We start from the raw sequence: 229,321 nt of genomic DNA on the forward strand, positions 1-229,321 counted from the left end.
ATCAAAATACATCACTCCTGACATACCGGCACGTGCTTCCCACAGTGCAGAAGCCTCCAGTTGGAGCCGCACCATGCCAAAACACTCCGGCGGCACTTTAAAGCGGATCTCAAAACCTTGCCATTGCCGCTGTGTATCCTTGAGAGGCTCGGACTGCGCCCAGCGGTCTCCTCCCGCCGCGCAGCGCAGCACCCACGAAAGGCCTTCTTTGGAGCGCATGCGATCGCTCATATAGCGGCCTTCTAGTTTGAAGTTTTCACCCAGCACCAACATCGTTTGCCCAATCAATGACACCGGAAGCGATCCCCGAGCTGTCAACTCCAGTTCCAACATGGAACCCGCCCGTGGAGAAGCAGGAACCTGTGTTATTCGCATGCCCTGCTTGTTGGCAGCCTGCTGAGGCCATTCCCAATCGAAACCCCTTCGTAGAGACCGCTGGTCAAAGCCCGGGTTGTGCAACCCGCTGTCAACCTGCTGGCGCAAAGCCACCCAAAGCGTGTACGCGTCCATCCAGTCACCACTCGCTTTGAGCTTATCTACCATGTTCAGCACAGTTTGCGTTTTGACGACGCCCAACGCATGCCCTTCGCTTACAAACTGCTGTAGTAACACCGGCGGAGTTTTGGGGGGAGCAGTCGCCAGCATGGCGTCTAGCCAATAGGCGTTGTGATCGAGTTGACCCAGGACGGCCCCCTGCGTAGCAGGATTGAGCATAAGCTCCAAAAGATATTTGCGTGCGTCTGGGTTTCCACGCTCCACCAAACGAATCAAAGCCCTGGATGCAAGCGGCCAATCTTCTTTTGCCAAGCCGTCGGCAGCAAGAATGATCAACACCCGCGAGTCGTTGGGCGCAAGCGTCATCGCGTGCCGCAACATATCCTGTGCCAAGGGGTCTTGCTTCTTCCACAGTGCATACAGCAGGCGTGCGTAGGCCATCGCATCGCCTGGGTTTGCCTGAAGATGCTGCTGAAATATCTCAGGATGATTCACTCTATCCACCGGAGCAAGCAGGGTAGGGCAGCTTTCGTCCAAAGGCCACTCCTCAAGCCAGCAACCGCGCTCAATCTGCTGTGGCCAGGCCACCCAGCAGAGCACTCCGGCGACGCCCAGCCACAAACCCAACCAAAGCACCATCAAAACCGGTGATCGCTTGGTTGCAACAGTCATTCGCTTTCCCGGACGTCCAAAGTGGCAAGCATCGTTCCCTCTGCGGTGCCTTGGAATTCTGCCGTCACTCTGAATTTGAAAACTCTCTGATCAGCAGCGGACGATTTAGGCTGCACCACCACCGTGGTTTGCACATTCAGCACACCAGGTCTGGCGCTTTCAGTCCAATGTGATTGGCGCACCTGCAAGTCTGGGCTTTCATTCAGCAATTTCAGAGCGGGGGCAAGCAACGCGCCCTTTACCTTCATGCTCTTGAGGTGAGCATTCACACGACGCGCCTCTGAGGGGTTTTCCAGCCGGGTGACCAGTTCTGACAAATACATGCGCGCGCCCTCTGCATCCACGGTCCAGGCCGTGGTGGCAGGCTGTGTTGCTGGTGCCGGACTGACCGCAGCAGGTGCTGGTGCTGGTGCTGGTGCTGGTGCTGGTGCTGGTGCTGGTGCTGGTGCTGGTGCTGGTGCTGGTGCTGGTGCTGGTGCTGGTGCTGGTGCTGGTGCTGGTGCTGGTGCTGGTGCTGGTGCTGGTGCAGGTGCAGGTGCAGGTGCAGGTGCAGGTGCAGGTGCAGGTGCAGGTGCAGGTGCAGGTGCAGGTGCAGGTGCAGGTGCAGGTGCAGGTGCAGGTGCAGGTGCAGGTGCAGGTGCAGGTGCAGGTGCAGGTGCAGGTGCAGGTGCAGGTGCAGGCGCATTCATTGCAACACGCTGTGCCACAAAGTCTTCCGTGCGAGCTTGGCTCAGAGAGTGTTTTCTGTCTGGCGCTGAAGCTACGGCAGGTGCAGACGACACGGCGCCGCTGGAATTTGCTCTCATTGACTTCGAAGCTGTGCCCACACCATCACGCACAGCACGAGTGTCGTCCGAGGGCTGGGCCACACTCAGGTTATGGCTCATCGCAAGCTGGTGCCTATCCGAAGGCGACGCTCCTGCAGGGCGTGCCTGTACGGGCAGCGATCCTGGGGCACGGGCCACAATCAGCATGCGACTGGAATCGTTGGTTTCCTGTGCTGCCCACAGAAGCACGCCTGCCACCACAACCCCAACACTGCCCAAGGCCAGTGCCGCCCGCAGCGCCTTGGGGTGCTGTGCTTTGAGCATGTGCATTTGCTCTTGCCAGCCGTGCTGGTGCTCCACCACTCTGGAAACGGGGCGCGCCGCCGTTGGAGGCACCACAGTGGCTCCGCCCATTTGACCGCTCAATAATTGTTCGTCATACCTTTCGCGCAACGCAGGCGTGGTCAACACCTCATGGGCCCGGTTCACCAAGCTGGCGGCATTGGTGGGAAGGCCCTTTACACCCATGTCTGGGTGCGCCAAACGAATCATGGTGCGGTACCTGGCTCGGACCTCCTCAGCTGGGTAGTCGCGCTGCTGCAAACCAAGCACTTGGTAATGAGTGCAGTCCGGCACAAAGCAAGCCCGCTGAATGAACAACACTGCTGCCGCACGCAAGTCTTCAGCTTGCAATTGCAGGTTTGGAGGAATGCGGTTGAGAGCCCATTGGGCCACCACGTCAAACTCGTCAAAAAGTTCTCGCGGCTCCCGCAGGCGCAATAGGTAGTTGCCGGGTGCGCGTCCAAAGTCCAGCAGCAAGCCCGCCAGTCGATCCATATTCACCTTTACAACCTTCGTACTGTTGCCGTTCAGCTCTCGTACGCCATGGGCTGGGTTTTAGGCCCCTTGGCGTCAGCCTTATCGGCCGTACCAGCGCCATAGCCGTAGTAGTTGTCGTAGGTGTAATAGGCCGTGTTCTGAGCCGTTGTCTTGGTCAGAACCACGCCGCGCGGCACAATCCCCGCCATGCGCAGACGGCGGAAGGCGTCCTTGATGTGGCTCTTGCGCGTCTGGCTGGCCTGTGCCACGTACAGCACATCGGGTACCTGGTTGCCCAGCACCACCGCATCGGCCAAACCCAGCACGGGCGGGCCGTCCAGAATAATGAACTGTGCACCTCCGGCCTGCAGCAAATCCATCAATTCGCCCAGTTTCGGGCCCGTGAGCAAGTCCACCGGGCTGGGTGGAATTGGGCCTGCAGTGATGATGTCCAGGTTCGGAATCTCCGTCACCTGCATCAACTCCCCAGCAGCGCAATGGCCCGACAGAAAGCTCGACAACCCCCTGTTATTGCCCAGCGCCATGTACTTGTGTACCGTGGGGTTGCGCATATCAGCATCAATCAACACCGTTTTCAGGCCCAACTGCGCAAAATTGATGGCCAATGCCAAAGAAGTGGTGGACTTGCCCTCGTTCTTGGCCGTACTGGTCACCACCAGCCTGCGTGGTGCACCTTCAGAGGTAGAAAACTGCAGCGCCGTGCGAACCGATCGGTAAGCCTCCGCAAAATGCCCGCGTGGGTCGTGTTGGGCCAGCATCGCCATGCTCGTCGTCAGGTCGCCCTTCTGCTTGATTTTGGGAATCACGCCTAGTAGCGGCACCATCAGCGTTTTTTCCACCTCATCGGCAAACTTTATCGAATCGTCCAGCGACTCCATCAAGAACACCAGGCCCAGCCCCAACACCAAGCCAGCCAGCAGACCAATAGCGGTGTTCAGCGCAATTTTTGGCTTGTACGGGAACAGGGGTACCTCTGCCTTGTCCACCACCTGGATGTTGTTGGTCTCTACCCCGCCAGCCACGCCCACCTCTTTAACCTGCTGCAGCAGCCCGTTGTAAAGCTCGCGGTTGGTATCCACCTCGCGCTTGAGCAGGTTGTAATCCACACTCTGGTCTTGCCCTTGCACAATTTGGCGGCGGGTTTCTTCCAGGCGCGAGCGCAGCAGAGCCTCTTGGCGCTTGGTCATCTGCAGGTAGTTGCCTACCGAGGCCAGAATGCTGCTCACCTCTGTCTGAATTTTTGCGTCCAGGTCATTGATCTGGGCACGCAATTGCTGCATCTTCGGAAAGTCGTCCTTGTAGATTTTGGCGCTTTGCTCGTACTCGGCATCCAGCTTGCTCCGCTGCGCCTTGTAGTCTTGAATGGTCTTGCTCTCCAGCACCTGGCGGGCAGTATCTGGTGTCTTGCGCACCGCCTCGTACTCAGAATCTGCCTTGATCCGTTCTTGCTCCACTTTGGCCAAAGCGGCAGAAAACTCAGTAAAGGTCTGGTTGATGACGTTGGTCTTTTCGTCCAAGGTCAAGATGTTGCGCTCGCGCGCAAACTGGTTCAACTTGCGCTCAGACTCTTCAAGCCGCGCCTTGGTCAGGGACAACTGGGTTTCCAAAAAAGTCTTGGCATAGGACGAAGACTCCAATCGCCGCTCCAAATTGAGCGCGATAAACGCCTGCGTGATCGAATTGGCAATGCGCGCTGCCAACTGGGGGTTGGGGTTTTCGACGTTCACCTTGATCATGCGCGTGTTGCGCACCAGCTCCATCGATACCGATCGGGTGAACGCTTTGTAAACCTCTTCGCGGCTCAGGCGCTCATTGCTGCTGGTGGCGGGTTGGCTGATCTTTTCCCAGCTCTGCCTGATTTTGTCCAGCATGCCTGTGCCGGTTTCGGCTGCCTCGGCGTCAGAAGCAGCATCTTCCTGCGCAACTGTGGCTGGCACAGTTTGGGGCAGGCTGCCCACACGGTCGAGGCGCAACTCGTCTATCACACGCTCAGCCAACACGCGGCTTTTCAGCAACTCCAACTGCGTGCCCAGGCCGGTGCGGTCGTCCAAGTCTGCGCTGGGGTCCGCCTCCTGGTTGAACTTGACCACCTTGGCCGCACGCTTGTCCACCTGCACTGTGGTCGTAGCCAGGTACAAGGGTGTACGAATAAAGCTCAACAGCAACGCTGCGAGCAACCCCGCCACGGCCATGGATACCAGCAACCACTTGTGCTTGACAATCAGGCGCCAAATGGCGCGCAGGTCAATCACATCACTGTCGTCATCCTCGGGCTCGGGGGCGCGGCGCTCCTGGGGCATGCCCAGGCCATAGTTGCCGCGCAAGGTCAACGCCTGCTGTGCAGGCTGGCCAGGGTGGGGGGCAGGCAGGTGCGGGTTGGGGGGCTGGCGGTTGTCGGGCATCAGGGCTCAGTCCAGAAAAAAGGCTTTATTGGGGGGGCAGTGGCCAGGCCATGGGGCTACTATGCAGGCATCGGCATGCCACTGCCGGGCGGGCAAGGGCGGTACCATCAGCGCGCAATGTTGTTCACGCTGTTGGAAAACGGGTTGAGTATGTCCACCAAGTCGCGGAATACCGAGTCGCGCAGCGCAGCCCGCTGGGTATCGCGGTTGACTACCACAACATCGTCGCTTTGCAGCAAAGGGTCGGGCGCCTCGCCCAGGCGAATTTTGAGCACATCGTGCTTCTCCACCAAGCTCTGGCCCTGGGGGGTAATGCGAAACAGCATCACCTGCTCCAGGTTGGCCAGTTGTGAGCCACCGCCCGCCAGCGCCAGCGCGCGCAGCAGCGTAATTTGCCCGGTCAGCGGGTAAATGCCGGGCTTGACCACCGCGCCATCCAGCGTAATGCGCTGCGTGGTGAACTCTTTGATAAAAATGGAAATTTGCGGATCTTGCAGGTACTTGCTGCCGTACTGCAGCGCAATCAGCGCCTCGGCGTCTGACGGGGTGAGCCCTGCCACCTGCACCATCCCCACCAAGGGCAGCGACACATGGCCCGTGGAGTTGACACGCACCGTGCGCTTGAGCTCGGTCACCCCAAACACCTCTACCTCCAGCAGGTCGTTAGGAGTGATTTTGTAGTCTGCACCTATGGCTGCAGGCTTGGCATCGGCCACACCCGCCGCCCCCAGCGGGGCCACTTGCTCGGCCGCAATGGGCTTGATGGGTATGGCCTGCGAGGGCTCCATGCCCTGGGCGCTGGCGGGCGGCGTGTTGGCCTGCGCCCAGGCGGCAGCGCCGCTCAGCGCCAGGCACAGCAGGGCACCAACCCATTGGCCAGCCTGTAGAGGCGCGCTTAAAAAGTGTGTTCGCATTCCGGTTCCAGTCAAACTCTACCAAGGTGCCAAGGCAACCAGGGCCTGCAAGCGGTCCATTCTATCGCCGATGCAGCCGCACAAAGCATACGGCATGCCAACTTGCTGCAACGCACAAAACCAGCCTTGCTCGGCGGCCATTGCACATATTGCTGCCCGGTGTGGTGGCTGATTGAAGTTGCCTATATGTCATGCCGCCGCATGGCGCAGCCAGTATGATGCATTTGCGGTGCATCAGTGCGTGCGGGCTGCCTTGTACGCCATACTGCTGCACCGATCGGCACCGAACAAGCGCTTTATCCACGCCATAGCCCATGGTGCATTGCCACTGAAACCAATAACCAACCGTTACGCATGAACTTGAAGGACAAAACCATTGCCATCATTGGCCTGGGTTACGTGGGCCTGCCACTTGCCGTGGAATTTGGCAAACATCGGCCCGTGTTGGGTTTTGACATCAACGCGGCGCGCATTTCCGAGCTGCAGTCGGGCCAAGACCACACGCTTGAATGCAGCCCCGCCGAACTGCAGGCCGCCACACAACTGCGTTACAGCAGCAGGCCAGAAGACCTCAAAGGGTGCCAAATTTTCATTGTGACGGTGCCCACCCCGGTAGACCAAGCCAACCGCCCCGACATGACGCCCCTGCGCAAGGCCAGCGAAACCGTGGGCAAGGCGCTCAAGCCTGGCGATGTGGTGATTTATGAATCCACCGTGTATCCCGGAGCCACTGAAGAAGTGTGCGTGCCTGTGCTTGAACGCGTGAGCGGGCTTCGCTTTAACCACGACTTTTTTTGCGGTTATAGCCCGGAGCGCATTGTCCCGGGTGACAAGGTCAACACTCTGACCACCATCAAAAAAATTACTAGTGGCAGCACGCCAGAGGTCGCCGACGCGGTCGATGCGCTTTACAGCAGCATCATTGCTGCTGGCACCCACAAAGCCAGTAGCCTGAAAGTGGCTGAGGCTGCCAAGGTGATTGAAAACACCCAGCGCGACCTGAACATTGCCTTGGTCAACGAGCTGGCAGTGATTTTTGACCGCCTGGGCATTGACACGCTGGATGTGCTGGAGGCCGCAGGCAGCAAGTGGAACTTTCTGCCCTTCCGCCCAGGCATGGTGGGTGGGCACTGTATTGGCGTAGATCCTTACTACCTCACCCACAAGGCTGAAGAGGTGGGCTACCACCCCCAAGTCATTCTGGCTGGTCGGCGCATCAACGACAACATGGCCCGCTATGTGGCGCGCAACACCATCAAACGCATGCTCAAGAATGGCCTGGACGTGCCGCGCTGCCGCATTGGCGTGCTGGGCATTACCTTTAAAGAAAACTGCCCCGACATCCGCAACAGCAAGGTGGTGGACATGGTGCGCGAGTTTGAAGCCTGGGGCGCCCAGGTGGTAGTGGCCGACCCCTGGGCCAACGCCGCCGAAGTGGTACACGAGTATGGTGTGCAACTAGGCCAGATTGATGCCGACCACCCTGTAGATGCGCTGGTGGTGGCAGTGGGGCACCACGAGTACCGTCATGCCACCCCGGCCGATTTGCGCGCGCTTTGCCGTGGGCCAAAGCCTGTGCTGGCAGACGTCAAGAGCCTGTACAACCGCCACCAGGCGGCGGCTGCCGGGTTTACCGTCTTCCGCCTGTAGTCGGGCGTTTTAGCTTCTAGAATTTTGTGCTTTTCGGCGGCTACCGCTTGTCCCTATTGGTTTTATTGCTATGAAAAAATTCACCCTGATTGGCGTTGCGGGCTACATTGCACCCCGCCATATGCGCGCCATCAAAGACACAGGCAACCTCCTTGCCGTGGCCTATGACATCAACGACTCGGTGGGCATCATCGACAGCATCTTTCCGCAAAGCGAGTTTTTTACCGAATTTGAGCGGTTTTATGAGCATGCACACCAGCTCAAGCGCAACCCAGCCACCGCGCTGGACTATGCGGCCATTTGCACCCCTAACCACCTGCACCACCCGCATATTGCGGCGGGGCTGCGCCTGGGGTGTGACGTGATCTGCGAAAAGCCCCTGGTTCCCACGCCCGAGTTGCTGGAGGAACTGGAACTGGTGGAGCGCGAAACCGGCAAGCGCGTTTACAACATACTGCAGCTGCGCCACCACGAAGCCATCCTGAAGCTGCGTGACAAGGTCGCTGCGGCCCCCACCGACACCAAATTCGATGTCGAACTGACCTACATCACCAGCCGCGGCAAGTGGTACATGGAAAGCTGGAAGGGCGACCCGCGCAAGTCCTTTGGTGTGGCCACCAACATTGGGGTGCACTTCTACGACATGCTGCACTTCATCTTCGGCAAGCTGCAACGCAACGTGGTGCATTACAGCGCCGAATCCAAGGCCGCGGGTTACCTCGAATACGAACGCGCCCGCGTGCGCTGGTTCCTGTCGATCGATGCCAACGACCTGCCCGACGAAGTCAAAGGCAAAAAACCCACCTTCCGCAGCATCGACATCAGCGGCGAACAGCTCGAATTCTCTGAAGGCTTTACCGACCTGCACACCACCAGCTACCGCGAAATTTTGGCGGGCCGGGGCTACGGACTGGCAGACGCGCGCCACTGCATCGAAACCGTCAACGTCATCCGCACAGCCCAGCCCGTGGCGGGCGCTGCGGGCGAAGTCCACCCCTACGTGGCAAGGTTGGCGAAGTGATGGCAGATACGACTTCGCCGCCCGCCACCTACACCGTTCACCCCAGCGCCATCGTCGATGAAGGCGCCCAGATTGGCGAAGGCTCCCGCGTTTGGCATTTCGTGCACGTGTGCGGCGGCGCCCGCATAGGCAAAGGCGTTTCGCTGGGCCAAAACGTGTTTGTTGGCAATAAAGTCGTCATTGGTGACCACTGCAAAATCCAGAACAACGTCAGCGTTTACGACAACGTCACATTGGAAGAAGGCGTGTTCTGCGGCCCCAGCATGGTGTTCACCAACGTGTACAACCCCCGCTCTCTCATTGAGCGCAAAAGCGAATACCGCAGCACCCTCGTTAAAAAAGGCGCCACCCTGGGGGCCAACTGCACCATCGTATGCGGTGTCACCATTGGCGAATATGCATTTGTGGGCGCTGGCGCTGTCGTCAACAAAGACGTGCCCGCGTACGCCCTCATGGTGGGCGTACCCGCCCGCCAGATTGGCTGGATGAGCGAGTTTGGCGAACAGCTGGACCTGCCCCTGCAAGGCCCTGCTGAAACCACCTGCCCCCACACCGGTGCCCGTTACGTGCTGGACGGCTACACCCTCACCAAATTGCCCGCATAAATCCCATCAAGCCATGGACTTCATCGACCTCAAAAGCCAATACCAGCGCCTGAAGGCAGACATAGACGCAGGCATTCAACGCGTGCTGGATCATGGCCAATACATCCTGGGCCCTGAAGTCGCAGAACTGGAAGAAAAGCTGGCCCACTACACCGGCGCCAAACACTGCATTACCGTGGCCAACGGCACCGACGCCCTGCAGATTGCCCAAATGGCACTGGGCATAGGCCCGGGCGACGAAGTCATCATCCCCGGCTTCAACTACATTGCCACCGCCGAAACCGTGGCCCTGCTGGGTGCCAAACCCGTGTACGTGGACGTGTGCCCCCGCACCTACAACCTCGACCCGGCCCTGCTCGAAGCCGCCATCACCCCGCGCACAAAGGCCATCGTCCCCGTGAGCCTGTATGGCCAGTGCGCCGACTACGACGCCATCAACGCCATAGCGGCCCGGCACGGCATCACCGTGATCGAAGACGCCGCGCAAAGCTTTGGCGCCACGTACAAGGGCCGCAAAAGCTGCAACCTGACCACCATTGCCTGCACCAGCTTCTTCCCCAGCAAACCCCTGGGCTGCTACGGCGACGGCGGCGCCATCTTTACCAGCGACGATGAACTGGCCAAGGTGATGCGCCAAATAGCCAGGCACGGGCAAGACAGGCGCTACCACCACATCCGCGTGGGCGTGAACAGCCGCCTGGATACCCTGCAGGCCGCCATATTGCTGCCCAAGCTCGCCATCCTCGACGAAGAAATGCAGCAACGCCAGCAAGTGGCCGAACGCTACAACGCCCTGCTGAACCAGGCAGGCATTGCCACCACGCCCCACATCGAAGCCCACAACACCAGCGCCTGGGCCCAATACACCGTGCAAGTGTCCCACCGTGACCAAGTGCAACAGCACCTGAAGCAATCCGGCATCCCCACCGCCGTGCACTACCCCATCCCGCTCAACCAGCAACCCGCCGTGGCCGACCCTGCCGCCGAACTGCCCGTGGGCGATGCCGTGGCGCAGCGGGTGATGAGCCTGCCCATGTACCCCGGGCTGGATGCCGCCACGCAAGAACGCATCGTGCGCGCGCTGTTGGCGGCCACCGCGGCATAAAAGCACGCCCATGCACCCCACACACACCTCCCGCAGCCCCTGCGCGCCCAGCATGCACCGCGCGCAATGCGTGCGTGATGTGAAAAGGGGGCCCAGATGCTGACGGCAGAAGCCATCAGCGCCCTGCTGCGCGCCGAAGAGGGCGAAACCCTGGAGTTCCAGGAGCTCTTTGGCGCCGACGTGATTGAAGCCGCCGTGACCTTTGCCAGCATCGGCCAGAGCATGGACGCACCGATCGAACCCCGCAAAACCCGCGCTGACCTGGATCTGGATGCCGTGCGCCGCTACATGCGCAACGCCACACAACAAGGGCGGCGCCATTTTGCCGAGCATGACGACCCCTGGCAGGTGCTGCAAAAGCTGGAGCTGGTGCAGTCCGACACCACAATCACCCGCGCCGCCATCCCGCTGCCCAATCTGGCCGTGCTCGATGAGGAAATCGCTCAGCGTCAGCAAGTCGTCGCCCGCTACGCTGCCTTGCTCCCTCACCCCCCCTACCTAGAACAACCTCACTGCCCCCGCGCGAAACCCTGCAAGCCAACCTGCACCAATCTATTGCCCTGGCGCGCAACAAACCGAGCGGGAATGCGTCATGAGCCCGCAAGCCCTTGCCCGCCACCTCACTAGCAGTAATCCCAATCGCAATGAGGATGCCGTATGCCTTGCGCATCCCATGCCAAATTGGCGCCTAGCCCTTTTCTAGCAAGCGTTTAAAGCTATAAAAAAATAGCTCAATCGAGCAATATATGCCCTCTCACACCTGTCAAGCCATGCCCACCTGCCACTCTGGCTGGCCACGCGTATCATGAGGAAGGCGCTGGTCAGCGTTTGCGTCATGTCCTCCACCGTTTGCCATCGTCAAAGTTGATGCTCCAGTCATTACCCATTTTCTGGCGACGATTTTTTATCGTCTTGACCGGAACCGGCCTCGCCCAGGTCATCCCACTGGCGGCGATGCCCATACTCACACGGCTGGTACCCCCCGCCGAGTTGGGTCCCTACTTCATCTGGCTTGGGGTCGTGACGGTTTTGTCCGTCATATTTTCTTTGCGCCTGGATGTGGCTGTTTTTAATACCCGCACCCCGCAAGAATTATCAGAACTACTACAAACATCGGTTATTTGTGCAGTCACTCTTGCGGGCCTTGCATATGTAGGGTTGGAAATTCTCAGCTATTTTTTACCGGAAATTTTCTTCCGATGGAATCTGAATCAATGGCGAATAGAGGCCTTGATATTGGCGACCGTCTGGTCTGTGAACATGGTTGCGCAAAATGCATACATTTATGGCGCACATTTCAAGCGCCAGGCCGTCGTCAAAGTGGCCCAGGCGGCAAGCGTTGCCGCAGCGCAAATCACCGCCGCATGGTCAGACTGGGGTGTGCAGGGCATCATCTTGATGCAAACCATTGTCACAGGGGTGATTGTGCTTTGGAATGCCATTGACGTGAAAAGAAAACTTAGACTTGAATTCTCTCCTTTCAATAAGGAGTATTTGAAAAAAACCTTTAGGGAGCACTGGCGTTTTCCGATTATTTCCATGCCAGCGGACTTCATAAGTTCATTGTCCGGGCAATTGCCGGTATTTTTGCTTGGTAATCGCGTTGGCGCAGCACCTGCAGGACAGCTCTCATTGACCAACAAAGCATTGGCAGCCCCCATGAAATTGTTAGCGGGGTCTATCCTAGCCGTCTTCAAGGAAGAGGCGGCACGTCAGTACCGAGAAACTGGACAGTGTCGCGATATTTTTTTAAAAACCCTCAAAGCACTGATACTGATTGGTATTTTACCGTTTACTGGTTTATTTTTTTTCTCTGGCGTACTGTTTGAGTTTGTTTTTGGCGCACAGTGGCGAGATGCGGGGGAGTACGCATCGATATTGGCCCCCATGTTTTTCATGCAATTTGTGAGCAGCCCCCTAAGTTATGTTTTGTACCTGGCAAATAAACAATTTTCAGATTTGATTTGGCAAATCGCAATGATTGCAATGACGGCACTTATTTTTATTTCTACAGAAAATGTCATTTTTGCTATAAAATTATATTCCTTGGGCTGCAGCTTTCTCTATGGATTATATATATATATATCCTACAAGCATGCAATATCAAAAAATATTCAAATCTGATTATCTATGATGGAAGTCTTATTTTGGTTTGTTTATGTTTTGACCCCGGTTTCAATCGGTCTATTGATGCGAATTGCGAAAGAGCGCGTACTTAGAATAAGCATCATTAGTGTCACGGTTGTGGCACTCTATTTGTTTTCAGTGGTTGGTATTTTACCGCTTTTTTATCAATGGGATGCCACAAGGGTTAATTCTGGCGTGGTGGATCAAGGACTTGTGTTGAATGTACTCTTATTTTCTTTTTTGAATATTAATTTTTTCTTAGTTGGCGTAATATTTGAAAAAAAAACTAGCAAGAGAAAATTAACTATGACTGCAAATTTTCTGGCAGCTAAGCCGCCAACAAAAAGGCAGCTGGTTATTTTGTTGATTTTTTTCTTGGTGAGCTTTTTTGTTTTTTTGAGTTACATTTCAAAATTTAACGAGCTGGCGATTTTTACTGCGATAAATTCTGGTGCGACTGATGCTGGGGTTGTGCGTAGTGAAATGAGTAATGATTTTTCTGGAAAATATCATTGGTATAAATTTTTCATGTATAGCGTTAGTCAATTTGTGGCGTATATATTGTTTGCAAATTGGATATGGAAAAGTGGACGCTTGAATTTTGTTTTATTTTCCGTCGCTTTCTTTTATGCGGCATTTGTGGCAATTGCTGCGGTAGAGAAGGCTCCATTATTGTGGTTTTTTGTTGGCTTGTACATGACGCATGCGCTTGTTAAAAACAATGGAATTGTAAAATTTGGAAAAATAGCACCTCTTTTGATAGTATTGACGGTTAGCTTAGTGTTGATGTATCAATATTTCATGGGTGCAGGGGATATTGAGGATGCGTTGGGTAGAATTATTTCAAGGGCTTTTTCTGGAAGTATTTCGCCGGCTTATTTTTATCTTGAATATTTTCCAGATGTCGCGGGTTATCTGTATGGTGCAACCATTCCAAATCCTGGAGGTATTTTGCCTTATACGCCAGTAAGGTATACAGTTGATGTAATGAACTGGGTGTTCCCATCGCTTGCCAGCCGTGGGGTTGTAGGGTCGATGCCCACCGTGTTTTGGGGTGAGTCGTATGCGAATTTTGGACCATTTGGTATACCGGTCATTGCATTTTTTATGGGATTAATTGTCTCAAAAATCAACTCTTACATTCTTGGAATGAGATTAAACGGGGTTATTGTTGGGTTTTATGTTTGGATAATTTTGGAGATAAAGAATATTTCTGAATCAGGCTTTGGTGCTTATATATATAATATTCAAATAATTTCGATGCTGTTCTTGGTGTTTGTGTTGTTGAGATTTGGCAGAAAAAATTAAATCTGAGGAAATTAAATGTATTCCCTCCATATCACCCTCACCGAACTGCGAAACGAAAGTCGCCTTCTCAAAGAGGCCACCTCCCTGGTGCAGTCAAAAACCATGGATGCGGTGCTCATAGCTGCCTTGCATGCTGACGGGTTGTTAAAAGATGAAAACTTTGGCCCGCAGATTCAAGCGCATCGATTTGCCTTGACGACGCGAAATTTTGGCAAGAATTTTTTGGTGCAACTCGTAAAATATTTCGAGTTCTGCTTTCGTGTATATGCCAGCCATAGAAAGAAGGGCATCAATTGCATCAATATTCACTCCTTGGGTCTTTTGCCCTTGGGCGTGATGCTTAAAAAATGCTGGAAAGCAAAACTGGTTTATGACACCCACGAGCTGGAAACCGAGAAAAGCGGTGACGCAGGCATGCGAAAAAAACTCGGCAAATGGCTTGAGCGCTGGCTGATCAAGCAGGTAGATATGACCATTGTGGTCGGCGAAAACATTGCCGATTGGTATGCCAATGAGTACGGCATCGCCCGCCCACTGGTAGTTTTAAATGCACCAAAAAAGCGAAAATTAAAAAAAACCAACCATTTCCGTGAACAGTTGGGCATCCGCGACGATCAAATCATCTTGCTCTACCAAGGCGGATTGGCCGTTGGGCGGGGCGTGCATTTGATTTTGGATGCCTTCAAGGCTCGGCAAGATGACAAGGTGGTTACTGTTTTTATGGGATATGGCCCGTTGCAGAAAGACATTCAGGCAGCCGCTGCGCAGCAGCAGAACATATTCTTCTACCCTGCCGTAGCGCCCCAGGTAGTACTGGAATACACAGCCTCTGCAGATTTGGGAATTCATTTAATTCAAAATAGTTGTTTGAATCACGACTACTGTATGCCTAACAAATTGTTTGAGTACGCCATGGGTGGTTTGCCGGTGCTGGTGTCAAATATGAAGGATATGTCAGAGCTGGTCAGCGAAAATCAAATGGGCGCAGTCATCAGCGATTTCTCTGCAGCGGGTATTAACCGGGCGATTGATGATTTCTTGAAGCAAGACTTGACGGCCATGAAGACCAACGCCTACCGCGTGGCCTGTCAACATGCTTGGGAAGTGCAGGAGCAGAAAATGTTGGCGGCATATCAATCCATTGGGTTTGACAGTCGCAATGCACAAGGGGCCAATCAATGATTGCCATCATTGATTACGACATTGGCAACATCGCCGCCGTGGTGAATATGTTGCAGCGCCTGGGGCAGCCATGCAAGGTGACGGCTAATACCACCGAGGTGGAGCAGGCCGAGCGCATCATCTTGCCGGGGAATGGTGCGTTTGATGCCTGCATGCACAATTTGCGCGCCAGCGGTTTGTTGCCCGTACTAGAGCGGCAGGTGTTGCAGCGCGGTGTGCCGCTGCTGGGTATTTGTGTGGGGGCGCAAATGCTGGGCAGTGGCAGTGCTGAGGGCGTAGCGCTTGGGTTGGGTTGGCTGGATATGCGGGTGGAGCGTTTTCCTGCACTGCCCGATTTGCGTGTGCCACATATGGGCTGGAATCATGTTGCGGCAGCGCAGGCAAATCACCCGTTAACGCAGGATATGACGGCTGATACGCGGTTTTATTTTGTGCATAGTTATTACATGCAGCCAAAAAATTCAGCAAATATCTTGTTAAGTGCGCATTACGGTATCGAATTTGCGGCGGGGGTGGTGCAGGGCAATATCGCCGGAGTGCAGTTTCATCCTGAAAAAAGTCACCGTTTTGGTAAGCAATTATTAAGCGCTTTTGCAAGGTGGGTGCCATGATTCAAGCGCGTGTAATTCCTTGCCTGCTGCTGCGTGGTAATGGTTTGGTAAAAACCAAAAAATTCAAAGATGCCGTGTATGTGGGCGATCCGGTGAATGCGGTCCGTATCTTTAGTGATAAAGAAGCCGATGAAATCGTTATCTTGGATATCGATGCCTCCCGCGAGAGACGCGAGCCGAATTACGAACTGATTGCCGAGATGGCAGGCGAAGCCTTTATGCCCGTGGCCTATGGCGGCGGGGTACGTAGCCTTGAGCAAATACGGCGTTTGATACGCTCGGGCGTGGAAAAGGTGGTGATCAACACTTTGGCTACTGAATCGCTCGATACCATTCGCGCCGCCGTGGAGGTGTTTGGTAGCCAAGCGATTGTCGGTGCAGTCGATGTGCGGCGCAAACTATTGGGTGGCTACACGGTAGTTGCCAAGTCTGCCACCGAAACCACCAAACTGAATTTGCAAGAGCATATTCAAAGCCTGGTGCAAGCGGGCGTAGGTGAGTTGCTGATCAACGATGTAGAGCGCGACGGCTGCATGGCGGGTTATGACATGGCGCTGGTGCGCAGCGTGGCGCAGGCACCGGTGCCCGTGGTGGTATGTGGCGGTGCGGGTACGCTGGAGCATTTGCGCGCGGCGGTGCTGGATGGCGGTGCCTCGGCGGTAGCTGCGGGCAGTATGTTTGTGTTCCATGGCAAGCACCGCGCGGTTTTAATTAATTACCCCAAGGCGCTTGAATTGGGCAAACTTTTTATTCAAGGATAAGAATTATGAATTATCAATGTTGCACGCGGTGCGTGATGGATACGACGGATCCAACCATTACTTTTGATGTGCAAGGTGTTTGCAACCACTGTCATCAATTTGAAGAGGTTACTCGCAAGAGGTGGTTCCCCAATGCAGAAGGGAGCCGGTTGTGGGCCGCGCATCTTGAAAAAATCAAAGCCGCAGGCAAAGGGCAGGAGTACGATTGCATTATTGGCCTAAGTGGCGGTGTAGATAGCTCGTATTTGGCTATCAAAGCGCACGAGTGGGGCTTGCGCCCGCTGGTGATGCATGTGGATGCGGGCTGGAACAGCGAATTGGCTGTCGCCAATATCGAGGCCATTGTGAAACATTGCGGCTATGACTTGCATACCCATGTAGTGGATTGGGAGGACATGCGCGATTTGCACTTGGCTTATTTGCGTGCTGGGGTGTCGAATCAGGATGTAGCACAAGACCATGCGTTTTTTGCTGGCCTATACCATTTTGCGACTAAAAATGGTATCAAGCACATTTTATCAGGTGGCAATTTGGCGACGGAAAGCATCTTTCCTGCGTCATGGCATGGTAGTGCAATGGATGCCATTAATCTAAAAGCCATTCATAAAAAATATGGTGAACGCAAGTTAAAAAACTACCAAACCATTAGTTTTTTTGAATATTATTTTTGGTACCCGTTTGTCAAAAAAATGCGTGTGCTGCGTCCTTTGAATTTTATGCCCTACGATAAAGAGCAGGCGCTCAAGGAGCTGCAAGAAACCGTTGGCTATAAACCTTACCCACGCAAGCATGGGGAGTCGGTTTTTACCAAATGGTTTCAAAACCATTATCTGCCAGTAAAATTTAATATGGATAAAAGACGGCCGCATTTGTCCAGCTTGATTGTTTCTGGTCAGATGACGCGCGCAGAAGCACTGCACAAGCTGGACGAGCCTTTGTACGACGCGGCAGAGCTCGAAATTGATGTGAATTACTTGTGCAAAAAATTGCGTATTTCTCGCGCTGAATTCGATGGATTTATGAAAACCAAAGTTCATGATTACTCCGATTTTGCCAATTGGGATGGATATTATAATTTTGCAAGGAACACCAAGAGAGTCGTGGCAAAAATAATTGGGCGCGATATAAAAATATCTTATTAAAAATCTTTGTGCGCCGATATGTCAGAATTGTTCAATAAAAAAATCGCCCACCTCACCTCCGCTCACGCCCGTTTTGACATCCGCATTTTTTTCAAGCAATGCACCTCTTTGGCCCAGCACGGCTACAGTGCCAGCCTGGTAGTCGCCGACGGCAAGGGCGATGAGATCAAAAACGGCGTAGCTATCTACGATGCGGGTGCGTCCAGGGGGCGGTTGGATCGCATGCGCCACGCGCCGGGGCGGGTGTTGGCAAAGGCGCTGGCATTGGATGCCGATATTTACCACCTGCATGACCCGGAATTGATCCCCATCGGCCTGAAGCTGAAAAAGGCCGGCAAGAAGGTGATTCTTGACGCGCATGAGGATGTGCCCAAACAAATCCTGGGCAAGCCTTATTTGAATAAACCTGCCAAGCGCGTGGTGTCCAAGGTCTTTGCGGCATATGAGCGCTGGGCCTGCCGCAAGCTGGATGCCGTCATTGCAGCGACCCCCTTCATCCGCGACAAGTTTGCCGCCATGGGCGTGCGCACGGTGGACATCAACAACTTCCCGCTGCTGGGGGAACTGTCCAGCGGTGCGGTGGATTGGGCGGGCAAGAAAACCCAAGTGTGCTACGTGGGCGGCATCGGGCGCATGCGCGGCATTCTGGAGGTAGTGCAGGCCATGGGGCTAGCGAGCAGTGGGGCGCGGTTGCAACTGGTAGGGGCGTTCAATGAGCCTGTGGTTGAAGCTCAGGCGCATGCCAACGCAGGCTGGCAGCAGGTGAATGCGCTGGGCTTTCTGGGGCGCAAAGATGTGGCGCAGGTGCTGGCACGTGCGGTTGGTGGTTTGGTTACGTTTCTGCCGGCACCCAATCACATTGACGCCCAACCGAACAAGATGTTTGAGTACATGAGCGCAGGCGTGCCTGTCATCGCTTCGCACTTTCCCTTGTGGCGCGAAATCGTGGAGGGCAATGATTGCGGCCTGTGTGTCGATCCGCTGGATCCGGCAGCAATTGCACGCGCTATTGACTATTTGGTGACCCACCCCAAGGAGGCCGAGCGCATGGGGCGCAACGGCCAGCGTGCGGTGCAGGAAAAGTACAACTGGGGCATGGAGGAGGCCAAGTTGCTCCAGCTTTATGAAGATTTGAGGTAACGGTTGATTGGTAAAAAAAGCCTTTAGCGCTCATCCAGCAAGCGCTAACAGCTATCAATTTTGAATCAAAAAAATGAAATTCTTGTCCGTAGCGAAGGCGCTCCCTTGGCTGGTTGCCATGCTGTGCTTGACTGCTTGCGCATTGCCGCAACCACCTGAAGATGCTGCGCAGAGTGCCGTGGTGACCCCCGCACGCGCGGTGGGTGCGGCCCCTACGCCGTTTGCCTGCGGGGGCACCGTAGAGGCGCGCACATGGCAGCTTTGGGATGCGCAGGGGCGCACTTTCATGCGTGGGCAACTGATCGGCGCGCGTCTTAAAGCCCGAGGCGATACCTACGCGTTGTATGACATTCAAATCGAGTTCCACAACTTGATGATGATGGCCCAGCGCTGTGGCCGCGTGGACAGGCTGGTGCAACTGGCGGATGACTTGATGCCGGTGTTCGACACGTTAGAGCCGCTGGATGGCGACGCCACCAAGCTTGCCTGGATTTGCCGTGGCGGCGCGGTGTGCAATGCGCGCAACCGGCTGGTCAATACAGAGGTGATGCTGGTCAGTCTGCAAGGCCTGGGCTTGTTCACGGCGCTGGCCGATGTGCTGGCCCATGCGCCCGATGCAGCGGCACGCAGCCACCCCTTTGTGGCGCGCACGGCGCAGGTGGCGGCGGCACATTTGCTGCGCTGGGGCCACGCCAAGGAGCGCACCCGCTGGATGCAACTGGCAGGTGCCAGCCCGCAGGATGTGAAGGACGGCAACTCGGCCCTGTTTTATACCGACAAGCCCTTGTGGATGCTGGGTGTGCATGCGCACCTGGCGGGCATTGCCGCAGTGCAGCCTGAGGTGCTGCGCGCTGTGGCCGCGCCGGGCAGCGCAGCGCATACCGAGTTGGCTGAGGGCATGGCCGCGCTCTTGCGTTTTTTTGAGCGGCGCCTGAGTCTGCAAACCGTGCAGTCCGACCGGCTCGCCGGTGGCGTGCAAGTGGCTGACCTGGATGCCGGCTACTGGCGGCTGTATGCCGACAACCGCTTTGCCGGCTACACCGGCAGCCAGGGGCCTGCGGTGTGCGAACCCGTGCAGGGTGGCGGCATGCGCGCGCGGGTGCTGGTAGATGTCGCCAAGGTGCCGCCGGTCAAGAACCTGGGGTGGGACTTTAGCCATGCGCGTCGCCTGGTACAGGTGCTTGATGCGCTGCAGCGCAATCGCCACGCGCTGCAGGCGTGGTATGGGTTGGCTCCAGAGCGTTTGCCAGCGCCCGACCTTGCGCAGGCTTTTGCGGCGCAACTGGTGGCAGGTGTCTGGAATGGCGATGCGCAGCGGCCACTGTTTGCCAACTACTGGGGCGGTGCCAATGGCTGGTATCGCGTGGCCTACGACAACGGCACGGGCGCGTGTTATGCAGGTTATCCACCGTTTGGCTTGTCTAACTCCTTCCCTACGGGTGGTTACGCCATCTGGGGGGCGTATTACCCGGTGATTGATGATTTGGCCCGTTCCATTTACGCATTGGCAGACTCCGCTGATCCTGCGGCGGTGGCTTTTATCCGCAAGTATTACGGCGGGCTGTCACCCGCGGCTTCCGCCAGCAGCCGCATGGTGGAGCAGTTGATGTTTTGGCCAACGCTGGTGCGGTAGTTGTTTTCCTGCATTTTGAATTTCAGATCAAAAAGGGTTCAAGCCCCTATCTATCAATCGCAAGCAGCTATCAAAAAAGATGAAAAAACTCCTCACCATCATTGGCGCCCGTCCGCAGTTCATCAAGGCCAGCGTTGTCTCCAAAGCGATTGCAGAGACCGACGGCTTGCAAGAAGTCATCGTGCACACCGGCCAGCACTTTGACGCCAATATGAGCGATATCTTTTTTGACCAGCTGGCCATTCCGCGTCCGCACCACCAGCTTGATATTCACGGTGGCAGCCATGGCGACATGACCGGGCGCATGTTGATCGAGATTGAAAAGGTGCTGCTGCAAGAACGGCCCGACTGCGTGCTGGTGTATGGCGATACCAATTCCACCCTGGCCGGGGCTTTGGCCGCAGCTAAATTGCACATCCCGGTAGCGCACGTAGAGGCAGGTTTGCGCAGCTTCAACATGCAAATGCCCGAAGAGGTCAACCGCATCCTGACAGATCGGGTCAGCAATATCCTGTTTTGCCCCACCGATGCCGCCGTGGCTAATCTGGCGAAGGAAGGTTTTCCTTACGCTATGGCCAGCGGCCAGCCACAGTGCATTGCCCAGGTGGGCGACGTGATGCAAGACAGCGCGCAACTGTTTGCCACCCGTGCCAGCGCGCCTGAAGGCGTGGCGCTGCGCGATGGCTTTGTGCTGGCCACCATTCACCGGGCAGAAAACACCGACCACCCCCAGCGCTTAGGCGCGATTGTCGCGGCATTGGATGCAGCTGCCCAAAGCACCCCTGTCGTTCTGCCCGTGCACCCGCGCACCCGCAACATCCTGGCCCAGCAGCACATCACCCCGCGCCACATCACGCTGATTGAACCCGTGGGTTATCTGGAAATGCTGTGGCTGTTGCAGCACTGCGGTTTGGTGGTTACCGACAGTGGCGGCGTGCAAAAAGAGGCTTTTTTTATGGGCAAAGCCTGCGTCACCCTGCGTGACCAAACCGAATGGGTGGAATTGCTGCAGGTGGGGGCCAATGAGCTGGTGGGAGCCGATCAAGAAAAAATCCTTGACGCCATTGAACGCAATTTAGGCCGCATGGTACGCGACGAGAGGGCCTTGTACGGTGGTGGGCAGGCGGCTGGCCGGGTGGTTGCAGGTGTGAAGGAGTTTTTGGGGGAATGAAAAACGTCTGGATTCTCAACCACTACGCCCAAGAACCTGGTGGGGCTGGTGGTACGCGCCACTTTCATTTGGCTGAACATTTGCAGGCTTATGGCTGGCAAGCAACGGTCATCGCAGCCAGCGTAGAACATCAGAGCGGGCACCAGCGTTTGGCCCCGGATGAAAAACAGCGCTGTGATTATTTCAAAGGCGTGCCTTTTTTATGGGTGCGCACGCCGGAATATCAGGGCAATGGCGGCGGCCGCATGCGCAACATGCTTGCCTATACCTGGGCTGTATTGCAGCGGGGTACTACCGCCAAGTTGCCGCGCCCGGATGTGGTGATTGGTTCCAGCGTGCACCCTTTTGCTGCGGTGGCGGGGGCGCTGCTGGCACGTCGTTTCAAAGTGCCGTTCATTTTTGAAGTGCGCGACTTGTGGCCGCAAACCTTGGTGGATATGGGGCGCTTGCAAGAAGGCTCTTTCATGACATGGGCCTTGCGCAAGTTGGAGCTTTGGCTTTATCGGCGGGCAGCGCGCACCGTGGTACTGCTGCCACGGGCTTGGGAATACATCACGCCGCTGGGCATTCCGAAAGAGCGTGTGGTCTGGATTCCAAATGGCGTGGATTTGTCACTCTTTCCACGCAGTACAGCTGCCAACACAGCCAACACGGATAAGTTCACCTTGATGTATTTCGGCGCACACGGCCAAGCCAATGGTCTGGACAACGTGCTGCGCGCCATGAAGCATGTGCAGGAACAGCCTGATGGGAGGCACATTCGCTTGCGTATCATTGGTGATGGCCCCCTGAAAACATCATTGGTGACGCAAGCCTCGGAAATGAGATTGACCAACGTGAGCTTTGAGCCGCCTGTTCCTAAAAGTCAGATCCCTGCCTTGGCTGCTCACGCAGATGCGTTTGTTTTCAATCTGATTGATGCTCCAGTCTTCAAATATGGCATCAGCTCTAACAAACTCTTTGACTTCATGGCAGCTGAGAGGCCAGTAGTTTTCAGCTGTGACTCAACAAATAACCCCATTAACGATGCACAGGCAGGCTTGACAGTGAAGCCAGGCCAACCTAGAGCATTGGCTAATGCGATTTGTGAAATAGCAGCAACACCACTAGTCCAGCGCCAGCGCATGGGCCGCGCTGGGCGCGAATATGTAGAGCAAAACCACGGTTTCGAACAGTTGGGAGGTCGCCTGGCAGCGGTCTTGGACGAGGTGAGTGCTGGGCGTTGAGTCAATTGCGTGTTTGGGCATGCTGAACTTGTAATTAAATTTCAATTAAATGACCGCATAGCCCAATAAACACAAGCGCTAGTAGCTATCAAATTGATACCAAAATGTTCCTGAAAACCAGCGTTCAAACCCCGCAACCCGACATGCAGCGCGCAAGATCGGGGCAAGGCTACGCCCCTGGGCTCACAAAACACTAGACGCCTCTACAATATTTGCTAACTCAATCTAGTATTTCGTAGTGTGACCTACCAACGCCCTTTCGTGGCCCAGCTGGCTCAGCGCTTGCAAGGCCCAGCGCACTTCATCCAGGTGCTGGTGGGGCCGCGCCAGGTGGGCAAGACCACGGGGGTGCGCCAGCTGCTGGCGCAGGCGCTTTGGCCCGCGCATTACGCCAATGCCGACGATGTCTTGGTCAGCGACCGCAGTTGGCTGTTGCAGCAGTGGCAGCAGGCGCTGCTGCTGGGCGATGGGGCGCTGTTGGTGATCGACGAGATCCAGAAAATCCCCAACTGGCCCGAGACGATGAAGGCCTTGTGGGACGCGCAGCCGGGTCGCCTGCGTGTGCTGCTGCTGGGCTCCAGCGCCCTGCAGTTGCAAAGCGGCGTGACAGAGAGCCTGGCCGGACGCTTTGAGCTGCTGCGCGTGCACCACTGGGGCTTTGCCGAGCTGCAGGCGGCGTTTGGCTACGACTTGGAGCGCTATTTGGCGTATGGCGGCTACCCCGGTGCGGTGGCGCTAGAGGCAGAGCCTGACCGCTGGTACGCCTATATGAAGGATGCGATTGTCGAGGCCGTGATTGGCAAGGACATTTTGCAAAGCCGCCAGGTCGCCAGGCCGGCACTGTTTCGGCAGGCGTTCGAGATTTTGTGCGCCTACCCGGCGCAAGAGATCAGCTACACCAAGCTGCTGGGGCAGTTGCAGGACAAGGGCAACACCGATTTGGTCAAGAGCTATATCGCGCTGTACGGTGGGGCATTCTTACTGCACGCGCTGCAAAAATATTCGCCCAAGGCCCATTTGTCGCGCAATTCCAGTCCCAAGATGCTGCCGGCCTGCCCGGCGCTCTACAGCATGGCGGCTGGCGTGGCTGTGGGCAGCGATCCAGAGCAGCGCGGTCGTGCGTTTGAGCTGGCGGTGGGTTGTGAATTGCTGCAACAGCCTGGCCAGGTGTACTACTGGCGCGAACGCAACGACGAGGTGGATTTTGTGGTCCAGTACCGCGGCCGGCTGTATGCCATCGAGGTGAAGTCGGGCCGCAAAAAGTCACCCAAGGGCTTGGAGGCGTTTTGTGCGCAGGCACCAGGGGCGCTGCCAATCATTATCACGCCGGAGAATTTTTCACAGTTTTCGCAAGATCCCAGAGGGTTTTTGGAAAGGCTGTCGGGGTGATGTTTTTAGGCTAAATTGCAATCCAGCCCAATAAATACCAGCGGTACTAGCTATTAAATTGATACCAATATGTTCCTAAAATCCAGCATTCAAACCCCACACCTCGCAAGGACGTCCCCATGAAACGGCTGTTCGACATCGTCGTTTCCGCGTGCGCCCTGTTGGTGCTGGCCTTGCCCCTGTGGGTCTTGATGTGGCAGGTGCGCCGCAAGCTGGGCAGTCCGGTATTCTTCACCCAGGTGCGCCCGGGCCTGCATGGCAAGCCCTTCAAGATGGTCAAGTTCCGCAGCATGACCAGCGAGCGCGGCCCTGATGGCGAGCTGCTGCCCGACGCCGTGCGCCTGACGCCGTTTGGCCGCTTTTTGCGCTCCACCAGCCTAGACGAGCTGCCCGAGCTGTGGAACGTGCTCAAGGGCGACATGAGCCTGGTCGGGCCGCGCCCGCTGCTGGTGGAATACCTGCCGCTCTACAGCCCCGAGCAGGCCCGCCGCCACGAGGTGCGCCCAGGCATCACCGGTTGGGCCCAAGTCAATGGCCGCAACGCCATCGGTTGGGAAGACAAGTTCAAGCTGGACGTGTGGTACGTGGACCACAGCAGCCTGTGGCTGGACATCAAGATTTTGTGGCTCACCGTCAAAAAGGTGCTGGTGCGTGAGGGCATCAGCGCAGCGGGTGAGGCAACAATGGGCAAATTTACGGGGAGCAAGTCATGATGGCCGTGAAGCGCTACGCCATTTTTGGCGCCAGCGGCTGTGGCAGGGGCGTGATGCCGCTGGCCCGTCAGCAACTTGCCCACCTGACCGAACCCTACGAATTGGTGTTTGTCGATGACAACCCGCCAGCGCCCACCTGCAACGGCCATGCGGTGTGGACCTATGCCGAATGGCTGGCCCAGCCGGCCACCAGCCGCCATATCAATATCGCGATTGCCAACAGCCCCGTGCGCGAAAAGCTGGTGCAGCGTTGCGAGGCCGATGGTGTGCAGTTTTTGGAGCTGCGTGCCGCCAACGTGGTGCAGCTGGACGAGGTGCATCTGGGCGAAGGCGCCATCCTGTGCCCGTTTGTCACGCTGACGAGCAACATCCGCATTGGCCGCCATTTCCACGCCAACCTGTACAGCTATGTCGAACACGACTGCGTGATTGGCGATTTCGTCACCTTTGCCCCTGGCGTGATGTGCAACGGCAACATCGTGATTGAAGACCATGCCTACATTGGCACCGGTGCGGTTATCAAGCAGGGCAAGCCGGGCGAGCCCTTGGTGATTGGCCGGGGTGCCACGGTGGGCATGGGCGCGGTGGTGACCAAAAGCGTGCCCCCCGGGGCCACGGTGGTCGGTAACCCTGCTAAACCTATGCAAAAAGGATAGGTGTCTTGTACGTGGTGCAAAATAGGTTCCACACCTGCCTCGCCTCGCCATTAAAATCATCGGTTCATTGATCTCTATCGCATGCTGAACACACCGTTTTCACCTTGGCCCAGCTTCACCGTCGAAGAGGCCGATGCAGTGCGCGATGTGTTGTTGTCCAACAAGGTCAATTATTGGACCGGGGGCGAATGCCGCGCTTTTGAAAAGGAATTTGCCGCTTGGTGTGGCACCAGTCATGCGGTGGCCTTGGCCAACGGCACGCTGGCCCTGGATTTGGCCCTCAAGGCCCTGGGCATAGGCCCGGGGGATGAGGTAGTGGTTACGCCGCGCACCTTCATGGCGTCTATCTCTTGCGTTGTGACGGCAGGAGCCACGCCGGTATTTGCCGATGTGGGGCACGATAGCGGCAACCTCACGGCAGAGTCTATTGCGGCGGTGCTTACGCCGCGCACCCGTGCAGTGATTGTGGTGCATTTGGCGGGTTGGCCCTGTGATATGGATCCCATCATGGCCTTGGCCAATGATCATGGATTCAAGGTGATTGAAGACTGCGCACAGGCCCATGGTGCGCGCTACAAGGGCCGCAGTGTCGGCAGCATAGGCCATGTGGGTGCCTGGAGCTTTTGCCAGGACAAGATCATGACCACAGGCGGCGAGGGCGGTATGGTGACTACCAACGACGAGGCCCTGTGGCGCAGCATGTGGGCATACAAAGACCATGGGAAGAGCTACGCTGCTGTGTACGAGCGGCAGCACCCGCCGGGGTTTCGGTGGCTGTGCGATGGCTTTGGTACCAATTGGCGCATGTTGGAGATGCAGGCTGTCATTGGCCGTATCCAATTGCGCCGTATGGCCGCCTGGACTGCGCAGCGCAAGGCACATGCACGCACCATTGCGCAAACCATCAGCCCTTTTGCCGGGCCCAATGGGGTGGTGCGCTTGCCCAAGGTTCCTGCCCACAACGAGCACGCGTATTACAAGTTTTACTTTTACGTTTGCCCAGAGCATTTGGCCCCTGGCTGGAGCCGAGACAAAATCATAGAAGCCATTAATGCGCAAGGTGTTCCTTGCTACCAGGGGAGTTGTTCCGAAGTCTATTTGGAGCGTGCTTTTGACCTTACGCCTTGGCGACCTGCCCAGCGCTTGCCCATTGCGCGCGATTTGGGTGAGACCAGCATCATGCTGCTGGTGCACCCCACGCTGACGCCCGCTGAGTTGGACAAGACCTGCACCGTGGTGGCAGGGGTGCTTGCTGCGGCGTCGGTGCAAAGCCATTGAATGAATGAAACCCGCTAGCTTGCAAACCACGGATGCGTCTTATCGCTGGAAGGCGCTTTTTGCTGCCAGCGTGCTGCTGGCGCTGTGGTTATTGCTGTTGCCGGGCGATGTTTTGCTGGGGGCCAAGGTGTGGCTTGCGTCTTGGTTGCCCTATGCCCAGGATTTGGAGCAATCCAACATCACCGACCATACCGACAAATGGGTGCATCTGTCGCTGTTTACCCTGTTGGGCGGATTGGCTACGCGTATTTGGTGGGGCGGGGCGTTGTTTCGTCCCATGATGTGGGGCTTGTTTGCTATGGCGGTAGGCACAGAGTGTTTGCAGCACTTTATTCCTGGACGAGGCGCCAGTTGGGCCGATTTGATGGCTGACGCTGCTGGTTTGGTGGTGGGTGTGGTCTTTTGGCGTTCGTTGCTCCCTCAGTATGGGTTGTGGGTGCGTGGTAATGAATAGGGCAGGGTGCATCCCACATGTTGAGACGTAACCCGGTGATTCGATATTTGGTGCATATGCCCCGTACTGCCAAGCGGCTGGTGGCTGTGGGCGTGGATGCCAGCATGTGCGTGGCCACGGTGTGGTTGGCTTTGTGCTTGCGCATGGAGCAATGGGTCATCATGCAGCCTGTTCACTGGGTGGCGGTGGTGGTGGCCGTGGGTTTGACGGTGCCGGTGTTCACCCACTATGGACTTTACGCCAGCATTTTCCGATTTGCCGGTTGGCAGGCTACTTTGGCGCTGACCCGGGCAATGACGGTGTATGGGTTTGTGTATTTGTTGGTTTTTACGGTAGTGGGTGTAGCGGGTGTACCCCGCAGCGTTGGGGTTATTCAGCCGTTGCTTTTTTTCGTGGGGGTGGGGGTTAGTCGGGTTTTGGTGCGTTTGTTTTTGGGCGACTTGTACCGCAGCATCGTGAACAAGCGCAAAGCACCCGGTGTGCTTATTTATGGTGCGGGCTCGGCGGGGCGGCAGTTGGCTTCTGCATTGGTGCATTCAGCAGAGCATAGGCTAATTGGCTTTGTTGACGATAACCCGGCTGTGCAAGGGCGCCGTCTGGATACCATTCCTGTGTATGCGCCTTCAGACCTTGCGCATTTGTTCGACAAACAGGAGGTCACCGATGTGCTGTTGGCACTGCCTTCGGCAGATCGGAGGCGACGGTTGGAAATCGTTGATTTTTTGAGGCCGTTTCCGGTTCACGTTCGAACGCTGCCCGGTTTGGCCGACTTGGCTAATGGCCGTGTGTCTTTAAGTGACTTGCATGAGCTGGACATTGAAGATTTGTTGGGCCGTGACAGTGTCGAGCCTGATGCCAGCCTGATGCACCAGAACATTCAGGGCAAGGTGGTTTTGGTGACAGGGGCCGGAGGGTCCATTGGGCAGGAGTTGTGCCGGCAGATTGTGCAGTGTGGCCCCAGGTGCCTGTTGCTGTTGGAGCTGAGCGAGTTTTCGCTTTACCAGGTATTGCAAGACCTGAGCAACAGGATGCCCTCCCTGCCACAGGGCGCGGTTGAACTGGTGCCTTTGCTAGGGTCTGTAAAGGACGAAGAGCGCATTGCCGACATCATGGCCACCTGGCGGCCCCATACGGTCTATCACGCTGCGGCATACAAGCATGTGCCGCTGGTAGAGCACAACATGGCAGAGGGGCTGCGTAACAACATCTGGGGCACATGGGTGTGCGCGCGCATGGCTGCCGCACATGGTGTTCAGCGTTTTGTACTGATCAGCACCGACAAGGCGGTGCGCCCTACCAATGTGATGGGTGCAAGCAAAAGACTGGCAGAGATGGTGTTGCAAGCCTTGGCCGCAGAGCCTGCGTATGCACAGACCTGTTTCACCATGGTGCGGTTTGGCAACGTGCTGGGCTCTTCGGGTTCTGTGGTACCTCTGTTCAGGCAGCAAATCGCGCAAAAAGGGCCAGTTACGCTCACGCATGCCGATATCACCCGCTATTTCATGACCATCCCAGAAGCCGCTCAGTTGGTCATTCAGGCCGGCGCTATGGCAAATGGGGGGGATGTGTTTGTTTTGGATATGGGTGAGCCAGTACGCATCTACGATTTGGCCCGTCGAATGGTAGAGCTCTCTGGATTGCGAGTGCGGGATGCAGAGAATCCTACGGGTGATATCGAAATTCGGGTCACAGGCCTCAGGCCCGGGGAGAAACTATACGAAGAATTGCTGATTGGTGATGGTGCTGTATCAACTGATCATGCGCGGATCATGCGCGCCAATGAGTCGTATATGCCCTGGGACGTTTTGGAGGCAGAGCTTGAGTTACTGGCCCAGGCACTTTTAACGCGCCAAATGGTGCGGGTGCGTCTCATCTTGCAGAGGTTGGTTGCTGGATATAAACCGGCTAATGATGTGATGGACTGGTTGCATCTGCGGTCATTGCGTACGAACGGGGAATCCAAGCAGGCCGAAACGCCGAATGGATTTGGTGCGCAAGCATTGGGTATGCCTGCGATCGACGCAATCAAACAAAAGTACGCCAACTCTACCGAGCAATCCGCAGTTTAATGGTGGGCAGCTTTTGGAAGTGGCTTCAAGAACGTGCCTAACAAAAATGCGCCGCAAATCGCCAACGCCGGGATGCGCATGTTGAACTCCACCCAGCTGTGCAAAAGTAGTGCCAGAACACCCAAGCCTGCATAGCATCGCATACTCACTTCTGCTGACATTCGCTTTCCGCGGCGCAGGCGCATCGCTCTGGACAAGCTGTTGATTTGTTGGCCCACCAAAAACAATACACCGGCCGCAGCCAGAACGGCTCCAAGACCAGCCTCCATCAGAAGCTGGGCATAGTCGTTGTGGGCGTGGTTAATGTAGCCAGGAGTTTGCGCCGGCTGAAACCTGGGGAACACGGCCTCAAAGCTCCCGAGACCACTTCCCCAAGGCCAAAATGTACGCGCAGCCTCCAAGGTTGCTATCGCGTAGGCGTTGCGAATTTCTGCATCGGTCTTCAGCTGAGTGCTTTCAAGACGCTTGCTCAGGCCATCTAGCTCTACGGCTGCCAGAGAAAGGCTGCCAAAAATCACAAAAGCAAGAATGATGGCGAGTTTCTGTTTGGTATTGAGAGATTTTCCGGCATCAAGCAACAGCAAGACGATGCAGAGCAACAAGACGATAGAACTCGCTATCAGGCCGCCGCGCGATCGCGTGATCAGTACCATGACAAGCAAACCAAATCCAAAGAAAAGCCATAAAGGGATGCGAGCATCAGAGTTCGCAACCTTGAATGGACGGTGCTGTCCTTGGTGCCTACGAGATTGCGGTTTGACCAAAAAATAAAACCAAACTGGCAGCAACATCGCTATAAAGTCAGCCAGATGGTTTCTATTATTAAAACTGCCAATGACTCCCTGGTTGTATATAGACTGAAAGTATGCGGTGCTTTTAGGTCCTTGAACAAGCTGAAACAGGCTGAGTGCAACCTGCATCAAAGCGGCAATCATTAGCAGTGCAAGCAATTTTTCGGTGGTTTTTTGGCTCGAGAACAGAGCAGACAAAAATACGGCAATTACCGGAATCGTGGACCATAGCGCCGCCAGGGTTGCTGACGGATGCAAACTCAGCGTCAAACCAGTTGTAGCCCGGACTCCGGCTGCTTCCAGCGCCAAGAGGTAGGGCTCCCTACCAGCCAAACTAGACCAAAGTCCCGAAGTCAATGGGGCGAGTTGCAGAACGCCAATCCACACCGGGCTAAAGGCAACGCCTGTTACCAACCACCACCACCAAGTTGGGCGCGCTTCTAAGGTGCGGTCAAGGGGATTCTCGCCCTGCACGCCTTTTGCATTCAGCCATCTGAAGCTGATAGTCGCCATAAGCCCGGCAAGCGCCACCAACCCAAGTGGCAATAGTATGGCCAGAGCAATCTGACGATTCCCCCCACGTATCAGCGGTGCGAAAAATAGCGTGGCGCCAACGCACAAAAAAGCCAGCCAATGTATCCATTGGCTGGCTGTAGAGGAAGGTGCTACTCTAGTCGTGCTCAATCACTGACCTGACACAGGATTGTTGTTGTTCACCTGATCAATGATGCCCAGACCAATGACACCGCCAACAACAATCGGAGCTACGAGACCGGGAGTAAAACCAGAGAATAAACCAATTGGAGGATTCAACGGTGGGGGGGGAGGCAAACTTCCCAAGGGTGCCTGGGCAACTTTATAAGCAGGGAACAGGTGCTTAACGGATGCAGTCATCTGTTCACAGGGCATTTTTGCGCTGACGGTGAGGTGCTGATTGGCACCCAGGTTGACTGAGCAGCCCGTTTGCAATATCAGCGTTGCCTTGCCGCTGCTGGAGACAAGAATAGAAGCGCCATCAGCGATAGGTGTGCCATTTGCTGCGCGTGATACTACGCTCTTGCCGCTGACACTGACTGCGCCGCTCACATCTTGCAGCGTGCCGATGGGTTGTTGGGCTTGCGCAGCCAGTGCACTGGAAGCGAGTGCAACTAACAAAGCGGTTTTTCTCATGGCGCTCTCCTACGAAGATTTCGTCAGATCCTACCACAACGTTGCGTGTGCTGCGACAGGGACTGTGGCGTTTTTACAAGAAATTGATAAGGTAGCGCGAGTCCAGGATTATTTTGCCGTCACCTCCACCGATGCACTCCAGCGGTCGCCCCAGCCACCGCTGCGCTCGCGTTCCAGTTGGCGGCGGTCGCGTTTGGTAGGGCGGCCTTCGCTCAGGGCCAGGGCGGGTTCGGGGGCCAGGCGGCGCAGTTCCTGCAGGTGCTCGCGTGCCGCGATGCTGTCGGCCGTTTCTTCATAGAGCAGCTGGGCCACCGGCGCAGGTCCGCGCTGCGCGCTGAGGGCGCGTACCGTCACGGTGCGCTGCACCGGGCCCTGGCGCAGCACCACCGTGTCTCCCGGCCGCACCTCGCGCGAGGCCTTGGCGGTCTGGCCATTGACCATGACACGGCCCTTGCCGATTTCTTCGGCCGCGATGCTGCGTGTCTTGAAAAAGCGTGCGCACCACAGCCACTTGTCGATGCGCATGGAATCCTGGGTATTCATGGAGGCATTGTGCCGCGGCGCGTGGCGGCCTGCGCGCTACCATCGGGGCCCATGCCAGACACCTCCGACTCCATACCCGCGCTGCCGCTGGATGCCCAGGGCATTCTGGAGCTGGCAGCGCGGTCGATGTTTCAGCTTTTCTCCACCGTCAGCCAGGGCATGTTTCTGGTGGATTTGCGCGGTCGCATCGTTTGGGTGAATGAGGGCTACCAGCGTTTTTTCCCGGACCTGGGCATCACCTCGGTGGATCAGTTCGTGGGGCGCACGGTGGAGGAGGTGATCCCCAACACCGGTATGCGCCGTGTGCTGGAGACGGGTCAGGCCGTGCTCATCGACCTGCTCACCAACAAGGCCGGCACCTTTGTGGTCAGCCGCATCCCGTTGCGCGACGATGTGGGCAAGGTCATTGGCGCCATCGGCATTGTGCTGTTTGACCACCCCGAGACCACCTTGCAACCGCTCATCAGCAAATTCGCGCTGTTGCAGCGCGACCTGGACGAAGCGCGCCGTGAACTGGCGGCGCAGCGCAGCCAGCAGTTGCGCGGTGCGGGCTCGGGGGATCGCCGCACCAAATACACCTTCGCCAGTTTCGTCGGTTCCAGCCCTGCGGCCACCGAGGTCAAGCGCCAGGCACGGCGCGCGGCGCAATCGGCCAGCCCGGTGCTGTTGCTGGGCGAAACGGGCACCGGCAAGGAACTGCTGGCCCATGCCATCCACGCTGCGTCCCAGCGTGCCAGCGGGCCCTTTGTGGGCGTCAACATTGCCGCCGTGCCCGACACCTTGCTGGAGGCCGAGTTCTTTGGCGTGGCCCCTGGCGCCTACACTGGCGCCGACCGCAAGGGCCGCGACGGCAAGTTCAAGCTGGCCGACGGCGGCACGCTGTTTCTCGATGAAATCGGCGACATGCCCCCCAGCCTGCAGGCCAAGCTGCTGCGCGCGCTGCAGGAGGGGGAGATCGAGCCGCTGGGCTCCAACCAACTGGTGCCCTTCGACGTGCGCGTGATTGCCGCCACCTCGCGCGACTTGTCGGCGCTGGTGCGCGAGGGGCGTTTCCGCGAAGACCTGTTCTACCGCCTGCATGTGCTGCCCGTGCGCGTGCCGCCGCTGCGCGAGCGCCCGGGCGACATTCCGGCGCTGGTGGAGGTGCTGGGTGAGGAAATCGCCCTGCGCAACGGCATTGCCCCGCCAGAGCTGTTGCCCGATGCCATGGCCTTGCTCGCGGCCCAGCCCTGGCGCGGCAATATCCGCGAGTTGCGCAACGTGCTGGAGCAGGCCGCGATGCGCAGCGATGCGCAGTCCATCGACGCCGAGATGCTGCGCGCCCTGCTGCGCGAAGCCGGGGTGGAGCCGGCTGCCCCCGTCAACCAGTCCGCCATGGCGACAGGATCTGCCGCGCCCGACAGCCTGTTGCGCCCCCTGGCCGTGCAGGTGGCCGAACTGGAGCGGCGGGCCATTGCGGCCTCCCTGGCGGCCACTGGGGGCAACAAGCTGGCCACGGCACGGCAGTTGGGGATTTCGCGCGCCACGCTTTACCAAAGGCTGGAAAACCCTGATGAAAATTTGAACATCTGACTGAATTTCAGGCAAAACGATTGTCTGGAATCCAGCCAAATGTGGGTGGTTTGACGGTGCTGTGACAGGGAGGTGACGTTGCGCAAGGGCTGGCACGATTGCTGCAACATTTGGTCACAGATCATTTGCAGGAGACATTCCCATGCACCGCAGAACCCTGGTGGCCTTGGCCGCCCTGGCCACAGGCTTGCCCGCCGCCACCGTTTCCCTCGCGCAGACGGACGAAATCCGCATTGCGCACGTGTACAGCAAGACCGGCCCGCTGGAGGCGTACGGCAAGCAGACGCAGACCGGCCTGATGATGGGGCTGAGCTACGCCACAGGCGGCAGCATGACCATCAACGGCAAGAAGCTGGTGGTGATCGAGAAAGACGACCAGGGCAAGCCCGACCTGGGCAAGAGCCTGCTGGCAGCGGCCTACTCGGACGACAAGGCCGACATTGCTGTGGGCCCCACCAGCTCGGGCGTGGCTCTGGCGCTGCTGCCGGTGGCCGAGGAATACAAGAAAATCCTGCTGGTCGAACCCGCCGTGGCCGACGCCATCACGGGCGACAAGTGGAACAAATACATCTTCCGCACCGGCCGCAACAGCAGCCAGGACGCCATCAGCAACGCCGTGGCGATCGACAAGGCCGGCGTGACCGTGGCCACACTGGCGCAGGACTACGCCTTTGGCCGTGACGGCGTGAAAGCCTTCAAGGACGCGCTGAAGAACGCCAAGCTCGTGCACGAGGAATACCTGCCGACGAACACGACCGACTTCACCGCCGGTGCCCAGCGCCTGATCGACAAGCTCAAGGACCAGCCGGGGCGCAAGATCATCTTCATCATCTGGGCGGGCGCGGGCAACCCGTTCAAGATTGCCGACCTGGACTTGAAGCGCTACGGCATCGAGATCGCCACGGGTGGCAACATCCTGCCCGCCATGGTGGCCTACAACCAGTTTCCGGGCATGGAAGGGGCTACGTACTACTACTTTGGCTTCTCGCGCAACCCGGCCAACCTGTGGCTGGTGACCAACCACTACACCCAGTTCAAATCACCGCCCGACTTCTTTACCGCCGGGGGCTTCACCGCCGCCATGGCGCTGGTCAAGGCGCTCAAGACCACCGGTGGGGATACCGAGACCCAGCGCCTGATACGCACCATGGAGGGCATGAGCTTTGAGTCCCCCAAGGGCTGGATGACCTTCCGCAAGGAAGACCACCAAGCGTTGCAAAGCATGTACCACTTCCGCGTATCGGCTGGTGCGCGGCCCGGCACGCTGGCGGACCTGCGCCTGGTGCGCGAGATCCGTCAGGAGGAGATGGATCTGCCCATACGCAACGCCCGGCAAGACACCGTACAAACCCTGACAAAAACACAGACAATTGTTCAAAAATCAGACAATTGATATGTCTGAAAAATAGACAAATTGTTCTGGCTGCTTGTAAAAATCGTTACCAATCAACGATGTACATGCTGGCACGAAGTGTGCAATATGCAGTCATCACCACAGGAGGCAATCCCATGCAACGACGCACCATGATCTCTCTGGCCGCTCTGGCCGCCACGCTGTCCACCGCTGCCCTGGCGCAGACGGGCGAAATCCGCATTGCGCACGTGTACAGCAAGACGGGCCCGTTCGAAGCCTATGGCAAGCAGACCCAGACCGGCCTGCTGATGGGCCTGAACTACGCCACGGGCGGCAGCATGACGATCAACGGCAAGAAGCTGGTTGTGATCGAAAAAGACGACCAGGGAAAGCCTGACCTGGGCAAGAGCCTGCTGGCTGCCGCATATGCTGACGACAAAGCTGACATCGCCGTGGGACCGAGCTCCAGCGGTGTGGCCCTGGCCATGCTGCCCGTGGCGGAAGAGTACAAAAAGATCCTGCTGGTCGAACCCGCCGTGGCCGACGCCATCACGGGCGACAAGTGGAACAAATACATCTTCCGCACCGGCCGCAACAGCAGCCAGGACGCGATCAGCAACGCCGTGGCCATCGACAAGCCCGGCGTGACGGTGGCCACGCTGGCGCAGGACTATGCCTTTGGGCGCGACGGCGTGAAGGCCTTCAAGGACGCGCTGAAGAACGCCAAGCTGGTGCACGAGGAATACCTGCCGACGAACACCACGGACTTCACGGCCGGTGCGCAGCGCCTGATCGACAAGCTCAAGGACCAGCCGGGGCGCAAGATCATCTTCATCATCTGGGCAGGGGCGGGCAACCCGTTCAAGATCGCCGACCTGGACTTGAAGCGCTACGGCATCGAGATCGCCACGGGCGGCAACATCCTGCCTGCCATGGCCAGCTACAAGAACTTCCCCGGCATGGAGGGCGCGACGTACTACTACTTCGGCATCCCCAAGAATCCGGCGAACGAGGCGCTGGTGTCCATGCACTACAAGCAGTTCCAGACCCCGCCGGACTTCTTCACCGCGGGCGGCTTCTCGGCGGCCATGGCCCTGGTCACGGCCCTCAAGGCCACCAATGGCGACACCAACACCAACAAGCTCATCAAGACCATGGAAGGCATGAGCTTTGACACGCCCAAGGGCAAGATGACCTTCCGCAAGGAAGACCACCAGGCCATGCAGAGCATGTACCACTTCAAGATCAAGGTGGACCCGGCCTTTGCCTGGGGCGTGCCCGAGTTGGTGCGTGAGATCAAGCCCGAGGAAATGCAGATCCCGATCCGCAACAAGCGCTGATTCCGGTTGGCGAGGCCCGGCGCGCCAGCGCGTGCGCCGGGGTGCATCCCGCAGGGGCGGCCGCCCCTCTTTTTCCAGTGAACGCAAGAACCCCGGGCACACGGGGAGGGTGGGCTGTTGCCTGCCCCCACAACCCCACAGGAGACAGACAACATGACGATGAGAATCCTTCAGACGGCGGCCGCCGTGGCAGTGTGTGCGATGGCGGGCTCGGCCTGGGCGGCGGTGGAACTGCCCGCCCTGCAACTCGACAAAACCCAGACCACGGTATCGGGCCTGTCCTCTGGCGGGTACATGGCGGTGCAGTTGCACGTGGCGTTTTCCTCGGTGTTTGCCAAGGGGGCGGGCGTGGTGGCGGGCGGCCCGTTCTATTGCGCCGAGGGATCGGTGGTCAACGCCACGGGTCGGTGCATGGCCAGCCCTGCGGGCATTCCCACCAGTACGCTGGTAGGCACCACCAACACCTGGGCCAGCCAGGGGCATGTAGACCCGGTGTCCCACCTGCAGAACTCCAAGGTCTATCTGTTCTCGGGCTCGGTGGACAGCGTGGTCAAGACCGGCGTCATGGACGCCCTCAAGACCTACTACAACAGCTTTGTACCTGCCGCCAACGTGGTGTACAAAAAAGACATCGCCGCAGAGCATGCCCTGGTGACCGACGACTACGGCAGCGCCTGCTCGGTCAAGGGCTCGCCCTACATCAACGATTGCAACTTCGACCTGGCCGGTGCCATGCTGCAGCACCTGTACGGGCCGCTCAACGCGCGCAGCAGCACGGCCCTGCCCGAGAGCAGCTTTGTCGAGTTCAAGCAAAGCAGCTTCATCAGCGGCCACGGCATGGCCAGCAATGGCTGGGCCTACATCCCGCAGGCCTGCCAGAGCGGCGCCACCTGCCGCCTGCACGTCGCGCTGCACGGCTGCAAGCAGAACGTGAGCGACGTGCAGCAGCAGTACGTGCGCAACACCGGCTTCAACCGCTGGGCCGAGACCAACCACATCGTGGTGCTGTACCCGCAAACCAGCACCGCCGCCACCAACAGCTGCTGGGACTGGTGGGGCTACGACAGCGCCAACTACGCCAAGAAGACCGGCCCGCAGATGGCCGCCATCAAGGCCATGGTGGACCGCCTGGGCAGCGGTGGTGCAACGCCGCCCGACCCCGACCCGGTGCTGCTGCCCGCCCCCACGGGCGTGAGCGCCTCGGGCGCCACCGCCAGCAGCATGGCCCTGGGCTGGAACAGCGTGGCTGGAGCCGACGGCTACCACGTGTACCGCAACGGCAACAAGGTCAATGCGCTCACCGTGTATGGCACCAGCTATACCGACACTGGCTTGGCCGCCTCCACCACCTACCAATGGACGGTGCGTGCCGTGGACGCCCAGGGCGTGGAAGGCACGGCCTCGGCCCCCGTATCGGCCACCACCCTGGCGGCCAGCGGCGGCGAGACACCCACCTGTACCACTGCCAGCAACTACGCCCACACCCTGGCGGGCCGGGCCTATGCGCTGTACGGTTTCACCTATGCCAACGGTTCCGGCCAGGGCATGGGGTGGTGGAACATTTTCACGACCACCACACTGAAGAAGACCGGCCCCAACTACTACGTGATCGGCACCTGCCCCTGAGCCCACAGGGCCTGCCTGGTGGCGGGAACACCCAAGGAACGAGACAGTGAAAGCGAGCAAGAACCCATGAGTACCCTGGCCACCCGGGACTTGACCATCCGCTTTGGCGGCCACGTGGCGGTCAATGCCGTGACCTGTGCCTTCGAGCCAGGCACGCTGACCGCCATCGTGGGCCCCAACGGCGCGGGCAAGACCACCTACTTCAACCTGATCTCCGGCCAGCTCAAGGCCACCAGCGGCTCGGTGACGCTGGGCGGTCGTGAGCTGACGGGGCAATCCGTCTCGCAGCGCACGCGCGCCGGGCTGGGGCGGGCGTTCCAGCTCACCAACCTGTTCCCCAACCTCACGGTGCTGGAGAACGTGCGCCTGGCCGTGCAGGCCACGCAAGAGGGCAAGCACCGCCGGGGCCTGAATCTCTGGAGCATCTGGAGTGACCACCGCCAGCTCACCGAGCGGGCGCAGGCCATCTTGCACCAGGTGGCGATGTTTGAACGCCGCGATACCCCGGTGGCCAGCCTGCCGCACGGCGACCAGCGCAAGCTCGAAGTCGCGCTGCTCATGGCGCTGGAGCCGCAGGTGTACATGTTCGACGAGCCTACGGCGGGCATGAGCCACGACGAGGCACCCGTGATCCTGAACCTGATCCGCGAGCTGAAGAAGGACAAGACCAAGATCATCCTGCTGGTGGAGCACAAGATGGACGTGGTGCGCGAGCTGGCCGACCGCATCATCGTGCTGACCAACGGCACGCTGGTGGCCGACGGCCTGCCGGCCGAGGTGATCGCATCGCCCGTGGTGCAGGAAGCCTACCTGGGCGTGAGCAAGGACGCAGACAAGGAGGCCGCATGAGCACCCCCCACCTTCTGGAGCTCAAGGGCGTGCACACGCACATCGGGGCGTACCACATCCTGCATGGCGTGGAACTGGCCGTGCCGCGCGGCGAGCTGACCATGCTGCTGGGCCGCAATGGCGCGGGCAAGACGACCACCCTGCGCACCATCATGGGCCTGTGGCAGGCCTCGCAGGGCAGCATCCACTTTGGCGGGCAGGACATCACGCGCATGCACACGCCGCAGATTGCAGGCCTGAACATCGCCTATGTGCCCGAGAACATGGGCATCTTTGCCGACCTCACGGTGAAGGAAAACATGCTGCTGGCCGCGCGCAAGGCCAGCCATGCCGGGCAGATGGACCAGGCCCGGCTGGAATGGATTTTCAAGCTGTTCCCGGCCGTGGAGAAATTCTGGAACCACCCCGCCGGCAAGCTCAGCGGCGGGCAGAAACAGATGCTGGCTGTGAGCCGCGCCATCGTCGAGCCGCGCGAGCTGCTCATCGTGGACGAGCCCAGCAAGGGTCTGGCGCCGGCCATCATCAACAACATGATCGACGCCTTCGACCAGCTCAAGAAGAGCGGCGTGACCATCCTGCTGGTCGAGCAGAACATCCACTTCGCCAAGCGCCTGGGCGATGCCGTGGCCGTGATGGACAACGGCCGTGTGGTGCACGCCGGCCGTATGGCCGACCTGGCCGCCGACGAGGCGCTGCAGCAGTCCCTGCTGGGACTCGCACTCTGAGGGGGTTTATATGAGAAATATGCCTCTAACGCCCATGAATAAAGCGCAAGCAGCTATAAAAACAATAGCAAAACAAACCGCAGGAAAGGCCACGCCATGAACCGCCGCGACCTGGATTGGAAACCCCTGGCCCTGGTGCCGTTGCTGGCGCTCATCGTGCTGCCGCTCATCGGCTCGCCCAGCACCTGGCTCACGCTCACGGTGGCGGGGCTGGCCATGGGCATGATCATTTTCATCATCGCTTCGGGCCTCACGCTGGTGTTCGGCCTGATGGACGTGCTGAACTTCGGCCACGGCGTGTTCATCGCGTTGGGCGCCTTTGTGGCCACCAGCGTGCTCGGCGCCATGGGCGACTGGACGGGCAGCGCCGAGCTGTGGCGCAACCTGGTGGCCGTGCTGCCCGCCATGCTGGTGGCCATGGCCGTGGCGGGCGCGCTGGGCCTGGCGTTCGAGCGCTTCATCGTGCGCCCGGTGTACGGCCAGCACCTCAAGCAAATCCTCATCACCATGGGCGGCATGATCATTGGCGAGGAGCTCATCAAGGTCATCTGGGGGCCGCAGCAGATCCCGCTGCCCCTGCCCGAGGGCATGCGCGGCTCGCTGCTGGTGGGCGATGCAGCGATCGAGAAGTACCGCCTGGTCGCCGTGGCCGTGGGCTTGGTGGTGTTCGGCGTGCTGGCCTGGACGCTCTCGCGCACCAAGGTGGGCCTGCTCATCCGCGCGGGCGTGCAGGACCGCGAGATGGTCGAGTCGCTCGGCTACCGCATCCGGCGCCTGTTTGTGGGCGTGTTCGTGGCGGGCTCGGCGCTGGCAGGCCTGGGCGGCGTGATGTGGGGGCTGTACCAGCAGAACGTCGTTCCGCAGATGGGCGCGCAGGTCAATGTGCTGATCTTCATCGTCATCATCATCGGCGGCCTGGGCAGCACGGGCGGTGCGCTCATCGGCGCTTTGCTGGTGGGCCTGATGGCCAACTACACCGGCTTCCTGGTGCCCAAGGTGGCGCTGTTTTCCAACATCGCCCTGATGGTCGCCGTGCTGCTGTGGCGCCCGCAGGGTGTCTATCCCGTCACGAACCGTTGAAGAGGCGCCCGACATGTTGAACCGACTTCTCTCCGGTGACTACCCGCGCAGCAAGGTGCTGGCGGTCATTCTGCTGGCCGTTCTCCTGGGCCTGGCGTTTGCACCCTTCCTGTTTCCTGGTGTCAAGCCGCTGTCGGTGGCCGCCAAGGTGCTGGTGTTTGTGGTGCTGGTGGCCAGCTTCGATCTGTTGTTGGGCTACACCGGCATCGTGAGCTTTGCGCACACCATGTTCTTCGGCATTGGTGCGTACGGCATTGCCATTGCGACCACGCGCCTGGGCGCCACCTGGGGCGCACTGGCCGTGGGCGTGGGTGGGGCGCTGCTGCTGTCGCTGCTGCTGTCGCTGGCGGTGGGGCTGTTCTCGCTGCGCGTGCGCGCCATCTTCTTTGCCATGATCACGCTGGCCGTGGCGGCGGCGTTCCAGACGCTGGCCTCGCAGCTTTCGGACTTCACCGGCGGTGAGGACGGCCTGACTTTCAAGGTGCCCGAGCTGCTGTCGCCCAGCTTCGAACCCTTCGAGGAACCCTTTCTGGGCGTGACCATCGACGGGCGCCTGATCTGCTACTACCTGCTGTTTGTCACGGCGGTGGCGCTGGTGCTGGCGCTGCTGCGCATCGTCAACTCGCCCTTCGGCCGTGTGCTGCAGGCCATCCGCGAGAACGAGTTCCGCGCCGAGGCCATTGGCTACCGCGTGGTGGTGTACCGCACCACGTCCAGCGTGCTGTCGGCCCTGTTCGCCACGCTGGCGGGCTGCATGCTGGCGCTCTGGTTGCGCTACAACGGGCCGGACACCTCGCTCAGCTTCGAAATCATGATGGACTGCCTGCTCATCGTGGTCATCGGCGGCATGGGCACCATCTACGGCTCGGCCATCGGCGCCGTGCTGTTCCTGGTGGCGCAAAGCTACCTGCAAGACCTGCTGCGCCTGGGGCATGAAGCAGCTTCCAGCCTGCCCTGGCTGGCCGCGCTGCTCTCGCCCGACCGCTGGCTGCTGTGGCTGGGGGTGCTGTTCGTGCTCTCGGTCTATTACTTCCCCACGGGCGTCGTCGGCCGCCTGCGCGCCGCGGCAGCGCATTGAGACCACGCAACGCACCCCGCACCACAAGGTTGCCCACCATGTCACCCCAATCCCGCTACGCCACCTGCGCTGGCTATGAAATCCACTACACCGAATGGGGTGCAGGCGATGCCCCCGTGGTGATCGCCTGGCACGGCCTGGCGCGCACCGGACGCGACATGGACGACCTGGCTGCGCACCTGGCAGGGCGCTACCGCGTGATCTGCCCCGACACTTTGGGTCGGGGCCTGAGCCAGTGGAGCCGCAACCCGGTGCAGGAATACCGCTTGGCCTTTTATGCGCAATTGGCTGCCGATCTGTTCGACCAGTTGGGCATTGCCCAGGCGCACTGGATCGGCACCTCGATGGGGGGCGCCATCGGCACGGTCTGCGCTGCAGGCCTGTTCGAGCCGCGATTGCACGGGCGCATCCGCAGCCTGCTGCTCAATGACAACGCGCCGCGCCTGGCCGATGCGGCGCTGGAGCGTATCAAATCCTACGCGGGCCAGCCCCCCGCGTTCGATACCGTGGCCGAGCTGGAGGCCTTCTTCCGACAGGTGTACCAGCCCTATGGCTGGCTGAGCGATGCGCAGTGGCGCCGTTTGACGGAGACCTCCACCCGCCGCCTGCCAGACGGCCGCGTGACGCCGCACTACGACCCGGCCATGGTGCAGCAGTTCACCCACCACGAGAACGACTACCTGATCTGGGACCACTACGACCGGCTCGACATCCCCGTGCTGTGCCTGCGCGGGGCAGATTCGGACCTCGTGCTGCCCGAGACCGTCGCAGAAATGCTGACCCGAGGCCCTGGTGCACGCGGCCTGGCGCAGGTGATCGAGGTGCCAGGTTGCGGCCACGCACCCGCGCTCAACGTGCCCGCGCACTACGCGCTGGTGGACGCCTTCCTCGCGAGGGCAGAACAGGCAGTTTGAGCCCCTCCCGTGCTGCCGCCTGGTGGGCGCGCGGGAGGGCTTTCTTGGCGTTCGTTGCACCGCTTGCGGCGTATCCAACGGGCGCAGCCCAGTCCGGCAACCACTGCGCAAGGGCCGCCAGTGCTCCGAGTGTGGGCGCAGCCGCTCAGGGGGCTGTCCCCTTTACCTCCTGAACCGCTCGCCGTTGAAGTAGGTCAGCTCCACGAAGTCGGTTCCGTCGTGGTCGTTGGGGCCGTAGCGCACCTCGAAGCCGCCCAGGTCGTAGGGGCGCATGGAGTGCAGGGCCTCGATGAATTTCTCGCGCGAGGCGGCGCGTCCGGCGCGGCGCAGGGCCTCGATGAGGATGCGTGCATTCACATAGCCCTCGAACGAGGAATAGCCAATGTCCACATTCCCCAGCTTCTTGATGGCCTCCTGGTAGGCCTTGACCACCGGGATGGCGGGGTTCGTGGGGTTGGGCACCACTTGCGCCACGGTGATGCCGGCGGCCGCTTCGCCCAGCGCCGCCAGCAGCGGCCGCGAGCCCAGGAACGAGATCGAGAACGCAGGCGCCTTGATGCGCTGGCGCAGAGACTTGTAGAACGGAATGCCGCTGGCGCCGATGGCCAGCGACATCAGCGCATTGGGCTGGAACTGCACGATCTCCTGCACCGCTTTTTCAATGCCTTCAGGGGTTTCCTGCACCAGAAATGGCTTCCACTGTGTGTTGTTCGTGGCACGGGCGGCCGCCTCGAAGGCCGCCAGCGTGGCCTTGCCGAAAGGGTTGTCGAAGTAGCCCACGGCCATCTTGGTAAAGCCCGTGGAGCTGAGCTGGCGCGCAATCTTGGCCAGTTCCTGTGCGTAACTGGCCCGGGTGTGGAACACCAGTGGGTTGAAGGGGCGCAGCGCGTCCGAACCCGTGGCCGGAGCCAGCAGCGGTACCTTGGCTTCGGCCAGCACCTTGAGCGCACCCATCACGCTGGTGGTGCCGCCGCAGGCAAACATGGTGAACACCTGGTCCTTCTTGAGCAGCGTGGCCGTGTTTTCGGCGGCCTTCTCGGGGGCGCCGGCGTCGTCCAGGCTGAAGAACTCGACCGGGCGCCCGTCGATGCCGCCGCGGTCGTTCACCTCCTTGAAAGCGGCGGCAATGCCCTTGTTCATCTCCACAAACGGGAAGGCCAGCGGCCCGGTCAGCGCGGCTGTCTGGCCGATGCGCCATGCATCGCCCTGCGCATGGGCCCAGGCCGAAGGGCCCAGGGTGGCCAGGGCGGCGGTGCCCTGGAGCAGGCGGCGGCGGTCCAGAAGGGGGAGGGTGCTGGGCGTTGGTTGGTTCATGGTGGGGTTCCGGTGTGTGTTCCCAAGATCGGTCAAAACGTGTCCAGAAGTATCGATTTGTATGTTTCTGTGCGTTATTCAGGGTAACCCTTGCGCGCAGGCCCAATTCGTCACATCCGTGACACATTCTCCATTGGATACAAGGTGCGATGGCGGTGCATTGCCCTTGGTCAACCTGGCAGGTACAGCGCGCGAAAGTCGTTCACGTTGGTGAAGGTGGGGCCGGTCACCACCAGGTCGCCCAGGGCAGCGAAGAAGCTGTAGGCATCGTGCCGCGCCAAGTGGTCCGTGGCTGACAGGCCCAGTGCCTGGGCGCGGGCCAGGGTGTCGGGGGTGATCAGGGCACCTGCGTTGTCTTCCACGCCGTCGATGCCGTCGGTGTCGGCCGCCAGGGCGTACACCCCGGGCTCGCCCTGCAGGGCCAGGGCGCAGGACAGTAGAAATTCGCTGGCTCGGCCGCCCCGGCCCCGTGGGTGGGCGCCCGGGGTGCCCAGCGTGACCGTGGTCTCCCCGCCGGACAGCAGCACGCAGGGCCTCGTGACTGGCTGGCCCTGGCGTGCCACCTGCCGTGCCAGGGCGGCGTGCACCTTGCCCACGTCGCGGCTCTCGCCCTCGATGGCATCCGACAGGATGTGTGCCGCCACGCCTTGTGCACGTGCCAGTGCGGCGGCAGCCTCCAGGCTGTGCTGGGGCGTGGCGATGAGGTGCACAGCATGGCCTTGGAACCGCGCATCTCCGGGCTTGGGGGTCTCGAAGGCGCCGCTGGCGAGGCCGGCGTGCGCCGCGGCAGGCAGGGGTAGTTGGTAGCGCTGGCAAATGGCCAGTGCGTTCTGGCAGGTGCTGGGGTCGGGTACGGTGGGGCCGCTGGCGATGACGGCGGGGTCGTCGCCCGGCACGTCGCTGATGAGCAGCGACACCACGCGTGCCGGGGCGGCCAGCGCCGCCAGCCGCCCGCCCTTGAGGGCCGAGAGGTGCTTGCGCACGCAGTTCATCTCGTCAATGCTGGCGCCGCTGGCCAGCAGCGCCTGGTTCAGGGCCTGCTTGTCGGCCAGGGTGATGCCAGGCGCAGGCTGGGCCAGCAGGGCCGAGCCACCGCCGGAAATGAGTGCCAGCACCAGATCGTCCGGCCCCAGGCCTGCTACCTGCGCGGCGATGCGCGTGGCAGCCTGCTGCCCGGCGGCGTCGGGCACGGGGTGGGCCGCCTCCAGCACGGCAATGCGCGCCTGGGGCTGTGGCAGGCCGGGCGGGACATGGCCGTAGCGTGTGACCACCAGGCCTTGCAGTGGCGCATCGGCGGGCCACAGCGCATCGACCGCTGCGGCCATGCTGGCAGCGGCCTTGCCCGCGCCCACCACCACGGTGCGCCCACGCGGGGGCGGCGGCAGGTACGGAGCCAGCACCTGTGCGGGCTGGGCGCGGGCCACGGCGGTGTCGAACAGCGCGCGCAGAAAGGCGCGGGCGTCGGTGGGGGCGGTCATGGGGTGCCGGGCTCGCCGTGGATGGGCGCGCGCAGGCGTGTGGTGGCACGTGATCGGGGCCGCAGTGCCGCCTGGCAGGCGCGGCGGTAGGCACGCAGTTGGGCATCGGCCAGGGCCACCACGCTGCCTGGTTCTGCGGTCACGCCGCGTGGGTGCATGCCTGCGGCTTGGCCGGTAAGCAGTGCAATGCCCTCGCTCACATGCTGCACGGCCCACAGGTGAAAGCGCCCCTGCGCCACGGCCTGCACGATGCGTGGCTCCAGCATCAGGTGGCGCTGGTTGCGCGCCGGGATCAGCGCCCCCTGGCTGCCGTCAAGCCCCGCGGTTTCACAGGCGCGAAACCACCCTTCGATCTTTTCATTGATGCCGCCCACGGGCAGCACCTCGCCGTGCTGGTTGAGTGCGCCGGTCACCGCAATGCCCTGCGCCAGCGGCAGGCCCGAGAGCGAGGACAGCAACGCATACAGCTCGGCGCACGAGGCCGAGTCGCCCTCCACGCCGCTGTACTCCTGCTCGAACACCACCGAGGCATTGAGCGCCAGCGGCGCCAGGTGGCCGAACAGCGCGTTCAGGTAGCTGTGCAGGATGAGCACGCCCTTGTCGTGGATGGGGCCAGACATCTCGACCTCGCGCTCGATGTTGAGCAGCCCCTCCTGCCCGGCAAAGGTGCGTGCGGTGATGCGCACCGGAAAGCCGAAGCGGTAGTCGCCCAGGTCGATCTGCGTGAGCGCGTTGATCTGGCCCACCTGCCAGCCGTGCAGCGCGAGCAGGCGCTCGCCGTCGGTGATGCTCTCGTGCAGGCGCTGTTCGGGGTAGTTGTGGCGCAGGGTGCGGGCCTGCAGGGCGGCTTCCACGTCGTGCAGGGCCACCAGGCTGGCACCGCGCGCGCGGCACAGGGCGGCGGCCTCGATGGCCAGGGCCTCGGTGTAGGCGAACAGGGCGCTCTGGCGGGTCTGGTCGTCGGCCTCGCGGTGGCTGTGCTCCAGCATGCGGGCCACGGCGTCGGGGCCAAAGTGCGGCAGGCCGCGCTTCTTGCAGGTGTGTGCCACGAACACGGCGCTGGCCTGGTAGGTTTGCGCACTGGCGCTGAAGGACTCGGCAAAGTCCACCTTTACACGAAAGCGCCGGGCCACTTCGGGGTCGCCCTCCTGCAGGGCGTAGTACTCCTCGATCGAGCCGACCAGCACAAACTTGACCTGCACATCCACCGCCTCGGGTTGCAGCGCAGCGGTGGCCTGGATGCCGTGGCTGCTGCCCAGCTCCTCGATCTGCAGGCGGCTGCAGCGCAGAAAGCGGCGCAGGCGCTCCCACAGGCTTTCGTTGCCCAGCAGGTCGCGCAGATGCAGCAGCAAAAAGCCGCCATGCGCCTTGAGCAGGCTGCCCGCGTGGATGTGGGAGAAGTCGGCCTGCACGGCGTCGTCTTCGGCCTGTACCTCGATGCTGCCAAACAGGCTGCGCAGCTGCGGGTTGTCCTCGATCAGCACGGGCGCAGTTTGCAGCCCGGCGTTGTCCACGGCCAGGTTCACATGGCAGCGCGAGAGCAGGGTGTCCAGCTGCTCCTTGCGCTCGTCTTCTGCAGCCTCGTTGCCCTGCACGGACATGAAAAGGTCGAGCTGCTCCAGCACCTGCTGGCGCACCTGGTCCAGCCACTGTCCGAGCTTGACGGTGTCCTTGATCTGTTTGCGCAGGGGGTTGCGCACCTCTTGCAGCCCATGGTCCAGCAGGGGGCGCACCACCTGGCGCCGCAGTTGCGTCAGTGCGTCGTCGCGCTGGCGCTCCAGTGGGCGCATGTCGTCCAGAAAGCGGGCGATGGCGTTGCGCAGCTTCTGCTCGGCATCGTCAATTTCGGCGCGGCGTTCGCGCGTGAGGGCGCGGGCGTCGGCTTCGGTCAGCGGCTCGCCCTGGGGGCCGAGCAGGGTGAAGACCATGTGCCCCTCGTCGCGCGAGAGGCGAAAGCGCAGCGACTCGGCCAGCGCATCCAGTTCGGCAAAGGCTTGCGACTCGCGGGCCTGGTAGGCCTGTTCGATGCGCGCACTCTCGGCACGGAAGTCGGCACCGTCCAGGCGCTTGGGGATGTCGGCCTGCAGCGCACGGGTGAGCTGCTCCATGCCCTGGCGCAGTGCGCGCCCCTGGCCCGCGGGCAGGCGCAGCGCGCGTGGGCGCTCGGGGTTGTCAAAGTTGTGCAGGTAGCATAGGTCGGGGGGCACGGCGCGCTGGGCGGCGGCCTGCTTCATGGCCTGGTGCAGCAGCGACGCGCGGCCGCTGCCCACCTCGCCGAGCACGAACAGGTTGTAGTCCGGCTGCTCCAGCCCCAGGCCAAAGCGTGCGGCGGCCTCGGCGCGCTCCTGTCCGATCCAGGGCAGCGGTTGGTCCTGCAACTCGGCGGTGCTGGCGAAGCCCAGGCGGTCGGGGGCAATGTTCAGGCGCAGTTGTTCGGGGGCAAGGGCGGTGGCGGACATGGGGTATTCAATAGAAGCAAAAATCGGTTTTTGCGCAGTGGTGGCAAGCGCTGCGTGCTATCAAATTTCAAGTATTTGCCTGGGTGGCCATCTGCTTTTCCCGCAGGTGCACCAGGGTCTGCAGCATGCGATTGGCAGGCGTGGCGATGCCCAGCGCCTCGCCCTGGCGCACGATGTAGCCGTTGAGGTGGTCGATCTCCGTGGGCCGTCCGCGCGCCAGGTCCTGCGCGGTGGACGAAATCTGAGTGGACATGCTCGCAGCCAGCGGCAGCACTGCATCGGCCGTGCCCGCAGGCAGCGCGATGCCCTTGGCGTGGGCCACGGCCAGGCATTCCTGCACGATGTCGTCCATCATGCGAGGCACGTTCAGCCCCGGGCTGTCCACGATGGCGCCGTAGGCCAGCCCCGTGAGCGCCGAGAGCGGGTTGTACACACAGTTGAGCACCAGCTTGGCCCAGAGGGCGCCGGCCACGTTGTCCGACACCTGCACCGGAATTCCCGCTGCCGCAAAGGTCTGTGCAATGGCCTGGCTTTGCGGTGCGGGGGCAATCACCAGTTCGCCCCGGCCATGGTGGCGCACGTGGCCCGGCCCGGCCATTCCAGCGGCCACATACACCACGGCTGGCAGCACCGTGTGCGCCAGCATGGTTTGAAGGCGCTCGGCGTTGTCCACCCCATTCTGCAGGCTCAGCACCACGGCGTCCGGTGCCAGATAGGGCTTCATGGCCTGCCCGGCACTCTCGGTGTCGGTCGATTTGACGCAAAACAGCACGCACTGCGCGCCTTGCACGCCGCTGGGCTCGGTGTCGGCCTGCAGGCGTACCCGTTCCGAAAACGACAAGGTGTCCAGCAGCAATCCGTCTCGGCGCACGGCCTCGACATGGGCCGCGCGTGCCACCAGCACGACCTCGTGCCCTGCGCGTGCAAGCATGCCGCCGTAGTAGCAGCCCACGGCGCCAGCGCCCATCACGGCAATTCTCATGGCAACGTCCTTTCAACAGCTTGTGTGTGCCTGGGCATCGTGCGCAGGCAGACATGGGGCAGTGTAGGACAAGGGTGCAACGGGTGGCACACTGTGCAAATCCTTCGCTCACAGACTTCTGCCGTGTCCTCCAAACCCTTGCCCGAACCCATGACCTGGACGGTGGATGTGTCCTTGCTTGGCAGTCCCGTGGTGCTGCGTCAGACGGCGGGAGTGTTTCTGGTGACCTTTGCCGTCGTGTCGCTTTTTGCGTGTGGAATTTTCGCTGTCGAGGGCGATTGGGCAGGCATTCTTCCCACGCTGGGGGTGTTGGCGCTGGTGCATGTGGGACTGGTGTTGGGGGCGCTTGCTGTCATGGTGCTGTATTTCGGGAACCGCATTGCCATGGAATTCACGGTAGATGAGCGTGGCGTTTTTTCGCAGGTGCGCGATCGCAAGGCCCACAAGGCATCGCAGTTGGCCGTTGTTCTGGGTTTGGCAACGGGCAGATTCACGGTGGCAGGTGCGGGCATGCTGGCGCGCAGCGGCGCCAGCAGTTTTGTCCCCTGGAAGGCCGTGCAGCGGGTGCGCTGCGACGAGGCGCGCCACACCATTCATCTGGACGGTGGGTGGCGAACGCGCGCCGCCTTGTTCTGCACCCCGCAGAACTACCACCTGGCACGCACCTGGGCCTTGCGCATGTGCCCCAGCACATGAAGACACGCGTGTTTCTGCTTTTGTTGGGCGCTGTGCTTGTGCTCTGGGGTGCGGGGCTTCCCATGGTGCTGTGGCTGGGTGCCGAAGCGCAGGGCACGGTCACGCAGGTGCGGCGGCAGTTGGGTGACAGGGGCGAGGCCATTCCCAATCGCTACACCTACACCATCGCCTATGAGTTTCGACTCCCCAATGGACAGATGGCGCAGGGCCATACGCAGCGGGTGGGCGATTTTTTTGCCCCACGCGACATGGCGGTGGGCAAGCCAGTGCGCGTGCGCTATCTGCCTGGCGCACCCTGGCTGAACGAGATTCCGGCGGCTCATTGGGCGGCTGGCCTGGAGCGCGCCATCGTGACCGTGGTGGGTGCGGGACTGGTGGCGCTGGCTTTCCGGCAACCCAAGACCATGCCCGGCACAGGCCGTCGATCACGCCGTCCTGGATGAGCCTTGTCCGTTCAACGTCACGTTGACTTCTGGGGATATTGCCGGGAAGATACAAAAAGATACAAGGAGGTCGCATGCGTCTAGGGAAATATATCGTTCGTGCGCTGGCATGTGGTGTGCTGGTGATCGGGGGCCTGGGGACCGTGTTTGCCCAGACCCAGGGAGGGTTCTGGGGACGACTGGCCTTCGACACTGCGGTGGGTGAGGGGGACAACCGGTTTCGGTACGGAAACTGGTATGGCCCCGGTTGGTGGGGTGGCAGCGAGCTGTCTGACCGGGTGGGCGGATTGCCGCCGGTGGATGCGCTGGATGCCGTGGCGCAAAAGCATGACTTTGGCTACGAGCTGGCAGAGGAGCTGGGTGCCGGCAACCGGGCCCTGGAGGCCCACTACAAGGCCTTGGCCGATGTGATTGCGGTGCGGGATACGCTTGCTTTGCCCGAGGACCCCAGGCGATGGAGTCCACCTGCGAAAGACCCGGAACTGGCCCGCAAGTACCGTGAACGCATTGCGCTGGGTTTCCCGAACTACCAGCAACGATTGAATGAGCTGAAGGCGGTGGTTCCGTCGCGCATCGATCCCAGCCACCCAGAGGCCTTGGATTCTGTGTTGGAAGGAAAGAAACCCATCGACGCAGCCGAGCTGGAAAGGCGGATGAACCAGCGGGTGCGGGCGTGGAACAAAGCCTACATGGATCGCCAGGCGCAAAGCGGCAGAGCGAATGTGCTGGATATTCCGTCTGCAACCCCCCAGCAGCCCAGGCCAGACGCCACGGCTGTGATGCTTTGTACCTGCGAGGATTGGAACAGGGACGGTTTGTACGGTGTGGTTCTCAAAGGGGAAATACTCTCGGCCAATTACGGCCCGTACGCAAAATGCATGGACTATGCCCGCAGCCTGCGCCAATGCCGGTCTGTTCCGCAGGCAGAGCGGCCGCGCCAGCCGACTGCGTCCGGAAACAGCTGCACCTGCGAGGACTGGGACAAGGATGGGCGCTATGGAGTGGTGCTCAATGGAAAGACGGTGTTGGCGCCCAATGTGGGGTCGCACCACCAGTGCATGTCCCGCGCCCAGTCCATGCGGCAATGTCAATAGCACCCTGGAGCCTTGCTGGGGGTTGGCACTTGGAGCGGCCACTTTAGACTCGAAAACCCTAACCAGGGGGCACTTTTCCTGAGGGGATGTGCGCCGATAATCCCCCCATGGAGCCCACCGCCAACGATCCAGTCGATCCCAGCCAGTGGAATGAAGACACCATGGCCGGGGAGCCTCTGGCCGAGTTGCCCGCCGTGGTGGAACTGCTGCGGCGGCGCTGCGGGGTGGATTTTTCTGGTTACAAGACGACCACCCTGACACGCAGGGTGCGCCACCGCATGGCGCAGGAGCAGGTGGAAACGGGCGCACAGTACCTGCAGCGCCTGGAGGCAGATGAGGTGGAGCGCCAGGCTTTGTGCGGCGACCTGTTGATCCATGTGACCGAGTTCTTCCGCGACGCGTCAGCGTTTGCGTACCTGGCCGAGGTGGTGCTGCCCGACCTGCTGCGCGGTCGCCCGGCCAGCGAAGACCTGCGCATCTGGTCGGCCGGCTGCGCCACGGGGCAGGAGGCCTACACCTTGGCCATGCTGGCGCTGGATGTGGCCGGGCGCATGGGGTTCCATGGCAACGTCAAGGTGTTTGCCACCGACCTGGGCGCCCAGGCGCTGGAGGTGGCTTCGCGCGGGCAATACGACGATGACGCGCTGGCCGCCGTACCGGAGGCGCTGCAGGGACGCTACTTCGTGCGCGAGGGGCAGGGGGCCATGCGGGTGGACGGTTCGCTGCGTCGCCATGTGGTGTTTGCCCGGCACAACCTGCTGACTGACCCGCCCTTCACGCGCATCGACCTGGCCGTATGCCGCAACCTGCTGATCTACCTGCAGCCCGAAGCACAGGTCAAGGCCTTGTCGCAGCTGCATTTTGCGCTCAGGCCGCACGGCATTCTGATGCTGGGGGCCAGCGAGACCATCGACGCGCTCGACGCCCCGGCCTTCGCCCCGCTGGACCGCAGCGCCAAGCTGTTCCGCAAGCAGGGCGTGGCGCTGGCCCGGGTGATCGACGCGCCCACCCAAGGTGCGCAGGCCGTGCCCGGCGTACCCGACGACGCCTTGGCCGATGGCAAGGATGAGCCGCCTTCGCATCTGCTGCAGGCCGAGCTGCAGGCGACCCGTGAGCGTCTGCAAGAGATGGTGGTGGAGCTGCAGGCCAGCCACGAGCGCATCGACCTGAGCAACGAGGAGCTCACCGCCTCCAACGAGGAGCTGCAAAGCGCCAACGAGGAGCTCAAGTCCGTCAACGAAGACCTGTACGCCCTCAACCGCGAACTGCACGCCAAGAACGAGGAGCTCGCCGCGCTCACGCGCGACTACGACCACCTGCTCGACAGCACCGACATCGGCACGGTGTTCCTGGATGCGCAACTGTGCCTGCGTCGCATCAGCCCTGGGGTCGAGGACTACCTGGCCCTGCGGCCCACAGACATTGGGCGGCCCGTGGCCGATATCCACTATCGGCTGGGGCCGCAAGAGGTCTTTCTGGCCGATCTGCAGCGTTGTGCGCGCACAGGTGCACGCATCGAAACCGAGGTGCGCCTGCCCAATGGGCGCTGGGTGTTCCAACGCATGCTGCCCTTCAAGGAAGAGGGCAAGAGCGACGACGGCGTGGTGCTGACCTGGACCGACATCAGCGAGGTCAAACGCATACAGCACCTTGCAGACCAGTTGGCCAGCGACCGCTCGCGCCTGATGGCCATCATGGATGCATTGCCCGATGGGGTGTACATCACCAACCCGAGCTACGCCATTGAGTACATCAACCCTGCCATGCAGAAGGAGTTTGGCCCGGTGCAGGGGCGCAAGTGCTACGAGTACTTCCATGGCCGCCAGTCCCCTTGTGACTGGTGCAAGAACGCCGATGTGTACGCAGGCAAAACGGTGAATTGGGAATGGACCAATGCACAGGGCCAGTCCTACGAGCTGTTCGACATGCCGCTGCACAACGCCGACGGCAGCATCAGCAAGCTGGAGCTTATCCACAACGTTACGGCGCCCATGGAGCAGCGCCGCCGCATGGAGCAGGTGGCGCGGCTGGCCCACGTGGGGCATTGGGAATGGACCGTGGCCAGCGGCGAACTGCGTTGGAGCGATGAAACCTTTGCGTGCTTTGGTTATGCGCCGGGGGCGGTGACTCCCTCCTTCGACCTGTTTTTGCAGCATGTCGATCCGCTGGACCAGGCGCGGGTGCGTGCTGCCGTGCAAAAGTCGCTCGATGACTGCAAACCCTATGAAGTGGAGTTCCGCTTTCGGCGCGCCGATGGCCATGTGTGTGTGGGCCTGGCCATGGGGGAGGTCTCCTGCGATCCATCGGGCAAACCGGTGACCATGGCCGGTGCCATGCAGGACATCACGACGCTGCGCGACACCGAGAAGCGGTTTACAGTGGCTTTCTCGGCCAGCCCGCTGGCGGCCTCCATTGCGCGGGCCTCCGACGGCATGTTCCTGGAGGTCAACGACAAATACGAAGCTTTCTTCGGCTGGACCCGCGATGACCTGGTGGGCCACACCACGCTGGAGATCGGCCTGTGGGTCGATCTGGCTGCACGCGAGGCTTGGCTGGAAGAGCTGCGTCTGCACGGCTCGGTGCTGGATTACGAATGCCAGTGGCGCAGCAAGTCTGGCGGCATTCACCATGTCAGCATTTCGGCTGGGCTGGTGGATGTGGAAAACCAGCCCCTGGTGCTGGCCTTCATTCAGGACATCAACGAGCGCAAGGAGGCCCAGGCGCGCATCGATTTCCTGGCGCACCATGACCCACTTACCGGCCTGCCCAACCGCGTGCTGTTTCGGGATCGCTTTGAGTTGGCGATGGCATGGTCCGAGCACGCGGGCAACAAGGTGGCGTTGCTGTACCTGGATTTGGATCATTTCAAGACCATCAATGACACCCTGGGCCACCCCGTGGGTGATCAGATGCTGCAACAAGTCGCGCAGCGCCTGCGCAGCTGCGTGCGTGACACCGACACCATCAGCCGTCAGGGCGGGGACGAATTCCTCATTGCACTGACCGGTGTGCAGGACATGGACGCCGTCAACCGCATGGCCACCCAGGTGGTGCAGGCACTGGCGCAGCCTTTCCAGATCGAGGGCCATGAACTGGCCGCCAGCCTGTCGGTGGGCGTGGCGGTGTGGCCTGACGACGGAAACACCTTTGACGCCCTGCTGCAGCGAGCCGACACCGCGATGTACCAGGCCAAGGCGGCTGGGCGCAACACCTACCGCTTCTATACCGCGGCTATGAACACGCAGGCGCTGGAGCAACTCAAGCTGCGCACGGCCCTGCACTGGGCGCTGGATCAGCGCCAGTTCGTGCTGCACTACCAGCCGCAGATCGATCTGGCCAGCGGCCAGGTGGTGGGCGTGGAGGCCTTGGTGCGCTGGCAGCGCAGCCCCGAGGAGTTGCTGCCGCCGGGGCGCTTCATCGCCACGGCCGAAGAAAGCGGGCTCATCGTGCCCATGGGTGAATGGGTGCTGCGCGAGGCCTGCGCCCAGGCGGTGCGCTGGCAGCAGGCCGGGTTGCCCGAGCTGACCATGGCGGTCAATCTTTCGGCAGTGCAGTTCCGGCGTGGCGACCTGCTGAACAGTGTGACCCAGGCGCTGGCCGATTCGGGCCTGGAGCCCTCGCGCCTGGAGCTGGAGCTGACCGAGTCCCTGTTGATCGATGACGCCGAAGAGGTGCTGGAGAAGGTGCGCCGTTTCAAGGCGCTGGGCGTGTGCCTGTCGATCGACGACTTTGGCACGGGATACTCCAGCCTGGCCTACCTCAAGCGCTTTGCGGTGGACAAGCTCAAGATCGACCAGTCTTTTGTGCGCGACATCGTCAGCGACCCGGACGACGCCGCCATCGTGCGCGCCATCATCAGCATGGCGCGCAGCCTCAAGCTCAAGGTCATTGCCGAGGGCGTGGAAACCGCCGAGTTGGCCCGCTTTCTGCGCCTGTACCACTGCCACGAGGCGCAGGGCTTTCACTACGCCAAACCCATGCCGGCCGATGCCTTTGCGCAGTGGTTGCTCGACTACCAGGCGTCGGCGTGATGGCGCGCGCTGTTCTCTTCTTTTGATTGTTTCATGGCTACCAAGAACGCTTCGTCCGAATTTCGCATCCTCTCGCTCAGTGGCGGTGGCTACCTGGGGCTGTACACCGCCGTGGTGCTGGCCGACCTGGAAGCACGCGTCGGTGAACCCCTGGGGCGGCGCTTTGACCTGATTGCCGGCACTTCGGTGGGCGGCTTGCTGGGGCTGGCGCTGGCCTATGAAGTGCCCATGGCACAGATCGTCAAGCTGTTTGTGGAAAAGGGCGAAGACATCTTCTCGGCGCGCAAGCTGCCCAGCGGCGCCGTCACGCGCTTGCTGGATCTGACGCGTTCGGTGCTGGGCCCCAAGTACACCGGCGAGACCTTGCGCCAGGAGCTGACGCGCCACCTGGGTGAGCGCACGCTGGGCGATGCCCTGCACGCGGTGGTGATTCCTGCCGTCGATGTGTCACGCTGCGCCACCAAGGTCTTCAAGACCCCGCATGCCGATACCTCGCTGGGCGACGAGGACGTGCGCGCCGTCGATGTGGCCATGGCCACCAGCGCCGCACCGGCTTACTTTCCCAGCGTGCAGATCGGCCACACCCTGTACGCCGACGGCGGCCTGTTTGCCATGGCGCCCGACCAGGTGGCACTGCACGAAGCCGAGCTGTTCATGGGCGCCAAGCCCTCGCGCGTGCGCATGCTCTCGGTGGGAACGGCGGCCATGGGCTACCGCCCGGCCGACCAGATCGAGGCGGACGCAGGCGCTGTGGGCTGGCTCAATGACGGGCGCCTGATCCTGACCATGATCTCCGTGCAGCAGCAGCATGTGGTCGCAGTGATGGAAGACCGTCTGGAGGATCGCTACATGCGCATCGACGCCCCCTGGCCGGCCCGCGCCGGTTTGGGCATCGACATTGCCACCCGCTCGGCCGCACTCACCCTGACGGCCCTGGGCCGCGAGACGGTGGCACAACTCGATGCCCAGCGCATTCGTGCGTTTCTATGAGCCTTTTTGGCGGTTGGCGCTTAATTCATAAGCGTGAGTAGCTATAAAAATAATAGCGCAAAGCGCCAATGTGGGCGCGGCGGTACCCTTTACTTTTGCCGACAATTGCAGGACGATGGTTCGTATTGCAGCGCAACGGAGGCAAAACATGGACGCCATCGCACGCAACCCACAACCCGACAATCGCTTTGCCGCACCCCAGGCTGCGGCGGCAGTCAACGCCAGTGCGGCCTACAACCGCAACGCCACGGCGCAGAACGAGCCCGCCGCCGAGCCTGACAACGAAACCACCGTCACCCTGAGTCCACGCGCCCAGGCTCTGGCACAACAGGCGCAGGCAGCATCTTCATCCAATGGGCCGGACGCCGCTGCCGAGGCAGAACGCAACAGCAGCGAGCAGCGCTCCCAGCTCAATGCCCAGGTACGCCGAGCGTATCTGTCCGAGTAAGGCCGGGAGACCATCATGCTTTCCATCGGCAGCAATGCAGCGGTACCCGCGCAGGCACAGATCAAGGTGCAGGCTGCGCGGCGCGAGGCCGACCAGGCCCAGCGCACGGCGCGCACCCTGGAGCAAAGCGCCGAGCAGGCCCAGCGCAGCGCAGACCAGGAACAGGCCCGCGCCGACGGCCTCACCCGCCAGGCGGACGGTGCCAACCGCCGCTCCGATGCCGCCCAGCGCACCCTGGCCGGACTGGAATCCGGCCTGCAGCAACAAAGCCGCTTCAACCCCATCCCCGCCACCGTAGGCCGCCTGGTTGACGCCTTCGCGTGAGAAGGTGTGAACGAACCCGACATGCCTGCTCATTGGCATGTCTGAAGAAAGAGGCGCCGCACAACACCAGGGCTTCCGCGCAAGGGCCGCCAGTATCGTGAAGTTCGGGCGCCGGGAGCGTCCCCCTGCCCGCATCGCGCAGCGATGCGAGAGCGGGGGGAAGGCGCCGCAGGCGCCACAGGGGGTGTTTCTTACTTCGGCAACACGCTGCGAATGGTGTTGGCCAGGTCTTCGGCCACAAACTTGGCCACATAGCCGTTGGCGCCCACGCTGCGTACATGGTCTTCGTTGGCCGAGCCAGACAGGGACGAGTGGATCACCACCGGCAAATCGCTCAGGCGAGCATCCTGCTTGATGTTGCGCGTGAGGCTGAAACCATCCATCTCGGGCATTTCCAGGTCGGTCAGCAGCAGACTGACCTTGTCCAGTATGGTCTTGCCTTCGGCTTCAGCCGCTCTGGCCAGGACGCTGAGCCGATCCCAGGCTTCCTTGCCCGACTTCACCATTTCGTAGGGCGCCTGCAGTGCCTTGAGCTCCTGCTCGATGAGCGAGCGCGCTACAAACGAGTCGTCGGCCGCCAGGATGATGGTGCCGGGTTTGAGCTTCAGTTTGGGGCCCACCTTCTCGGGATCGACCTGGTGCTTTTCTTCCTCGGGCGAAACCATTTGCAGAATGGCCTCCACGTCCAGTACCTGCGCCAGGCGCGTGCCGTCGGTATTGCCGTCCAGTCGCGCGATGCTGGTCACGAGGTTGTGGCCCGCGCCGCTCGACTCGGCCGAAATCACCTGGTTCCAGTCCAGGCGCACGATGTCTTCCACCGACTCCACGGCAAACGCCTGGGTGGTGCGCGCGTATTCGGTCACCAGCATGATGTTCAGGCCCGTGGTGGGCTTGCAACCGACGATGGAGGGCAGGTCCAGCACCGGGATGACCTGGCCGCGCAGGTTCACCACCCCGAGCGAGTGGGGCGTGGCGCCCACGATGGGGGTAATGGCTGGCATGGCCACGATCTCGCGGATCTTGAACACATTGATGCCGAACAGTTCTGACTGGCCCAGGGCGCTATCGGCCCCAAGACGGAACAGCAACAGCTCGAATTTGTTGGAGCCGGTGAGGTTGGTGCGCTCGTCAATATCTTTCTGGACGGACTTCATGGGTGGCCTCTATTGCGCAGAAACTTGCGCCTCCAAATTCTAGAAGCAGAATCGTTCTGTTACAGCAGTATATTTTTTGGGTGTTATCCAAGGCTTGATAGGGTAGTCCCCGTTATTTGTGACCTTGCCGCAGGCGCAGCGCGTTGAATATCACCGACGCCGAACTCAGACTCATGGCAAGCGCCGCAATCAGCGGAGACAGCAACCACCCGGTGAACGGATACAGAACACCGGCGGCGATAGGCACACCCAGGCCGTTGTAGACAAAGGCGAACATCAGGTTCTGGCGCATGTTTCGGACGGTGTCGATGGAGATGTCGCGCGCCGCAGTGATGCCGCGCAAATCGCCTTTCACCAGTGTGACCTGGCCGCTGTTCATGGCCACATCGGTACCGGTGCCCATGGCCACGCCGACATCGGCTTTGGCCAGCGCTGGCGCGTCATTGATGCCATCACCGGCCATGGCAACAATGTGGCCTTCCTTCTGGAGTTTTTCCACCAGCGCTAGCTTGTCGGCTGGCTTGACTTCGCCATGCACTTCGTCGATGCCCAGCCTTGCGCCCACAGCCTTCGCCGTGGTCAGGCCATCACCCGTCGCCATGACGATGCGCAAACCGCTGGCGTGCAAAGTTCGGATGGCCTCCAGCGTTGTCGCCTTGATCGGGTCGGTCACGGCCAGGATGCCTGCCAGTTGGCCATCCACGGCCAGGTGCATCACACTGGCGCCTTCGCTGCGCAAGCGCTCGCCGTCGCTCCTGAGTGCATCGATGGCGACTCCCTCCTGTTCCATCAACGCGGAGTTGCCCAAAACCAGGCGCTTGCCATCGATCGTGCCGCGTACGCCGATGCCGCTGCCTGATTCAAACGCATCGGGTTTGGTCAGCACCAGCCCTTGTGCGCGAGCGGCATTGACGATGGCATCGGCCAGCGGATGTTCGCTGCCCTGGTCCAGGCTGGCAGCCAGCTGCAACACTTCGTCGGGGGTGTGGCCGGGAGCAGCAACCGCTTTTTCAAAAGCGGGTTTGCCTTCGGTCAGGGTGCCGGTCTTGTCCACAATCAAGGTATCGACTTCGCGCATTTTCTCGATGGCCCCCGCATCTCGGAACAGCACGCCCTGTGTTGCTGCCCGACCCGTAGCCACCATCACCGACATGGGCGTAGCCAGGCCCAGCGCACAGGGGCAGGCAATGATCAACACGGCCACTGCGTTGATCAGCCCAAAAACCCAGCTGGGCTCCGGGCCGAACAGCCCCCAAACCAGGAACGTGGCAACTGCGATGAGAACCACCACGACCACAAACTTTCCGGCCACCACATCGGCCATACGCTGCATGGGCGCCTTCGAGCGCTGCGCATTGGCGACCATCTGAACGATCTGAGACAGCATGGTGGCCGCGCCGACCTTCTCGGAGCGCATCACCAAGGCGCCACCAGTGTTCAGCGTGGCGCCGATCACCTTGTCGCCTATGCGTTTGGTCACTGGCACAGGTTCTCCGGTCAGCATCGATTCATCGACAGCGCTGCTGCCCTCGACAACCACACCGTCGACAGGCACTTTCTCGCCGGGGCGGACCCGCAGCAGATCTCCCACATGAACATGGTTCAGCGGCACATCCTCTTCGCTGCCATCCACGTTGATGCGGCGGGCGGTCTTGGGTGCCAGGCCCAGGAGCGCCTTGATCGCCGCAGAGGTTTGCGAACGCGCCTTCAGTTCGATGATCTGGCCCAGCATGGTCAGCGAAATGATGACCACCGCCGCCTCATAGTAAACCGCCACCCGCCCCATGGAGACGAACGAGTCCGGGAATACGTCCGGCGCCAGGGTAGCTACCAGGCTGTAGAGGAAAGCCGCGCCTGTGCCCAGACCGATCAAGGTCCACATGTTGGGACTGCGATGGAGGAGAGACTGCCAGCCCCGCGCGAAGAAAGGCCAGCCCGTCCACAACACGACGGGTAACGACAATGCCAGTTCAACCCATGTCTGCACCTGCATGTCAAACCATCCGAGGCGGTGGCCGAACATCGCAAGAATGGTCACGATGACCGTGAGCGGCAGCGTCCACCAGAAGCGACGCTGGAAGTCCAGCAGTTCGTGGTTGTCTTCCTCGTCGAGGGGAATGATGGGCTCCAGCGTCATGCCGCACTTGGGACAAGTGCCGGGGTGGTCCTGGCGCACCTCGGGGTGCATGGGGCAGGTGTAGATCGTGCTGCCCGGCTCTGGCGGCGTGGTGCCTGGTGCGTTTGCAGGCGCAGGCGCAGGCGCCGCTGGTTGCGCGGAGTGGCTGACATGTTCATGGGAGTGCCCATGGGACACCTCGCTCTTAGGCACCAAATGCATGCCGCACTTTGGACAGCGCCCCGGATGATCCTGACGAACCTCGGGGTGCATGGGGCAGGTGTAGATCGTGCCGCCCGGCCCCGGCTGTGTGGTGCCTGGTGGGTTTGCAGGCACAGGCACCGAAGGGTGCATGGAATGGCTGCGATGGGCATGCGGGTGCCCATGGGACACCTCGCCCTCGGGCACCAAATGCATGTTGCACTTTGGACAGCGCCCCGGGTGATCCTGACGAACCTCAGGGTGCATGGGGCAGGTGTAAACAATGGATGTGTTCGCTTGCATGGTGGATGGCTCCTGACTCGATTTCATGATGAACCCTGTCACGGTGGCAAAGTCAAGGCGGACGGTGCGCATCCACCAAGTGGAATGCACAGGGTTCGAAATGAACAAAACGTAATGTGGTGGTCAGCGTCCTGTGGGTGGCGGCTTCTTACAGTTCACTCGTGCTCTTCGCACAGGCAGGAAATCCAGCCTCACTTTTCATTGCAAGGACTTCAAAATGACCACCAAAACTGTAAAGCTCTCTCTCGCCATTGCCCTTGTCACTTTGTCTGGCTTGTCTCAGGCCACTTCCGCCTGGCACCAAGGGAACGGCGATATTGTTCATTTCACGCCTGAGCACATTGGCCAAAACACGGCCAAGAGTCGAGTCGATCCGAACGTCCATGCCAAGATGCTGCATGGTGATTCGATGACGCCAGAAATCGTGGATAAGACCAATACGGGTGCTCAAACCAGCCAATCTCGCCAGCAGGTGCTGGATGACAAGAACGGACAGCTGAAGAACCTTTACATCAACTAATCGCTTCATTTCCCCTTTCAGCCCGATGCTTGTGCATCGGGCCTATCTTTTTCTGTCGACAGAAAAGTGCTGCGAATGGGCCAGAGGCGCTGGCTCAGTGCTCAAGCGACTTTTGGTACTGCGCGTTGACCTGGTCGTGCCGTGCTTGAATCTCCTTGGGCCACTGTGCCTTGATCCATGAAAGCACGGCATTGATTTCGGAGTCACTCAACACACCGTCGTAAACAGGCATGTTGGTCTGGTAGTCAGGCTGCTGAATCAATTTCGCCAGCCCATATTTGGTGATGGCGAAGAGTTGTGCGTCCGGGTGGTGCCAGGTGTGACCGCTTTCGTCATGCGGCGGGGCAGGTAGGCGGCCATCGGGGCCATGCTCGCGCCAGTTTGGCTGCCCTTCACCACGGGCTCCGTGGCACGCGGCGCAATGCTGGGTGTACAGGCCGGCACCCACATTCACGACATGCGGATCATTGGCGCGCAATTGATCCGGCATCGATTGACTCCGCGAACCCAGCAGAGACGTGCCTGCGGCCATCAGGAATACCGCCAGGAGTCCGCCCAGGCCCAGTTTCCAACCGATTTTTTTCATGAGGGTGCCGGTCATGTCAGCGCTTGCAACAGCATCCAGACTTGACTGCGGCGGTGGGCGGTTGGGGCGCGCCCGGACGCAAGATGCGGGCTGGGTATCCCGCTTCTTCCAGTGCAAGAACCAAAAGATCGTCTGAAAGCGGCTCCATGGTTGCGTCGCCCTTGACGTGTGCAATGCCCGTCTTCCAATCGACGTCGACAGTTTGCACTCCGGCGACGGTACACAAGGCTTGCGTGACACGCGCCGTGCACATGGGGCAAGTCATGCCCGAAATGACCAGATCGGTGGAAGTCATGGTTTACCTCGACAGTTGAAATAGTCCGCTGCGGTCACTTGTCAGCCCAGCCGGGGAACGAAACGCGGTACGCGGCTCGCATACTCTTGCCAGACCAGACCGAAACGCGCAGCGCTCTCACGCTCTTCGGTCAATGCCAGGCGGCCGTACATGAACAAGAGGACAGGAAACATCAACAAGGTGAGGATGGTCGGCCATTGCAACAGGAAACCGAACATGATCAGCACGAACCCGATGTACTGCGGGTGGCGCACCTTGGCGTAAAGGCCTGACTGCGCCAGCTGGCCTTGGCGCTGGGCCGCATATAGCGTCGGCCAGGCTTCGGCCAGGATCCAGAATCCGCCGCCGATGAACAGGTAGCTCAGTATGTGGAACGGGCCCCAATGGGGATCACCACCCCAGCCAAACAAAAGCTCCAAAAGATGCCCGGCGTCATGACTCAAAAAGTCAACCTCCGGGTAATTTTGTCCCAACCAACCTGCCATGAAGTAGATGGTCAGCGGAAAGCCGTACATCTCGACAAACAGCGCGACGATAAATGCCGTGAACGCGCCAAAACTGCGCCAGTCGCGTGCGGTGGTCGGCTTGAAGAAGCTGAAGGCGAACATGGCGAAGACCGCGACGTTGATGGCCACCAGCAGCCACAGGCCGTAGGAGGGTGCTGAGTGATCCATGGTTTTTAGCTCCTGCGCTGGTCGTCGTCCTGCTGCGATGTCCCACCATTCGCGTTCCCGCCATGCCCGCCATGCATGAAAACGTGCATCAACGGACAAAGCAACAAAATCGCGTAGGGCCACCATTGCGACAGGTGGGCGCGATGTTCGGTCCATAGAAAGTAGCCAGCAACAGCCCCGATCACCAGGAGCCCGATGGAATACCGGGAACGCCAAAAGCTCCCATCTTTCTGGGTGTGCTGTCCCGGTATCTGATGAGGGGAGTGGTTGTGGCTCATGTTGACCCCTTACTTGGCCGCAGGTGCCATGGGTGACTGCATGCGATCCATCATCATCTGCATCATGGACTCCATCATTTCCATGCGCATGCCCATCATGCGGTGCGATTCATGCATGTCACACGCCATGGCTTTGCCGCCTTTGGATGCACCCATACCGCCCATGCCGCCCATGCCGCCGGACTGGCCCATCTTCTGCATCATTCCCATGCCGTCCCGCATGGTCTGCATGTGTTCGGCCATCAGCGCGCTGCGTTCCTCGGGCGTTTTGGCATTCATCATCTTTTCATGCATGGCCTTCATGGCCTGCATCTGTTTTTGCATCGCCTGGGGTGGCACCTTGGCGCCCATGTCGGGCGCAGGGGCCACTGCTGCTGGAGCCTCTGGGTGGTGTTCCGTGTGATCCTGCTCATGGTTAGCGGCCAAGGTCGAAGTGCTGGCAAAAGCGAGTGCAGCAGCCAGCGTGAGGGCGCTGAGGGTCTTGTTTGAAATGGATTTGGAATGGGTCATGGTCATATCTCCTGAGGTCGATGGCTGATGAATGAAAACGGAGGGTTTCGATGTCAGTGCTTGTTGTGATCCATATGGGCCTCCTTGGATTTGAGCAGCGGGGTAAAGCGCGCGGTTTCCGGGGGCTGACCCTTGGCCGTGAAGCTGATGATGGCCTTCATGTCGGGGGTGGATGCATAGTTCCCGGTGCCCTTGAGGCGGTTGTCGCCGTCGGGCACCAGTGCCACGCTGGCCTTGCCCTTGGCGGCAAGGATGGTGGCGTTGCCGGTGGCGCCTTGGGTGGGCACTTTTTGCCCCGCGTGGTCGGTGACGTAGACCACCACGGGCTTGTCAGCCGCCTGCGGGGTTGATTTGTCCACCACCAGTTCCAGGTGATAAACACCCGCCATGCGCAACTGGCCGCCATTCGGTGCCTGCTGTGTATCCAGGTAGGCGTCGTCGTGTGCGTGCACGCTCGTGGCACCGGCGGCAAGCACAAAAGCAACAGAAGTCAAAAATCGGGCGTTATTCATGGAGGCTCCTTCGTCTTGAGCCCAGCCTGTCGCTGGGAAGTGGGTTGTTAGAAACTGTCTTGCGATTTTTCCTGGCTGCGCAGCGCCAGCAGGTGCTCCAATGGCTTTTCGCCCCAGCGCCAGAACATCAGCGGCGTCAGCAAGGTGTCGAGCAGCGTGGAGCTGACCAGGCCGCCGAAAATCACCACGGCCACGGGGTGCAGCACTTCCTTGCCGGGGGCATCTGCCGACACCAGCAGCGGCACCAGCGCAAAGGCGGCGACCAGTGCCGTCATCAGCACCGGGGTGAGGCGCTCGAGCGAGCCGCGCACGATGAGCGCTTTGCCAAATTTCTCGCCCTCGAACGCGCACAGGTTGATGTAGTGGCTGATCTTGAGGATGCCGTTGCGCGTCGAGATGCCCGTCAACGTGATGAAGCCCACCAGCGCGGCCACCGACAGCGGCTGGCCCGAGATCCACAGCGCCAGCACACTGCCCACCAGGGCCAGCGGAATATTGCCCATGATGATGAGGGTCAGCACGGTGGATCGGTAGCGGCTGTAGAGCACCAGGAAGATCATGGCCAGCGACACCAGGGCCAGCAGGGCAATCAACCGGGCCGCCTGCTCCTGGGCCTGGAACTGGCCTTCAAGCGCCGTGAAATATCCTTCCGGCATGGGCGCGGCGGCCAACGTGGTGCGGATGTCGCCAATGATGCGCGCCATGTCGCTGCCGTCGGTGTTGGCCGACACCACGATGCGTCGGCGCGCGTTCTCGCGGCTGACCTGGTTGGGGCCTTCGCCGTCTTCGATGGTTGCCAGCAGGGACAGCGGAACCGCCCCCGTGGGGGTTTCGATCAGCAAGCCCTTCAGGGCGTGCAACCCGCGGTCGTCCTCGGGCAGGCGCACCACCAGGTCAAAGCGGCGGTTGCCTTCAACGATCTGGGTGATGCGTTCGCCTTCGATCATCTGTTGCAAGGATCTCAAGACCGCACCGGGTGCGACGCCGTAGCGTGCGGCCTGCTCGTAGTCCAGGTGGATCTTGATCTGCGGAATCAGCACCTGCTTCTCGATCTGCAGGTCGGTGATGCCCGGAATGCGCGACAGCCGGTCGCGCAGGTCGCCTGCCAGACCGCGCAACGTGTCCAGGTCGTCGCCGTACACCTTCAGCGCAATCTGTGCCCGCACGCCCGAGAGCAAGTGGTCCAGGCGGTGCGAAATGGGTTGCCCCACGCTGGTGGCTGCGGGCAGGGTGGCCAGCCGGGCGCGAATGTCCTGCACCACGGCATCTCGGCTGCGCTCGGACGCCTTGAGGTCGATATCCATCTCGGTGTAGTGCACCCCTTCCGCATGTTCGTCCAGTTCGGCGCGGCCGGTTCTGCGGCCCACCTGGGTAACCTCAGGAACTTGCATGGCCAGTTGCTCAGCCAGTGTTCCGATGCGGTTGGACTCTTCCAGCGAGGTGCCGGGGTTGAGCAACACGTTCACCGTGAGCGTGCCTTCGTTGAACGGTGGCAGGAACGACCGGGGAAAGAAGGGCACGCTGGCTGCAACCGCCAGAACCACGACCATTGCAGCCGCCAGCAGGCTGCGCGCGTGATCGAACGAGCCGTTCAGCAAACGTGCATCCCAGCGCTTGAGCCAGGCCGCCAGCGGGCTGTCGCCTGCATGCAGTTGCTTCATGCGCGGCAGCAGGTAGTAGCACAGCACGGGAGTGATGGTGACGGCCACCACCATGCTGGCCAGGATAGACACCACATAGGCAATGCCCAGGGGGGTGAACAAGCGGCCTTCGATGCCCGGCAGGGCAAACAAGGGCACAAACACCAGCACCACGACCAGGGTTGCATAGACGACGCCCGTACGCACCTCGCGGGAGGCGGCGGCAATCACCGTCAGGGCCGGGAGCGGCTGCGGTTTCAGGCGGTTTTCCTTCAGGCGGCGCAGCACGTTTTCGACGTCCACCACCGCGTCGTCCACCAGCTCCCCAATGGCGATGGCCAGCCCCCCCAGCGTCATCGTGTTGATCGACAGGCCGAAATAGTGGAACACCAGCGCGGTGACCATCAGTGACAGCGGAATGGCCACCAGAGAGATGACCGTGGTGCGCACATTCAGCAAGAACAGGAATAGCACGACCGCCACCATAATGGCGCCATCGCGCAGGGCTTCCTGGACGTTGCCCACCGATCGCTCAATGAAATCGGCCTGCTTGAACAAAAATTGGGGCGTTTCAATGCCCTGTGGCAGGGCCTTGTTCAAGGTGGCCATGGCCTGCTCAACCGCCTGGGTGAGTGCCACGCTGTCAGCGCCGGGCTGCTTTTGCACCGACAAAATCACCGCTGGATGGCCCTTGTAACTGGCATCGCCGCGCTTGACTGCCGGGGCCAGCCGAACCTCGGCCACCTGGTGCAGCAAAATCGGCTGGGTATTTTTCACCCCCACCACCACGCTGCGCAGGTCTTCCATGCGGCTGGTACGGCCCACCTGCCGGATCAGGTATTCACGGCCCTGCGCCTGCAAGAAGCCACCGCTGGTGTTGGCGCCGAAGTCGCGCAGCGCTGCGTCTACTTTTTCCCGTTCAATGCCCAGGGCCTGCAGCCTTGCCGGATCAATCTCCACCCGGTATTGGCGCACCTCTCCGCCGATGGGCGTGACCTGGGCGATGCCCGGGATGGTGAGCAGCCGGGGGCGAACCACCCAGTCGGCATATTCGCGCACCTGCATCGGGCTGACCTTGGCGGGGTCGGCGGGCAGGGCGATCAGCAGAATCTCGCCCATGATGGAAGAAATCGGCCCCATCTGCGGCACGATGCCTTCGGGCAGCTGTTCGCGCACCAGGTTCAGGCGCTCGGCAATCTGCTGGCGGTTGCGGTAGATGTCGGAGCCCCACTCGAACTCGACATACACGATCGACAGCCCCACGCCGGAGACCGAGCGCACACGGGTCACCCCGGGCATGCCGTTCATGCCCGACTCGATGGGAAAGCTCACCAGTTGTTCAACCTCTTCGGGCGCCATGCCGCCGGCTTCGGTCATCAGCGTGACGGTGGGCTTGTTCAGGTCGGGAAAGACATCGACCGGCATCTGCCGCAGGGTCAGCGCGCCGTAGACCACCAGAAACAGCGACAGGCCCAGCACCATCAGGCGCTGGCGCAGGCTCGTATGGATGATGAAATCAAACATGTTCAGCGCACCTGTGCCAGCAGGCTCGCGCCCTGGGTGACCACGCGCTCCCCGGCGGCAATGCCGGAGGTGACAGCGGTGCTTTCCGCGCTCAGCGCCTGCGCGCGCACTGTGCGGCGTTCAAATTTCTCTGCCGTCGTATGCACCCAGACAGCCTGATCGCCCCCGCCAGCGCGCACCACGGCCGCCTGCGGAACAGCGGCGCCCTTGTGCGTCTGCCGTGTGGTGGCGATCACTTTGACCGACTGGCCCACCGCCAGTGCATGCTGGTCCGACGGAATGCGGAACTGCAGTACCCAGGCCTGCTCACGCAACTGCCTTCCGCTGCCGACAAATTGCAGTTCGGTGCTGGCGCCTGCCACACTGGTGCTGGCCGCTGTAACACCCTGGGCCAGGGCGGGGTCGTAGGCCAGTGCCTCCACGGTCAGCTGTGCGGGGTTGACCACCTCGAACAGCGTTTCTCGCGCATCGACCACCTGTCCGGCCATGACATGCACCGCGCTGACCACGCCCGACACCGGTGCACGCAGCGGCTCCGGCGCCTGCAGACTGGCCTGCAAGGCCTGCCTACGCTGGCGCAGTGCCTCTGATTCAAGCCGCGCGGCATCAATGGCCGACTGCGGCACGGCGCCCTTGAGCTGGGCGTATCGATCGGCCTTGCGCTGGGCGATGGCTTGTTGTGCATCCAGGTCGGCCAGCTGGGCCTGCAGGCCGCCGCGTTCGGTGTTGGACACAGTGGGCCGCACATACGCCAGCACTTGCCCTTTGCGGACCAGCTGGCCCAGGGTGGGCAAACCCTGGGCCGGTGCTTCGATACGCCCCGGCTGGGTGGATTGCACGCGCCCTCCGGCGTTGGCATCGGCCACCACCTTGCCTTGCAGCTCGACTGAGGTGGGCAGATCACGGATGTCTGCCCGCACGGTGCGCAAGCCCCATTGCCTCTGGATGGCCTTGGGGATGAACAGGCTGCCGTCGGCCAGGCGCTGGGGGGCCGTGGTGCCTGTGGCGGGCAGGGGCGCTGCGGCGGGGCCGTGGTCGTGGTCTTCGCCACCGTGGGCGAAGGCTGCACCATGCAAAGCCAGCAGGCATGCGGCTACCAGGTGGGAAAAATGGGAGGATGTCATACGGTGGACCCAGGGGTGATTGCACGGGGGCGACGGCGCAGGGCCACGAGGCCCGCGCCCGAGAGCAGCAAGGTGCCACCCAGGCCCCAGGCCATCCAGGGTTCGGTTCTCAAGCCGGTCGCGGTAGCCGGGGTGGCAGCGGCTGGGGTGGGCACCTCCAGCGTGGCGCTCAGAAGATCGGCGGTGTCTTCAGTTTCGATGGTGATGGTCAGCGGGTGCTTGCCCGCCTGGCCGAGCGTGCCCTGGGCCATCCAGTACACGCCGGGAGACGATTGCGTGGCCTTGGCCTGCATGGTGCCGGTGTCCACTTCCACCTGTGCGCCTTCGACAGGTTCATTGGTGTCGAAGCGGTCGATGTGCAGCACCAGCCGATCCTGCGCCAGTGTGGCCACCAGTTCGAAGGCATCGGTCTGGGCTTCGGCGCGAGGGCCTTGCGCGGCCATGGGCACAGCAGCGACGACGGGATTTGGCTCGCTGTGGTCTTCATCGCCATGGGCCAGGGCAGGCAGGGCCGCAGCAGCCAGGGCGGTGCCCAGCAAAAGGTTTCGCAGGTTGTTCATTTCGGAAGGACTCCCAAGGTTTGGAGCATGCGGGACCGGGCGGCCATCAGGGCCACCTGCTGCTGGCCCACCAGGGCCTGGGCCTCGAGTGCGTCGGAGCGCGCGCGCAGCAGGGCGGTGAGGTCGGTCTCGCCGAGGGCAAAGGCTTTTTCTGCCAGTTGGAGCGTGTCGGTGTCCAGGGCCAGGCGCTCCTGCGCCTGCTTCCACTGGCGTTCCGTGGTTTCCAGGTGGCGGCGGGCCAGGGCAGCATCAAGCGCCAGCGTGCGTTCCACCTGGTCTATTTCTGCCTGGGCCTGCGCCAGCTCGGCCAATGCGGCCGACTGGGCCTGGCGCACCAGCGGCTCGGACGACAGCGGAATGGTCAGCTTGACCCCCAGGGTGTTTGCATACGGTTGTCCAGCCGCGCCGCGGTCGCGCACCATGCGCAAGGCCAGCTCGGGTGACGCACGGCGTGTGGTGTCTGCCGACCGCACCCGTGCCTGCGCCTGGGCGAGGGTGGCCGACGCAGCGGCACGCAGGGGGTGCTCCTGGCCGGGGGCGTCCTGAACAGCGGGAGGCTCCGGGTCCAGTTGCACGGGTGCGGCGGTGCCGGTCAGCGCGCGAAAAGCCTGCTCGGCCTGCAACAGGGCTGCGTCGCTATCGGCCAGGGCACCCTGGGCGGCGAGCACTTCGCGCTGGGCCAGATTGGCGTCGATGCGCGCCAGTTCACCCGCCCGGTAGCGGCGCTGCACATTCACCAGGAGGGCCTGGGCGGTGTCCACGCGCTGCTGTGCCTGTGCACGGGTCTGGCGTGCAGCCGCCACGGCCCACCAGGCCGTGCGCAGCTCGCCCGCCAGTTGCAGGCGCAGCGCATGCTGTTGCGCCACGACCTGCGCCTGGCCGCTGGCAGCCTCGGCGCTTTGCGCCGCTTTCTGGCCGGGCAGCCACAGCGGAACGGCCATTTCGACCTCCCATTCGCGCTGGCCCTGGTTGGCGTGAAAGCGGTCACTCACTGCGCCCAGCGACACCGTCGCCGGGCCAGGCGTCAGGCCGTTGGCTGCTTCGATGTTGGCTGCGGCTTGCGCGTTGCGTGCGCTGCCCGCCTGGGCCTGGGGGTGCAGCAGCCAAGCCTGCTCCAGGGCCTGGGCCAGTGTTTGTGCGGCGGCTGGTGTAGTGGCCAGTACGAAGGTCAGCAACCATCCCGTGAATCGGCCCGGTCTTCTGTATCGCAAGGGGTGTGAGAGCATGGTCCGCATGGTGCTGCGTGCCCCCCGACGGGCAGATTTCCGGAAGATTACAAATCTGTCATCTACGTGCGTGGCCGCGGTGAGGCAGGCACAATCCGGCGCAGAGCCCTGTCGCAGCACCGCGCCCATGAAAATCCTCATCGTTGAAGACGAGCCCAAGACGGGCGACTACCTCCAGCAGGGTCTGGCGGAGTCGGGCTTTGTGGTCGATCTGGCGCGCAATGGTGTGGACGGTTTGCACCTGGCGGTCACCGGCGACCACGACCTGCTGGTGCTCGACGTGATGCTGCCCGGCCTCAACGGCTGGCAGGTGCTGGAGACTTTGCGCCGCAGCGGCAAGGAGATACCGGTGCTTTTTTTGACCGCGCGCGACCAGGTAGAGGATCGTGTCAGGGGCCTGGAGCTGGGGGCTGACGACTACCTGGTCAAGCCGTTCGCGTTCTCGGAGTTTCTGGCGCGTGTGCGCACCCTGCTGCGCCGGGGCCGAAGCGGCATGGAATCCACCGCGCTGCGCGCCGCCGACCTGGAACTGGACCTGTTGCGCCGCCGCGTGGTACGCGGTGGGCAGCGCATCGACCTGACCGCCAAGGAGTTTGCGCTGCTGGAGCTGCTGATGCGCCGTCAGGGCGAGGTGCTGCCGCGCTCGCTGATCGCCTCGCAGGTCTGGGACATGAATTTCGACAGCGACACCAACGTCATCGAGGTGGCCATGCGCCGCCTGCGCGCCAAGGTGGACGATGCCTTCGAGCCCAAGCTCATCCGCACCGTGCGTGGCATGGGCTACGTGCTGGAGGCTCCGTGATCGCACGTCTTTCGCTGACGGCGCGGCTCACGCTGCTGTTCACCCTGGGTTCGGTCGCCGTGCTGCTGGCTTTGGGCGGGCTGGTCGGGAGGGCGATCGAACGCCACTTCGAGGATCTGGACCGTGCTGAACTCACGGGCAAGCTGCAGCATGCCCAACACCTCATTGCGCAGGTGGATTCCCTGGCACAACTCGAACGCCTGTCCGCGCCGCTGGGGGATGCATTCCTGGCGCACCATGACTTGGTAGTGCGAGTTCTCGGGCCAGACCAGCAGGTCTTGCTGGCGACGCCCGATGCGCAGTGGCCACCGCAGTTGCCGGTGCTGGCCACAGAGCTGGCCTTGGCGCCGCTGTGGACATGGGCGCAGGACGGAAAGAACTACCGGGGTCTGGCGGCAACGTTCCCAACGGCCATGGGTACGCAGGTGCAGGTGGCCATGGCCATCGACAGCGAACACCACGATGCCTTCCTGCGCGCCTTTCAGCGCAGCCTGTGGCTGTTTGTGGCTTGCGCGGCCTTGCTCATGGGGCTGCTGGGTTGGTTTGCCGCGCGCCGGGGCCTTGCGCCGCTGCGCTCCATGCGTGAACAGGCGGCCGGGGTGACGGCACACAGCCTGGACCGGCGCCTGCCCGCGCAGGCCGTGCCTGCCGAGCTGGCCGACCTCGCCGCCACCCTGAACGAAATGCTCGAGCGCCTGGAAGAGGCCTTCCGGCGCCTGTCCGATTTTTCCTCTGACCTGGCCCATGAGCTGCGCACCCCCATCAGCAACCTGATGATGCAGACGCAGGTGGCGCTGAGCCGCCCGCGCGATGCCGATAGCTACCGTGCCACCCTGGAATCGAACGCTGAAGAGTTTGAACGCCTGGCGCGCATGATTGCCGACATGCTGTTTCTGGCCAAGGCCGAGAACGGTCTGGCCATCGTGCATGGCGAGCCGGTGGATCTGGCGCGCGAGGTGCGCGACCTGTTTGACTTTTACGAGGCGCTGGCCGACGAGCGGCGCATCGCTTTGGTGCTCACGGGTGACGGCATGGTGCAGGGTGACCGGCTCATGCTGCGCAGGGCGCTGAACAACCTGTTGTCCAATGCTCTGCGCCACACTCCGCCGGGAGGCCGGGTGACGGTGGCCATCGTGCGCCAGGAAGGCCCGTTGTTGCTGCAGGTGGAAAACACGGGCGAGACAATTCCCGCGCAGCATCTGGACCGCTTGTTTGAGCGCTTCTACCGTGTGGATCCTGCGCGCCAGCATGCCGCAGGCGAAGGCACAGGGCTGGGTCTTGCCATCACACAGGCCATCCTGCGCGCACACCAGGGCGAGGTGTCCGCCGCGTCGGCCGGTGGACGGACCGTATTCACCCTGCGCTTTCCCTACTGATTCAAACCGCCCGGGCGCAGGGGCGTTCGGCAATGCGGTCGCGCCAGGCCTGCAGGTGCGGCATGTCCTCGGCGCCAGGGACAAACTTCATCAATCCGCGGGCGAACTCCAGCGCGCAGAAGGCGGTGATGTCGGCAATGGTGAAGCGCTCGCCCGCCACATAGGGTTGCTGCGCCAGCGTGTCGTCCAGCCAGCGCGCAGCCTCGCGCATCTTGAGGCCTTCGCTCTGGCCGTAGTCGGGGAACTGGGGCTGCTCCAGCACCGCCAGGCCGGGGTGCGTGTGGCGAATGCAGTGGCCAATGCGCGCAAACAGGTACCACTCCACGCGCCGGTCGGCCATCTCGATGAAGGCGCGTTCCTCGAAGTCCTGGCCCATGAGGTTGGGCTCGGGGTAGCGCCCCTCCAGCCAGGTGCAGATAGCGCGGGTCTCGGTCAGGATGCGGCCGTCGTCCAGCTCCAGCGCGGGAACGGTGGCCAGCGGGCTCTTGGTGCGAAAGGCTTGCGCCTTGTGCTCTTGCGCGTTCAGGTCCACGGGCACCAGCGCGATGCCGGTGATGCCTTTTTCGGCCATGAACATGGTCACGCGGCGTGGGTTGGGGGCGCGGGGGGCGGTGTAGAGCTGCATTGCGGGTCTCCGGAACGGTTTCAGACGCCCGATGGGCGCGACTGGCCCATCTCCACCATCTTGCGCGCTTCCTCGGCAAACTGGCGTTCCTTTTCCTCGCGGTCGGGACCGTTCTCGCGCATGGAGGGCGGCATGAGGATGCCTTTTTGAACGGCGGGGCGCGCGCGGATGGCCTCCACCCAGCGCTGCAAGTGGGGCAGGTCGTCGATCGGCACGCCCGACCAGCGGTGCGTGCGCACCCAGGCCCAGTTGGCGATGTCGGCGATGGAATAGTCGCCCGCCAGGTATTCGTGCTGCTGCAGGTGGGTGTCGAGCACGCGGAACAGGCGCTTGGATTCGCCCTGGTAGCGGTCGATGGCGGGCTGGATCTTCTCGGCGAAGTAGCGGAAGAACACGTTGGCCTGGCCCATCATGGGGCCAATGCCACCCATCTGGAACATGAGCCACTGCACCACGCGCGAGCGGCCCTTGGCATCCTGGGGCAGGAGGCGCCCGGTCTTCTCGGCCAGGTACATCAGGATGGCGCCGGACTCGAACACCGCGAAGTCCTCTGCGTCGCGGTCCACGATGGCTGGAATGCGTCCGTTGGGGTTGATGGCCAGGAACCAGGGCTCCTTCTGGACCCCGCGCGCGAGGTCGAGCACATGCAACTCGTAGGGCAGGCCCAGTTCCTCCAGCGCGATGGAGACCTTGTGCCCGTTGGGCGTGGCGGCGGTGTAGAGGTCGATCATGCGGGCCATTATGCGCAGCCGGGCGCAGGCCTGCTGTCGCCAGGGTTCAGGCCGCCAGGGCCTGCGGCAGCCGCGCCCGCATGCCCGCCGCCAGGGGCTCCAGCATGGCGCGGGTGGGGCCGTCGTGCGCTGCGCAGGCCAGACCCAGATGGCGCTCGAAGGCGATGGGCCCCGCTTCCAGCGGGCGCACGACCGTGCGGCGCGCATGGTGCGCGTGCGATGCCGGAACGATGGCCAGGCCCAGCCCCAGCTCCACCATGTGCAGCAGGAGTTCTTCGCGGGCCGCGCTGGCGCGCACGTCCGGCACCACGCCGCGCTCGGCCAGCAGCCGCGCGAACGACTGCTGCTGCGGGCAATAGGGCCGCTCGATCAGGGGCATGCCCTGCAGGTCGTCCCAGGCAAAGCCTTTGCGAAAGCGCAGCGGGTGCGATTCGGGGACAAGCATCACATAGGGCTCGCGCCACAGCGGCACAAAGACGTCGGTGGCGCGCTTGCAGCTTTCGGCCACCAGGCCCAGTTGCGCCTCTTCCATGGACGCCGTGAGCCGCAGGGTGGCGCCGGGCAGGTGCTGGTCGAGCAGCGCGATCAGCGGCGCGGCGGTGTGTACGAGCACGTCGTCCTGCAGGTACAGGCCCAGGGTGGCGCGCGGGCTGTCGCGGAAATCGCGCACCATGGCCGTGGACTGGGCCAGCAGGCTGCAGGCGCGCGGGTACAGGCGCTCGCCCGCCGGGGTGGGCGCCAGGCCGCTGCGGCTGCGCTCGAACAGCACTGTGCCCAGGGCCTCCTCCAGCCCCTTGATGGCCATGCTGATGGAGGGCTGGGCCACGAAACAGCGGCGTGCCGCCGCCGTGACGGACCGCTCCTCGAAGGCGGCGACGAAGTAGCCCAGGGCGCGCAGGTCGACCAGCATGGCGGGTGCTGTCAGGCTGCGCCCGCGGGCTCGGCGGAGAGGGGGGTGATGGTGGCGACGGTCTCGCGGAAGTAGTCCAGCAGGCCGTCCCGCGAATGGCTCACGATCCAGGTCTGGCTCTCCACATCGCGCTGCTGCAGGCCGTAGTGGAATCGCTGGTGGAACTGCGTGAGCACCCAGTTATCGCCCAGTGCCTGGCTGTGCGCGCGCAGGATGCGTGTGCCCTGCGGAAAGATCTCTGTCGCCAGGCGCTGCAGCACCGCCAGCACGCCGGCCTTGCCCTGGGCCTGCTGCCAGGCCACGTCGGCGTCGTCGCGGTAGTGGTCGATGCGGAAATCCACGTCGTCGGCGATGTGCGCGAGCAGCCGGGGCACGTCGCCCTGGGCGAAGGCGGACAGCACGTGGTCGATGGCGTGGAGGGCGGGGGCGGGGTGGGTCATGGCAAGGCTCCTGTGAAAAGCCGCGACTGTAGGGAGCGGCTTGCCATCGGTAAATTATTTTATTTGTTCTAGTTGGAAATAAAAAATTGATGGTTCAGGACGATACGCCGGGCAGCGTCCGCAGGTAGCCCTGCAAGGCCTCGATGGCCTGGCGCACCTTGGCGGGCTGGGCGTCGCGCTGCGGGGTGACGGCCCAGATGTCCAGCGTGCCGAACGACCACTGCGGCAGCAGCCGCACCAGGCGCCCGGCCTGCAGGGCCTCCTGCACGTCCATGCTGCCCATCAGCGCCAGGCCCAGGCCGGCCTCGCACATCTGCTGGATCGAGAGCTGGTTGTTGCTGGCGATGCGCGGCTGCACCACCAGGCCGCGCGCCGTGCCCGCCGGGCCCTGCAGCTCCAGCCGCAGGCCCGTGCCCTCGCGGGAAAAGCCCAGCCAATCCTGGGCGTGCAGCGCGTCGGGGTCGAGCGGCGCGGCGTGGCGCGCCAGCCAGTCGGGGCTGGCGCACAGCCACCATTGCATGGCGCACAGGCGCCGCGCGGCCCAGGTGGAGTCCGCCAGGCGGCCAAAGCGCAGCGCCAGGTCGATGCGCGACTGGATCAGGTCGATGGGCGCATCGTCCACCAGCAGCCGCAGGCGCAGTGCGGGGTGGCGTGCCAGCATGTCGCCCAGGGCCGGGGCGATATGGCGGGCAAAACCCACGGTGGCCGAGAGGCGCAGCTCGCCGCTGGGCGCGGCGTGTGCCGCGGCCAGCTCGGCGCGCGCCTGCTCGGCCGCCGCGCACAGGGCTGCGCAGTGCGTGTGGTAGCGCTCGCCCGCCTCGGTCAGCACGAGCTTGCGCGTGGAGCGGTGCAGCAGGGTGACGCCACCGGTGCGCTCCAGCAGGCGCACCTGCTGGCTCACGGCAGAGGTGCTCATGCCCAGGGCACGCGCCGCACCGCTCATCGATCCGTGCTGCACCACGCTGGCGAACACGGCCATGCGCCGCAGGTCATCCATGGGTGTCTCCTGGCTTGATTGTGAAGTAGGGCTTCATTGTGAAGGCTATTTTCACCCTCTACCGCAATGATTGTGCAGTTCGTAAGCTTGCGGCATCGCAACTTTGGAACCAGGAGAACCCCCATGAACATCGCTCTGATCGGCGCCACCGGTTTTGTCGGATCGGCCGTGCTCCAGGAATTGCTGCAGCGCGGCCACCGCGTGACGGCGTTGGCCCGCAACCCGGCCAAGCTCGCCCCGCGGGAAGGCCTGACGGTGCGCGAGGCCGATGCCCAGGATGCCGCCCAGGTGGCGCGCGCCGTGGCCGGGCACGATGCCGTGGTCAGCGCCTACAACCCAGGCTGGGACAACCCGCGCATCCACGACGAGTTCTTGCTCGGCACCCGCGCCATCATCGATGGCACCAAGCAGGCAGGCCTGCGCCGCATTCTGGTGGTGGGTGGTGCAGGCAGCCTGTTCGTGGCGCCCGGCGTGCAACTCGTGGACACGCCCCAGTTCCCGGCCGAATGGAAGCAGGGCGCACTGGCCGCGCGTGAGGCGCTGAACTGGATCCGGGCCGAAGACACGCTGGACTGGACCTTCCTGTCGCCCGCCATCCTGCTGCAGCCGGGCGAGCGCACGGGGCAGTACCGGCTAGGGACGGAATCACCCCTGATGGCCGGCGAGCAGCCCGGCACCATCAGCGTGGCCGACCTGGCCGTGGCCATCGTGGATGAGCTGCAGACGCCGCGCCATGTGCGCCAGCGCTTCACCGTGGCGTATTGATCTCAGGTTCTCAGGCGGCTGGCCGTGGCAGGCGCTGCAGCGCAGGCGCTGCGCTGGGGTGCTGGGGTGCTGGGAGCTTGCGTCGGAAGACAGCTTGAACACGGCCACGGCGCGCACCAGTTCGCGCGCCTGGCCGCTGAGGCTGCCCGCCGCCGCCGCCATCTGCTCCACCAGCGCGGCGTTCTGCTGCGTGGCCTGGTCCATTTGCGTTACCGCTTCGCCCACTTGCGATACGCCCGCGCTTTGTTCGCTGCTGGCGGCGCTGATCTCTCCCATGATGTCGGTCACACGCCGGATGGCGTTGACCACTTCGGTCATGGCTTCTCCGGCCTTCTCTGCCTGGATGTTGCCTTGCTCCACGCGCTCCACGCTGGCGCTGATCAGGCTCTTGATTTCCTTGGCCGCTTCGGCGCTGCGCCCGGCCAGGCTGCGCACTTCGCTGGCCACCACGGCAAAGCCTCGGCCTTGCTCGCCCGCGCGGGCGGCTTCCACGGCCGCGTTGAGCGCCAGGATGTTGGTCTGGAAGGCGATGCCGTCGATCACGCCGATGATGTCGGCGATCTTGTTGCTGGCGGTGCTGATGCCTTTCATGGTCTCCACCACCTGGGACACCACTTCGCCGCCCTGCACCGCCACGGTGGAGGCGTTGACGGCCATCTGGTTGGCCTGGCGGGCGTTGTCGGCATTGGCCTTGACGGTGGAGTTCAGTTCCTCCATCGAGGCCGATGTTTCTTCCAGTGCGCTCGCCTGGCTTTCCGTGCGGGCCGAGAGATCCTGGTTGCCCTGGGCGATCTGCGTGCTGGCCGAGGCCACCATGTTGGCGTTCTGGCGCACGTTGTGCACCACCTGGGAGAGGCTGCCCTGCATGGCATACAGGGCGTTGAGCAGTAGCGCGATTTCGTCCTTGCCCTGGCTCGCCGTGGCCACCGTCAGGTCACCCCCAGCCACGGCCTGGGACACCTGCACCGCGCGGTCCAGCGGCTGGGTCACGGTGCGGCTGAAGAGCACTGCGGCGATGATGCCTGCCGCGCAGACGATGAGCATGACGGCCAGGCTCATCACCGTGGCGTTGCGTGCGCGTTCGGCGGCTTTGTCTGCGGTGGCGGCTGCGGCCTTCTGGATCAGTTCGCCCGCCTGGTCCAACAGCTTGGCGGGCTCGCGGTCCATGCCTTTGACGGCCTGGTCGCCTGCCTGCGGGTCTTGCCCGGCGCTGTGGAAGGCCTCCAGGCCCTTGCGGTAGTCGGTGCCCATGCGCTGGTGCGCCTGGGCAAACTGCTGCACCCGCTCGCGTGCGTCCCCTGCGGGCAGGCCCTTCAGCAGCTGGGCGGCTTGGGTTTGGATGGCGGCTTCTTCCTTTTCAAAGGCCGCCCAGTAGCGCTTGAGTTGTTCGGCATCCTTGCCGCGCAGCAGCACGTTCTTCCACTCCTGCACCTGCACCTTGAAGGCGACCAACATGCTGGCAGCGGCGCGCTAGTGGTCCACACTGGCGGCCACTTCGGTTTCGTAGGTGGTGAGGGCCTGGTTGAGTCACGCAATGCCAAACAGCGCGGCGGCCAGCAGAAGCAGCAGGGCTGCCGTGAACACCAGGGGGAGCTTGAGGCGCAGCTTCATGGCGATCTCTCCGAACGATGTGTGGGGGCAGGTCGTGGCAGGGCCTTTCGAGGCCCTTGAGCGCTGCGGGTGCGCTCCAGTTATGGGGGCGCGTTATCGCCTGGTGCTCCGCACAAACCCGATGGCCTGGTCCGGGCTCAGGCAGCGTCTTCGATCACCGGCTCGCAGCGCACCTCGCAGCGCACGGAGTTGGCGATGAAGCATTCCTCGTGTGCGCGGTGGTGCAGGGTGTGGATGGCCTCGGTGGTGGGGCGCAGGTGGCCGCTGAAGTGCACCTGCGGGCGCAGGGTGACCTCGGAAAAAGCAAACTTGCCCGCGATGTTCTGTGCCATGGTGCCGCTGGCGCGGTCTTCGTAGCGGTCCACGCAGTAGCCTTCGCGGGCCGCCAGGGACAGGAACCACAGCATGTGGCAACTGGAGATCGAGGCGATGAAGGCCTCTTCCGGGTCCACCGCCGCCGGGTCGGACCAGGGCAGGGGCACCACGTGGGGGGATGAGGAGCCAGGCACCTCCAGGCCACCATCGAAGCGCAGCCAGTGGCGGCGGCTGTAGCGCTGGTCCACAAAGGCTTGGTCGCCGCGTTCCCAGACCACCTGGGCTTCGTAGTTGGCCATGAAAGGCTCCTTTGCTATAAAAATAATAGCTGTTGGCGCAATGAATATGAGCGCTGGAGCCCGTTTTGTATCACACCACCCCTTGGGCCTGCAACTGGGCGATGCGCTGTGCGTCCAGCCCCAGTTCGCGCAGCACCTCGTGGGTGTGCTGGCCCAGCGCGGGCGGGGCGTTGCGCAGCACAGGCGGCGTGGCGGACAGGCGCAGCGGGCTGGCCACGCCGGTGATGTGCTGCACGCCGTCGGCGGCTTCGCCCTGCGGCCAGCGCGGCAGGGTCACAGCCAGCCCACGTGCCTTGACCTGGGCATCGTCAAAGGCCTGGGCCACGGTGTTGATGGGGCCGCAGGGCACGGCCTTGTCTTCGAGCAGTGCAATCCAGTCGGCGGTGGTGCGCGTGCGCGTGACCGCCTGCATGGCCGGGATGAGGTCTGCGCGGTGCTGCACGCGCAGCGTGTTGGTGGCAAAGCGCGGGTCTTGCGCCCAGGCGCCCTGGCCGGCGGCGGCGCAAAAGCGCTGGAACTGCCCGTCGTTGCCAATGGCCAGCAGCATGCTGCCGTCCAGCGTAGGGAAGTCCTGGTACGGCGCCAGGCTGGGGTGGGTGTTGCCTTGGCGCACGGGTGCCACGCCGGTGGCCAGGTAGCCTGCGGCCTGGTTGGCGAGCACGGCCATGCCCACGTCGATCAGGGCCATGTCGATGTGCTGGCCCTGGCCGGTGCCGGTGGCGGCGTTGTCGCGCACATGCAGCGCGGCCAGGATGGCGTTGCTGGCATACAGGCCGGTGAACAGGTCGATCACCGCGACGCCCACGCGCTGTGGGCCGCCGCCGGGCTCGCCATCGGCGCGGCCAGTGATGTCCATCAACCCGGTCATGGCCTGCACCATGAGGTCGTAGCCCGCGCGCTCAGCGTAGGGGCCGTCCTGCCCGAAGCCGGTGATGGAGCAATAGATGAGGCGCGGGTTGAGCGTGCGCAGGCTCTCATGGTCCAGCCCGTACTGCTTCAGGCCGCCGACCTTGAAGTTCTCCACCACCACATCGGCCTGCTGCGCCATCTGGCGGATGAGCGCCTGGCCCTCGGGCGTGGCCATGTCGATGGTGACCGAGCGCTTGTTGCGGTTGCAGGCCGTGTAGTAGGCGGCCTGGCGGGTGTCGTTGCCGTCCGCGTCCTTCAGGAAGGGCGGGCCCCAGTGGCGCGTGTCGTCGCCTGCGCCGGGGCGCTCGACCTTGACCACATCGGCGCCCAGGTCGGCCAGGAGTTGCGTGCACCAGGGGCCAGCGAGCACGCGCGAGAGGTCGAGCACCTTGATGCCTGCGAGGGCGCCTGGTGAGGGAGAGGGGGTGGTCATGAAGTACTATAAATTTGATAGCTGGTAGCGCTTGTCCATAAAGCGCTAGAGGCCTAAAACACTTGAAATGCGCGGCGATGCACCCTGGAGGCTCCCTCTCCCCTCGCGGGAGAGGGTGGGGGAGATGAGGCACACCGCATGCGCCGCCACCCCCTCTCCCCCGGCCCCTCTCCCGCGAGGGGAGAGGGGAGTTCTGAAGTTCTGATTGCCGCAGCTGGCAGCGGGGAGCGAGGGGCCCGCTGTCTCAGTTGGAAAACGCCGCAATGCCCGTCTGCGCCCGCCCCAGGATCAGCGCGTGCACATCGTGCGTGCCTTCGTAGGTGTTCACCACCTCCAGGTTCACCAGGTGGCGCGCCACGCCGAACTCGTCGCTGATGCCGTTGCCGCCCATCATGTCGCGCGCCAGGCGGGCAATGTCCAGCGCCTTGCCGCAGCTGTTGCGCTTGATGATGGAGGTGCCTTCCACGCTGGCTGTGCCCGCGTCCTTCATGCGGCCGAACTGCAGGCAGGCCTGCAGGCCGATGGCGATCTCGGTCTGCATGTCGGCCAGCTTCTTCTGGATGAGCTGGTTGGCGGCAAGAGGCCGGCCGAACTGCTTGCGGTCCAGCGTGTACTGGCGCGCGGTGTGCCAGCAGAACTCGGCCGCGCCCAGCGCGCCCCAGGCGATGCCGTAGCGGGCGCTGTTCAGGCAGGTGAAGGGGCCCTTGAGTCCCTGCACCTCGGGGAAGGCGTTCTCTTCGGGCACGAACACGTCGTCCATGACGATCTCGCCGGTGACGGAGGCGCGCAGGCCCACCTTGCCGTGGATGGCGGGGGCGGTGAGGCCCTTCCAGCCCTTTTCCAGCACGAAGCCGCGGATGGGGCCCACGGCACCGCCTTCGGATACTTCCTTGGCCCACACCACGAACACGTCGGCCACGGGGCTGTTGGTGATCCACATCTTGCTGCCCTTGAGCTTGTAGCCGCCATCGACCTTGTAGGCGCGCGTGGCCATGCTGCCGGGGTCGGAGCCGTGGTCGGGCTCGGTCAGGCCGAAGCAGCCAATCCACTCGCCGCTGGCGAGCTTGGGCAGGTATTTCTGCTTCTGCGCCTCGGTGCCGAATTCATGGATGGGCACCATCACCAGCGAGCTTTGCACGCTGGCCATGGAGCGGTAGCCCGAGTCCACGCGCTCGACCTCGCGGGCGATCAGGCCGTAGGCCACGTAGTTCAGGCCGGGGCCGCCGTACTGCTCGGGGATGGTGGGGCCGAGCAGGCCCACTTCGCCCATCTCGCGGAAGATGGTGGTGTCCATCTTCTCGTGGCGGAAGGCGTCGAGCACGCGCGGGGCCAGCTTGTCCTGGCAGTAGGCGGCGGCGGCGTCGCGGATCGCGCGCTCGTCGTCAGTCAGTTGTTGGCTCAGGAGGAAAGGATCGTCCCATTGAAAAGCGGCGTGGGCCATGTGCGTGTCTCCGGTGGTGTGGGTTGCGGGGGGGTGAAAGCCATTTCACATGCCAAATCAGCATGCATGGGGGCGATAGTAGGGGGGTGAGAAACGATAAGCAAACGAGTTGTTTGCATCCAGATATGCGGTTTGTGAATGTATGATGCGTGCCATGCGTGCCATGCGTCGCCATCTCCCCTCCACCCAGGCCCTCGCCTGCTTTGAAGCCGCCGCCCGGCATGAGAGCTACACCCGTGCCGCGCAGGAGCTGGCGCTCACGCAGAGCGCAGTCTCGCGGCAGATCCAGGCCCTGGAGGACCAACTGGGCGTGGCCCTGTTCCGGCGCACGCGCCATGGGGTGGTGCTCACCCCGGCGGGCCAGCGCTACGGCCGCCAAGTGGCGCGCTGGTTGCAGGTGCTGGAGCAGAGCACGCTCGACGTCATGGCCCGCCAGGGCGTGGGCGGTGCGCTGGCGCTGGCGGCGGTGCCCACCTTTGCCACGCGCTGGCTCATTCCGCGCCTGCCCCTGCTGGCGCAGCAGCACCCCGACATCGTGGTGCACCTGGATACCCAGACACGCCCCTTCCTGTTTGCCGACACCGCCTACGATGCCGCGCTGTACGCAGGCACGCCCGAGCAGGTGGCGCAGTGGCCGGGCACGCAGGCCCAACTGCTGCTGCACGAGGATGTGCTGCCCGTGTGCAGCCCGCAGTTGCTCGAATCGGTCGCCACCCGGGGCCGGGGGCGCGCGCACCAGCCGGTGGAGCCTGCGGCCCTGGCCGCACTGCCGCTGCTGCAGCAAAGCACGCGCCCGCTGGCCTGGCGCCAGTGGTTCGACGCCATGGGCGTGGACGCCCCGCGCGCGCTGGACGGGCCGCGCTACGAGCTGTTCTCCATGCTGGCCCAGGCGGCCACGCTGGGCATGGGGGTGGCGCTGATTCCGCCGTTGCTCATCGAGGCCGAGCTGGCCAGCGGCCAGCTGGTGGTGGCCTGCCCGCGGGCGCTGCCTGGCGAGCGCGCGTACTACCTTGTCCAACCAGCGCAGCAAGCCCCATCCCCGGCACTGGCGACCTTTGGCGCATGGCTGCAGACGGTGGTGGGCGCTACCGACCCATCCGCAGCGCAGGGTTTTTGACGCCGCCCATGGCCTGCGCAACAATGAAGCCGTCCTGATACATCAGCGAAAGGCTTGCCATGACCACCTACCATGCACCGCATTTCGACCCCACCGTGGACGAGCTGGACACGCTCAAGCAACTGGAGATGGGCAAACTGGTCAGCACGCCGCAGGCACTCAAGGAGCATATGTCTGGGCGCCTGTACGAGCGCGGCTACATCGCCAAGAACGCGTCGGGCCAACTGACCATCACTGACACCGGCCGGGCGTTGATCCGGCGCCAGGACAACTGAGTTGCGTTGGGCTCCTGACGTGTCCCTGCCGGTCGGTCTGCAACGAGCGCTGTGCCTTGCCCTCCTGCTGGTGTGGGTCCTGCTGCTGCAAGCTTGCAGCGCCGTCAGGCTGGCCTACAGCCAGGTGCCGCAGCTGGCGTACTGGCAGTTGGACCGCTACCTCGACCTGTCGGATGCACAGACCGACCGGGTGCGCAGCGAATTGGATCTGCTGCACCAGTGGCACCGCAGCACCATGCTGCCCCAGCACGCCAGGTTGTTGCAGCAGGTGCAGCAGCAATTGCCGGCCACCGTCACTCCCGACCAGGCCTGCCGCATCTACGACGAGGTGCGCATCCAGCTGGATGCGGTGTGGGCACAGGCCGAGCAGCAACTCCTGTGGCTGGCGCCGCAGCTCAGCCCGACACAGATCCGCACGCTGGAAGTGCAACAGGCGCAAAGCAACGCCGACTGGAAGAAGCAGTGGCTGGATGCATCCCCCGAGCGGATGCGCGAGCAGCGCTACAAGCAACTCCTGTCGCGCGCCGAAACCTTCTACGGCACCCTGGACGAACCGGCCCGGGAAGCGCTGCGCGGCTATGTCGCCCGCTCCGCCTTCGACCCGCAGCGCAGCTACGCAGAGCGCCTGCGCCGCCAGAAGGACCTGGTCGGGGTGCTGCAGAGCATCGCGCAGGACCGCAGCGACCACCAGCGCGCCCTGGGCCTGCTGCGCGGCTACCGCGACCGTTTCAACGCATCCCCCGATCTTGCCTACCAGCGCTACGCGCAGCGCCTGGTGGAGGAGGGCTGCGACGCCTTCGCGCGCATGCACAACGCCATGACGCCCGCGCAGCGCATGCAGGCGGTGCAGTCGCTCAAGGGGTATGAGCGCGACTTCTGGGTGCTGGCGGCCCAGTAGGGTGACCATGGGGCGCCGCCAACCGGCACTGCCTGAAATTGCGGCAGCGCAACACAACCCTTTGCGTGGCGGGCACTTGCGCACGCCTTGCCCATGCAGGCCACGGGTTGTCCACAGGTTTGTCCAAGGCCAACGGGGACAACCCTTCGGGTGCCGCACGCAGGCTGCGGCGCCCCTCATACGGATTTGCCTTCAACCGTATAACGTCGTTGGTTTGCCTCGCCGTGCCACAGCACTGTCTTCGGCTTCCCGCCTAGTTATCCGATTGAATGCAAACCCGTATCAGTCCCGCGCAAAAGCACGCGGGTCAGAGTATCTGGGTCTGCCAATTGCTTACGAAACTGACCTGAAACTTGCTGAAAAATGGCGCAATTGTCGCCAAATGCTGCGAAGTTCTCATTTGCAGAGCTCTGTTGCAGTTCATTAACCCTTTGGGGGTCGCCAGCGCAGACAAGGTCACTTAGGCTCCGGGTCGATTCATTCCAGCAATCGAATCAATTTATCCATATCCAATCTTGAAAGAGGAAATCGACATGAAAAAATGGATCGCTCTTGCGTGTGCCGCGGGCTTGATGTCGGGCCTGAGCACGCTCAGCCTGGCCGCAGCAGAGTCTGGCTCGGCCGCCGAGGCACGCGCCATGCTGGACAAGACCATTGCAGCCATCAAGGCCGACAAGGCGGCTGCGCTGTCGCAAATCGCCAAGGGCGAAAACGGCTTCAAGGACCGCGACTTGTACCCCTTCTGCGGTGGGGCAGACGGCAAGTTCACTGCCCACCCCACGCTCACCGGCCAGAGCATGAAAGACCTCAAGACCAAGGACGGCGACCCGATCGGCTCCAAGCTGTACGAACAAGCCAAGGAAGGTGCCGTGGCCGAAGTCGGCTACCTGTGGCCCAAGCCCGGCTCCAGCGCTCCGGCCAAGAAGGTCAGCCTGGTGACCAAGATTGGCGACCAGGTCTGCGCGGTGGGCTACTACCAGTAAGACTGCCTGGCACAAGCCTTGAAACGGGAACTGCCCGCCGTTGACGTGTGGGCTTGCAATGCCCGATCGCACCAAAAGAAAAGGCCGCATGTTCGGGCGAACATGCGGCCTTTGTCTGTGGTGCCCGGGGCCGGACTCGAACCGGCACGCCTTGCGGCGGGGGATTTTGAGTCCCCTGCGTCTACCAATTTCACCACCCGGGCGGGAATCAGTGAAGTCCTAAATTATGGCACAGTAGGGAGCATGAATTACCCAACCATTGAAGATGCGATCGGCCGCACGCCGCTGGTTGCGCTGCAGCGCATCGGCGCACGCGAGAACGCCGAGCGTGGCAACGTCATCCTGGGCAAGCTCGAAGGCAACAATCCCGCAGGTTCGGTGAAGGATCGGCCTGCACTCTCCATGATTCGGCGCGCCGAGGAGCGCGGCGACATCCAGCCGGGTGACACGCTGATCGAGGCCACCTCTGGCAACACGGGCATTGCGCTGGCCATGGCCGCGGCCATCAAGGGCTACCGCATGGTGCTGGTCATGCCCGAAGACCTGTCCATTGAGCGCGCCCAGACCATGAAGGCCTTTGGTGCCGAGCTGGTGCTCACGCCCAAGAGCGGCGGCATGGAACATGCCCGTGACCTGGCCCTGGCCATGCAAAAGCGGGGTGAAGGCAAGGTGCTGGACCAGTTTGCCAACCCCGACAACCCGCGCATCCACTACGAAACCACTGGCCCCGAGCTGTGGGAGCAGACGGGTGGGCGCATCACCCATTTCGTCAGCGCCATGGGCACCACGGGCACCATCACCGGCGTCTCGCGTTACCTCAAGGAAAAGAACCCCAAGGTGCTGGTGGTGGGCGCGCAACCGCAAGAGGGTTCGCGCATCCCCGGCATTCGCAAGTGGCCGCAGGAATACATGCCCGCCATCTACGATGCCAAGGCGGTGGATGAGCTGATGCTGGTCAGCCAGAGCGACGCCGAAGACATGTGCCGCCGCCTGGCGCGTGAGGAAGGCATCTTCGCGGGCATTTCCGCTGCCGGCGCGTGCTGGGTGGCGCAGCAGATCGCCGCGCGCGAGCGCGATGCCTGCATTGCCTTTGTGGTGTGCGACCGGGGCGACCGCTACCTGTCCACCGGCGTCTTCCCGGTTTGAAGGAAAATAAGCCTCTAGCGCCCTGAATATAAGCGCTGAAAGCTATAAAAATCATAGCAATGCAGTACCAACCCCGCTTTTGCACCCACTGCGCCACGCCGCTGGCGCTGCTCACCCAGGCCGAAGATGGTGGCGACAAGGAACGCCTGCGCTGCCCCGCCTGCGGCTGGACACACTGGAACAACCCCACCCCGGTGCTGGCCGCCATCGTCGAGGTGGGCGGCAAGGTACTGCTGGCGCGCAACGCCGCCTGGCCGGTCAAGATGTTTGCGCTGATCACGGGCTTCATGGAGGCGGGCGAGTCACCGCAGGACGGTATCGCGCGCGAGGTGAAGGAGGAGACCAACCTCGACGTGCAGTCCTGCACCCTGGTGGGTGCCTATGAATTCCTGCGCATGAACCAGGTCATCATTGCCTACCATGTGGTGGCTGAGGGGCAGGTGCGGCTGTCGCCCGAGCTGGTGGACTACCGCCTGTTCGACCTGCACGAGCTCAAATGCTGGCCCGCGGGCACGGGTTACGCGCTGGCCGACTGGCTGCGCACGCGCGGCCACGAGCCGGTGTTCTTCACCGCGGAGGAAAATGCCGAACGCCGCCGAGGGTTGGAACAACCCGCCGCAAAGGACTGACAACATGCAAACCCACAAAGAAATCGATACCCGGGGCCTGAACTGCCCCCTGCCCATCCTCAAGGCCAAGAAGGCCCTGGCCGACATGGAGAGCGGCGAGCTGCTCAAGGTGCTGGCCACCGACGTGGGCTCGCTGCGCGACTTTCAGGCCTTTGCCAAGCAGACGGGCAACGAACTGGTGGAGCAGCAGACGGTGGGGGAGGAATACATCCACGTGCTGCGGCGGCGCTGAGGGGCGCCGGCTTGCACCCGCGCAGGGGGTTGTGATGGTGCGCAGGCAATGGTTGCGCGGTGCCTATAGGGGGGAATCGGACATCAATCCCAGCGAGCGTGCAATCAAAACGGCTTGCGATCTGTGTTGCACACCCAGCTTTTCAAAGATATTTTTCAGATGGGTCTTTACCGTCTCGGCGGAGATATCCATGGCGCGCGCGATGTCCTTGTTGGAACGGCCCTGCTCGACGAGTTCAATCACCCGGATTTCTCGCACGGTCAACATGCTACGCGCGGCGGCGGCAGAACTGCGACTTGGGTGCGTGGCGGCGATGAGGCCGCGCACGTAGTCGGCCAATTCGCCATGGCATTCCCGGGAGACCAGGAAGCGTGGCAGCAATCCGTGGAGTTCCTCGCCTTCGTCGAGCACGCTGCGCAGGGCACCACTGCGCTGGGCGTCGTGCAGGGTGGCGCGCAGTTGTGCGAAGCATGCGTCCTGTTCCCCCGCTGCCATGTGGGCTATGGCGAGGCAGGCGCCGATCTGCAGGGCGCGCAGATCCTGTGATGCAGCGTGTGCTGCCTGCAACAAGCCGGTGAGCGCGAACCGCGCTTCGTTGACTCGCTGATTGGCCAACGCAATCCGTGCCGATGCGATATCGCGCAGCACCAGCAGATCTGATCGGGCACATGGTGGGTCGGCTTGCGCTTGGATCGCTAGGCGCTGAATCCGAATGGCGGTGGCATTGGCCTCGTCGAGGCGCCTTTCAAAGATCAGGATGCGGATGCGTTCGAGCAACATGGTGCCTACCAGCCGATCCCAGCCTCGGTTGTAGCCCATGGCCTCGGCTCGTTCCAACAACTCAAAGGCCCGACCGTGCTGCCCTTGCAGGTATGCCGTGTTCACCAGCACTTGGTAGGCCTGGGCCAGTGCCTCGTGCATGGCGGTGTTGTCAATCAGTGGCAACAGCGGGGTGAGGAGTCCCTCGGCTTCCGTGTATCGGCCTTGCTGGTAGTGCAGCATCGCCATCAGCGGTGCGGCCAATGCCATGGACACCGAGTGCCCGCCGCCATGGCTGTGGGCGCAGCGCAGCGCTTCGCGGGCATGGCGCTCGGCCAGGCCCAGGCGCCCTTTCTGCAGTTCTATGCAGCCCAGCAGCGTGTGCCGGTACACCGTGGAAAAGGCAATTTGCTGCTCGTCACCGGGCGGAGTGGCCACCCAGGGCTGCTCGTATACCCGAACCAGGTCACCGCTTTTCCAGTACACATAGCGCATGACGTTGGACATGACGTTGTGTGTGAAGGCGTCGCCTGCATGGTCGCCCGCATGCCACTGCTGTGCGATGGCGCAGGCCTGAAGGGAGTCGTCCTGTAGCGCAACGGTGACGGCACGGATCGCCAGGCATTCGCCCAGCGTGTCGTGCAGGGCATGGCCTTCGAGCGTCTGGTGCGCGGCGTGCACAATTTCGTCCAACAAGGGTGCCGCTTCCGCGAAGCGCATGGCGAGTGCCAGCCCCCAGGCAGCGGCGAGCTGCACTTGAGGTTGTGTATGCAAAAGTTCCGGCGGCAGTTGTCGGCGCCAGCCGAGCAGTGTCAACAGGTCACCCGATTTCACCAGCGACATGCAGCAGTGCGCCAGCCACGCAATGGCCTGGCGGCTGTCGCCTGCCTGTAGGGCGTGGCGTACTGCATCGGTCCACGCCCCTTGGTTGGCGAACCAGTGTGCCGCCCGTTGGTGCATCAGTCGTGGGTCCACGCCCAGGCGCTGGGCTACGTTGGCGAGCAGGTGTTCACGCAGCAGCAGATGGTAGCGCAGGCATCGGCCTTCGCCGTCCATGGGCTCGGTCAGCAGGTGATACTGCAACAGCACGGAGATCTGGGCGGCGCTATCGTCGCTGTCACATACTGCGTCGCACAGGTCGGGGTGGATGCGTTCGAGCACCGCAGTCTGCGCCATGAAGCGCACGGTGGGTGGCGGCAGGCTCTCCAGCAGATCCTCGAACAGGGTCGCGAAGACCGATGAGCTGCTCCGCGTGCCGTCGGTATCGTAGGCACCGGTGAGGCTTTGGCCGAGCGCGGCCAGACGCAGGGCCGCCACCCAGCCCTCGGTGCCGGCATGGAGCCGCGCGGATTGCTCCGGCGTGGGCGCCAGTGCGCAGGCCGAGGCCAGGAAGCGTGTGGTTTCCTCCTCGTCGAAGCGCAGCGCGGCGGCGTCCACGTCGAGCCACTGCCCGTGCGCGCGCAGCCGCGCCAGCGCCAGCGGCGGCACCACGCGCGAGGTGATGACGACGTGGAACTGGGGCGGCGCGTGGCTGATGAGGAACGCCAGAGCCTCGTGGATGCCGCTCTCGTGCAGCCACTGGTAGTCGTCCAGCACCAGGACGGCCTCGCCGTCGAAGGACTCCAGGTCGTTGAGCAGCAGCGCCACCACGGCGCGCGGCGGTGCCAGTGCCCGGCCCTGCAGCAGGGCCAGCACCGCGTCGCCCACGCCCTGGCCCAGGCGCTGCAGGGCCTGGGCCAGGCTGTGCAGGAAGCGGGCGGGCTCGTCGTCGTCCTGGGACAGGCTCAGCCAGGTGCAGTGGTGCCCTTCTGCCTGCCAGTGCGCCACCCAGGTGGCGGCCAGGGTGCTCTTGCCGAAACCGCCGGGGGCCGTGAGCGTGACCAGCCGCACCTGCAGCGCCTGGGCGCGCACGGCGTCCAGGCGCGGCCGCGCGATGGCGCCGGGGGGCGGGCGCATCACCCTGATCTTGGTGCGCAGAAAGGTGTCCGGGGCGCTGCTGGGCATTGCGCCAGTCTAGCCAGCGCACCGGCGCGGCGGTGAGAGGGCTTGCCCCATCACCCGGTGCATCCCCCGAGCCATCCCCCGGCAGCGGCGCGCCCGCACGCTAAACGGGTGATGGCACGGAGCGCGCCGCGTTTCTACAGTGCCCGCAGAGGCCCTCCCGCCGCCTTGCAACGAAAGACATATCCATGACAGGCATCCTGCTTTGCGTCCCGCCCGCTCGCCCTTGGGCGGTGCGGCTTTTCTGCGTTGTTCTCGCATTCGCGGCAGCCTGCCTTGCGCCTGCCCGCGCATTGGCCCAGGACAAGAACGCCATCACCATCGCCCAGGTGGCCCCGTTTAGCGGTCCCATGGCCTTTTACGCCCAGTCCTTGCATGAGGGGATGCAGGCCTATTTCGGCTGGATCAACCAGCAGGGCGGGGTGCGGGGGCTGCGCGTGGAGCTGCTGGCCGTGGATACCCCACTCGACCCCGAGCAGACGGTGCAAGCCTATGCCCAGACTGCAAGGCTCCACAACCCGGTGGCGTTCGTGTACCCCCTGTCGCCGACGGTGATCGACGCACTGATGGATGCGAAGATCGCCCGCCGCCTGGGCATCCCCATCGTCGGCACCGTGCCCCAGATGTACCGCCGCCGTCACCCCGTGGACCCGAACCTGTTCTTCGTGGGCGTGAGCGATGCCAGGGAGGTCCAGAAGATCGTCGAGCACATCGCCACGCTGGGCATGCGCAGGATCGCCGTCGTCCACTGGAACGATGCGACCACCACGGGGCTGGTGGACATCATCCGGCGGGAGGCCGCGTCGCGCGGCGTCGCGGTCGTGCGGGAGTTTCCCATCCTGCCCGACGGCCGGGGCGACTTGGCCGGTGCGATCGAGGGACTGGACAAGGAGGGGCGGAGCGCCTCGGCGGTCATCAGCCTGCTGGCGGCCCCCGAGACGGCCAAGCTGGTCTCGGATCTGCGCGCCAGGGGCAGCCGGATGGCAGTCTATGGGCCTTCGTACAACGACGCGAGCCTGGTCAGCAAGCATGCCGAGAACGGCAGCCACCATGGCGTGAGCATTTCGCAAATCGTGCCCAACCCGGACAGCTCCATCCTGCCGCTCGCCATTGACTTCCGAAAGCACTTTGCGGCCCACGTGCCGCAATCCGGGGGCAACAGCCTGTCGTTCCAGGGGTACATCGCGGCGCGGCTGATCGTCCAGGCCCTGCTGCGCTGTCCGGATCCGAAAAGCGCCGCATGCCTGCGCCAGGAACTTGAAAACACCAGGCCGCATGACCTCGGAGGTTTGACGGCAGGGTACTCCGCCAGCAACCACGATGGACTGTCTTACGTGGACATTGGCGTGGTCTCGCGCAGCGGAAAGCTCATCCGTTGATGCATGGACGGTAGGCACACATGGCTTACCCGACTCCCCCGTGTATCCCCCGTGCCATCCCACTTCACAGCCCGCGCGGACACCCCAATGGGTGATGGCGGAACGCCCCCGCGCTTTCTACAGTGACCTATCCGCCAGACAGGCCGCCGCCAAGAGCGGTTTCTTGCGGCCCCTTTCCCATTCAACAAAGGAGACACCCATGGCCTACGTAGCCTTGACCCCCCTGGGCGCCGAGCCCGATTTTGCCGACACGCCCGCCGCCATCCAGGCGACGGTGCGCCGCTTTGCCAGCGAGGTGCTGCGCCCGCTGGGCCGCCAGCTCGACCGCATGGCGCCCGAGGCGGTGATCGCCCCCGACTCGCCGCTGTGGGCGATGTACGGCCAGTTTGCCGCCCTGGGCTTTGGCGTGGACGATTTGCTTTCCATGGAGCCCGCGGAGCGCGCCCGCACCATGGCGATCTTGTTCGAGGAGCTGGGCTGGGGCGATGCGGGCCTGGCGATCTCGATTGGCGCCGGGCTGATCCCGGCCATGATCAGCGCCATCTTGGGCAATGGCTTTTGCCGCAGCATTGCGCAGGATGCCAAGCTGGGCTGCTGGATGATTACCGAGCCCGACCACGGCAGCGACACGCTGGACCCGGCGCGCATGATCTTCCACCCCCAGGGCGAGTACGGCCGCCCCAACTGCGTGGTGACGATCAAGGGCGACGAGCTCATCATCACCGGCCAGAAGTCGGCCTGGGTGTCGAACGGCACCATAGGCCAGGTCGGCATCCTCTACGCCGCCTGCGACACCGGCAGCGGGCCGGACACGAAGAACGGCGCGGTGGTCATCGTGCCCATGGAGACGCGCGGCATCACGCGCGGCAAGCCGCTCGACAAGCTGGGCCAGCGCGCGCTCAACCAGGGCGAGATTTACTTCGACAACGTGCGCCTCTCCAAAGCCCACCTGCTCGCCGGGCCGGACCAGTACCAGCAGGCCACCTACCTGGTGCACACCCTGGCCAACGGGCTGATGTCGGCCATCTTCACCGGCTGCGCGCGCTCGGCCTACGACCTGGCGCTCTCCTATGCGCACGAGCGCAAGGCCGGGGGTGTGCCCATCATTCGCCACCAGTCGGTGGCGCAGCGGCTGTTTCACATGTTCCGCAAGGTGGAGGCGGCCTGCGCGCTTTCGCGCCGGGTGCTGCACTACAACTTCCAGGCCCCGGCCATGGCACTGCAGGCAGCCATGGCGGCCAAGGTGACCGCGACGCAAACGGCCTTTGAAGTGGCCAGCGAGGCCGTGCAAATGCACGGCGGCAACGGCCTGGCGCGCGACTACCCGGTAGAAAAAATCATGCGCGACGCGCGTGCCTCGCTGATCGAGGACGGCTGCAACGAAATCCTCGCCATCAAGGGCGGCTACCACCTGATGAACCCCGACCTGCTCTAAATCACTTCACCCATAAGGAGACAACACCATGGCATCGCAATACCAAGTCGTTCTGTACGGCGCCAGCGGCTACACCGGCAAGCTGGCCGCGTGGAAGCTGGCCGAGCGCGGCATTCCCTTCATCGCCGCCGGGCGCAACGCCGATCGTTTGAAGGCCGAGATGGCCAAGATTCCAGAACTCGAAGGCCACGACTACCAGTGCGTGGGCGTGGAGCACAACCGCGCCAGCCTGGCCGAGCTGTTCAAGGGCCGCCAGGTGGTGCTCAACGTCGTTGGCCCCTTTATGCAGCTGGGCGAGCCGGTGGTGCAGGCGGCGCTCGACGCCGGCTGCCACTACTTCGACACCACCGGCGAGACCGACTGGATGCTCTACCTGCAAAAGGAATACGCCGGCGCGTTTGCGCGCAAGGAGCTGGCGCTGTGCCCGGCCAACTCGTATATGTGGACCGAAGGCGCGATCGCCGCCGAGATTGCGCTGGAGACGCCCGGCATCGACAGCCTGGACCTGATGTATTACGGCGACTCGCAGATCAGCGTGGCCTCGACCATGTCGTTCCTGCGCATGTGCACCAAGCCCATGTATTACTTGAAGGGCGGCGAGCTGGTGCAGTGGCCCTGGGCCCAGGCCTACGACGTGATGGTGCCCGGCGTGCACCGCATCCTGAAGGGCATGCCCTGGGGCGGCGCGGGCGAGCCGGTGTGGTACCACGGCGACCCGCGCGTCAAGAACTGCCAGGTGCTGTTCGCCCTGGGCAACCAGGACATGATGATGGCCGTGCTCGACGTGCTGAAAAACTTCGAGAAGGACCACCGCAACCTGGACGCCGCCGCGCAAGAGCAGGTGACCAACGCCATCGGCCAGCAGATCACCCAGGTCGAGCCGCCGCGCGAGAACCCCGAGGTGCACCGCGCCCTGGTGTCCTGCCAGGCGCGCGGCAACACGCAGTCGGTCAGCGTCATCCTGCGTGGCAGCTGCGCCTATTCGCAAACCGGCGTGTTCGCCGCCGAGGCCGCCCAGCGCGTGCTGGGCAAGCAGCTCAAGGCTGTGGGCTTCGGCTCGGGCGCGCGCATCCTGGGCGCGCGCCAGTTGCTTGCGGCGCAGGCGGACGAGGGCTACCTTTCCTGGGAAGTCAAACACCAGTAATGTTCCTGTATTGATAGCATCTAGCGCTTTATGGATAAGCGCTGGATGCATATTTCATAAATATTCTGGGAGCATCCCGTGGAACCGATCTATATCACCGGCGTTGGCATGACGCCGTTTGGCCGGCACCCGCAATGGAGCGTGAAAGACCTCACGCGCCAGGCCGTCACCACCGCGCTGCAGGATGCGGGCTGTAGCGCCCGGCAACTGCAGGCGGCTTATTTCTCCAATGCCACGCAGGGCCACATGGAAGGCCAGCACATGGTGCGCGGGCAACTCGCGCTGCGCGCCATGGGTGTGGAAGGCATTCCCGTTGTCAATGTGGAGAACGCCTGTGCCAGTGCCAGCACGGCGCTGCATCTGGCCGTGCAGCATGTGCGCAGCGGCGCGGCCGACATCGTGCTCGCCGTGGGTGCCGAGAAGATGTGGAGTGAAGACAAGGCACGCATGTTTGCCGCCTTCGACGGCGCCTGGGACGTGCATGACACCGAGGCCGGCCGGGCGCGCCTGCTGGCCATGGGTGAAGGCGTCATGCCACCGCCGGGCAGCCAGTCGCCGCGACCCTACAGCGTGTTCATGGACATTTACGCCGCCATGGGGCGCCTGCACATGGACATCTTTGGCACCACGCAGCAGCAGTTCGCGGCGGTGGCGGCGAAGAACCATGCGCATTCGGTACACAACCCTTTGGCGCAGTACCGGGAGGCACTGAGCGTGCAGCAGGTGCTGGCCGCGCCGCCTATCAGCTACCCGCTCACGCTGCCCATGTGCTCGCCGGTGAGTGATGGCGCCGCTGCCGCCATTGTCTGCAGCGCTGCAGGCCTCAAGCGACTGCAAGGCGATGCACGCCGAGCGGTGCGGGTACTGGCCTGCGTGTTGCAAACCGGCAGTGAGCGCGAGGCGATGGATCTGGAGAACCACCTGGTGCGCAAGGCATCGCACCGGCTCTACGAACAGGCGGGCGTGGCACCGCAGGACGTGGGCGTGGCCGAGGTGCACGATGCGACGGCGATAGGCGAGATCCTGCAGTCGGAGCTGCTGGGCCTGGTGCCCCCTGGGCAGGGCGGTCCGGCGGCCGAGCGTGGCGATACGAGCCTGGGCGGGTCCATCCCCATCAACCCCTCGGGGGGGCTGGAGAGCAAGGGCCACCCTATCGGTGCGACGGGGCTGGGGCAGGTGTTCGAACTGGTCGCGCAGTTGCGTGACGAAGCCGGAGCGCGCCAGGTGCCGGGTGCTCGCATCGCGCTGGCGGAAAACGGCGGTGGGCTCGCTGGCGTGGAAGAGGCCGTGGCCTGCCTCACGCTGCTGGGGCGCTGAACAGGAGTAAACAGGATGAGTCTTTACCCCGACAACATCTTCGCCGGCATGGTCGCGAACCGCGCGGCCGAACTGCCGGACTTTCAAGTGCTCACCGTCGAGGGCGGAGGAACGCGCCCGGACGAGGTGCGCAGCTACCGCCAGCTCTGGGACAACGGCCAGCGCATGGCGCGGGTCATGCAGGACCTGGGCATTGCTTCTGGGGAACGTGTGGCCTTGCTTATGGCCAACCATGTAGAGTTCGTTGAGGCCATGGTGGCCGCGAGCATCCTGGGTGTGGCCGTGGTACCCATCGACGCACGCACCAAGGGCGACAAGCTGCAGTTTCTGCTCACCAGCAGTCAGTGCTGCGCCGTCTTCGCTGCCGACTACGCGCTACCCCACTTGCAGCCTCTGCGACCCCGCTTGAGCGGCTTGCGCTGGGTGCTGGCCTTCGCCACTGATGAGGGCGAGCAGCCGCTCGCGGCTTACAGTGGAGTGGTGGACTGGGAAGCCGCCGCGCCACTGGCGGTACCAGAGCTGACCATCGGCACCACCAGCCCGGACAGTGCTTTGGAGCTGATCTTTACTTCTGGCACGACGGGTGACCCCAAAGGCATCGTGCTGACGCATCGGCGCTATTGTGAAACCGCTTTGCTCGCTCTGCGTCTGTTCGGCTATCGCGAAGGAGACGTGCTGTACTCGGGCCTGTCGCTCACGCACGCCAACGCCCAGCTCATCACCCTGGGCGCGGCGCTGGCCTGCCGCCTGCGTTGCGTGCTCTCGCGGCGCTTTACCAAGTCCCGCCTGTGGGACATCACGCGCAAATACGGCGCCACGAGCTTCACGCTGCTGGGTGGAATGACCACGGCAGTCTATGCCGAGCCACCGCGCGCGGACGATGCCGACAATCCGGTGCGCTTCGTCATCTCGGCGGGCATGCCTGCCGCCATCTGGCGGCAGTTCCAGCAGCGTTTCGGCGTACAGATCCTGGAGTTCTACGGCGCGGCCGAAGGTGGACTCACCTTCAACCACCCCGGCCAGGGGCCTGTGGGCAGCATCGGCAAGCCGCCGCCAACACTGCGCCATCGCATCGTGGACGAGGCAGGCAACGATGTGCCGCGTGGCCAGCAGGGCGAGTTGCTGTTTCGCCATGCCAGTGGCGAGCCCTTCGCCGTGGAGTACTTTGGAAACCCCGAGGCGTCGCATCACAAGTGCGCTGGCGGTTGGCTGCACATGGGCGACGTGGTGCACGAGGATGCGGAGGGCTGGCTTTACTTCGATTACCGCAAGGGTAGCGGTATCCGGCGCAACGGTGAGTTCATCACCACGGCCTTCATCGAAAAGGCCATCGCCGAGTCAGGTCTGGTCGATGACGTGTATGTCTATGGTGTTGCAAGTGCGCAGCTTGCTCCGGGGGAAAAGGAGGTCGTTGCCGCAGTGGTACCCAAGGACGTTGCCGCGTTCGACCCACGGCAACTCTTTGCCGTGTGCCGCCAGCAACTGGAGGCGGGCATGGTGCCTGGCTTCATCCAGGTACTGGCACAAATCCCCAAGACGGCGTCAGAGAAGCCGCAGGATCGCTTCTTGATGGAGATGTTCGAGAGCGAACCGGTGAGCGTGCATCGACGCGATGCGGGTGGTTGATTTCAAGAGGCCCGCATATCCCCTCCCTGAGAGAACCGGAGGTGAGATATGCGTGGCATTCATTCGAAACAAGAAGGGAGACTGAGATGAAGCGATTGCAAGGCAAGACAGCCCTGATTACTGGTGCGGGAAGTGGATTGGGACTCGCTACGGCGCGGTACTTTGCGCGCGAAGGTGCCCGGGTGGTGTTGACCGATATCGATGCTCCCAGCGTGGAGGCAGAGGCCGAGCGCCTTTCCGCGGCGGGCCACATGGTGACCGCACTGGCGCACGATGTGACGCAGGAAGCCGACTGGGATCGCGTGATCGTCGCGGCTGGTGCGCTGGATGTGGTGGTCAACAATGCTGGTGTGGGGCGGCTGGGGAGCATTGAGCAAGCAAGTCTAGCGGACTGGCGTGGCGTGCTGGAGATCAACCTCGACGGTGTTTTCCTGGGAACGCAAAAGGCCATCGTCGCGATGAAGGAGCGAGGTGGCTCGATCATCAATGTGTCTTCGATCGAAGGCATCATCGGCGAGCCTAATCTGGCGGCTTACAACGCCAGCAAAGGTGGCGTGCGTTTGCTAACCAAATCTGCGGCGCTGCATTGCGCCGCACACGGCTACAACATCCGCGTGAATTCGCTGCATCCTGGCTACATTGCCACGCCCATGGTTTCTGGTGCGCTGGCTTCCATGCCGGCCGACATGGCGCAGGCGCTGCAGGCAGACATCGTCAACCGCATACCGCTCGGCCGACTCGCATTGGCTGAAGAGATCGCTCCGGCGCTGGTGTTCATGGCGTCGGATGAATCGTGCTACATGACCGGCTCTGAACTGGTCATTGACGGCGGTTACACGGCGCGCTGAAGCATTACTCCCATTGGTACCGCTATGACGCAACGGAAATCCATCTTCATCACAGGCGCTGCATCGGGCATCGGTCGCCATACAGCACTGCTGTTCGCCTCGCGCGGCTGGTTTGTGGGCTTGGCCGATATCGATGTCGAGGGGCTGGACCGACTGGAACGAGAGATCGGCGCGGATAACTGTCGCACGCTGTGGCTGGACGTGACAGACGCCAAGCGGTACCGCGCCGCAATCGAGATGTTCACCTCAAGCACTGGAGGACGGCTTGATGTGCTTTTCAACAACGCAGGAATCTTGCGCATGGGGCGCAACGAGGATATTCCTCTGATGCAGCAGTACCTGACGCTGGACATCAACGTCAAGGGCGTGCTCAATGGAATCCACTGTGCGTTGCCCGCGCTACGCGTTACGCCTGACGCGCACATTTTGACCATGTGCTCAACCTCGGCCATCTATGGCATGCCCGAATTGGCGGTTTATTCGGCAAGCAAGCATGCCGTGCATGCGCTGACGGAGGCGCTTGACCTTGAGTTGGAGCGTGACGGAATCACGGTGAGCGACATCATGGCGCCCTATGTCAACACACCCATGGTTACGGGTGCATCGACACAGGCGAGTAGTGTCCGTTCAACGGGCGTCAACGTGCAGCCGGAGCAGGTCGCTGAGGTGGTATGGAAGGCGGCGCATGGCAGGAAGCGCCATTGGAAGATCCATTACCTCACTCACGTGCTGATGGCTGTCTTCTCGTTGCTACCGCCGCTGCGTAGGCCGATCATCAAGGCCCTTTGCCTGGGGCGATAAGCGAGGGCAAAGGTGATCTGGCACGCATCGAGCGTGGGCCTCCGCACGGCATATCAGGCTGGCTGGCGCGTGTGGCGCGGCGGGTGCAACAGGAATACATTCCATGAATCTGCTTGACCGTTTGTTTGGCTTCTACATTCCACCGGCGTTGCGCGCTGATGAAATCACTCTGGCGCGCGCCAAAAGCCTCGTGGGGCTGACATTTGCCGCAGTGTTCTCGGGGCCTTCGTTCATCGGCTTGTACCTGTACCTGGGGCACCCGGGGGCGGCATGGGCCGTCGCGGCCACGTTGTGGCTGGTGCCTGGAATCTGGTTTTCGCTGCGCCGCCTGCAGAGTCTGCGCGCAGCGCAGGTGGCGAACCTGGTCACCTTCAACTTGCTGTTTGGCTACCTGGTGTGGAGCACCGGCGGTAGCGCCTCGGAGGCCGTGGCGGCTTGGTTCGTCGTTGTTCCGGTGATGGCCACCTTCGCAGGCGGCCCACTCTTTGGCCTGCTGGGGCTGGGGTCGGTGCTAGCGGTCTTGGGTGGGTTCGAGGTGGTCCGGGCCATGGGGGTGGCGTTTCCCGTTAACCCCATCGCGGATACGCGCCTGTGGGGTCTGCTGTGCAACCTGGGGCTGATGCTGTTTGTCGGTATCTTGGCCATGGGCTCGCAGATCGCCAAGGAACAGGGCGACCGACAGCGCCAGGCGCAGATAGAAACGATCGAATCGCTGATGGCCGAGGTGGGCCGTCAGAGCGCACAAGTAGGCCGGAGCGTGGACGCCATGGTCAGTTCGCTGAACGCGCAGAGTCAACAGGCGCGCGCGGTGCGTGGTGCCGCAGAGTCGAACAACGCGCTGGCGCAATCGGTGGAGCAGACCTCGGTGGCGCTGGCTGTGGAGGCGGCACACGCCCGTTCTGCCGCGCAGGCCGGTGCTGAGGTGGTCGGTCAAACCATCGCCAGCACTGTGGCGCTGGCCGAGGCCATTGGTCGGGCCGACGTGTTGGTGCGCGGTTTGCAGTCGCGCTCGCAGGAAATTTTGACGATCGCGGACAAGATCAAGGGATTGGCCTTCCAGACCAACATCCTGGCACTCAATGCCGCGATTGAGGCCTCGCACGCTGGGAGCCACGGCAGGGGCTTCGCCGTGGTGGCTGGAAATGTGCGCCAGCTTGCGGGCGAGGCCGGCGATGCGGCCTCCGCCATCAGTGCCGAACTGGCCCGGATACTGGACAATGTGGAACAGGCTGCCCGGCTGCTGGGCAACGGCCAGAGCTTGGCACAGGTGGGACGGGACAACGCGGATCAGGCCCGGCAGGCGCTGCGTTCCATCCTGGACTCTGTCGCTGCCCTACAGGGCGAGGCGGACAAACTCGAAGCCGTGAGTCATGAGCAGTTGGCCCGCAATGCCGAGTTGGGGCAGTACGCTGGCCAGATGGAGCAGGGCATTACCCTGGTGGCAGACAGCTCTGGCGCCATCCAGGGGGCCATGGTGCAATTGCATGGTCGGCTGGCGGCCGTGCGGGCATGATTAGAGGCTCAACGTCTTCAGGTATTCCCGGAACGATGCCCCCACCTCCGCGTGCTGCAGCGCCAGCTCCACGGTGGCTTCCAGAAAGCCCTCCTTGCTGCCGCAGTCGTAGCGCTTGCCCTCGTACTGGAAGGCGTACACGGCCTCGTGTTCCATCAGGCGGGCGATGGCGTCGGTGAGCTGGATTTCGCCGCCCGCGCCCTTGGGCTGGTTGCGGATCTGGTCGAAGATGGCGGGCGTGAGGATGTAGCGGCCTGCCACACCCATGCGCGAGGGGGCTTGCTCTGGCGTGGGCTTTTCCACGATGCGCTGCACGCGCAGCAGCGGGCCGCCAGCGGGTTCGCCGGCCACGATGCCGTAGCGGCGCACCTGGTCCTGCGGCACCTCCTGCACGGCCAGCAGCGAGCGGCCCTGCTGGCGGAAGGCCTGGGCCATCTGCGCCAGCACGCCGGGACCGCCGGGTTTGCCCACCATCAGGTCGTCGGCCAGCAGCACGGCAAAGGGCTCGTCGCCCACCAGCGCCTCGGCGCAGAGCACGGCATGGCCCAGGCCCAGGCTGCGCGGCTGGCGCACATAGGCGCAGTCCATGTCGTCGGGCTGGACCGAGCGCACCAGGGCCAGCAGTTCCTGCTTGCCCGCCGCTTCCAGTTCGCTTTCCAGCTCGTAGGCGGTGTCGAAATGGTCCTCGATGGCGCGCTTGCTGCGGCCGGTGACGAAGATCATGTGGCGGATGCCGGCGGCGTAGGCCTCTTCCACGGCGTACTGGATCAGCGGCTTGTCCACCACCGGCAGCATCTCCTTGGGCGATGCCTTGGTGGCAGGCAAAAAGCGCGTGCCCAGCCCGGCGACGGGGAAAACGGCTTTGCGAACGGTGGCTTGCTGCATGGTGTGTGCTCCTGAATGAGGAGCTGCTGGCGCTTGCTTTTCAATAGTTTCAGGCTGTTTTTATGCTGAAAACCAATGAAAACAAGCGCTGGCAGCTATTCTTTTGATATCAGCCCAGGCGGGCGAGTTGGTCGCGCAGGCGGGCGAGCGTGGCGCTGAAATCGGCCACGCGCTTCTTTTCCTGCTCCAGCACGGCGGCCGGAGCCTTGGCGACGAAGGCTTCGTTGCCGAGCTTGCCGTTGGCCTTGGCGATCTCGCCCTCGATGCGCGCCACTTCCTTGGCCAGGCGGGCCTTCTCTGCCGCCACGTCGATCTCCATGTGCAGGCACAGGCGCGCCTCGCCCACCACGGCCACGGGCGCAGCCTGGGCGGCCTGGCTCCAGGCGTCGTCGTCGTCGAACACCTTGACCTCGCTGAGCTTGGCCAGGGCCTGCAACACGGGGGCCGCGCCGCGCATGAACTCGGCATCGCCCACCACGAACAAGGGCAGGCGTGTGGCGGGCGAGACGTTCATCTCGCCACGCAGCGTGCGGCAGGCGTCCACCACGGTCTTGAGGCGCGCCACATGGGCCTCGGCGGCCTCGTCGATGCGCTCGGGCTGCGATTCGGGGTAGGCCGCGATGCTGACCGAGGGGCCGCCGCGGCCGGCCACGGGCGCCACCTTCTGCCACAGCTCTTCGGTGATGAAGGGCGTGATGGGGTGGGCCAGGCGCAGGATGGTCTCCAGCGTGCGGATCAGCGTGCGGCGCGTGCCGCGTTGTTGCGCCTCGTTGCCGGTCTGGATCTGCACCTTGGCGATTTCGAGGTACCAGTCGCAGAACTCGTTCCAGACGAAGTCGTAGATGGTGTTGGCCACGTTGTCGAGGCGGTAGTCGTCAAAGCCCTTGGCCACCTCGGCCTCGACGCGCTGCAGGCGCGAGGCGATCCAGCGGTCGGCCTGGGTGAAGTGCAGATAGCCGTCGTTGCAGCTGCCGCCGCCCTGCGGGGCTTGCAGGCCGCAGTCCTGGCCTTCGCAGTTCATCAGCACGAAGCGGCTGGCGTTCCAGAGCTTGTTGCAGAAGTTGCGGTAGCCCTCGCAGCGCTTGCTGTCGAAGTTGATGCTGCGGCCCAAGGAGGCCAGCGCCGCGAAGGTGAAGCGCAGCGCGTCGGCGCCGTAGGCCGGAATGCCCTCGGGAAACTCTTTTTGCGTGTTCTTGCGCACCTGGGGCGCGGTTTCGGGCTTGCGCAGGCCCTGGGTGCGCTTGTCGAGCAGGGGTTCAAGCGCGATGCCGTCGATCAGGTCCACCGGGTCGAGCACGTTGCCCTCGGACTTGCTCATCTTCTTGCCCTGCGCGTCGCGCACCAGGCCGTGGATGTACACATGCTTGAACGGCACGCGGCCCGTGAAGTGCGTAGTCATCATGATCATCCGGGCGACCCAGAAGAAGATGATGTCGTAACCCGTCACCAGCACGCTGCTGGGCAGGTAGAGGTTGTAGTCGTCAGTGGCGCCGTCGCCTTGTTCAGGCCAGCCCATGGTGCTGAAGGGCACGAGGGCGCTGGAGTACCAGGTGTCGAGCACGTCCTCGTCGCGCTTGAGTGTTTTGCCCGGGGCCTGGGCCTGCGCCTCGGCCTCGTCGCGGGCCACGTACACCTTGCCGTCCTCGTCGTACCAGGCCGGAATCTGGTGGCCCCACCAGAGCTGGCGCGAGATGCACCAGTCCTGGATGTTGTTCATCCACTGGTTGTAGGTGTTGACCCAGTTCTCGGGCACGAAGCTCACCTGGCCGCCAGCCACGGCGTCGATGGCCTTCTGGGCGATGGACTTGCCCGTGGCATCGCCTTCACCCACCTTGTTCATGGCCACGAACCACTGGTCGGTCAGCATGGGCTCCACCACCTGGCCGGTGCGGGTGCAGATGGGCACCATGAGCTTGTGCTTCTTGGTCTCGACCAGCAGGCCCAGGGCTTCGAGGTCGGCCACCACGGCCTTGCGGGCGACGAAGCGGTCCATGCCCTGGTATTTGGCGGGGGCGTTCTCGTTGACGGTGGCCTGCAGCGTCAGCACGCAGATCATGGGCAGCTTGTGGCGCTGGCCCACGGCATAGTCGTTCTGGTCGTGCGCGGGCGTGACCTTCACCACGCCGGTGCCGAACTCGCGGTCCACGTACTCGTCGGCGATCACCGGGATCTGGCGGTCGCACAGCGGCAGATTCACCATCTGGCCGATGAGGTGCCTGTAACGCTCATCCTCGGGGTGCACCATCACGGCCACGTCGCCCAGCATGGTCTCGGGGCGGGTGGTTGCCACCACGAGCTGGCCCGAGCCGTCGGCCAGCGGGTAGGCGATGTGCCAGAGCGAGCCGTCTTTCTCCTCGTTCTCCACCTCCAGGTCGGACACGGCGGACTGGAGCTTGGGGTCCCAGTTGACGAGGCGCTTGCCCCGGTAGATCAGGCCTTGCTGGTACAGGCGCACGAAGGTCTCGGTGACCACCTTGGAGAGCTTGTCGTCCATGGTGAAGTATTCGCGGCTCCAGTCCACGCTGTCGCCCATGCGGCGCATCTGCGTGGTGATGGTGTTGCCCGACTTTTCCTTCCACTCCCATACCTTGGCGACGAAGTTCTTGCGGCCCAGGTCGTGGCGGCTCACGCCTTGCTCCTGCAACTGGCGCTCCACCACGATCTGCGTGGCAATGCCCGCGTGGTCGGTGCCAGGCACCCAGGTGGTGTTGAAGCCCTTCATGCGGTGGTAGCGCGTGAGGCTGTCCATGATGGTCTGGTTGAACGCATGGCCCATGTGCAGCGTGCCCGTCACGTTGGGCGGCGGCAGCTGGATGCAGAACGCGGGTTGGCCCGCCTCGGGCGTGCCGGTGCCCCGGAAACCGGCGACTCCGTAACCGCGCTTTTCCCATTCAGGCCCCCAATGGGCTTCCAGAGCGGCGGGCTCGAAGGATTTGGACAGGGACTGCAGGCCGGGTTGCTGGACAGGATCGTTCATGGGTACGGTGGGTCTCTGAAAGAACAACGGCATCCCTCGGGATGCCGCTGCGCCACCTGGTGTGGCAGGGTGTGGGACGGTGATTTTATGCCATCACGTCCCGTCGCACGGTGTGCTTACTGCTTGACGGCCTCGATCTGGGCGATCAGGCGCACGTTCTTGGGGAAGCCCCATTCCACGCCGTAGTTCATGCCCCACTGCGTGCGGTCGATGGTGGCTTCGAAGTCGCCGCCGCAGACCTCGCGCTTGAGCATGGGGCTGTCGTAGCAGTTGAACTGGTTGGCCTTGAGGGTCAACGGGCCGGTCTTGCCCAGCAGCGTGAGCTGACCTTCGACGCTGGCGACCTTGTCACCGTTGAAGACGAACTTGTCGGCCACGAACTTCATCGTGGGGTGCTTGGCGGAGTCGAACAGGTCGGCGCTCTGCAGGTGCTTGTCGAAGGCCGGGGTGCCGGAGTTCACCGACGTGGTGTCGAAGCTGATTTCCACCTTGCCCGACTTGGCGGCCTTGTCCAGTTGCACGGAGCCTTGCTTCTTGTCGAAGCGGGCACGGTTCACGGTGGCGCCGAAGTGGCTGATCTCGAAGGTCACGAAGGTGTGCGTGGGGTCGATGGCGTAGTTGGCCGGCTCGGCCTGGGCGATGCCGGTGGCGAGGGTGGCGGCTGCGGCCAGGGCGATGAGGGAAGTGCGCATGGAAGAGCTCCTGTGGAAAAAGAACGATGAAAAAAAGAAACGCAGGGGGAAAACAGCAGGGCGCTGGATCAGATCTTGCCCACGCCCGTGAGCGCGAGCTTGAACTTCACCTGCACCTCGTCGGCCACCATGGAGGTGTCGGCCCATTCGCCGTCGCCGATCTTGAAGGCCAGACGCTTGATGGGCAGCACGCCGGTGGCGGTGGTGGTGGCGCCCGATTGGGTCAGCACCACAGGCACCGACACATTGACCGACGTGCCCTTGATGGTGAGCTTGCCCGCCACATCGAACTTGCCACCGCCCAGGGCCTTGATGGTGCTGGACTCGAACGTGGCTTGCGGGAACTGCGCCACGTTGAACCACACCGGCTTGGGCAGTTCGGCGTCAGTCTCGCGGGCGCCCATGGTGGCGCTGCCGGTGTCCACGCTGAAGCGGATGCGGCTGCTCTCGGGCTTGGCGGGGTCAAAGCTCAATTGGGCGTCGAACTTGCGGAAGTGGCCTTGCATGGGCACGCCCATTTGCTTGGCGGCAAATTCGATGCTGCTCTGGGCAGGCACCAGTTGCTGCTGGGCCTGGGCGGAAACGGCCACCAGCAAGCCGGCGGCCAGGGTCAGGGTGGGGAGGGTGCGCAATGTCAGCATAAGACCTCGGAAGTTGTCTGCAAAAACGGGTGGAAGGGTCAGTCGCGGCCAGGCAACATGCGGGACATCAGGCCGTCGCCGTCCACGAAGTGGTGCTTGAGTGCGGCGGCCACATGCACCAGCACCAGCAGCGCCAGCCCCATGGCCAGTACGTTGTGGCTCAGCTTGAGGTTGTCGGCCAGGGCCTGGCTGACGGGTACGAAGTCGGGCAGGGCAATGCGGCCGAACCACAGCACCCGGAACCCCGAAGCCGAGCTGTAGGCCCAGCCGGTCAGGGGCACGGCAAAGAACAGCAGGTACATCAGGCCATGGGTGCCATGGTGCGCCAGGCGCTGCCAGGCCGGCATGGCCAGAAGCATGGTTTGCGGCAGCGGGGGCGGACGCTTCCACAGGCGCCACAGCAGGCGCACCAGGGCCAGGGCCAGCACGGTGACGCCAGCCCATTTGTGCCAGTTGTAGAGCTTGAGCCGCGCGGGGGAGACCGGCAGGTCCACCATATAGACGCCCACACCGAACAGCCCGATCAGCACCAGTGCCATCAGCCAGTGCAGGCCCATGGCGACAAGGCTGTAGCGGGCGGTCGGTGACGTTGCGGACGGGTGTTGCATGGTGGGCGGTACGGTAATGAAAAGTCTGGCAATCCCCAGATCGGTGGGGCGGTGCCCCAGGTCCTGGGGCGGCATGCTGGGAAGTGTAGAAAGCGCGCAGTTCTTGCAGTTTCAACGGAATTGATTCCATCGTTCAACGGGCGTGAACGATGAGCCCCTGATCCGGGGTGGTTCAGGGGGGGCGCTCAGATCGCCTGTGCGGCTTTTTTCCAGGCCTGGGCGGCCGCCGCAGTGTCGTCGCGCTGTTCGGCCAACTCGGCCAGCTTGCACCAGGCGTTGCGGCGCAGCCGGGCGTCCTGCAACTGTGGCGCTGCCTGGGCCAGCAATAGCTGCGCCTTGCCCCACAGCTGGCGCTGTGCGCAGGCCATGCCGGACAGGTATTGCAGGCGGGCGTCGCTGGGGAGGGCCTTCTGCGCGGCTTCGATGCGTGCCAGCCAGGCGGCGTCGCTGTCGTCCAGGCTGCCTTCGAGGGTGGAAATCAGGCGCTGGACGTGCACGTCGGTCATGGACGAGGGCAGCTCGACAAACTGCTGCCACACCGGTTGCAGCCATTGGCGCACCTGTGCGCTGTCTCCGCCGAGCAGGGACAGGCGCTGGGCCGCCTGCAGGGCGACTTCGGGCATGGCGCGGTCGCTGGCTTCGAGTGAAAGCCAGGCCGCTTGCAGTTGCGCTGGGTCGTGCGACTGCTGGATGAGTTCGATGGCCAGGCCGCGCACCAGGCTGCGCGCCGCATCGGCCGAGAAGGCGCGGTGCTTGCCCAGCAGGCGTGCCGTGTCCAGCGCATCGCGCGTGCGGCCCGCCAGGCGGCTGGCCTTGAGGCGGATGCGCAGTGCCAGCGTGCGCCGTGCCGCGCCCTGGGGCAGTTGGGCCAGGCGTTCGAGCGAGCCTTCGGCGTCGCGGTCGTCCAGGCTCCAGCGGGCGGCGCGCATGTGCGCGCCTTCGTGCAGTTCCTGGGCGACGTGGCGTTTTTCCTTGGCGTGGTTCAGCGCCAGCTCGAAGTAGCGGTCGCGCAGCGTGCGGTCTTGCAGTGCGTGTGAGGTCTCGGCCGCCACCATGTGCGCGAGCGCGCGGATCTGGTGGCCGTGGGGCGGGGTTTCGCCTTCCTGGCGCAGGGCCTGTTCCTGGTCCATCGCCGCCAGCGCGGCCTTGCGGGCGCGCAAGAAGCGGCCGGCGAGCATTTGTGCAAAGGCGTCGAGCAGTGCGGCATGCATGCTGCGCTCGCGCTGTTGCAGTCGCCAGCGTTGGGCCTGGCGTGGCAGCTCCAGCAGCGCTGCCAGCGCACGCAGCGCGGCATGCAGGGTGACAAAACCCAGCACCAGCACCAGCAGCACCAGGTTGAGCGAAAGATCCACGCGGTAGGGTGGCCAGAACAAGGTGACCGTGCCCTGGTTGTTGCCCGCAAACAAGGCCACGGCCACGGCCACGCCAAACAGTGCCAGGAGCCAGAGTGCTGCACGCATCGGTTGGTCCTTGCCGGTGGGCGGTCAGCGGCCGGCGGCCGCCGTGGCCAGGGCCGAGAGGGTTTCGTCGGGCCGGGGCAGTTCGGCCACCTTCATCGACGCCTGCACCTGCTGCAGCACCGTGGCCGCGCTTTGCGTGCGGCGCGATGCGGGGTCGAAATAGCGATTGAGGGCCGCGGTGGCCGCCGTGAGGTCGGTGCGGGCCGAGTCGAGCTGGCGCGCCAGCACACCCATGCGTGCATTGAGCAGCTTGAGCTTGAGGTTCTCGCGCAGGAAAAAGGCCTGATCGGGCGCCAGCAGCGCGGCTTCGGGTTGGTCGATGCGGCTCAGGCGCACCAGACCCTTGGCTTCGTCGAACACCACCTGTCCGACGCGCTGGAGCCAGACCCACCAGGCGTCCTGCCCGCTGGTGTCGGCCTCGGGGTCGGCCGGCTGGGCCTGCAGGCGGCGGGTGGATGCGGCCAGCGCGACGGCGTTGGCCAGCGGAAGCTCGTCCACCTGGCGCACCAGGTCGTCCAGCCGGGACAGCAGGCCCGAGGTGTCGGCCACGCTGGCGCTGCCAATGCGCTCCAGGTCGCGCCCAATGGCGCGCTGCACCGGCGCCAGGCGCGGCTGGGCGGCGCGTTCGATGCGTTGCTGCGCATTCTTGAGTGCACCCACCAGCGGCTCCAGGCTGCCGGTGAGCTGGGCCTGTTGCTGCGCCAGGCGCAGCGAGGATTCGATGTCCACCACCAGGTTCTCGTCGCGCGAGCGCGAGAGGCTTTGCATCAGCTCTTCCAACTGCCCGCGCTGCAGGGCCACTTCGTTGACGCGCGCCTCCTGCACCGCAAGGCGGGCGCTGGCTTCGGTCACCTGTTCCTGGGCCTGGCGGGCCAGGGTGCGTGCTTCGATGGCCTGGGTGTTGGCTTCCTGGCTCTGGCGTGCCAGGGCCTCTTGCATGGTGTCCAGCCGTTGCCAGAGCATGGTGCTGCTGGCCAGTCCGGCCACCGCAATACCTCCCAGCACATAGACCAGGAGCCTGGACGGTGCGCCCCCGGAGCCCACCGGTGTGGGGGCTGCCACGGGGCCGGGAGCAGGGGCAGATTCGGGCGCTTGGCTCATGGCTGGGATTCTATCGAGGCTGCCACGTCGGCCAAGGCCGGGCGGCACTCGCGCACCTCGCCAAAACCCGCGTTCCGCGCTGCTTGGGCAATGCGCGGGTGCGTGGCCAGGGCGCGCGCCTGGCGCCAGTCCTGGCCTGGCAGCGCGGCACACAGGTGCTCCAGCGCCTGCGAGCTGCTCAGCAGCCACAGCGAGCCATCGCTGGCGGCCTCGCGTGCCAGGGCCTGCTGTGGCGCATTCCATACAGGTGCGCCGCGTGTATAGGCCACGACAAAGTCCACCGCCCCCCCGGCGGCGCGGATCTGCTGTGCCAGCCAGTCGCGCCCGGTGCCCTCTTGGGTGGCACCGGCTTCGGTGCCGCGCACGATGAGCACGCGTGCACCGGGCCCCACCTGGCTGTGCACCTGGGCCCACAGCGATTCGGAGTCGAACTGCGCGGCATCGGGTGCCGGGGTGTCGATGCGCGAACCCTCCACGCCCAGGGCCTGCAATGCGCGGGCCGTGCCGGGGCCGGGTGACCATGCTCTTGTTTTGATAGCGTCTTGCGCTTGCTGGGTAAGCGCTAGAGCCGTTTTATGATCAAAAAAATGCTGGCCTGCGTTGCTGCTCACCACCATGACGGCGCTGTACGCGCCCGCCTGCACCTGGGCGCGGGCCAGCTCCAGCGCCTGCACATCGGCGGGCGGGGTGATGGCAATGAGGGGGAGTGCCAGCGCGTCGATGCCGCGGGCCTGCAAGGAGGCCACCCACTGCAGGGCCTCGCGCTCGGGCCGGGTGACAATGACCATCTCAGCCCGTGGCGCCGCCCGCGCGCAATTGCGCTGCCACGGACATGCCCAGCGCGTCGGCCTGTTCCAGCGTGGTGGCCGGGCCGCTGGCACTGGCGCGCACCAGGGCGATGCGGCCTTCGGGGTCGCCCCAGGCGGCGTCGATGCGCAGTTGGTCACCCTCGAACCGGGCATGCGCCGCCAGCGGCATGGAGCAGCTGCCGCCCATGCTGCGGCTCACGGCGCGCTCGGCGGTCACGGCAATCCAGGTGGGCTGGTGGGCCAGGGGGCGCAGCGCCTCGACCAGGTCCACTCGGTCGGCGCGCACCTCGATGCCCAGGGCGCCCTGGCCTGCGGCGGGCAGCATCTGGTCGATGGGGAATTCGGTGCGGATGCGGCTTTGCAGCCCCAGGCGTTTGAGCCCCGCAGCCGCCAGCACGATGGCCTGGTACTGGCCTTCGTCAAGCTTGCGCAGGCGCGTGTCCAGGTTGCCGCGCAGGGGTTCGATCTTCAGGTCCGGTCGCAGCGCGTGCAGCAGCACCTGGCGGCGCAGGCTGGACGTGCCCACCACCGCGCCCTGCGGCAGCTCTTGCAGGCTGGCGAAGTGCGGCGACACAAAGGCGTCGCGCGGGTCTTCGCGCTCCATCACGCAGGCCAGGGCAAAACCCTCGGGCAGCTCCATGGGCACGTCCTTGAGCGAATGCACGGCAATCTGCGCACGCCCGTCGTGCAATGCGGTTTCCAGTTCCTTGACGAACAGGCCCTTGCCGCCCACCTTGCTCAAGCTACGGTCCAGGATCTGGTCACCCAGCGTGGTCATGCCCAGCAGCTCCACGCTGTGCCCGCGTGCACGCAGCAGGGCCTGCACATGTTCGGCTTGCCACAGGGCCAGGCGGCTTTCCCGGGTGGCAATGGTGATGGGGGGGAGGGTGGGGCGCTCGGTCGTCATGTTTTTGCAGGGTAAGGCTCAGCGCGCGATGCTAGCATCCCGCGCTGCAGCATTCCGGCACCGCACCCAGGAGACAAGCCTTGAGCGCCAAAAAAACCGACAAAGACTATCCCTTGATCCAGGACATCCGCCTGCTCGGGCGCATTCTGGGTGACGTGATCCGCGAGCAGGAGGGCGAGGCCGCCTTCGCCCTGATCGAGCAGATTCGCCAGTTGTCGGTGGCTTTCCGGCGCGACGCAGACCATGAGGCCGACAAGACCCTCAAGAAGCTGCTCAAGGGGCTGAGCGGCGACCAGACGGTGAGCGTGATCCGCGCCTTCACCTACTTCAGTCACCTGGCCAACCTGGCAGAAGACCGGCACCATATCCGCCGCCGCACCGTGCATGAGCGCGCGGGCGACACGCAGGAGGGCAGCATCGATGTGGCGCTCTCGCGCCTGCGCTGGGCGGGCATTGCGCCGGGCACCATTGCCCAGACGCTGGCGCACAGCTATGTCTCGCCCGTGCTCACGGCGCACCCCACCGAGGTGCAGCGCAAGAGCATTCTGGACGCCGAGCGCGACATCGCGCAGTTGCTGGCGGCGCGCGACGACATCGTCGAGCGCGCGCAGCTCTACAACACGGCGCGTGACGCCCTCACGCCGCGCGAGCTGGCCGCCAACGAGGCGCAGTTGCGCTCGCGCGTCACGCAACTGTGGCAGACGCGCTTGCTGCGCTACAGCAAGCTGACGGTGGCCGACGAGATCGAAAACGCGCTGTCCTACTACGAGGCCACCTTCCTGCGCGAGATCCCACGCATCTATGCCGACCTGGAGCGAGCCCTGGGCACGGAGCCGGTGCACAGCTTTCTGCGCATGGGCCAGTGGATTGGTGGCGACCGCGACGGCAACCCCAACGTCACGGCCGCCACGCTGGTGCAGGCCCTGCGGCGCCAGAGCGAAGTGGTGCTGCGCCACTACCTGACCGAGGTGCACCTGCTGGGCGGGGAGCTGTCGCTGTCGGCGCGGCTGGTCGAAGTGACGCCCGAGATGCAGGCGCTGGCCCTCAGTTCGCCCGACACCAACGAGCATCGCCAGGACGAACCCTACCGCCGCGCGCTCACGGGCATCTACGCGCGCCTGGCTGCCACGCTGCAGGAGCTGAGCGGCGGCGTGGCCGCGCGCCACGCCGTGGCGCCACAGAACCCGTACGCGAGCGCGGCAGACTTCCTGGCCGAGCTGCGCACCATCGAGGCCTCGCTCCAGGCGCACCACGGTGCGGCGCTGTCGGCGCAGCGCCTGCGCCCGCTGATCCGGGCGGTGCAGGTGTTTGGTTTTCACCTGGCCACGGTGGACCTGCGCCAAAGCTCCGACCAGCACGAGCGCGTGGTGGCCGAGCTGCTGGCCGTGGCCCGCATCGAGCCCGACTATGCCGCGCTGCCCGAAGACGATCGGCGTGCAGTGCTGCTGCGCCTGCTGCAGGACGCACGGCCGCTGCGCGTGGTGGGCGCTGCCTACTCCGAGCACACGAGCGGCGAGCTGGCCATCTTTGAAGCGGCGCTGCGCATGCGCCAACGCTACGGGCACGATGCCATCCGCCACTACATCATCAGCCACACCGAAACGGTGAGCGACCTGCTGGAAGTGCTGCTGCTGCAAAAGGAAGTGGGCCTGGTGCACGGCACGCTGGACGACGCAGCGCCCTCACAGGCCACGGCCGACCTCATCGTGGTGCCGCTGTTCGAGACCATTGAGGACCTGCGCAACGCCGCACCCATCATGCGCGAGTTCTATGCGCTGCCGGGCATCGCCGCCATGGTGCAGGCCAGCGGCAGCGAGCAGGACATCATGCTGGGCTACTCAGACAGCAACAAGGACGGCGGCATCTTCACCAGCAACTGGGAGCTGTACCGGGCCGAGATTGCGCTGGTGGCGCTGTTTGATGAGCTGCCCGGGATTCGCCTGCGCATGTTCCACGGTCGCGGCGGCACCGTGGGGCGTGGCGGCGGCCCCAGCTACCAGGCCATCCTGGCGCAGCCACCGGGCACGGTGCGCGGCCAGATCCGCCTGACCGAGCAGGGCGAGGTCATCGCCTCCAAGTACGCCAACCCGGAGATCGGCCGACGCAACCTTGAAACCCTGGTCGCTGCCACGCTGGAGGCCACCTTTTTGCAGCCCACCAAACCGGCCACGCCCGCCTTCCTGGAGGCGGCGGCGCAGCTCTCGCAGGCCAGCATGGCGGCCTACCGTGCGCTGGTGTACGAAACGCCGGGCTTCACCGACTACTTTTTCAATTCCACGCCCATCCGCGAGATTGCCGAACTCAACATCGGCTCGCGCCCCGCGTCGCGCAAGCCCAGCCAACGCATTGAAGACCTGCGCGCCATTCCCTGGGGCTTCAGCTGGGGCCAATGCCGCCTCACGCTGCCGGGCTGGTATGGCTTTGGCACGGCGGTGCAGGCCTTTGTGCACCACAGCGGCAAGGACCCCAAGGCCCAGCTCGCCCTGCTGCGCAAGATGGAGCGGCACTGGCCCTTCTTCAGCACGCTGCTGTCCAACATGGACATGGTGCTGGCCAAGAGCGACCTGGCCCTGGCCTCGCGCTACAGCGAACTGGTGCAGGACGCCAGGCTGCGCAAAAAGGTGTTTGCTGCCATCGAGGCTGAATGGCACCGCACGGCGGAGGCGCTCACACTCATCACGGGCGACAAGCAGCGTCTGGCGGACAACAGTGCGCTGGCGCGCTCCATCAAGCACCGCTTCCCGTATATCGACCCGCTGCACCACCTGCAGGTGGAACTGGTACGCCGCTGGCGTGCAGGGCAGGGCGATGAGCGCGTGCAGACGGGTATTCACATCTCCATCAACGGCATTGCCGCAGGGTTGCGCAACACCGGCTGATGCTTGATGGCAGGGGCGGTGTGCCGGGTTCGCAAACCCAGGCACGACCGCGCGTGGTGCGCCTGTTGTGCTTCAGCAAGCGGGCAACGTGCCGCCCTTGTTCATGGCGTCCACCGTTCCCAGCAGTTGGATCCAGTAGGCTGGCAGCTTGGTCACGGTGCGGACGCTGGTCTCGTCGGTGGTGAACACCAGGCCGGTGTTGGTGCGCGCCTTGTTGGCGTGCTTGAGGCTGTCCTGCATGGCAGTGCAGGTGCTGGCGCTGTGCACCAGCATGGCCTGCGATGTGTTGGCCAGGCTGTACACCCAGGTGTTGGACGACTGTTGCGGATCCAGCGCCTGGAAGGCGGCGGCCGTGCCCTCGAACGTGGTCAGCGCATCGGTCGCGTCGGCATAAGCCTGGTCCGGGTAGATGCCGGGGTTGCCAATCACGACCAACGCGGGCACTCCGGGGTCTCTGGGCTTGCCCTTGATATAGGTGTAAATGGCCTGGTAATGGGCCAGGCGGTTGCTGCCCGAGGCCATTTCGTCGATGAAGAAACCGTCCAGGGTGGGGTACAGCTCCAGGTACTTGTCGATGGTGGCCTTGATGTCGGCTTCCGAACGCGCACCGTTGCCATACAGCGTGGACACATAGGCCACCACCTTGCCATTGGCGGTCTTGAGGCTGGCCATGGCCGTGGCGAGGTCGGTGTTGGCGGTGGTGGTCGAGGTAAGCACCCCGCCGTTGGGGTTCATGATGGCGGTGATCTTCACATCCGGGTAGCTCTTGGCGCCCGACACCAGGGTCGTCCAGGGGGAGTCCTTGGCGGCGCTGAAATAGGCGGGCACCAGCAATTCCAGCGGCTTGCGCACCGGTCGGATGTAGAGCTTGAGGCTTTCGTTGGCCGAATGGGTGGTGCTCGTCACCGTGGCATTGACCACCACCGGGCCGATGACGTTGCTGTTGAGCACCGACGTGGCCGCACCACCCAGGGTGGTGGGCACCGTGGGCGCCAGGCTGGCGCTGATGGAGTTGGTCGTCAGACTCACGGGCGTGCCGTTGGGCGCGGGGTTGCCGTTGATGGTGACGTTGACCTGCAAGGGAATGGCGCTGGCCACGTCATGCACGTTGTTGGCGGCCACCGGGCTGGTAAAGCCCACGGCCAGGGGGCCGGGCTGCACCGGCGGTGGAGGGGTGGGCGTGTCCTCCTTGGCGCCACCGCAACCAACGATCAGGGCGCTGAGTGCCAGAAGGGACAAGGCATGGGGCAGGGGGCGGGGAAGGATGCGGCGCATACGCTCTCCAGGAAGTTCACGGTGGATGGGCAATTGCAAGCCATTGTCCATCCACCCAGCCGCAGGCAAGCCGCCGTTCTGACCGGGAAAAGCCATTTTGTTGCGCGGATTGGACGGCAGGGCCGCGCATACCATCTGGTGCATGCGATCCCCAAGCCTCCTCCTTTGCGTCCTGGCGGCAACGGCGCTGCTGGCAGGCTGCAGCACGCTGGACAAGCCGCGTGCCGACAACTACCCGGCCACGGGCCAGAAGAAGGCGCGTGCCGTGCACCACTGGGACGTGCTGGCAGACGATGTGGCGGCCCGTGTGTCGGAAAAGATCGCGGGCTGGCCTGAGGGCGAGCACCCCATCCACGTGACGGTGGCCGACGGCTCCAGCTTCAACCAGGGTTTTCTCAAGCTCCTGCGCGTGCGCTTGCTCGACCGGGGCGTGACGCTGGCCACCGGCCCCACTGCCGTGGAGCTGGAAGTGCAGACCCAGGTGGTGCAGCACGAAGCGAACGACCCAACCAACCAGATCATCCCCTTGCCCTGGACGATGCTGAGCGCCGGAGTGGGCGTGTGGCGCGACTGGAAAGTGCATTACTACAACCGCCCCTTCCTGCCCGGTGTGGCCACAGCCCTGGGGGTGGGCACCGGCCTGGCCCTGGACATGATGCAGCGCCACAACCAGGGCGCCGCAGCCGGTGGCCCCACACGCACCGAGGTGCTCATCACCACCACGCTCAAGACGCCAGACCGTTTGCTGACAGGGACCGCAGACATGTACTACATCGAACGCGAGGACGCCGTGCTCTACCAGCCGCCCGCCCCTGTGGCGCCCCCGGCGCCGGTCAAGACCTGGCGGGTGGTAACACCATGAAGCGCCGCGCCTCACTGCTCGCCCTGTTGGCCCTGGCTGCCGCCATGCCGGGCTGCGCGCACTATTACTACTACGGCGAGCGCGGCGGGCCTGCAGTGCGGTCCGATGTGCTGCAAACCAATTACGAAGCTGCAGACCGCCTGTTGCAGACCGCACCGCTGGACCCGCGCCGCAGCGTGATCGTGGCCACGCTGGTCAGCGTGGACCACCTGGGCGAATCGTCCCGCCTGGGGCGCATGTTCTCGGAACAGATCGCCTCGCGCTTCGTGCAGCGCGGCGTGCCGGTGGCCGAGGTGCGCCTGCGCGAGCAATTGGCCCTGCAACCGGGGCAAGGGGAGTTGCTGCTGTCGCGCGAACTGCGCGAGGTCAGCCAGAACCACGACGCCCAGGCCGTGGTCGTGGGCACCTATGCAGTGTCAGGCGCCATGGTCTATGTGAGCCTCAAGCTGGTCAGCCCCCAGGGCAACCAGGTGGTGGCCGCCACCGACTATGCGCTGCCGGTGGACGACAACCTGCGGGGCTTGCTCCGGGGGCGTTGAGTAAGCTATAAAATTTGTAGCTATTGGCGCTTTACTGATCAGAGGTATGGGCGTTTTTAATGCTCAATGCAGCATCAGCGCGCCCGCGTTCTTGCTCTTGCCAGCGCGTGCGGGTGGGTTGCACAGCCCGCAGGTGTAGTGTCGGTTTTCGTACAGCTCGGTGACGAACAGGCCGCCGCATTGCGCGCACTTTGTGCGCTGAAGCATGCCCGCATCGACAAACTTGACCAGCCGCCATGCGCGTGTGAAGGACAGCAGGGGTTCGACCTGGGCGGTCGCGATCTGTTCGGTGTACAGGCGGTAGGCCTTGGTGAGCTGGTCCACCGGGTCCAGGTCCATGCCCTTGGCCAGGTACTCGTAGATGTTGAGGAACAGCGAGGAGTGGATGTTCTCCTGCCAGGTGAGGAACCAGTCGGTGGAGAACGGCAGTTGGCCCTTGGAGGGGGACTTGCCCGCAATCTCCTTGTACAGGCGGATCAGCCGTTCATACGACAGCGTGGTTTCCGATTCGAGCACCTGCATGCGTGCGCCCATCTGGATCAGCATGGCGGCGCGCTCGATCTGGCGCGACTCATTGAGCACGCTCTTGACGGGGGCGGCCGTCTTGGTGGTCTTCTTGTCGGCGGCGGGACGGGTGAGGGTGGCGGTCGTCATGGCGGGGCTCCAGGCGGTGTGCGGTGTGTCGCGGTTCAAAGCACTTCAGAAACGCGGCTGGCCATCAGGATGTTGGCGTGCAGCGTGTTGGTTGCTTCGTTGCCCACCTTGCTGGGAGCGTGGTTGGTCAGCAGGCTCCAGACCAGGTTGTCGTCCACGCGGAAGCTGCAAAGAAGCGTGTTTCTGGACGCCAGTTTCATCAGTTGCGCGGCCGACAGCGATGCCAAAATGTCGGCAGCGTCTTCGTTCAGGCCCAGTCGGAACACGGCCTCTGCCTTGTCCTGGCGGATCAGGGTCTGGGCCAGCATCAGGTAGGTGAGGTTGGCTTCGCGGATTTCGGCCAGCAGTTGATCGTTAGACATGGGGCAGTTCCTTTCCATTCGCGGGATTCGCGCTGTGTCTGCCTCATGCAGCGTTTCGCGATCCGTTGAAATGGATTGTGAATTTGGCCCAATCAAAAATTAAGTCGGGAAGCGGCTGTGCCGCACGTCAGGCAGTGCGGTGGGTCTTGTAGGAATTTGCCTGACAAGGCGTGTCGGCATCTGCTGCCGATTGCTACGTATTTTGTAGCCCTTCAGCCGCGTTCCACCGGACGTTGCGGGTCACTGCACCACTCGCTCCAGCTCCCGGCGTACAGCGCGGCGCGGCCCAGGCCTGCAAGCTCCATTGCCAGCACGTTGGGGTTGGCCGTGACGCCGCTGCCGCAGTGGAGCACCACGGTGGCAGGGTCGCGCCCATCCAGCAAGGCCAGAAACTCGGTGCGCAACTGCGCCGGGGCCTTGAAGCGCCCATCCGGCCCGAAGTTGTCGGTGAATGGGCGGTTGAGCGCGCCCGGAATGTGCCCGGCCACCGGGTCCAGCGGCTCCACCTCGCCGCGGTAGCGCGCAGGGGCGCGGGCGTCGATGATGGTCTGGCCCGCAGTGCCCAGGCCTTGCAGCACCTGCGCAGTGGTGGCCAGCGGGCGCAGCGCTGCACTGGGCTGAAAGACCCCAGGGGTGCGCGTGGCCTGCGGGCCTTGTTCGAGGGCGCCACCGGCCTGCGTCCAGGCCTGCATGCCGCCGTCGAGCACGGCCACGGCCTCGTGGCCCAGCCACTGCAGCATCCACCACAGGCGGCCGCAAAAGGCGCTGCCGTTGCGGTCATAAACCACGGCCTGCATGCCTGCGGCAAAGCCTTGTTGGGCCAGCCAGGCGGCAAAGGTTTCGCGTGTGGGCAGCGGGTGGCGTCCGCCCGAGACGCGCTCGCCGTGGGCCGGTGCGGACAGGTGTTCGTCCAGGTGCGCGTACACGGCGCCAGGGATATGGCCTTGCAGGAATTGTTGCGCGCCTGAGGCGGGGTCAGCCAGATCGAAGCTGCAGTCGAACACCATGCAGGGGGTGCCGCAGTCCAGCAGCGATTGCAGTTCAGGAGCGGAAATCAAAAGCGAATAAGGCATGACGGCTTGGGGAGTGTGACGAGGGTGTTGCGGGGCGCAACCATGGGCGGATTTTGGCAGGCTCATGCAGGGTTGCGTGTACTGCGGGCGCGCAGCACCGTGGCCAGAATGCCGCTGCCCACGATCAAGGCCATGCCCAGCCAGCCCAGCGTGGGGATGTGGTCGTCAAACAGCAGCACGCTGTAGAGCGCCGCGAACACGATGCCCGAATACTGCAGGCTGGCCACCACCAGGGTGCCCTTGGCGGAGCGGGCTCTGCCGTAGGCGCGCGTCATGCACAACTGCCCTAGCGCGGCCAGCACGCCAATGGGCAACAGCCACAGTCCGTGCCAGCCGGGCCAGGGCGAGTACCCGATGAGCAGTGAGACCGCGCCCCCGGCCAGCGCAGAGCCCAGGGCAAAATAGAACACGGTGCGCGACTCGGGTTCGCCCATGCGCGACAAATGGGTGACCTGCAGGTAGGCCATCGCCGCTGTCAGCCCCGACAGCAGGCCCAGCGCACCGCCCCACAGTTGCTGTGGTGTTTGCTCGATGCTGGGGCGCAGCATCAACACCACCCCGGCAAACCCGACCATTACGGTGAGCACCAAAGGCAGTTGCAGGGACGGGCGCTGACCCTGGGCGGCCTGGCGCCAGGCCCACAGACTGCCTGCCACCAGAAGGGCAGCGATCCACACGCTGCTCATGTAGTTGAGTGTCACGGCCGTGGCCAGTGGCAGTTGGGTGATGGCATAAAACCAGGTGCCCAGCGAGACCACGCCCACCAAGCTGCGCCAGGCGTGCTTGCCGGGGTGGGCGGTGGCCAGGGTGGCACCTTGCGAGCGTGCCAGAACCCACAGCAGCACCATGCCGATGATGCCGCGCCAGAAGATCATCTCGGCCGGGTGGAAGTAGGCCGAACCCAGCTTGACGCACACGCCCATGCTTGCAAACAGGAGCGCGGCCAGCACCATCCAGAGGGCATGCATGGGGTGTGTCGGGTGGATTCGTCAAAGAATTGGCCCGCAGCGCCCGTAGGGCGGGCGCTGTGTGCTACTTGAATGGTAGCAAAGAAAACCGCCAGCGGCGTGTCGCGCTGGCTACAAGCTTCATTGATCCGAGCGCCACCCCTTCCATCAGGGCGCCCGCACAAGGGCCGCCCCGCAGCGCCTCAGCGGGGTGTCAGCTCCATTTTTCTGCGGTACCACTCATGGAAGTGCTGCATGCCGTCTTCCATGGGGCTCTGGTAGGGGCCGACCTCGTTGTCGCCGCGCGCCAGCAGGGCCTTGCGGCCTGCGTCCATGCGTTCGCCGATCTCGTCGTCCTCGATGCAGGTTTCCATGTAGGCGGCCTGCTGGGCCTCGACGAATTCGCGCTCGAAGGCGACGATTTCCTCGGGGTAATAGAACTCCACCATGTTCAGCGTCTTGGTGGGGCTCAGCGGTTGCAGCGTGGACACCGTGAGCACATGCGGATACCACTCCACCATGATGTGGGGGAAGTAGGTCAGCCAGATGGCGCCGCGCTCGGGCAGCTTGCCTTCGCGGTAGCGCAGCAGCACCTCATGCCACTTCTTGTACACGTCGGAGCCAGGCTTGCCGAAGGTGGTGGCCACGCCCACGGTCTGCACCGAGAACTCCTCGTGGAATTCCCATTTCAGATCGTCGCAGGTCACGAAATTGCCCAGCCCGGGGTGGAAGGGGCCGACGTGGTAATCCTCCAGATAGACCTCGATGAAGGTCTTCCAGTTGTAGTTGCACTCATGCAGTTCCACGCGGTCCAGTGCGTAGCCGTCGAACGACAGTTCCGCACGTGGGCCCAGGCCTGCCAGGTCGGCGTCGATGTCGCGGCCGTTGTCCTCGAACAGCATGCCGTTCCACTCACGCAGCGGGTAGTTGCTGAGGTTGAGGCAGGGGTCGTTGGCAAAATGCGGCGCGCCCAGCAAGGTGCCGCTGGGGCTGTAGGTCCAGCGGTGGATGGGGCACACGATGTTGCCGCCCGCGCTGCCCTTTTGCTGTTGCTGCAAGGAGCCGCGCCCTTGCAGCATGATGGCCTGGCGGTGGCGGCAGATATTGGAGACCAGCTCCACCTTGTCGGGTGCAGTGCGCACCAGCGCGCGGCCTCCCAGTTCCTGGGGCAGTACGTGGTAGTCCCCCACTTCGGGAACGCTGCGGCTGTGGCCCACGTAGCGCGGCCCGTGCTGGAACAGCACCTGCAGCTCACGCTGGAAGAGCTGTTCATCGAAATAGCTGGAGACGGGTAGCTGGCTGTGGGCCTGCTGCAGTCGAAGACTTAAATCAGACATGGGTGACCTGACCAAATCAAGCGCCGGGGCGCAGACACAAAAAAAGAAACCTGCATGGCGCAGGTTGAAACAGTAAGGGATTATAGGCAGTAGGGGTATAGGTGTCTGGATTCCCGCACCCCGTCTGCGTGATTGTCCGATTGCGGGGGCTGTGGGCAGGTGCTGGGCGTGGGTCGTAGAATTCGGCGTTTTCACTCAGCGCTTGCGCGCTGCCTTGCCCCCATGCCCAAGAAACCCGCCGCCGAACCCGCCAGCTACGAGCAGGCGCTGGAAGAACTGGAGCAACTGGTCGGCCGCATCGAGTCGGGCCAAATGCCTCTGGACCAGCTGCTCGCGGGCTACCAGCGTGGCGCGGATCTGCTGGCTTATTGCCGAGGCAAGCTGGAGGCCGTGCAGAACCAGATCCAGGTGCTGGACAACGGCGTGCTGCAACCGTGGACGCAGGACTGATGGACACTTTTGATTTCGCATCGTGGAGCCAGGCCTGCCTGCTTCGCGTGGAGCAGGCCCTGTCGGACGGGGTGGGTGTGGGCGCCCCGGCGGGCCTGGGCGAGGCCATGCGCTACGCCGTGCTCGACGGCGGCAAGCGGCTGCGCCCGTTGTTGGTGCTGGCAGCCCGCCAGGCCGTGGCCGCTGGCGATGGTAAGGCCAGCGCCAGCGCCGGGTTTGACGAAGCCGCGCTGCGCGCAGCCTGCGCGGTGGAGCTGATCCATGCCTACTCGCTTGTGCACGACGACATGCCCTGCATGGACAACGACGTGCTGCGCCGAGGCAAGCCCACAGTGCATGTGCAGTTCGGGCAGGCGCAGGCCTTGCTGGCGGGCGATGCACTGCAGGCCTTGGCGTTTGAGCTGCTGGCGCCCGAGGGCGCGGCCGTGCCCGAGCCGGTGCAGGCGCGCCTGTGCCGGCTGCTGGCGCGGGCCGCAGGCGCCCAGGGCATGGCCGGTGGCCAGGCCATCGACCTGGCCCACGTGGGCTGCGGCATGACCGAAGACGCCTTGCGCCACATGCACCGCCTCAAGACGGGCGCCCTGTTGCAGGCCAGTGTGTTGATGGGCGCACACTGCGGCAATGCGGCACCCGCCGCACTGCAGGCGCTGGCCGACTACGGTGCGGCGCTGGGTCTGGCCTTTCAGGTCGTGGACGACATCCTCGACGTGACGCAAGACTCGGCCACCCTGGGCAAGACGGCGGGCAAGGACGCCGAGCAGGGCAAGCCCACCTACGTATCCCTGCTGGGGCTGGAGCGCGCCCAGGCCTATGCCAGCGAGCTGCTGGTCCAGGCGATGGCGGCACTGGATGCCGCCGCGTTGCCCGATACGCGGGCGTTGGCGGCGCTGGCCCAAATGGTGGTGAACCGATCGCACTGACAGTATTTCAAAGGAAATATGCTGCTGGCGCAATAAATACAAGCGCAAGTAGCTATCAAAATAATAGCAATGTCCACGACCACCTATCCTCTGCTTTCGCTGGTGAATGACCCGGCCGACCTGCGCCGCCTCTCGCGGCCAGAGCTCAAGACGCTGGCGACGGAGTTGCGCGCCTTCTTGCTCGACAGCGTGTCCAAGACCGGCGGACACCTCAGCTCCAACCTGGGCACGGTGGAGCTGACCGTGGCCTTGCACCATGTGTTCAACACGCCCTACGACCGTCTGGTGTGGGACGTGGGTCACCAGACCTATCCGCACAAGATCCTCACCGGTCGGCGTGACCGCATGTCCACGCTGCGCCAGCTTGGGGGGCTCTCGGGCTTTCCCCAGCGCGCAGAGAGCGAATACGACACCTTTGGCACGGCCCACTCCAGCACCAGCATCTCGGCCGCGCTGGGCATGGCGCTGGCGGCGCAGCGCAAGGGCGAGCAGCGCCAGGTGGTGGCCATCATCGGCGACGGAGCCATGACCGCAGGCATGGCGTTCGAGGCGCTCAACAACGCGGGCGTGGCCGATTGCAACCTGCTCGTCATCCTCAACGACAACGACATGAGCATCAGCCCCCCGGTGGGCGCGCTCAACCGCTACCTGGCCCAGCTCATGAGCGGCCAGTTCTACGCTGCGGCCAAGAACGTGGGCAAGACCGTGCTCAAGAATGCACCGCCCCTGTTCGAGCTGGCCAAGCGCCTGGAGCAGCAGGCCAAGGGCATGGTGGTGCCCGCTACGCTGTTCGAGAAGTTCGGCTTCAATTACATCGGGCCCATCGACGGGCACGACCTTGATTCGCTCATCCCCACGCTGGAAAACATCAAGAGCCTGCAAGGCCCGCAGTTCCTGCATGTGGTCACCAAGAAGGGCCAGGGCTACAAGCTGGCCGAGGCCGACCCCGTGGCCTACCACGGCCCCGGCAAGTTTGACCCCCGCGTGGGCCTGACGCAGCCCGCCACGCCACCCAAGCAGACCTTCACCCAGGTGTTTGGTCAGTGGCTGTGCGACATGGCGGCACACGACAGCCGCCTGGTGGGCATCACGCCCGCCATGCGCGAGGGCTCGGGCATGGTCGAGTTCCACCAGCGCTTCCCCGAGCGCTACTACGACGTGGGCATTGCCGAACAACATGCCGTCACGTTCGCCGCCGGCATGGCCTGCGAAGGCGCCAAGCCCGTGGTGGCCATCTACTCCACCTTTCTGCAGCGTGGCTACGACCAAATGATCCACGACGTGGCGCTGCAAAACCTGCCCGTGGTGTTTGCCCTGGACCGCGCGGGCCTGGTGGGCGCAGACGGCGCCACGCACGCTGGCGCGTACGACATCCCCTTTGTCCGCTGCATTCCCAACATGGCGCTGGCCTGCCCGGCCGATGAGCGTGAGTGCCGCCAACTGCTCAGCACCGCCTATGCCCAGAACCACCCCGTGGCCGTGCGCTACCCGCGTGGTGCGGGGGTGGGCGTGGCGCCGCTGGCAGGGCTGGATGCGCTGCCCTACGGCAAGGGCGAAATCCGCCGCACGCGCCAGGCGGCCGCAGACGGCAAGACGCCGCGCATTGCCATCCTGGCCTTTGGCACGCTGCTGTACCCTGCGCTGGAGGCCGCACAGGCCCTGGATGCCACGGTGGTGAACATGCGCTGGGCCAAGCCGCTGGACGAGGCCCTGCTGCTCGAAGTGGCCCAGAATCACGACGCTCTGGTCACGGTGGAGGAGGGCGCCCTGATGGGCGGAGCAGGCAGTGCCGTGCTGGAAGCCTTGCACGCACATGGCGTGCAGCGCCCGGTGCTGTGCCTGGGTCTGCCCGATGTGTTCATCGAGCACGGCGACCCCGCGCGCCTGCTGGCGCTGCAGGGGCTGGATGCCGCGGGCATCCAGCGCTCCATCGAAGCGCGGTTCCTGTCCACATCAGCAAGCTGACGCGTCTGCGTGATGCTTGCAGAAGCCTGAACGCCCGCCTGCGCGCGGGCGTTTTTGCGGGGAAACCCTCACGGGATTGACGGGGGTGGTTCCTACAATGGCCACGGCTTCCACAAGTCCATGGCCTGCCGCGTGATAGCAATGTGGTGTGGCGCGTGTTGTGCAACATACCTTCGGAGAAAACCATATGGATCGTCGTTCACTCATCCAGCGTGCTGGTATTGCTGGCGTGCTCGCAGCTGGCGTGGCACCTGCTGTGCATGCCCAGGCCGCCATTCGCTGGCGCCTTGCTTCCAGCTTCCCCAAATCGCTGGACACCATCTATGGCGGCGCCGATGTGTTTGCCAAGGCGGTCAAAGCCATGTCGGGTGGCAAGTTTGAAATTTCGGTGCATGCGGGCGGCGAGCTGATGCCTCCGTTCGGCGTGCTCGATGGCGTGCAAAGCGGCACGGTCGAGATGTGTCACACAGTGCCGTACTACTTCTACGGCAAGAACCCTGCCTTTGCTCTGGGTTCGGCCATTCCCTTCGGCTTCAACGCGCGCCAGATGAATGCCTGGATGATGCATGGCAATGGCCGCAAGCTGATGAACGAGTTCTACGCCAACTTCAACGCCATCAGCTTTGCCGGTGGCAATACCGGCACCCAGATGGGTGGCTGGTACCGCAAGGAAATCAAGAGCCCTGCCGACTTCAAGGGCTTGAAGATGCGCCTGGGCGGTGGTCTGGTGGGCGAGGTCATGCAAAAGCTGGGCGCCGTGCCCCAGAGCATTCCTGGCGGCGAAATCTACCAATCGTTGGAAAAGGGCACGCTGGACGCCTGCGAATGGGTGGGTCCGTACGACGACCAGAAGCTGGGCTTCAACAAGGTGGCACCGTTCTACTACTACCCCGGTTGGTGGGAAGGCGGCCCGGAGGTGGATCTGTTCGTCAACAACAAGGCCTTTGACAGCCTGTCGGCGGAAAACAAGGCCATCATCGAGGCAGCATCGGCCCTGGCCCACAACGACATGTTGTCCAAGTACGACTCCCTGAACCCCGGTGCGCTCAAGCAGTTGGTGGCTGCCAAGACCAAGGTGCTGCCCTTCCCGCAAGCGGTGCTGGAGGCGTCGTTCAAGGCATCGATGGAGGTGTTCGAAGAGAACAACGCCAAGAGCCCCGAGTGGAAGAAGATCTACGCCGACATGCGCAACTTCCAGCGTGACCAGATCCTCTGGTTCCGTTTTGCGGAATCGCGCTTTGACACCTTCATGTCGTCCAAGAAGCTCTGATCCTTGGAGACAGCGGCTGAGGGAGCTTACGTTCCTCAGCTTCTCACAGCCCGCCTGGCACCCGCCACGCGGGCTTTTTGCTGGGCAAGTTAGAATGCAGGCCATCGTTGACCCTTCCACAAGAGCGAGAAAGGCACCCTGGTTATGACACCGCGAACTCGTTGGAGCCCTTCCACCTGCCGTTGAGGCGGGCTGTTCGCGCCTGTTCGTGAGACCTTTCTTACCCTTGCACAGCGCGGACGTCCTCCGCGCTTTTTTGTTTTTTGGGGGTACGGAGACACCGCCCCCCAGTTGACCGATTCGAAAGACACCCATGATCCAAATCACGCTTCCCGATGGCTCCCTGCGCGAGTTTCCCGGCCCCGTCACTGTGGCCGAGGTGGCCGCTTCGATCGGCACGGGTTTGGCCAAGGCCGCGCTGGCGGGCAAAATCGGCGACAAGGTGGTGGACACGAGCTACACCATTGCCCAGAACAGCCCGCTGGCCATTGTCACGGCCAAGGACGCTGAAGGCCTGGAAGTGATTCGCCACTCCACGGCCCACTTGCTGGCCTATGCGGTCAAGGAGCTGTTTCCCGATGCCCAGGTCACGATCGGCCCCGTCATCGAAAACGGGTTTTACTACGACTTCTCGTACAAGCGTCCCTTCACCCCCGAAGACTTGGCCGCCATCGAAAAGCGCATGGCCGAACTGGCCGCCAAAGACGAGCCTGTGGTGCGCCGCGTGCTGCCACGCGACGAGGCCGTGGCTTACTTCAAGGGCCTGGGCGAGCACTACAAGGCCGAGATCATTGCCAGCATTCCCAGCAACGAGGACGTGAGCCTGTACCGCGAAGGCGCCTTCGAAGACCTGTGCCGGGGCCCCCACGTGCCCAGCACGGGCAAGCTCAAATTCTTCAAGCTCATGAAGGTGGCCGGCGCCTACTGGCGCGGCGACCACCGCAACGAGATGCTGCAGCGCGTCTATGGCACGGCCTGGGCCACCAAGGACGAACTGCAGCAGTACCTCACCATGCTGGAAGAGGCCGAGAAGCGCGACCACCGCAAGCTCGGCCGTGAATTGGACCTGTTTCACATCGACGAACACTCGCCTGGCACCGTGTTCTGGCACCCCAAGGGCTGGACGCTGTGGCAGGAAGTGGAGCAGTACATGCGTCGCGTGTACCGCGAGAACGGCTACCAGGAGGTCAAGGGTCCGCAGATCCTGGACAAGACCCTGTGGGAAAAGACGGGGCACTGGGACAAATACCGCGACAACATGTTCACGACCGAGAGTGAGAAGCGCGACTACGCCCTCAAGCCGATGAACTGCCCGGGCCACATCCTGATCTTCAAGCAGGGCATCAAGAGCTACCGCGACCTGCCGCTGCGCTACGGCGAGTTTGGCCAGTGCCACCGCAACGAACCTACGGGCGGCCTGCACGGCATCATGCGCGTGCGTGGCTTCACGCAGGACGATGGCCACATCTTCTGTACCGAAGAGCACATCCTGGGTGAATGCACGGCGTACACGACGCTGCTGCAGAAGGTTTACAAGGACTTCGGCTTCGAGAGCATCATCTACAAGGTAGCCACGCGCCCCGAGGCGCGCATCGGCTCCGACGAGAGCTGGGACAAGGCCGAGCATGCGCTGATGGAAAGCCTGCGTGCTTCCGGCTGCGCGTTCGAGATCGCGCCGGGCGATGGCGCCTTCTACGGCCCCAAGATCGAATACACCCTCAAGGACGCCATCGGCCGCCAGTGGCAGTGCGGCACCATGCAGGTGGATTTCTCCATGCCCGAGCGACTGGACGCCGAATACGTGGGCGAGGATGGAGCCCGCCACCGCCCTGTGATGCTGCACCGCGCCATCGTCGGCAGCCTGGAGCGCTTCATCGGCATCCTGATCGAACAGCATGCCGGTGCCCTGCCAGCCTGGCTGGCGCCGGTGCAGGTGGCGGTGCTCAACATCACCGATGCGCAGGCAGACTACTGTCGCGAAATTGCCCAAAAAATCGAGAAAGCAGTGCCCCAGAATCCGCTGCGCGTGGCCCTCGATCTGCGTAACGAAAAGATTACGTATAAAATACGGGAGCATTCCATGCAGAAACTGCCCTTCATTGTGGTCGCTGGCGACAAAGAACGGGCATCTGGAGCCGTCGCAGTGCGTGCCCGGGGCAACAAGGACTTGGGCGTCATGCCAGTCGATGCATTCATCGAACTCATCGTCCAGGCCGTTGCATCCAAAGCCTGACCGGAATTGAGCCCGTAAGCCGTGTGCTTGCGGGTTTTTCCTGTGCCGCTGCGTTTTGTCGTGTTTTTGATCAAGGGTGAAAGCCATAGCTACTGAATTTCGTGACCGTCGCCAGCGTGAAGAGCGCAAGCACCGCCTGAACCGCGAGATCACCGCGCCCGAAGTGCGCCTGTCCGGGCCGGAGAACGAGCCCATCGGAGTGGTCAGCCTCATGGAGGCGCTGCGCATGGCGGGCGACCTGGATGTCGATCTGGTCGAAATTGCCGCAACGGCCAATCCGCCGGTGTGCAGGCTCATGGACTATGGCAAGTTCAAGTACCAGGAGCAAAAGCGCGCGGCTGAAGCCAAGGCCAAGCAAACGGTCATTGAAATCAAGGAAGTGAAGTTCCGTCCGGGCACCGACGATGGCGACTACAACATCAAGTTGCGCAACATCCGCCGGTTCCTTGCTGAAGGGGACAAGTGCAAGATCACGCTGCGCTTCCGTGGCCGTGAGATCACGCACCAGGAACTGGGTCTGGCGCTGCTCAACCGTTTGCGCGACGACCTGGCCGACACCATCCTGGTGGAGCAGTTCCCCAAGCTCGAAGGCCGCCAGATGATCATGATGATTGCCCCGGCGCGCAAGAAGGCAGGCGCCAAGTCTGCGACCGAGGCGGCAGGAAGTGCAGAGCAGGTGGGCTGAGTAGCCCGCCGAGAATCGAATCTGGCGACGGTGGCAGCAATGCCGGTGTCGCCAAGATCCGCAGCGGAAGACGCTGCGGCCCTGGCGGGCGAAAGCCCGCCATGAAAAGTGGCTCGGGGCCAACAAGTTTGCAAGCAGGTTTGCAAACGCCTCACGAGCACAAAAAAGAGGAGCATTCACATGCCCAAAATGAAGACCAAGAGCAGCGCCAAAAAGCGCTTCCGCGTTCGTCCGGGTGGTACCGTCAAGCGCGGTCAAGCCTTCAAGCGTCACATCCTGACCAAGAAGACCACCAAGAACAAGCGCCAACTGCGTGGTATCACTGCCGTTCATGAGACCAACATGGGTCACATGGCACAGATGCTGCCCTTCGCTGGCCTGTAATCAACTGACGAACAAGGAGTACTCACATGCCTCGCGTCAAACGTGGTGTAACGGCCCATGCCCGTCACAAGAAGGTTCTGGCCCTTGCCAAGGGTTTTCGCGGTCGCCGCGGTAATGTCTTCCGTGTCGCCAAACAGGCGGTAATGAAGGCTGGGCAATATGCCTACCGTGACCGCCGTGCCAAGAAGCGCGTGTTCCGCCGCCTCTGGATTGCCCGTATCAACGCCGGTGTGCGTGAACTGGGTCTGACATACAGCCAGTTCGCCAACGGCCTGAAGAAGGCTGCCATCGAGATCGACCGCAAGATGCTGGCCGACCTCGCAGTGCACGACAAGGCTGCCTTCGGCAGCATCGTGGAGCAGGTCAAGGCCAAGCTGGCTGCCTGAGTTCCCGGCGAGCAACTATCATTTTGATAGCTGCTAGCGCACAAACTACAAGGGCTAGGGCTTTGAAAGGCACTAGCCCTTGTTTCTTTTTTGAAGTACGCATATGAACGAGTTGGACTTGCTGGTCGAAAGTGCGCGTGAGCAGTTTGCGCACAGTGCCACACCCGCCGATCTGGAAAACGCCAAGGCCCAGTTTCTGGGCAAGGCCGGTCGCGTGACCGAGCTGATGAAGGGCATGGCCCAGCTTTCCGTCGAAGAGAAAAAGACGCGCGGGGCTGCCATCAACCTGGCCAAGCAAGCCATCGAAGCGGCGCTCAACGAGCGCCGCCAGGCGCTGCAGGATGCCCAGTTGCAGGCCCAGCTCAAGGCCGAGGCGCTCGACGTCACTCTGCCGGGGCGCCAGCGCGGCGCGGGCGGGCTGCACCCGGTGTCGCTGACGCTGGAGCGCATCCAGGGCATTTTCGGGTCCATGGGTTTCGATGTGGCCGAAGGCCCCGAGATCGAGACCGACTGGTTCAACTTCACGGCCCTCAACACGCCCGAGGACCATCCTGCACGGTCGATGCACGACACCTTCTACATCGAAGGCGGCACACCCGGTGCGCCCAACCTGCTGCGCACCCACACCAGCCCGGTGCAGGTGCGCCATGCGGTGCAGCATGTCAAGCAGCACCGTGCCTTGCTCGACGCAGGCCAGTCCATGCCCGAGATCCGCGTGATCGTGCCGGGCCGCACCTACCGCGTGGACAGCGACGCCACGCACTCGCCCATGTTCCACCAGTGCGAAGGCCTGTGGATTGGCGAGAACGTCAGCTTCAAGGACCTGAAGGTCGTGTTCACCGCGTTCTGCCGCACCTTCTTCGAGAGTGACGACCTGGTGCTGCGATTCCGCCCCAGCTTCTTCCCGTTCACCGAGCCCAGTGCCGAAATTGATATCCAGTTCCAGGACGGCCCGCTCGCCGGCCGCTGGCTGGAGGTGGCGGGTTCGGGCCAGGTGCATCCCAATGTGGTGCGCAACATGGGGCTGGACCCCGAGCGCTACATCGGCTTTGCCTTCGGCATGGGGTTGGATCGCTTCACCATGCTGCGCTATGGCGTGAACGATTTGCGCCTGTTCTTCGACGGCGACATCCGTTTCCTGTCGCAGTTCCAGTAATGCAAAAAGGTGAGCTTCCAGCGCACGCCCATACTGGGTTTCAGGCTGTTTTCATGCTGAAAACCAATCCTGAAAAGCGCCAGCAGCTCTCTTTTTAAGAGCACGCCAAAGAAGTCTGACTATGCAATTTCCTGAATCCTGGTTGCGCGAGTTCTGCAACCCGCCGCTTTCCACCCAAGAACTGGCCGACGCCCTGACCATGGCGGGGCTGGAGGTCGAAGAACTGCAGCCCGTCGCGCCCCCGTTCACCAAGATCGTGGTGGGCGAGATCAAGGACGCCCAGCAGCACCCCAACGCCGACCGCCTGCGCGTGTGCCAGGTGGACGTGGGTCAGGGCGAGCTGCTCAACATCGTTTGCGGCGCGCCCAATGCGCGCGTGGGCATCCGCGTGCCCTGCGCCCTGGTGGGCGCCGAACTGCCGCCCGGCGAGGACGGCAAGCCCTTCCTCATCAAGGTCGGCAAGCTGCGCGGCGTGGAGAGCCAGGGCATGCTGTGCTCGGCGCGCGAGCTCAAGCTCTCCGAAGACCACGGCGGTCTGCTGGAGCTGCCGCTCGACGCCCCGCTGGGCCAGGACATTCGCCAGTACCTGAACCTGGACGACACGCTGTTCACGCTCAAGCTCACGCCCAACCTGGCGCACTGTTTGAGCGTCTATGGCGTGGCGCGTGAGGTGGCGGCCCTGACTGGCACGCCGCTCAAGACGCCCGCCTTCCCCACGGTGGCCGTGGCGCTGGACGACACGTTGCCCGTGAAGATAAGCGCCCCCGACCTGTGCGGGCGTTTTTCCGGCCGCATCGTGCGCAACGTCAACACGCAGGCCAAGACCCCGCAGTGGATGGTGGACCGCCTGGCGCGCTGCGGCCAGCGCAGTGTGACCGCGCTGGTGGACATCTCCAACTACGTGATGTTCGAGCTGGGCCGCCCCTCGCACATCTTCGACCTCGACAAGATCCACGGCGGCCTGGATGTGCGCTGGGGCAAGGCGGGTGAACAGCTCAAGCTGCTCAACGGCAACACCGTCGAAGTGGACGAGAAGGTCGGCGTGATCGCCGACGACCACCAGGTCGAGTCGCTCGCCGGCATCATGGGCGGCGACGCGACGGCTGTGTCCGACGACACGCGCCACATCTACGTCGAGGCCGCGTTCTGGTGGCCCAAGGCGATCGCCGGCCGCTCGCGCCGCTATAACTTCTCCACCGACGCCGGCCACCGTTTCGAGCGTGGTGTGGACCCGCAGCTCACCGTGGAGCACATTGAGCGCATCACCCAGCTCGTCATCGAGATCTGCGGCACGCCTGAGACTGCCTGCGGTCCGGTGGTGGACCAGCAGGTGGCCATGCCCCAGCCACAGCCGGTGACGCTGCGCGTGGCGCGCGCGGCCAAGGTCATCGGCATGCCGCTGACCCAGGCGCAGTGCTTTGACGCGCTGCAGGGCCTGGGCCTGCCGGTCACGCTGGGCGAGGGCACGGTCACCGTGGCGCCCCCCTCGTACCGCTTCGACCTCGCCATTGAGGAAGACCTGATCGAGGAAGTGGCCCGCATGGTGGGCTACAACCACCTGCCCACCACGCCGCCGCTGGCGCCCATCACGCCCAAGCTGCAGCTGGAAAGCCAGCGCAGCCCGTTTGCGGTGCGCCGCATGCTGGCCGGGCTGGGCTACCAGGAGACCATCAACTTCTCCTTTGTGGAGGAGCGCTGGGAGCGTGAACTGGCCGGCAATGCAGACCCGATCCGCCTGCTCAACCCCATTGCCAGTCAGATGAGCGTGATGCGCTCCAGCCTGCTGGGGTCGTTGCTGCAGGTGCTGAAGTTCAACACCGATCGGCGTGCCGAGCGCGTGCGCGTGTTCGAACTGGGCCGGGTATTTTTGCGCGATGCCTCGGTGGCCAACACCGACACCACCGTCCAGGGCTATCACCAACCCATGCGTGTGGCCGGGCTGGCCTATGGTGGCGTGGATTTGCTGCAATGGGGGCGCAAAGAGCATGCGGTGGATTTCTTTGACGTGAAAGGCGATGTCGAGGCACTGCTGGCGCCGTTGAGTGCACGCTTCGAGCCTGCCGAGCATCCGGCCATGCACCCTGGGCGCTGTGCCCGCGTGTGCCTGGGCGAGCGGGTCATCGGCCATGTGGGCGAGCTGCATCCCCGCTGGCGCCAGGCCTGGGAGCTGCCCCAGGCGCCCGTGCTGTTCGAGCTGGAGCTCGATGCCGTGCTCCAGCGCCCGGTGCCCCGTTTCGCCCCCGTACCCAAGCACCAGATGGTGGAGCGCGACCTGGCTGTGGTGGTGGCGGAAGCCGTCACGCATGGCGCTATCATGGGCGCGATCCGGGCGGCACTGCCTACCGAGTTGCTGCGCGATGCCGTGCTGTTTGATGTCTTCCGTCCGCAACAGGGCAAGGGCGTGCAGGTCGGATCGGCCGGGCTGGAGCTGGGTGAGAAGAGCCTGGCGGTGCGCCTGACCCTGGGCGGCCATGCGCCGCTGACCGAAGCGGACATCGATGCGGCTGTGCAGGCCGTGTTGGCTCAACTCAAGGCCCAGGTGGGTGCAAGGTTGCGTGGATGATGCTGGAACGGAGCAACGAGGTGATCGAATTTGCCGTCGAAAGTCTGGAAACGCCCGCGCTGACCAAGGCGCAGTTGGCGGACTTGCTGTTTGAGCACATTGGCTTGAACAAGCGCGAGTCCAAGGACATGATCGATGCCTTTTTCGACCTGATCGCCCAAAGCCTGGTGGATGGGCAGGACGTCAAGCTCTCAGGTTTTGGCAATTTCCAGATCCGCACCAAGGCACCGCGCCCAGGCCGCAACCCGCGCACGGGCGAAACCATTCCCATTGGAGCGCGCCGGGTGGTCACGTTCCACGCCAGCAGCAAACTCAAGGAACAAATCCAAGGCACTGTGGACTGATGTGCTCCGGGCTGCCGCGACTGTGGTTCATTCGCCGCAGTGCGGTGGCGTGTTGCCAAGGTCTGAGGTACGCTAGATGGTTTGGCATCGGCATGGTCGCTGCTGCCAGCCTTTTGTGGCTTTGTCCAACCATGGGTACTGTGCTCCCCTCTATTCCAGCCAAGCGCTACTTCACCATTGGTGAGGTGGCCGAGCTGTGCGGCGTCAAGCCCCATGTGCTTCGCTACTGGGAGCAGGAATTCACGCAGTTGCGGCCCATGAAGCGGCGTGGCAACCGGCGTTACTACCAGCACCATGAGGTGCTGATGATTCGCCGCATTCGCGACCTGCTGTATGACCAGGGCTTCACCATCAGCGGTGCGCGCAACAAGCTGCAGGAAATGCTTCATGCGCAGCGCAGCACCACGACCACCGATGCAGACATGGACGGCGGTGTCCCGCAGGATGAGTCTTGGGCCAGTGCGGTGCAGCCTTCTTCGGCGCTGGCGCTGCACGACATGGCTGCCGTGCGCAAGGAGCTTATTGAAATTCGGCAGATGCTTTCGATTGATGGCTGAAAACTGGTATATAATCTAAGTCTTGTCGGCGTGTAGCGCAGCCTGGTAGCGCACTTGCATGGGGTGCAAGGGGTCGCGAGTTCGAATCCCGCCACGCCGACCATTTTTCACCGAAGACAACGGGTTACAGTAGAAATGCTGTAGCCCGTTTCTTTTTTGTGTCCCTGGATTTGCGCGGTGCGCACTTCCAGTGCGCTTATCGGAGTTTGCCATGGACAAACATTACCTGACCCCTCTGTTTGCACCACAGACAGTGGCCGTTTTTGCCGGCCGTGACGAGGACGAGGGATTGCAGCATCCCCAGGCCAAGGCCTTGCACGAGGCGCTGCGCGCTCAGCGCTTCACCGGGCGACTGGTGTTTCTGGACATCCACACGTCTGGCACGCTGGCCGATTTGGCGCAGAGCAGAGCCGATCTCGCCATCATTGCACTTCCCCACGAAGACATTCGCACCGCACTGGAAGTCGCGGGCCGCATGGGGTGCCGTTCCGTGATGGTGATTTCCAGCGGCATTGGTGCCGACCTGGCTGCGCAGTTGCGCGAAATTGCCGAGAACGAGGGCATGTTTCTGCTGGGTCCCAACTGCATGGGCCTGCAGCGACCTGCCTTGCAGCTCAACGCCAGTGTGGCGGGGCCGCTGGCGCGCGCGGGCTCATTGGCGCTGGTGTCGCAATCGGGTGCGTTGACGGCATCCATCCTGGATTGGGCACGCAACAATGCGGTGGGCTTTTCCTCCGTGGTGTCGGTGGGCCCGAACACAGCGATTGACATCGCCCAAGTATTGGATTTTCTGGCTTCCGACCCGCAGACGCACAGCATCGTGGTGTACCTGGAGGGCATCTCCAACGCACGCCGCTTCATGAGCGCCCTGCGCTCTGCGGCCAATGCCAAGCCCGTGGTGGTGCTCAAGGCCGGGCGCAAGCCTGCCGGCAACGAGGCCGCGCAAACCCACAGCGGCGTCATCGTGGGCAGCGACGATGTGTTCGACTCCGCGTTGCGCAGGGCGGGTGCCGTACGGGTGCGCTCTTTCGTCGCACTGTTCTCTGCCGCCAAGTGTCTTGCGTCGCGCTACCGCCCGGTGGGCAAACGTCTGGCCATCGTGACCAACGGGGGCGGGCCTGGCGTGCTGGCTGCCGATTGGGTCAACGAAATTCTGCTGGACCTGGGGCGCCTGTCGCCCGAGAGCGTGGCAGCACTCAAGCCCCAGTTGCCTGCACTGGCATCCCTGGCCGATCTCATCGATCTGTCCGAGGAGGCCACCCCTGAGCACTACCGCCTGGCCATTGACGCTGCATCGCGCGATAGGCAGATTGATGGGGTGTTGGTCATCCATTCGCCCAAGTACGGTGTTGATCCGGCCGAAATTGCACGTGCTGTGGCCGATGTCAAACGCCAGATGAGCAAGCCGCTCCTGTCGTGCTGGATGGGCGACGCCACGGTGGTTCCTGCCCGTGGCGTGCTGCTGGAAGCCTCCATTCCCAATTTCCGCACGCCCGAAGCTGCTGTGGGCGCTTTCGGCAACATTGCATCGTTCCACCAGAACCAGCAACTGCTGCAACAAACACCGCCGCCGTTGTCGGCCATGGCGCGGCCCGACATTGAGGGTGCGCGCCTGCTGATTGAAAGCGTGCTGGCCGAGCGCCGCAAGGTGCTTACCGAGATGGAATCCAAGACGTTGCTGGCGGCGTTCCACATCCCGGTCACGCGCACCATCCTGGCGCGCTCTGCGCATGAGGCCATGATGATTGCCACGCAAATGGGCTTTCCGGTGGCGCTGAAGATCGATTCGCCCGACATCCTGCACAAATCGGATGTGCAGGGCGTGGCGCTGAACATCATGAACGGCGCCAGCGCCCGTGACACCTATACCGACATGGTGCAACGCGTGGCTCGGCTACAGCCCCATGCGCGCATCAACGGGGTGACGGTGCAGAACATGGCGCCCACCCGGCGTGGCCGCGAGGTGTGCATTGGTCTGGTCACCGACGATCCGTTCGGCCCGGTGATCTCCTTCGGTGCGGGGGGCACGATGATCGAGCTGATCAACGACCGTGCCATGGAATTGCCACCGCTGAACCAGTTCCTGGCGCGCAGCCTGATCCAGCGCTCGCGCGTTGCCGAAACCCTGGGTGAATGGCGCGGTTCGCGGGCCGTGGACCTGGAGGCGCTGGAGCAGGTGTTGCTGCGCGTGTCTGAAATGGTGTGCGAGTTGCCGCAGCTGCGCGAGATGGATATCAACCCCATCATCGTGGACGAATCGGGTGCGGTGGCGGTGGACGCGCGCATTGTGGTGGACCATGCTCCCCAGGTGGCGGGCGGGGCGTCCAGTCGCTACAACCATCTGGCCATCCTGCCGTACCCGGCACGCTACGAGCAGATCTGGCCGCTGCGCGGTGGAGGTGAATACACCGTGCGTCCCGTGCGCCCGGATGATGCCCAGATGCTGCAGGAGCTGGTGCAGAACCTCTCGCCCGAGAGCCGCTACTTCCGCTTTGTTTCGACCATGGCCAAGTTGCCGCCTGCCATGCTGGCGCGCTTCACGCTCATCGACTACGACCGCGAAATGGCATTGGTCGCGGTGGTCAAGAACCGCCAGGTGGATGACGATGGAATGGTGCACGAGACCGAGCGCATCGTCGGTGTCGCACGCTACGTGACCAACCCCGACCTCACCAGCTGCGAGTTCGCGCTGGTGGTGGCTGACGACTTCAGCGGCAAGGGCATGGGCTCGCGGCTCATGCTGAGCATCATGGATGTGGCGCGCGACAAGGGCCTGGCAACGATCGAGGGCCTGGTGCTGGCCAACAACCCGGACATGCTCAAACTGATGCGCAACCTGGGCTTCTCGATCAAGGCCTACCCGGACGATCCGGAGTTCAAGCTCGTGACGCACGCGCTGTGACCAGCGCGTGCGGTCAGGGTGCCTCTCTGGTCTATCAGTGTGGCATCTGGATGGCTTTCCAGCCTGCATGGTCAAAGTACTTGCCATAGGCGTTCACCGCCTGGGCTACCTTGACCACGCCTGAGGCGCGCTTCTTGTCGCCTTGTTTGCCCTGGGCGATTTCCATGCCCTCGCTCATGTCTGCCACGATGATGTGGAGTTGAGCGTCGGCCTTGGGATCGAGCTTGCAGTTTTCCACGATGTAGGCGATCTGTGCAGACACGGTTTGGCCAAACGCGTCATAGTCCGAGGCCTTGGCCTTGCCGGAATGGGCTGCCGGCAAGGTCTGCGACACCGACGCGTGGATGGTTGTCATGCCCTGGCGCAGTGCGTCGTCAGTGCTCCATTTCTTGCCTGCATTGAGCTCCAGTTTGTGGGGGGCGGCTTTCCCATGGTCATGTGCGTCGGCAGCGAATGCGCCCAAGGGTGCTGCGAGAGCCATGGCAAGAAGCAGGGGCAGGGTGGGTTTCATCAGGTGCTCCGAAAGAGGTTGAACGAAGGAGGTGCGCCACGCGGCGCGACCTTGCCTTCTTCAACGAACCTCGGAGCCAAATGTTCCAAGCTTTTGTGCAGGCGCTTGGATATCACTCGCGATGCAGCAATTCTTCCTCGGAGGATTCCTGCGCATAGCGACGCAGCAGCAGTTCCATCAAACGGACACGCTGCGCTTCGTTGAGCAGTGCGCGCTCGGCCAGCAGTTGGGCAATCACGCGCTGTTGCTGTTCGGCCTGCAAGCGTGCGATGGCGGCTTGCTCGGCGTCGATCGCCTGCCGGTCAGGGGCAGCGGCGAAGATGTGGCGCACCAGTGCTTCCCGGTGCTTGCGGATGGCGTTCCAGTTGGCCGAGACTTCGGTGAGAAAGCCGGGCTCCAATTGCTGCCAGTGCTGCCGTTGTTCGCCGGTCAGTTCCAGGTAGTCCTGCAGATTCACAGGGGCCTCGTGGGCGGCCGCAGGCGGATCTGCGGGAGGTGGTTGACGCAAGACCAGCGCTGCCACGACGCCCAGATTCAGCGCGAGCGAAATGGCCAACAGAGAACGTGTCCAAGTGGCGTGGTTCATGGCATTCCTTTCGAAAGTCGGCAGATCTCGCTGACCGTGCAGAGACCGCCAGGGGGAACCGGATCAAAAACGCGCACCGAGACAGAGGGCCGCGCCACGACGGCCGATCCACCACCGACCAGCAGTCCTCCGAGCCATATGCCCGAGGCCAATGCCATGCCTGTTGCGAGACCGGCGGGCAACCAGCGGATCCAGTCTCCAGCCTGCATGTGCCAGGGCCTGCGCCGGTTGGGCGCCGGGCGTGACAAGCGCTCTTCCAGGTGGCGGGCCACGTCAAATCCCAGCGGGGGGGATGGCAATGTGCGCAGCCCCTGCCGCAAGGCCACGAAGCCGTCGAGCTTTTGCTGGCAATGCACGCAGGTCTGCAGATGGAGCGCGATGGCGCGCTGCTCCGAGGCCTCCAGGATGCCGTCGGAATAGGCGGAAAGTTCTTCTGTGCAAGGGCAGGTCATGGTGGTGTCTCCGGTCAGGGCGGCATATGCTCCAAAAGTCCAGCGCGCGCGCGTGCCAGGCGCGATTTCACGGTGCCCAGATGGATGCCGAGCACTGCGGCAATGTCCTCATAGCCCAGGTCTTCGATCTCCCGGAGCAGCAAAATTTCCCGGTGCTCGGCCGGAAGCCTGGCCAGGGCCCGCTCCAAGGCGTGCAGGCGTTGCGTGGTCTGCAAGGCGGCCTCAGGGGTGGGGCCGGCATCCTGAATGCCCGATGCCTGCTCTTCTTCCAGCGTCACGAATTCGACGCGCCGGGATCGGCGCAACTGATCAAAGGCCAGGTTGCGGGCGATCTGGAACAACCAGGTGGAAAAGCGCGCCTGCGGGCGCCAGCGGCCCAACGCCTGGTAGGCGTTGAGGAAGGTCTCCTGCGTCAAATCCAGCGCGTCGTCCGGCGATCGCGTCAGCCGTGCGAGAAAGCGGTAGATGCGGTCCTGATGGCGCGACACCAGCTCTGAAAACGCCAGCACATCGCCCCGCTGGGCACGGGCGATGCACTCGCTTTCATCAAGATGGCGGCAGGATTTCATGGTGAACGACCATGTCAACGAACCAGCGGCGCAAATGTTCCCGGCTTTTCGTTGGCAAGTCAGACGGAGGCCGTGTCCCTGCTTGGGAGCAGCCAGCCGCTACCGTTCATGCTACAGGCCCTGCGCTACCGCCGGTGGCGCAAAGCCGTGGTCGAGGAAGGGGCAGATTCGGAGTTCGGTGGGGTCTGACGCTTCCATCCATCAGCCGATGGTCATCAGGCTCGCGTTGCCCCCGGCGGCTGCGGTGTTCACGCTCACCGAGCGCTCGTGCACCAGGCGCTCCAGGGGAACGTCGGTGGCGCCTGTCGGCAGGCCCGTCACACCAACGATGGGGCCAGGGCGCTGCGCTACCGCCTGGCAGACCGCGCGCAGCGCGTCGGCGTCGCCATGGTGCAGCACCGCGTCGAACCACACGCTTTCGGCCTGCCATTGGGCGACCAGCGACACATGTTCCTGCACGGCTTCAGGCAGTTGCTGGTGCAGGGCCTCGCATTCCGCGGGCCACAGGGCCTGTCCGCCTGCCGCCAGTACCGCTGCCAGCTGGGTCAGGCGGTCGGCATCGCTGGAGGCCAGGCACAGCACCCGTGCACGCGGCAGGATGCTGTAGGTGTTGCTTTCGCCCGTGGGGCCGGGCAGGGCCTGGGTGATGTGGGTGGGCGACAGGCGGGTCATGCGTTCGCAAGCGCTCGCGCATGCGGTGTGGCGTTGGCTGGCCCAGGCCTGCAATGCCGTCAGCGCAGCGGGCGCAGGCCCCTGCGACTGCGCGCCGCGCAGGGACAGGGCCAACGCACCCGCAGGATGGCGTGAGAGCATGCGCAGCAGGTACAGCGGGCCTCCGGCCTTGGGGCCGGTGCCCGACAGGCCTTCTCCGCCAAAAGGTTGCACGCCCACCACAGCGCCCACCATGTTGCGGTTCACGTAGATGTTCCCGGCATGGGCCAGCGCCAGCACTTGTGCGATGGTTTCGTCAATGCGGGTGTGCAGGCCCAGCGTAAGCCCATAGCCGGTGGCGGCAATCTGCTGCATCAGGCGCGCCAGGTCCTTGCGGGCGTAGCGCACTACGTGCAGCACGGGGCCGAACACTTCGCGCTGCAGTTGGGCCAGGCTGTCGATTTCGATCAGTGTGGGGGGCACGAAGGTGCCGGCATCCGAGGGCCGGTGTTCGTCCGCCTGGAAAACCCGGTTGCCCTTGGTGCGCAGGGCTTCGATGTGGGCCAGGATGCCTGCCTGCGCTTCGCGGTCGATCACCGGCCCCACGTCCACGCGCAGGGCGTCGGGCCTGCCCAGGCGCAGTTCGGCCATGGCGCCCTGGAGCATGGCCACGATGCGGTCGGCCGCTTCCTCCTGCACGCACAGCACACGCAGGGCCGAGCAGCGCTGGCCTGCGCTGTCAAAGGCCGAGGCCACGGCATCGCCCACCACCTGTTCGGCCAGCGCGGACGAGTCCACCACCATGGCGTTCTGTCCGCCGGTTTCGGCGATCAGCGTGACCGGGTTGCCGCGTGCGTCCAGCCGTCCGGCCAGCGTGCGCTGCAGAATGCGCGCCACTTCCGTGGAGCCAGTGAACACCACGCCCATGGTGCGTGCATCGCCCACCAGGCGTGCGCCCACGGTCTCGCCCTGGCCGGGCAGCAGCTGTACGGCGGCCCGGGGCACGCCTGCCTGCCACAAGGCGCGCACGGCTTGCGCGGCGATCAGCGGTGTCTGCTCGGCGGGCTTGGCAAGCACCGTGTTGCCTGCGGCCAGAGCCGCAGCCACCTGACCCACAAAAATGGCCAGCGGAAAATTCCATGGGCTGATGCAGACCACCGGGCCCAGGGGGAGGTGGGTGTCGTTGTGGAAGTCGGCCTTCACCTGTGCGGCGTAGTAGCGCAGGAAGTCCACCGCTTCGCGCACCTCGGCCACGCCGTTGGCGCAGGTCTTGCCTGCCTCGCGCATCAGCAGGCCCAGGAGCTGCGGCATCTGCGCTTCGAGCAGGTCGGCGGCGCGCAGCAGGGCGTTGGCACGCTCCGCCGGGGCAGTGGCTGCCCAGGGGGCAGCCGCCTCGCTGGACCAGGCCAGGGCCTGGTCCACCTCGGCCAGCGTGGCTTCCTGCACCTGACCGACCACATCCTGGTGGTCTGCTGGGTTGCGCACCGGCTGGGTGGTGCCGGGGGCGGTGTCTTGGGCCAGCAGCGGCCCGGCGTGCCAGGGCTGCAGCGCGCTTTGGCGCAAGGTGGTGGACAGGTCGGTCAGCACCTGCTCATTGGCCAGATCCAGCCCTTGCGAGTTGTTGCGCTCCGAGCCATACAGCCGCACCGGCAGCGGAATGCTTGGGTGGGGCAGGCCGGCGGCACCCTCCATCTGGGCCGCTTGCAGCACGGCAGCCACCGGGTTTTGCACCAAGTCTTCCAATGCCACGGCGGGGTCGGCAATGCGGTTGACGAAGGACGTATTGGCGCCGTTTTCCAGCAGGCGGCGCACCAAATAGGCCAGCAGGGTTTCGTGCGTGCCCACGGGGGCGTAGATGCGGCAGGGGCGGCCCAGCTTGCCTGCGGTGACGGCGCCTACCACCTGCTCGTACAGCGGCTCGCCCATGCCGTGCAGGCACTGGAACTCGTACTGGCCCGCGTAGTAGTTGTGGCCCGCCATGTGGTAGATGGCCGCCAGCGTGTGTGCGTTGTGCGTGGCAAATTGGGGGTAGATGGCTTCGGGTGCGGCCAGCAGCTTGCGCGCGCAGGCGAGGTAGGACACGTCGGTATGCACCTTGCGCGTGTACACGGGGTAGTCGGCCAGGCCATCGACCTGGGCGCGCTTGATCTCGCTGTCCCAGTACGCGCCCTTGACCAGGCGCACCATGAGGCGGCGCTGCGTGCGGCGGGCCAGGTCCACGCAGAAGTCGATGACGAAGGGGCAGCGCTTCTGGTAGGCCTGGATCACGAAGCCAATGCCGTTCCAGCCCTGCAGGCTGGGAGCGTGGCACAGGCGTTCGAGCAGGTCGAGCGAGGTCTCCAGGCGCTCGGTCTCTTCGGCGTCGATGTTCAGGCCGATGTCGTACTGGCGCGCCAGCTCGGCCAGGCGCAGCACGCGCGGGAACAGCTCGTCCATCACGCGCTGCCATTGGGCGCGGCTGTAGCGTGGGTGCAGGGCCGACAGCTTGATGGAGATGCCGGGCCCTTCGTAAATGCCGCGCCCGTTGGATGCCTTGCCGATGGCGTGGATGGCCTGTTCGTAGGACTGGTAGTAGCGCGCGGCGTCTTCGCTGGTGAGCGCGGCCTCGCCCAGCATGTCGTAGGAGTAGCGGAAGCCTTCGGCTTCCATGGTGCGGGCGTTGGACAGCGCATCGGCAATGGTCTCGCCCGTCACGAACTGCTCGCCCATCATGCGCATGGCCATGTCCACGCCCTTGCGGATCAGCGGCTCGCCGCCTTTGCCAATGAGCCGCCCCAGCGATGCCGAGAGGCTGCCCTCGCTGTGCGTGGCCGTGAGCTTGCCGGTCAGCAGCAGGCCCCAGGTGGCAGCGTTGACGAAGAGCGAGGGGCTCTTGCCCAGGTGGTGTTCCCACTGACCGTTGCTGATCTTGTCGCGGATCAATGCGTCGCGCGTGGCGGCGTCGGGGATGCGCAGCAGGGCTTCGGCCAGGCACATCAGCGCCACCCCTTCTTGCGAGGAGAGGGCAAATTCCTGCAGCAGCCCCTGCACGATGCCGGCGCGGCCTGCCGAGGCCTTGCGCTGGCGCAGTGTGCCCGCGATGCGCAGGGCCAGTGCCTGGGTGGCCTGGTCCTTGTCCTGCGGAAGGCGGGCCTGTTCCAGCAGAGGGGCCAGGGCCACGGGTTCGGGCACGCGGGTGGCGGCAGTGATGGCGGCGCGCAGCGGGTTCGTGTCGGCTGGGCGGGGGGCGAAGGCGGCAAAGGCTGTGGTCATGGCGGTGGTGGGGATGTGGTGGGCCCAGGCACCTGTGGCCCGGAATGTGCGCATCATCCTTCGAAGAGGGATGAATTAATATCCAAATAATTGCATCGAAAACAAATATTTCACTACCAATGGAAAAACACCCCGATGATCTGGACCGTATCGACCGCAAGATTCTGGCGATCCTGCAGGAAGACGGTCGCATATCCAACCTCAAGCTCGCCGAGAGCGTGGCGCTCTCACCCACGGCCGTGCTGGCGCGCGTGCAGCGCCTGACGCGCGAGGACTACATCGTGGGCTACGAGGCGCGGCTCAATCCGCTCAAGCTTGGCGCCGGGATGCTGGTGTTTGTGGAAGTGCTCCTCGACCGCACCACGCCCAATGTGTTCGAGCAGTTCAAGGCCGCTGTGCAGGTGCGCCCCGAGATCATGGAATGCCACATGGTGGCGGGCGGCTTTGACTACCTGCTCAAGACGCGCACGGCCGACATGAATGCCTACCGCGAATTTGCGGGCGCCGTGCTGTGGCAACTGCCGGGTGTGCGTGAGACGCGCACCTATGCGGTGATGGAGGAAGTCAAGCACAGCACCCGCTTGCCGCTGTGAGGGCTTGCCTGGCCAGTGTGGCCCGGCATAATCGCGCCAGACTAAGTTCTAAGCAAACCGAGGAGAAGAACCATGCGCGCGTTCCGTTGTGCTGCCTTGGCCCTGTGCGGGGTACTGGGTGCCCAGCAGGCACTGGCCACCTGCTATGTGGTCTATGGCCCGGATGACCAGGTGCTGTACCGTTCGACGGAGCCACCGGTCGATCTGTCCTTGCCACTGCACCAGACCCTGCCCAAGGTGGCGCCGGGCGGAAAGTTGGTGTTCTCGCTGGACAACCACGGTTGCGATGCCGAAGTCAACCGCCTGACCCCCAAGATGGCCTTGCCAGCGCCAACCCAACCCCCCATCCCCAAAGCCAGCCCCGACCCGCAAGGCTGAGACAATCGGGGGCATGAGCGAATCCAAAGACCAATCCCCCGATACCCCCTCGGGCCTGAGCGCGGCCCCCGAACTCCCTGACGGCCATTTGCTGGTGCAGGCCCTGGACCTGGATGCCCAGGGCGTGGCCCGCAAGCCCGATGGCAAGGTGGTGTTCATTGATGGCGCATTGCCCACCGAGGTGGTCAGCGCCAACACCCACCGCAAGAAGAACAACTGGGAACAGGCCAGCCTGACGGCCATCCACCGCGAATCGTCCCAGCGTGTGCGGCCTGCCTGCCCGCACTTCGGCCTGCACGCCGGGGCCTGTGGCGGCTGCAAGATGCAGCACCTGGACATGGCGGCGCAGGTTGCCGTCAAACAGCGTGTGCTGGAGGACAACCTGTGGCACCTGGGCAAGGTGCGGGCCGAAACCCTGCTGCGCCCTATCGAAGGGCCTTCCTGGGGCTACCGCTACCGTGCCCGCCTGTCGGTGCGCCATGTGCTCAAGAAGGGCGTGGTGCTGGTGGGCTTTCACGAACGCAAGAGCCGCTACATCGCGGACATGCAGACCTGCAAGATCCTGCCGCCGCATGTCGATGCCCTGCTCATGCCGCTGCGGGCGCTGATTGCCCGCATGGATGCGCGCGACACCTGCCCGCAGATCGAGCTGGCGTGTGGCGACACCGTCACCGCCCTGGTGCTGCGCCACCTGGAGCCCCTGTCCGAGGCAGACAAGCAGCAGCTGCGCGCCTTTGCCCAGGCCCATGGCGTGCAATGGTGGCTCCAGCCCAAGGGGCCGGACACGGTGCATTTGCTCGACGAAGCCGTGGAGCCCCTGGCGTATGCGCTGCCCGACTTTGGCATCACCATGCCGTTTCGGCCCACCGATTTCACGCAGGTCAACCCGCACATCAACCGCGTGCTGGTCTCGCGTGCGCTGCGTCTGCTGGAGGTGCAGTCCCACGAGCGCGTTATCGACTGGTTTTGCGGCCTGGGCAACTTCACGCTGCCGCTGGCCACCCAGGCGCGCGAGGTGCTGGGCATTGAAGGCAGCGAGACCTTGGTCGCCCGCTCGCGTGAAAACTATGAGAAAAACAAGGCTCTAGCGCCCGCCCATAAAGCGCTGGTAGCTACAAAATTTGTAGCACGCAACCTGTTTGAAATGACGCCAGAGATGCTGGTGGCCGACGGCCAGGCGGACAAATGGCTGGTCGATCCGCCGCGCGAGGGTGCGTTTGCCCTGTCCAAGGCGCTGGCCGACATCGAACAGGCGCGGCGTGGGGCCGAAGGTGCACCCGTGCTGCCGGCCGCCGCGCAGCACTGGACGCCGCCGCAGCGCATCGTCTATGTGAGCTGCAACCCCGCCACTCTGGCGCGCGATGCGGGCCTGCTGGTACACCAGGCGGGCTACCGCTGCACGGCGGCGGGGGTGGTCAACATGTTCCCGCACACGGCACATGTTGAAAGCATGGCCGTTTTTGAGCGCGGGTGATTACTTCTCGGCGCTGGCTTCGCGTTTTTCCGCGGCCGCGGGCTTGGATGCGGCGGGGGCAATGACCGAAGGGCTGCCTTCGATCTTGTTCTCGCGCATGTACTGGTCCATTTCCTTCCAGCCCGCAAAGATGGCGGACTTGCTGGCCTTGGGGTTCAGCGCGTAGCAGTCTTCCGGGCCGCGCAGGGCATGGCGGCATGCGCCGCCGATGGCCTTGGCTTCTTCCTCGCGCTGGGCAATGCGTGGGTCCGGCCCCATGCCGGGAATGGCGGCCAACTGGTCGCATCCGGCCAGCAACAGGGCCAGGGCGGTGGCAGAGAGAGCGCGAAGACGCATGTCGGAAGGGCTTTCAGCGGGGTTCTGCCCCCATTATCGGCAGCCGCGCCCTGGGTTTGAGGGTTGTGGGCACGCGCCGGGCACAAAAAAGGCCCCGGGTCGGGGCCTTGGCGCGGGGCGGGCGGCGTTTATTCGCGTTCGCCACCCATGATGCCCAGCAGGGCCAGCAGGCTCTGGAACACGTTGAACAGGTCCAGGTACAGCGCCAGCGTGGCGCTGATGTAGTTGGTTTCGCCGCCATCCATGATCTGCTTCAGGTCGTACAGCATGTAGGCGCTGAAGATGCCGATGGCTGCGACCGAGATGGCCATCATGCCCGCCGACGAACCCACGAACACGTTGATGATGGAGCCGACCATCAGCACCATGGCGCCCACGAACAGCCACTTGCCCATGCCCGAGAGGTCGCGCTTGATGACCGTGGCCAGGCTGGCCATGACAAAGAACACGCCTGCCGTGCCGGCGAAAGCCGTCATGATGAGGTCGGAGCCGTTCTTGAAGCCCAGCACCATGCCGATCAGACGCGAGAGCATCAGGCCCATGAAGAAGGTAAAGCCCAGCAGCACCGGCACGCCAGCGGCCGAGTGCTTGGTCTTCTCGATGGCGAACATGAAGCCGAAGGCGCCGCCCAGGAAGACGATCAGCCCCACGCCGCCGCGCAGCGCTTGGGTGATGCCCGTGGCCACGCCAATCCAGGCGCCCAGGACGGTGGGCAGCAGGCTCAGCGCCAGCAGCCAGTAGGTGTTGCGCAGCACCTTGTGGCGCTGCTCCTGCGAAATGCCGTAGCCATAGTCCGCAGAGGGGAGGGTGGTGACCCGTTCGTTCATCGTTGCTCTCCTGAGTGACCTGCACAGCGCAGGTGGGCGCATTGTAGAGGTGTGGGTGCCAGGGGTCGGTTCCGTCGGCAAGCAATACCCCGTTTTCGATCAAGGTTCTTTTGACCGGCAGGCAGGTGACGTGGATGCGCACCCTGGCTATGCTGGCAGCTCACCCGTTCCCGGCCCTCGCGGTCGATTTCACCGTGGCCCACAAGGCCTTGCACACCATGAAGACCATCTCCACCCTTGAATTGGCAGACATCAAGACAATCGCTGCGGCGGCCGAGGCCGAAGCCCTGCGGAACCAGTGGGCCGTGACCATCGCGATTGTCGATGCCGGAGGCCACCTGCTGTGGTTGCAGCGCCTGGATGGCGCGGCGCCTGTCTCTGCACACATTGCACCCGCCAAGGCGCGCACGGCGGCGCTGGGGCGGCGCGAGAGCAAGGTGTACGAAGACATCATCAACAATGGCCGCACCGCCTTCCTGAGCGCGCCCGAGATCGATGGCTTGTTGGAAGGCGGTGTGCCCATCCTGCAGGGCGGCCAGTGCCTGGGCGCCGTGGGTGTGAGTGGTGTGAAGTCCACCGAAGATGCGCAGATCGCCAAGGCTGGAATCGCAGCCTTGGGGCTTTGAATGCTATAAAAGCAATAGCTATCTGCGCTTGTAAATAGGGCGCTGGAGGCTGATTTGAGCAGGAAAAAACCGGCAGATGCCGGTTTTTTTGTGTTTGAAGTCGGGAAAAAAAGCCTGGCTACGCGGGGTTGAACCGTTGGCTGGCTAAAACGACCCTTGGGGACCGGGGAGCCGGTCCGGGAGTCGCCCCACGATGAAACTATTTGGTCAAGATCAGCTTGCCCAGACGGGTGGCCTGCAGGCGATACAGCGCGCCGTTGTGCTGGATGGTGACGGCCTTGTGTCCGCGCAGCAGGCTGTGGCTGTCCACGGCGGGCAGGTTGGGCGCATCAGACATGGTTTCCGGGGCTGCGGGCAGGATGCCTTGGGCGAGCGCAGAGGGACGGGGCATGGCGGCTTGCATGGTGGAGGGTCTGAAAAGCAGTTTGATGAAGTAATGATAACGATTCGCAATTACTTGTCTAGTGCCTTGCGGAGTTCCTTTGCAAAGCCTGGGGTTATTGCTGCGGATCGGTCACAAAACCAATCTTGCGCAGGCCCGCGCGCTGGGCGCTGGCCATGGCCACTGCGACGCGCTCGTAGCGCACTTCGCGGTCGCCGCGGATGTGCAGGTCGGGCTGGGGCTCCTTGGCGGCTTCGGCCTGCATCATGGAGGACAGCTCGGTTTCTCCCACTTCCTGGCCGTTCCAGAAGTAGCGGCCGTCGGCGGTCACGCTCAGGCGGATGGTTTCGGGCTTCACCTCTTCGGGTTGGTTGGCTGCGCGCGGCAGGTCCACCTGCACCGAGTGCTTCATCACCGGCACGGTGATGATGAAGATGATGAGCAGCACCAACATCACGTCCACCAAGGGCGTCATGTTGATTTCGTTCATGACGTCGTCTGCGTCATCCTGGGTACCAAAGGCCATGGTCAGTTCCCTTTCTTGAGCGGGCGAACGTTGCCAGGCTCGTTGGATGCTCCGACGCGGGCGCCCGTGACGAAATAGGCGTGCAGGTCGTGCGCAAAGCTGTTGAGGCGGGTGAGGATGTGCTTGTTGCCGCGCACCAGTGCGTTGTAGCCCAGCACGGCCGGGATGGCCACGGCCAGACCGAGCGCGGTCATGATCAGCGCTTCGCCGATCGGACCCGCCACCTTGTCGATGGTCGATTGGCCCGACATGCCAATGGCGAGGAGTGCATGGTAAATGCCCCACACGGTGCCAAACAGGCCGATGAAGGGGGCAGTGGAACCCACCGAGGCCAGGATGGCCAAGCCCGCCTGAAGCCGGGCAGTAAAGCCATCGATGTAGTTGCGCATGCACCCGGTGACCCAGTCGCTCACATCCAGGCTGTCGTGCAACTGGGCTTTGGTGTTGCGGTGGTGAGCCGTGGCTTCACGGCCTTCGATGGCCAGTTGGCGGAACGGGTTGCTGGGGTCATTGCCCAGGCGGTTGAGTCCGTCGGCCAGGTCGTCGCTGTGCCAGAAAGTGGTGACGGCCTGGGCGTATTTCTTGAAGCGCACGATGTCCAGCGCCTTGATGAGGATGACGATCCAGGAAGCCAGGGACATGCCAAGCAAGAGCACCGCGACGGCGCGGGTCACAAAGTCGCCCTGAATCCAGACGTTGGCAATGCCGAATTGCGTATCCATGAAAACTCCTGAGGTTTATTCGAGAACAAAATTGATGGGGACGAGGTACCACATGGCTTCGGGAACGCCGTTGCGTTTGCCGGGTACGAACTTCCAGCGGGAGACCGTTTCCTGGGCCTGCCGGTCAAGCCGTTCGAAACCGCTGGAGCGGTTCAGTTCGATCTTTTGGGGCAGCCCATCTGTCCCAATGAACACCCGCAGCACCACCTTACCTTGCTCTCCCATGCGTTTGCTGATGGCGGGGTAGGTGGGCGCCGGGTTTTGCAGATAGGCAGCGTTGCTGGAAGGCAACTCGATGCGCGGTGGCGCAGGGGGGGCTTCGGGTGCGGTCACGGGTGCTGCCGTGACCGGTGCGTTGCTCGGTGCCGCGGGCTCGGCCGCTACCACGGGTGCGTTGTCCGAAGGAGGGGCGTTGGTCACGGGCAGCGGCGCGGGCGCGGGGCGCGGCGTGGGTGTGCGCACGGTTTTGGGTTGCGGCTTGGGGGGGGTGGGCAACGGGGGGGGAGGTTCTGGCGCGACCACCGGGGCTGGAGGGGTCACGAACTCGGACAGCAACACGGCGGGAACGATCACCTCTACTGCGCGCCGCAGCAAACCTGTGTGGAGAGCCCACAGCGCCACCACATGCAGCAGCACTACGCCGATGGCGATCAGGGCGTTGCGTCCCAGGCCGGAGGGGGGCGCTTCTTCGTATGTCATGGTCATTGAGAGTAGAGACAAAGGCTCATGTGGGGCGTATGAGGCACAGCCGCCCAGAGCTGAAAATTGGGCCCGGTGCAGCTAGCGGCGAAAGGTCCACACGGAACCTGCCACCACCAGCAAAAGACAGACAGCAAGTGTGGATACGGGCTCCATGGTCTCAGCCGGCGCAAGCACATGCCCGCTGGGCATGGGCATCATTGTGCACTGCCGCGAGAGGGGCACTTGCGTGGCACTGGCTCACCAGCTCTCGCGCACAACCTTCGCAGTTGCCGCACTGGGTGGCAACGCCCAGCTCCAGTTGGATTTCGTCAAACCCCATGCCTGCCCGGGCAAAGCGGGCAATCTCGCGGTCGGAGATCCGGTGGCAGACGCAGACGATCATGGTGAGACAGGGCCGGGTTGCTGATGTATTGATTATAAATACGAATTGATCGCATTACTAGTCATGTGGATGTATCCAATAAAAAACCGTCCAGGGTGGACGGTTTTTTTGGGGCGCTCGCTGGGAGTCAGAACTTCATGCTGGCAGTGATCTGGAACAAACGACCGGCGCCAGGAATGTAGTGACCGGGGTACAGCGCATCGGCGTACAGCTTGTTGGTTACGTTGGTGAGGTTGGCCTTGAGGCTGTAGCGGTCGTTGATGGCGTACTCGGCCATCAGGTCGGCGGTCACGTAGCCAGGCGCCGACCACCCAGGGTTGCGGATGGGGGTTTGCGAACTGCGGAAATTCAGACCGCCACCCACACGCAACTGTGGCGTGATCTGGTAGGTGGTCCAGATCGTGCCGCTGTGGCGCGGTGTGAGCGATGGGCGTGCGCCTTGGCCTTCGGCGCCTTCGGCACCTCGGTCGATTTTTGCGTCCGGCATCCACATGTAGGAACCATAGACTTCCCACTTGGGCGTCAGGCGACCGGTAATGTCGATTTCTGCCCCCGCCACATGGCGCTTGCCCGACAGCACGGCGATGTTCAGGTCGGGGTCAGTGTTGCGCTCGTGGAGCTTGGCCGCATGGAACACCGCAAGACGGGTGGTGAAGCGCTTGTCGGCAGAGTCGATTTTTGCGCCGATTTCGATGTTGCGGCTCGACTCAGGCGGCGTGTTGACCGTCGCTGCGCTGTATGAATAGGTGTCCCCTGAAGTGTTGAACGAGGTGCCATAAGAGAAGTGGTACGACTGCAGGGGCGTGGGCTGGTACAGCACGCCAAAGCGTTTGCTCCATTCGGAAATCTTCTGTCGATAGGCGGTGGTGGTGACCGGCCCTGGCGCAGCGCTCGGGATGGCGTACGAGTTGTAGTCGCCGTCCATGCTGTCGTAGCGCAGGCCACCCAGCAGCTTCCAGTGGGGCGCCACCTGCACGAGGTCTTGCGCATAGATGCCCCAGCCCTTGGCCTCAAAGTCGCTGGTGGTGCGCAGCACGCGGCTGCGTTCATCCACCCACGCGCCATCGTTGGGCGTGCCGACCGTCGTGGTGGGCTTGTTGATGGTCACGCCGCCCTGGGCGGCACTGCGAGCGCCATACACTTTCTTTTTCTCATGTGCAAAGTCGAAGCCGGCCAGCAGTTCGTGGCGTACGCCCAGTGCCTGGAACTTGTCACTGAAGTCGCTCTGCAGGTGCACGGTGTCCATGTCCTGGATTTTCAGGTGGTTCCCCCGCGTGAGACGGGTGGCGGGACCGAAGTTCGCCAGGCTTGCGGCCACGCCGCCAGGCTGCTGTGCAGCGGCGGCCAGGCGAATGGCGCCTGCGCGCTGGTCGCGCTCGAACTGGCCTGCACGCAATTGCGTCTTGAGTTCGGCGCTGCCTTCAAACCGGTGCACATGGGACAGGGTCACCATGCTGGCGCTGCCATCGTTGTAGTCGCTCTTCGCGCCGTAGTAGTTGGCAGGATCCAGCGGCAACAGCGTGGTGTCGGCCACGCCAGCGTTGGCTGTGGGCCGAATCCAGGGCATGCCGTAGTTCATGCCGTTGTTGTTGTCCAGGTGGTACAGGCTGACGGCGAACTCGTCGCGCGTGCCGATACCCCAGGCGTAGGTGCCTGCAATGCCGCTCTTGTCCAGGCTGCTGCCCGCGCCGTTGTTGTTGGCCTTGGTGGCCATGGCATTGATGCGCAAAGCGGCGTTTTCGCCGGTGTGCCAGTTGAAGTCGCCAGTGACACGGCGGTACGCGTGGTTGCCCAGCGTCAGGTCCACCTGGTGGGTGTCGATCAGGCGCGGTGCCTTGCTCACCTGGTTGACGGCGCCGCCGGTCGATCCACGCCCAAACAGCATGGAGGCGGAGCCGCGCAGCACTTCCATGCGATCCAGATTGAAGGTATCGCGCTCGTAGAACGCTGGGTCGCGCATGCCGTCGATGAACATGTCGCCCGTGCTTTGCAGGGCAAAGCCGCGCAGGCGAATGTCTTCTTCGCCGCCTTCTGCTGCCAGGAAGGTGATGCCTGCGGTGTTTTTCAGTGCTTCCTTGACGGTGTCGAGGTTGCGATCATCGATCAGGCGTTCGGTCACCACGGTGACCGACTGCGGGATGTCGCGCAACTGCTGTTTGCCCTTGCCGATGGTGGTCTCGGTGGCCCGCACACTGTCTTTGCCTTCGGCGGCCTCGGCGCGTTCACGCACCGTGACCGGGGCCAGGCTGCGGTCTGCGTCGGCGGATTGGGCTTGCACGTCCAGGGACGCCGCCAGCATCAGAATGGCCAGCGGCAGCAATCGCAGTGGCGAGGGGGGTGTGAGAGAAAACTGCTGCGCGCTCGGGTTGCGCTGCACGGGGGGGTATGCCAATCGGGCCTCCATGGGTAAGAGCAATGCACATGGCTGCAGGCGCTTGAACGCATGCAGTGAAAGAGGCGAGAGGGCAATGGCTGGCGCGGAGGTTTGGCTATGCAGGAACTCGCAAGAGAATGTTAAGCCAAACGAGATTGGTTAGCATTCAAATTGATGCGGCTCAAGGGGCATATTGTTGCTTGTGGCCAACAAAAAAGCCGGCAGAGCCGGCTTCTTCTCGGAGGGGCCGTCCTTACTGGACGTGCTTGCCAATCAGGCCCGCCATTTCAAACATGGACACCTGATCCTTGCCGAAAATGGGCTTGAGCTTGGCGTCGGCGTTGATCATGCGCTTGTTGGCGCTGTCCTGCAGCTTCTGGGCCTTGATGTAAACCCACAGCTTGCTGATGATCTCGGTGCGAGGCAGCGGGCTGGCACCCACCACGGCGGCCAGCGCAGGGCTGGGGGTGAGCGCCTTCATGAATGCTGCGTTGGGGGTGCGCTTCTTGGCGGGAGCAGCGGTCTTGGCTGCGGCGCTCTTGGCCGGGGCTTTCTTAGCAGTTGCCATTTTCGGATTTTCCTTATGGGGATTGGTCAATAGCGCCAGCGAAAACCTGCATGTCCACTGGCAGGTCGATGCTAACGGCAAAAAAACGGCTTTCCAAGCGAGCGGGATGTTTTTTTGCTTCGGCTTGTTGCTGTGGCGCCAAGCTCTGGCGGCAAAGTCTGCGGTGTGGCGCGTTCGCAGCGGCGTCCTGTGGGGTAAGTCTGCCGCGGCGCAAGGGGTTCAGTGGCAGGCAGCCTGGTTGTTGACGATGCGATGCAGTGCCTCGGGACTCAGTATCCGCACGTGACGCTGCTTCACTTCCACAATGCCGTCGTCCACGAACTTGGAGAAGGTGCGGCTCACCGTCTCCAGCTTGAGGCCGAGATAGCTTCCGATTTCCTCTCGGGTCATGCGCAAAATCAGCTCGGATTGCGAGAATCCGCGTGCATGTAGTCGCTGCACCAAGTTGAGCAAGAAAGCCGCCAACCGTTCCTCTGCCCGCATACTGCCCAGGAGTAACATCACCCCGTGCTCACGCACGATTTCGCGGCTCATGATTTTGTGCACATGGTGCTGCAGCGCATTCACCTCGCGGGAGAGTTCTTCGATGCGCTCGAAGGGCATGACGCACACTTCGGCATCTTCCAGTGCCACGGCGTCGCAGGTATGGTGGTCATTGACGATGCCGTCCAGACCAATGATCTCGCCAGCCATCTGGAAGCCGGTGACCTGGTCGCGCCCATCTTCAGTCGCGACACAGGTCTTGAAGAACCCCGTGCGTATGGCAAACAGCGAGGTGAAGGCTTCACCGTTGCGGAACAAGGTGCTGCCGCGCTTGATTTTCCGACGCACGGCCACCACGTCGTCAATACGTCGCAGTTGCTCATCGGAGAGAGCCAGCGGCATGCAAAGCTCACGCAGATTGCAATTGGAGCAGGCAACCTTGATGGTCTGCGGTGTCATATGCAGGGGTGTCTGTGAATCCTCGCATGCCGATCCTTCCGTTTCGGAATCAGGTAACGAACGGACGATGGGTATGCGGGCGGGGTGTGACATAGGTCAAATTATGACCTATCCGCTTGGTGATGATCCAATCCTGCACTCGGATGTCGGATGCTTGACGGGAATCAAGGGTCGCAAGGGCAATCTGGTGCACATTAAGCACGCTAGCCAGGAATAACAATGACAATTGTCACCCCCGAACTGCTGACCCGCTACGACGTTTCCGGTCCGCGCTACACCTCTTACCCCACTGCCGATCGCTTTGTGGATGCGTTCGGAGAGCAGGACTACGTGCTTGCCCTTGGGCAGCGCCGCCAAAGTCCGGTGGGCAAGGCGTTGCCACTGTCGATCTATGTGCACATTCCGTTCTGTGAATCGCTGTGCTACTACTGTGCTTGCAACAAGATCATCACCAAGCACCACGACCGTGCCGATGTGTACCTGCGCTACCTCCAGCGCGAGATCGATCTCCATACCGCCCATTGCGGTGTGGGCCAGATGGTCAGCCAGATTCATTTTGGCGGAGGGACGCCGACCTTTCTATCCGATGCAGGCCTGCGTGACCTGATGGGGATGCTGCGCAGCAGCTTCACGCTGGTGCCGGGGGGGGAGTACTCGATTGAGGTCGATCCCCGTACCGTGGATGCGGATCGCCTGGCGCTGCTGGCGGAACTCGGATTCAACCGTCTGAGCTTTGGCGTACAGGACTTTGATCCTGAGGTGCAGAAAGCCGTGCACCGCATCCAGCCAGCAGAACAGGTGTTTTCCTTGGTGGAGTCTGCGCGCAGCATCGGCTTTGACTCCGTCAATGTGGATCTGATTTACGGTCTGCCCAAACAGACGCCGGAGTCCTTTGACCGCACATTGGCCCAGGTGGCCGAATTGCGGCCTGACCGCATCGCCCTCTATGCCTATGCCCACCTGCCCGAGCGCTTCAAGGCGCAGCGGCGCATCGTGTGGGCTGACCTGCCCATGGCGTCGTCCAAGGTGTCCATGCTGGCACGCTCGCTCGAAGCCTTCAGCACCGCGGGCTATGTGTATGTGGGCATGGACCACTTTGCACTGCCCGAGGACGCGCTGGCCGTGGCCAAGCGCCAGGGAAGGCTGCATCGCAACTTCCAGGGCTACAGCACGCAGCCGGACTGCGACCTGATCGGTCTGGGCGTATCCGCCATCGGCCGTGTGGGTGCTACCTACAGTCAGAATGCCAAGACACTGGAAGACTATTACGACTTGCTCAATCAGGGGCGTCTGCCTGTGGTGCGTGGTCTGGCGCTCACGCGCGATGATCTGGTGCGCCGCGCCGTCATCATGGCCATCATGTGCCAGGGCGAACTGCTGTTTGAGCCGCTGGAGCAGGCCTGGCTGATCAATGTGCGGGACTATTTTGCGTCGGAGCTGGAGCAGCTCAAGGAACTGGAGCAGCAGGGCCTTGTTATGGTCAGCAACGAGGGCTTGGAGGTCACGGCCATGGGTTGGTACTTCGTGCGTGCCATTGCCATGGTGTTTGACAGGTATCTGCAGGCCGACAAGAACCGCGCGCGGTTTTCGCGGATCATCTAACTTTCCTCGCGGAATACGCCACCTGCATGCTTTCCTCACTGGCCTGGACCGCACTCATCATAGGGCTTGCGGGTGGGTCGCACTGCCTTGTCATGTGTGCCGCACCTTGCAGTGCGGTGGTGTCGGGCGCCGGGGGGGGCGCCCAAGAGGCTGAACAACCCGTCCATTGGGCGAACCGTGCCGTGCCTTGGCGCAGGTTGTCCGCCTACCATGCAGGGCGCATCCTCGGATACAGCTTGGTGGGCGCGCTGGCTGCTGTGGCCATGCAGAGTCTGGCATGGCTGACACAGCAGGCGTCTGCGCTGCGTCCCGTATGGACTTTTTTTCATGTGGCCGTGCTGGCATGGGGCGTCTTGCTGTTGCTCCAGGCGCGCCAGCCTGTCTGGGTGGAGCGTGCAGGACGCTCGGTGTGGCGGCGGGTTCAACCACTCGTTCAGTCACACACAGGTGTGTTCATGGCAGGAATGCTTTGGTCATTGATGCCATGTGGCTTACTGTATTCGGCATTGCTGGTCGCCGCATTGACGGGGGGCGCACTGCAAGGTGCGTTGGCGATGGCCTTTTTCGCTCTGGGTAGCGGGTTATGGCTGTTGCTGGCCCCCTGGCTTTGGTTGCAGGTGCGCGTCCGCGTCAATGCCTGGCGAACCGATTGGGGCACGCGACTGGCCGGATTGCTGCTCAGCGGCGTGGCGGTTTGGGCCCTGTGGCACGATTTGATCTATCGCCCATCACTGATCTGCGATTAGATACAAATGTTGCTATATTGCAGCAATTGGTCTGCCAAGCTGAAACGGTGGGAACAAGCGCTTGATAATGCAAAGCGACTATCCTGTGATCACTGAAACGCAGCATTCCTGCAATGGAAGAAGAGCCCTCCATCCTGGTGGACATCCACCAACTGCGCATCGGCATGTACATCGTGCTCGATCTGGGCTGGCTCAGCCATCCATTTCCGGTCAATCGGTTTCGCATTGCCTCGGATTCTCAACTCGAAATCCTGCGTGAACTCGGGTTGGACAAGGTCCGTTGCATTCCATCGCTGAGTGATTCTGATGCAATGGAAGAGGTGCATGCGCCGGTAAAAAAGCCGGGCGTGCAGCCAAGCACTGGTGCTGCGCTCAATGGCAAGAGCCACGCCGCCCCCGCTCCGGATCTCGCGCAAATCGACGAACAGCTCAGGCAGCAGCGCGAGCGCCTGGAGGCCTGTGATCGGCGGTTTGTCGAGACGACCCGGCAGTTCCGCAAACTGGCCGAAAACGTGCGGGGCAGTCCGGCCATGGCTCGCATGGAAAGCGAGAATCTGGTCAACGGGTGCGTGCAGGAACTGCTGCAATGCAGCGAGTCCACGATTGTGCTGCTGTCCGAGGGCGTGGGGGAGCGCAATGCGCTGCACCCTGTCAACGTCATGGTTCTGTGCCTTCTCATGGGCAAGGCGCAGGGCTTGGAGCCCCAGGCATTGCAGGATCTGGGGATGGCGGCGCTTTTGCATGACATTGGCAAGCTCAAGCTTCCGGCATCCCTGGTGTTGCCTTTCCCTGGTATCCAGCCCATGGATCTGGCCCGCTACCGTGGGCATGTGGGCGAGTCCGTGCTGCTGGGAAAGGCCATGGGTTTGCCCAGTTCGGTGCTGCTGGCCATGGCACAACACCATGAAATGGCCGATGGCAGCGGCTTTCCGCTGCGCATGCGCGGCGAAGAGCTCTGCATGGCTGGGCGCATTCTCGCGCTTGTCAATCACTACGAGCGCCTGTGCAACCCGGCGCGTCCATCCATGGGCATGACGCCCCATGAGGCGCTGTCGGTCATGTTTGCTCAGCAAAAGGAGCTGTTTGACCCCTTGGTGCTCGGGCTGTTCATCCGGATGATGGGTGTGTACCCGCCCGGTTCGGTGGTGCAGCTGGCGAACAACCGTTATGCCTTGGTCGTATCGGTCAATTCCTCGCGCCCACTGCGCCCCAGAGTCATCGTCCATGACCCGCTGGTGCCTCGCGAGAGCGCGCTGGTGCTTGACCTGGAGACGCAGCCAGATCTGGGTATCCGCCGCAGTCTGCGGCCAGGGCAGCTGCCACGGGAGGCGCTGGAATACCTTTCACCGCGTCAGCGCATCTGTTATTTCTTTGAGCGCGCAGTGCATGCCCAGCGTCTGGAGGTGGGTACGTGACGCGTGAGCGCCTGGACGCCCCGCTGCTCAAGGCCTTTGATGGCCTGCAGGAGGGGGTCTGGTTGGTGGATACCCGCCATCGAACCATTCTGTTTTCCAATGCGGTGGCTGCGGCGCTTGTGGGCCTGGATCCGGCGCAACTGGTGGGCGAGCCGGTGCTTCGGTTCGCTTCGACCCCGCAAGACCAGTGCTTCTGGGCCGATGGGGCCGAGGTGCTGGCGCAGGGCTCCCAGTGCCAAACCCAGCTGCAGCGGTGTGACGGTACGCTGGTGCCGGTGGAGCAGCGGGTGGTGGCATGCCCGCAGGATCTGCATGACCAGGCATTGCTTGTCACCTTGACGGACTGTTCGGCACGCGAAGCTGCCGAGCGAGAACTGGAAACTCTGCTGTCGGAGTTGCGCGCCACATTGGACTCTGCGGCCGATGGCATGCTGGTGTGTACCCTGGATGGGCAGATCCGGGCCTTCAACCAGCGCTTTGTGCAGTTGTGGTCGCTGCCCCAGTCTCTGCTGGTACAGCGCAATGATGCGGCTTTGCAGGCACACATGGCCCAAAGGGTGCGCGATCCGCAGGCCTACCGTGCTGCCATTCAGGCGCTTGAATGTGATCCGCAGGCCGATGCCTGCGAGGTGCTTGAACTCTGTGATGGAACGTTGCTGGAGCGACGCAGCGTGCCGCAGCGCAGCCATGGGGTGGTGGTGGGGAGGGTGTACTCCTTCCGTGACATCACGCGTGACGTGCAAGCGCAGGCCGCGCTGCGACTGGCGGGCCGGGTGTTCGAAGCCAGTCCCTACCCCATCTTCGTGGCGGACGCGCAGCACCACTTGGTCCAGGTCAATCCCGCCTGCGAACGGATCTTGGGTAGGCCGCTGCAGGATGTGCAAGGTGCCCAGATCTTGGATTTGCTGGGGGTGGGCGTGCCACGCCAGTTCATGGAATGTGTGCAGCGTGATTGGGACCATGGCGGTGTATGGAATGGCGAGCTTTGGTTGCCCCGCGAAGGCGAGAGCGGCTGCGCTGTGCATCTGTCCTGGGTGGCTCTGCGCGATGGCGATGGGCGGCTTGAACAAAGCATTGGTTTTGTGCGTGATCTGACCCAACAGCACGCAGCACAAAAGCGAATTGACGAACTGGCCTACAGCGACACTCTGACGGGGTTGCCCAACCGATTGCTCTTGTCGCAACGTGTGGAGACAGCCATTCGCACTGCGCGGGCCACGGACCCCGGTTTTGCGATCCTGTTCATGGATTTGGACCGCTTCAAGCTCGTCAATGATTCGTTGGGGCATCAATTCGGTGATCGCGTGCTGAAGGAAGTCGCAGCCCGGCTTCAGACCTGCCTGCGCCAGAGCGACATGCTTTGCCGCATTGGGGGAGACGAGTTCGCCATGTACCTGCACGGCGGCGATGCCAAGGTGGCCGAGCAGGTGGCGCGTCGCCTGCTTGATGTGATGCTGCGTCCCTTTACGCTGGACGGCATGGGCTTCTCCATCCAGTGCAGTATCGGACTGGCGTTGTTCCCGCAGGACGGAGGCACACTGGACGAGCTCATCAAGCAGGCCGACACGGCCATGTACCAGGTCAAGGAGCGGGGGCGGGGGAGCTTTGGGTTTTACCAGCCTCAGATGAGCACCCATCTGCTGGAGCGCATGCAGATGGAGCATGCACTGCGCCAGGCGCTTGCCCATCAGCGACTGAGTGTGCACTACCAGCCCCAGGTGGATCTGGCGACGGGATGCATCGTGGGCGCCGAGGCGCTGCTGCGTTGGACCGACCCGCAGTGGGGCAAGGTGTCGCCAGGGGTGTTCATTCCACTGGCCGAAGAAACGGGCTACATCGTCACGCTGGGTGCATGGGTGTTGGAGCAGTCGGTCGCGCAGGCTGCCCGCTGGGCCCAGGCAGGTCTTGCGGTCATGGTGTCCGTCAACATCTCGGCGCTGGAGATGCGCCAGCCGGACTTTATCGATCGGCTCACCAAGCTCCTGCAGGACTACCGCTTACCCCCACACCTGCTGGAACTGGAGTTGACCGAATCGATTCTGCTGCAGGATGCGCAGGAAGCGGCCCAAAGGCTGGAAAAGGTGGCTGCGCTGGGTGTGGCCCTGGCCATTGATGATTTTGGAACCGGCTACTCCAGCTTGGCTTACCTGAAGAATCTTCCCATCCATAAGCTGAAGATAGACCAGTCCTTCGTGCGCGGAATCCCTGGGGATGAGGGGGATCGTGCCATTGTCAGCGCCATCGTGCACCTTGGCCGAGCCCTGCACCTGAGTGTGGTCGCAGAGGGTGTGGAAACCGCCGCCCAACGCCAGGCTTTGCAAGCCATGGCCTGTGACTTCTACCAAGGCTACCTGTGCTCAGCGGCACTGCCTTCCGACGACATGACGCTGCTGCTGTCGGAATCCACCCTGCGGCCGCCGGTCCCGCCGGCTCAAACCTCCATCTGAGGGCGCACGGCGCTCTTGGGCCTGAACGCCTTGCACACCGCATCGTGGGTCTGCAGGTAGGGGCCGCCGATCAGATCAATGCAGTAAGGCACCGCCGCAAAAATGCCGGGAACCAGCGGCTGGCCGCTTGCGTCCTTCAGGCCTTCCAGCGTTTCGGCAATGGCTTTGGGTTGGCCGGGCAGGTTGATGATGAGGCTCTGGTGCCGGATCACTGCCACCTGGCGCGACAGGATGGCGGTGGGCACAAAGCGCAGGCTGATCTGGCGCATTTGCTCGCCAAAGCCGGGCATCTCCTTGTGCGCCACGGCCAGCGTGGCTTCGGGGGTCACATCGCGCAGGGCGGGACCCGTGCCGCCCGTGGTCAGCACCAGGCTGCATTGGTGCTCATCCACCAGTTCCATCAGCGTCGCGCTGATGCGCTCTTGCTCGTCGGGAATAAGGCGGGACACAAACTCGATGGGGTTGTGCAGCGCGCGCACCAGCCAGTCCTGCAAAGCGGGTAGGCCTTTGTCTTCGTACACGCCGGTGCTGGCACGGTCGCTGATGGAGACAATGCCGATGCGCACCGGCGCATGGGAGTGGGCGGCGGCGTCAGTCATTGGGCTCGTCCGCATCGCTGGAAAGGTCTGGCTCCTCGTCGGCCTGGGCACCCAGTTGGGCGCGCAGCAGGGCAAACAGCTCCCGGTATGCGCGGCCCTTGCGTGGGGCCTTGCCTTGGGACTGGGCCACGGCTGCATCGTGCGCGGGCAGTGCGTCCTTGCGCGCCTGACGCACCAAGGCGCGCAGTTGCTGCATGTCGGTGTCCGGAAACTGCGCGATCCATTCGGCCTGGGCGCCGTCGCGGGCGATGAGCTCGTCGCGCCAGTGCTCGGCCTGGTGCAATGCCAGGGTTTCACGCGCCGGGCCGCTGCGCTGTTCGGACAGCGCTTCGCGCACGGCCTCTACGGTGGTTTCGTCGAGCTTGCGCATGAGCTTGCCGACATACTGCATCTGGCGGCGCTTGCCCTCGAAGTTGGTGATGCGTCGGGCTTCGCCCAGGGCCAGCACCAGGGTTTCGGGGAGCTGCAGGCGCTGGAACAGATCAGCGCGCAGGCCGAGCAGGTCTTTGCCCAGCTCCTGCAACTCATCGCTTTCGCGCTTGAGGTCGGTTCTGCTGGTTTCGGTGCCCTTGAGTTCGGCCTTGAGCTGCAGATCCAGCTCGCTGCCTTCGGCAACGAACTGGCCTTTCACGTAGTAGCCTTTTTTGGGTTTGCGTGACATGGTGGATCGGGTGGGGAATGGGGGGCTTGCCGCAGCGGCTGCGTCATATGCCGGGCGGCGTGTGCAGTGGCAAGTATCATAGCTGCCGCCATGAACCATACGCTTTCTGATACCGGCTTCAGCCATACCCGTGCCCAGTTCGAACACCTGGTGGACCTCGCCTTGCGCCACGCGCACAAGCTGGGCGCCACCGACGCCGGTGCCGAGGCCTCCGAGGGCTGCGGCCTGTCGGTCAGCGTGCGCAAGGGCGAGCTGGAAACTGTGGAACGCAACCGCGACAAGTCGCTGGGCGTGACCGTGTACCTGGGCCACCGCCGTGGCAATGCCAGTACGTCTGATTTTTCCGAGGCCGCCATCGAGCGCACCGTGCAGGCCGCCTACGATATTGCCCGCTTCACCGCCGAAGACCCGGTGGCGGGCCTGCCCGACGCCGACGACATCGCACCTGCCGCCGAGCACCGTGACCTGGACTTGTTCCATCCCTGGCAGATCACCAGTGAGGAGGCCGCGCGCCTGGCGCTGGAGTGCGAGGCGGCAGCCTTTGCCACGCACAAGCGCATCACCAACAGCGAAGGCGCAGGCGTGTCTGCGCAGCAAAGCCATTTCTTCAGCGCACACACGCGGGGCTTCCGGGGGGGCTATGCGACCTCGCGCCACAGCATGTCGGTCGCGCCCATTGCATCGTTGCCAGGCAAGCATGGCGAGATGCAGCGCGACGCCTGGTACAGCTCGCAGCGCAGCGCTTCCGAGCTGGCCTCGCCCGCTGCCGTGGGTCGCTATGCCGCCCAGCGCGCCCTGAGCCGCCTGGGCAGTCGCAAGATCCCCACCACCGAATGCCCGGTGCTGTTCGAGTCGTCCCTGGCCGCTGGCCTGCTGGGCGCCTATGTGCAGGCCACGAGCGGCGGCGCGCTGTACCGCAAGAGCAGCTTCCTGGTCGATTCGCTGGGCAAGCCGGTGTTTCCCAAGCACATCGACATTCTGGAAGACCCGTTCGTGCTGCGCGGCAAGGGCAGCTCGCCGTTTGACGAGGAGGGCGTGCGCGTGCATCCGCGCAAGGTGGTGGACGCCGGGCGCGTGCAGGGCTACTTCCTCAGCAGCTACTCGGCGCGCAAGCTGGGCATGAAGACCACCGGCAACGCGGGTGGCTCGCACAATTTGGTGCTGACCTCGCGCCGCACGAAGAAGGGCGATGACCTCGAAGCCATGCTGCAAAAGCTCGGCACGGGCCTGTTCGTGATCGAGCTCATGGGCCAGGGCGTGAACTACGTGACGGGCGACTACTCGCGCGGCGCCAGCGGCTTCTGGGTGGAGAACGGCCAGATCGCCTTCCCGGTGCACGAGATCACCATCGCAGGCAACCTCAAGACCATGTTCAAAGGCATTGAGGCCGTGGGCGCCGATGCCTACGCCTACGGCGCCAAGACCGTGGGCTCGGTGCTCATCAACCGCATGAAGGTGGCGGGCAGCTGATTGAGCGGCAACGCACCCCTGCGGGCCTGCTTCCGTGATGCGATCCCGGAGATTGCGGAGGCTGCCGCGCTGTTGGACGCGGCGGTAACGGCCCACCTTCTGGGGGACGCGGCGCAGGCGGAGGCCTTGATCCGACGGGCCGACATGCCGCCGGTGGCTGCGTGGGTTGAGTCCATCCTGGGAAAGAACAGCCCCTACGTCGTTATCCAGTCCTCCGGTACCCCCAGCCTTGCGAGCGAGTACCGTGTGGCCGCGCGCATGCCCAATGCGCAGGAGCGTTGCCAACTGCATGCGCGCGATGGATTTCACTGCCGGTTTTGCGGCATTCCGGTCATCCGCGCGGAAGTGCGCGAGCGCATCCAGCGGGCCTATCCCCAGGCGCTGCGCTGGGGCAAGCGCAATGTGGAGCGGCACGCCGCGTTTTTCGCCCTGTGGGCCCAATACGACCACCTGCTGCCGCATGCCCATGGCGGCGGCAACGAACTCTCGAACATCGTCGTCACCTGCGCCGCGTGCAACTACGGCCGGGGTGGTTACACCCTGGCCGAGGTCGGTCTCGCCCATCCGCTGGAGCGGCCGCCAGTGCGGTCGGCATGGGATGGGCTGGAACGCTTTGGGCGCAGGCCCACGTGATTGTCAGTAGGCGGTGCCGGGTGTGTGCGTTGACGGTGCACCACCGCTGAACCGGGCGCGCAACTGCCGCGCCGCGTGGGCGAACAGCAGCACGTCCACCCCCACGGCCACGAAGGTGCAGCCCAGCCGCAGGTAGCCCTCGGCCAGCGCCGGGTCGGAGGTGAGGATGCCCGCCGCCTTGCCGCTGGCGACGATGGTGGCGATGGCGCTCTCGATGGCGGCTTGCACCTCCGGGTGGCCGGGGTTGTCGCGGTGGCCCATGGAGGCCGACAGGTCCGCCGGGCCGATGAAGATGCCGTGCACCCCGTCCACGGCGCAGATCTCGCGCAGGTTGCGCATGGCGGTCACCGTTTCGGCCTGCACCAGCAGGCAGATTTCGTCGTCGGCCACGTCCATGTAGTCGGCGCGGGCCGTCCACAGCGAGGAGCGTGCCACGGCGCTGCCCACGCCACGCACGCCGCGCGGCGGGTACTGCGTGGCCGCCGCGATGGCGCGCGCCTGTTCGGCCGTGTCCACCATGGGTACGAGCAGCGATCTGGCGCCAATGTCCAGCACCTGCTTGATGAGCGCCGTGCCATCGTGTGGCACGCGCACCACGGCGTGCGAATCGGGGTGGCCCTGAATGGCCTGCAGCGCCGCGAGCGTGCTGCGCAGGTCGTTGGGCGCATGTTCGCCGTCGATCAGCAGCCAGTCGTAGCGCGCCGTGGCGGCCACCTCGGCCAGGTAAGGCTCGGCCATGGAGAGCCACAGGCCGATCTGGGGCTGGCGGGCGGCGAGGGCGTTCTTGAAGGGGTTGTGGGTGGGCATGGGGCGGTTCTTTCTGGGTGGCGGTCGCAGGGGGCACCTTACCCCGTTTTGTGGCGGTTCACAATCAAAAATGCCTGTAGCGCCCGTCCATCAAGCGCCGAAAGCTATTGTTTTAGGAGCATTCGACGTGGGTGCCGTTGGGGGTGCGACGCGGTGGTGCCTGCGCCGTCACCCTTGCGCGATGTGCCGAGCAATGGCCTCGCCCATCTCGGTCGTGCTGGCCGTGCCGCCCAAATCCGGTGTGCGCGGCCCCGTCTTGAGCACCTCCTCAATCGCCGCCACGATGGCGTCGTGCGCCGCGCGGCCCGCGCCCTTGCCTTGGGTGAGGAAGTCCAGCATCAGCGCGCCGGACCAGACCATGGCGATCGGGTTGGCGATGTTCTTGCCGTAAATGTCGGGCGCCGAGCCGTGCACGGGCTCGAACAGGCTGGGGAAGGTGCGCTCGGGGTTCAGGTTGGCCGAAGGCGCCAGGCCGATGGTGCCGGTGGTGGCGGGCCCCAGGTCGGAGAGGATGTCGCCGAACAGGTTGGTGGCGGCCACCACGTCGAAGCGGCCGGGCTGCAGCACGAAGCGTGCGGTGAGGATGTCGATGTGCTGCTTGTCCAGCGTGACTTCGGGGTAGCCCTTGGCGACATCGTCGGCGCGCTGGTCCCACCAGGGCATGCTGATGGCGATGCCGTTGCTTTTGGTGGCCAGCGTCACGTGCTTGCGCGGGCGGCTTTGCGCCAGGTCGAAGGCGAACTTCAGCAGGCGGTTGGCGCCGTGGCGCGAGTAGACCGACTCCTGGATCACGATCTCGCGGTCCGTTCCCTCGTACATGATGCCGCCGAGCGACGTGTATTCACCCTCGGTGTTCTCGCGCACCACGAGGTAGTCGATATCGCCGGGCTTGCGGCCGGCCAGCGGGCAGGGCACGCCCTCGAACAGACGCACGGGGCGCAGGTTGATGTACTGGTCGAACTCGCGGCGGAACTTCAGCAGCGAGCCCCACAGCGAAATGTGGTCGGGCACGGTGGCGGGCCAGCCCACGGCGCCGAAGAAGATCGCGTCCATGCCCGAGAGCTGGGCCTTCCAGTCGTCCGGCATCATCTTGCCGTGCTGCAGGTAGTAGTCGCAGTGCGCCCAGTCGAAAGAGTGGAATGCGAGCGGCAGGCCGAAGCGCCGGGCGGCGGCCTGCACGGCGCGCAGGCCTTCGGGCATGACTTCCTTGCCAATGCCGTCGCCAGCGATCACGGCGATATGGTGGGTGCGGGACATGGGGCTCCTTGGGGTTGGCGGTATGGCTGGCATTCTTGGGTAGAACACGGGCAAATACAATCCGCGCACCGTTGTCACATTGTTCACGAACCGTGCATAAAACCCCTTCGCCCGACGACCTGCGTGTCTTCACTGCCGTGGTGCGCAAGGCCAGCTTCGCCGAGGCCGCACGCGAGCTGGGCGCCTCGCCCGCTTTCGTGAGCAAGCGCATCCGTCTGCTCGAAGAGGACCTGGCGGTGAAGCTGCTGCACCGCACCACGCGCCGCGTGGCAGTGACGGAGGAGGGCGAGCGCGTGTTCCACTGGGCGCTGCGCATCCTTGATGACATGGACCAGTTGCTGCAGGAAGTGGCCGTGACCCGGCGCGAACCGCGCGGCCTGCTGCGCGTGAGCACCAGCTTCGGCTTTGGCCGCCAGGTGGTGGCGCCCATGCTGTCGCAACTGGTGCAGCGCCACCCCGGCCTGCAGGTGCGGCTGGAGGTGTTCGACCGCCTGGTGGACGTGGCGGGCGAGGGCTTCGACCTTGACGTGCGCGTGGGCGACGAGATCGCGCCGCACCTGATCGCGCGGCGCCTGGCCGACAACCACCGCGTGCTCTGCGCGGCCCCGGCCTACCTGGAGCGGCGCGGCGCGCCGCGCACATTGGCCGAGCTGCAAGGCCACGACTGCCTGGTGATCAAGGAGCGCGACCACCCGTTCGGCGTATGGCGCCTGCGCAGCGGCGCCCAGGAGCAGGCGGTGAAGGTGCGCGGCCCGCTCTCGGCCAACCATGGCGAGATGGCGGTGCAGTGGGCCGTGGACGGGCACGGCATCGTGCTGCGCTCGCTGTGGGACGTGGCGACGCTGCTGCACGCCGGGCAACTGGTGCAGGTGCTGCCCGAGTGGCGGCAGGAGGCCAACATCTGGGCCGTGTACCCCACGCGGCTGGAGCGCTCGGCCAAGGTGCGGGTGTGCGTGGATTTTCTGCAGGAGCGCTTTCGCACCGGGTGGATGGCGCAGGGTGCTGGCACCGACGCAAGAACACCGGTTTAGAGAAGAAACAGCTCCCAGCGCCCGTCTGGAAAGCGTTGGTAGCTATCAAAAAGTGACTGATTGACCGGTGGAGGGGCAAGACCGGCAAGGCGTACCAGGTGCTGGCGGCAGGTGCGCCGGGTGCTTGGTACGGGAGTATTCCGGTGATTGGGTGCTGTCAGACGGCTGAACTGCAAACCTCGCCCTCGGGGCTGTCGTGCGGGCTGTCGTGCAATTGCACCCGATTGCCGCCCGCATTCTTCGCTTCGTACATGGCACGGTCACCCAGGCGCATCAGTTCATGCTCGGTTCCTGCGTGTTCCGGGTAGATGGCGATGCCGATGCTGGCTGAGATGCACAGCTCGATTCCCTCGGGCGTAGTGCAAGGCCCTGCCAACGCTGCACAGATTTTTTCTGCCACGGCCAGGGCAGCGGGGCCCGATGGGATGTCGGGCAAAAGCACCAGGAATTCGTCCCCGCCCACGCGTGCCGCAGTGTCGGACGCGCGCAGGCAACCCATCAGGCGTTTTGCCACCGTCTGCAGCATGAAATCACCCGCCTCGTGCCCGTAGGTGTCGTTGATGGGCTTGAATTTGTCCAGATCCACAAACATCAAGGCGACCGACGAGGAGGTGCGCTGAGCACGCTTCAAGGCCTGGCCCAATCGGTCACCGAACAAGCGCCGGTTGGGCAACTGCGTCAGGGTGTCGAAAAACGCCAACTGGTTGACTTCCTGCTCCAGTCGCTTACGTTCGGTGATGTCGCGCAGCACAGCCACGTGGTGGGTGACCTGTCCGGTGCCGTCCTTGACGGCGGTGATGGTGATCTGCTCGGGGTACACCTCGCCGTTCTTGCGTTGGCTCCAGAGCTCGCCGTGCCACATGCCTGTGGCTTGGATCGTTGCCCCTATGGCATCGTAGAAATCGGGCGGGTGCCGATCGGACCGCAGTACGCGCGGCGTCTTGCCGATGACCTCGTGCGGTGCGTAGCCCGAAATCTGGCTGAAGGCATGGTTCACCCGCAAGATGGTCTTGTGGGCATCGGTCACGATCATGCCGTCTTGCGACTCGAAGGCGATGGCCGCAATCTGCAAATCCAGCTCGGTGCGCTTGCGCTCCGAAATGTCCCGTGTCACGCCCAGAAAATTGACGAACTCGCCAGCCTCGTTGTACATGCAGGAGAACCGCACCTCGGTCCAGACCGTACCGCCGTGTTTGCACGGCTGCTCCAGCTCTGCACGGAAGTCCGGGGCCTTTTGGTGGGCCTGGATCGCTTCCAGCGCCCGCGCCATGCCTGCCTGTGCGATTTTGGCGCTGGCGGGCGTGAGCGCCTGGTCAATCGTTTGCTGCATGGCTTCGGCCACGGTGTAGCCCCGCAGCCGTTCCACGGACGGGCTCACGTAGGTGTTGCGCCCGTGGAGGTCCATGGTCCAGATCACGTCGGACGCGTTGTCGGCCAGAAAGCGGTGCCGCTCTTCAGAAAGCCGCAAGGCCTCGCGGGTCTCCTGGCTGGCCGTCAGGGCTGCCTGGAGCTTGCGGTTGTTCCGATAGATGTACAGCGCCACCAGTACGGCCAATCCCAGCAAGGCCAGCAAGGCATACACGCGGGCCCAGTCGATGCCTTGCTGCACTCGGATGGCTACGTGCTGGTTGGCAATGGCCTGGCGCTCCTGGGGCGTGAGGGTCTGAATGCCCTTGTCCAGAATGGAGCGCAATACCGGCTCGTCTTTCAACACGCCCATGCGCAAATGGCTGGTGTATTCGGGGATCTGGCCGGAAATCTTGAGATTGAAAAGCCCCTCCGTTTTGATCGCATGGGCGGCCACAATCAGCGAGCGAATGGTCATGTCCGCCTGGCGCTCGGAGACCAGCTTCATGGATTCTGGTTCGCTGGCGGTCAGCACCACGCTCAAATTCGGGAAATCACGGCGCACCCGCTCCTCGACCATGGTGCCCCGCGGCAGGGCAACGCTTTTGCCCTTCAGTCCTTTCAGATCGCCAATGAAATCATGCTCCTCGCGGGTGATGATGACGTTCGGGTCGGAAAAAAATCGGCGCAGTAAAAATCAGCCAGGCATCGCGGGCGGGCGACTGGTTGAGAAAGCTCATGACCTGGCAGCGCTTGCCCTGGGACGCTGCCAGGCTTTCGTCCCAATCCTTGACGGGAAGGAGTTCAATGCGTAGCCCCACCCGCTGCGCGACCAGTTGCACCAGATCGGCCGCAATGCCCTCGTGCTGCCCCTGCGCGTTGATCCGCTCAAAGGGGGCCCAGTCGGGATCCACGCACATCTTGATCGCGCTTGCCTTGGCGATGTAGGCCTGTTCAGCCGGGGTGAATTCGATGGACGTGGCAGCGGTGGCGGTGTTGGGTGCGTTGGCCCCGGCGATCGAACTGACGGCCCACAACAGAACAGCGGCGAGCGCTTGCAACGAAACAACGAGAGGATGGCCCGGGCGCATGCGGAGGGGGTTCGAAGGGTTGTTCGTTCAGTCCGAATGTCACCAATGGTAAGCGATGGCCCAAGCCCACAGGCCATGCATTGATTGGCACGAAGGCATGTGCATCAGAGCGGCTGGATCCGTCCTCTTTGGGTGCGATTCACCACCCCGGCAGATGCAGGCTTGGTTTTGGAAACCGCAAGCAAAAATAGCCTCCACCGCCCGTCTGGTAAGCGGTGGCAGCTATCAAAAAGATACTGCTCAGAGGATGGTGGAGGCTTGTCAGCCCGCCAGCGCGGCCTTCACGGCGGCAGACACCTGGCCCATGTCGGCCTTGCCCGCCAGGCGCGTCTTGACCACGCCCATGACCTTGCCCATGTCGCCCGGGCCCTTGGCGCCCACCTCGGCCACGATGGCTTGGACGGCCGCGATCACCTCGGCTTCCGACATGCGCGCGGGCAGGTAGGCCTGCAGCACGGCCATCTCGGCCTTCTCCTTGTCGGCCAGGTCCTGGCGGCCCGCGCCCTCGAAGGCGGCGATGCTGTCCTTGCGCTGCTTGATGAGCTTGTCCACGATGGCGACGATGGCCACGTCGTCGAGCGTGACGCGCTCGTCCACTTCCTTCTGCTTCATCGCGGCCTGCAGCAGGCGGATGGTGCCCAGGCGCTCGCTGTCCTTGGCGCGCATGGCGGTTTTCATGTCTTCGGTGATCTGGTCCTTGAGGCTCATGGCGGCTTCCTTCAATCGGATGGTGGCAGGGGACAGGGTTTGCCAAAAGGGTTTCTGGCTAGGCGTCAACGCCGCAGACAGTGGTGTTGCTACGGCAAGGCGTTGCAACGACGCCAGAAGGCCTTTTGGCAGACCCAAAAAACAAAAACCCGCGCTTGGCGTCCCTAGCGCGGGTTCGGTGGCTGTCCGAGGACGGGCCAGGCTGTGCTTAGTACAGCTTCTTGGGCAGCTGCATGCTGCGCACGCGCTTGTAGTGGCGCTTGACGGCGGCGGCCTTCTTGCGCTTGCGCTCAGCGGTGGGCTTTTCGTAGAACTCGCGGGCGCGCAGATCGGTCAGCAGGCCCAGCTTTTCGATGGTGCGCTTGAAGCGGCGCAGGGCAACGTCAAAGGGCTCGTTCTCTTTTACACGGATGGTGGTCATTAGCTAATGTTTTCCAAAATGTGCCCGCAGAGGGTCACCAGGAAGATCGGGCCTGGTGACCGTGCGTGGCGGGTTTCCCCGTCTCAGTCAGTGACTGTAACTAGTATTTGGCCGACGGGGCTAGTGCCAGCAAAGCCGAAGATTATAGCCGTTGCCAGGCAAACATCAAGCGGCCAGCGCCTGCGCGCAGGCGAATGCGCTGGCCCAGGCCCACTGGAAGTTGTATCCACCCAGCCAGCCCGTCACGTCCACCACCTCGCCAATGAAGTACAGCCCCGGCTGGGTTTTGCATTCCATGGTCTGCTGCGAGAGGGCGCGCGTGTCGATGCCGCCCAGCGTGACCTCGGCCTTCTTGTAGCCCTCGGTGCCGGTGGGCGTCAGCTCCCAGCGCGCCATCTGCTCGGCTAACCGGGCCAACGCCTTGTCGGAGGCTTCGTTGATGGGGCGCTGCCAGTCGGCGTCCCGTCCGGACCAGGCGTCGGCCAGGCGGCTGGGCACGAGCTGGGCTAGCTCGTTGGCGATGAGCTTGCGCGAGCGCGCCTTGGCCTGCGCCAGGGCGGCGGGCAGATCGATGCCGGGTGCGAGGTTGATGCTGAGCGGCGCGCCGTCCTGCCAGTAGCTGGAGATCTGCAGCACCGCCGGGCCCGACAGCCCGCGGTGGGTGAACAGCAGATCTTCGTCGAAGGCCATGCGCGCCTTTTTCGTGCCTGTACTGATCTGTACTGGCAGGGCCAGCCCGGCGAGCTGCGCCCAAGGCGCCCAGGCTTCGCCGTCGAAGGTGAGCGGCACCAGTCCCGGGCGGCGCTCGACCAGCGGAATGCCGAACTGCTGCGCGATCCGGTAGCCGAAATCCGTGGCGCCGATCTTGGGGATGGACAGCCCGCCCGTCGCCACCACGAGGCTGCGCGCCCGCACGGGCCCCCGATCGGTATCGATTTGATAGCTGCCAGCGCCCGTTCCATCGGCCTCAGAGGTCAAAAAAGCTACTTTTTTGACACTGCAGGGCTGCCAGCGCTCCACACCGCCAGCCTCGCATTCGGCCAGCAGCATGGCGATGAGGTCCTCGGCTGAACGGTCGCAGAACAACTGGCCCTTGTGCTTCTCGTGGAAAGGGATGGCGTGTTTCTGCACCAGCGCGATGAAGTCGGCGGGTGTGTAGCGCGAGAGCGCCGAGCGGCAGAACTGCGGGTTCTGCCCCACAAAGTGCTTGTGCGGCGCCGCCGGGTCCAGGTCGCGGTTGGTGAAGTTGCAGCGCCCCCCGCCCGAGATGCGGATCTTCTCGGCCACCGCCTCGGCATGGTCGATGAGCAGCACCTTGAGGCCGCGCTGGCCGGCCTGGCCGGCGCAAAACAAACCAGCGGCGCCAGCGCCGATGATGACAACGTCAAAAAGTGATGTGCGCATGGACGCTGCGGATTGTAGGGTGCCATTCCTATGCGGCGCGGTAGCATGATGTCTTCATCGTCCGAGGGTTGCCCCATGAATTCACTTCGCTACGCCGCCTGCATCCTGGCACTGGGCCTGGTGCCCCCGGCCTGGGCCATCAACAAATGCACGGATGCCCAGGGCAAGGTGTCGTTTCAGGAGGCGCCCTGCCCCGGTGAGGGCGAGAAGATCGAGGTGCGCCCCGCCATGCCGGCGCCTGCCGTCGCACCGCCCCCGCGCAAACCTTCTAAAGAGGGGGCCTTTGGCGAAACCTGGCGGCGCAAGCAGTATCTGCAGTCCCAGGGCATTCCGCAGGCGCGCGCAGCCTTGGAGCGCAACCAGCGCGAATGCGCGGCGGCACCGGCAGAGGCCGTTGCCCACGCGGGGCCGCTGCGGCGTGGCAACCTCCCCCAAGGCTCCCAGTTCGTGCAAGAGCAGGAGGCCGCCAGTGCCAAGGACAAGGCGGCCTGCGAGGCACGCTCCGAGGAGCTGCGCCAGCAGCTCAAGGCGCTGGAGAAGGAACTGGAAGGACTCTGAACCGGCTCGCACAGAACCTCGCGTGCGGCCGCAGCGCCCGCTGCAGGGGTGCTGCAGGGGGGGCGTCGAGTGCTTTTGGGGCGCTCAGGCGGCGGGGCACCGCGTCAGGTTCCGCGCGCTCTGGCCGTGCAGCGCTGCCAGCCCGCGCAGCACCTCACCCACCACGATGACGCTCGGGCTGCCCAGCCCTTCGTGCGCAATGGTGTCGGCCAGTTGGTCCAGCGTGGCCGTGGCATGGCGTTGCTGGGGCAGGCTGGCGTGCTGGATCACGGCCACGGGCGTGTCTGCGCTGAGCCCTTGCAGCAGCCCTTCCTGGATGGGGCGCGCGCCGCTCATGCCCATGTAGATGACGAGCGTGAGCCGCGCTTGCTGCGCGGTGTGGGCCAGCAGCGCCCAGTCGGTGCTGGGACCGCCGGGGCGCACGTGGCCGGTGATGAACAGCACCCCTTGCGCGTGGCCGCGGTGCGTGAGCGGCACGCCCAGTGCCGTGGGCCCGGCCAGCCCGGCGGTGATGCCGTTGACCACCTCCACCGCCGCGCCCGCAGCGCGCAGGTGCTCGGCCTCTTCGCCGCCGCGCCCAAAGATGAACGGGTCGCCCCCCTTGAGGCGCACCACATGCTCGCCCTCGTGCACCGCCATGAGCATGAGCGTTTCGATGAAGGCCTGCGGCGTGCTCTTGCAGCCGCCGCGCTTGCCTACGCGCACGACGCGTGCCGTGCGCGGCGCCAGGGCGATGATGGCTTCGCTGACCAGGTCGTCCACCAGCAGCACGGTGGCCGACTCGATGGCGCGTACGGCCTTGACGGTGAGCAGTTCGGGGTCGCCCGGACCGGCGCCCACCAGGGTGCAGCGGCCGTGCGTGTCAGTGGGGTGCGGGTGGTGCGGGTGGGCGGTGGACAGCATGCGCGGGCTCCGTGGTCATCTGCGCTGCAAGACGCAAGATGTGTTCCACCTGCTGCGCAATCGGTGCCGGCACCGGCTGGGCGCCGTCCAGCACGCTGCGGATCCATGCGGCGGTGTGGGCGGCGTCAATGGCCGTGGGCAAGGAGGGCAGGGCCGCCAGGGGGCCCGCCTGCGCTTCCTGCACGCGCTGGGGCTGGCCGTGCAGGAAGGCATCCATCTGCGGCGTGCGGCGCGGGTCGGCCACGGGTTCGCCCTCGGTGCCGCGCAGCAGCAAGGCACAGGCGCCGGTCAGCGCAAAGGTGGCAGCCATGGATTGGGCGTACTCCGGGTGGGTGTAGCTGCCCACCACGATGCTGCGCAGGCCCTGGTGGGCCAGCGGGTCCAGCAACTTGACCAGGCTGTGTGCGCTGTTGCGCAGGCCCAGCACGCGGCGCACCTGCAGCAGGCGTTCCAGGCCGGGCAGCAGCAGCGCCGTGGGCGCATAGGCCACGCTGCCGGGGGCGGGGGTTCGCAAGACCTGCTGCGGCGCCACGCCCAGGTGGGCCAGCACGTCGGCACTGCTGGCGCGGCGCTCCTCGGTGGCGCTGCCATGCACCAGCACGCCCAGGCCCTGGCGCGCCAGCAGCAGCGCCAGCAGCGGGGTCAGCAGTGGCAGCTTGCGGGCGCCGTTGTAGCTGGGCAGCACCACCAGGGGGCGCTCGGGTGCAGCCAGGCGTGGCAGGCGCTGGTGGATGGCGTCCAGAAAGCCCGCCATTTCTTCGGGCGTTTCGCCCTTGACGCGCATGGCAATGCAGAAGGCGCCCACCTCCAGGTCGCTGGCCGTGCCGTCCAGCACCTGGCCCAGCAGGTCGGCGGCCTGGGTGCGGTCCAGGGAGCGTGCGCCCTCTTTGCCGCGTCCGATGTCTTTGAGGTAGTGGCTGATGGCCATGGTGCGTGGTCTGGAATGAAAACAGCAAGGGTGCCGATTGTGCTGTGAAAGCGCCGCCCCCTGCAGGCACTGGGCCTTGTCAGCGCAGGCTGTGCACCACGCCCAGGAGCAGCACCACCGCCAACCCCAGCAGCAGCGAAAGAGCGCGCCAGAACACCAGCGGGTGGCGCTCGGTCAGCGGCAGGCGGTGCTGGCGCAGGTAGGCTGCACCGGGGTGATGCAGGTCGTGCACGAATTCGGTGAGCGCCTGCTGGCGTTTGTGCGGTTGGGGCTGCACGGCGCGTTCGAGCACGGCGTCCATCCATGCGGGAATGGGGCGATGCTCGTCCAGCGCGCTGCGGTACTGCAGGCGACGCAGGTCGGCACGTGTGCGCACGGCGGCGCCGTGGCTGCCGTAGGGCAGGCGGCCGGTGAGCATCTGGTAGGTGAGCACGCCCAGGGCGTACAGGTCGGCGCTGGGCGTGGGGGCTTCGCCCAGCAGGCATTCGGGGGCGGTGTAGTGCAGATGGCCCAGCAACGGCGGGCTCTCCCCAGCGGGTTGGGCCTCGGTCAGTCCGGCCACCTGCACGGCGCCAAAGTCGATGATCTTTGCCGTGCCCTGGGCGTCGATCAGCACGTTCTCGGGCCGCAGGTCCAGGTGCAGCATCTCGCGCCGGTGAAAGGCCTGCAGCCCGCGCGCCACCTGGCCCACGATGTCGCGCACCTGCGCAAGGCTGGGGCGGGGGTGGTCAGTCATCCACTGCGCCAGGGTCTGGCCGCTCACGTACTCCATGGCCACGAACAGGTGCTCGCGCGTGCGGGGCTGCGCGCCGTCGGCCGGGCGCAGCACATGCGGGCTGTCGATGCGCCGCGCAATCCATTCCTCCAGCACAAAGCGGTCGAGGAAGGCCTGGTCTTCCTGCCGGTCGATGGACGGGGTCTTAATCACCACCTGGCGTCCGGTGCCTGGCTCGGTGGCCAGGTACACATGGCTGCGGTGGCTGGTGTACAGCTCGCGCACGATCTCGTAGCCCTCGAACTGCTGGCGTGCCGACAGCACCGGTGGCAGGCGCAGTTGGGCGCGCTGGTGCTGCATCTCGCTGGCGTCGGCCGGGGCCACGCGGTCGATGGCGACGATCTGTACCGTGCAGTTGTCCGGGCTGCCGTTCTCCAGGGCCTGCTGCACGATGCTGCGTGCAGCGGCGTCCAGGTCGGGGGCATGCGTGGCAATGGCCTGCACGATGGCACCGGGCGGCATGTGCTCGTGCACGCCGTCGGTGCTCAGCACAAACATGTCGCCCGCGTCCACCGGCAGACTGCGGTAATCGATCTCGGTCTGGGGCTGCACGCCCAGCGCGCGGCCCAGGTAGCTGCGCCCGTCGGTCATGCACACGCGGTGGTCTTCGGTGAGCTGCTCCAGCGTGCGGCCCTGCACGCGGTAGATGCGCGTATCGCCCACATGGAACAGGTGCGCTGTGGCCCCTTTGACGATGAGCGCGCTGAGCGTGCAGACGTAGCCCCGGTCCTGGTCGAAGCGGTAGGGGCTGCGCCGCGTTTGCGCATGCAGCCACGAGTTGGTGGCTGCCACCACGCACTGGGCAGAACGCTTGACGCTCCAAGCGTCCGAGGTGCAGTAGTAGTCCACCAGCAGCGCATGCACGGCGGCGGCGGCGGCCACGTCGCTGACATCGCTGCTGCCAATGCCGTCGGCCAGCGCCACGGCCACGCCCTTGCTCTGGCGCTGCGGCCCCTCGGGCAGGCTGGCGCCGTGGAAGTCCTGGTTGACGCTCTTGCGGCCCGCGTCGGAATGCTGGCCGACACGCACCTGCAGCAGGGCTGGCGTGTGCATATCAGTGATCCATGGCGGCTTGCGCCGCCACCGGTGACGCATGAAACCGGCGCGGCCCAGGCCAGGGCTCCCGCGCAAGGGCCGCCAGCATTTCCACGTGCGGGCGCTGGGAGCGTCCCCCTGCCCGCAGCGCGCAGCGCTGCGAGAGCGGGGGGAAGGAGCGAAGCGACGCAGGGGGGTGTTTCACTTCATGCCAGGTTGCGCTTGGGAGCGGTGCGCACATGGGTGGCGTACAGCGTGAGGCCGGTGAACGCCAGGCCGCCCACCAGGTTGCCCAGCACCACGGGGATTTCGTTCCAGAGGAAGTAATCCATGATGGAAAAGTTGCCGCCCATCATCAGGCCCGAGGGGAACAGGAACATGTTGACCACCGAGTGCTCGAAGGTCATGGCAAAGAACAGCATGATGGGCATCCACATCGCGATGACCTTGCCGCTCACGGTGGTGGAGATCATGGCGCCGACCACGCCCGTGGACACCATCCAGTTGCACAGCATGCCGCGGATGAAGATGGTGAGCCAGCCCATGAGGCCGTACTGCGCATAGCCCAGGGTGCGTGCTTCGCCAATGTGGCCGATCTTCTGCCCGATCTCGTTGGGTGGCACCGAGAAGCCGTAGGTGAAGATGAACGCCATCATGAAGGCCACCGTGAGCGCCCCCAGAAAGTTGCCCAGAAACACCAGCCCCCAGTTGCGCAGAATGCCCTGGACGGTGACGCCGGGCCGCTTGTCCAGCCAGGCCAGCGGGGTCAGCACAAACACGCCCGTCAGCAGGTCGAACCCCAGCAGGTAGAGCATGCAAAAGCCCACCGGGAACAGGATGGCGCCGACCAATGCAGAGCCTGTCATCACCGTGGCGGTGACGGCAAACACCGCCGCCAGCGACAGGATGGCGCCGGCCATGTAGGCACGGATCAGCGTATCGCGCGTGGACATGTAGATCTTGGATTCGCCGGCGTCCACCATCTTGGTGACGAATTCGGCGGGGATGAGGTAGGCCATGGTGTGTGCTCCAGGTTGCGATGCGGTTTTGTGGTGCGTGGTGGCAGCGGGGCTGTCCCTCCACGGCTTGCACTCTGTTCAGCAAACTGCGTGCCAAGCCGGTGCACCGGGCGTGGGGCCTGCATGCAGCCACCGTGCTGTACGCCGCGCGCACCACCATGCAGCGCCATGTGGCCCCGAGCGTGCACGCGGCGCCCTGGGTGCGCCATGCTGGTGCGCCAGCGCACCTCAGGCGTGGGCTAGGCTGGCCTGCACCATGCGCTGCAGTTGCGGTACGCAGGAGCCGCACTGCGTGCCGCAGCCCAACCCGTCCTTGAGCTGCTGCAGGCGCTGGGCCGCATCGCCGGTGCAGCGTTGCAGTGCGTCGGTGATGGTGTTCTCCGCCACACCCACGCAAGAGCACACGGTGGCGCCACGGCTGGCCACTTGTACCGGTGGCTGGGCACCGGGCTGCAGCAGGGCGCGGCGCAGGGGCTGGGCGTTCTGGCGCTCTTGCAGCAGCGGCGCGATCCAGGCCTGGGCGCGCACGTCGCCTGCCAGCACCATGCCTTGCAGCACCTGTGCGGAGCCTTCGCCCTGCAGCAATGCGCGGCGCCACTGGCCACGGCGTGCATCCTGGTAGTGCAGTGCACCGGGGGCGTGCACGCCCAGGATCTGGGCGATGCGCTCGAGCAGCGCCGTGTCCACCGCCTGGTGCGCGGCGGCGCGCAGTTGCAGGCCTACGCCGGTTTCGGGGCGGCCAAACAGGGTGCAACTGGCAAACGGGAAGGCGGCCATCAGGCCCTCCAGCGTCTGGCGTGCCAGGTGCACCTGGGCCAGCGGCAGCCAGGCCTGGGCCCACACGCCCCAGGGCAGTTCGGCCTTGAGCACCTTGATGGCCGCGTGCTTGAGCTCGGGCTGCAGCGACTGCGGGCAGCGCGCCGCCGTGGTCAGTGCGTTCACGCCCGCCAGGCGCTTGCCGGTGCTGCTGGCGCCGCCCAGCACCTCGTCGCCCCAGTGCATGGCCATGAACACCTGGCCGCTGCGCAGGCCTTCGCCCGGCTGCACGGGCGCCAGCACGGTGCCCCTGCGGCTGGTGAGGTAGGCCAGGTCGCCGGGCGCCAGGCCCAGCCGGTCCATGTCTTCGCGGGCCATTTGCGCCACGGGCTCGCTGGCGTGGGCCCACAGGCTTTCCACGGTGCCGCTGCGGCTCATGCCGTGCCACTGGTCGCGCAGGCGGCCGGTGATCAGGGCAAAGGGGTAGCGCGCATCGGTGGGCTCAGCCACGGTGCCGGGCTGGGGCAGCACAAAGCGGGCGCGGCCATCGGGGGTGGCAAAACGGCCATCGGTGTACAGGCGTGCACTGCCCTGGGGCTGGCCCTGGGGGCAGGGCCACTGCTGTGGGGCAGCCTCCAGTTGTGCCCAGCTCAGGCCGGTGATGTCCAGGTCGCGCCCGCGCGTGCTTTCGCGGTGTTCTTTCCAGATGGCTTCGGGGCCGTCGTAGGGGAACAGGCTGGGCAGGTGGGCGCGCGTGGGCAGCAGGGGCTGCACGCGCCGCGCCACTTCGGTGACGATGCGCCAGTCTGCCCAGGCCTGGCCGGGCGCCGCCACCGCAGCGCGCACGCGGCTGATGCGGCGCTCGCTGTTGGTCACAGTACCTTCTTTTTCGCCCCAGGTGGCGGCGGGCAGCAACAGGTCGGCATAGCGTGCGGTGGCCGTGGTGGCATAGGCGTCCTGCAGCACCACGAACTCGGCGCGCTGCAGGGCGCGGCGCACCAGGGTTTGGTCGGGCAGGCTGTGCGCTGGGTTGGTGCAGGCAATCCACAGCAGCTTGATCTGGCCGTCGGCAGCGGCCTCGAACAGCTCCACCGCCGCCTTGCCGGGCGTGGCGGGCACCTCGGGCACGCCCCACAGGGCGGCCACTTCGGCCCGGTGCTGCGGGTCGGCCAGGTTGCGGTGGGCGCTGAGTTGGTTGGCCAGTGCGCCCACCTCGCGCCCGCCCATGGCGTTGGGCTGGCCGGTGAGCGAGAACGGCCCCGCGCCAGGCTTGCCGATCTGGCCGCAGGCCAGGTGCAGGTGGATGAGGGCGGTGTTGTTGTCGGTGCCGCGCACCGACTGGTTCAGGCCCTGGCAATACAGGCTGAGCGTGGGGCTGCGGCCGACAGGGCCTGCGTCCACGCCCGCAAACCAGCGTGCGGCCTGCAGCAGCTCGGCCGGGGCAATGCCGCAGTGCTGCTGCACGGCGGCGGGCGTGGCGTGCTGCACCTGGGCGGCGAGGGCGTCCCAGCCCTGGGTGTGCGCGGCGATGAAGGCCTGGTCCACCCAGCCTTGCTCCAGCATGCAGCGCAGCATGCCGTGGTACAGCCACACGTCCGAGCCCGGTTGCAGCGCCAGGTGCAGGTCGGCCAGCTCGGCGGTGTCGGTGCGGCGCGGGTCGCACACGATGATGCGCAACCGCGGGTTGGCGCGCTTGGCGTCTTCGATGCGCCGGAACACGATGGGGTGCGCCCAGGCTGGGTTGGCGCCGGTGATGAACAGCGTGGCCGCGTGGGCCAGGTCTTCGTAGCAGGCCGGGGGCGCGTCGGCGCCCAGCGTGGCCTTGTAGCCCGCCACGGCGCTGCTCATGCACAGGCGTGAGTTGGTGTCGATCTGGTTGGTGCCCAGCAGCCCTTTGGCGAACTTGTTGAAGACGTAGTAGTCCTCGGTGAGCAACTGGCCCGAGACGTACAGCCCCACGGCATCGGCGCCGTGCTGCTGCACGGTGGTGGCGATGCGCTGGCCCAGGGTGTCCAGCGCCTGGTCCCAGGCCAGCGGCAGCGCTGCGCCATCGCGTTGCGCGCGCTGCAGGGGTTGCAGCAGGCGCACCTGGGCCTGCACTTCGGGGCGGGCCGTGAGGTGCAGGGTCGAGCCCTTGGAGCACAGCCGCCCGAAGTTGGCCGGGTGCTCCGGGTCGCCGCGCACGCGCGTGATGCGGCCGCCCTCGCTGTCGATGAGCACACCGCAGCCCACGCCGCAGTAGGGGCAGGTGGAGCGGGTGGTGGCGGCCTGCGTCATGCCACTGCTGCGCGCAAGGCGGGCCCGGCCAGCGGGCGGGTTTCGGTCAGGGCGCGGTGGGCCAGCTCGTCGGCGTCCAGGTACACCGCGCCGTCTTCCAGCTTGACCTGGAAGCTGGGCGTGCAGCCCTCGTCGGGCGCCTGGGCCTGGCCGTCGCACAGGCCGATGGTCCAGTTGTGCAGCGGGCAGGCCACGCTCTTGCCAAACACGATGCCCTGGCTCAGCGGGCCGCCCTTGTGCGGGCAGCGGTCCAGCAGGGCAAACACCTCGTCCGTCGCGGTGCGGAACACGGCCACCTCCAGACCCTGCGCGCGCGTGACGCGGCGGGCGCCCAGCACGGGGATGTCTTCGAGCTTGCAGATGTATTTCCACTGTGTCATTGCTATACCTTTTGTAGCTGGTTGCGCTTGTCAATAAAGGGCTGGGGCCACTTTTTGCTTTAAGAATGGAGGGCGGTGGCTTCAGGCCATGGCAATGGGGATGAACTGGCGTGCATCGACCCGCGCCTTTTCGCCTTCGAACCAGGGGTCGGGCTCGCCCTCCAGTGCCGCCTGCAGCCGCGCCCACAGGGCCTTGCGGTTGGCGTGGTCTTCGAGCACCTTCTTCTTGGCGTAGTCCAGGCCCACGCGGGCGATGTAGTGCACCGTGCGCTCCAGGTACCAGCCCTCTTCGCGGTAGAGCTGCAGGAAGGCGCCGCTGACTTCCAGCACCTCTTCGGCGGTCTTCACCTTGGTGAAGAAGTGCGCCACCTCGGTCTTGATGCCGCCGTTGCCGGCCACGTAGATTTCCCAGCCCGAGTCCACGCCGATCACGCCCACGTCCTTGATGCCGCTTTCGGCGCAGTTGCGTGGGCAGCCGCTGACGGCGAGCTTGACCTTGTGCGGTGCGTACATGCGCCACAGCGCGCGCTCCAGGTCGCGGCCCATCTGGGTGCTGTCCTGTGTGCCAAAGCGGCACCATTCGCTGCCCACGCAGGTCTTCACGGTGCGCAGGCTCTTGCCGTAGGCGTGGCCGCAGGGCATGCCGATGTCGTTCCACACGCCCTGCAGGTCTTCCTTCTTCACGCCCAGCAGGTCGATGCGCTGGCCACCCGTGACCTTGACGGCCGGGATCTTGTACTTGTCCACCACGTCGGCAATGCGGCGCAGTTCGTCGGCCGTGGTCTCGCCCGCCCACATGCGCGGCACCACGCTGTAGGTGCCGTCTTTCTGGATGTTGGCGTGGCTGCGCTCGTTGATGGCGCGGCTTTGCGGGTCGTCCAGCGCCTCCTTGGGCCAGGTGCTGATGAGGTAGTAGTTGACGGCCGGGCGGCAGGTGGGGCAGCCGTTGGGCGTTTTCCACTCCATGAAGGCGAACACCTCCTCCTTGGACAGCAGCTTGTTGGCGCGGATCGCGTCGCGCACGGCCTGGTGGCCGTGGTCGGTGCAGGCGCAAACGGGCTTGGTCTTGGGCGTGGCGGAATAGTCGCCGCCCACCGTGGCCATCAGGATCTGCTCCACCAGGCCGGTGCACGAGCCGCAGCTGGCGCTGGCCTTGGTGTGCTTGCGCACTTCGTCCAGCGTGAACAGGCCTTTTTCCTTGATGGCCTTGCAGATGGTGCCCTTGGTCACGCCGTTGCAGCCGCAGACCTCGGCGTCGTCGGGCATGCTGGCGGCCTTGTTCTGGCCGGCGTGTCCGCTGTCGCCGATGTTGCTCTCGCCGAACATCAGCTTGTCGCGCAGGTCGCTCACGGGGCGGCCGTCGCGCAGCAGCTTGAAGTACCAGCTCCCGTCCACGGTGTTGCCGTACAGGCAGGCGCCCACGAGCTTGTCGTCCTTGAGCACCAGCTTTTTGTACAGCCCGGCGCCGGGGTCGCTCATCACGATTTCCTCGGTGCCCGCACCGCCCATGAAGTCGCCCGCGGAGAACAGATCAATGCCCGTGACCTTGAGCTTGGTGGACGTGAGCGAGCCCTGGTAGCGCCCAATGCCGAACTCCGCCAGGTGGTTGGCCGCCACCTTGCCCTGCTCGAACAGCGGCGCCACCAGGCCGTAGGCCACGCCGCGGTGCTCGGCACATTCGCCCACGGCGTAGATGCGCGCGTCGGTGGTGGTCTGCATGGTGTCGTTCACGACGATGCCGCGGTTCACGTGCAGGCGCATGTTCTGCGCCAGCGCCACGTTGGGGCGGATGCCCACGGCCATCACCACCAGGTCGGCGCTCACCTCGGTGCCGTCCTTGAAGCGCACGGCGCGCACGCGCCCGGCATCGTCGGCCAGCAGCTCCTGCGTCTGCGCCTTCATCAGGAACTGCATGCCGCGTTCCTGCAGTGCCTTCTGCAGCATCTTGCCGGCCACGTCGTCGAGCTGGCGCTCCATCAGCCATTCGCTGCCATGCACCACGGCCACCTGCATGCCGCGCTTCATCAGGCCGTTGGCGGCCTCCAGGCCCAGCAGGCCGCCGCCGATGACCACGGCGTGCTTGTAGTGCGCGGCCGCGTCGATCATCGCCTGCGTGTCGGCAATGTCGCGGTAGGCCAGCACGCCCTGCAGGTCCTTGCCCGGAATGGGCAGCATGAAGGGGTTGGAGCCCGTGGCCATGATGAGCCGGTCGTAGGACACGCTCAGCGTCTCGCCCGCCGCGTTGGTGGCGTGCACCATGCGCCGCGTGCGGTCCACCTGCGTCACCGTGTAGCCAGCGTGCAGGGTGATGTGGTTGTCCTCGTACCAGGACCAGTCGTTGAGGATGATCTGCTCCAGCGTTTGCTCGCCCGCCAGCACCGGCGAGAGCAGGATGCGGTTGTAGTTGGGGTGCGGCTCGGCACCGAAGACGGTGATGTCGTACAGGTCGGGTGCGATCTTGAGCAGTTCTTCGAGTGTGCGCACCCCTGCCATGCCGTTGCCCACCATCACCAGTTTCGATTTCTTCATCGTGCCCTCGCGCGTTGCTTGTCCAGAAAGCGGCGGGCCTTGCTGGCGCGCCGTGCCTGCGGCCCTGGGGGCCACACACACAGGTCAATGCAACGACCGTGCCAGTGTCTGTGCGCCCCGCTTTGGCGCAGGGATGCACGGGTCTGTGGGAGGGGAGCGGTGCTCCGTTGCGCGGCCATGTGCCGCAGCGGCGCTGTTTTGGTGCACGCCTTGGTGCATTGCACCAAGGCAGGGGAGGTGGGCCACCGCCGTGCACCGGGGCGGGCGTTTCAGCCCAGTGCGATCCAGTGCGTGTCGGGCGACTTCTTCAGCGACCAGGCCAGCATGTCCTGGTGCCACAGAGTGGCACGTGGCAGCAAAGGAAGGCGAGAAAGCGACACGACAGGATTGCGAATGCCGATTGCCGCTTGTTGTCGACCACTGGTCAGGGGGGGCAAGACCGCAAAGCAAAAGCCCGCAGGCAGGGCCAGCGGGCTTTTGGGGGGGCGTTCAGTCTGCGGCCTGAACGCCGGGGGCTGCAAGCGCTTAGCTGCGCTCGCCCGTGGCAATGCCGTGGGCACGCATGGCGATGGCACCGTTGGCGCGCACTGCAGGGCGCTCCAGAACGCTGGGGGTCTTGGCGTAGCGGTCGGCGGGAGGGCCGTCGTTGAAGCTGGGCAGAGCCTTGCGGCCTTCGGCGCGCACTTCGGCGACGCTGCGCACCGATTGCACCTTGGATTCGAAGTCGGTGCCGTACAGGTCGCCGTTGAGTTCAGCGGCCTGGGCGCCCAGGGTTGCGAAAGCGGACAGGGCTGCGATGGTGAGGATGCGTGCGGTTTGCATGATGGTTTCCTTGATCAAAAGTGACTCCAAAGGTGCTCCGGCAAAGGCCATCGGGTGATTGCTGGAGCTCTGTCGCTGAGTTGCGCGGTAGCGTTGGGCTCATCGATGGGGTGAACTGTACGCCTGCAAAGACCACAAAAAAACTGCTCAGTCGTTAATTGACTATTCCGGTTTTAAGAATAATCGTCGGGTCGGCAGCGTGTTGTCTCTCGAAGATCCCTGCCGTTGTCATGCAGGCGCTACAGGCCCGCCATGTGCGCTGCACCCTCGGGCTGCCACGGCTTGCAATCCGCTGCGGCTTGGGCTGAAATGAATGCCTGAACCATCTCCCTTGAAGGGGCTACCGCGTATGACCACCGTTGCAGAAATTCTCAAATCCAAATCACACGCTGCGGTGTACAGCGTGGCACCCCAAGACAGCGTGTTCCAGGCCTTGCGCACCATGGCCGAGAAGGAGGTAGGGGCGCTGCTCGTGCTCGATGGCGGCACGATCGCAGGCATCTTCACCGAGCGCGACTACGCCCGCAAGCTGGCCCTGCGCGGGCGTACCTCCATGGACACGCCGGTGCGCGACGTGATGACCGCTTCTGTGCTCTGCGTGCGCCCCAACCAGACCAGCGAGCAGTGCATGCAGATCATGACCGGCAAGCGCCTGCGCCACCTGCCCGTGGTGGAAGAGGACGGTCGGCTGCTGGGCATGATCTCCATCGGTGACCTGGTCAAGGACATCATCTCCGAGCAGAAATTCATCATCGAGCAGCTGGAGCACTACATCACCGGTGGAGGAAGATGAAAACCCACTGAGTGGCTGCGCCACTTCCCCCTTCCCGAATTGCTGCGCAATTCGGGAAGGGGGACGCCACCAGCGCCTGGACTCGGAGCACTGGCGGCCCTTGCGCGGTGGCTGCTGGCGTGGGCCGCGCCAGGCTCATTGGCCGTGAGCATTGTTTCGCGCCGAAAATGCAAAAGGCCCTGGCTGCACGCAGCCAGGGCCTTTGTGCGAGTTCTGGTCACGCCGCTTTTTCGACGTGGCCTTGGCGGGTGTACAGGAAGTCGATCACCGCCTTGCGGTAGTTCACATAGCGTGCGTCCTCGGCCAGTTCCACGCGCGAGCGCGGGCGGGGCAAGTCCACGTGCAGCACCTCGCCAATGGTGGCGGCCGGGCCGTTGGTCATCATCACGATCTTGTCGGACAGCAGCACGGCCTCGTCCACGTCGTGCGTCACCATCACCACGGTGCTCTGCGTGCGCGCCACGATCTCCAGCAGCTCGTCCTGCAGCTTGGCGCGGGTGAGGGCGTCGAGCGCGCCGAAGGGCTCGTCCATCAGCAGCACCTGCGGCTCCATCGACAGCGCCCGGGCAATCCCCACGCGCTGCTTCATGCCGCCCGAGATCTCGCCCGGGCGCTTCTGGCCCGCGTGCGTCAGGCCCACCAGGGCCAGCGCTGCGTCGGTGCGCGCCTTGAGCTGCGCCTTGCCCTCGCGGGCGCCGAACACGCGCTCCACCGCCAGGTAGATGTTGTCAAAGCACGTGAGCCAGGGCAGCAGCGAGTGGTTCTGGAACACCACGGCGCGCTCCGGCCCGGGGCCCTTGATCTCCTTGTTGGCGCACAGCAGCGCACCGTTGGTGGGCGCGGTCAGCCCGGCGATTAGGTTCAGCAGCGTGGACTTGCCGCAGCCCGAGTGCCCGATGAGCGCCACGAACTCGCCCTTGGCGATGGTCAGGTCGATGTCGCGCAGCGCCGGGAACAGGCCCTTGGCGGTGCGGAAGGTCTGCTCCACGCCCTGGATCTCGATGAACTTGGTGGACAGCGATGTGTTCATGATTTCACTTCCTCGAATGTGAAGGCGGTTGCCAGCTTGACCAGGGCCGCTTCGAGCAGCAGCCCGACGATGCCGATCACGAAGATGGCGATGATGATGTTCTTGACGTTGAGGTTGTTCCACTCGTCCCACACCCAGAAGCCAATGCCCACGCCGCCCGTCAGCATCTCGGCCGCCACGATCACCAGCCACGCCGTGCCCACGGCCAGGCGCACGCCGGTCAGCATGTAGGGCAGTACCGAGGGGAACAGGATCTTGGTGAGCACCTTCCACTCGCTCAGGTTGAGCACGCGGGCCACGTTCAGGTAGTCCTGCGGCACGCGCTGCACGCCCACGGCGGTGTTGATGACCATGGGCCAGATGGAGCAGATGAAGATGGTCCAGATGGCGGCAGGGTTGGCGCCCTTGAACACCAAGAGGCCGATGGGCAGCCACGCCAGCGGCGATACCGGGCGCAGCAGGCTGATGAGCGGGTTGAACATGCGCGACAGAAACGCAAAGCGCCCGATGGCAAACCCCGCCGGAATACCCACCAGCGCCGCCAGCCCAAAGCCCACGGCCACGCGCTGCAGCGAGGCCAGCACGTTCCAGCCCACGCCCTGGTCGTTGGGGCCGTTGCGGTAGAAGGGGTTGCTGAACACCTCCACCGCCTGCAGCCAGGTCTCGTAAGGCGTGGGAATGCTGCGGCCCGTGCTGGCCGACACCAGCGCCCACAGCCCCACCAGCAGCCCCAGGCCCAGCATGGGTGGCAGCACGTTCTGCCAGAAGGCGCGCGAAAGCGCACCAGCGTCGCGCTGGGCCTGGGCGGGTGCTGCGGGTGGATTTGAGGTTTTTTGGGCTGTAGCGCCCGTAGATAGGGCGCTAGCAGCTATGCTTTTAGTAGCATCGGATGCTTTGGCTGGCGTGGGTTCCAGCGGTGCATGAAAAACGGCGCTGACCATGGTGATCTCCGGTGGGTCGAAAGTGGTAGGTGGCGAAAGCCGTGGGTTCAAGCCTTGATCTTGAAACCGTCGGCGTACTTGGCGGGGTCCTTGCCGTCCCACACCACGCCGTCGATCAGCTTGCTGGTGCGCAGCACGTCCTTGGGCACGCTGATCTTCATGGCGCTGGCGACCGACTTGTACAGGTCCACCTGGTTCACCTGCTTGGCCACGGCCAGGTAATCAGGGTGGCTCTTGAGCAGGCCCCAGCGCTTGTGCTGCGTGAGGAACCACATGCCATCGCTCAGGTAGGGGAAGTTCACCGCACCATCGTTGAAGAACTTCATGTGGTTCGGGTCGTCCCATGTCTTGCCCAGGCCGTTCTGGTAACGGCCCAGGATGCGCTGGTTGATCGCGTCCACGCTGGTATTGATGTATGCCTTCTGCGCCACCGTCTCGGCCATCTTCATCTTGTTCGACAGGCTGGCGTCGATCCACTGGCTGGCCTCCAGCACCGCCATCATCACGGCGCGCGTGGTGTTGGGGTTCTTCTTCATGAACTCGGCCGTGGTGCCCAGCACCTTTTCGGGGTGGTCCTTCCAGATGTCCTGCGTGGTGTTGGCCGTGATGCCGATGCCGTCCATGATGGCGCGGTGGTTCCAGGGCTCGCCCACGCAGAAGCCGTCCATGTTGCCCACGCGCATGTTGGCCACCATCTGCGGCGGCGGCACGGTGATCAGCTTGGCGCCCGACAGCGGGTTGATGCCCGCCGCCGCCAGCCAGTAGTGCATCCACATCGCGTGCGTGCCCGTGGGGAAGGTGCCCGCGAAGGTGTACTCGCGCTTCTCCTTGGCCATCAGCGCCGCGAGCGAGGGGCCGTCCACCGCGCCCTTGTCGGCCAGGGCCTTGGACAGCGTGATGGCCTGGCCGTTGTGGTTCAGGTTCATCAGCACCGCCATGTCCTTCTTTGGCCCGGCCGTGCCCAGGTGCACGCCGTACACCAGGCCATACAGCACGTGGGCAAAGTCCAGTTCGCCATTCACCAGCTTGTCGCGCACGCCGGCCCACGATGCTTCCTTGGTGGGGATGATGGTCACGCCGTATTTCTTGTCGAAGCCCAGCACCGAGGCCATCACCACGCTGGCGCAGTCGGTCAGCGGAATGAAGCCAATCTTGACCTCCTTCTTCTCGGGCGCGTCCGAACCCTGGGCGTGCACCAGCGCGCGCAGCGCGGGGCTCACCCCCACGGCGCCCACGGTGGCGGCCTGCAGCACGGTGCGGCGGTTGAGGCTGGTTTTCAGAACATCGGTCATGGGGCTCCCCTTGCAACGTGAAAAACAAAAAAGGCGTCCTCACGCTGCGCACGCCAGCCAGGGGCCGCATGCGCAGGGTGGGGACGCCTTTGTCCGGTAACAGGCGGCAGCCACCCGCCGTTGGGTGGCGCCGCCGTGGTGACCCCCGATGGGGTCTGCCAGCATCAATGCAAAGCGCGTGCCAGTTATTGGATGTAGTGAATTGCTATGAAATTAATAGCTGCTGGCGTATATTTCTAAAGCGCCAGAGACCGATTTGGCTTCAAGCGATGCAGGATGGAGTGCACCGGTGTTGTGCGGTGCACCAAGACGGCGCGGAGGTGTGGTGCGAGAGGTGGGTAGGCGCTGGCACCCTGCGCGGGGCACCAACGTGGCCGCAAGGACCAAGGACTGGTTTGCAGCGATTGCAGCCAGTCATCCTCTGGCGCTGCGTGACTGGTCTCGGCCAGGAGCGGCCTGTGGCGACAGATGAAAGCAGACTCTCAACGTTGGAGGCCACCGGCACGCAGCATGCGCCGCGCAGCGGCAACCTGCTGCTGTGTGTCCGTGTGGGCCGACCAGTTAAAACGATTCATGGCCAAGCAATGTTCTGCTGCCCACTGGGCTGCTGAAAAGCTTGACGCATTGCGTCAGACGTGGCCTGCCTGAAGGTCGCGTAGCTCGAACCAATTTCATCGGCGATGACTACTAGCACGCGCACAGCCACGCCGAGGATTGGCACCGTGTAATGGGTCAACAGTTCAGAAAATATGGCGTCCTCAATTGCACTTCGGTAGTCGAGTTCGCTTGGTTCGACACTAAACTCGATTGAAAACTCTTTGGCGGGAGCGAGTGCCAGGGTAACGGATGCGTACAAGGTTCTCCCTCCAGTTTGACGCTTGAACTCACTTGTAACCGTGCGCTCAACATGCAGCGTGGCCTGTTTGCGATGAAGTTTCTGGTCGATCCATTGTTTGGTCGGGTGCATGATCGGTTCAGCGTTTTAACGAACAAGGTAAGCGGCGCCGGAGCACCGAAGGTGCGAAGGGTACCAACACTGGCCATAAAAATGGCGAAGCCATGGCCAGTGTTGGCGTCCGCTTGACCGACCAGTTAGGCGCCACGCCTAGCTTTGATAATGACTTACCGAAGCGATGCGGCCTTCGTTGTTGTAGCAGATATTGAGGTAGTCCATGTCGATGCCTATGCCGCTACACATTCCTAAGGGATAGATTGCGCAGCTATTGCGATTTGGTTCAGAGCTTTTGCCAATCTTCTGCTCAACCACTGAGCGTGGAGTGCCTATTGCCAGATGGTTGCGTTGAAGATCTCGATACATTCCGCCCCTGGCGCATGACCGATCAAGCTCGCACGCACCTCGCGCACATTGGCCCGCCTTCTCCCATTTGTCCTTCGTAAAGGTGGTGCCCATAAATGGCAACTCATGAAGTACATAGGTTGTGATGCGTTGACCAAAGAAAGTAAATGTGACCACGATGAGCCAGATGGCTATGAATAGCCACTTTCCAACCTTGAGAAATGCTTCAAACATGGTGCCTAACAGGCTGCTGAAATACCCCTTTCGTCGCTCCCCGTGAGGCGCCTTTGCAGGACAATCGAGGCACCCCAGCGACCAGACAGACGAGCCAGACATGCGCGGAGCCGACACCTTCACCGAGAGCCTGTTCACCATGCGCCACCTCGATGACTTCGTGCCCTCAGATCACCCCTTGCGCGTGATCCGTGTGATGGTCAACAAGGCCCTGTCGAACATGGATGAGCTGTTTGCCCAGATGTACGCAGCCGACATCAAAGGCGGGCGTCCCAGCATTGCCCCCGAGAAACTGCTGCGCGCCATGCTCATTCAGGTGCTCTACAGCGTGCGCTCGGAGCGCCAACTCATGGAGCAAACCCAGTACAACCTGCTGTTTCGCTGGTTCATTGGCCTGGCCATGGACGATGCCGTGTGGGTGCCCACCGTCTTCAGCAAGAACCGCGAACGCCTTATCGAGCACGATGCCGTCATCGAGTTCTTCAACCAGATCGTGCAGCAAGCCCAAGAGCAGGAACTGCTCAGTGGTGAACACTTCAGCGTGGACGGCACCCTGATCCAGGCCTGGGCGGGCCACAAGAGCTTTGTGCGCAAAGACGGCGGTGATGGCAATGACGCTGGCAACTTCAAAGGCCAAGCCCGCAGCAACGACACCCACCAGTCAAGCACGGATGCCGATGCCAGGCTCTATCGCAAAGGCAACACCGCCAGCGAACTGCGCTACATGGGCCACACCTTGAGCGACAACCGCAACGGCCTGATCGTCAGTGCCGTAGTTACCCAGGCCGACGGGTATGCAGAGCGCGAAGCGGCCAAGGCCATGATCAACGATGCCCGTCAGGCACTGCCCGATGACGCATCCGTCACCATCACATTGGGCGCAGACAAGGGCTACGACGCCAAAGAGTTCATCCAAGCCCTGCAAGAGATGAACGTACTGCCCCATGTGGCGCAGAACAAGTCAGGACGCCAGTCGGCGGTACCTGAGCCAATAGCAAACAGCGAAGGGTATGCCATGTCTCAGCAAAAGAGAAAGCTCATTGAACAGGGCTTTGGCTGGGCCAAGTGGATCGGCAACATCCGGCAAGTCATGGTGCGCGGACTGCAAAAAGTCGATCAGCTGTTTGTGCTGAACATGGCTGCGTACAACCTCACGCGCATGCGCACCTTGGGACAGGTGCGTCTGCAGGGTGCCAAAGGGGTGTAGAAGGCAGGGGAAATGCCTCGGAAACGAGCAAAAAAGGGCCGAACTGCTCAAAAAACAGGCAAACTCACCAAAAATGGAGAGATGGGGCGGGCTGCAGTGGGGAGTATTTCAGCAGCCTGCTAACGACCAAGCTGTGCGGCGCAAACGAAGCGCAGCGTAGTTTGCGTCCGAACGAGCGCCTTGTTATGCGTATTTGCCAATAACTTGATGACCATACGAATTGTCAATAGAGCAAAGCCAATTACCACTGGGCGATTTATTAAATACGTAAGTTGCTTTGCGCTCTGTGGAAGGGAAGTTAGGACTGGATATAACCGTGTTTGCCAAAACCAAAGCCGTATCACCAGACTCAAGAACCTCCATTCCATTTTGCTCCACATGTAACCCGTTTTTGAAATATGTGGCTATGGCTTCAAACGCTTTACGAATTTGAACTTTGCCGACTGCGTTTCGGCCTGGTTCAACAACTAATATCGCATCATCAGTGTAAATTTCCATGAGTAACTCAAAATCTTCAGCAACAATAGCATTGTCAGCCTTCTCGATTTGAAGCTCTACGGGATGACGTTTCATTTGTTCAATTCTCCTTTACGCATAACTTATGGTTTATCTGACCAAACACCGGATACCCACAACCGTGGTCGTTAAACAAAGTCGCACGGCACCCCCAAAAAGTGTTTGAAATCAATCCTGTAAAGCATAATACTGTACGCATAAACAGGTATAACAGATCTGACAAACCTGACTGGGTCCCTCCCCGATCCATCAAGCTGCTCGATCAGGTGCGCGAACGGGTTCGCTACCTGCATTACAGCCTACAGACCGAGAAGGCTTATGTCTACTGGGTCAAGGCGTTTGTGTTGTGGGCGGCCCGCAGCCATGGTGGGTTTCGACATCCGCGCGAAATGGGGCAAGCTGAAGTCGAGGGTTTTCTGACCATGCTCGCCACCGACAAGCAAGTGGCGCCGGCCACCCACCGGCAGGCGCTCAACGCGCTGTTGTTCTTGTATCGGCAGGTGCTGGGCATGGAATTGCCGTGGATGCAGCAGATTGGTCGGCCGCCAGAACGCAAGCGGATTCCGGCGGTGCTGGCGGTGCAGGAGGTTCAGACGCTGCTTTCGCACATGGGGGGCATCCGAACGGGGCAAGAGTTGTTGGAGCATTCGGACGCGTCCACGACCATGATCTACACGTATGTGCTGAAGGTGGCGGCGGGTGGGACGGCCAGCCCACTGGATGAGATGGTGATTGCGAACTGATGCCCCGGTTTGCGGAACTCGGGGGAAGGACTGCTCAGGGTTGGAAAGTGCCTGACGCGATGCCCACCGTGAACGATAACAATCAGCCTGAAGTCGCCTTTGCAGCGGTTGCCGTCATTTGCTGCATGGCCTCTGCTCCAAAGGCTTCGCTGCGTAGCCGTCACTGGCATGGTGTGCCTCCAACACCCTGAAAGCGACGGAGGATCTCTGCCCTTTTCTGGCCGAGACACCACACCAGGGCGGCTCTTCCCAGGGGGCTGTGGTCGTGACCCAGGCCATCGACGGCGCGCAGTCAGCCACCGGCCGCTTTGGCGGGCATGAACGCCGTGCTGCCCATCCGGCCGGGCAGCGAGAGCTGTGCTGCGCAGGGCGCGGTCTGTGCCAGCAGCACGCCCTTGCGCCAGACCTTGAGCCGGGTGGCGCGCAGGCGTATCGCCTCCACCGGGTCGCGTGCCTGCAACAGCACAAAGCTGGCGTCGCGGCCCACGTCGATGCCGTAGCCATCCAGTCCCATCACACGTGCGGCGTTCACCGTCACGGCGTCGAAGCATTGGCGCATGCCAGCCTGGCTGGTCATCTGCGCGACGTGCAAGCCCATGTGCGCCACCTCCAGCATGTCGCCGCTGCCCAGCGAATACCAGGGGTCCATCACGCAGTCGTGGCCGAACGCGACCGTGACACCCGCTGCCATCAACTCGGGCACCCGCGTCATGCCACGGCGCTTGGGGTAGGTGTCGTGCCGCCCTTGCAAGGTGATGTTGATGAGCGGGTTGGCCACCGCGCTCACCCCGCTTTCGGCGATCAGCGGAATCAGCTTGCTCACGTAGTAGTTGTCCATGCTGTGCATGGACGTCAGGTGCGAGCCGTTGACCCGGCCCTGCAGGCCCAGTCGCTGCGTCTCCAATGCCAGCGTCTCGATGTGGCGCGAGAGTGGGTCGTCGCTCTCGTCACAGTGCATGTCCACCGGCAAGCCCCGCTCGGCGGCAATCTCGCACAGCAGCTTCACGCTGGCCGCACCTTCGCCCATGGTGCGTTCAAAGTGCGGAATGCCGCCCACCACGTCCACACCCAGATCGAGCGCGCGCTGGAGGTTGTCCAGGCCCCCTGGGGTGCGCAGCACGCCGTCCTGCGGAAAGGCGACCAGTTGCAAGTCCAGGTAGGGCGCAACGCGTTGCTTGACCTCCAGCATGGCGCGCACCGGCAACAGGCTGGGGTCGCTGGTGTCCACGTGGCTGCGGATGGCCAGCAAGCCTTTGGCCACCGCCCAGTCGCAGTAAGTCAGCGCACGTTCGACCAGCGCCTCCTCGGTCAGCATCGGCTTGAGTTCGCCCCAAAGCGCGATTCCTTCGAGCAGCGTTCCACTGTGGTTGACGCGCGGCAGTCCGTAGCTGAGCGTCGCGTCCATGTGAAAGTGCGGATCGCAGAACGGCGGGCTCAGCAACTGGCCCTGGGCATCCACGGTTTCGTGCGCCGGTGCGTGCAAACCGGGTGCCACCTCGACGATGCGCCCCCCCTGAATGGCGACCGACATGTCGCAACGGCCATCCGGCAGACTGGCATGGGTGATCAGCAGGTCAAGCATCATGGGCTCCTTCAGCAGGCCATGCGCCGCAGGCTTGTGTGCGTGCGGCGGCTGGGCGCCTGCAGGGCGCCAGGGGCGTGGCAGCAACCTTCAGCGCCAGCGGCGCAGCAGCAAAGACCATCGGGCTCTCCAAGCGGGACAGGTGGCAATACCTGGGATGCACAAGCAAGCCGCCAAGCATAAACCGCATGGCGTCTCCGTCTGCCCCAAGTGAGTCCCGGTGATCCGCGTCGCTGGTGCGCAGATGCCGTGCCCGCAGGGCGGGTGGCGCCAACCAGAGCACCGCGAGCGGTCCGAGCCTGCCGCTGCTTACCCCAGCAAATCCACCATGTCCAGCATGCGCCGGGCCACCTCGCCCAGCTTCAGTCCTTTGTCCATGGCGGTTTTGCGCAGCTTTTCGTAGGCGGCCTGCTCGCTCAGGCCCTGGCGTTGCATGAGCAGGCCTTTGGCGCGGTCGATGGTCTTGCGGTCCTGCAGTTCGGTTCGGGCGTCGGCCAGTTCGGCGCGCAGGGCCTGTTCGTGGGCAAAGCGGGCCATGGCCACGTCCAGGATGGGGCGGATGCGCTGGGGCGCCAGCCCGGCCACGATGTAGGCGCACACGCCAGCGGCCACGGCGTCCTTGACGTGGGTGGTGTCCTCGTCGTTGGTGAACATGACGATGGGGCGGGGCGCCTCGCGCGTGGCCAGCACCACATGCTCCAGGGCGTCGCGGGCTTCGCTTTCACTGTCCACGATGATGAGGTCGGGCTGCAATTGCGCCAGCCGCTCGGCCAGGAAGGTGTCGGCCGGTATCGCGGCCACGAGGTTGTAGTTGTTTTCCAGCAGGCCGATGCGCAGCATGCGCGAGCGCGCCGCCAGGCGCGCGGCGTGCTGGTCGTCGGGGTTGGTGATGGCCAGGTCGGGCGCCACCACCACAATGCGCAGCGTGTCGTTCATGCCCGCATCCGCAGCAACAAACATGCCATGGCCCGATGTGTAGCGCGCCGTGCATCGCACTTTTTTGGTGCATCTGCGGCCCTTGCGGCGCCTGAAAGTAACTAATGGTCGGGCTTACCCGGTAGGGAAATTTGCGGGCGTCTTATATACCCCTGTGATATTTCATTTTTCCGACGGAGTTTTCAGCATGATCCAACCATTGAACCGGCGCCGTTTTTCTGCTGGTCTGGCCCTGGCGCCCTGGGCCGCAGGTGGCCTGCTCACGGGTTGCAGCAATATCCCCGACAGCATCAAGATCGGTGTCGCGCAGCCGCTGAGCGGCCCGCTCAGCGCACTGGGCAAGGATCTGCTCAATGGCGTGCAGTTGGCCGTCAACGAGCTGAACAAGGCCAATTTCAGCATCGAGGGCAAGCGCGTCACCCTGGAGGTGATGTCGGTGGACGACAAGGCCGATGCGGCTACCGGCAAGGCCGTGGCGCAGCAACTGGTGGATGCGGGCGTGGTGGCGGTGGTGGGGCACCTCAATTCGGGTGTCAGCATCGAGACGGCGCCTATCTATGCAGCGGCAGGCATTGCGCAGATCGCCATTTCCACCAACCCCAAGTTCACGCAACTGGGGCACGAGACGACCTTCCGCATGGTGGCCAACGACAACCTGCAGGCCCGGGCCATTGGTTCGTTTGCGTCGTCGCAGTTTGGCGATGTGCGCTTTGCCGCGCTGGACGATGGCACGCCCTACGGCAAGGGTTTGACCGATGGTGCGGTCGAGCAGCTCAAGGCGGAAAAGCGCGAGGTGGTGCTGCGCCAGTCGTTCGACGACAAGACCGTGGCTTTTGACGAGCTGGCCGCCAAGATCAAGTCCGAGAAGGTGGGCGTCATTGTCTCCACGCTCAACGACTTCCAGGCCGTGGCGCTGATTGCCGCGCTGGCCAAGATCGACTACACCAACGTGCGCCTGCTGGGGGGCGACACGGTCAAGACCACCGACATGGTCAAGGCGGCGGGGCAGATCCAGGGCATTTTTGCCACTTCGCCGGTGCTGGAGGCCAAGGAGTTTGTGGCGGGCCGCCCGTTCCTGGAGCGCTACCTGGAAGCCTTCAAGGTGCCGCCAGCCTATGGTGGGCACTACTCGTACGACAGCACCTATGTGCTGACCGCCGCCATGCAGGCGGCCAAGTCGGTCAAGCCCAAGGACGTGACGGCGGCGCTGCGCCGCATCAATGGCTACGCGCCCGTCACCGGCACCATGAAGTGGGATGAGAAGGGAGAGCAGCGCTACGCCGCTGTGGGCGTGTACGAGCTGCGGCGCGGCAGCTGGGAGCTGCGCATGCGTTCGGACCGCTGGTAAGCGGCACACGGCTCAGCACAGAGCAGCGGGCGCTGGGGGCATTGAGCCCTCGGCGCCCGTTTTTTTCAGCACTCGACCACGTTCACGGCCAGGCCGCCGCGCGAGGTTTCCTTGTACTTGGACATCATGTCCTTGCCCGTCTGCACCATGGTGCGGATGACCTGGTCCAGCGACACCACGTGTGTGCCGTCGCCGCGCAGCGCCAGGCGTGCGGCGTTGATGGCCTTGATGGCGCCCATGGCGTTGCGCTCGATGCAGGGGATTTGCACCTGCCCGCCCACGGGGTCGCAGGTCATGCCCAGGTTGTGTTCCATGCCGATTTCGGCAGCGTTTTCCACCTGCGCGGGCGTGCCGCCCAGCACGGCGGCCAGCGCGCCTGCGGCCATGGAGCAGGCCACGCCCACCTCGCCCTGGCAGCCCACTTCGGCGCCCGAGAGCGAAGCGTTCATCTTGTAGATGCCGCCAATGGCGCCTGCGGTGAGCAGGAAGTCGGCAATGCCCGCCTCGGTGGCGGTGGGGATGAACTTCACGTAGTAGTGCAGCACCGCCGGGATCACGCCTGCGGCGCCGTTGGTGGGCGCCGTCACCACGCGGCCGCCGGCGGCGTTTTCCTCGTTCACGGCCATGGCGTACAGATTGACCCAGTCGAGCATGGACAGCGGGTCGCGCAGCGCGGCCTCGGGGGCGCTGCTGAGCTTGTGCTGTAGCTCGGCCGCGCGCCGCCGGATCTGCAGTGGCCCCGGCAGGTGGCCCTGCGCGGCGCAGCCACGCTGCACGCAGGCGGCCATGGTCTGCCACAGCGCGGCCAGGCCGTCGTGCACCTGGGCGGGGTTGCGCAGGTGTTCTTCATTGGCGCGCTGCAACTGGGCCACGCTCAGGCAGTGGGTGCGGCACCGCGCCAGCAGCTCGGTGGCGCTCGCGTAGGGGTAGGGCACCGGGCCTTCGGCCAGCGGCGCGGGGGGGCGGCTGAACACGCGCTCGCCGCGCGCATCGACCACAAAGCCGCCGCCCACCGAGAAGTATTCGGCGCCCAGCAGTTCCTGGCCCTGCGCATCCAGCGCGGAAAAGCGCAGGCCATTGGGGTGGAAGGGCAGACTTTTGCGCCGGAACAGCAGGTGCTCCTTTTCCACAAAGCGCACCGTGTGCTCGCCCAGCAGGGCCAGTTGCTGGCGGCTGCGGATGTCCAGCAGCGCAGGGGCGATCTGGTCGGGGTCGATGCGGTCGGGCTCGTGCCCGGCCAGGCCCAGCAGCACGGCGCTGTCGGTGCCGTGGCCCCGGCCTGTGGCGCTGAGCGAGCCGAACAGCTCGGTGTTCAGTTGCTGGGTGGCGCCCAGCAGGCCCGCCGCCTGGAGCTGGCTGGCAAAGTGCCGGGCGGCAATCATGGGGCCCACGGTGTGCGAGCTGGATGGGCCGATGCCGATCTTGAAGAGGTCGAAAACGCTGACGGTCATGGGGTGTGCGCTGAGCGCAAGCTGTGTGGCTTCAAGCGTGGGGCTGCCGCAGCGCGCTGGCAAGCGCACATTCCCTGAGGTGTTGGTGTGCTCTGCCGCTGGCTGTGCCCTGCGCGGGGTGTTGTTTGCTATAAAAACAATAGCTGCTTGCGCAATGAATACGGGCGATAAAGCCCAATTTTCTTTGGATCTTGTATCCCAAGGCGCACAGGCTTCAGCGCGGGTTGCGGGGCATGAATGTTTCTTACTTAAAACGTGAACACGTTCTTACATCGCCAGGGCGCGGGCCAGCATGCCCGGTGCGTCCCACGCGCGGATGCGGGGGCGCTGGCACAGGCTGCGGCCTTGCAGGGCGTCCACCTTGTCCAGAATGCGCAAGCCGCCTTGCACCACCAGGCGCAGCTCCCAGCCCATGCGGCCGGGTACGCGGTGTACCAGGGGCGCGCCGCGCAGCATGGTGGCGCGCGTCCAGCCTGAGAGTTCTTGGATCAGGGCCGTGGTCTGCGCCGTGGGCCGCAAGGCCAGTAACTGGGCGCGGTCCACGCCGTGGGCGGCGCAGTCTTCGTCGGGCAGGTAAAAGCGCGCGCGCGGCAGGTCCACGCTCAGGTCCTGCCAGAAGTTGATGAGCTGCAGCGCGGTGCAGATGGCGTCGCTTTCGTCCAGCGCCTGCGCGCCCTGCACGCCGTACAGGTGCAGCAGCAGCCGGCCCACGGGGTTGGCCGAGCGGCGGCAGTAGTCCAGCAATTCGGTGCGGTGGGCGTAGCCGGCGCCATCGCGGGTTTTTTCCACATCTTGGATGAAGGCGCTGAGCAGGTCGTCCAGCAGCGGCACGGGCAGGGCGTGGCTTTTCAGCATGGCGGCCAGCGGGGCAAAGACGGCGGACCAGCGCTCCGAGGGCGCTTGCGCCGCTGCGATGGCGTGCAGGTCGGCCCGGTAGGCGGCCAGGTCGGCCAGGCGCTGGGCGGCGTTGGCCGGGCCTTCGTCGGCGATGTCGTCGGCCGTGCGCGCGAAGGCGTAGATGGCGGCAATGGGTGCGCGCAGGTGCGGCGGGCACAGCCAGGACGCCACGGGAAAGTTCTCGTAGTGGGTGACAGGTGGGGGCAGGGGTGTGTTCACGGGCTGCATTGTCGCTTGACAAGGGACAAGCGATCACATAGATTACTAACCAGTCAGTCAGTAATTATTTGGACACATCCATGCGAACTTCGTCCGCAGCACAGCCCCGTATGGGGCTTTTGGGGGTTCTGGCCCTGCTTTCCCTGGTCACCGCCTGCTCGCAGCCCGAGCCCCCGCCCGAGCCGGTGCGGGCGGTCAAGCTGCTCACGGTGGGTGCCAGCGAGCTGCAGACGGTGCAGGAGTACGCGGGCGAGGTGCGTGCAGGCGTGGAGTCGCGCCTGGGCTTTCGCGTGGCGGGCAAGCTGGTGGAGCGCCCGGTACAACTGGGCCAGCGCGTGCAGGCCGGGCAGGTGCTGGCGCAGATCGACCCGCAGGACTACCAGTTGAGCGCCGCCGCAGCGCGCGCCCAGGTGGCCGCCGCGCAAACGCAGTACGAGCTGGCGGCAGCCGATTTCCAGCGTTTCGGCAAGCTCAAGGAGCAGAACTTCATCAGCGGCGCCGAGCTCGAGCGCCGCGAAAGCGCGCTGAAGGCGGCGCGTTCGCAATTGCAGCAGGCCCAGGCGCAGGCCCAGGCCCAGGGCAACCAGGCGCAGTACACGCGCCTGCAGGCAGACGCTTCGGGCGTGGTCACGGGCATTGATGCCGAGCCCGGCCAGGTGCTGGCCGCAGGCACGCCCGTGCTGCGCCTGGCGCACGATGGCGCGCGCGATGTGGTCATCGCCGTGCCCGAGGACAAGGTCACCCGCCTGGAGCCGGGCCAGCCGGTGCAGGTGCGCACATGGTCCACGGGTGAGTCCTTGCCCGGCACCGTGCGCGAGGTGGCAGCCAGTGCCGACCCGGTCACGCGCACCTTCACCGTCAAGGTGAAAATCGACCCGGCCACTGCGCCACCGCTGGGCTCCACGGTGCATGTGGTACCGCAGGCGCTGGCGGCCAAGGGTTTGCAGGCCATCAAGCTGCCCACCACGGCGCTGCGCCAGGAGGGCCAGGCCACGGCGGTGTGGGTGTACGAGGCCGACAAGGGCACGGTGCGCTCGCAGGTGGTGCAGGTGGCCACGGCCGACGGCAACGACGCCGTCATCGTGGGCGGCCTCACGCCGGGCATGCAGGTGGTGAGCACCGGGGTGCATGTGCTCACGCCGGGGCAAAAGGTTGTGGTGTTTCAGCAAAAATCGGCTCCAGGGCAATCTGGACAAGCGCAAGCAGCTACAAAAAAAGTAGCAAATGGTGCTGCGGCTGCCGCTGCCTCTTCTGCCCAGTGAGCACGCCATGACGCCAGTGCAACCGAAAGAGGGCTTCAACCTCTCCCGCTGGGCCATCGACCATGCCCCGCTCACGCGCTACCTGATGGTGGTGCTGATGGTGCTGGGCATTGCGGCCTACTTCCAACTGGGGCAGGACGAAGACCCGCCGTTTACCTTCCGTGCCATGGTGGTGCGCACCTACTGGCCCGGCGCCACGGCGCAGCAGGTGGCCGAGCAGGTGACCGACAAGATCGAGCGCACCCTGCAGGAGGTGCCCAACGCCGACAAGATCCGCAGCTACTCCAAGCCCGGCGAGTCGCAGATCATCCTGGAGATTAAGGACAGCACGCGCGCTGCCGAGGTGGCCAACATCTGGTACACCGTGCGCAAGAAGGTGGGCGACATGCGCTACACCCTGCCGCAGGGCGTTCAGGGGCCGTTCTTCAACGACGATTTTGGCGATGTGTATGGCGTGATCTACGCTTTGCAGGCCGAGGGCTACAGCTACGCCGAGGTCAAGCAGTTTGCCGACGACGTGCGCCAACAACTGCTGCGCGTGCCGGATGTGGCCAAGGTGGAGCTGTTCGGCGTGCAGGACGAGAAGCTCTACATCGAGGTCTCGCAAAAGCGCCTGTCGCAACTGGGCCTGGACATGAATGCCGTGCTGGCGCAGCTGGGCCAGCAGAACGCCGTGGAGGGAGCAGGCGTGGTGCAGACGCCGCAGGACCAGGTGCAGGTGCGTGTGGCCGGGCAGTTCCAGGCCATTGAAGACCTGCGCGCCATGCCCATCCGGGGGGCCACGGGCAACATGCTGCGCCTGGGCGATATTGCCGAAATTCGGCGTGGCTATGTGGAGCCCACGGCCGTGAAGGTGCGCCACGAAGGGCAGGAGGTGATCGCGCTGGGTGTCTCCATGACCAAGGGTGGCGACATCATTCGGCTGGGCAAGGCCTTGCACGCGGCCACCGCTTCGATCGCCAAGACCTTGCCTGCGGGCGTGCAACTGGTGAACGTGCAGGACCAGCCCAAGTCGGTGGCCAGTTCGGTCAATGAATTCGTCAAGGTGCTGATCGAGGCCGTGGCCATCGTGCTGGCCGTGAGCTTCGTCAGCTTGGGGATGCACAAGCGCACGGGCGAGCAGCGCTGGTGGAAGCGCTGGTACATCGACCCGCGCCCCGGCCTGGTGGTGGCCATCACCATTCCGCTGGTGCTGGCGGTGACTTTTTTGGCCATGTGGTACTGGGGCATAGGCCTGCACAAGGTGTCGCTGGGCTCGCTCATCATCGCGCTGGGGCTGCTGGTGGACGACGCCATCATCGCCGTCGAGATGATGGTGCGCAAAATGGAAGAGGGCTACGACAAGCTGCGCGCCGCCACCTTCGCCTACGAGATCACGGCCATTCCCATGCTCACGGGCACCCTGATCACGGCGGTGGGCTTTCTGCCCATTGGCATCGCCAAGTCGGCCGTGGGGGAGTACACCTTTGCCATCTTTGCGGTCACGGTCATTGCGCTGGTGCTGAGCTGGATCGCCTCGGTGTACTTCGTGCCCTACCTGGGCACGCTGCTGCTCAAACCGCCGCCGGGCCGCCCCAAGGCGGTTGGCGCCCCCTTGGGGGGCAGCAAAGCCCACGCAGTGGCGAGCGTGGGGGCCAACAATCTGCCGCCGCATGTGGTGGCTGCGGGCATCACCGACGACCCGCACGAGGTGTTTGACAGCCCGTTCTACACGGCCTTCCGGCGCCTGGTGCACTGGTGCGTGGAACACCGCTGGCTGACCATTGGCGCCACCTTGCTGATTTTTGCCCTGGGCATTGTGGGCATGGGCAAGGTGCAGCAGCAGTTCTTCCCGGATTCCAACCGCCCCGAGATCCTGGTGGACCTGTGGTTCCCCGAGGGCACCTCGTATGCGGGCAACGAGGAAGTCACGCTGCGCGTGGAAAAGCGCCTCATGGAGCAGCCCGGCGTGGCCACGGTCAGTGGCTGGGTGGGTTCGGGCGTGCCGCGTTTCTATTTGCCGCTGGACCAGGTGTTCCCGCAGAGCAACGTGTCGCAGTTCATCGTGCTGGCGCAGGACCTGAAAAAGCGCGAGGCGCTGCTGGCCTCGCTGCCGGCCCTGCTGGCGCAGGAGTTCCCCGAGGTGCGTGGCCGCGTCAAGCTGCTGCCCAACGGGCCGCCGGTGCCGTATCCGGTGCAGTTCCGCGTGATGGGGCCGGATCCGGCGGTGCTGCGTGCCCATGCCGACGAGGTGAAGGCGGTGCTGCGCGCCTCGCCCCACATGCGTGGTGTGAATGACAACTGGAACGAGTCCGTCAAGGTGCTGCGCCTGGAGGTGGACCAGGACAAGGCGCGCGCGCTGGGCGTGACGAGCCAGTCCATCGCGCAGGCGTCCAAGGTCATGCAGACCGGCATGCAGGTGGGCCAGTACCGCGAGGGCGACAAGCTCATCGACATCGTGCTGCGCCAGCCCGAGGACGAGCGCCGCGCCATCACCGACATTGCCAACGCCTACCTGCCCACGGCCAGCGGCCGCTCGATCCCGCTCACGCAGATCGCCAAGCCGGTGTTCACCTGGGAGCCGGGCGTGATGTGGCGCGAGGGCCGCGAGTACGCCATCACCGTGCAGGGTGACGTGGTGAAGGGCCTGCAGGGGGCCACGGTCACGCAGCAACTGCTGCCTGAGCTGCGCAAGATCGAGGCCGACTGGCACGCCGCAGGGCAGAACGCCTACCACATCACCGTGGCGGGCGCGGTGGCCGAAAGCTCCAAGGGCTCGTCGTCCATCGCGGCGGGCGTGCCCATCATGCTGTTCGTCACCTTCACACTGCTGATGCTGCAACTGCACAGCTTCAGCCGTGCCATGCTGGTGTTCCTGACCGGGCCGCTGGGTATCGCTGGTGTGGCCGGGGCGCTGATTTTGCTGGGGCGGCCGTTCGGCTTTGTGGCGCTGCTGGGCGTGATCGCGCTCATGGGCATGATCCAGCGCAACTCGGTCATCCTGATCGACCAGATCGAGCAGGACCGCGCGCGCGGCGTTCCGGCGTGGGACGCCATCGTCGAATCGGCGGTGCGCCGCCTGCGCCCCATCGTGCTGACAGCTGCGGCCGCCGTGCTGGCCATGATCCCGCTCTCGCGCAGCGTGTTCTGGGGCCCCATGGCCGTGGCCATCATGGGCGGGCTGATCGTGGCCACCGTGCTCACGCTGCTGGCCCTGCCGGCCATGTATGCGGCCTGGTTCCGGGTGCGTCGGCCAGAGCCCGAAGTGGGTGCCGGGGATTGATGTGCCCGCATCAGGTTAAAATCAAGAGTTAACCAGTTTCACACAGGCGGCAGGCGGTGCTTGCCGCCTGTCTGTTTGAAGACCGCGCGGGTGGCGAAATTGGTAGACGCACCAGGTTTAGGTCCTGACGCCAGCAATGGTGTGGGGGTTCGAGTCCCCCCCCGCGCACCACCCCTTTGAGACTTGTCCGGACACGGCGCCACTGCTCCGCAGTTGGCGCGTTTATTCAGAAATTTAGGAGTAGCCATGGCTGTTACCGTTGAAACCCTTGAAAAGCTCGAACGCAAGATCACGCTGAGCCTGCCCCTGGCCGCTGTGCAGAGTGAAGTTGAATCGCGCCTCAAGCGCATGGCGCGCACCGTCAAGATGGACGGCTTCCGTCCCGGCAAGGTGCCCATGAACGTGGTGGCGCAGCGCTACGGTTACTCGGTGCAGTACGAAGTGCTGAACGACAAGGTCGGTGAGGCCTTCACCCTGGCCGCCAACGAAGCCAAGCTGCGCGTGGCAGGCCAGCCGCGCATCACCGAGAAGGAAGGTGCGCCCGAGGGCGAAATGACCTTCGACGCCGTGTTTGAAGTGTTCCCCGAAGTCAAGATCGGTGACCTGTCCGACGTTGAAGTGGAAAAGCTGGCCACCGAAGTGACCGACAGCGCCATCGACCGCACGCTGGACATCCTGCGCAAGCAGCGCCGCAGCTTTGCCCAGCGCGCCCTGGACGCAGCCGCCCAGGACGGCGACCGCGTGACCGTGGACTTCGAAGGCAAGATCGACGGCGAACCCTTCGCCGGCGGCAAGGCCGAGGACTTCCAGTTCCTGGTGGGCGAAGGCCAGATGCTGAAGGAATTTGAAGATGCCGTGCGCGGCATGAAGGTGGGCGAGAGCAAGACTTTCCCCCTGGCTTTCCCGGCCGACTACCACGGCAAGGATGTGGCGGGCAAGACGGCCGACTTCCTGGTCACGGTCAAGAAGATCGAAGCCTCGCACCTGCCCGAAGTGAACGATGCGCTGGCCAAGTCGCTGGGCATTGCCGACGCCACGGTGGACGGTCTGCGCGCCGACATCAAGAAGAACCTGGAGCGCGAAGTCAAGTTCCGCCTGCTGGCCCGCAACAAGGCTGCCGTGATGGACGCACTGCTGGCCAAGGCCGAGCTGGACCTGCCCAACGCGAGCGTGCAGGCCGAAATCGAGCGCCTCAAGGCTGGCGCACGCGCCGAGCTGAAGCAGCGTGGCATCAAGGATGCCGACAAGGCCGAAATTCCGGACGACATTTTCCGTGCGCAGGCCGAGCGCCGCGTGCGCCTGGGTCTGGTGGTGGCCGAGGTGGTGCGCGCCAACAACCTGCATGCCCAGCCGGACCAGCTCAAGGCCCACATCGACGAGCTGGCAGCCAGCTACGAGAAGCCCGAAGACGTGGTGCGCTGGTACTTCAGCGACCGCCAGCGTCTGGCCGAAGTCGAGGCCGTGGTGATCGAGAACAACGTGGCCGACTTTGTGCTGAGCAAGGCCAAGGTGACCAACAAGGACGTCACCTTTGACGAACTGATGGGCGCGGCTGCAGCGCAGGCCTGATAGGCCGCAGCGCACGGGCCGTTGCGGGCCTGTGCGTGCACTGAAGCCATGCTTGGGGGCTTGTGACCATGGGCACAAGCCCCATTTCATTTCTGGGTACATTACCCGCCTGCAATGGAGAAACCTACATGAGCGCACTGGAAACACAGGCCCTGGGCATGATCCCGATGGTCATCGAACAGTCGGGCCGCGGCGAGCGGTCGTACGACATCTATTCGCGTCTGCTCAAGGAACGCGTGATCTTCCTGGTCGGCGAGGTCAACGACCAGACGGCCAACCTGGTGGTGGCGCAGTTGCTGTTCCTGGAAAGCGAGAATCCGGACAAGGACATCTCGTTCTACATCAACTCCCCGGGTGGCAGCGTCACGGCGGGCATGGCCATTTACGACACCATGCAGTTCATCAAGCCCGACGTTTCCACGCTGTGCTGCGGCTTCGCCGCCAGCATGGGCGCCTTCCTGCTGGCAGCGGGTGCCAAGGGTAAGCGCTTCTCGCTGCCCAACTCCAAGATCATGATCCACCAGGTGCTCGGTGGCGCGCGTGGTCAGGCCACGGACATCGAGATCCACGCGCGCGACATCCTGCGCACCAAGGACCAGATGAACCGCATCCTGGCCGAGCGCACGGGGCAGCCGATCGAGAAGGTGAAGCAGGATACCGAGCGCGACTACTTCATGACCGCCGACGAGGCCAAGGACTACGGCATCGTCGATCAGGTGATCGCCAAGCGGCCCTGATCCTGTGCAGAGCGCCCGCAGGGCTGGTTTTCCGGCCCGTGGCGCATTCCCCTGCTTTGGGTATCATCCCGACAACTTTCAGTAACACACAAGGCACAGCTTCCCATGGCCGAGAAAAAAGGCTCATCCAGCGAAAAAACCCTTTACTGCTCGTTCTGCGGCAAGAGCCAGCACGAGGTGAAGAAGCTGATTGCCGGTCCGTCGGTCTTCATTTGCGACGAGTGCATTGACCTGTGCAACGAAGTCATCCGCGACGAGCTGCCTGCAGGCGAAGCGGGCCGTGAAGCCAAGACCGATCTGCCCACGCCGTCCGAAATCAAGGCCAATCTGGACAACTATGTGATTGGCCAGGAGGCCGCCAAGCGCACGCTGGCGGTGGCGGTGTACAACCACTACAAGCGCTTGCGCCACAAGGACAAGGCGGCCAAGGACGACGTGGAGCTGTCCAAGAGCAACATCCTGCTCATCGGCCCTACGGGGTCGGGCAAGACGCTGCTGGCGCAAACGCTGGCGCGCATGCTTGATGTGCCCTTTGTGATGGCCGACGCCACCACGCTGACCGAAGCGGGCTATGTGGGGGAAGATGTCGAGAACATCATCCAGAAGCTCCTGCAAAGCTGCAACTACGAAGTGGAGCGTGCGCAGCGCGGCATCGTTTACATTGATGAGATCGACAAGATCTCGCGCAAGTCGGACAACCCCAGCATCACGCGCGATGTGTCGGGCGAGGGTGTGCAGCAGGCGCTGCTCAAGCTCATCGAGGGCACCATGGCCAGCGTTCCACCCCAGGGCGGGCGCAAGCACCCCAACCAGGATTTCCTGCAGATCGACACGACCAACATCCTGTTCATCTGCGGCGGCGCGTTCGCTGGCCTGGAGAAGGTCATCGAGAACCGCACCGAGGCCTCGGGCATCGGTTTCGGCGCAGCCGTCAAGAGCAAGAAGCAGCGCTCTCTGAGCGAGGTGTTCCAGGAAATCGAACCTGAGGATCTGATCAAGTTCGGCCTGATCCCCGAGCTGGTGGGTCGCATGCCCGTGGTGGCCGCGTTGGCGGAACTGGGCGAGGACGCACTGGTGCAGATCCTGACCGAACCCAAGAATGCACTCGTCAAGCAGTACAACAAGCTGCTGGCGATGGAGGGCGCCGAACTGGAGATCCGCCCCGCCGCGCTCAAGGCCATTGCCCGCAAGGCGTTGGCGCGCAAGACTGGAGCGCGCGGGCTGCGTTCCATTCTGGAGCAGGCACTGATCAATACCATGTTCGATCTGCCCAATGCCAGCAACGTCGAAAAGGTGGTGGTCGATGAGTCCACCATTGAAGAGGGCAAGCCGCCCCTGCTGGTGTACCGCGAAGCCGCGAAGAAGGCCTGACGCCCTGCCAGCTGTGGGCAGCCGATTCACTGCCAGGCAGCCCCTGGCAGTGCCACCCAAGCCGGGTTTCGAGGCGGGCTTGGGCTTGAAATTGAGCATCTGCGGGTCATATGCCTGGTAGATTGATGAGGAATCCCATGTCCGGACACCCCCCCCTGCCTTCCACTCCCATTGCGCTGCCGCTGTTGCCGCTGCGTGATGTGGTCGTATTTCCCCACATGGTGATTCCACTGTTTGTGGGACGCCCCAAGAGCATCAAGGCGCTGGAACTGGCCATGGAGGCCGACCGCCGCATCATGCTGGTGGCCCAAAAGGCGGCTGCCAAGGACGAGCCGTCCGTCAAGGACATGTTCGATGTGGGCTGCGTTTCCACCATCCTGCAGATGCTCAAGCTGCCCGATGGCACCGTGAAGGTGCTGGTCGAGGGCCAGCAGCGCGCGCAGGTCCAGTCCATCGAGGATGCGGAAACCCATTTCAGCGCCACGGTGGCTCCCATCGAGCACCAGGCCGATGCGCCCCCCAGTGAGATCGAGGCACTGCGCCGTGCGGTGATGCAGCAGTTCGACCACTACGTCAAGCTCAACAAGAAGATTCCGCCGGAGATCCTGACCTCGATCTCCAGCATCGACGATCCCGGCCGCCTGGCCGACACCATCGCCGCGCACCTGCCGCTCAAGCTGGAGAACAAGCAGGCCGTGCTGGACCTGGCTGGTGTGAAGGAGCGGTTGGAAAACCTGTTCGAGCAACTGGACCGCGAGGTCGAGATCCTCAACGTGGACAAGCGCATCCGCAGCCGCGTCAAGCGCCAGATGGAGAAGAACCAGCGCGACTTCTACCTCAATGAGCAGGTCAAGGCCATCCAGAAGGAACTCGGCGAGGGCGAGGAGGGCGCGGACCTCGAAGAGATCGACAAGAAGATCAAGGCTGCCAAGATGCCCGCCGAGGCGCGCAAAAAGGCCGAGGCCGAGCTCAAGAAGCTCAAGCTCATGTCGCCCATGTCGGCCGAGGCCACGGTGGTGCGCAATTACATCGACGTGCTGGTCTCGCTGCCCTGGAGCAAGAAGACCAAGATCAAGCACGACCTGGGCAATGCCGAGGTGGTGCTCAACGAGGACCACTACGGCCTCGATAAGGTCAAGGACCGTATCCTTGAATACCTTGCCGTGCAGCAGCGCGTGGACAAGGTCAAGGCACCCATCCTGTGCCTGGTGGGGCCACCCGGCGTGGGCAAGACCTCGCTGGGCCAGTCCATCGCCAAGGCCACGGGGCGCAAGTACGTGCGCATGGCGCTGGGAGGCATGCGCGATGAGGCCGAGATCCGCGGCCACCGACGCACCTATATTGGCGCCATGCCGGGCAAGGTGCTGCAGAGCCTGGGCAAGATTGGTACGCGCAACCCGCTGTTCCTGCTCGACGAGATCGACAAGCTGGGCCAGGATTTCCGGGGCGACCCGTCGAGCGCGCTGCTGGAGGTGCTGGACCCCGAGCAGAACCACACCTTCGGCGACCACTACGTCGAGGTCGATTTCGATCTGTCCGATGTGATGTTCGTGGCCACCTCGAACTCGATGAACATCCCCTCTGCGCTGCTCGACCGCATGGAAGTAATCCGCCTGTCGGGTTACACCGAGGACGAGAAAACCAACATCGCCATGAAGTACCTGCTGCCCAAGCAGCTCAAGAACAATGGTGTGAAGGACGGCGAGCTGGAGGTGACCGAGGCTGCCGTGCGCGACATGGTGCGCTACTACACGCGCGAGGCGGGTGTGCGTTCGCTGGAGCGCGAGCTCTCCAAAATCTGCCGCAAGGTGATCAAGGGCCTGCTGCTCAAGAAGTACGAGCCCAAGGTGGTGGTCACCCCAGACAACCTGCCGGACTTCTTGGGCGTGCGCAAATACACCTATGGCCGTGCCGAGCAGCAGAACCAGGTGGGCCAGGTCGTGGGCCTGGCCTGGACCGAGGTGGGGGGCGATCTGCTGACCATCGAGGCCGTCACCATGCCGGGCAAGGGTGTCATCACGCGCACGGGCTCGCTGGGCGATGTGATGAAAGAGTCCGTGGAGGCCGCACGCACCGTGGTCCGCAGCCGTGCCCGGATGCTGGGCATCAAGGACGAGGTGTTTGACAAGAAGGACGTGCACATCCACGTGCCCGATGGTGCGACGCCCAAGGATGGTCCCAGTGCGGGTGCTGCCATGGTCACGGCTTTTGTGTCGGCCCTCACCGGCATTGCAGTGCGCGGCGATGTGGCCATGACGGGCGAGATCACCCTGCGCGGCGAGGTGACCGCCATCGGTGGTCTGAAGGAAAAGCTGCTGGCGGCCTTGCGCGGCGGCATTCGCACGGTGCTCATCCCCGAAGAGAACGTCAAGGACCTTCAGGAGATTCCGGACAACGTCAAGAGCGGCCTCGAGATTGTTCCCGTCAAATGGATCGACAAGGTGCTCGAAATCGCCCTGGAGCGCAAGCCCGTGCCGCTGACCGACGAGGAGGTGGCCGCCGCCGCTGTGGTGGCTGCTGCTGCGGACAAGGCGGCCGCTGTGCCGACGGCGGAATCCGTAAAACATTGAAGGGTTTTTGAGAGTCCCCTCAAAAAATGCGCTACAATGCGTTTATTGCAGACAAGCGTTGTAGAATGTAAGGCTGCAAACAATGCGGGAATAGCTCAGTTGGTAGAGCGCAACCTTGCCAAGGTTGAGGTCGAGAGTTCGAGACTCTTTTCCCGCTCCAGATTCCGCGAAAAAGGGAAGCAGCCGCTTCCCTTTTTTGTCGAAGCGAAGGTTTGGCGCGGTAGCAAAGCGGTTATGCCCCGGATTGCAAATCCGGTTAGTCCGGTTCGACTCCGGACCGCGCCTCCAGAACCTCGATGGCTGGCCGTGTTTTGCACGGCATGCATCCAAAGTTCTGGATAGCGCTGAAAATTGCGCTATAATGCGAGGCTTGCCAGCCTTGATCTGATCGTCAGATTGAACAGGCACCATGCGGGAATAGCTCAGTTGGTAGAGCGCAACCTTGCCAAGGTTGAGGTCGAGAGTTCGAGACTCTTTTCCCGCTCCAGTTCAAAAAGGGAAGCTTCGGCTTCCCTTTTGCATTTGCAGGGCCTGGTGCCGTGCGCGGCCTGATGGGCATTGCGCGCATGGTGGGCAAGGGGTACGCTGCGCATGAGCGCACGCCCTGGAGCGACTCGCCCCGATGGTGAAATTGGTAGACACTGCGGACTTAAAATCCGCCGCTTCCTGAAAAGGGGCGTGCCGGTTCGACCCCGGCTCGGGGCACCACCACTGAAACTGAACATGCCACATTACAACGCTCCCTTCGAAATCCACGTGCACGGCCAGGTGCAACTGCGTCCTGGTGTGGACTACGATCAGTTGCAGGATGCCCTCAAACCCCTGTGGAAATATGCGGGTGCGCGTTCGCTGGCCGATGGCGCCGCCAGTGCCTACGAAGAGGAGCCGGGCATCCAGTTCGATGCCAAGGCCCACACCCTGCAGATGTGCTGGACGGTGCGGGGCGATGAGGACTTCCGTCAGTCGCTGGACGACATGTGCATGGGGCTGAACGATCTGGCAGAGCAGGGCGCTGCCATTGAAATCACCTTCTACGACACCGAGTTCGATGAAGACGAGGCGGACGACGATGCAGAGGCCCGCGATGACTTCATGATGCTCTTCGTGGGTCCCACGCCTGCCGCCATCATGCAGGTGCAGCGTGACCTGTTGGTGCAGGATGTCGTGAACATGATGGAGCGGCACTTCGACGGCTCCGAGCTCGGTGGCGTGGTGGCAGAAATCGACAAGCTCTTCTCGCAGCGCTTCGATGCCCTGGTCAACTCGCTGGAGATTGGCAAGCCCCCGCGCGGCCCCGGTGGGCCTGCAGGCGGGCACGGTGGCGGCGGCGGAGGTCGCCGGCCGCGCCATCTGCATTGACTCGGCGTCCGATGACAGGCGCGCTGCATGCGCTTTCCGGGCTGGCGTACCTCTCTTCCTACCCGGCAGGCATCAGAGATCAGGTGTCCGCGCTGCTGGCCCAGGACCCGGCCGCTCTGGGTCCGTTGCTGTTGCGCAGATACCCACAGGCCCATGCGGTGCGCACCGACAAGGCGCTGTACCAGTACGCCATGGACCTCAAGAGCCAGCACCTGCGCAACGCAGATGCGGTCAACAAGGTGGTGTTTGACAACAAGATCCATGTGGTGCGCCATGCGCTGGGGCTGCACAGCACCGTCGCACGGGTCCAGGGGCGCAAACTTGCCGCTCGGCACGAGATCCGGATTGCCGCCCTCTTCAAGCAGGCGCCCGAGGAGTTTCTGCGCATGATCGTGGTGCATGAGCTGGCGCACCTTCGCGAACGCGAGCACGACAAGGCCTTCTACCAACTGTGCCAGCACATGGAGCCGCACTACCACCAGTACGAGCTCGATGTCCGTCTCTACCTGACCCACATGGAGTCGTCTGGCGAGCGGCTCTGGGACGCCTGACTACAAATCCACTGTAGAACAGCACCGCGCAGGCAACTGCAGCCAGCGGCCCACGGCGTTTTGCAGCGGCTCCAGGGCGCCGGTGGTGAACACAGTGACCGCATCTGCGCCGAGGGGCGTGTCCTGGCGGGCCAGGGCATGGGCCGTTTGCAGCAGGCGCCGGGTCTGGCGTGCCACGGGCTCACCTGTGGCGATCAGGGCCACGTCAGGGCCCAGCAGGTCGCGCAGGATGTCCTGCGCAAACACATAGTGGGTGCAGCCGAGCACCAGCGTATCGATCGCGCCTTCTTCTGAACCAAATGGGCCCATGGCGCCCGTGTACTGGGCGCAAAGTGCTCTTATTTCTGTAGCATCCTGCGTGGCCGTAGGTGGGTGGGCGGTGCTGCGCTCGATGGCATGGGCCAGCCCGTCACAGGGCTGGATGGTGAAGCGCGCCTGTCCTTCCAGCGAGGCCAGGAGCCGGGCAAACTTGGCGCTGCCCAGCGTGCCGCGCGTGCCGATCACCCCCACATGGCCAGTGCGTGTGGCTGCCACGGCGGGCTTGAGTGCAGGCTCGACGCCTACCAGGGGCAGCTGCGGGTGGCGCACCCGTGCTTCGTGGATGGCGGCAGCCGTGGCCGTGTTGCAGGCCACCACCAGCGCCTTGATGTTGTGCTGCGCGCAAAGAAAATCGCTGATGGCATGGGTGCGCGCAGCCACATAGGCGTCGCCGCGCTCACCGTAGGGGGCATGGCCGCTGTCGGCCACGTACACGAAGCGCTCGTGCGGCAGTTCGGCACGCAGCGCCTGCAGCACGCTCAGGCCGCCGACACCACTGTCGAACACGCCGATGGGCTGCTGCGCTGTGTCGTTCATGCGTGCGGCAGAGAGCGCTGGTGCCGTCAGCCCGCGTTGACGCTGATGCCCTTGAATTCGCCCGTGGCGATGCGCTTTTGCCACTCGGCCGGGCCGGTGATGTGGGCGCTGGTGCCACCGGCGTCCACAGCCACGGTCACGGGCATGTCCACCACGTCGAATTCGTAGATGGCCTCCATGCCCAGATCGGCAAAGCCCACCACCTTGGCACCCTTGATGGCCTTGGAGACCAGGTAGGCGGCGCCGCCCACGGCCATCAGGTAGGCGCTCTGGTGCTTCTTGATGGCCTCGATCGCGGTGGGGCCGCGCTCGGCCTTGCCGACCATGGCGATCAGGCCGGTCTGGGCCAGCATCATGTCGGTGAACTTGTCCATGCGCGTGGCGGTGGTCGGGCCTGCGGGGCCGACGACTTCGTCACCGACCGGATCGACGGGGCCGACGTAGTAGATCACGCGGTTGGTGAAGTCCACGGGCAGCTTCTCGCCCTTCGCCAGCATGTCCTGGATGCGCTTGTGCGCCGCGTCGCGGCCGGTGAGCATCTTGCCGTTGAGCAGCAGGGTCTGGCCCGGCTTCCAGCTTGCGACCTCTTCCTTGGTGAGCGTGTTGAGGTCCACGCGCTTGCTGGTCTCGGTGTTGGGTTCCCAGTCCACCTTGGGCCACAGGTCCAGGCTGGGTGGGTCCATATAGACCGGGCCGGAGCCGTCCATCACGAAATGGGCGTGGCGCGTGGCCGCGCAGTTGGGGATCATGGCCACAGGCTTGCTGGCGGCGTGCGTGGGGTACATCTTGATCTTCACGTCCAGCACGGTGGTCAGGCCCCCCAGGCCCTGCGCGCCGATGCCCAGGGCATTGACCTTCTCGAACAGTTCCAGGCGCAGCTCTTCCACCTGGGTGAGCTTCTCGCCCCGAGCGTTCTTGGCCTGCAGCTCGTACATGTCCAGGTCGTCCATCAGGCTTTCCTTGGCCAGCAGGACAGCCTTTTCTGCCGTGCCGCCGATGCCGATGCCCAGCATGCCCGGTGGGCACCAGCCAGCGCCCATGGTGGGCACGGTCTTGAGCACCCAGTCCACCAGGTTGTCGCTGGGGTTCATCATGATCATCTTGGACTTGTTCTCGCTGCCGCCGCCCTTGGCCGCGACCGTGATGTCCAGTGTGTCGCCGGCCACGATCTCGGAGAAGATGACGGCGGGCGTGTTGTCCTTGTTGTTCTTGCGTGCGAACAGGGGGTCGGCCACGACAGAGGCGCGCAGCATGTTGTCGGGGTGGTTGTAGCCACGGCGCACGCCTTCATTGATGGCGTCCTCCAGGCTGCCGGTGAAGCCTTCCCAGCGCACGTTCATGCCCACCTTGAGGAAGACGTTGACGATGCCCGTGTCCTGGCAGATGGGGCGGTGGCCGTAGGCGCTCATCTTGCTGTTGGTCAGGATCTGCGCCATGGCGTCCCTGGCGGCGGGGCTCTGCTCGCGTTCATAGGCGCGGGCCAGATGCTGGATGTAGTCGGCCGGGTGGTAGTAGCTGATGTACTGCAGCGCAGCGGCGATGGACTCGATCAGGTCTTCTTGGCGGATGGTGGTCATGGTGGGGCGATACTCTGCGGTGGAGTGTGGGGAAACCCACCAATTATCGCCGCTGCCCGCTGACGCGACCCTTGCCCGGTGCATGTGGGGTGGCTGGGGGCACTCTGCTGTCGATGGTTTCATTGCGAGGTCTGCCATGAACTTCCGTACCGAACGCGATACCTTGGGCCCCATCGAGGTGCCTGCGCACCGGCTTTGGGGGGCGCAGACGCAGCGCTCCTTGCTCCATTTCGCCATTTCCGGCGAGCGCCAGCCGCAGGAGATCCTTCGGGCGCTGGCGTTGGTGAAGCAGGCATCGGCCACGGTCAACCATGCGCTGGGCCTGTTGGCGCGCGACAAGACCGATGCCATCGTGGCCGCTGCGCAGGAGGTGATCGACGGCCTGCACGCGCAGGAGTTTCCGCTGGTGGTGTGGCAGACCGGCTCGGGCACGCAGACCCACATGAACGTCAACGAGGTGCTGGCCAACCGCGCCAGCGAGCTGCTGGGCGGCGAGCGCGGCGAGGGCCGCAAGGTCCATCCCAACGATGATGTGAACCGCAGCCAGTCCAGCAACGACGTGTTCCCCACCGCCATGCATGTGGCAGCGGTGGATGCGCTGACGCAGCGCCTGCTGCCTGCCATGGCCCTGCTGCGCGGCACGCTGGAGCGCAAGGCCCGCGATTTCGACGGCATCGTCAAGATCGGCCGCACCCACCTGCAGGACGCCACCCCGCTGACGCTGGGCCAGGAAATCTCGGGCTGGGTGGCGCAACTGGCCCAGGGAGAAAAGCATGTGCGTGCCGCTCTGCCGCACTTGTGCGAACTGGCACTGGGCGGCACGGCCGTGGGCACGGGCCTGAACGCGCCCAAGGGCTATGCCGAAGCCGTGGCCCACGAACTGGCGCGGCGCACCGGGCTGCCCTTTGTCACGGCGCCCAACAAGTTCGAGGCCCTGGCCACCTGCGATGCCCTGGTGCACGCCCATGGCGTGCTCAAGACGCTGGCAGCCAGCCTGATGAAGGTGGCCAACGATGTGCGCTGGTTGGCCAGTGGGCCACGCAGCGGCATCGGCGAAATCACCATCCCCGAGAACGAGCCCGGCTCGTCCATCATGCCCGGCAAGGTCAACCCCACGCAGTGCGAAGCGCTGACCATGCTGTGCTGCCAGGTGATGGGCAACGATGTGGCCATCAACATGGGCGGGGCCTCGGGCAATTTCGAGCTGAACGTGTTCCGGCCCATGGTGGCGCACAACTTCCTGCAAAGCGTGCGCCTGTTGGCTGATGGCATGGTGAGCTTCAACGACCACTGTGCCGTGGGCATCGAACCCCAGCGCGAACGCATTGCCGAGCTGGTGCAGCGCTCGCTGATGTTGGTGACGGCGCTCAACCCCCACATCGGCTACGACAAGGCGGCCGCCATTGCCAAGAAGGCGCACCAGGAGGGCACCAGCCTGCGCGAGGCGGCCATTGCCACGGGCTTTGTCACTGCACAGCAGTTCGACCAATGGGTGGTGCCCGAGCGCATGGTGGGTTGAGCAAACCGGTTTATACTTAAGATTCATTTTTTGTGAATCTTTAACCATGCACGACCATTCCACCCCTGAAGCGATCTACCCGTTTGACGCCCGTGGTGTCGCCAAGCGCTTTCGCCATGCCGCGATTTTTGGTGCGCTGGACGCCCTGAACCCCGGCGAAACCATGCGGTTCATGAACGACCACGACCCGCTGCCGCTGCTGCACCAGATGCAGATGCGCTACGGCAACGGCGTGCGCATCGAGTACCTGCAGCGGGAACCCGGCGCGATCATGATCGACTTCATCCGCCAGTAAGCGGCTGCTATCAAAAACATAGCTTCCAGCGCCCGTCGATATTGCGCTGGAGGCATTTTTCCTTTGGGTTCTTGCAAGTCGCCTGGGTGCCGGTGTTTCATGGCAACGCCAGGATGTCCCGGGCCACTCTGGCGATGCCCTCGTCCGTGAGGTTCTGCGCCTGCACCGGTTGGCGCTGCGCCCATTGGTACAGATGGGTGCTTTGCGAGCGTGCGTACAGCGGGTCGTAGTGCAAGGCCATCAGCTCGGCGAACAACGGTTGCAGCGCGCCTTCGGCAGCCCAGGCCTGCCAGCGATCGATGACCTGCTGGCCATGCAGTTCGCGCATCGTGCCCAGTGTCTGCACCAGTGCGGCACGGTCATCACCCAAGTGGGCGTAGTCGCGCAGCAGGAAGGCCAGCCGTTCGCTGGTGCCGGCCTGGATCTCAATGCAAGGGCTGGCGCGCAGGTGGCGGATCAGCGGCATTGGCACCGTCAGGCGGCCGATGCGGCTGCTCTCGGCCTCCACGTACACCGGGCGGCTGGTGTCCAGCCCTTCCACCTGTTGGGCCAGCAGGGTTTCAAAGGCCGTTTGCGAGGGCTGGGCTACGCCCGGCAGCGTGCCCAGCACTGAGCCCCGGTGCCGTGCGCAGCCTTCCAGGTCGATGACCTGCGCTCCCTGCCTGGCCAGTGCATGCAAGATGCGTGTCTTGGCGCTGCCCGTGGGGCCGCACAGCACGCGCAGCGGCAATTGCGGGCAAATCGTTTCCAGCAGCGTGATCGCATGTCGGCGCCAGGCCTTGTAGCCGCCTGCAAGTTGCTGGGCGTCCCAGCCCACCAAGCGCAGCCACTGCACCACCGAACTGCTGCGCATACCGCCGCGCCAGCAGTACACCAGCGGTCGCCAGGACGCGGGCTGGTCGGCAAAGCGCTCGCGCAAGTGGCGCGCGATGTTGGCCGCCACCATGGCGCCTCCCACGCGCCGTGCCTCAAAGGCACCTTGCTGCTTGTACAGCGTGCCGACGATGTGGCGCTCCTCATTGTCCAGCGCGGGGCAGTTGATAGCGCCGGGAATGTGGTCCAGCGCATATTCGGCGGGCGAGCGCACGTCGATCAGGGTGTCAAAAGTGTGGCGTTCAAGTACGCTGACGGGGCCGCGTGGGCTCATGGAAAGAACTCCTGCAGGAGCATGCGGACATGGATGGATGGAAACCATGGCTGGCACAATCCGCTCCATGATGGATGCAGCCATACCCTTTGAAGAATCCCCCAAGCTTACCCAGTTTGCCCACGGGGGCGGCTGTGGCTGCAAGATTGCGCCCGGCCTGTTGCGTGAGATCCTGGCCCGCGCACCCCAGGGCCTGGTACCGCCCGAGCTGATGGTGGGCACTGAAACCGCCGACGACGCCGCGGTGTACCGCCTCAATGCCACCCAGGCGCTGGTGGCAACCACCGATTTTTTCACCCCCATCGTTGACGATCCCTACGACTTTGGCCGCATTGCTGCGACCAACGCGCTGTCCGACATCTACGCCATGGGCGGCACGCCCATCCTGGCGCTGGCGCTGGTCGGCATGCCCATTGCCAAGCTCGCGCCCGAGGTCATCGGCCGTGTGCTCGAAGGCGGCGCTTCCGTCTGCCGCGAGGCAGGCATTCCCATTGCGGGCGGGCATTCCATCGATGTGCTCGAGCCCATCTACGGCCTGGTGGGCCTGGGCCTGGTGCACCCCGACCGCGTGCGGCGCAACGCCGATGCACAGGCGGGCGACGTGCTGGTGCTGGGCAAGCCACTAGGGGTGGGGGTGTTGTCGGCGGCGCTCAAGAAGGGCCAGCTCGACGGCGCGGGCTACGCCGAAATGCTGCGCCACACCACACAGCTCAACCGCGTGGGCGCTGCGCTGGGGCAGATGGACGGTGTGCATGCCATGACCGATGTGACCGGCTTCGGCCTGGCAGGCCATTTGCTGGAGATTTGCCGTGGTTCGGGCCTGTCGGCCCAGGTGGAGCTGGCAAGCCTGCCGCTGATCGGCAGTGCAGTGCAATGGGCCCGCGAGGGTGTGGCGACGGGGGCCTCGGGTCGCAATTGGGCCGCCTATGGCAGCGATGTGGACTGGCCCGCCGACGCGCCTGAATGGCAACGTACCTTGTGCACCGATCCGCAAACCAGCGGTGGCCTGCTGGTGAGCTGCGCCGCCAGTGCGGCGCCCGCCGTGCTGCAGGCCTTTCAATCCAGCGGGTTTGCCCAGGCCGCCGTGGTGGGACGCATGCAGGCCTGCGAACACGATCGCGGATCGCGTCTGGCCTTCGCCTGAACTGCCCGCCAAGGGCACAGCCGCCTCCTGGGCGGCGGCGCACAGGGTCTTATCTCAGTTTTTCATGGTGCGTGCACTAACCGCGACGCATGAAACCGGTGCGCCCCAGGCCAGCGGCCACCGTGCAAGGGCCGCCCCGCCGCACTGGTGGCGTCCCCCTGCCCGCAACGCACAGCGCTGCGAGAGCGGGGGGAAGGCCCGCAGGGCCTCAGGGGGGTGCTTCACTTCAGGTCGTCGGCCAGCACGCGCACGATGCTTTCGGCATTGGCCGATGATTCGGGAGCGCCTGCGGCGTTGAGCACGGAAACGGTGGTGGCCTCGCCCTGGCTGCGCACCACAATGCGGTACTTGAGCGGTGGCACGGCCTTCTCCGACGAGGCAAAGCTCATCAGCTTGCCCAGGAAGCCCGGCTCCTTCTTGTCGCCCTTGGGGGCCACATAGCGCACGAAGTACAGGCCCTGGCTGCGGTCGCGGTCTTCCACGGTGAAGCCGGTGCGATCCAGCGCCAGGCCCACGCGGCGCCAGGCACGGTCAAAGCCTTCGTCGATCTGCACCACGGGCACGCCGCCCACATTGCCAACGCGGGAAGACGACGCACGTGCTGCCGGTGTAGCCGCCACGGCCTTGGCTTGTTCCTGGCTGACGCCGAGCTTGACCAGCAGACGGCGCAGGAATTCGGCTTCCAGCTCGGGGTCGGCCGCACGGGGCTGCCACACGGTGGTTTCCTTGGTGCTGGTGTTGAACACCTCCTGCATGCCCCGGTGGCTGACGTAAATTTCGGTGCCGCCCTGGGCGTTGCGCTCCAGGCGGGTGCGGAACTTGTCACGCTCGCCGGTGGAGTAGAGCGAATCGAGCACCCTGCCCAGGGTATTGCGGATGAAGTCCTGCGGGATCTTGGCGCGGTTCTCGGCCCAGTCGGTTTCCATGATGCCGATGTTGGACTGGTCCAGCGCCAGGGTAAAACCGTTTTCCAGCCAGAACTCGCGCACTGGGTCCCAAAGTTGATCGGCCGGGCGGTTGACCACCAGCCAGCGCTGGTTGCCGTTGCGCTCGATGCGCACGTCACCCAGGGAGGACAGTGCGGTTGCCGGCCCCGACGGCTGCGCCGCCTGGTTGGCTTGCATGGCGTTGGCCGAGACCACGCCACCGGGCACGGTGTAGCGCGTGTCACGTGACAGCGTCTTGAGATCGGGCGGCACTTCGAGCGTGGAGCCCTTGGAGGCGCTCTTGTAGTCGATCTTGTCGCCTTCCAGCACCGAGCAGGCGCCCAGGGCGATGGTCAGGCCGAGCAGGCCCAGTCGTGCGGAGTTGTTCACGCGGCTAATCCTCTTGAAACGCTGAACGCAGCGGATGAATTACAGCAGGCCGGCGGCGCGCAGCGCGCCCTCGACGACGGCTTCGTTGCCTTGGCTCAAGGGCGTCATGGGCAGGCGCAGTGTGCCGCCGCACAGGCCCATGCGGGCCATGGCCCACTTCACGGGAATGGGGTTGGCCTCGACGAACAAGTGCTTGTGCACGGGCATGAGGCGGAACTGGATTTCCATGGCGCGCTTGATGTCACCGGCGATGGCGGCCATGCACAGTTCGTGCATCAGGCGCGGGGCCACGTTGGCCGTCACGCTGATGTTGCCCTGACCGCCGCACAGCATCAGTGCCACGGCGGTCGGGTCGTCGCCCGAATACACGGCAAAGCCCTTGGGCACATCGCGGATCAGCCACTGTGCACGCTCGATGTTGCCCGTGGCTTCCTTGATGCCGATGATGCCGGGCACCTGCGCCAGGCGCAGCACGGTGTCGTGCAGCATATCGGCCACCGAGCGGCCGGGCACGTTGTACAGCACGATGGGCAGGTCGCCCGTGGCTTCGGCAATCGCCTTGAAATGCAGGTACTGGCCCTCTTGCGTGGGCTTGTTGTAGTAGGGCACGACCTGCAACTGGCTGTCTGCGCCGACCTTCTTGGCGAACTTGGCCAGCTCGATCGCTTCAGCCGTCGAATTGGCGCCGCAGCCGGCCATGATGGGCACGCGCTTGGCGGCCTGCTCCACAGCCACGCGAATGATCTCGCAGTGCTCTTCCACGTTCACCGTGGGCGATTCGCCCGTGGTGCCCACCACGCCGATGCAGTCGGTGCCCTCCGCAATGTGCCAGTCGATCAGTTTGCGAAGCTGGGCGTAGTCCACGCTGCCATCTTCGTGCATGGGGGTGACGAGGGCGACGATGCTGCCGGTGAGGGGGGCGGTGGGAGAGGTCATGTCCGCAGTCAAAAACGGTAAAAGAGCATTCTAACTAGGAGAGTGCGCGCAAGGGATGGCGTGCCGGTGACAGTCCGTCCTCTGCCACACGCACTGCCGTGATGCGTTGCACGAAACGCGCTGGTCCATCGAGGAAGCCATCCTCGTAAGCGACCACACGCAGCAGAGTGCAGGCCGAGAGCAGTTCCCCGGGGCGCAGCAGAAAGTCGGGCCGCGCAGGGCGGCCCACGGTCTCGTTGCCGCAGGCGAAGGTTTCGTAGAGCAGCACGCCACCGGGTGCCACGCTGTCCACGATGGTGGGCAGCAGCGGGCGCCAGAGGTAGTTCGTGACCACCACGGCGCCAAAGCTGCGGCCCGCCAGCGGCCAGGGGCCGTGCTCGATGTCAGCGGCAATGGCTTCGCCCACCTCGGCTGCCGCCTGCACGGCCAGCGGGTCGCGGTCGATGCCCGTCACGGGATGGCCCAGTGCCTGGAACCAGCGCAGGTGCCGGCCTGCGCCGCAGGCCACGTCGAGCACCGGCGCACCGGACGGCACCAGGTGCGACCAGCGGCGCACCCATTCGGAAGGGGCGTCCGGGCCTCGGGCGGGGAAGGGGGTTGCTATAAAATTCATAGCTTTTCGCGCTTGATGAATAAGCGCTGGAGGCCGATTTTGCCTAAAAACAGGCCCACACCTGGTCTGCCAGCATGAGCATGAAGCCGGGGTCGCGGTAGAGCAGGAGCACCGCCAGCAGCGCGAGCAGCACCAGCGCCCAGCCCAGCCAGCGGCGCCAGGGGCGGAGGGTGGGGGGCGTGGTGGAGTCCATGGCCGGATCAGGCAGGTTGGGGCGCCGTGCGCTGCAGCGGCTGCTCGCGCACGGGCAGGTTGACCAGGCAGGCCAGCACGCCCAGGCCGATGGAGATGTACCAGACGATGTCGTAGCTGCCCGTGCGGTCGTACAGCACGCCGCCCAGCCACACACCCATGAAGCTGCCGATCTGGTGGCTGAAGAACACCAGGCCGCCCAGCATGGACAGGTGCTGCACGCCGAAGATCTGCGCGATGGTGGCGTTGGTGGGCGGCACGGTGGAGAGCCACAGCATGCCCATCACGGCCGAGAACACGTACACCGACATCGGCGAGATCGGCACCAGCAGGAAGACCACGATGACCACCGAGCGCGCCATATAGATGAAGGCCAGGATGAAGCGGCGCGGCATGCGCTGGCCCAGCGAGCCCGCGATGTAGGTGCCGAACACGTTGAACAGCCCGATCAGCGCCAGCGAGAAGCTCGCCACCTGGGGCGAGAGGCCCAGGTCCTTGATGTAGCTGGGCATGTGCACCGCAATGAACACCACCTGGAAGCCGCAGACGAAGTAGCCCACCGTCAGCAGCCCAAAGCTGGGCGTGCGCACGGCCTCGGCCAGCGCCTGGCCCACGCTCTGGCTGCGCTGCGCGGGTGCTGCGCCCCGGAAGCCCGGCTCGCGCAGGCCCAGCGCCAGCGGGATGATCAGCAGCACCAGCAGTGAGAGCGCCAGCAGCGCGTCCTGCCAGCCCAGGCTGGAGATCAGGAAACCCTCCACCGGCACCATGAGGAACTGCCCGAACGAACCCGCTGCCGCCGCCACGCCCATGGCCCAGGAGCGCTTCTCGGGGGCAATCTGGCGCCCCAGCACGCCATAGATCACCGCATAGGTGGTACCCGCCTGCGCCGCGCCGATGAGCAGGCCGGTGGTCAGGGCGAACAGCAGGGTGGTGGGTGACAGCGCCATGCCCACCAGGCCCAGGCCGTAGAGGATGGCGCCCACGACGAGCACTCGGAACGCACCGAAGCGGTCGGCCGCCATGCCCGCGAACACACCCACCAGGCCCCAGGCGATGTTCTGGATGGCCAGGGCCAGCGCGAACGACTCGCGCGTCCAGCCCATGGCCTGCGTGATGGGCTGCAGCCACAGGCCGAAGCCGTGGCGTATGCCCATGGACAGGGTCACGATGGCGGCACCGCAGGCCAGCACCTGGAACATGGAAAGCTTGGGAGGGCTCAAGGACATTCCCGCAATGTAACGGGATGCGGCGTTTTGTGCCGGTACAGCCTTCGCCGGTACAGCACGGTGCAATGACATGCCTGTGATTTCATACAGCACTACAATCCGCGCCCATGGCAGTCAAACCCGTTTCCGCATCCGAATACTCCGAAGGCTCGATCCGCGTGCTCAAGGGCCTGGAGCCCGTCAAGCAGCGCCCGGGCATGTACACCCGCACCGACAACCCCTTGCACATCATTCAGGAGGTGCTGGACAACGCCGCCGACGAGGCATTGGCGGGCTTTGGCAAAAAGATCAAGGTGACGCTGCATGCCGATGGTTCGGTCAGCGTGGAGGACGACGGCCGGGGCATTCCCTTCGGCCTGCACCCTGAGGAAAAGGCGCCGGTGATCGAACTGGTGTTCACCCGCCTGCACGCGGGCGGCAAGTTCGACAAGGGCAAGGGCGGTGCCTACAGCTTCTCGGGCGGCCTGCACGGCGTGGGCGTGAGCGTGACCAACGCGCTGGCCACCCGTCTGGAGGCCACCAGCCACCGCGAAGGCCAGGCCGCGCGCCTGGTGTTTGCCGGCGGCGACGTGGTCGAGCCCCTGGTGGCGCGCCCGCTGGAGGCGGGCGAGCGCAAGCAGGGCACTACGGTGCGCGTGTGGCCCGACGCCAAATACTTTGAATCGAGCAACCTGCCGCTGGGCGAACTCACGCACCTGCTGCGCAGCAAGGCCGTGCTGATGCCCGGCGTGTCGGTCACCCTGGCCAACGAGAAAACCCGCGAAACGCAGACCTGGCAGTACAAGGGCGGCCTGCGCGACTACCTGGCCCAGACGCTGAGCGCCGACCCGGTGATTCCGCTGTTCGAATGCGAAGGCTTTGCCGATGCAGGGCACGACAGCTTTGCCGAAGGCGAGGGCGCGGCCTGCTGCGTGGCCTTCACCGAAGAAGGCGCGCCGGTGCGCGAGAGCTACGTCAACCTCATCCCCACCAGCGCCGGTGGCACGCACGACAGCGGCCTGCGCGATGGGCTGTTCCAGGCCGTCAAGAGCTTCATCGAACTGCACAGCCTGCTGCCCAAGGGCGTCAAGCTCCTGCCCGAGGACGTATTTGCGCGCGCCAGCTATGTGCTCTCGGCCAAGGTGCTGGACCCGCAGTTCCAGGGTCAGATCAAGGAGCGCCTGAACTCGCGCGACGCCGTGCGCCTGGTCTCCAGCTTTGTGCGCCCGGCCATGGAGCTGTGGCTCAACCAGCATGTGGACTACGGCAAAAAGCTGGCCGAACTGGCCATCAAGGCGGCGCAGACGCGCCAGAAGGCCGGCCAGAAGGTGGAAAAGCGCAAGGGCTCGGGCGTGGCCGTGCTGCCGGGCAAGCTCACCGATTGCGAAAGCCGCGACCTCGCGCACAACGAGCTGTTTCTGGTGGAGGGCGACTCGGCCGGCGGCAGCGCCAAGATGGGCCGCGACAAGGAATGCCAGGCCGTGCTGCCGCTGCGCGGCAAGGTGCTGAACACCTGGGAGGTCGAGCGCGACCTGCTGTTCAAGAACAACGAGGTGCACGACATTGCCGTGGCCATCGGCGTCGATCCGCACGGCCCCAACGACGCCCCCGACCTGTCGGGCCTGCGCTACGGCAAGATCTGCATCCTCAGCGATGCCGACGTGGATGGCGCGCACATCCAGGTGCTGCTGCTCACGCTGTTCTTCCGCCACTTCCCCAAGCTCATCGAGGCCGGCCACATCTATGTGGCGCGCCCGCCGCTGTTCCGCGTGGATGTGCCCGCGCGCGGCAAGAAGCCCGCGGCCAAGATGTACGCGCTGGACGAGGGCGAGCTCACCGCCATCCTCGACAAATGCGCCAAGGACGGCGTGCCGCCCGAGAAATGCCCGATCAGCCGCTTCAAGGGCCTGGGCGAAATGAACGCCGAGCAACTCTGGGACACCACCCTCAACCCCGACACCCGGCGCCTGCTGCCCGTGCAACTGGGCGACCTGGACTTTGCCGCCACCGAAGGCCTCATCACCAAGCTCATGGGCAAGGGCGAAGCCGCCGCGCGCCGTGAGCTGATGGAGCTGCATGGGGATGCGGTAGAGGTGGATGTGTAGTGTTTTTGGCCTCCAAGGCAATATATACAAGCGTCAGTAGCTATTAAAATCATAGCGTTTCGGGTGCCTTCACAGGTATCAGCCCCGTTGCGCAGGAACCCTCCGCATGAGCGACCAACCCACCCTCGACCTCCAACCCTCCGCAGCCGACGGCGAGCCTGGGCTTGCCAGCTACGCCCAACGCGCCTACCTGGAGTACGCGCTGTCCGTCGTCAAGGGCCGTGCGCTGCCCGATGTGTGCGACGGCCTCAAGCCGGTGCAGCGCCGCATTCTGTATGCCATGGACCGCATGGGCCTGGGCTACAGCGGCCCCAGCCGCAACGTGGCGGCCAAGCCGGTCAAGAGCGCCCGGGTGGTGGGCGATGTGCTGGGCCGTTTTCACCCGCACGGCGACCAGTCGGCCTACGACGCGCTGGTGCGCCTGGCGCAGGACTTTTCGCAGCGCTACCCGCTGATCGACGGCCAGGGCAACTTCGGCAGCCGCGACGGCGATGGCGCGGCGGCCATGCGCTACACCGAGGCACGGCTCTCGCGCATCAGCACCCTGCTGCTCGATGAGATCGACATGGGCACGGTGGACTTTGTGCCCAACTACGACGGCAGCACGCAGGAGCCGCGCCAGCTGCCTGCGCGCCTGCCGTTTGCGCTGCTCAATGGCGCCAGCGGCATTGCCGTGGGCCTGGCCACCGAAATCCCGAGCCACAACCTGCGTGAAGTGGCCGACGCCTGCGTGGCCCTGGTGAAAAACGCCAAGCTCACGGACGACGAGCTGTTCGCCCTGGTGCCCGGACCAGACTACCCCGGCGGCGGCCAGATCATCAGCCAGGCGGCCGACATCCAGGAAGCCTACCGCAGCGGCCGCGGCAGCCTCAAGGTGCGCGCGCGCTGGAAGATCGAAGACCTGGCGCGTGGCCAGTGGCAGATGGTGGTGACCGAGCTGCCGCCCGGTGTGTCGGCGCAAAAGGTGCTGGAAGAGATCGAGGACATCACCAACCCCAAGGTCAAGGCCGGCAAGAAAGCGCTCACGCAGGATCAGACGCAGCTCAAGGCCAGCATGCTGGCCGTGCTCGACGGCGTGCGCGACGAGTCGAGCAAGGACGCGCCGGTGCGCATCGTCTTCGAGCCCAAGACCGGCAAGCTGCCGCAGCAGGAGCTGATCACCGCGCTGCTGGCACACACCAGCCTGGAGACTTCGGCGCCCATCAACCTGACCATGGTGGGCATCGACGGCAAGCCGGTGCAGAAGTCGCTGCGCCAGATGCTGGAGGAGTGGATCGCCTTCCGCCAGACCACCATCACCCGCCGCACGCAGCACCGCCTGGACAAGGTGCTGGATCGCATCCACATCCTCGAAGGGCGGCAGATGGTGCTGCTCAACATCGATGAGGTGATTGCCATCATCCGTGCCGCCGAAGACCCCAAGGCCGCGCTGATTGCGCGCTTTGCCCTGAGCGACCGGCAGGCCGAGGACATTCTGGAAATCCGCCTGCGCCAACTCGCCCGCCTGGAGGCCATCAAGATCGAGCAGGAGCTCAAGGAGCTGCGCGAGGAGCAGGGCAAGCTCGAAGACATTCTGGCCAACCCGGCCTCGCTGCGCCGCCTGATGGTGCGCGAGATCGAGGCAGACGCCAAGCAGTTTGGCGATGCGCGTCGCACCCTCATCCAGGCCGAGAAGAAGGCCGTGGCCGAAGTGAAGGTGGTCGATGAGCCGGTTACCGTGATCGTTTCGCAAAAAGGCTGGGTGCGCGCACGCACCGGCCATGGCCACGAGGCGGCGAGCTTTGCCTTCAAGGCGGGCGACGGCCTGTACGGCACCTTTGAATGCCGCACGGTGGACCATTTGCTCGTGTTAGGCAGCAACGGCCGCATTTACTCGGTGCCGGTGGCGCAACTGCCCGGTGCGCGTGGCGACGGGCAGCCCGTCACCACGCTGATCGAGCTGGAGCCCGGCAGCAGCATTGCGCACTACTTTGCCGGCCCGGCCACAGCGCAGCTGCTGTTGTCCAGCTCGGGCGGCTACGGCTTTCTGGCCACCGTGGAGCACATGCTGTCGCGCCAGCGCGGCGGCAAGGCCTTCATCAGCCTGGGCGAGGGCGACACCGTGTGCGCACCCTCGCATGTGGCGCACAGCAGCGCCAGCCAGCCGTTGGCGCCCGCCACGCATGTGGTCTGTGCCTCGGTGGGGGGGCGCATCCTGAGCTTTGACATCGGCGAACTCAAGACGCTCGAGAAGGGCGGCCGCGGCCTCATGCTCATCGACCTGGAAGACAAGGACCGCCTGGCCGGCGCAGCCGCCTACACGCGCAGCATCCGCATCGAAGGCGTGGGCCGGGGCGGCAAGCTGCGCGAGGAGCAGCTCGAAATCCGCAGCCTGAACAACGCCCGTGCAGCGCGTGGGCGCAAGGGCAAGGCGGCGGATCTGGGCTTCAAGCCGTCGGCCATTACCCGGGTGGAGTGAGGCGGCAAGGCCGTCCGCGCACCTCGGGCCCCATGGCCCAGCGTGGCACTCGGGCACTCGGGCGTTCGGGCGTTCGGGCGTTCGGGTGGGGCTGGAATTGCCGCTAGATCGGCGTACACTTGGTCACATAAATACGCCAGACATCGATTTGGTGTAGCCAAGCCCCACCGGAGAAAAACATGACCAATAACCTGCGCATGGGCCACAAACTGTGGCTGGCCGTGCTCGCCATCATCGTCCTGCTGGTGTCGGTGGTAGGTTTTGCGGGCTATCGCTCGTCCAAATCCCAGGCGCAGGCCGACGCCGTGACCCGCGAACTGGCCACGCGGGTGGAGTCGGCGCTCAAGTGGCAGGGCCTGACCGAAACCAATGCCGCCCGCACCCAGGCCATGATCGTGAGCAGCGACCCGGCCGTCGAGGGTGAGTTCAAGGAGGTGATTGCCGCCACTTCGGCGCAGATCAGCCAGGTGCAAAAAGCGCTGGAGGCCATGAACCTCACCGAGGCCGACAAGGCCCAGATGGCCAAGATCGCCGCCGCACGCAGCGCGATGCTGGAACTGCGCAAGCAGGCCACCCAAATGAAGGGGGAGGGTCGCAACGACGAAGCCATTGCGCTGGTCAAGCAGTCCTACAACCCGGCGGTGGCGGCCTACCTGCAGTCCTTGCGCGATTTTGTGGATCTGCAGCAAAAGTACGCGGCGCAGCGCCAGTCCGAGCTGGGCTCGGATCGCATGCGCACCGTGCAACTGGCCGGCGTGATGGTGGCCCTGGTGCTGGCGGGCATCGGCCTGGGGGCCTACTTCCTGATCCGCAGCATCCAGCAGCCGCTGGCACAGGCGCAGACGCTGGCCCAGCGCATCGCTGCGGGCGACCTCAGTTCGCAGGAAGCCGTGGTGCGGGGCGACGAATTTGGCGACCTGCTGCGCGCCCTGAATTCCATGAGCGAAAGCCTGGGTCGCATGGTGTACCAGGTGCGCCAAAGCACCGACAGCATTGCCACTGCCAGCTCCGAAATTGCCCAGGGCAACCACGACTTGTCGGCCCGTACCGAACAGACGTCGAGCAACCTGCAGGAAACGGCGGCCGCCATGGAGCAGTTCACCAGCACCATCCAGCAAAGCGCCCAAAGTGCCCAGCAGGCCAGCAGCCTGGCCAATGGAGCGGCCAGCGTGGCACGCAAGGGGGGCGATGTGGTCTCGCAGGTGGTCTCCACCATGGAGGAAATCCAGCGCAGCAGCAGCAAGATTGCCGACATCATTGGCGTGATCGACGGCATTGCCTTCCAGACCAACATCCTGGCCTTGAATGCCGCCGTGGAGGCCGCCCGTGCGGGCGAGCAGGGCCGCGGCTTTGCCGTGGTGGCCAGCGAGGTGCGCAGCCTGGCCGGGCGCAGTGCCGAGGCGGCCAAGGAGATCAAGCAGCTCATCGGTGTGTCGGTCGAGAAGGTCGAGGCCGGTTCCGGCCTGGTGCAGCAGGCCGGCAGCACCATGCAGGACATTGTGCAATCCGTGCAGCGCGTGACCGACATGATCGGAGAGATCACTGCCGCCTCGACCGAGCAGAGCGCTGGCATCGCCCAGGTCAACCAGGCCGTGGGAAATCTGGACCAGATGACGCAGCAGAACGCCGCACTGGTCGAAGAAAGCACCGCCGCCGCCCAAAGCCTGCGCGAGCAAGCAGAACAACTGGCGCAGGCGGTGTCGCAGTTCAAGGTCAGTGGTGCTGCGGCCGATGCCATGGCGGCGCCGCGCAGGCATGCCCCCGCACCGACCCCCGCGCCTGCGCCTGCCAAGCCGGTGGCGGCGCCGGCAGCACGCCCGCTGCAGGGCAAGGCAGCAGCAGCGCCAGCCAGCACCCCGCGTCTGGCCGCCGCCCGCCCGTCGTCGCCGCCCGCAGGCAAGGCGGCTTCTGCTGCGCCTGCACGACCCGCAGCGCGCGCCAATGAGGACGATTGGGAGTCTTTCTGAGGTTTCCAGGATGAATGGGTTGTCTGCCTCCGGCCACGCAGTCAGGGTCTTTTTGCGTCCCATGGAGGCGGCGATCAGAGCATGAGCGCTTCTTCATGGGCCTCCTTTGCAGGCCACTTGCGGCACCGAAGGAGGGCGAGGCAACGCGGCGGGATGCGGACCCTGGGCGTCACCTTGGTGGAGTTGATGATTGCGGTGGCATTGGTCGGCTTGTTGGCCGCCATTGCGGTGCCCAGCTACGAGTCCTATCTGCGCAAGGCCAAGATCGCTGCGGCCAAGAAGGACATTCTGGAAATCAGCCTGCGGCTGGATCGGGTGTTCATGGCCGTGGGCGCCTACCCCGCCAGTCTTGCCGCTTTGGGCAGCGTGCCCCTGGATCCCTGGGGCGCGCCCTACCGATACCTATCCATGGATGGTGCGAAGGTCGGCCAAAAGCGCAAGGACAAGTCCTTGCACCCCCTCAACAGTGATTACGACCTCTACAGCATGGGACCCGATGGCGCCAGCCAGACCCCGCTGACGGCAAAGGCCAGCCGCGATGACATCATCCGTGCCAACAACGGTGGCTTTGTTGGGGTGGCAGAGGATTATTGAATGCGCTGGAGTGCGGCAAGCACCTTTCTGCAAAGCCGCGTGGGACGCAGGCTCTTTGCTGCCTTCTTCTTTCTGGTGGCAGTATTGGTGGGGGCTGTCTCCCTGTTGGCCTACCAACTGACCGATTACATTGTGCGTCAGTCGGCCTCGCAGCTGAGCAGCGAAATGACCAAGGCGGTGGGCATCAACCTGATCGACCGGCTGCGCGCTGCCGAGAGCCTTCTGCGTATCCATGCGCAAAGTCTGGCCGCAGGCACCCCACCGACCGCGCTGAGCGAGCGGATGGCCGTGGTTTTTTCCAATGTGCGCGTGGAAGCTTCGGCCTCGGTATTGCCTGTGGGAAAGGGTGCGTTGGCTTCGCTCCGCGTGCAGGACGGTGATGTGCCAGACACGCCGCCCGCAGTGGAACTGGTGGTGCCGATGGAGCCATGGCGGGTGCACGGCACGCTCAACGCCGAGTACCTGTGGGAAAACGCGCAGTCCGGCACCCATCGGATCTGTTTCTCCGGTGCTGGTTTTGCGCGGCCCTACTGCCAGGGCGTGCAGGAGACAGGCGCGGCGGTGATCCGCAGTGAACGCGAGATCTTCTTCCGCCCGTACCTCGATACGCCTTCCTGGACAGTGACGGCCATGCTGGCACCGAGCGTGGAGCGCCATCTGCCCATCGGGACTGCGGCCCTGGTGGGCAATGTGGCAGGCATCGCCTTTTTGCTGGCCCTGGCCGCCAGTTCGGTCCTGCTGCGCAAGCTGACCCAGCCGCTGGATGCCTTGATGTCGGGAACGCGTGCGATGCAGCGTGGCGATTTCAGCCGCAGGGTGCGCATTGCCGGGCCGCGCAGCGAATTCACCGACTTGGCGGATTCCTTCAACGCCATGACCGAAGAGGTGGGGCATGACCTTCAGTTGTTCCAATTGCTCGCGCAAATGGACCGGGCCATCGTGGACCAGCGCCCCTTTGAGGAGGTAGTGCGGCTGACGCTGGCGCATCTGGACATGGCCGCCTGTGGCGGTGCGGCCTGCGTGGTGCAATGGCCAGACGGTGAGCCATCCCCCTGGGCGCTGGCCCTTCTGCCGGATGGGACGCTGGAACGCCGCCCCGCCACCGCCCCCGGTGGCGGTGGGCACGCCGGGGGGCCTCACACGGAGGCCCTTGCTGGCCAGCCCTGGGTGGACCTGCCGGTGGCGCAGACGCAAACCCAGCGGGTGTGGCTGCGTGTGGCCCGGGTTCCGGTGGCGCCCGAGCGGGCTGTGCGCGAACTGGGCGCCTTTCGCCAGCGGCTGGTCGTGGCACTGCATGCCGAACAGCGCGAGCAGCAATTGCGCGAGCGTGCCACCCGTGACAGCCTGACCGGTTTGCTCAATCGATACGGGCTGGTGGAGACCATCGACCAACTGGCCAGGCAATACGGCGCGCAGGCACAGGACAGCGCCGCGGGCTTTGCCGTGGTGTACATGGACCTGGATGGGTTCAAGGAAATCAACGATGCCTATGGCCACGATGTGGGCGACAGTGTGCTCAAGGAGGTTGCTGCGCGGCTGCTGCATTGCATGGGGGCCAGTGCCTTGGCCATAGGGCGGCCTGCGGGTGACGAATTTGTCTTTGTGCTGCCCGCCGATGCCAGTCGCAGCTATCGCGGCACCATCGATGCCGTCATGCAGGCGGTACGCCAGCCTGTGGTGGTGCCGCCGCGCAAGCTCCATCTGACCGCGAGTTTTGGCATGTCCCTGTTCCCCGAGCATGGCAGCACGCATGCAGACCTGCTCAAGTATGCCGATCTGGCCATGTACAGCGCCAAGAGTTCCGGTCGCCACATGCTGGTGGAGTTCGACCACGCACTCAATGCAGAGCTGGACGAACGCATGCTGCTGCGGCGCGACCTGCGCCATGCGTTGGCAGACGGACAGATGTTTGTGGTGTTCCAGCCGCGCGTGGCGGGTACCCATGGCCAAATCGCGTCGGTCGAGGCCTTGCTGCGCTGGCGTCACCCGGACAAGGGGTTCGTCTCGCCCGAGATCTTCATTGCCCTGGCGGAGGAGTCGGAGTTCATTCTCGAACTGGGGCGCTGGGTGTTGCGCCAGGCCCTTGGGCAATTCCAGCAGTGGCGCAGCATCCCGAACCATCCGGTGCGCCATCTGTCCGTCAATCTTTCACCCTTGCAGTTGGCCGATCCTGCGCTGCCTGCGCAACTGCAGGCCCTGTTGGAGGAGTTCCACATCCAGCCCGGTGAACTGGAACTGGAAATCACCGAGGGCGCGCTCATTCGCGATGTCGATACCGCCGTCGAGCGCCTGGCCGCATTGCGTGCGCTGGGTGTGGCCATT

Annotated in this window: 201 protein-coding genes, 7 tRNA genes and 2 pseudogenes (2 of these 210 cut by a window edge); 111 read left to right on the forward strand and 99 right to left on the reverse strand. The window is 63.9% G+C overall.

The features are described 5' to 3' along the window. On the reverse strand, positions 1-1,167 hold the 5' portion of the coding sequence (locus tag GWK50_RS04490) for a hypothetical protein (RefSeq protein WP_162015493.1). 45 nt of this gene lie to the left of the window's left edge; only the first 1,167 of its 1,212 coding nucleotides appear in the window; its start codon is at positions 1,165-1,167; its stop codon lies beyond the left edge, outside the window. Then, entirely contained in the window at positions 1,164-1,511 is a 348-nt protein-coding gene (locus GWK50_RS19790; RefSeq protein WP_242455290.1) for a hypothetical protein, read from the reverse strand. Before GWK50_RS19790 ends, GWK50_RS04490 begins: the two co-directional genes overlap by 4 nt. 59 nt (positions 1,512-1,570) lie before the next feature. Here GWK50_RS19790 and GWK50_RS19795 point away from each other — a divergent pair, with 59 nt between their 5' ends. Next, positions 1,571-2,254: a hypothetical protein gene (locus tag GWK50_RS19795; RefSeq protein ID WP_242455291.1), complete on the forward strand. Its 684-nt coding sequence runs from the start codon at positions 1,571-1,573 to the stop codon at positions 2,252-2,254. Positions 2,255-2,803: 549 nt separating this feature from the next. Here GWK50_RS19795 and GWK50_RS04500 read toward each other — a convergent pair. Continuing rightward, complete coding sequence (locus GWK50_RS04500) at positions 2,804-5,176, reverse strand: polysaccharide biosynthesis tyrosine autokinase (protein WP_162015495.1); 2,373 nt, start codon at positions 5,174-5,176, stop codon at positions 2,804-2,806. Positions 5,177-5,283: 107 nt separating this feature from the next. Next, on the reverse strand, positions 5,284-6,090 hold the full coding sequence (locus GWK50_RS04505; protein ID WP_162015496.1) for a polysaccharide biosynthesis/export family protein: 807 nt from the start codon (positions 6,088-6,090) through the stop codon (positions 5,284-5,286). Positions 6,091-6,444: 354 nt separating this feature from the next. Here GWK50_RS04505 and GWK50_RS04510 point away from each other — a divergent pair, with 354 nt between their 5' ends. From GWK50_RS04510 to GWK50_RS04610, 21 genes are all read left to right on the forward strand, one after another. Then, positions 6,445-7,740, forward strand: a complete 1,296-nt coding sequence (locus GWK50_RS04510) for a nucleotide sugar dehydrogenase (protein ID WP_162015497.1) — start codon at positions 6,445-6,447, stop codon at positions 7,738-7,740. Positions 7,741-7,810: 70 nt separating this feature from the next. Next, complete coding sequence (locus GWK50_RS04515; protein WP_162015498.1) at positions 7,811-8,761, forward strand: Gfo/Idh/MocA family oxidoreductase; 951 nt, start codon at positions 7,811-7,813, stop codon at positions 8,759-8,761. After that, the gene (wbpD, locus tag GWK50_RS04520) at positions 8,761-9,366 is read left to right on the forward strand and encodes a UDP-2-acetamido-3-amino-2,3-dideoxy-D-glucuronate N-acetyltransferase (RefSeq protein ID WP_162015499.1); all 606 of its coding nucleotides are present in this window, start codon (positions 8,761-8,763) and stop codon (positions 9,364-9,366) included. Before GWK50_RS04515 ends, wbpD begins: the two co-directional genes overlap by 1 nt. A gap of 13 nt (positions 9,367-9,379) precedes the next feature. After that, the gene (locus GWK50_RS04525) at positions 9,380-10,471 is read left to right on the forward strand and encodes a DegT/DnrJ/EryC1/StrS family aminotransferase (RefSeq protein WP_162015500.1); all 1,092 of its coding nucleotides are present in this window, start codon (positions 9,380-9,382) and stop codon (positions 10,469-10,471) included. Between the two features lie 96 nt (positions 10,472-10,567). After that, the gene (locus GWK50_RS19620; protein WP_197905081.1) at positions 10,568-11,098 is read left to right on the forward strand and encodes a hypothetical protein; all 531 of its coding nucleotides are present in this window, start codon (positions 10,568-10,570) and stop codon (positions 11,096-11,098) included. Between the two features lie 240 nt (positions 11,099-11,338). Beyond that, the gene (locus tag GWK50_RS04535; RefSeq protein ID WP_277950290.1) at positions 11,339-12,595 is read left to right on the forward strand and encodes an oligosaccharide flippase family protein; all 1,257 of its coding nucleotides are present in this window, start codon (positions 11,339-11,341) and stop codon (positions 12,593-12,595) included. Positions 12,596-12,601: 6 nt separating this feature from the next. Continuing rightward, positions 12,602-13,906, forward strand: a complete 1,305-nt coding sequence (locus GWK50_RS04540; protein WP_162015502.1) for a hypothetical protein — start codon at positions 12,602-12,604, stop codon at positions 13,904-13,906. 15 nt (positions 13,907-13,921) lie between these two features. Continuing rightward, complete coding sequence (locus GWK50_RS04545; protein ID WP_162015503.1) at positions 13,922-15,088, forward strand: glycosyltransferase; 1,167 nt, start codon at positions 13,922-13,924, stop codon at positions 15,086-15,088. Further along, on the forward strand, positions 15,085-15,699 hold the full coding sequence (hisH, locus tag GWK50_RS04550; RefSeq protein ID WP_162015504.1) for an imidazole glycerol phosphate synthase subunit HisH: 615 nt from the start codon (positions 15,085-15,087) through the stop codon (positions 15,697-15,699). Before GWK50_RS04545 ends, hisH begins: the two co-directional genes overlap by 4 nt. Next, a complete protein-coding gene (locus GWK50_RS04555; protein WP_162015505.1) occupies positions 15,696-16,460 on the forward strand; it encodes an AglZ/HisF2 family acetamidino modification protein in 765 nt (254 codons plus the stop codon). The genes hisH and GWK50_RS04555 overlap by 4 nt, the downstream gene beginning before the upstream one ends. A 5-nt stretch (positions 16,461-16,465) precedes the next feature. Then, positions 16,466-17,602, forward strand: a complete 1,137-nt coding sequence (locus GWK50_RS04560; RefSeq protein ID WP_162015506.1) for an N-acetyl sugar amidotransferase — start codon at positions 16,466-16,468, stop codon at positions 17,600-17,602. A 6-nt stretch (positions 17,603-17,608) separates the two neighbouring features. Next, positions 17,609-18,742, forward strand: a complete 1,134-nt coding sequence (locus GWK50_RS04565) for a glycosyltransferase (RefSeq protein WP_347339492.1) — start codon at positions 17,609-17,611, stop codon at positions 18,740-18,742. 286 nt (positions 18,743-19,028) lie between these two features. Further along, positions 19,029-20,375 carry a hypothetical protein gene (locus GWK50_RS04570; RefSeq protein ID WP_162015507.1) on the forward strand — a complete coding sequence of 449 codons (1,347 nt, stop codon included), beginning with the start codon at positions 19,029-19,031 and terminating at the stop codon, positions 20,373-20,375. Between the two features lie 79 nt (positions 20,376-20,454). Continuing rightward, complete coding sequence (wecB, locus tag GWK50_RS04575) at positions 20,455-21,546, forward strand: UDP-N-acetylglucosamine 2-epimerase (non-hydrolyzing) (RefSeq protein ID WP_162015508.1); 1,092 nt, start codon at positions 20,455-20,457, stop codon at positions 21,544-21,546. Continuing rightward, positions 21,543-22,772, forward strand: a complete 1,230-nt coding sequence (locus GWK50_RS04580) for a glycosyltransferase family 4 protein (protein ID WP_162015509.1) — start codon at positions 21,543-21,545, stop codon at positions 22,770-22,772. The genes wecB and GWK50_RS04580 overlap by 4 nt, the downstream gene beginning before the upstream one ends. Before the next feature lie 261 nt (positions 22,773-23,033). After that, a complete protein-coding gene (locus GWK50_RS04585; protein ID WP_162015510.1) occupies positions 23,034-24,161 on the forward strand; it encodes an ATP-binding protein in 1,128 nt (375 codons plus the stop codon). A gap of 119 nt (positions 24,162-24,280) precedes the next feature. Next, on the forward strand, positions 24,281-24,874 hold the full coding sequence (locus GWK50_RS04590; RefSeq protein ID WP_162015511.1) for a sugar transferase: 594 nt from the start codon (positions 24,281-24,283) through the stop codon (positions 24,872-24,874). Continuing rightward, positions 24,871-25,530 (forward strand): acetyltransferase, encoded by a 660-nt coding sequence (locus GWK50_RS04595; protein ID WP_162015512.1) that lies wholly within the window; start codon positions 24,871-24,873, stop codon positions 25,528-25,530. Before GWK50_RS04590 ends, GWK50_RS04595 begins: the two co-directional genes overlap by 4 nt. 81 nt (positions 25,531-25,611) lie before the next feature. Then, positions 25,612-26,808 carry a DegT/DnrJ/EryC1/StrS aminotransferase family protein gene (locus tag GWK50_RS04600; RefSeq protein ID WP_162015513.1) on the forward strand — a complete coding sequence of 399 codons (1,197 nt, stop codon included), beginning with the start codon at positions 25,612-25,614 and terminating at the stop codon, positions 26,806-26,808. A 19-nt stretch (positions 26,809-26,827) separates the two neighbouring features. Then, positions 26,828-27,262 (forward strand): VanZ family protein, encoded by a 435-nt coding sequence (locus GWK50_RS04605; protein WP_162015514.1) that lies wholly within the window; start codon positions 26,828-26,830, stop codon positions 27,260-27,262. Positions 27,263-27,318: 56 nt separating this feature from the next. Further along, complete coding sequence (locus GWK50_RS04610; RefSeq protein WP_242455293.1) at positions 27,319-29,331, forward strand: nucleoside-diphosphate sugar epimerase/dehydratase; 2,013 nt, start codon at positions 27,319-27,321, stop codon at positions 29,329-29,331. On the opposite strand, the gene GWK50_RS04615 is transcribed toward GWK50_RS04610, so the two are convergent. The 3 genes from GWK50_RS04615 to GWK50_RS04625 all read right to left on the reverse strand — a co-directional run bounded on the left by GWK50_RS04615 (position 29,328) and on the right by GWK50_RS04625 (position 31,835). Then, on the reverse strand, positions 29,328-30,635 hold the full coding sequence (locus tag GWK50_RS04615) for an O-antigen ligase family protein (protein ID WP_162015516.1): 1,308 nt from the start codon (positions 30,633-30,635) through the stop codon (positions 29,328-29,330). The two genes, GWK50_RS04610 and GWK50_RS04615, sit on opposite strands and share 4 nt — an antisense overlap. Before the next feature lie 171 nt (positions 30,636-30,806). Continuing rightward, entirely contained in the window at positions 30,807-31,292 is a 486-nt protein-coding gene (locus GWK50_RS04620) for a hypothetical protein (protein ID WP_162015517.1), read from the reverse strand. A gap of 108 nt (positions 31,293-31,400) precedes the next feature. After that, positions 31,401-31,835: an RNA-binding S4 domain-containing protein gene (locus GWK50_RS04625; protein WP_162015518.1), complete on the reverse strand. Its 435-nt coding sequence runs from the start codon at positions 31,833-31,835 to the stop codon at positions 31,401-31,403. Positions 31,836-31,886: 51 nt separating this feature from the next. Between GWK50_RS04625 and GWK50_RS04630 the strand changes: the two genes are divergently transcribed. The 9 genes from GWK50_RS04630 (at position 31,887) to GWK50_RS04670 (ending at position 42,373) form a co-directional block, all read left to right on the forward strand. Continuing rightward, complete coding sequence (locus GWK50_RS04630; protein ID WP_162015519.1) at positions 31,887-33,407, forward strand: sigma 54-interacting transcriptional regulator; 1,521 nt, start codon at positions 31,887-31,889, stop codon at positions 33,405-33,407. A 142-nt stretch (positions 33,408-33,549) separates the two neighbouring features. Further along, on the forward strand, positions 33,550-34,800 hold the full coding sequence (locus GWK50_RS04635) for a substrate-binding domain-containing protein (RefSeq protein ID WP_162015520.1): 1,251 nt from the start codon (positions 33,550-33,552) through the stop codon (positions 34,798-34,800). A gap of 116 nt (positions 34,801-34,916) precedes the next feature. Then, entirely contained in the window at positions 34,917-36,101 is a 1,185-nt protein-coding gene (locus GWK50_RS04640; protein ID WP_162015521.1) for a substrate-binding domain-containing protein, read from the forward strand. 153 nt (positions 36,102-36,254) lie between these two features. Next, complete coding sequence (locus GWK50_RS04645) at positions 36,255-37,727, forward strand: PHB depolymerase family esterase (protein ID WP_162015522.1); 1,473 nt, start codon at positions 36,255-36,257, stop codon at positions 37,725-37,727. 66 nt (positions 37,728-37,793) lie between these two features. Then, entirely contained in the window at positions 37,794-38,576 is a 783-nt protein-coding gene (locus GWK50_RS04650; protein ID WP_162015523.1) for an ABC transporter ATP-binding protein, read from the forward strand. Then, positions 38,573-39,301 carry an ABC transporter ATP-binding protein gene (locus tag GWK50_RS04655; protein ID WP_162015524.1) on the forward strand — a complete coding sequence of 243 codons (729 nt, stop codon included), beginning with the start codon at positions 38,573-38,575 and terminating at the stop codon, positions 39,299-39,301. The genes GWK50_RS04650 and GWK50_RS04655 overlap by 4 nt, the downstream gene beginning before the upstream one ends. 96 nt (positions 39,302-39,397) lie before the next feature. Further along, complete coding sequence (locus GWK50_RS04660) at positions 39,398-40,381, forward strand: branched-chain amino acid ABC transporter permease (protein WP_162015525.1); 984 nt, start codon at positions 39,398-39,400, stop codon at positions 40,379-40,381. Positions 40,382-40,394: 13 nt separating this feature from the next. Then, positions 40,395-41,459 carry a branched-chain amino acid ABC transporter permease gene (locus GWK50_RS04665; protein WP_162015526.1) on the forward strand — a complete coding sequence of 355 codons (1,065 nt, stop codon included), beginning with the start codon at positions 40,395-40,397 and terminating at the stop codon, positions 41,457-41,459. 38 nt (positions 41,460-41,497) lie between these two features. Further along, a complete protein-coding gene (locus GWK50_RS04670; RefSeq protein WP_162015527.1) occupies positions 41,498-42,373 on the forward strand; it encodes an alpha/beta hydrolase in 876 nt (291 codons plus the stop codon). Between the two features lie 162 nt (positions 42,374-42,535). Here the strand turns inward: GWK50_RS04670 and GWK50_RS04675 are convergent, their stop codons facing one another. The 4 genes from GWK50_RS04675 to GWK50_RS04690 all read right to left on the reverse strand — a co-directional run bounded on the left by GWK50_RS04675 (position 42,536) and on the right by GWK50_RS04690 (position 48,606). Continuing rightward, the gene (locus tag GWK50_RS04675; RefSeq protein ID WP_162015528.1) at positions 42,536-43,687 is read right to left on the reverse strand and encodes an ABC transporter substrate-binding protein; all 1,152 of its coding nucleotides are present in this window, start codon (positions 43,685-43,687) and stop codon (positions 42,536-42,538) included. A 170-nt stretch (positions 43,688-43,857) separates the two neighbouring features. Continuing rightward, the gene (locus tag GWK50_RS04680; protein ID WP_162015529.1) at positions 43,858-45,165 is read right to left on the reverse strand and encodes a glycerate kinase; all 1,308 of its coding nucleotides are present in this window, start codon (positions 45,163-45,165) and stop codon (positions 43,858-43,860) included. Continuing rightward, positions 45,162-47,624 (reverse strand): ATP-binding protein, encoded by a 2,463-nt coding sequence (locus GWK50_RS04685; RefSeq protein WP_162015530.1) that lies wholly within the window; start codon positions 47,622-47,624, stop codon positions 45,162-45,164. The genes GWK50_RS04680 and GWK50_RS04685 overlap by 4 nt, the downstream gene beginning before the upstream one ends. A gap of 67 nt (positions 47,625-47,691) precedes the next feature. Then, positions 47,692-48,606, reverse strand: coding sequence for a 2-dehydropantoate 2-reductase (locus GWK50_RS04690; RefSeq protein ID WP_162015531.1), 915 nt, complete (start codon positions 48,604-48,606; stop codon positions 47,692-47,694). 123 nt (positions 48,607-48,729) lie between these two features. Here GWK50_RS04690 and GWK50_RS04695 point away from each other — a divergent pair, with 123 nt between their 5' ends. The 7 genes from GWK50_RS04695 (at position 48,730) to GWK50_RS04725 (ending at position 56,632) form a co-directional block, all read left to right on the forward strand. Next, positions 48,730-49,302, forward strand: a complete 573-nt coding sequence (locus tag GWK50_RS04695; RefSeq protein ID WP_162015532.1) for a hypothetical protein — start codon at positions 48,730-48,732, stop codon at positions 49,300-49,302. 8 nt (positions 49,303-49,310) lie between these two features. Next, entirely contained in the window at positions 49,311-49,745 is a 435-nt protein-coding gene (locus GWK50_RS04700) for a hypothetical protein (RefSeq protein ID WP_162015533.1), read from the forward strand. A 143-nt stretch (positions 49,746-49,888) separates the two neighbouring features. Further along, a complete protein-coding gene (locus GWK50_RS04705) occupies positions 49,889-50,839 on the forward strand; it encodes a hypothetical protein (protein ID WP_162015534.1) in 951 nt (316 codons plus the stop codon). Between the two features lie 107 nt (positions 50,840-50,946). After that, complete coding sequence (locus GWK50_RS04710; RefSeq protein WP_162015535.1) at positions 50,947-54,870, forward strand: EAL domain-containing protein; 3,924 nt, start codon at positions 50,947-50,949, stop codon at positions 54,868-54,870. Positions 54,871-54,903: 33 nt separating this feature from the next. Beyond that, positions 54,904-55,860, forward strand: coding sequence for a CBASS cGAMP-activated phospholipase (locus GWK50_RS04715; protein ID WP_162015536.1), 957 nt, complete (start codon positions 54,904-54,906; stop codon positions 55,858-55,860). 148 nt (positions 55,861-56,008) lie between these two features. After that, positions 56,009-56,308, forward strand: a complete 300-nt coding sequence (locus GWK50_RS04720; RefSeq protein WP_162015537.1) for a hypothetical protein — start codon at positions 56,009-56,011, stop codon at positions 56,306-56,308. A gap of 15 nt (positions 56,309-56,323) precedes the next feature. Next, complete coding sequence (locus tag GWK50_RS04725) at positions 56,324-56,632, forward strand: hypothetical protein (RefSeq protein ID WP_162015538.1); 309 nt, start codon at positions 56,324-56,326, stop codon at positions 56,630-56,632. A gap of 191 nt (positions 56,633-56,823) precedes the next feature. Here GWK50_RS04725 and GWK50_RS04730 read toward each other — a convergent pair whose 3' ends face one another. Further along, positions 56,824-57,786, reverse strand: a complete 963-nt coding sequence (locus GWK50_RS04730; protein WP_162015539.1) for a chemotaxis protein — start codon at positions 57,784-57,786, stop codon at positions 56,824-56,826. Positions 57,787-57,898: 112 nt separating this feature from the next. Then, positions 57,899-60,175 (reverse strand): copper-translocating P-type ATPase, encoded by a 2,277-nt coding sequence (locus tag GWK50_RS04735; protein WP_242455452.1) that lies wholly within the window; start codon positions 60,173-60,175, stop codon positions 57,899-57,901. Positions 60,176-60,623: 448 nt separating this feature from the next. Here GWK50_RS04735 and GWK50_RS04740 point away from each other — a divergent pair, with 448 nt between their 5' ends. Next, positions 60,624-60,926, forward strand: a complete 303-nt coding sequence (locus GWK50_RS04740) for a hypothetical protein (RefSeq protein ID WP_162015541.1) — start codon at positions 60,624-60,626, stop codon at positions 60,924-60,926. Positions 60,927-61,020: 94 nt separating this feature from the next. Here the strand turns inward: GWK50_RS04740 and GWK50_RS04745 are convergent, their stop codons facing one another. The 10 genes from GWK50_RS04745 to GWK50_RS04790 are packed head-to-tail and all read right to left on the reverse strand — an operon-like array spanning position 61,021 to position 69,804. Then, on the reverse strand, positions 61,021-61,527 hold the full coding sequence (locus GWK50_RS04745; RefSeq protein ID WP_162015542.1) for a cytochrome c: 507 nt from the start codon (positions 61,525-61,527) through the stop codon (positions 61,021-61,023). A gap of 1 nt (position 61,528) precedes the next feature. After that, positions 61,529-61,807, reverse strand: a complete 279-nt coding sequence (locus GWK50_RS04750) for a heavy-metal-associated domain-containing protein (RefSeq protein ID WP_162015543.1) — start codon at positions 61,805-61,807, stop codon at positions 61,529-61,531. 41 nt (positions 61,808-61,848) lie between these two features. Next, complete coding sequence (locus GWK50_RS04755) at positions 61,849-62,481, reverse strand: isoprenylcysteine carboxylmethyltransferase family protein (RefSeq protein WP_162015544.1); 633 nt, start codon at positions 62,479-62,481, stop codon at positions 61,849-61,851. A gap of 5 nt (positions 62,482-62,486) precedes the next feature. Beyond that, on the reverse strand, positions 62,487-62,759 hold the full coding sequence (locus GWK50_RS04760) for a DUF2933 domain-containing protein (RefSeq protein WP_162015545.1): 273 nt from the start codon (positions 62,757-62,759) through the stop codon (positions 62,487-62,489). A 9-nt stretch (positions 62,760-62,768) separates the two neighbouring features. Beyond that, positions 62,769-63,269, reverse strand: coding sequence for a hypothetical protein (locus GWK50_RS04765; RefSeq protein WP_162015546.1), 501 nt, complete (start codon positions 63,267-63,269; stop codon positions 62,769-62,771). Positions 63,270-63,322: 53 nt separating this feature from the next. Next, positions 63,323-63,781, reverse strand: coding sequence for a hypothetical protein (locus GWK50_RS04770; protein ID WP_162015547.1), 459 nt, complete (start codon positions 63,779-63,781; stop codon positions 63,323-63,325). 47 nt (positions 63,782-63,828) lie between these two features. Beyond that, the gene (locus tag GWK50_RS04775; RefSeq protein WP_162015548.1) at positions 63,829-66,945 is read right to left on the reverse strand and encodes an efflux RND transporter permease subunit; all 3,117 of its coding nucleotides are present in this window, start codon (positions 66,943-66,945) and stop codon (positions 63,829-63,831) included. A 2-nt stretch (positions 66,946-66,947) separates the two neighbouring features. Further along, positions 66,948-68,069, reverse strand: a complete 1,122-nt coding sequence (locus GWK50_RS04780) for an efflux RND transporter periplasmic adaptor subunit (RefSeq protein ID WP_162015549.1) — start codon at positions 68,067-68,069, stop codon at positions 66,948-66,950. Beyond that, the gene (locus GWK50_RS04785; RefSeq protein WP_162015550.1) at positions 68,066-68,629 is read right to left on the reverse strand and encodes a hypothetical protein; all 564 of its coding nucleotides are present in this window, start codon (positions 68,627-68,629) and stop codon (positions 68,066-68,068) included. Before GWK50_RS04785 ends, GWK50_RS04780 begins: the two co-directional genes overlap by 4 nt. After that, positions 68,626-69,804, reverse strand: a complete 1,179-nt coding sequence (locus GWK50_RS04790) for a TolC family protein (RefSeq protein ID WP_162015551.1) — start codon at positions 69,802-69,804, stop codon at positions 68,626-68,628. Before GWK50_RS04790 ends, GWK50_RS04785 begins: the two co-directional genes overlap by 4 nt. A 178-nt stretch (positions 69,805-69,982) precedes the next feature. On the opposite strand from GWK50_RS04790, the gene GWK50_RS04795 reads away from it, so the two are divergent. Next, on the forward strand, positions 69,983-70,657 hold the full coding sequence (locus GWK50_RS04795) for a heavy metal response regulator transcription factor (protein ID WP_162015552.1): 675 nt from the start codon (positions 69,983-69,985) through the stop codon (positions 70,655-70,657). Beyond that, positions 70,654-72,033 carry a heavy metal sensor histidine kinase gene (locus tag GWK50_RS04800; protein ID WP_197904975.1) on the forward strand — a complete coding sequence of 460 codons (1,380 nt, stop codon included), beginning with the start codon at positions 70,654-70,656 and terminating at the stop codon, positions 72,031-72,033. The genes GWK50_RS04795 and GWK50_RS04800 overlap by 4 nt, the downstream gene beginning before the upstream one ends. A gap of 1 nt (position 72,034) precedes the next feature. On the opposite strand, the gene GWK50_RS04805 is transcribed toward GWK50_RS04800, so the two are convergent. The 5 genes from GWK50_RS04805 to GWK50_RS04825 form a co-directional block, all read right to left on the reverse strand. Further along, the gene (locus GWK50_RS04805) at positions 72,035-72,658 is read right to left on the reverse strand and encodes a glutathione S-transferase family protein (protein ID WP_162015553.1); all 624 of its coding nucleotides are present in this window, start codon (positions 72,656-72,658) and stop codon (positions 72,035-72,037) included. A gap of 20 nt (positions 72,659-72,678) precedes the next feature. Beyond that, positions 72,679-73,389, reverse strand: a complete 711-nt coding sequence (locus tag GWK50_RS04810; protein WP_162015554.1) for a glutathione S-transferase N-terminal domain-containing protein — start codon at positions 73,387-73,389, stop codon at positions 72,679-72,681. 46 nt (positions 73,390-73,435) lie between these two features. Further along, complete coding sequence (locus tag GWK50_RS04815; RefSeq protein ID WP_162015555.1) at positions 73,436-74,299, reverse strand: LysR family transcriptional regulator; 864 nt, start codon at positions 74,297-74,299, stop codon at positions 73,436-73,438. 11 nt (positions 74,300-74,310) lie between these two features. Beyond that, entirely contained in the window at positions 74,311-74,739 is a 429-nt protein-coding gene (locus tag GWK50_RS04820; RefSeq protein ID WP_162015556.1) for a hypothetical protein, read from the reverse strand. A gap of 94 nt (positions 74,740-74,833) precedes the next feature. Continuing rightward, a complete protein-coding gene (locus GWK50_RS04825; RefSeq protein WP_162015557.1) occupies positions 74,834-75,736 on the reverse strand; it encodes a LysR family transcriptional regulator in 903 nt (300 codons plus the stop codon). A gap of 123 nt (positions 75,737-75,859) precedes the next feature. Here GWK50_RS04825 and GWK50_RS04830 point away from each other — a divergent pair, with 123 nt between their 5' ends. Beyond that, a complete protein-coding gene (locus GWK50_RS04830; RefSeq protein ID WP_162015558.1) occupies positions 75,860-76,501 on the forward strand; it encodes an NAD(P)-dependent oxidoreductase in 642 nt (213 codons plus the stop codon). Here the strand turns inward: GWK50_RS04830 and GWK50_RS04835 are convergent. The 4 genes and pseudogenes from GWK50_RS04835 to GWK50_RS04850 all read right to left on the reverse strand — a co-directional run bounded on the left by GWK50_RS04835 (position 76,382) and on the right by GWK50_RS04850 (position 81,509). Continuing rightward, positions 76,382-78,112: pseudogene (locus GWK50_RS04835) on the reverse strand (methyl-accepting chemotaxis protein). The gene GWK50_RS04830 and the pseudogene GWK50_RS04835 sit on opposite strands and share 120 nt — an antisense overlap. Positions 78,113-78,249: 137 nt before the next feature. Then, positions 78,250-78,726 (reverse strand): OsmC family protein, encoded by a 477-nt coding sequence (locus GWK50_RS04840; RefSeq protein WP_162015559.1) that lies wholly within the window; start codon positions 78,724-78,726, stop codon positions 78,250-78,252. Positions 78,727-78,796: 70 nt separating this feature from the next. Further along, positions 78,797-80,068 (reverse strand): CaiB/BaiF CoA-transferase family protein, encoded by a 1,272-nt coding sequence (locus GWK50_RS04845; protein WP_162015560.1) that lies wholly within the window; start codon positions 80,066-80,068, stop codon positions 78,797-78,799. Between the two features lie 244 nt (positions 80,069-80,312). After that, a complete protein-coding gene (locus GWK50_RS04850) occupies positions 80,313-81,509 on the reverse strand; it encodes an acyl-CoA dehydrogenase (RefSeq protein ID WP_162015561.1) in 1,197 nt (398 codons plus the stop codon). Positions 81,510-81,672: 163 nt separating this feature from the next. On the opposite strand from GWK50_RS04850, the gene GWK50_RS04855 reads away from it, so the two are divergent. The 4 genes from GWK50_RS04855 (at position 81,673) to GWK50_RS04870 (ending at position 84,782) form a co-directional block, all read left to right on the forward strand. Continuing rightward, positions 81,673-82,626 carry a LysR substrate-binding domain-containing protein gene (locus GWK50_RS04855; RefSeq protein ID WP_162015562.1) on the forward strand — a complete coding sequence of 318 codons (954 nt, stop codon included), beginning with the start codon at positions 81,673-81,675 and terminating at the stop codon, positions 82,624-82,626. A gap of 59 nt (positions 82,627-82,685) precedes the next feature. Next, entirely contained in the window at positions 82,686-82,901 is a 216-nt protein-coding gene (locus GWK50_RS04860; protein ID WP_162015563.1) for a hypothetical protein, read from the forward strand. A 1-nt stretch (position 82,902) separates the two neighbouring features. Further along, positions 82,903-83,799 carry a DUF6279 family lipoprotein gene (locus GWK50_RS04865; RefSeq protein WP_242455294.1) on the forward strand — a complete coding sequence of 299 codons (897 nt, stop codon included), beginning with the start codon at positions 82,903-82,905 and terminating at the stop codon, positions 83,797-83,799. A gap of 533 nt (positions 83,800-84,332) precedes the next feature. Continuing rightward, complete coding sequence (locus tag GWK50_RS04870; RefSeq protein ID WP_162015564.1) at positions 84,333-84,782, forward strand: cache domain-containing protein; 450 nt, start codon at positions 84,333-84,335, stop codon at positions 84,780-84,782. A gap of 118 nt (positions 84,783-84,900) precedes the next feature. Here the strand turns inward: GWK50_RS04870 and GWK50_RS04875 are convergent. Then, positions 84,901-84,985, reverse strand: a tRNA-Leu gene (locus GWK50_RS04875). A 40-nt stretch (positions 84,986-85,025) separates the two neighbouring features. Between GWK50_RS04875 and cysM the strand changes: the two genes are divergently transcribed. From cysM to GWK50_RS04890, 3 genes are read left to right on the forward strand one after another with little or no spacing between them, the layout of a single operon-like run. Continuing rightward, positions 85,026-85,928, forward strand: a complete 903-nt coding sequence (gene cysM / locus GWK50_RS04880) for a cysteine synthase CysM (protein ID WP_162015565.1) — start codon at positions 85,026-85,028, stop codon at positions 85,926-85,928. Positions 85,929-85,987: 59 nt separating this feature from the next. Next, positions 85,988-86,557 (forward strand): NUDIX domain-containing protein, encoded by a 570-nt coding sequence (locus GWK50_RS04885; protein WP_162015566.1) that lies wholly within the window; start codon positions 85,988-85,990, stop codon positions 86,555-86,557. 4 nt (positions 86,558-86,561) lie between these two features. Next, positions 86,562-86,789 (forward strand): sulfurtransferase TusA family protein, encoded by a 228-nt coding sequence (locus GWK50_RS04890; protein WP_162015567.1) that lies wholly within the window; start codon positions 86,562-86,564, stop codon positions 86,787-86,789. Positions 86,790-86,852: 63 nt separating this feature from the next. Here the strand turns inward: GWK50_RS04890 and GWK50_RS04895 are convergent, their stop codons facing one another. Then, positions 86,853-89,552 (reverse strand): LuxR C-terminal-related transcriptional regulator, encoded by a 2,700-nt coding sequence (locus GWK50_RS04895; protein ID WP_162015568.1) that lies wholly within the window; start codon positions 89,550-89,552, stop codon positions 86,853-86,855. A gap of 290 nt (positions 89,553-89,842) precedes the next feature. Here GWK50_RS04895 and GWK50_RS04900 point away from each other — a divergent pair, with 290 nt between their 5' ends. The 8 genes from GWK50_RS04900 (at position 89,843) to GWK50_RS04935 (ending at position 99,612) form a co-directional block, all read left to right on the forward strand. Continuing rightward, positions 89,843-90,928: an ABC transporter substrate-binding protein gene (locus GWK50_RS04900; RefSeq protein ID WP_162015569.1), complete on the forward strand. Its 1,086-nt coding sequence runs from the start codon at positions 89,843-89,845 to the stop codon at positions 90,926-90,928. Between the two features lie 199 nt (positions 90,929-91,127). Beyond that, entirely contained in the window at positions 91,128-92,363 is a 1,236-nt protein-coding gene (locus tag GWK50_RS04905; protein WP_162015570.1) for an acyl-CoA dehydrogenase, read from the forward strand. A gap of 28 nt (positions 92,364-92,391) precedes the next feature. After that, positions 92,392-93,507, forward strand: coding sequence for a DUF5938 domain-containing protein (locus GWK50_RS04910; protein ID WP_162015571.1), 1,116 nt, complete (start codon positions 92,392-92,394; stop codon positions 93,505-93,507). Positions 93,508-93,585: 78 nt separating this feature from the next. Beyond that, a complete protein-coding gene (locus GWK50_RS04915) occupies positions 93,586-94,824 on the forward strand; it encodes a thiolase family protein (protein ID WP_162015572.1) in 1,239 nt (412 codons plus the stop codon). Positions 94,825-94,839: 15 nt separating this feature from the next. After that, positions 94,840-96,450 carry an AMP-binding protein gene (locus GWK50_RS04920; RefSeq protein WP_162015573.1) on the forward strand — a complete coding sequence of 537 codons (1,611 nt, stop codon included), beginning with the start codon at positions 94,840-94,842 and terminating at the stop codon, positions 96,448-96,450. 86 nt (positions 96,451-96,536) lie between these two features. Then, on the forward strand, positions 96,537-97,298 hold the full coding sequence (locus GWK50_RS04925; RefSeq protein WP_162015574.1) for a glucose 1-dehydrogenase: 762 nt from the start codon (positions 96,537-96,539) through the stop codon (positions 97,296-97,298). Positions 97,299-97,322: 24 nt separating this feature from the next. Continuing rightward, positions 97,323-98,099: an SDR family oxidoreductase gene (locus tag GWK50_RS04930; protein WP_162015575.1), complete on the forward strand. Its 777-nt coding sequence runs from the start codon at positions 97,323-97,325 to the stop codon at positions 98,097-98,099. Between the two features lie 103 nt (positions 98,100-98,202). Continuing rightward, positions 98,203-99,612, forward strand: coding sequence for a methyl-accepting chemotaxis protein (locus GWK50_RS04935; protein WP_162015576.1), 1,410 nt, complete (start codon positions 98,203-98,205; stop codon positions 99,610-99,612). Here the strand turns inward: GWK50_RS04935 and galU are convergent, their stop codons facing one another. The 9 genes from galU to hemC all read right to left on the reverse strand — a co-directional run bounded on the left by galU (position 99,613) and on the right by hemC (position 109,692). Beyond that, positions 99,613-100,497: a UTP--glucose-1-phosphate uridylyltransferase GalU gene (gene galU / locus GWK50_RS04940; protein WP_162015577.1), complete on the reverse strand. Its 885-nt coding sequence runs from the start codon at positions 100,495-100,497 to the stop codon at positions 99,613-99,615. Positions 100,498-100,606: 109 nt separating this feature from the next. After that, the gene (locus GWK50_RS04945; RefSeq protein WP_162015578.1) at positions 100,607-103,474 is read right to left on the reverse strand and encodes a valine--tRNA ligase; all 2,868 of its coding nucleotides are present in this window, start codon (positions 103,472-103,474) and stop codon (positions 100,607-100,609) included. A gap of 116 nt (positions 103,475-103,590) precedes the next feature. Then, the gene (locus GWK50_RS04950) at positions 103,591-104,166 is read right to left on the reverse strand and encodes a YceI family protein (protein WP_162015579.1); all 576 of its coding nucleotides are present in this window, start codon (positions 104,164-104,166) and stop codon (positions 103,591-103,593) included. A gap of 68 nt (positions 104,167-104,234) precedes the next feature. After that, a complete protein-coding gene (locus GWK50_RS04955) occupies positions 104,235-104,807 on the reverse strand; it encodes a YceI family protein (protein WP_162015580.1) in 573 nt (190 codons plus the stop codon). Between the two features lie 38 nt (positions 104,808-104,845). After that, positions 104,846-105,415, reverse strand: coding sequence for a cytochrome b (locus tag GWK50_RS04960; RefSeq protein WP_162015581.1), 570 nt, complete (start codon positions 105,413-105,415; stop codon positions 104,846-104,848). Positions 105,416-105,600: 185 nt separating this feature from the next. Continuing rightward, positions 105,601-106,875, reverse strand: a complete 1,275-nt coding sequence (locus GWK50_RS04965) for a heme biosynthesis HemY N-terminal domain-containing protein (RefSeq protein ID WP_162015582.1) — start codon at positions 106,873-106,875, stop codon at positions 105,601-105,603. A 24-nt stretch (positions 106,876-106,899) separates the two neighbouring features. Continuing rightward, a complete protein-coding gene (locus GWK50_RS04970; RefSeq protein WP_162015583.1) occupies positions 106,900-107,976 on the reverse strand; it encodes a uroporphyrinogen-III C-methyltransferase in 1,077 nt (358 codons plus the stop codon). Then, positions 107,973-108,764 (reverse strand): uroporphyrinogen-III synthase, encoded by a 792-nt coding sequence (locus tag GWK50_RS04975; protein ID WP_162015584.1) that lies wholly within the window; start codon positions 108,762-108,764, stop codon positions 107,973-107,975. The genes GWK50_RS04970 and GWK50_RS04975 overlap by 4 nt, the downstream gene beginning before the upstream one ends. A gap of 1 nt (position 108,765) precedes the next feature. Further along, entirely contained in the window at positions 108,766-109,692 is a 927-nt protein-coding gene (gene hemC / locus GWK50_RS04980; protein WP_162015585.1) for a hydroxymethylbilane synthase, read from the reverse strand. Positions 109,693-109,772: 80 nt separating this feature from the next. Here hemC and ppc point away from each other — a divergent pair, with 80 nt between their 5' ends. Continuing rightward, complete coding sequence (gene ppc, locus GWK50_RS04985) at positions 109,773-112,571, forward strand: phosphoenolpyruvate carboxylase (protein ID WP_242455295.1); 2,799 nt, start codon at positions 109,773-109,775, stop codon at positions 112,569-112,571. Positions 112,572-112,643: 72 nt separating this feature from the next. On the opposite strand, the gene GWK50_RS04990 is transcribed toward ppc, so the two are convergent. Next, positions 112,644-113,846, reverse strand: a complete 1,203-nt coding sequence (locus GWK50_RS04990; RefSeq protein ID WP_162015586.1) for a spherulation-specific family 4 protein — start codon at positions 113,844-113,846, stop codon at positions 112,644-112,646. 142 nt (positions 113,847-113,988) lie between these two features. On the opposite strand from GWK50_RS04990, the gene GWK50_RS04995 reads away from it, so the two are divergent. Together GWK50_RS04995 and GWK50_RS05000 are read left to right on the forward strand one after the other, a co-directional pair. Continuing rightward, positions 113,989-114,708, forward strand: coding sequence for a hypothetical protein (locus tag GWK50_RS04995; protein WP_162015587.1), 720 nt, complete (start codon positions 113,989-113,991; stop codon positions 114,706-114,708). Continuing rightward, entirely contained in the window at positions 114,705-115,247 is a 543-nt protein-coding gene (locus tag GWK50_RS05000; protein ID WP_162015588.1) for a FlgO family outer membrane protein, read from the forward strand. The genes GWK50_RS04995 and GWK50_RS05000 overlap by 4 nt, the downstream gene beginning before the upstream one ends. Before the next feature lie 63 nt (positions 115,248-115,310). On the opposite strand, the gene flhC is transcribed toward GWK50_RS05000, so the two are convergent. The 5 genes from flhC to GWK50_RS05025 all read right to left on the reverse strand — a co-directional run bounded on the left by flhC (position 115,311) and on the right by GWK50_RS05025 (position 119,620). After that, on the reverse strand, positions 115,311-115,901 hold the full coding sequence (flhC, locus tag GWK50_RS05005) for a flagellar transcriptional regulator FlhC (protein WP_162015589.1): 591 nt from the start codon (positions 115,899-115,901) through the stop codon (positions 115,311-115,313). A gap of 35 nt (positions 115,902-115,936) precedes the next feature. Next, complete coding sequence (flhD, locus tag GWK50_RS05010) at positions 115,937-116,263, reverse strand: flagellar transcriptional regulator FlhD (RefSeq protein ID WP_162015590.1); 327 nt, start codon at positions 116,261-116,263, stop codon at positions 115,937-115,939. Between the two features lie 212 nt (positions 116,264-116,475). Next, a complete protein-coding gene (locus GWK50_RS05015) occupies positions 116,476-117,336 on the reverse strand; it encodes a sulfurtransferase (protein ID WP_162015591.1) in 861 nt (286 codons plus the stop codon). 62 nt (positions 117,337-117,398) lie between these two features. Next, on the reverse strand, positions 117,399-118,304 hold the full coding sequence (locus tag GWK50_RS05020; protein ID WP_162015592.1) for a DMT family transporter: 906 nt from the start codon (positions 118,302-118,304) through the stop codon (positions 117,399-117,401). Between the two features lie 182 nt (positions 118,305-118,486). Beyond that, positions 118,487-119,620 (reverse strand): aromatic ring-hydroxylating dioxygenase subunit alpha, encoded by a 1,134-nt coding sequence (locus GWK50_RS05025; RefSeq protein WP_162015593.1) that lies wholly within the window; start codon positions 119,618-119,620, stop codon positions 118,487-118,489. 222 nt (positions 119,621-119,842) lie between these two features. Here GWK50_RS05025 and xseB point away from each other — a divergent pair, with 222 nt between their 5' ends. The 14 genes from xseB to GWK50_RS05095 all read left to right on the forward strand — a co-directional run bounded on the left by xseB (position 119,843) and on the right by GWK50_RS05095 (position 135,435). Further along, positions 119,843-120,070 (forward strand): exodeoxyribonuclease VII small subunit, encoded by a 228-nt coding sequence (xseB, locus tag GWK50_RS05030; protein ID WP_162015594.1) that lies wholly within the window; start codon positions 119,843-119,845, stop codon positions 120,068-120,070. Further along, positions 120,070-120,990, forward strand: a complete 921-nt coding sequence (locus tag GWK50_RS05035) for a polyprenyl synthetase family protein (protein WP_162015595.1) — start codon at positions 120,070-120,072, stop codon at positions 120,988-120,990. The genes xseB and GWK50_RS05035 overlap by 1 nt, the downstream gene beginning before the upstream one ends. Before the next feature lie 69 nt (positions 120,991-121,059). After that, positions 121,060-122,955 (forward strand): 1-deoxy-D-xylulose-5-phosphate synthase, encoded by a 1,896-nt coding sequence (gene dxs, locus GWK50_RS05040; RefSeq protein WP_162015596.1) that lies wholly within the window; start codon positions 121,060-121,062, stop codon positions 122,953-122,955. A gap of 187 nt (positions 122,956-123,142) precedes the next feature. Next, positions 123,143-124,225, forward strand: coding sequence for a TRAP transporter substrate-binding protein DctP (locus GWK50_RS05045; protein ID WP_162015597.1), 1,083 nt, complete (start codon positions 123,143-123,145; stop codon positions 124,223-124,225). A gap of 313 nt (positions 124,226-124,538) precedes the next feature. Further along, entirely contained in the window at positions 124,539-126,458 is a 1,920-nt protein-coding gene (gene thrS, locus GWK50_RS05050; RefSeq protein ID WP_162015598.1) for a threonine--tRNA ligase, read from the forward strand. Positions 126,459-126,534: 76 nt separating this feature from the next. After that, a complete protein-coding gene (gene infC, locus GWK50_RS05055; protein ID WP_162015599.1) occupies positions 126,535-127,143 on the forward strand; it encodes a translation initiation factor IF-3 in 609 nt (202 codons plus the stop codon). Between the two features lie 180 nt (positions 127,144-127,323). Further along, positions 127,324-127,527: a 50S ribosomal protein L35 gene (gene rpmI, locus GWK50_RS05060; protein ID WP_162015600.1), complete on the forward strand. Its 204-nt coding sequence runs from the start codon at positions 127,324-127,326 to the stop codon at positions 127,525-127,527. A gap of 26 nt (positions 127,528-127,553) precedes the next feature. Then, positions 127,554-127,913, forward strand: a complete 360-nt coding sequence (gene rplT / locus GWK50_RS05065) for a 50S ribosomal protein L20 (protein WP_162015601.1) — start codon at positions 127,554-127,556, stop codon at positions 127,911-127,913. Between the two features lie 103 nt (positions 127,914-128,016). Then, complete coding sequence (gene pheS, locus GWK50_RS05070; RefSeq protein WP_162015602.1) at positions 128,017-129,069, forward strand: phenylalanine--tRNA ligase subunit alpha; 1,053 nt, start codon at positions 128,017-128,019, stop codon at positions 129,067-129,069. A 121-nt stretch (positions 129,070-129,190) separates the two neighbouring features. After that, positions 129,191-131,632, forward strand: a complete 2,442-nt coding sequence (gene pheT, locus GWK50_RS05075) for a phenylalanine--tRNA ligase subunit beta (RefSeq protein ID WP_162015603.1) — start codon at positions 129,191-129,193, stop codon at positions 131,630-131,632. Continuing rightward, positions 131,629-131,976 carry an integration host factor subunit alpha gene (locus tag GWK50_RS05080; protein WP_162015604.1) on the forward strand — a complete coding sequence of 116 codons (348 nt, stop codon included), beginning with the start codon at positions 131,629-131,631 and terminating at the stop codon, positions 131,974-131,976. Before pheT ends, GWK50_RS05080 begins: the two co-directional genes overlap by 4 nt. A gap of 131 nt (positions 131,977-132,107) precedes the next feature. Beyond that, complete coding sequence (locus tag GWK50_RS05085; protein WP_162015605.1) at positions 132,108-132,533, forward strand: MerR family transcriptional regulator; 426 nt, start codon at positions 132,108-132,110, stop codon at positions 132,531-132,533. 26 nt (positions 132,534-132,559) lie between these two features. Next, positions 132,560-132,636: transfer RNA gene (locus GWK50_RS05090), tRNA-Pro, on the forward strand. A 108-nt stretch (positions 132,637-132,744) separates the two neighbouring features. Beyond that, positions 132,745-135,435: a bifunctional acetate--CoA ligase family protein/GNAT family N-acetyltransferase gene (locus GWK50_RS05095; RefSeq protein WP_162015606.1), complete on the forward strand. Its 2,691-nt coding sequence runs from the start codon at positions 132,745-132,747 to the stop codon at positions 135,433-135,435. Between the two features lie 34 nt (positions 135,436-135,469). On the opposite strand, the gene GWK50_RS05100 is transcribed toward GWK50_RS05095, so the two are convergent. The 5 genes from GWK50_RS05100 to putA all read right to left on the reverse strand — a co-directional run bounded on the left by GWK50_RS05100 (position 135,470) and on the right by putA (position 141,456). Beyond that, positions 135,470-135,946 carry a hypothetical protein gene (locus GWK50_RS05100; RefSeq protein WP_162015607.1) on the reverse strand — a complete coding sequence of 159 codons (477 nt, stop codon included), beginning with the start codon at positions 135,944-135,946 and terminating at the stop codon, positions 135,470-135,472. Between the two features lie 112 nt (positions 135,947-136,058). Next, a complete protein-coding gene (locus GWK50_RS05105; RefSeq protein ID WP_162015608.1) occupies positions 136,059-136,532 on the reverse strand; it encodes a periplasmic heavy metal sensor in 474 nt (157 codons plus the stop codon). Next, positions 136,529-136,984 carry a zf-HC2 domain-containing protein gene (locus tag GWK50_RS05110; RefSeq protein ID WP_162015609.1) on the reverse strand — a complete coding sequence of 152 codons (456 nt, stop codon included), beginning with the start codon at positions 136,982-136,984 and terminating at the stop codon, positions 136,529-136,531. The genes GWK50_RS05105 and GWK50_RS05110 overlap by 4 nt, the downstream gene beginning before the upstream one ends. A 14-nt stretch (positions 136,985-136,998) precedes the next feature. Further along, positions 136,999-137,553 carry a sigma-70 family RNA polymerase sigma factor gene (locus GWK50_RS05115; protein WP_162015610.1) on the reverse strand — a complete coding sequence of 185 codons (555 nt, stop codon included), beginning with the start codon at positions 137,551-137,553 and terminating at the stop codon, positions 136,999-137,001. A gap of 201 nt (positions 137,554-137,754) precedes the next feature. After that, positions 137,755-141,456, reverse strand: a complete 3,702-nt coding sequence (putA, locus tag GWK50_RS05120; RefSeq protein ID WP_162015611.1) for a trifunctional transcriptional regulator/proline dehydrogenase/L-glutamate gamma-semialdehyde dehydrogenase — start codon at positions 141,454-141,456, stop codon at positions 137,755-137,757. A 119-nt stretch (positions 141,457-141,575) separates the two neighbouring features. Between putA and GWK50_RS05125 the strand changes: the two genes are divergently transcribed. The 3 genes from GWK50_RS05125 (at position 141,576) to rlmD (ending at position 143,901) form a co-directional block, all read left to right on the forward strand. Continuing rightward, positions 141,576-142,049, forward strand: a complete 474-nt coding sequence (locus tag GWK50_RS05125; protein ID WP_162015612.1) for an Lrp/AsnC ligand binding domain-containing protein — start codon at positions 141,576-141,578, stop codon at positions 142,047-142,049. Positions 142,050-142,121: 72 nt separating this feature from the next. Continuing rightward, positions 142,122-142,427 carry a hypothetical protein gene (locus GWK50_RS05130; RefSeq protein ID WP_162015613.1) on the forward strand — a complete coding sequence of 102 codons (306 nt, stop codon included), beginning with the start codon at positions 142,122-142,124 and terminating at the stop codon, positions 142,425-142,427. A gap of 13 nt (positions 142,428-142,440) precedes the next feature. After that, positions 142,441-143,901, forward strand: a complete 1,461-nt coding sequence (rlmD, locus tag GWK50_RS05135) for a 23S rRNA (uracil(1939)-C(5))-methyltransferase RlmD (RefSeq protein ID WP_162015614.1) — start codon at positions 142,441-142,443, stop codon at positions 143,899-143,901. Here the strand turns inward: rlmD and GWK50_RS05140 are convergent, their stop codons facing one another. Beyond that, a complete protein-coding gene (locus GWK50_RS05140) occupies positions 143,902-144,237 on the reverse strand; it encodes a hypothetical protein (RefSeq protein WP_162015615.1) in 336 nt (111 codons plus the stop codon). Positions 144,238-144,365: 128 nt separating this feature from the next. Next, a complete protein-coding gene (locus tag GWK50_RS05145; protein ID WP_162015616.1) occupies positions 144,366-145,064 on the reverse strand; it encodes a Bax inhibitor-1/YccA family protein in 699 nt (232 codons plus the stop codon). Between the two features lie 218 nt (positions 145,065-145,282). Here GWK50_RS05145 and GWK50_RS05150 point away from each other — a divergent pair, with 218 nt between their 5' ends. Further along, a complete protein-coding gene (locus GWK50_RS05150; RefSeq protein ID WP_162018019.1) occupies positions 145,283-145,690 on the forward strand; it encodes a heme-binding protein in 408 nt (135 codons plus the stop codon). Between the two features lie 199 nt (positions 145,691-145,889). On the opposite strand, the gene GWK50_RS05155 is transcribed toward GWK50_RS05150, so the two are convergent. The 8 genes from GWK50_RS05155 to fnr all read right to left on the reverse strand — a co-directional run bounded on the left by GWK50_RS05155 (position 145,890) and on the right by fnr (position 152,288). Continuing rightward, positions 145,890-146,027 (reverse strand): hemin uptake protein HemP, encoded by a 138-nt coding sequence (locus tag GWK50_RS05155; RefSeq protein WP_242455454.1) that lies wholly within the window; start codon positions 146,025-146,027, stop codon positions 145,890-145,892. Positions 146,028-146,187: 160 nt separating this feature from the next. Then, positions 146,188-146,598: a biopolymer transporter ExbD gene (locus GWK50_RS05160; protein WP_162015618.1), complete on the reverse strand. Its 411-nt coding sequence runs from the start codon at positions 146,596-146,598 to the stop codon at positions 146,188-146,190. A 2-nt stretch (positions 146,599-146,600) separates the two neighbouring features. Next, positions 146,601-147,320: a MotA/TolQ/ExbB proton channel family protein gene (locus tag GWK50_RS05165; protein WP_162015619.1), complete on the reverse strand. Its 720-nt coding sequence runs from the start codon at positions 147,318-147,320 to the stop codon at positions 146,601-146,603. 15 nt (positions 147,321-147,335) lie between these two features. Further along, positions 147,336-148,019, reverse strand: coding sequence for an energy transducer TonB (locus GWK50_RS05170; RefSeq protein WP_162015620.1), 684 nt, complete (start codon positions 148,017-148,019; stop codon positions 147,336-147,338). 160 nt (positions 148,020-148,179) lie between these two features. Further along, positions 148,180-148,404, reverse strand: a complete 225-nt coding sequence (locus tag GWK50_RS05175) for a (2Fe-2S)-binding protein (protein ID WP_162015621.1) — start codon at positions 148,402-148,404, stop codon at positions 148,180-148,182. Between the two features lie 127 nt (positions 148,405-148,531). Then, the gene (locus GWK50_RS05180; protein WP_242455455.1) at positions 148,532-150,703 is read right to left on the reverse strand and encodes a TonB-dependent siderophore receptor; all 2,172 of its coding nucleotides are present in this window, start codon (positions 150,701-150,703) and stop codon (positions 148,532-148,534) included. Positions 150,704-151,031: 328 nt separating this feature from the next. After that, positions 151,032-151,346: an SWIB/MDM2 domain-containing protein gene (locus GWK50_RS05185; RefSeq protein WP_162015623.1), complete on the reverse strand. Its 315-nt coding sequence runs from the start codon at positions 151,344-151,346 to the stop codon at positions 151,032-151,034. Between the two features lie 219 nt (positions 151,347-151,565). Continuing rightward, positions 151,566-152,288, reverse strand: a complete 723-nt coding sequence (fnr, locus tag GWK50_RS05190) for a fumarate/nitrate reduction transcriptional regulator Fnr (RefSeq protein ID WP_162015624.1) — start codon at positions 152,286-152,288, stop codon at positions 151,566-151,568. Between the two features lie 219 nt (positions 152,289-152,507). Here fnr and hemN point away from each other — a divergent pair, with 219 nt between their 5' ends. The 4 genes from hemN (at position 152,508) to GWK50_RS05210 (ending at position 158,498) form a co-directional block, all read left to right on the forward strand. Beyond that, complete coding sequence (gene hemN, locus GWK50_RS05195; RefSeq protein ID WP_162015625.1) at positions 152,508-153,890, forward strand: oxygen-independent coproporphyrinogen III oxidase; 1,383 nt, start codon at positions 152,508-152,510, stop codon at positions 153,888-153,890. A gap of 26 nt (positions 153,891-153,916) precedes the next feature. Next, entirely contained in the window at positions 153,917-154,636 is a 720-nt protein-coding gene (locus GWK50_RS05200; RefSeq protein WP_162015626.1) for a sulfite exporter TauE/SafE family protein, read from the forward strand. Positions 154,637-154,749: 113 nt separating this feature from the next. Further along, complete coding sequence (locus GWK50_RS05205) at positions 154,750-156,051, forward strand: HD-GYP domain-containing protein (RefSeq protein WP_162015627.1); 1,302 nt, start codon at positions 154,750-154,752, stop codon at positions 156,049-156,051. After that, positions 156,048-158,498: an EAL domain-containing protein gene (locus GWK50_RS05210; RefSeq protein WP_242455296.1), complete on the forward strand. Its 2,451-nt coding sequence runs from the start codon at positions 156,048-156,050 to the stop codon at positions 158,496-158,498. The genes GWK50_RS05205 and GWK50_RS05210 overlap by 4 nt, the downstream gene beginning before the upstream one ends. On the opposite strand, the gene mog is transcribed toward GWK50_RS05210, so the two are convergent. Together mog and yjgA are read right to left on the reverse strand one after the other, a co-directional pair. Further along, entirely contained in the window at positions 158,483-159,097 is a 615-nt protein-coding gene (gene mog, locus GWK50_RS05215) for a molybdopterin adenylyltransferase (protein WP_162015628.1), read from the reverse strand. The two genes, GWK50_RS05210 and mog, sit on opposite strands and share 16 nt — an antisense overlap. Continuing rightward, positions 159,090-159,758 (reverse strand): ribosome biogenesis factor YjgA, encoded by a 669-nt coding sequence (gene yjgA, locus GWK50_RS05220; protein WP_162015629.1) that lies wholly within the window; start codon positions 159,756-159,758, stop codon positions 159,090-159,092. The genes mog and yjgA overlap by 8 nt, the downstream gene beginning before the upstream one ends. A 90-nt stretch (positions 159,759-159,848) precedes the next feature. Here yjgA and pmbA point away from each other — a divergent pair, with 90 nt between their 5' ends. Together pmbA and GWK50_RS05230 are read left to right on the forward strand one after the other, a co-directional pair. Continuing rightward, complete coding sequence (gene pmbA, locus GWK50_RS05225; RefSeq protein WP_162015630.1) at positions 159,849-161,228, forward strand: metalloprotease PmbA; 1,380 nt, start codon at positions 159,849-159,851, stop codon at positions 161,226-161,228. Beyond that, positions 161,229-161,861, forward strand: a complete 633-nt coding sequence (locus GWK50_RS05230; protein WP_162015631.1) for an HNH endonuclease — start codon at positions 161,229-161,231, stop codon at positions 161,859-161,861. Between the two features lie 3 nt (positions 161,862-161,864). On the opposite strand, the gene GWK50_RS05235 is transcribed toward GWK50_RS05230, so the two are convergent. Together GWK50_RS05235 and GWK50_RS05240 are read right to left on the reverse strand one after the other, a co-directional pair. Beyond that, the gene (locus tag GWK50_RS05235; protein ID WP_162015632.1) at positions 161,865-162,668 is read right to left on the reverse strand and encodes an HpcH/HpaI aldolase/citrate lyase family protein; all 804 of its coding nucleotides are present in this window, start codon (positions 162,666-162,668) and stop codon (positions 161,865-161,867) included. 168 nt (positions 162,669-162,836) lie between these two features. Continuing rightward, a complete protein-coding gene (locus GWK50_RS05240) occupies positions 162,837-163,925 on the reverse strand; it encodes a tartrate dehydrogenase (protein WP_162015633.1) in 1,089 nt (362 codons plus the stop codon). Between the two features lie 92 nt (positions 163,926-164,017). Between GWK50_RS05240 and GWK50_RS05245 the strand changes: the two genes are divergently transcribed. Then, a complete protein-coding gene (locus GWK50_RS05245; protein WP_197904977.1) occupies positions 164,018-164,956 on the forward strand; it encodes a LysR substrate-binding domain-containing protein in 939 nt (312 codons plus the stop codon). A gap of 157 nt (positions 164,957-165,113) precedes the next feature. On the opposite strand, the gene GWK50_RS19625 is transcribed toward GWK50_RS05245, so the two are convergent. The 5 genes from GWK50_RS19625 to GWK50_RS05270 all read right to left on the reverse strand — a co-directional run bounded on the left by GWK50_RS19625 (position 165,114) and on the right by GWK50_RS05270 (position 169,927). After that, positions 165,114-166,994, reverse strand: coding sequence for a diguanylate cyclase (locus tag GWK50_RS19625; protein WP_347339551.1), 1,881 nt, complete (start codon positions 166,992-166,994; stop codon positions 165,114-165,116). Further along, a complete protein-coding gene (locus GWK50_RS19630; protein ID WP_197904979.1) occupies positions 166,942-167,394 on the reverse strand; it encodes a transporter substrate-binding domain-containing protein in 453 nt (150 codons plus the stop codon). The genes GWK50_RS19625 and GWK50_RS19630 overlap by 53 nt, the downstream gene beginning before the upstream one ends. A gap of 261 nt (positions 167,395-167,655) precedes the next feature. Continuing rightward, positions 167,656-168,102, reverse strand: a complete 447-nt coding sequence (locus GWK50_RS05260; RefSeq protein ID WP_162015634.1) for a GatB/YqeY domain-containing protein — start codon at positions 168,100-168,102, stop codon at positions 167,656-167,658. A gap of 208 nt (positions 168,103-168,310) precedes the next feature. After that, on the reverse strand, positions 168,311-168,523 hold the full coding sequence (gene rpsU / locus GWK50_RS05265) for a 30S ribosomal protein S21 (RefSeq protein ID WP_007833691.1): 213 nt from the start codon (positions 168,521-168,523) through the stop codon (positions 168,311-168,313). A 165-nt stretch (positions 168,524-168,688) separates the two neighbouring features. Then, a complete protein-coding gene (locus tag GWK50_RS05270) occupies positions 168,689-169,927 on the reverse strand; it encodes an NAD(P)/FAD-dependent oxidoreductase (protein ID WP_162015635.1) in 1,239 nt (412 codons plus the stop codon). Between the two features lie 75 nt (positions 169,928-170,002). Here GWK50_RS05270 and GWK50_RS05275 point away from each other — a divergent pair, with 75 nt between their 5' ends. After that, positions 170,003-170,485 carry a DUF4124 domain-containing protein gene (locus GWK50_RS05275; protein ID WP_162015636.1) on the forward strand — a complete coding sequence of 161 codons (483 nt, stop codon included), beginning with the start codon at positions 170,003-170,005 and terminating at the stop codon, positions 170,483-170,485. Positions 170,486-170,569: 84 nt separating this feature from the next. Here the strand turns inward: GWK50_RS05275 and cobA are convergent, their stop codons facing one another. From cobA to GWK50_RS05315, 8 genes are all read right to left on the reverse strand, one after another. Continuing rightward, positions 170,570-171,388 (reverse strand): uroporphyrinogen-III C-methyltransferase, encoded by an 819-nt coding sequence (cobA, locus tag GWK50_RS05280; protein WP_162015637.1) that lies wholly within the window; start codon positions 171,386-171,388, stop codon positions 170,570-170,572. Continuing rightward, a complete protein-coding gene (gene ybiB, locus GWK50_RS05285) occupies positions 171,348-172,316 on the reverse strand; it encodes a DNA-binding protein YbiB (RefSeq protein ID WP_162015638.1) in 969 nt (322 codons plus the stop codon). The genes cobA and ybiB overlap by 41 nt, the downstream gene beginning before the upstream one ends. 79 nt (positions 172,317-172,395) lie before the next feature. Further along, positions 172,396-174,144, reverse strand: coding sequence for a bifunctional protein-serine/threonine kinase/phosphatase (locus GWK50_RS05290; RefSeq protein WP_162015639.1), 1,749 nt, complete (start codon positions 174,142-174,144; stop codon positions 172,396-172,398). Between the two features lie 188 nt (positions 174,145-174,332). After that, on the reverse strand, positions 174,333-175,145 hold the full coding sequence (locus tag GWK50_RS05295) for a formate/nitrite transporter family protein (RefSeq protein WP_162015640.1): 813 nt from the start codon (positions 175,143-175,145) through the stop codon (positions 174,333-174,335). 228 nt (positions 175,146-175,373) lie between these two features. After that, positions 175,374-178,178 (reverse strand): nitrate reductase, encoded by a 2,805-nt coding sequence (locus GWK50_RS05300; protein WP_162015641.1) that lies wholly within the window; start codon positions 178,176-178,178, stop codon positions 175,374-175,376. After that, positions 178,175-178,558 carry a nitrite reductase small subunit NirD gene (gene nirD, locus GWK50_RS05305; protein WP_162015642.1) on the reverse strand — a complete coding sequence of 128 codons (384 nt, stop codon included), beginning with the start codon at positions 178,556-178,558 and terminating at the stop codon, positions 178,175-178,177. The genes GWK50_RS05300 and nirD overlap by 4 nt, the downstream gene beginning before the upstream one ends. An 81-nt stretch (positions 178,559-178,639) precedes the next feature. Next, on the reverse strand, positions 178,640-181,087 hold the full coding sequence (gene nirB / locus GWK50_RS05310; protein WP_162015643.1) for a nitrite reductase large subunit NirB: 2,448 nt from the start codon (positions 181,085-181,087) through the stop codon (positions 178,640-178,642). 525 nt (positions 181,088-181,612) lie between these two features. Then, positions 181,613-181,909 (reverse strand): DUF4148 domain-containing protein, encoded by a 297-nt coding sequence (locus GWK50_RS05315; protein ID WP_162015644.1) that lies wholly within the window; start codon positions 181,907-181,909, stop codon positions 181,613-181,615. Positions 181,910-182,258: 349 nt separating this feature from the next. Here GWK50_RS05315 and GWK50_RS05320 point away from each other — a divergent pair, with 349 nt between their 5' ends. Beyond that, entirely contained in the window at positions 182,259-182,702 is a 444-nt protein-coding gene (locus tag GWK50_RS05320; protein WP_162015645.1) for a CBS domain-containing protein, read from the forward strand. Positions 182,703-182,919: 217 nt separating this feature from the next. Here GWK50_RS05320 and GWK50_RS05325 read toward each other — a convergent pair whose 3' ends face one another. From GWK50_RS05325 to GWK50_RS05345, 5 genes are all read right to left on the reverse strand, one after another. Further along, the gene (locus GWK50_RS05325; RefSeq protein ID WP_162015646.1) at positions 182,920-183,732 is read right to left on the reverse strand and encodes an ABC transporter ATP-binding protein; all 813 of its coding nucleotides are present in this window, start codon (positions 183,730-183,732) and stop codon (positions 182,920-182,922) included. After that, positions 183,729-184,673 (reverse strand): nitrate ABC transporter permease, encoded by a 945-nt coding sequence (ntrB, locus tag GWK50_RS05330; RefSeq protein ID WP_162015647.1) that lies wholly within the window; start codon positions 184,671-184,673, stop codon positions 183,729-183,731. The genes GWK50_RS05325 and ntrB overlap by 4 nt, the downstream gene beginning before the upstream one ends. 47 nt (positions 184,674-184,720) lie before the next feature. Then, on the reverse strand, positions 184,721-185,965 hold the full coding sequence (locus GWK50_RS05335) for a CmpA/NrtA family ABC transporter substrate-binding protein (protein ID WP_162015648.1): 1,245 nt from the start codon (positions 185,963-185,965) through the stop codon (positions 184,721-184,723). Positions 185,966-186,536: 571 nt separating this feature from the next. Then, the gene (locus GWK50_RS05340) at positions 186,537-186,932 is read right to left on the reverse strand and encodes a hypothetical protein (protein WP_162015649.1); all 396 of its coding nucleotides are present in this window, start codon (positions 186,930-186,932) and stop codon (positions 186,537-186,539) included. Between the two features lie 138 nt (positions 186,933-187,070). Next, the gene (locus tag GWK50_RS05345) at positions 187,071-187,496 is read right to left on the reverse strand and encodes a hypothetical protein (protein WP_162015650.1); all 426 of its coding nucleotides are present in this window, start codon (positions 187,494-187,496) and stop codon (positions 187,071-187,073) included. A 100-nt stretch (positions 187,497-187,596) separates the two neighbouring features. Between GWK50_RS05345 and GWK50_RS05350 the strand changes: the two genes are divergently transcribed. Then, positions 187,597-188,703 (forward strand): IS5 family transposase, encoded by a 1,107-nt coding sequence (locus tag GWK50_RS05350; RefSeq protein ID WP_162015180.1) that lies wholly within the window; start codon positions 187,597-187,599, stop codon positions 188,701-188,703. 183 nt (positions 188,704-188,886) lie between these two features. Here GWK50_RS05350 and GWK50_RS05355 read toward each other — a convergent pair whose 3' ends face one another. Further along, a complete protein-coding gene (locus tag GWK50_RS05355) occupies positions 188,887-189,276 on the reverse strand; it encodes a nuclear transport factor 2 family protein (protein WP_162015651.1) in 390 nt (129 codons plus the stop codon). 140 nt (positions 189,277-189,416) lie between these two features. Here GWK50_RS05355 and GWK50_RS05360 point away from each other — a divergent pair. Beyond that, positions 189,417-189,794: pseudogene (locus tag GWK50_RS05360) on the forward strand (phage integrase N-terminal SAM-like domain-containing protein); the annotation flags it as partial. Positions 189,795-190,254: 460 nt separating this feature from the next. Here the strand turns inward: GWK50_RS05360 and GWK50_RS05365 are convergent. Next, the gene (locus tag GWK50_RS05365) at positions 190,255-191,544 is read right to left on the reverse strand and encodes an amidohydrolase family protein (protein ID WP_162018024.1); all 1,290 of its coding nucleotides are present in this window, start codon (positions 191,542-191,544) and stop codon (positions 190,255-190,257) included. A gap of 309 nt (positions 191,545-191,853) precedes the next feature. Continuing rightward, a complete protein-coding gene (locus GWK50_RS05370; protein ID WP_162015652.1) occupies positions 191,854-192,480 on the reverse strand; it encodes an ANTAR domain-containing protein in 627 nt (208 codons plus the stop codon). A 187-nt stretch (positions 192,481-192,667) separates the two neighbouring features. On the opposite strand from GWK50_RS05370, the gene GWK50_RS05375 reads away from it, so the two are divergent. Beyond that, positions 192,668-193,828, forward strand: a complete 1,161-nt coding sequence (locus tag GWK50_RS05375) for a branched-chain amino acid ABC transporter substrate-binding protein (RefSeq protein WP_162015653.1) — start codon at positions 192,668-192,670, stop codon at positions 193,826-193,828. 65 nt (positions 193,829-193,893) lie between these two features. Here GWK50_RS05375 and GWK50_RS05380 read toward each other — a convergent pair whose 3' ends face one another. Both GWK50_RS05380 and hpnC read right to left on the reverse strand, forming a co-directional pair. Further along, the gene (locus tag GWK50_RS05380; protein ID WP_162015654.1) at positions 193,894-195,279 is read right to left on the reverse strand and encodes an L-serine ammonia-lyase; all 1,386 of its coding nucleotides are present in this window, start codon (positions 195,277-195,279) and stop codon (positions 193,894-193,896) included. 267 nt (positions 195,280-195,546) lie between these two features. Continuing rightward, a complete protein-coding gene (gene hpnC / locus GWK50_RS05385; protein WP_162015655.1) occupies positions 195,547-196,404 on the reverse strand; it encodes a squalene synthase HpnC in 858 nt (285 codons plus the stop codon). 71 nt (positions 196,405-196,475) lie between these two features. Here hpnC and GWK50_RS05390 point away from each other — a divergent pair, with 71 nt between their 5' ends. From GWK50_RS05390 to GWK50_RS05450, 13 genes are all read left to right on the forward strand, one after another. After that, positions 196,476-197,657 carry an efflux RND transporter periplasmic adaptor subunit gene (locus GWK50_RS05390; protein WP_162015656.1) on the forward strand — a complete coding sequence of 394 codons (1,182 nt, stop codon included), beginning with the start codon at positions 196,476-196,478 and terminating at the stop codon, positions 197,655-197,657. A gap of 7 nt (positions 197,658-197,664) precedes the next feature. Then, positions 197,665-200,919, forward strand: coding sequence for an efflux RND transporter permease subunit (locus tag GWK50_RS05395; protein WP_162015657.1), 3,255 nt, complete (start codon positions 197,665-197,667; stop codon positions 200,917-200,919). Between the two features lie 84 nt (positions 200,920-201,003). Then, positions 201,004-201,090 (forward strand) — tRNA-Leu (locus tag GWK50_RS05400). A 75-nt stretch (positions 201,091-201,165) separates the two neighbouring features. Beyond that, a complete protein-coding gene (gene tig / locus GWK50_RS05405; protein ID WP_162015658.1) occupies positions 201,166-202,488 on the forward strand; it encodes a trigger factor in 1,323 nt (440 codons plus the stop codon). 128 nt (positions 202,489-202,616) lie between these two features. Beyond that, positions 202,617-203,225: an ATP-dependent Clp endopeptidase proteolytic subunit ClpP gene (gene clpP / locus GWK50_RS05410; RefSeq protein WP_162015659.1), complete on the forward strand. Its 609-nt coding sequence runs from the start codon at positions 202,617-202,619 to the stop codon at positions 203,223-203,225. Positions 203,226-203,330: 105 nt separating this feature from the next. Further along, positions 203,331-204,596: an ATP-dependent Clp protease ATP-binding subunit ClpX gene (clpX, locus tag GWK50_RS05415; RefSeq protein ID WP_162015660.1), complete on the forward strand. Its 1,266-nt coding sequence runs from the start codon at positions 203,331-203,333 to the stop codon at positions 204,594-204,596. A gap of 137 nt (positions 204,597-204,733) precedes the next feature. Further along, positions 204,734-207,166 carry an endopeptidase La gene (gene lon, locus GWK50_RS05420; protein ID WP_162015661.1) on the forward strand — a complete coding sequence of 811 codons (2,433 nt, stop codon included), beginning with the start codon at positions 204,734-204,736 and terminating at the stop codon, positions 207,164-207,166. An 84-nt stretch (positions 207,167-207,250) separates the two neighbouring features. Continuing rightward, positions 207,251-207,326, forward strand: a tRNA-Gly gene (locus tag GWK50_RS05425). 54 nt (positions 207,327-207,380) lie between these two features. Then, positions 207,381-207,454 (forward strand) — tRNA-Cys (locus tag GWK50_RS05430). A gap of 123 nt (positions 207,455-207,577) precedes the next feature. After that, positions 207,578-207,653 (forward strand) — tRNA-Gly (locus GWK50_RS05435). Between the two features lie 129 nt (positions 207,654-207,782). Further along, positions 207,783-207,874: transfer RNA gene (locus tag GWK50_RS05440), tRNA-Leu, on the forward strand. 15 nt (positions 207,875-207,889) lie between these two features. Further along, the gene (locus tag GWK50_RS05445) at positions 207,890-208,525 is read left to right on the forward strand and encodes a DUF6806 family protein (RefSeq protein WP_162015662.1); all 636 of its coding nucleotides are present in this window, start codon (positions 207,890-207,892) and stop codon (positions 208,523-208,525) included. Between the two features lie 11 nt (positions 208,526-208,536). Continuing rightward, positions 208,537-209,076, forward strand: coding sequence for a YgjP-like metallopeptidase domain-containing protein (locus tag GWK50_RS05450; RefSeq protein ID WP_162015663.1), 540 nt, complete (start codon positions 208,537-208,539; stop codon positions 209,074-209,076). On the opposite strand, the gene murI is transcribed toward GWK50_RS05450, so the two are convergent. Next, positions 209,077-209,931, reverse strand: a complete 855-nt coding sequence (gene murI, locus GWK50_RS05455) for a glutamate racemase (protein WP_162015664.1) — start codon at positions 209,929-209,931, stop codon at positions 209,077-209,079. Positions 209,932-209,957: 26 nt separating this feature from the next. Next, positions 209,958-211,508, reverse strand: a complete 1,551-nt coding sequence (locus GWK50_RS05460; protein WP_162015665.1) for a fumarate hydratase — start codon at positions 211,506-211,508, stop codon at positions 209,958-209,960. 136 nt (positions 211,509-211,644) lie between these two features. Between GWK50_RS05460 and fumC the strand changes: the two genes are divergently transcribed. Further along, positions 211,645-213,027 (forward strand): class II fumarate hydratase, encoded by a 1,383-nt coding sequence (gene fumC, locus GWK50_RS05465; RefSeq protein WP_162015666.1) that lies wholly within the window; start codon positions 211,645-211,647, stop codon positions 213,025-213,027. A 46-nt stretch (positions 213,028-213,073) separates the two neighbouring features. After that, positions 213,074-213,322: a DUF2249 domain-containing protein gene (locus GWK50_RS05470; RefSeq protein WP_162015667.1), complete on the forward strand. Its 249-nt coding sequence runs from the start codon at positions 213,074-213,076 to the stop codon at positions 213,320-213,322. A gap of 97 nt (positions 213,323-213,419) precedes the next feature. Here GWK50_RS05470 and mnmH read toward each other — a convergent pair whose 3' ends face one another. Next, positions 213,420-214,469 (reverse strand): tRNA 2-selenouridine(34) synthase MnmH, encoded by a 1,050-nt coding sequence (mnmH, locus tag GWK50_RS05475; RefSeq protein ID WP_162015668.1) that lies wholly within the window; start codon positions 214,467-214,469, stop codon positions 213,420-213,422. 46 nt (positions 214,470-214,515) lie between these two features. Here mnmH and selD point away from each other — a divergent pair, with 46 nt between their 5' ends. Next, complete coding sequence (gene selD, locus GWK50_RS05480) at positions 214,516-215,613, forward strand: selenide, water dikinase SelD (protein WP_242455297.1); 1,098 nt, start codon at positions 214,516-214,518, stop codon at positions 215,611-215,613. A gap of 221 nt (positions 215,614-215,834) precedes the next feature. Here the strand turns inward: selD and bamC are convergent, their stop codons facing one another. From bamC to GWK50_RS05500, 5 genes are read right to left on the reverse strand one after another with little or no spacing between them, the layout of a single operon-like run. Further along, positions 215,835-216,929 carry an outer membrane protein assembly factor BamC gene (bamC, locus tag GWK50_RS05485; protein ID WP_162015669.1) on the reverse strand — a complete coding sequence of 365 codons (1,095 nt, stop codon included), beginning with the start codon at positions 216,927-216,929 and terminating at the stop codon, positions 215,835-215,837. Between the two features lie 39 nt (positions 216,930-216,968). Beyond that, positions 216,969-217,865, reverse strand: coding sequence for a 4-hydroxy-tetrahydrodipicolinate synthase (dapA, locus tag GWK50_RS05490; protein ID WP_162015670.1), 897 nt, complete (start codon positions 217,863-217,865; stop codon positions 216,969-216,971). 34 nt (positions 217,866-217,899) lie between these two features. Continuing rightward, a complete protein-coding gene (locus tag GWK50_RS05495) occupies positions 217,900-218,478 on the reverse strand; it encodes a class I SAM-dependent methyltransferase (RefSeq protein WP_162015671.1) in 579 nt (192 codons plus the stop codon). A 43-nt stretch (positions 218,479-218,521) separates the two neighbouring features. Then, on the reverse strand, positions 218,522-218,671 hold the full coding sequence (locus tag GWK50_RS19635; protein WP_197904980.1) for a hypothetical protein: 150 nt from the start codon (positions 218,669-218,671) through the stop codon (positions 218,522-218,524). Positions 218,672-218,678: 7 nt separating this feature from the next. Continuing rightward, the gene (locus tag GWK50_RS05500; RefSeq protein ID WP_162015672.1) at positions 218,679-219,896 is read right to left on the reverse strand and encodes an MFS transporter; all 1,218 of its coding nucleotides are present in this window, start codon (positions 219,894-219,896) and stop codon (positions 218,679-218,681) included. A gap of 107 nt (positions 219,897-220,003) precedes the next feature. Between GWK50_RS05500 and GWK50_RS05505 the strand changes: the two genes are divergently transcribed. The 5 genes from GWK50_RS05505 to GWK50_RS05525 form a co-directional block, all read left to right on the forward strand. Continuing rightward, positions 220,004-221,980: a DNA topoisomerase IV subunit B gene (locus tag GWK50_RS05505; protein WP_162015673.1), complete on the forward strand. Its 1,977-nt coding sequence runs from the start codon at positions 220,004-220,006 to the stop codon at positions 221,978-221,980. A 106-nt stretch (positions 221,981-222,086) separates the two neighbouring features. Further along, complete coding sequence (gene parC / locus GWK50_RS05510) at positions 222,087-224,438, forward strand: DNA topoisomerase IV subunit A (RefSeq protein ID WP_162015674.1); 2,352 nt, start codon at positions 222,087-222,089, stop codon at positions 224,436-224,438. A 179-nt stretch (positions 224,439-224,617) separates the two neighbouring features. After that, on the forward strand, positions 224,618-226,405 hold the full coding sequence (locus GWK50_RS05515) for a methyl-accepting chemotaxis protein (protein ID WP_162015675.1): 1,788 nt from the start codon (positions 224,618-224,620) through the stop codon (positions 226,403-226,405). A 153-nt stretch (positions 226,406-226,558) separates the two neighbouring features. Then, complete coding sequence (locus tag GWK50_RS20010) at positions 226,559-226,999, forward strand: prepilin-type N-terminal cleavage/methylation domain-containing protein (RefSeq protein WP_162015676.1); 441 nt, start codon at positions 226,559-226,561, stop codon at positions 226,997-226,999. Further along, a protein-coding gene (locus GWK50_RS05525) for an EAL domain-containing protein (RefSeq protein WP_162015677.1) crosses the window boundary here: on the forward strand, positions 227,000-229,321 show its 5' portion. Its footprint extends 327 nt past the window's final position; 2,322 of the gene's 2,649 nt are visible here — the first part of the coding sequence; it begins with the start codon at positions 227,000-227,002; its stop codon lies beyond the right edge, outside the window.

It is taken from the genome of Acidovorax sp. 210-6, from assembly GCF_010020825.1.
Classification (GTDB): Bacteria; Pseudomonadota; Gammaproteobacteria; order Burkholderiales; family Burkholderiaceae_C; genus Simplicispira; species Simplicispira sedimenti.

Coding starts and splice junctions, on each gene's coding strand:
- hemC (WP_162015585.1), bottom strand. CDS start 109,692: ATGACGACCGAGCGCCCCACCCTCCCCCCCATCACCATTGCCACCCGG.
- GWK50_RS05235 (WP_162015632.1), bottom strand. CDS start 162,668: ATGCCCACCCACAACCCCTTCAAGAACGCCCTCGCCGCCCGCCAGCCC.
- GWK50_RS05180 (WP_242455455.1), bottom strand. CDS start 150,703: ATGCTGGCGGCGTCCCTGGACGTGCAAGCCCAATCCGCCGACGCAGAC.
- nirB (WP_162015643.1), bottom strand. CDS start 181,087: ATGAAGAAATCGAAACTGGTGATGGTGGGCAACGGCATGGCAGGGGTG.
- putA (WP_162015611.1), bottom strand. CDS start 141,456: ATGACCACAGCCTTTGCCGCCTTCGCCCCCCGCCCAGCCGACACGAAC.
- GWK50_RS19630 (WP_197904979.1), bottom strand. CDS start 167,394: ATGCGCCCGGGCCATCCTCTCGTTGTTTCGTTGCAAGCGCTCGCCGCT.
- GWK50_RS05145 (WP_162015616.1), bottom strand. CDS start 145,064: ATGAACGAACGGGTCACCACCCTCCCCTCTGCGGACTATGGCTACGGC.
- GWK50_RS05175 (WP_162015621.1), bottom strand. CDS start 148,404: ATGATCGTCTGCGTCTGCCACCGGATCTCCGACCGCGAGATTGCCCGC.
- GWK50_RS05095 (WP_162015606.1), top strand. CDS start 132,745: ATGGACAAACATTACCTGACCCCTCTGTTTGCACCACAGACAGTGGCC.
- parC (WP_162015674.1), top strand. CDS start 222,087: ATGAGCGACCAACCCACCCTCGACCTCCAACCCTCCGCAGCCGACGGC.
- GWK50_RS05295 (WP_162015640.1), bottom strand. CDS start 175,145: ATGGCCTACCTCATCCCCGCCGAATTCGTCACCAAGATGGTGGACGCC.
- GWK50_RS04560 (WP_162015506.1), top strand. CDS start 16,466: ATGAATTATCAATGTTGCACGCGGTGCGTGATGGATACGACGGATCCA.
- clpX (WP_162015660.1), top strand. CDS start 203,331: ATGGCCGAGAAAAAAGGCTCATCCAGCGAAAAAACCCTTTACTGCTCG.
- GWK50_RS05325 (WP_162015646.1), bottom strand. CDS start 183,732: ATGAACACATCGCTGTCCACCAAGTTCATCGAGATCCAGGGCGTGGAG.
- xseB (WP_162015594.1), top strand. CDS start 119,843: ATGCCCAAGAAACCCGCCGCCGAACCCGCCAGCTACGAGCAGGCGCTG.
- hisH (WP_162015504.1), top strand. CDS start 15,085: ATGATTGCCATCATTGATTACGACATTGGCAACATCGCCGCCGTGGTG.
- GWK50_RS04855 (WP_162015562.1), top strand. CDS start 81,673: ATGCGTCGCCATCTCCCCTCCACCCAGGCCCTCGCCTGCTTTGAAGCC.
- GWK50_RS05445 (WP_162015662.1), top strand. CDS start 207,890: ATGCCACATTACAACGCTCCCTTCGAAATCCACGTGCACGGCCAGGTG.
- GWK50_RS04765 (WP_162015546.1), bottom strand. CDS start 63,269: ATGACCCATTCCAAATCCATTTCAAACAAGACCCTCAGCGCCCTCACG.
- GWK50_RS04960 (WP_162015581.1), bottom strand. CDS start 105,415: ATGCAACACCCGTCCGCAACGTCACCGACCGCCCGCTACAGCCTTGTC.
- GWK50_RS05380 (WP_162015654.1), bottom strand. CDS start 195,279: ATGACCGTCAGCGTTTTCGACCTCTTCAAGATCGGCATCGGCCCATCC.
- GWK50_RS05165 (WP_162015619.1), bottom strand. CDS start 147,320: ATGGATACGCAATTCGGCATTGCCAACGTCTGGATTCAGGGCGACTTT.
- GWK50_RS04925 (WP_162015574.1), top strand. CDS start 96,537: ATGAAGCGATTGCAAGGCAAGACAGCCCTGATTACTGGTGCGGGAAGT.
- GWK50_RS04645 (WP_162015522.1), top strand. CDS start 36,255: ATGACGATGAGAATCCTTCAGACGGCGGCCGCCGTGGCAGTGTGTGCG.
- GWK50_RS04555 (WP_162015505.1), top strand. CDS start 15,696: ATGATTCAAGCGCGTGTAATTCCTTGCCTGCTGCTGCGTGGTAATGGT.
- GWK50_RS04845 (WP_162015560.1), bottom strand. CDS start 80,068: ATGACCACCCCCTCTCCCTCACCAGGCGCCCTCGCAGGCATCAAGGTG.
- GWK50_RS04955 (WP_162015580.1), bottom strand. CDS start 104,807: ATGCTGACATTGCGCACCCTCCCCACCCTGACCCTGGCCGCCGGCTTG.
- GWK50_RS04885 (WP_162015566.1), top strand. CDS start 85,988: ATGCAGTACCAACCCCGCTTTTGCACCCACTGCGCCACGCCGCTGGCG.
- GWK50_RS04905 (WP_162015570.1), top strand. CDS start 91,128: ATGGCCTACGTAGCCTTGACCCCCCTGGGCGCCGAGCCCGATTTTGCC.
- yjgA (WP_162015629.1), bottom strand. CDS start 159,758: ATGTCACGCAAACCCAAAAAAGGCTACTACGTGAAAGGCCAGTTCGTT.
- flhC (WP_162015589.1), bottom strand. CDS start 115,901: ATGACGACCGCCACCCTCACCCGTCCCGCCGCCGACAAGAAGACCACC.
- pheS (WP_162015602.1), top strand. CDS start 128,017: ATGAACGAGTTGGACTTGCTGGTCGAAAGTGCGCGTGAGCAGTTTGCG.
- GWK50_RS05115 (WP_162015610.1), bottom strand. CDS start 137,553: ATGAAATCCTGCCGCCATCTTGATGAAAGCGAGTGCATCGCCCGTGCC.
- GWK50_RS05395 (WP_162015657.1), top strand. CDS start 197,665: ATGACGCCAGTGCAACCGAAAGAGGGCTTCAACCTCTCCCGCTGGGCC.
- GWK50_RS04780 (WP_162015549.1), bottom strand. CDS start 68,069: ATGACATCCTCCCATTTTTCCCACCTGGTAGCCGCATGCCTGCTGGCT.
- GWK50_RS05020 (WP_162015592.1), bottom strand. CDS start 118,304: ATGCATGCCCTCTGGATGGTGCTGGCCGCGCTCCTGTTTGCAAGCATG.
- hemN (WP_162015625.1), top strand. CDS start 152,508: ATGACAATTGTCACCCCCGAACTGCTGACCCGCTACGACGTTTCCGGT.
- GWK50_RS04615 (WP_162015516.1), bottom strand. CDS start 30,635: ATGGCGACTATCAGCTTCAGATGGCTGAATGCAAAAGGCGTGCAGGGC.
- GWK50_RS04840 (WP_162015559.1), bottom strand. CDS start 78,726: ATGGCCAACTACGAAGCCCAGGTGGTCTGGGAACGCGGCGACCAAGCC.
- GWK50_RS04760 (WP_162015545.1), bottom strand. CDS start 62,759: ATGAGCCACAACCACTCCCCTCATCAGATACCGGGACAGCACACCCAG.
- GWK50_RS05375 (WP_162015653.1), top strand. CDS start 192,668: ATGATCCAACCATTGAACCGGCGCCGTTTTTCTGCTGGTCTGGCCCTG.
- cysM (WP_162015565.1), top strand. CDS start 85,026: ATGAATTACCCAACCATTGAAGATGCGATCGGCCGCACGCCGCTGGTT.
- GWK50_RS04650 (WP_162015523.1), top strand. CDS start 37,794: ATGAGTACCCTGGCCACCCGGGACTTGACCATCCGCTTTGGCGGCCAC.
- GWK50_RS04750 (WP_162015543.1), bottom strand. CDS start 61,807: ATGACTTCCACCGATCTGGTCATTTCGGGCATGACTTGCCCCATGTGC.
- GWK50_RS04675 (WP_162015528.1), bottom strand. CDS start 43,687: ATGAACCAACCAACGCCCAGCACCCTCCCCCTTCTGGACCGCCGCCGC.
- GWK50_RS04570 (WP_162015507.1), top strand. CDS start 19,029: ATGCGTGGGCAACTGATCGGCGCGCGTCTTAAAGCCCGAGGCGATACC.
- GWK50_RS04990 (WP_162015586.1), bottom strand. CDS start 113,846: ATGCGCCGCATCCTTCCCCGCCCCCTGCCCCATGCCTTGTCCCTTCTG.
- GWK50_RS04870 (WP_162015564.1), top strand. CDS start 84,333: ATGAAAAAATGGATCGCTCTTGCGTGTGCCGCGGGCTTGATGTCGGGC.
- GWK50_RS04825 (WP_162015557.1), bottom strand. CDS start 75,736: ATGGATGACCTGCGGCGCATGGCCGTGTTCGCCAGCGTGGTGCAGCAC.
- GWK50_RS05500 (WP_162015672.1), bottom strand. CDS start 219,896: ATGTCCTTGAGCCCTCCCAAGCTTTCCATGTTCCAGGTGCTGGCCTGC.
- GWK50_RS05170 (WP_162015620.1), bottom strand. CDS start 148,019: ATGACATACGAAGAAGCGCCCCCCTCCGGCCTGGGACGCAACGCCCTG.
- ntrB (WP_162015647.1), bottom strand. CDS start 184,673: ATGGTCAGCGCCGTTTTTCATGCACCGCTGGAACCCACGCCAGCCAAA.
- GWK50_RS04860 (WP_162015563.1), top strand. CDS start 82,686: ATGACCACCTACCATGCACCGCATTTCGACCCCACCGTGGACGAGCTG.
- GWK50_RS05200 (WP_162015626.1), top strand. CDS start 153,917: ATGCTTTCCTCACTGGCCTGGACCGCACTCATCATAGGGCTTGCGGGT.
- GWK50_RS05290 (WP_162015639.1), bottom strand. CDS start 174,144: ATGCACACGCCAGCCCTGCTGCAGGTGCGTGTCGGCCAGCATTCCGAC.
- dxs (WP_162015596.1), top strand. CDS start 121,060: ATGTCCACGACCACCTATCCTCTGCTTTCGCTGGTGAATGACCCGGCC.
- GWK50_RS04715 (WP_162015536.1), top strand. CDS start 54,904: ATGGCTACCAAGAACGCTTCGTCCGAATTTCGCATCCTCTCGCTCAGT.
- GWK50_RS04580 (WP_162015509.1), top strand. CDS start 21,543: ATGAAAAACGTCTGGATTCTCAACCACTACGCCCAAGAACCTGGTGGG.
- nirD (WP_162015642.1), bottom strand. CDS start 178,558: ATGACACAGTGGAAATACATCTGCAAGCTCGAAGACATCCCCGTGCTG.
- GWK50_RS04710 (WP_162015535.1), top strand. CDS start 50,947: ATGGAGCCCACCGCCAACGATCCAGTCGATCCCAGCCAGTGGAATGAA.
- GWK50_RS04920 (WP_162015573.1), top strand. CDS start 94,840: ATGAGTCTTTACCCCGACAACATCTTCGCCGGCATGGTCGCGAACCGC.
- GWK50_RS04660 (WP_162015525.1), top strand. CDS start 39,398: ATGAACCGCCGCGACCTGGATTGGAAACCCCTGGCCCTGGTGCCGTTG.
- murI (WP_162015664.1), bottom strand. CDS start 209,931: ATGAACGACACAGCGCAGCAGCCCATCGGCGTGTTCGACAGTGGTGTC.
- hpnC (WP_162015655.1), bottom strand. CDS start 196,404: ATGCAGCCCGTGAACACACCCCTGCCCCCACCTGTCACCCACTACGAG.
- GWK50_RS05390 (WP_162015656.1), top strand. CDS start 196,476: ATGCGAACTTCGTCCGCAGCACAGCCCCGTATGGGGCTTTTGGGGGTT.
- clpP (WP_162015659.1), top strand. CDS start 202,617: ATGAGCGCACTGGAAACACAGGCCCTGGGCATGATCCCGATGGTCATC.
- GWK50_RS05315 (WP_162015644.1), bottom strand. CDS start 181,909: ATGCAAACCGCACGCATCCTCACCATCGCAGCCCTGTCCGCTTTCGCA.
- GWK50_RS04640 (WP_162015521.1), top strand. CDS start 34,917: ATGCAACGACGCACCATGATCTCTCTGGCCGCTCTGGCCGCCACGCTG.
- fumC (WP_162015666.1), top strand. CDS start 211,645: ATGAACTTCCGTACCGAACGCGATACCTTGGGCCCCATCGAGGTGCCT.
- GWK50_RS05275 (WP_162015636.1), top strand. CDS start 170,003: ATGAATTCACTTCGCTACGCCGCCTGCATCCTGGCACTGGGCCTGGTG.
- GWK50_RS05345 (WP_162015650.1), bottom strand. CDS start 187,496: ATGTTTGAAGCATTTCTCAAGGTTGGAAAGTGGCTATTCATAGCCATC.
- GWK50_RS04910 (WP_162015571.1), top strand. CDS start 92,392: ATGGCATCGCAATACCAAGTCGTTCTGTACGGCGCCAGCGGCTACACC.
- GWK50_RS04630 (WP_162015519.1), top strand. CDS start 31,887: ATGCCAGACACCTCCGACTCCATACCCGCGCTGCCGCTGGATGCCCAG.
- GWK50_RS04500 (WP_162015495.1), bottom strand. CDS start 5,176: ATGCCCGACAACCGCCAGCCCCCCAACCCGCACCTGCCTGCCCCCCAC.
- GWK50_RS05505 (WP_162015673.1), top strand. CDS start 220,004: ATGGCAGTCAAACCCGTTTCCGCATCCGAATACTCCGAAGGCTCGATC.
- GWK50_RS04820 (WP_162015556.1), bottom strand. CDS start 74,739: ATGACCCACCCCGCCCCCGCCCTCCACGCCATCGACCACGTGCTGTCC.
- GWK50_RS04945 (WP_162015578.1), bottom strand. CDS start 103,474: ATGAACGATCCTGTCCAGCAACCCGGCCTGCAGTCCCTGTCCAAATCC.
- GWK50_RS05015 (WP_162015591.1), bottom strand. CDS start 117,336: ATGCCTTATTCGCTTTTGATTTCCGCTCCTGAACTGCAATCGCTGCTG.
- rpmI (WP_162015600.1), top strand. CDS start 127,324: ATGCCCAAAATGAAGACCAAGAGCAGCGCCAAAAAGCGCTTCCGCGTT.
- GWK50_RS05320 (WP_162015645.1), top strand. CDS start 182,259: ATGACCACCGTTGCAGAAATTCTCAAATCCAAATCACACGCTGCGGTG.
- GWK50_RS05460 (WP_162015665.1), bottom strand. CDS start 211,508: ATGACCACCATCCGCCAAGAAGACCTGATCGAGTCCATCGCCGCTGCG.
- GWK50_RS04635 (WP_162015520.1), top strand. CDS start 33,550: ATGCACCGCAGAACCCTGGTGGCCTTGGCCGCCCTGGCCACAGGCTTG.
- GWK50_RS04890 (WP_162015567.1), top strand. CDS start 86,562: ATGCAAACCCACAAAGAAATCGATACCCGGGGCCTGAACTGCCCCCTG.
- GWK50_RS05125 (WP_162015612.1), top strand. CDS start 141,576: ATGGAAAAACACCCCGATGATCTGGACCGTATCGACCGCAAGATTCTG.
- GWK50_RS04815 (WP_162015555.1), bottom strand. CDS start 74,299: ATGCTGGTCGACCTGCGCGCCCTGGGCTACTTCGTCGCCGCCTTCGAG.
- GWK50_RS05035 (WP_162015595.1), top strand. CDS start 120,070: ATGGACACTTTTGATTTCGCATCGTGGAGCCAGGCCTGCCTGCTTCGC.
- GWK50_RS04785 (WP_162015550.1), bottom strand. CDS start 68,629: ATGAACAACCTGCGAAACCTTTTGCTGGGCACCGCCCTGGCTGCTGCG.
- GWK50_RS04515 (WP_162015498.1), top strand. CDS start 7,811: ATGAAAAAATTCACCCTGATTGGCGTTGCGGGCTACATTGCACCCCGC.
- GWK50_RS04970 (WP_162015583.1), bottom strand. CDS start 107,976: ATGAGCCAAGCGCCCGAATCTGCCCCTGCTCCCGGCCCCGTGGCAGCC.
- GWK50_RS04685 (WP_162015530.1), bottom strand. CDS start 47,624: ATGTCCGCCACCGCCCTTGCCCCCGAACAACTGCGCCTGAACATTGCC.
- GWK50_RS05080 (WP_162015604.1), top strand. CDS start 131,629: ATGATGCTGGAACGGAGCAACGAGGTGATCGAATTTGCCGTCGAAAGT.
- GWK50_RS05100 (WP_162015607.1), bottom strand. CDS start 135,946: ATGAAACCCACCCTGCCCCTGCTTCTTGCCATGGCTCTCGCAGCACCC.
- GWK50_RS05270 (WP_162015635.1), bottom strand. CDS start 169,927: ATGCGCACATCACTTTTTGACGTTGTCATCATCGGCGCTGGCGCCGCT.
- GWK50_RS05340 (WP_162015649.1), bottom strand. CDS start 186,932: ATGCACCCGACCAAACAATGGATCGACCAGAAACTTCATCGCAAACAG.
- GWK50_RS04950 (WP_162015579.1), bottom strand. CDS start 104,166: ATGCGCACTTCCCTCATCGCCCTGGCCGCAGCCGCCACCCTCGCCACC.
- GWK50_RS04935 (WP_162015576.1), top strand. CDS start 98,203: ATGAATCTGCTTGACCGTTTGTTTGGCTTCTACATTCCACCGGCGTTG.
- rplT (WP_162015601.1), top strand. CDS start 127,554: ATGCCTCGCGTCAAACGTGGTGTAACGGCCCATGCCCGTCACAAGAAG.
- GWK50_RS04810 (WP_162015554.1), bottom strand. CDS start 73,389: ATGATCGACCTCTACACCGCCGCCACGCCCAACGGGCACAAGGTCTCC.
- GWK50_RS05335 (WP_162015648.1), bottom strand. CDS start 185,965: ATGACCGATGTTCTGAAAACCAGCCTCAACCGCCGCACCGTGCTGCAG.
- GWK50_RS04795 (WP_162015552.1), top strand. CDS start 69,983: ATGAAAATCCTCATCGTTGAAGACGAGCCCAAGACGGGCGACTACCTC.
- GWK50_RS05495 (WP_162015671.1), bottom strand. CDS start 218,478: ATGAATTTTATAGCAACCCCCTTCCCCGCCCGAGGCCCGGACGCCCCT.
- GWK50_RS04525 (WP_162015500.1), top strand. CDS start 9,380: ATGGACTTCATCGACCTCAAAAGCCAATACCAGCGCCTGAAGGCAGAC.
- GWK50_RS19620 (WP_197905081.1), top strand. CDS start 10,568: ATGCTGACGGCAGAAGCCATCAGCGCCCTGCTGCGCGCCGAAGAGGGC.
- GWK50_RS04930 (WP_162015575.1), top strand. CDS start 97,323: ATGACGCAACGGAAATCCATCTTCATCACAGGCGCTGCATCGGGCATC.
- GWK50_RS04995 (WP_162015587.1), top strand. CDS start 113,989: ATGCGATCCCCAAGCCTCCTCCTTTGCGTCCTGGCGGCAACGGCGCTG.
- GWK50_RS05105 (WP_162015608.1), bottom strand. CDS start 136,532: ATGAACCACGCCACTTGGACACGTTCTCTGTTGGCCATTTCGCTCGCG.
- rpsU (WP_007833691.1), bottom strand. CDS start 168,523: ATGACCACCATCCGTGTAAAAGAGAACGAGCCCTTTGACGTTGCCCTG.
- GWK50_RS05355 (WP_162015651.1), bottom strand. CDS start 189,276: ATGAAACGTCATCCCGTAGAGCTTCAAATCGAGAAGGCTGACAATGCT.
- GWK50_RS05140 (WP_162015615.1), bottom strand. CDS start 144,237: ATGCGTCTTCGCGCTCTCTCTGCCACCGCCCTGGCCCTGTTGCTGGCC.
- GWK50_RS05205 (WP_162015627.1), top strand. CDS start 154,750: ATGGAAGAAGAGCCCTCCATCCTGGTGGACATCCACCAACTGCGCATC.
- GWK50_RS04610 (WP_242455293.1), top strand. CDS start 27,319: ATGCCCCGTACTGCCAAGCGGCTGGTGGCTGTGGGCGTGGATGCCAGC.
- dapA (WP_162015670.1), bottom strand. CDS start 217,865: ATGACCTCTCCCACCGCCCCCCTCACCGGCAGCATCGTCGCCCTCGTC.
- GWK50_RS04775 (WP_162015548.1), bottom strand. CDS start 66,945: ATGTTTGATTTCATCATCCATACGAGCCTGCGCCAGCGCCTGATGGTG.
- GWK50_RS04895 (WP_162015568.1), bottom strand. CDS start 89,552: ATGCCCAGCAGCGCCCCGGACACCTTTCTGCGCACCAAGATCAGGGTG.
- GWK50_RS05365 (WP_162018024.1), bottom strand. CDS start 191,544: ATGCTTGACCTGCTGATCACCCATGCCAGTCTGCCGGATGGCCGTTGC.
- GWK50_RS04850 (WP_162015561.1), bottom strand. CDS start 81,509: ATGGCCCACGCCGCTTTTCAATGGGACGATCCTTTCCTCCTGAGCCAA.
- GWK50_RS05085 (WP_162015605.1), top strand. CDS start 132,108: ATGGGTACTGTGCTCCCCTCTATTCCAGCCAAGCGCTACTTCACCATT.
- GWK50_RS04595 (WP_162015512.1), top strand. CDS start 24,871: ATGATGGCCGTGAAGCGCTACGCCATTTTTGGCGCCAGCGGCTGTGGC.
- galU (WP_162015577.1), bottom strand. CDS start 100,497: ATGCAGCAAGCCACCGTTCGCAAAGCCGTTTTCCCCGTCGCCGGGCTG.
- mog (WP_162015628.1), bottom strand. CDS start 159,097: ATGACTGACGCCGCCGCCCACTCCCATGCGCCGGTGCGCATCGGCATT.
- GWK50_RS05185 (WP_162015623.1), bottom strand. CDS start 151,346: ATGGCAACTGCTAAGAAAGCCCCGGCCAAGAGCGCCGCAGCCAAGACC.
- GWK50_RS19635 (WP_197904980.1), bottom strand. CDS start 218,671: ATGGACTCCACCACGCCCCCCACCCTCCGCCCCTGGCGCCGCTGGCTG.
- cobA (WP_162015637.1), bottom strand. CDS start 171,388: ATGCTGTCCACCGCCCACCCGCACCACCCGCACCCCACTGACACGCAC.
- GWK50_RS04545 (WP_162015503.1), top strand. CDS start 13,922: ATGTATTCCCTCCATATCACCCTCACCGAACTGCGAAACGAAAGTCGC.
- GWK50_RS05045 (WP_162015597.1), top strand. CDS start 123,143: ATGGATCGTCGTTCACTCATCCAGCGTGCTGGTATTGCTGGCGTGCTC.
- GWK50_RS05240 (WP_162015633.1), bottom strand. CDS start 163,925: ATGTCCCGCACCCACCATATCGCCGTGATCGCTGGCGACGGCATTGGC.
- wbpD (WP_162015499.1), top strand. CDS start 8,761: ATGGCAGATACGACTTCGCCGCCCGCCACCTACACCGTTCACCCCAGC.
- GWK50_RS04600 (WP_162015513.1), top strand. CDS start 25,612: ATGCTGAACACACCGTTTTCACCTTGGCCCAGCTTCACCGTCGAAGAG.
- GWK50_RS05130 (WP_162015613.1), top strand. CDS start 142,122: ATGCGCGCGTTCCGTTGTGCTGCCTTGGCCCTGTGCGGGGTACTGGGT.
- GWK50_RS05025 (WP_162015593.1), bottom strand. CDS start 119,620: ATGTCTGATTTAAGTCTTCGACTGCAGCAGGCCCACAGCCAGCTACCC.
- lon (WP_162015661.1), top strand. CDS start 204,734: ATGTCCGGACACCCCCCCCTGCCTTCCACTCCCATTGCGCTGCCGCTG.
- rlmD (WP_162015614.1), top strand. CDS start 142,441: ATGAGCGAATCCAAAGACCAATCCCCCGATACCCCCTCGGGCCTGAGC.
- pheT (WP_162015603.1), top strand. CDS start 129,191: ATGCAATTTCCTGAATCCTGGTTGCGCGAGTTCTGCAACCCGCCGCTT.
- flhD (WP_162015590.1), bottom strand. CDS start 116,263: ATGTCTAACGATCAACTGCTGGCCGAAATCCGCGAAGCCAACCTCACC.
- tig (WP_162015658.1), top strand. CDS start 201,166: ATGGCTGTTACCGTTGAAACCCTTGAAAAGCTCGAACGCAAGATCACG.
- GWK50_RS05370 (WP_162015652.1), bottom strand. CDS start 192,480: ATGAACGACACGCTGCGCATTGTGGTGGTGGCGCCCGACCTGGCCATC.
- GWK50_RS05350 (WP_162015180.1), top strand. CDS start 187,597: ATGCGCGGAGCCGACACCTTCACCGAGAGCCTGTTCACCATGCGCCAC.
- GWK50_RS05515 (WP_162015675.1), top strand. CDS start 224,618: ATGACCAATAACCTGCGCATGGGCCACAAACTGTGGCTGGCCGTGCTC.
- GWK50_RS04730 (WP_162015539.1), bottom strand. CDS start 57,786: ATGAAGTCCGTCCAGAAAGATATTGACGAGCGCACCAACCTCACCGGC.
- GWK50_RS04505 (WP_162015496.1), bottom strand. CDS start 6,090: ATGCGAACACACTTTTTAAGCGCGCCTCTACAGGCTGGCCAATGGGTT.
- GWK50_RS05110 (WP_162015609.1), bottom strand. CDS start 136,984: ATGACCTGCCCTTGCACAGAAGAACTTTCCGCCTATTCCGACGGCATC.
- GWK50_RS04770 (WP_162015547.1), bottom strand. CDS start 63,781: ATGAATAACGCCCGATTTTTGACTTCTGTTGCTTTTGTGCTTGCCGCC.
- GWK50_RS04735 (WP_242455452.1), bottom strand. CDS start 60,175: ATGCACCCCGAGGTTCGTCAGGATCATCCGGGGCGCTGTCCAAAGTGC.
- pmbA (WP_162015630.1), top strand. CDS start 159,849: ATGAACCATACGCTTTCTGATACCGGCTTCAGCCATACCCGTGCCCAG.
- GWK50_RS04725 (WP_162015538.1), top strand. CDS start 56,324: ATGCTTTCCATCGGCAGCAATGCAGCGGTACCCGCGCAGGCACAGATC.
- GWK50_RS05300 (WP_162015641.1), bottom strand. CDS start 178,178: ATGACGCAGGCCGCCACCACCCGCTCCACCTGCCCCTACTGCGGCGTG.
- GWK50_RS04830 (WP_162015558.1), top strand. CDS start 75,860: ATGAACATCGCTCTGATCGGCGCCACCGGTTTTGTCGGATCGGCCGTG.
- fnr (WP_162015624.1), bottom strand. CDS start 152,288: ATGACACCGCAGACCATCAAGGTTGCCTGCTCCAATTGCAATCTGCGT.
- GWK50_RS04755 (WP_162015544.1), bottom strand. CDS start 62,481: ATGGATCACTCAGCACCCTCCTACGGCCTGTGGCTGCTGGTGGCCATC.
- GWK50_RS04620 (WP_162015517.1), bottom strand. CDS start 31,292: ATGAGAAAAACCGCTTTGTTAGTTGCACTCGCTTCCAGTGCACTGGCT.
- wecB (WP_162015508.1), top strand. CDS start 20,455: ATGAAAAAACTCCTCACCATCATTGGCGCCCGTCCGCAGTTCATCAAG.
- GWK50_RS04805 (WP_162015553.1), bottom strand. CDS start 72,658: ATGCAGCTCTACACCGCCCCCCGCGCCCCCAACCCACGCCGCGTGACC.
- GWK50_RS04535 (WP_277950290.1), top strand. CDS start 11,339: ATGCTCCAGTCATTACCCATTTTCTGGCGACGATTTTTTATCGTCTTG.
- GWK50_RS04745 (WP_162015542.1), bottom strand. CDS start 61,527: ATGACCGGCACCCTCATGAAAAAAATCGGTTGGAAACTGGGCCTGGGC.
- GWK50_RS04690 (WP_162015531.1), bottom strand. CDS start 48,606: ATGAGAATTGCCGTGATGGGCGCTGGCGCCGTGGGCTGCTACTACGGC.
- GWK50_RS05000 (WP_162015588.1), top strand. CDS start 114,705: ATGAAGCGCCGCGCCTCACTGCTCGCCCTGTTGGCCCTGGCTGCCGCC.
- GWK50_RS04740 (WP_162015541.1), top strand. CDS start 60,624: ATGACCACCAAAACTGTAAAGCTCTCTCTCGCCATTGCCCTTGTCACT.
- ybiB (WP_162015638.1), bottom strand. CDS start 172,316: ATGGCCATCAGCCACTACCTCAAAGACATCGGACGCGGCAAAGAGGGC.
- GWK50_RS04965 (WP_162015582.1), bottom strand. CDS start 106,875: ATGCGTGCAGCACTCTGGCTCCTGGCACTGTTTGGCGTGGCCGTGGCC.
- GWK50_RS04720 (WP_162015537.1), top strand. CDS start 56,009: ATGGACGCCATCGCACGCAACCCACAACCCGACAATCGCTTTGCCGCA.
- GWK50_RS04510 (WP_162015497.1), top strand. CDS start 6,445: ATGAACTTGAAGGACAAAACCATTGCCATCATTGGCCTGGGTTACGTG.
- GWK50_RS05260 (WP_162015634.1), bottom strand. CDS start 168,102: ATGAGCCTCAAGGACCAGATCACCGAAGACATGAAAACCGCCATGCGC.
- GWK50_RS04655 (WP_162015524.1), top strand. CDS start 38,573: ATGAGCACCCCCCACCTTCTGGAGCTCAAGGGCGTGCACACGCACATC.
- GWK50_RS05470 (WP_162015667.1), top strand. CDS start 213,074: ATGCACGACCATTCCACCCCTGAAGCGATCTACCCGTTTGACGCCCGT.
- selD (WP_242455297.1), top strand. CDS start 214,516: ATGGCTGGCACAATCCGCTCCATGATGGATGCAGCCATACCCTTTGAA.
- GWK50_RS04665 (WP_162015526.1), top strand. CDS start 40,395: ATGTTGAACCGACTTCTCTCCGGTGACTACCCGCGCAGCAAGGTGCTG.
- GWK50_RS05450 (WP_162015663.1), top strand. CDS start 208,537: ATGACAGGCGCGCTGCATGCGCTTTCCGGGCTGGCGTACCTCTCTTCC.
- GWK50_RS05160 (WP_162015618.1), bottom strand. CDS start 146,598: ATGGCCTTTGGTACCCAGGATGACGCAGACGACGTCATGAACGAAATC.
- GWK50_RS05155 (WP_242455454.1), bottom strand. CDS start 146,027: ATGTCTGATGCGCCCAACCTGCCCGCCGTGGACAGCCACAGCCTGCTG.
- GWK50_RS05150 (WP_162018019.1), top strand. CDS start 145,283: ATGAAGACCATCTCCACCCTTGAATTGGCAGACATCAAGACAATCGCT.
- GWK50_RS04670 (WP_162015527.1), top strand. CDS start 41,498: ATGTCACCCCAATCCCGCTACGCCACCTGCGCTGGCTATGAAATCCAC.
- mnmH (WP_162015668.1), bottom strand. CDS start 214,469: ATGAGCCCACGCGGCCCCGTCAGCGTACTTGAACGCCACACTTTTGAC.
- GWK50_RS04540 (WP_162015502.1), top strand. CDS start 12,602: ATGATGGAAGTCTTATTTTGGTTTGTTTATGTTTTGACCCCGGTTTCA.
- GWK50_RS04590 (WP_162015511.1), top strand. CDS start 24,281: ATGAAACGGCTGTTCGACATCGTCGTTTCCGCGTGCGCCCTGTTGGTG.
- GWK50_RS04680 (WP_162015529.1), bottom strand. CDS start 45,165: ATGACCGCCCCCACCGACGCCCGCGCCTTTCTGCGCGCGCTGTTCGAC.
- GWK50_RS04975 (WP_162015584.1), bottom strand. CDS start 108,764: ATGGTCATTGTCACCCGGCCCGAGCGCGAGGCCCTGCAGTGGGTGGCC.
- GWK50_RS04625 (WP_162015518.1), bottom strand. CDS start 31,835: ATGAATACCCAGGATTCCATGCGCATCGACAAGTGGCTGTGGTGCGCA.
- GWK50_RS20010 (WP_162015676.1), top strand. CDS start 226,559: ATGCGGACCCTGGGCGTCACCTTGGTGGAGTTGATGATTGCGGTGGCA.
- thrS (WP_162015598.1), top strand. CDS start 124,539: ATGATCCAAATCACGCTTCCCGATGGCTCCCTGCGCGAGTTTCCCGGC.